Source organism: Hyphomonas oceanitis, assembly GCF_036964545.1.
GTDB lineage: Bacteria > Pseudomonadota > Alphaproteobacteria > Caulobacterales > Hyphomonadaceae > Hyphomonas > Hyphomonas oceanitis.
In genome coordinates this window covers 57,672-287,771 of sequence record NZ_JBALTL010000006.1, presented here as the reverse complement: position 1 = coordinate 287,771, position 230,100 = coordinate 57,672, and the positions used below count along the sequence as shown (strand labels likewise).

At 58.2% G+C, this 230,100-nt stretch carries 217 protein-coding genes and 4 tRNA genes (2 of these 221 running past the window's edge); 132 read left to right on the top strand and 89 right to left on the bottom strand.

Annotated elements, in window-relative coordinates:
* On the top strand, positions 1-57 hold the 3' end of the coding sequence (locus V7651_RS16910; protein ID WP_335613841.1) for a GAF domain-containing protein. Its footprint begins 411 nt before the window's first position; only the last 57 of its 468 coding nucleotides appear in the window; its start codon lies off the left edge, out of view; it ends in the stop codon at positions 55-57.
* On the opposite strand, the gene V7651_RS16905 is transcribed toward V7651_RS16910, so the two are convergent.
* The 6 genes from V7651_RS16905 to V7651_RS16880 form a co-directional block, all read right to left on the bottom strand.
* On the bottom strand, positions 22-1,806 hold the full coding sequence (locus tag V7651_RS16905; protein WP_335613840.1) for a carboxylesterase/lipase family protein: 1,785 nt from the start codon (positions 1,804-1,806) through the stop codon (positions 22-24). The two genes, V7651_RS16910 and V7651_RS16905, sit on opposite strands and share 36 nt — an antisense overlap.
* Positions 1,807-1,877: 71 nt before the next feature.
* Entirely contained in the window at positions 1,878-2,987 is a 1,110-nt protein-coding gene (locus tag V7651_RS16900) for a cystathionine gamma-lyase (RefSeq protein ID WP_335613839.1), read from the bottom strand.
* On the bottom strand, positions 2,980-3,963 hold the full coding sequence (locus V7651_RS16895; RefSeq protein ID WP_335613838.1) for a glutathione S-transferase family protein: 984 nt from the start codon (positions 3,961-3,963) through the stop codon (positions 2,980-2,982). The genes V7651_RS16900 and V7651_RS16895 overlap by 8 nt, the downstream gene beginning before the upstream one ends.
* The gene (locus V7651_RS16890) at positions 3,960-4,382 is read right to left on the bottom strand and encodes a DUF1330 domain-containing protein (protein ID WP_335613837.1); all 423 of its coding nucleotides are present in this window, start codon (positions 4,380-4,382) and stop codon (positions 3,960-3,962) included. The genes V7651_RS16895 and V7651_RS16890 overlap by 4 nt, the downstream gene beginning before the upstream one ends.
* 24 nt (positions 4,383-4,406) lie before the next feature.
* A complete protein-coding gene (locus V7651_RS16885) occupies positions 4,407-4,967 on the bottom strand; it encodes an NUDIX hydrolase (RefSeq protein ID WP_335613836.1) in 561 nt (186 codons plus the stop codon).
* 96 nt (positions 4,968-5,063) lie between these two features.
* The gene (locus V7651_RS16880; RefSeq protein ID WP_335613835.1) at positions 5,064-7,334 is read right to left on the bottom strand and encodes a S9 family peptidase; all 2,271 of its coding nucleotides are present in this window, start codon (positions 7,332-7,334) and stop codon (positions 5,064-5,066) included.
* A 148-nt stretch (positions 7,335-7,482) separates the two neighbouring features.
* Here V7651_RS16880 and V7651_RS16875 point away from each other — a divergent pair, with 148 nt between their 5' ends.
* Entirely contained in the window at positions 7,483-8,118 is a 636-nt protein-coding gene (locus V7651_RS16875; RefSeq protein WP_335613834.1) for a tetratricopeptide repeat protein, read from the top strand.
* On the opposite strand, the gene V7651_RS16870 is transcribed toward V7651_RS16875, so the two are convergent.
* Positions 8,115-8,864, bottom strand: coding sequence for a hypothetical protein (locus V7651_RS16870; RefSeq protein ID WP_335613833.1), 750 nt, complete (start codon positions 8,862-8,864; stop codon positions 8,115-8,117). The genes V7651_RS16875 and V7651_RS16870 overlap by 4 nt on opposite strands.
* A 127-nt stretch (positions 8,865-8,991) precedes the next feature.
* Between V7651_RS16870 and V7651_RS16865 the strand changes: the two genes are divergently transcribed.
* Both V7651_RS16865 and ettA read left to right on the top strand, forming a co-directional pair.
* Positions 8,992-9,924, top strand: coding sequence for an MBL fold metallo-hydrolase (locus V7651_RS16865; RefSeq protein WP_335613832.1), 933 nt, complete (start codon positions 8,992-8,994; stop codon positions 9,922-9,924).
* A gap of 83 nt (positions 9,925-10,007) precedes the next feature.
* Complete coding sequence (gene ettA / locus V7651_RS16860) at positions 10,008-11,672, top strand: energy-dependent translational throttle protein EttA (RefSeq protein ID WP_335613831.1); 1,665 nt, start codon at positions 10,008-10,010, stop codon at positions 11,670-11,672.
* A 3-nt stretch (positions 11,673-11,675) separates the two neighbouring features.
* Here the strand turns inward: ettA and V7651_RS16855 are convergent, their stop codons facing one another.
* The 4 genes from V7651_RS16855 to V7651_RS16840 all read right to left on the bottom strand — a co-directional run bounded on the left by V7651_RS16855 (position 11,676) and on the right by V7651_RS16840 (position 15,942).
* Entirely contained in the window at positions 11,676-13,049 is a 1,374-nt protein-coding gene (locus V7651_RS16855) for a mechanosensitive ion channel domain-containing protein (RefSeq protein ID WP_335613830.1), read from the bottom strand.
* A gap of 76 nt (positions 13,050-13,125) precedes the next feature.
* Positions 13,126-14,337 carry a glycosyltransferase family 4 protein gene (locus V7651_RS16850; RefSeq protein WP_335613829.1) on the bottom strand — a complete coding sequence of 404 codons (1,212 nt, stop codon included), beginning with the start codon at positions 14,335-14,337 and terminating at the stop codon, positions 13,126-13,128.
* A gap of 188 nt (positions 14,338-14,525) precedes the next feature.
* Complete coding sequence (locus V7651_RS16845; protein ID WP_335591756.1) at positions 14,526-15,152, bottom strand: MlaC/ttg2D family ABC transporter substrate-binding protein; 627 nt, start codon at positions 15,150-15,152, stop codon at positions 14,526-14,528.
* Between the two features lie 43 nt (positions 15,153-15,195).
* Positions 15,196-15,942, bottom strand: a complete 747-nt coding sequence (locus V7651_RS16840; RefSeq protein WP_035539707.1) for an MlaA family lipoprotein — start codon at positions 15,940-15,942, stop codon at positions 15,196-15,198.
* Positions 15,943-16,087: 145 nt separating this feature from the next.
* On the opposite strand from V7651_RS16840, the gene V7651_RS16835 reads away from it, so the two are divergent.
* From V7651_RS16835 to pyk, 6 genes are all read left to right on the top strand, one after another.
* Positions 16,088-17,065 (top strand): ArsR/SmtB family transcription factor, encoded by a 978-nt coding sequence (locus tag V7651_RS16835; protein WP_335613828.1) that lies wholly within the window; start codon positions 16,088-16,090, stop codon positions 17,063-17,065.
* Positions 17,062-17,961, top strand: a complete 900-nt coding sequence (gene metF / locus V7651_RS16830; RefSeq protein ID WP_335613827.1) for a methylenetetrahydrofolate reductase [NAD(P)H] — start codon at positions 17,062-17,064, stop codon at positions 17,959-17,961. The genes V7651_RS16835 and metF overlap by 4 nt, the downstream gene beginning before the upstream one ends.
* A gap of 8 nt (positions 17,962-17,969) precedes the next feature.
* Complete coding sequence (locus V7651_RS16825) at positions 17,970-19,037, top strand: homocysteine S-methyltransferase family protein (protein WP_335591752.1); 1,068 nt, start codon at positions 17,970-17,972, stop codon at positions 19,035-19,037.
* Positions 19,034-19,462, top strand: coding sequence for a gamma-glutamylcyclotransferase family protein (locus V7651_RS16820; RefSeq protein ID WP_335613826.1), 429 nt, complete (start codon positions 19,034-19,036; stop codon positions 19,460-19,462). The genes V7651_RS16825 and V7651_RS16820 overlap by 4 nt, the downstream gene beginning before the upstream one ends.
* Positions 19,459-22,107 carry a methionine synthase gene (gene metH, locus V7651_RS16815; protein ID WP_335591750.1) on the top strand — a complete coding sequence of 883 codons (2,649 nt, stop codon included), beginning with the start codon at positions 19,459-19,461 and terminating at the stop codon, positions 22,105-22,107. Before V7651_RS16820 ends, metH begins: the two co-directional genes overlap by 4 nt.
* 91 nt (positions 22,108-22,198) lie before the next feature.
* Complete coding sequence (gene pyk / locus V7651_RS16810; protein ID WP_335613825.1) at positions 22,199-23,623, top strand: pyruvate kinase; 1,425 nt, start codon at positions 22,199-22,201, stop codon at positions 23,621-23,623.
* Here pyk and V7651_RS16805 read toward each other — a convergent pair.
* Positions 23,610-24,140 (bottom strand): retropepsin-like aspartic protease family protein, encoded by a 531-nt coding sequence (locus tag V7651_RS16805; protein ID WP_051624916.1) that lies wholly within the window; start codon positions 24,138-24,140, stop codon positions 23,610-23,612. The two genes, pyk and V7651_RS16805, sit on opposite strands and share 14 nt — an antisense overlap.
* Before the next feature lie 2 nt (positions 24,141-24,142).
* Positions 24,143-24,337, bottom strand: a complete 195-nt coding sequence (locus V7651_RS16800) for a DUF1289 domain-containing protein (protein ID WP_035539758.1) — start codon at positions 24,335-24,337, stop codon at positions 24,143-24,145.
* A gap of 138 nt (positions 24,338-24,475) precedes the next feature.
* Here V7651_RS16800 and V7651_RS16795 point away from each other — a divergent pair, with 138 nt between their 5' ends.
* The 3 genes from V7651_RS16795 to V7651_RS16785 all read left to right on the top strand — a co-directional run bounded on the left by V7651_RS16795 (position 24,476) and on the right by V7651_RS16785 (position 28,002).
* The gene (locus V7651_RS16795) at positions 24,476-25,477 is read left to right on the top strand and encodes a nicotinate-nucleotide--dimethylbenzimidazole phosphoribosyltransferase (protein WP_035539722.1); all 1,002 of its coding nucleotides are present in this window, start codon (positions 24,476-24,478) and stop codon (positions 25,475-25,477) included.
* 148 nt (positions 25,478-25,625) lie between these two features.
* Positions 25,626-26,822: an acyl-CoA dehydrogenase family protein gene (locus V7651_RS16790; protein ID WP_035539724.1), complete on the top strand. Its 1,197-nt coding sequence runs from the start codon at positions 25,626-25,628 to the stop codon at positions 26,820-26,822.
* Between the two features lie 25 nt (positions 26,823-26,847).
* Positions 26,848-28,002 carry an acyl-CoA dehydrogenase family protein gene (locus V7651_RS16785; RefSeq protein ID WP_335591748.1) on the top strand — a complete coding sequence of 385 codons (1,155 nt, stop codon included), beginning with the start codon at positions 26,848-26,850 and terminating at the stop codon, positions 28,000-28,002.
* Between the two features lie 26 nt (positions 28,003-28,028).
* Here V7651_RS16785 and V7651_RS16780 read toward each other — a convergent pair whose 3' ends face one another.
* Complete coding sequence (locus V7651_RS16780; protein WP_335613878.1) at positions 28,029-28,919, bottom strand: glycosyltransferase family 2 protein; 891 nt, start codon at positions 28,917-28,919, stop codon at positions 28,029-28,031.
* Positions 28,920-28,956: 37 nt separating this feature from the next.
* Positions 28,957-30,087: an NAD(P)/FAD-dependent oxidoreductase gene (locus V7651_RS16775; protein ID WP_418887257.1), complete on the bottom strand. Its 1,131-nt coding sequence runs from the start codon at positions 30,085-30,087 to the stop codon at positions 28,957-28,959.
* Between the two features lie 751 nt (positions 30,088-30,838).
* Here V7651_RS16775 and V7651_RS16770 point away from each other — a divergent pair.
* The 5 genes from V7651_RS16770 (at position 30,839) to V7651_RS16750 (ending at position 38,638) form a co-directional block, all read left to right on the top strand.
* Positions 30,839-32,125 (top strand): outer membrane beta-barrel protein, encoded by a 1,287-nt coding sequence (locus V7651_RS16770; RefSeq protein WP_335613823.1) that lies wholly within the window; start codon positions 30,839-30,841, stop codon positions 32,123-32,125.
* A gap of 53 nt (positions 32,126-32,178) precedes the next feature.
* Positions 32,179-34,578 carry a GumC family protein gene (locus V7651_RS16765; RefSeq protein WP_156950498.1) on the top strand — a complete coding sequence of 800 codons (2,400 nt, stop codon included), beginning with the start codon at positions 32,179-32,181 and terminating at the stop codon, positions 34,576-34,578.
* 80 nt (positions 34,579-34,658) lie between these two features.
* Positions 34,659-35,807, top strand: coding sequence for a glycosyltransferase family protein (locus V7651_RS16760; protein WP_051624918.1), 1,149 nt, complete (start codon positions 34,659-34,661; stop codon positions 35,805-35,807).
* Positions 35,804-37,090 (top strand): O-antigen ligase family protein, encoded by a 1,287-nt coding sequence (locus V7651_RS16755; RefSeq protein ID WP_035539736.1) that lies wholly within the window; start codon positions 35,804-35,806, stop codon positions 37,088-37,090. The genes V7651_RS16760 and V7651_RS16755 overlap by 4 nt, the downstream gene beginning before the upstream one ends.
* A gap of 462 nt (positions 37,091-37,552) precedes the next feature.
* Positions 37,553-38,638, top strand: coding sequence for a glycosyltransferase family 2 protein (locus V7651_RS16750; RefSeq protein ID WP_335613822.1), 1,086 nt, complete (start codon positions 37,553-37,555; stop codon positions 38,636-38,638).
* A 19-nt stretch (positions 38,639-38,657) separates the two neighbouring features.
* On the opposite strand, the gene V7651_RS16745 is transcribed toward V7651_RS16750, so the two are convergent.
* The 5 genes from V7651_RS16745 to V7651_RS16725 form a co-directional block, all read right to left on the bottom strand.
* Positions 38,658-39,473, bottom strand: coding sequence for a family 16 glycosylhydrolase (locus tag V7651_RS16745; RefSeq protein WP_335613821.1), 816 nt, complete (start codon positions 39,471-39,473; stop codon positions 38,658-38,660).
* A gap of 53 nt (positions 39,474-39,526) precedes the next feature.
* The gene (locus V7651_RS16740; protein ID WP_335613820.1) at positions 39,527-40,159 is read right to left on the bottom strand and encodes a sugar transferase; all 633 of its coding nucleotides are present in this window, start codon (positions 40,157-40,159) and stop codon (positions 39,527-39,529) included.
* A 421-nt stretch (positions 40,160-40,580) separates the two neighbouring features.
* Positions 40,581-41,171 carry a polysaccharide biosynthesis/export family protein gene (locus V7651_RS16735; RefSeq protein WP_335591740.1) on the bottom strand — a complete coding sequence of 197 codons (591 nt, stop codon included), beginning with the start codon at positions 41,169-41,171 and terminating at the stop codon, positions 40,581-40,583.
* Positions 41,172-41,227: 56 nt separating this feature from the next.
* A complete protein-coding gene (locus V7651_RS16730) occupies positions 41,228-42,142 on the bottom strand; it encodes a metallophosphoesterase family protein (RefSeq protein WP_335613819.1) in 915 nt (304 codons plus the stop codon).
* A gap of 70 nt (positions 42,143-42,212) precedes the next feature.
* Positions 42,213-43,232: a glycosyltransferase family 2 protein gene (locus V7651_RS16725; RefSeq protein ID WP_335613818.1), complete on the bottom strand. Its 1,020-nt coding sequence runs from the start codon at positions 43,230-43,232 to the stop codon at positions 42,213-42,215.
* A gap of 282 nt (positions 43,233-43,514) precedes the next feature.
* Between V7651_RS16725 and V7651_RS16720 the strand changes: the two genes are divergently transcribed.
* The 4 genes from V7651_RS16720 (at position 43,515) to V7651_RS16705 (ending at position 48,010) form a co-directional block, all read left to right on the top strand.
* Positions 43,515-43,805: a putative quinol monooxygenase gene (locus tag V7651_RS16720; protein WP_035540362.1), complete on the top strand. Its 291-nt coding sequence runs from the start codon at positions 43,515-43,517 to the stop codon at positions 43,803-43,805.
* A gap of 16 nt (positions 43,806-43,821) precedes the next feature.
* Positions 43,822-45,045 carry an acyl-CoA dehydrogenase family protein gene (locus V7651_RS16715; RefSeq protein ID WP_335613817.1) on the top strand — a complete coding sequence of 408 codons (1,224 nt, stop codon included), beginning with the start codon at positions 43,822-43,824 and terminating at the stop codon, positions 45,043-45,045.
* A 27-nt stretch (positions 45,046-45,072) separates the two neighbouring features.
* On the top strand, positions 45,073-46,530 hold the full coding sequence (locus V7651_RS16710) for an MFS transporter (RefSeq protein WP_035540364.1): 1,458 nt from the start codon (positions 45,073-45,075) through the stop codon (positions 46,528-46,530).
* A 73-nt stretch (positions 46,531-46,603) separates the two neighbouring features.
* Positions 46,604-48,010 (top strand): Do family serine endopeptidase, encoded by a 1,407-nt coding sequence (locus V7651_RS16705; RefSeq protein WP_035540366.1) that lies wholly within the window; start codon positions 46,604-46,606, stop codon positions 48,008-48,010.
* On the opposite strand, the gene V7651_RS16700 is transcribed toward V7651_RS16705, so the two are convergent.
* Both V7651_RS16700 and V7651_RS16695 read right to left on the bottom strand, forming a co-directional pair.
* Positions 48,007-49,269 carry a cytochrome P450 gene (locus V7651_RS16700; RefSeq protein ID WP_335613816.1) on the bottom strand — a complete coding sequence of 421 codons (1,263 nt, stop codon included), beginning with the start codon at positions 49,267-49,269 and terminating at the stop codon, positions 48,007-48,009. The genes V7651_RS16705 and V7651_RS16700 overlap by 4 nt on opposite strands.
* Before the next feature lie 69 nt (positions 49,270-49,338).
* Complete coding sequence (locus V7651_RS16695; RefSeq protein ID WP_035540372.1) at positions 49,339-50,181, bottom strand: TauD/TfdA dioxygenase family protein; 843 nt, start codon at positions 50,179-50,181, stop codon at positions 49,339-49,341.
* 57 nt (positions 50,182-50,238) lie between these two features.
* Between V7651_RS16695 and V7651_RS16690 the strand changes: the two genes are divergently transcribed.
* Positions 50,239-51,552, top strand: a complete 1,314-nt coding sequence (locus V7651_RS16690; protein WP_335613815.1) for a replication-associated recombination protein A — start codon at positions 50,239-50,241, stop codon at positions 51,550-51,552.
* Positions 51,549-52,286 carry an RluA family pseudouridine synthase gene (locus V7651_RS16685; RefSeq protein ID WP_335613814.1) on the top strand — a complete coding sequence of 246 codons (738 nt, stop codon included), beginning with the start codon at positions 51,549-51,551 and terminating at the stop codon, positions 52,284-52,286. Before V7651_RS16690 ends, V7651_RS16685 begins: the two co-directional genes overlap by 4 nt.
* Here the strand turns inward: V7651_RS16685 and V7651_RS16680 are convergent.
* The gene (locus tag V7651_RS16680) at positions 52,271-53,275 is read right to left on the bottom strand and encodes an NAD-dependent epimerase/dehydratase family protein (protein ID WP_335613813.1); all 1,005 of its coding nucleotides are present in this window, start codon (positions 53,273-53,275) and stop codon (positions 52,271-52,273) included. The two genes, V7651_RS16685 and V7651_RS16680, sit on opposite strands and share 16 nt — an antisense overlap.
* A 161-nt stretch (positions 53,276-53,436) precedes the next feature.
* The gene (gene sppA, locus V7651_RS16675; RefSeq protein WP_335613812.1) at positions 53,437-55,209 is read right to left on the bottom strand and encodes a signal peptide peptidase SppA; all 1,773 of its coding nucleotides are present in this window, start codon (positions 55,207-55,209) and stop codon (positions 53,437-53,439) included.
* A 197-nt stretch (positions 55,210-55,406) separates the two neighbouring features.
* Here sppA and V7651_RS16670 point away from each other — a divergent pair.
* The 8 genes from V7651_RS16670 (at position 55,407) to V7651_RS16635 (ending at position 62,027) form a co-directional block, all read left to right on the top strand.
* Positions 55,407-55,481: transfer RNA gene (locus V7651_RS16670), tRNA-Gln, on the top strand.
* 381 nt (positions 55,482-55,862) lie between these two features.
* Positions 55,863-56,630 carry a DUF3450 domain-containing protein gene (locus V7651_RS16665; protein ID WP_035540382.1) on the top strand — a complete coding sequence of 256 codons (768 nt, stop codon included), beginning with the start codon at positions 55,863-55,865 and terminating at the stop codon, positions 56,628-56,630.
* A 33-nt stretch (positions 56,631-56,663) separates the two neighbouring features.
* On the top strand, positions 56,664-58,064 hold the full coding sequence (locus V7651_RS16660; RefSeq protein WP_035540385.1) for a MotA/TolQ/ExbB proton channel family protein: 1,401 nt from the start codon (positions 56,664-56,666) through the stop codon (positions 58,062-58,064).
* A 40-nt stretch (positions 58,065-58,104) separates the two neighbouring features.
* Positions 58,105-58,614, top strand: coding sequence for a MotA/TolQ/ExbB proton channel family protein (locus V7651_RS16655; protein WP_035540388.1), 510 nt, complete (start codon positions 58,105-58,107; stop codon positions 58,612-58,614).
* On the top strand, positions 58,614-59,030 hold the full coding sequence (locus V7651_RS16650) for an ExbD/TolR family protein (RefSeq protein WP_035540391.1): 417 nt from the start codon (positions 58,614-58,616) through the stop codon (positions 59,028-59,030). Before V7651_RS16655 ends, V7651_RS16650 begins: the two co-directional genes overlap by 1 nt.
* Positions 59,031-59,043: 13 nt before the next feature.
* Positions 59,044-59,463: an ExbD/TolR family protein gene (locus tag V7651_RS16645; RefSeq protein WP_335613810.1), complete on the top strand. Its 420-nt coding sequence runs from the start codon at positions 59,044-59,046 to the stop codon at positions 59,461-59,463.
* A gap of 11 nt (positions 59,464-59,474) precedes the next feature.
* A complete protein-coding gene (locus V7651_RS16640; protein WP_035540396.1) occupies positions 59,475-60,098 on the top strand; it encodes an energy transducer TonB in 624 nt (207 codons plus the stop codon).
* Positions 60,099-60,626: 528 nt separating this feature from the next.
* A complete protein-coding gene (locus V7651_RS16635; protein ID WP_035540398.1) occupies positions 60,627-62,027 on the top strand; it encodes a tetratricopeptide repeat protein in 1,401 nt (466 codons plus the stop codon).
* A 232-nt stretch (positions 62,028-62,259) separates the two neighbouring features.
* Here V7651_RS16635 and V7651_RS16630 read toward each other — a convergent pair whose 3' ends face one another.
* The 3 genes from V7651_RS16630 to V7651_RS16620 form a co-directional block, all read right to left on the bottom strand.
* Positions 62,260-62,787 carry a bactofilin family protein gene (locus V7651_RS16630; RefSeq protein ID WP_035540401.1) on the bottom strand — a complete coding sequence of 176 codons (528 nt, stop codon included), beginning with the start codon at positions 62,785-62,787 and terminating at the stop codon, positions 62,260-62,262.
* Positions 62,777-63,994, bottom strand: a complete 1,218-nt coding sequence (locus V7651_RS16625) for a M23 family metallopeptidase (protein ID WP_035540404.1) — start codon at positions 63,992-63,994, stop codon at positions 62,777-62,779. The genes V7651_RS16630 and V7651_RS16625 overlap by 11 nt, the downstream gene beginning before the upstream one ends.
* A gap of 207 nt (positions 63,995-64,201) precedes the next feature.
* Positions 64,202-64,666 carry a peroxiredoxin gene (locus tag V7651_RS16620; protein ID WP_035540407.1) on the bottom strand — a complete coding sequence of 155 codons (465 nt, stop codon included), beginning with the start codon at positions 64,664-64,666 and terminating at the stop codon, positions 64,202-64,204.
* A gap of 99 nt (positions 64,667-64,765) precedes the next feature.
* On the opposite strand from V7651_RS16620, the gene V7651_RS16615 reads away from it, so the two are divergent.
* Positions 64,766-68,152, top strand: coding sequence for a YhdP family protein (locus V7651_RS16615; RefSeq protein WP_335613809.1), 3,387 nt, complete (start codon positions 64,766-64,768; stop codon positions 68,150-68,152).
* 7 nt (positions 68,153-68,159) lie between these two features.
* Here V7651_RS16615 and tyrS read toward each other — a convergent pair whose 3' ends face one another.
* A complete protein-coding gene (gene tyrS / locus V7651_RS16610; protein ID WP_335613808.1) occupies positions 68,160-69,410 on the bottom strand; it encodes a tyrosine--tRNA ligase in 1,251 nt (416 codons plus the stop codon).
* Between the two features lie 85 nt (positions 69,411-69,495).
* Here tyrS and V7651_RS16605 point away from each other — a divergent pair, with 85 nt between their 5' ends.
* Positions 69,496-70,590: an anhydro-N-acetylmuramic acid kinase gene (locus V7651_RS16605; RefSeq protein ID WP_335613877.1), complete on the top strand. Its 1,095-nt coding sequence runs from the start codon at positions 69,496-69,498 to the stop codon at positions 70,588-70,590.
* Here V7651_RS16605 and V7651_RS16600 read toward each other — a convergent pair.
* Positions 70,587-71,264, bottom strand: a complete 678-nt coding sequence (locus V7651_RS16600; protein ID WP_034742076.1) for an alpha/beta hydrolase — start codon at positions 71,262-71,264, stop codon at positions 70,587-70,589. The two genes, V7651_RS16605 and V7651_RS16600, sit on opposite strands and share 4 nt — an antisense overlap.
* 112 nt (positions 71,265-71,376) lie before the next feature.
* On the opposite strand from V7651_RS16600, the gene V7651_RS16595 reads away from it, so the two are divergent.
* The 8 genes from V7651_RS16595 (at position 71,377) to V7651_RS16560 (ending at position 78,702) form a co-directional block, all read left to right on the top strand.
* Positions 71,377-72,522 (top strand): cysteine desulfurase family protein, encoded by a 1,146-nt coding sequence (locus V7651_RS16595; RefSeq protein ID WP_335613807.1) that lies wholly within the window; start codon positions 71,377-71,379, stop codon positions 72,520-72,522.
* On the top strand, positions 72,522-74,084 hold the full coding sequence (sufB, locus tag V7651_RS16590; RefSeq protein ID WP_335613806.1) for a Fe-S cluster assembly protein SufB: 1,563 nt from the start codon (positions 72,522-72,524) through the stop codon (positions 74,082-74,084). The genes V7651_RS16595 and sufB overlap by 1 nt, the downstream gene beginning before the upstream one ends.
* A gap of 99 nt (positions 74,085-74,183) precedes the next feature.
* On the top strand, positions 74,184-74,945 hold the full coding sequence (gene sufC, locus V7651_RS16585; protein ID WP_035540419.1) for a Fe-S cluster assembly ATPase SufC: 762 nt from the start codon (positions 74,184-74,186) through the stop codon (positions 74,943-74,945).
* Positions 74,942-76,168, top strand: a complete 1,227-nt coding sequence (locus V7651_RS16580) for a SufB/SufD family protein (RefSeq protein ID WP_335613805.1) — start codon at positions 74,942-74,944, stop codon at positions 76,166-76,168. Before sufC ends, V7651_RS16580 begins: the two co-directional genes overlap by 4 nt.
* The gene (locus V7651_RS16575; RefSeq protein WP_335613804.1) at positions 76,165-77,388 is read left to right on the top strand and encodes an aminotransferase class V-fold PLP-dependent enzyme; all 1,224 of its coding nucleotides are present in this window, start codon (positions 76,165-76,167) and stop codon (positions 77,386-77,388) included. The genes V7651_RS16580 and V7651_RS16575 overlap by 4 nt, the downstream gene beginning before the upstream one ends.
* 10 nt (positions 77,389-77,398) lie before the next feature.
* Positions 77,399-77,788, top strand: coding sequence for an SUF system Fe-S cluster assembly protein (locus V7651_RS16570; RefSeq protein ID WP_035540424.1), 390 nt, complete (start codon positions 77,399-77,401; stop codon positions 77,786-77,788).
* Between the two features lie 35 nt (positions 77,789-77,823).
* On the top strand, positions 77,824-78,183 hold the full coding sequence (locus V7651_RS16565; protein ID WP_035540426.1) for a HesB/IscA family protein: 360 nt from the start codon (positions 77,824-77,826) through the stop codon (positions 78,181-78,183).
* Between the two features lie 30 nt (positions 78,184-78,213).
* The gene (locus V7651_RS16560) at positions 78,214-78,702 is read left to right on the top strand and encodes a DNA-deoxyinosine glycosylase (RefSeq protein WP_335591721.1); all 489 of its coding nucleotides are present in this window, start codon (positions 78,214-78,216) and stop codon (positions 78,700-78,702) included.
* Between the two features lie 11 nt (positions 78,703-78,713).
* Here the strand turns inward: V7651_RS16560 and V7651_RS16555 are convergent, their stop codons facing one another.
* The 4 genes from V7651_RS16555 to purC form a co-directional block, all read right to left on the bottom strand.
* Positions 78,714-79,520 carry a lysophospholipid acyltransferase family protein gene (locus tag V7651_RS16555; RefSeq protein ID WP_335591720.1) on the bottom strand — a complete coding sequence of 269 codons (807 nt, stop codon included), beginning with the start codon at positions 79,518-79,520 and terminating at the stop codon, positions 78,714-78,716.
* Positions 79,521-79,558: 38 nt separating this feature from the next.
* Positions 79,559-80,167, bottom strand: a complete 609-nt coding sequence (locus V7651_RS16550) for a TetR/AcrR family transcriptional regulator (protein WP_051624992.1) — start codon at positions 80,165-80,167, stop codon at positions 79,559-79,561.
* Between the two features lie 124 nt (positions 80,168-80,291).
* Positions 80,292-80,537 (bottom strand): phosphoribosylformylglycinamidine synthase subunit PurS, encoded by a 246-nt coding sequence (gene purS, locus V7651_RS16545; protein ID WP_335591719.1) that lies wholly within the window; start codon positions 80,535-80,537, stop codon positions 80,292-80,294.
* Between the two features lie 81 nt (positions 80,538-80,618).
* Positions 80,619-81,392 carry a phosphoribosylaminoimidazolesuccinocarboxamide synthase gene (gene purC, locus V7651_RS16540; protein ID WP_034742042.1) on the bottom strand — a complete coding sequence of 258 codons (774 nt, stop codon included), beginning with the start codon at positions 81,390-81,392 and terminating at the stop codon, positions 80,619-80,621.
* 174 nt (positions 81,393-81,566) lie between these two features.
* On the opposite strand from purC, the gene V7651_RS16535 reads away from it, so the two are divergent.
* Positions 81,567-81,896, top strand: a complete 330-nt coding sequence (locus tag V7651_RS16535; RefSeq protein ID WP_035540434.1) for a DUF1476 domain-containing protein — start codon at positions 81,567-81,569, stop codon at positions 81,894-81,896.
* Here V7651_RS16535 and V7651_RS16530 read toward each other — a convergent pair.
* From V7651_RS16530 to V7651_RS16515, 4 genes are all read right to left on the bottom strand, one after another.
* Positions 81,886-82,392 (bottom strand): thioredoxin domain-containing protein, encoded by a 507-nt coding sequence (locus V7651_RS16530; protein WP_335591718.1) that lies wholly within the window; start codon positions 82,390-82,392, stop codon positions 81,886-81,888. The genes V7651_RS16535 and V7651_RS16530 overlap by 11 nt on opposite strands.
* A 50-nt stretch (positions 82,393-82,442) precedes the next feature.
* Positions 82,443-83,441 (bottom strand): family 16 glycosylhydrolase, encoded by a 999-nt coding sequence (locus V7651_RS16525; protein ID WP_335613803.1) that lies wholly within the window; start codon positions 83,439-83,441, stop codon positions 82,443-82,445.
* Between the two features lie 136 nt (positions 83,442-83,577).
* Positions 83,578-84,201, bottom strand: a complete 624-nt coding sequence (locus tag V7651_RS16520) for a 5-formyltetrahydrofolate cyclo-ligase (RefSeq protein ID WP_035540442.1) — start codon at positions 84,199-84,201, stop codon at positions 83,578-83,580.
* A 257-nt stretch (positions 84,202-84,458) separates the two neighbouring features.
* Positions 84,459-85,526 (bottom strand): esterase-like activity of phytase family protein, encoded by a 1,068-nt coding sequence (locus V7651_RS16515; protein WP_335613802.1) that lies wholly within the window; start codon positions 85,524-85,526, stop codon positions 84,459-84,461.
* Positions 85,527-85,666: 140 nt separating this feature from the next.
* Here V7651_RS16515 and V7651_RS16510 point away from each other — a divergent pair, with 140 nt between their 5' ends.
* The 11 genes from V7651_RS16510 (at position 85,667) to V7651_RS16460 (ending at position 101,407) form a co-directional block, all read left to right on the top strand.
* Positions 85,667-86,131 carry a winged helix-turn-helix transcriptional regulator gene (locus V7651_RS16510; protein WP_335591715.1) on the top strand — a complete coding sequence of 155 codons (465 nt, stop codon included), beginning with the start codon at positions 85,667-85,669 and terminating at the stop codon, positions 86,129-86,131.
* A gap of 171 nt (positions 86,132-86,302) precedes the next feature.
* Positions 86,303-86,377: transfer RNA gene (locus V7651_RS16505), tRNA-Gly, on the top strand.
* Positions 86,378-86,690: 313 nt separating this feature from the next.
* Positions 86,691-86,834: a tyrosine-protein phosphatase gene (locus V7651_RS16500; RefSeq protein ID WP_335613801.1), complete on the top strand. Its 144-nt coding sequence runs from the start codon at positions 86,691-86,693 to the stop codon at positions 86,832-86,834.
* Between the two features lie 199 nt (positions 86,835-87,033).
* The gene (locus V7651_RS16495; RefSeq protein WP_335613800.1) at positions 87,034-87,639 is read left to right on the top strand and encodes an RNA polymerase sigma factor; all 606 of its coding nucleotides are present in this window, start codon (positions 87,034-87,036) and stop codon (positions 87,637-87,639) included.
* 9 nt (positions 87,640-87,648) lie between these two features.
* Positions 87,649-88,653, top strand: coding sequence for a FecR family protein (locus tag V7651_RS16490; RefSeq protein ID WP_335613799.1), 1,005 nt, complete (start codon positions 87,649-87,651; stop codon positions 88,651-88,653).
* A gap of 140 nt (positions 88,654-88,793) precedes the next feature.
* Positions 88,794-91,217, top strand: coding sequence for a TonB-dependent receptor plug domain-containing protein (locus tag V7651_RS16485; RefSeq protein ID WP_335613798.1), 2,424 nt, complete (start codon positions 88,794-88,796; stop codon positions 91,215-91,217).
* Positions 91,217-92,524, top strand: a complete 1,308-nt coding sequence (locus V7651_RS16480; protein WP_335613797.1) for an aminotransferase class V-fold PLP-dependent enzyme — start codon at positions 91,217-91,219, stop codon at positions 92,522-92,524. The genes V7651_RS16485 and V7651_RS16480 overlap by 1 nt, the downstream gene beginning before the upstream one ends.
* A gap of 148 nt (positions 92,525-92,672) precedes the next feature.
* Positions 92,673-95,360 (top strand): TonB-dependent receptor, encoded by a 2,688-nt coding sequence (locus V7651_RS16475; RefSeq protein ID WP_335613796.1) that lies wholly within the window; start codon positions 92,673-92,675, stop codon positions 95,358-95,360.
* 267 nt (positions 95,361-95,627) lie between these two features.
* Positions 95,628-97,601 (top strand): SDR family oxidoreductase, encoded by a 1,974-nt coding sequence (locus V7651_RS16470; RefSeq protein ID WP_335613795.1) that lies wholly within the window; start codon positions 95,628-95,630, stop codon positions 97,599-97,601.
* 39 nt (positions 97,602-97,640) lie between these two features.
* Entirely contained in the window at positions 97,641-98,954 is a 1,314-nt protein-coding gene (locus tag V7651_RS16465) for a class-III pyridoxal-phosphate-dependent aminotransferase (protein WP_335613794.1), read from the top strand.
* Positions 98,955-99,115: 161 nt separating this feature from the next.
* Complete coding sequence (locus tag V7651_RS16460) at positions 99,116-101,407, top strand: TonB-dependent receptor (protein WP_335613793.1); 2,292 nt, start codon at positions 99,116-99,118, stop codon at positions 101,405-101,407.
* Here the strand turns inward: V7651_RS16460 and V7651_RS16455 are convergent.
* Positions 101,401-102,450, bottom strand: coding sequence for an AraC family transcriptional regulator (locus V7651_RS16455; RefSeq protein WP_335613876.1), 1,050 nt, complete (start codon positions 102,448-102,450; stop codon positions 101,401-101,403). The two genes, V7651_RS16460 and V7651_RS16455, sit on opposite strands and share 7 nt — an antisense overlap.
* Positions 102,451-102,908: 458 nt before the next feature.
* On the opposite strand from V7651_RS16455, the gene V7651_RS16450 reads away from it, so the two are divergent.
* Entirely contained in the window at positions 102,909-104,114 is a 1,206-nt protein-coding gene (locus V7651_RS16450; protein WP_335613792.1) for an acyltransferase family protein, read from the top strand.
* Here the strand turns inward: V7651_RS16450 and V7651_RS16445 are convergent.
* Positions 104,053-105,306: an acyltransferase family protein gene (locus V7651_RS16445; RefSeq protein ID WP_335613791.1), complete on the bottom strand. Its 1,254-nt coding sequence runs from the start codon at positions 105,304-105,306 to the stop codon at positions 104,053-104,055. The genes V7651_RS16450 and V7651_RS16445 overlap by 62 nt on opposite strands.
* 266 nt (positions 105,307-105,572) lie before the next feature.
* Complete coding sequence (locus tag V7651_RS16440; protein WP_335613790.1) at positions 105,573-106,649, bottom strand: acyltransferase family protein; 1,077 nt, start codon at positions 106,647-106,649, stop codon at positions 105,573-105,575.
* A gap of 185 nt (positions 106,650-106,834) precedes the next feature.
* Here V7651_RS16440 and V7651_RS16435 point away from each other — a divergent pair, with 185 nt between their 5' ends.
* The 11 genes from V7651_RS16435 to V7651_RS16385 all read left to right on the top strand — a co-directional run bounded on the left by V7651_RS16435 (position 106,835) and on the right by V7651_RS16385 (position 118,114).
* Positions 106,835-108,508: a hypothetical protein gene (locus V7651_RS16435; protein WP_335613789.1), complete on the top strand. Its 1,674-nt coding sequence runs from the start codon at positions 106,835-106,837 to the stop codon at positions 108,506-108,508.
* A 45-nt stretch (positions 108,509-108,553) separates the two neighbouring features.
* A complete protein-coding gene (locus tag V7651_RS16430; protein ID WP_335613788.1) occupies positions 108,554-108,991 on the top strand; it encodes a GtrA family protein in 438 nt (145 codons plus the stop codon).
* A gap of 29 nt (positions 108,992-109,020) precedes the next feature.
* Positions 109,021-109,839 carry a glycosyltransferase family 2 protein gene (locus V7651_RS16425; protein WP_335613787.1) on the top strand — a complete coding sequence of 273 codons (819 nt, stop codon included), beginning with the start codon at positions 109,021-109,023 and terminating at the stop codon, positions 109,837-109,839.
* A complete protein-coding gene (locus tag V7651_RS16420) occupies positions 109,808-110,632 on the top strand; it encodes a hypothetical protein (RefSeq protein WP_335613786.1) in 825 nt (274 codons plus the stop codon). Before V7651_RS16425 ends, V7651_RS16420 begins: the two co-directional genes overlap by 32 nt.
* Positions 110,622-112,103, top strand: a complete 1,482-nt coding sequence (locus tag V7651_RS16415) for a hypothetical protein (protein ID WP_335613785.1) — start codon at positions 110,622-110,624, stop codon at positions 112,101-112,103. The genes V7651_RS16420 and V7651_RS16415 overlap by 11 nt, the downstream gene beginning before the upstream one ends.
* Positions 112,100-113,257 (top strand): hypothetical protein, encoded by a 1,158-nt coding sequence (locus V7651_RS16410; protein ID WP_335613784.1) that lies wholly within the window; start codon positions 112,100-112,102, stop codon positions 113,255-113,257. The genes V7651_RS16415 and V7651_RS16410 overlap by 4 nt, the downstream gene beginning before the upstream one ends.
* Positions 113,258-113,497: 240 nt before the next feature.
* Positions 113,498-114,298, top strand: a complete 801-nt coding sequence (locus tag V7651_RS16405) for a polysaccharide deacetylase family protein (protein ID WP_335613783.1) — start codon at positions 113,498-113,500, stop codon at positions 114,296-114,298.
* Positions 114,298-115,269, top strand: coding sequence for a glycosyltransferase family 2 protein (locus tag V7651_RS16400; RefSeq protein ID WP_335613782.1), 972 nt, complete (start codon positions 114,298-114,300; stop codon positions 115,267-115,269). Before V7651_RS16405 ends, V7651_RS16400 begins: the two co-directional genes overlap by 1 nt.
* 1 nt (position 115,270) lies before the next feature.
* Positions 115,271-116,188, top strand: a complete 918-nt coding sequence (locus V7651_RS16395) for a glycosyltransferase family 8 protein (RefSeq protein ID WP_335613781.1) — start codon at positions 115,271-115,273, stop codon at positions 116,186-116,188.
* A 31-nt stretch (positions 116,189-116,219) separates the two neighbouring features.
* On the top strand, positions 116,220-117,206 hold the full coding sequence (locus V7651_RS16390) for a glycosyltransferase family 8 protein (RefSeq protein WP_335613780.1): 987 nt from the start codon (positions 116,220-116,222) through the stop codon (positions 117,204-117,206).
* The gene (locus tag V7651_RS16385; RefSeq protein ID WP_335613779.1) at positions 117,203-118,114 is read left to right on the top strand and encodes a glycosyltransferase family 2 protein; all 912 of its coding nucleotides are present in this window, start codon (positions 117,203-117,205) and stop codon (positions 118,112-118,114) included. Before V7651_RS16390 ends, V7651_RS16385 begins: the two co-directional genes overlap by 4 nt.
* A 19-nt stretch (positions 118,115-118,133) precedes the next feature.
* Here V7651_RS16385 and V7651_RS16380 read toward each other — a convergent pair whose 3' ends face one another.
* From V7651_RS16380 to V7651_RS16335, 10 genes are all read right to left on the bottom strand, one after another.
* Positions 118,134-119,192: a glycosyltransferase family 2 protein gene (locus V7651_RS16380; RefSeq protein WP_335613778.1), complete on the bottom strand. Its 1,059-nt coding sequence runs from the start codon at positions 119,190-119,192 to the stop codon at positions 118,134-118,136.
* A 4-nt stretch (positions 119,193-119,196) separates the two neighbouring features.
* Positions 119,197-120,453: an ABC transporter ATP-binding protein gene (locus tag V7651_RS16375; protein WP_335613777.1), complete on the bottom strand. Its 1,257-nt coding sequence runs from the start codon at positions 120,451-120,453 to the stop codon at positions 119,197-119,199.
* The gene (locus V7651_RS16370) at positions 120,453-121,328 is read right to left on the bottom strand and encodes an ABC transporter permease (protein ID WP_335613776.1); all 876 of its coding nucleotides are present in this window, start codon (positions 121,326-121,328) and stop codon (positions 120,453-120,455) included. Before V7651_RS16370 ends, V7651_RS16375 begins: the two co-directional genes overlap by 1 nt.
* Positions 121,325-122,461 (bottom strand): DegT/DnrJ/EryC1/StrS family aminotransferase, encoded by a 1,137-nt coding sequence (locus V7651_RS16365; RefSeq protein WP_335613775.1) that lies wholly within the window; start codon positions 122,459-122,461, stop codon positions 121,325-121,327. Before V7651_RS16365 ends, V7651_RS16370 begins: the two co-directional genes overlap by 4 nt.
* A complete protein-coding gene (locus V7651_RS16360) occupies positions 122,458-123,435 on the bottom strand; it encodes an NAD-dependent epimerase/dehydratase family protein (protein WP_335613774.1) in 978 nt (325 codons plus the stop codon). Before V7651_RS16360 ends, V7651_RS16365 begins: the two co-directional genes overlap by 4 nt.
* Positions 123,436-123,514: 79 nt before the next feature.
* Positions 123,515-124,606 (bottom strand): DegT/DnrJ/EryC1/StrS family aminotransferase, encoded by a 1,092-nt coding sequence (locus V7651_RS16355; RefSeq protein WP_335613773.1) that lies wholly within the window; start codon positions 124,604-124,606, stop codon positions 123,515-123,517.
* Positions 124,603-125,658 carry a Gfo/Idh/MocA family protein gene (locus tag V7651_RS16350; RefSeq protein ID WP_335613772.1) on the bottom strand — a complete coding sequence of 352 codons (1,056 nt, stop codon included), beginning with the start codon at positions 125,656-125,658 and terminating at the stop codon, positions 124,603-124,605. Before V7651_RS16350 ends, V7651_RS16355 begins: the two co-directional genes overlap by 4 nt.
* A 58-nt stretch (positions 125,659-125,716) precedes the next feature.
* On the bottom strand, positions 125,717-126,193 hold the full coding sequence (locus V7651_RS16345; protein WP_335613771.1) for an acyltransferase: 477 nt from the start codon (positions 126,191-126,193) through the stop codon (positions 125,717-125,719).
* A 159-nt stretch (positions 126,194-126,352) separates the two neighbouring features.
* Positions 126,353-127,411: a glycosyltransferase family 2 protein gene (locus V7651_RS16340; RefSeq protein WP_335613770.1), complete on the bottom strand. Its 1,059-nt coding sequence runs from the start codon at positions 127,409-127,411 to the stop codon at positions 126,353-126,355.
* Positions 127,412-127,423: 12 nt separating this feature from the next.
* Positions 127,424-128,695 carry a glycosyltransferase gene (locus tag V7651_RS16335; RefSeq protein WP_335613769.1) on the bottom strand — a complete coding sequence of 424 codons (1,272 nt, stop codon included), beginning with the start codon at positions 128,693-128,695 and terminating at the stop codon, positions 127,424-127,426.
* 148 nt (positions 128,696-128,843) lie between these two features.
* Here V7651_RS16335 and V7651_RS16330 point away from each other — a divergent pair, with 148 nt between their 5' ends.
* On the top strand, positions 128,844-130,070 hold the full coding sequence (locus V7651_RS16330; protein WP_335613768.1) for a glycosyltransferase: 1,227 nt from the start codon (positions 128,844-128,846) through the stop codon (positions 130,068-130,070).
* Complete coding sequence (locus V7651_RS16325) at positions 130,067-131,557, top strand: lipopolysaccharide biosynthesis protein (RefSeq protein WP_335591007.1); 1,491 nt, start codon at positions 130,067-130,069, stop codon at positions 131,555-131,557. The genes V7651_RS16330 and V7651_RS16325 overlap by 4 nt, the downstream gene beginning before the upstream one ends.
* A gap of 15 nt (positions 131,558-131,572) precedes the next feature.
* On the opposite strand, the gene V7651_RS16320 is transcribed toward V7651_RS16325, so the two are convergent.
* Both V7651_RS16320 and V7651_RS16315 read right to left on the bottom strand, forming a co-directional pair.
* Positions 131,573-132,571: a glycosyltransferase family 2 protein gene (locus V7651_RS16320; protein WP_051625010.1), complete on the bottom strand. Its 999-nt coding sequence runs from the start codon at positions 132,569-132,571 to the stop codon at positions 131,573-131,575.
* Between the two features lie 84 nt (positions 132,572-132,655).
* Positions 132,656-133,477: an SDR family NAD(P)-dependent oxidoreductase gene (locus V7651_RS16315; RefSeq protein ID WP_335591005.1), complete on the bottom strand. Its 822-nt coding sequence runs from the start codon at positions 133,475-133,477 to the stop codon at positions 132,656-132,658.
* A 183-nt stretch (positions 133,478-133,660) separates the two neighbouring features.
* On the opposite strand from V7651_RS16315, the gene rpsD reads away from it, so the two are divergent.
* Both rpsD and V7651_RS16305 read left to right on the top strand, forming a co-directional pair.
* A complete protein-coding gene (gene rpsD / locus V7651_RS16310) occupies positions 133,661-134,278 on the top strand; it encodes a 30S ribosomal protein S4 (protein ID WP_034739547.1) in 618 nt (205 codons plus the stop codon).
* A gap of 75 nt (positions 134,279-134,353) precedes the next feature.
* A complete protein-coding gene (locus tag V7651_RS16305; RefSeq protein WP_035540579.1) occupies positions 134,354-135,181 on the top strand; it encodes a polyphosphate kinase 2 family protein in 828 nt (275 codons plus the stop codon).
* Here V7651_RS16305 and V7651_RS16300 read toward each other — a convergent pair.
* The 3 genes from V7651_RS16300 to V7651_RS16290 form a co-directional block, all read right to left on the bottom strand.
* On the bottom strand, positions 135,178-135,813 hold the full coding sequence (locus V7651_RS16300) for a GIN domain-containing protein (RefSeq protein ID WP_335613767.1): 636 nt from the start codon (positions 135,811-135,813) through the stop codon (positions 135,178-135,180). The two genes, V7651_RS16305 and V7651_RS16300, sit on opposite strands and share 4 nt — an antisense overlap.
* A gap of 19 nt (positions 135,814-135,832) precedes the next feature.
* Positions 135,833-136,762, bottom strand: coding sequence for a GIN domain-containing protein (locus V7651_RS16295; RefSeq protein ID WP_335613766.1), 930 nt, complete (start codon positions 136,760-136,762; stop codon positions 135,833-135,835).
* Between the two features lie 100 nt (positions 136,763-136,862).
* Positions 136,863-137,831, bottom strand: coding sequence for a GlxA family transcriptional regulator (locus tag V7651_RS16290; RefSeq protein WP_335613765.1), 969 nt, complete (start codon positions 137,829-137,831; stop codon positions 136,863-136,865).
* Between the two features lie 66 nt (positions 137,832-137,897).
* Between V7651_RS16290 and V7651_RS16285 the strand changes: the two genes are divergently transcribed.
* Positions 137,898-138,602, top strand: a complete 705-nt coding sequence (locus V7651_RS16285) for a DJ-1/PfpI family protein (protein ID WP_335613764.1) — start codon at positions 137,898-137,900, stop codon at positions 138,600-138,602.
* On the opposite strand, the gene rimO is transcribed toward V7651_RS16285, so the two are convergent.
* On the bottom strand, positions 138,584-139,921 hold the full coding sequence (rimO, locus tag V7651_RS16280; protein ID WP_335613763.1) for a 30S ribosomal protein S12 methylthiotransferase RimO: 1,338 nt from the start codon (positions 139,919-139,921) through the stop codon (positions 138,584-138,586). The two genes, V7651_RS16285 and rimO, sit on opposite strands and share 19 nt — an antisense overlap.
* 164 nt (positions 139,922-140,085) lie before the next feature.
* Here rimO and V7651_RS16275 point away from each other — a divergent pair, with 164 nt between their 5' ends.
* Positions 140,086-140,346, top strand: coding sequence for a hypothetical protein (locus V7651_RS16275; protein WP_335613762.1), 261 nt, complete (start codon positions 140,086-140,088; stop codon positions 140,344-140,346).
* 29 nt (positions 140,347-140,375) lie between these two features.
* Here the strand turns inward: V7651_RS16275 and grxD are convergent, their stop codons facing one another.
* Both grxD and V7651_RS16265 read right to left on the bottom strand, forming a co-directional pair.
* Positions 140,376-140,717: a Grx4 family monothiol glutaredoxin gene (gene grxD / locus V7651_RS16270; protein WP_035540586.1), complete on the bottom strand. Its 342-nt coding sequence runs from the start codon at positions 140,715-140,717 to the stop codon at positions 140,376-140,378.
* Positions 140,718-140,803: 86 nt separating this feature from the next.
* Positions 140,804-142,669 (bottom strand): M2 family metallopeptidase, encoded by a 1,866-nt coding sequence (locus V7651_RS16265; protein ID WP_335613761.1) that lies wholly within the window; start codon positions 142,667-142,669, stop codon positions 140,804-140,806.
* A 141-nt stretch (positions 142,670-142,810) separates the two neighbouring features.
* Here V7651_RS16265 and V7651_RS16260 point away from each other — a divergent pair, with 141 nt between their 5' ends.
* Positions 142,811-143,317, top strand: a complete 507-nt coding sequence (locus V7651_RS16260) for a DUF1993 domain-containing protein (RefSeq protein ID WP_051625012.1) — start codon at positions 142,811-142,813, stop codon at positions 143,315-143,317.
* Positions 143,318-143,319: 2 nt separating this feature from the next.
* Here the strand turns inward: V7651_RS16260 and V7651_RS16255 are convergent, their stop codons facing one another.
* Entirely contained in the window at positions 143,320-143,550 is a 231-nt protein-coding gene (locus tag V7651_RS16255) for a BolA family transcriptional regulator (RefSeq protein WP_335590997.1), read from the bottom strand.
* A gap of 80 nt (positions 143,551-143,630) precedes the next feature.
* Between V7651_RS16255 and V7651_RS16250 the strand changes: the two genes are divergently transcribed.
* On the top strand, positions 143,631-144,626 hold the full coding sequence (locus V7651_RS16250; RefSeq protein WP_335613760.1) for a M28 family peptidase: 996 nt from the start codon (positions 143,631-143,633) through the stop codon (positions 144,624-144,626).
* Here the strand turns inward: V7651_RS16250 and purL are convergent.
* The 3 genes from purL to purQ all read right to left on the bottom strand — a co-directional run bounded on the left by purL (position 144,623) and on the right by purQ (position 148,728).
* On the bottom strand, positions 144,623-146,926 hold the full coding sequence (purL, locus tag V7651_RS16245) for a phosphoribosylformylglycinamidine synthase subunit PurL (RefSeq protein WP_335613759.1): 2,304 nt from the start codon (positions 146,924-146,926) through the stop codon (positions 144,623-144,625). The genes V7651_RS16250 and purL overlap by 4 nt on opposite strands.
* A gap of 47 nt (positions 146,927-146,973) precedes the next feature.
* Positions 146,974-147,984 (bottom strand): adenosine deaminase, encoded by a 1,011-nt coding sequence (locus V7651_RS16240; RefSeq protein ID WP_335613758.1) that lies wholly within the window; start codon positions 147,982-147,984, stop codon positions 146,974-146,976.
* 75 nt (positions 147,985-148,059) lie between these two features.
* Positions 148,060-148,728, bottom strand: a complete 669-nt coding sequence (gene purQ, locus V7651_RS16235) for a phosphoribosylformylglycinamidine synthase subunit PurQ (RefSeq protein WP_335613757.1) — start codon at positions 148,726-148,728, stop codon at positions 148,060-148,062.
* A gap of 154 nt (positions 148,729-148,882) precedes the next feature.
* On the opposite strand from purQ, the gene V7651_RS16230 reads away from it, so the two are divergent.
* Positions 148,883-149,035, top strand: coding sequence for an entericidin A/B family lipoprotein (locus tag V7651_RS16230; RefSeq protein ID WP_084146405.1), 153 nt, complete (start codon positions 148,883-148,885; stop codon positions 149,033-149,035).
* A 56-nt stretch (positions 149,036-149,091) separates the two neighbouring features.
* On the opposite strand, the gene V7651_RS16225 is transcribed toward V7651_RS16230, so the two are convergent.
* The 5 genes from V7651_RS16225 to V7651_RS16205 all read right to left on the bottom strand — a co-directional run bounded on the left by V7651_RS16225 (position 149,092) and on the right by V7651_RS16205 (position 154,371).
* Positions 149,092-150,192, bottom strand: coding sequence for an FAD-dependent oxidoreductase (locus V7651_RS16225; protein WP_335613756.1), 1,101 nt, complete (start codon positions 150,190-150,192; stop codon positions 149,092-149,094).
* Positions 150,192-150,989 (bottom strand): 23S rRNA (adenine(2030)-N(6))-methyltransferase RlmJ, encoded by a 798-nt coding sequence (gene rlmJ / locus V7651_RS16220; protein WP_051625015.1) that lies wholly within the window; start codon positions 150,987-150,989, stop codon positions 150,192-150,194. Before rlmJ ends, V7651_RS16225 begins: the two co-directional genes overlap by 1 nt.
* An 85-nt stretch (positions 150,990-151,074) precedes the next feature.
* Positions 151,075-152,820, bottom strand: coding sequence for a M28 family metallopeptidase (locus V7651_RS16215; RefSeq protein ID WP_335613755.1), 1,746 nt, complete (start codon positions 152,818-152,820; stop codon positions 151,075-151,077).
* Between the two features lie 154 nt (positions 152,821-152,974).
* The gene (locus V7651_RS16210; protein ID WP_335613754.1) at positions 152,975-153,379 is read right to left on the bottom strand and encodes a hypothetical protein; all 405 of its coding nucleotides are present in this window, start codon (positions 153,377-153,379) and stop codon (positions 152,975-152,977) included.
* A 95-nt stretch (positions 153,380-153,474) separates the two neighbouring features.
* Complete coding sequence (locus V7651_RS16205; protein WP_335613753.1) at positions 153,475-154,371, bottom strand: pirin family protein; 897 nt, start codon at positions 154,369-154,371, stop codon at positions 153,475-153,477.
* A gap of 47 nt (positions 154,372-154,418) precedes the next feature.
* Between V7651_RS16205 and V7651_RS16200 the strand changes: the two genes are divergently transcribed.
* The 4 genes from V7651_RS16200 to clpX all read left to right on the top strand — a co-directional run bounded on the left by V7651_RS16200 (position 154,419) and on the right by clpX (position 158,122).
* Complete coding sequence (locus tag V7651_RS16200; protein WP_035540597.1) at positions 154,419-155,006, top strand: uracil-DNA glycosylase family protein; 588 nt, start codon at positions 154,419-154,421, stop codon at positions 155,004-155,006.
* A gap of 71 nt (positions 155,007-155,077) precedes the next feature.
* A complete protein-coding gene (locus V7651_RS16195; RefSeq protein WP_335613752.1) occupies positions 155,078-155,989 on the top strand; it encodes an alpha/beta fold hydrolase in 912 nt (303 codons plus the stop codon).
* Positions 155,990-156,107: 118 nt separating this feature from the next.
* Positions 156,108-156,731 (top strand): ATP-dependent Clp protease proteolytic subunit, encoded by a 624-nt coding sequence (locus V7651_RS16190; protein WP_035540601.1) that lies wholly within the window; start codon positions 156,108-156,110, stop codon positions 156,729-156,731.
* A gap of 128 nt (positions 156,732-156,859) precedes the next feature.
* Complete coding sequence (gene clpX, locus V7651_RS16185) at positions 156,860-158,122, top strand: ATP-dependent Clp protease ATP-binding subunit ClpX (protein ID WP_035540602.1); 1,263 nt, start codon at positions 156,860-156,862, stop codon at positions 158,120-158,122.
* Between the two features lie 137 nt (positions 158,123-158,259).
* Here the strand turns inward: clpX and glnA are convergent, their stop codons facing one another.
* Positions 158,260-159,663 carry a type I glutamate--ammonia ligase gene (gene glnA / locus V7651_RS16180; RefSeq protein ID WP_035540604.1) on the bottom strand — a complete coding sequence of 468 codons (1,404 nt, stop codon included), beginning with the start codon at positions 159,661-159,663 and terminating at the stop codon, positions 158,260-158,262.
* A 56-nt stretch (positions 159,664-159,719) separates the two neighbouring features.
* A complete protein-coding gene (locus tag V7651_RS16175; protein WP_034743224.1) occupies positions 159,720-160,058 on the bottom strand; it encodes a P-II family nitrogen regulator in 339 nt (112 codons plus the stop codon).
* 314 nt (positions 160,059-160,372) lie between these two features.
* Here V7651_RS16175 and V7651_RS16170 point away from each other — a divergent pair, with 314 nt between their 5' ends.
* From V7651_RS16170 to V7651_RS16155, 4 genes are all read left to right on the top strand, one after another.
* Positions 160,373-161,095: a Coq4 family protein gene (locus V7651_RS16170; RefSeq protein ID WP_241767065.1), complete on the top strand. Its 723-nt coding sequence runs from the start codon at positions 160,373-160,375 to the stop codon at positions 161,093-161,095.
* Positions 161,092-161,631 carry a histidine phosphatase family protein gene (locus V7651_RS16165; RefSeq protein WP_035540608.1) on the top strand — a complete coding sequence of 180 codons (540 nt, stop codon included), beginning with the start codon at positions 161,092-161,094 and terminating at the stop codon, positions 161,629-161,631. Before V7651_RS16170 ends, V7651_RS16165 begins: the two co-directional genes overlap by 4 nt.
* Before the next feature lie 9 nt (positions 161,632-161,640).
* Positions 161,641-163,083 (top strand): bifunctional ADP-dependent NAD(P)H-hydrate dehydratase/NAD(P)H-hydrate epimerase, encoded by a 1,443-nt coding sequence (locus V7651_RS16160; RefSeq protein WP_035540610.1) that lies wholly within the window; start codon positions 161,641-161,643, stop codon positions 163,081-163,083.
* Between the two features lie 63 nt (positions 163,084-163,146).
* Positions 163,147-163,231 (top strand) — tRNA-Leu (locus V7651_RS16155).
* 74 nt (positions 163,232-163,305) lie between these two features.
* Here the strand turns inward: V7651_RS16155 and V7651_RS16150 are convergent.
* The gene (locus V7651_RS16150) at positions 163,306-164,046 is read right to left on the bottom strand and encodes a DJ-1/PfpI family protein (RefSeq protein WP_335613751.1); all 741 of its coding nucleotides are present in this window, start codon (positions 164,044-164,046) and stop codon (positions 163,306-163,308) included.
* A 333-nt stretch (positions 164,047-164,379) separates the two neighbouring features.
* On the opposite strand from V7651_RS16150, the gene tig reads away from it, so the two are divergent.
* Entirely contained in the window at positions 164,380-165,717 is a 1,338-nt protein-coding gene (gene tig / locus V7651_RS16145) for a trigger factor (protein WP_035540612.1), read from the top strand.
* Positions 165,718-165,870: 153 nt separating this feature from the next.
* Positions 165,871-167,031 (top strand): SpbR family protein, encoded by a 1,161-nt coding sequence (gene spbR / locus V7651_RS16140; RefSeq protein WP_335613750.1) that lies wholly within the window; start codon positions 165,871-165,873, stop codon positions 167,029-167,031.
* Here the strand turns inward: spbR and V7651_RS16135 are convergent.
* Positions 167,028-167,588 (bottom strand): EAL domain-containing protein, encoded by a 561-nt coding sequence (locus tag V7651_RS16135; RefSeq protein WP_335613749.1) that lies wholly within the window; start codon positions 167,586-167,588, stop codon positions 167,028-167,030. The two genes, spbR and V7651_RS16135, sit on opposite strands and share 4 nt — an antisense overlap.
* A gap of 236 nt (positions 167,589-167,824) precedes the next feature.
* Between V7651_RS16135 and V7651_RS16130 the strand changes: the two genes are divergently transcribed.
* Positions 167,825-168,628 carry an NUDIX hydrolase gene (locus V7651_RS16130; RefSeq protein WP_335613748.1) on the top strand — a complete coding sequence of 268 codons (804 nt, stop codon included), beginning with the start codon at positions 167,825-167,827 and terminating at the stop codon, positions 168,626-168,628.
* Here V7651_RS16130 and V7651_RS16125 read toward each other — a convergent pair whose 3' ends face one another.
* Positions 168,629-169,216 carry an Hpt domain-containing protein gene (locus V7651_RS16125; protein ID WP_035541332.1) on the bottom strand — a complete coding sequence of 196 codons (588 nt, stop codon included), beginning with the start codon at positions 169,214-169,216 and terminating at the stop codon, positions 168,629-168,631.
* Positions 169,217-169,293: 77 nt separating this feature from the next.
* On the bottom strand, positions 169,294-170,061 hold the full coding sequence (locus V7651_RS16120) for an NAD kinase (RefSeq protein WP_335613747.1): 768 nt from the start codon (positions 170,059-170,061) through the stop codon (positions 169,294-169,296).
* Positions 170,062-170,227: 166 nt separating this feature from the next.
* On the opposite strand from V7651_RS16120, the gene V7651_RS16115 reads away from it, so the two are divergent.
* Both V7651_RS16115 and hemA read left to right on the top strand, forming a co-directional pair.
* Positions 170,228-171,004 carry a class II aldolase/adducin family protein gene (locus V7651_RS16115; RefSeq protein ID WP_035541334.1) on the top strand — a complete coding sequence of 259 codons (777 nt, stop codon included), beginning with the start codon at positions 170,228-170,230 and terminating at the stop codon, positions 171,002-171,004.
* A 109-nt stretch (positions 171,005-171,113) separates the two neighbouring features.
* Positions 171,114-172,331, top strand: a complete 1,218-nt coding sequence (gene hemA / locus V7651_RS16110) for a 5-aminolevulinate synthase (RefSeq protein ID WP_035541335.1) — start codon at positions 171,114-171,116, stop codon at positions 172,329-172,331.
* Between the two features lie 32 nt (positions 172,332-172,363).
* Here the strand turns inward: hemA and V7651_RS16105 are convergent, their stop codons facing one another.
* Positions 172,364-172,774 (bottom strand): Ros/MucR family transcriptional regulator, encoded by a 411-nt coding sequence (locus tag V7651_RS16105; protein ID WP_335613746.1) that lies wholly within the window; start codon positions 172,772-172,774, stop codon positions 172,364-172,366.
* A gap of 251 nt (positions 172,775-173,025) precedes the next feature.
* On the opposite strand from V7651_RS16105, the gene glyA reads away from it, so the two are divergent.
* Genes glyA through nusB form a run of 7 tightly spaced genes read left to right on the top strand, consistent with a single transcriptional unit; the run spans position 173,026 to position 178,107 of the window.
* Positions 173,026-174,306 carry a serine hydroxymethyltransferase gene (gene glyA / locus V7651_RS16100; RefSeq protein ID WP_335613875.1) on the top strand — a complete coding sequence of 427 codons (1,281 nt, stop codon included), beginning with the start codon at positions 173,026-173,028 and terminating at the stop codon, positions 174,304-174,306.
* Positions 174,307-174,312: 6 nt separating this feature from the next.
* Positions 174,313-174,786, top strand: coding sequence for a transcriptional regulator NrdR (gene nrdR / locus V7651_RS16095; protein WP_035541337.1), 474 nt, complete (start codon positions 174,313-174,315; stop codon positions 174,784-174,786).
* Positions 174,783-175,445, top strand: coding sequence for a RibD family protein (locus V7651_RS16090; RefSeq protein ID WP_035541338.1), 663 nt, complete (start codon positions 174,783-174,785; stop codon positions 175,443-175,445). The genes nrdR and V7651_RS16090 overlap by 4 nt, the downstream gene beginning before the upstream one ends.
* 14 nt (positions 175,446-175,459) lie before the next feature.
* On the top strand, positions 175,460-176,092 hold the full coding sequence (locus V7651_RS16085) for a riboflavin synthase (RefSeq protein ID WP_335613745.1): 633 nt from the start codon (positions 175,460-175,462) through the stop codon (positions 176,090-176,092).
* Positions 176,085-177,212 (top strand): 3,4-dihydroxy-2-butanone-4-phosphate synthase, encoded by a 1,128-nt coding sequence (gene ribB / locus V7651_RS16080; protein ID WP_035541340.1) that lies wholly within the window; start codon positions 176,085-176,087, stop codon positions 177,210-177,212. Before V7651_RS16085 ends, ribB begins: the two co-directional genes overlap by 8 nt.
* Positions 177,212-177,640, top strand: a complete 429-nt coding sequence (gene ribH / locus V7651_RS16075) for a 6,7-dimethyl-8-ribityllumazine synthase (RefSeq protein ID WP_034743166.1) — start codon at positions 177,212-177,214, stop codon at positions 177,638-177,640. The genes ribB and ribH overlap by 1 nt, the downstream gene beginning before the upstream one ends.
* Positions 177,637-178,107: a transcription antitermination factor NusB gene (nusB, locus tag V7651_RS16070; RefSeq protein ID WP_335590976.1), complete on the top strand. Its 471-nt coding sequence runs from the start codon at positions 177,637-177,639 to the stop codon at positions 178,105-178,107. Before ribH ends, nusB begins: the two co-directional genes overlap by 4 nt.
* On the opposite strand, the gene V7651_RS16065 is transcribed toward nusB, so the two are convergent.
* Positions 178,104-179,282: an epoxide hydrolase family protein gene (locus tag V7651_RS16065; protein ID WP_335613744.1), complete on the bottom strand. Its 1,179-nt coding sequence runs from the start codon at positions 179,280-179,282 to the stop codon at positions 178,104-178,106. The two genes, nusB and V7651_RS16065, sit on opposite strands and share 4 nt — an antisense overlap.
* Before the next feature lie 69 nt (positions 179,283-179,351).
* Positions 179,352-179,693, bottom strand: a complete 342-nt coding sequence (erpA, locus tag V7651_RS16060) for an iron-sulfur cluster insertion protein ErpA (protein WP_335613743.1) — start codon at positions 179,691-179,693, stop codon at positions 179,352-179,354.
* A 27-nt stretch (positions 179,694-179,720) separates the two neighbouring features.
* On the opposite strand from erpA, the gene V7651_RS16055 reads away from it, so the two are divergent.
* From V7651_RS16055 to scpB, 5 genes are all read left to right on the top strand, one after another.
* Positions 179,721-180,893, top strand: coding sequence for a deoxyguanosinetriphosphate triphosphohydrolase (locus tag V7651_RS16055; protein WP_335590973.1), 1,173 nt, complete (start codon positions 179,721-179,723; stop codon positions 180,891-180,893).
* A gap of 109 nt (positions 180,894-181,002) precedes the next feature.
* The gene (locus V7651_RS16050; protein ID WP_035541346.1) at positions 181,003-181,854 is read left to right on the top strand and encodes an SPOR domain-containing protein; all 852 of its coding nucleotides are present in this window, start codon (positions 181,003-181,005) and stop codon (positions 181,852-181,854) included.
* Positions 181,854-182,891 carry a beta-N-acetylhexosaminidase gene (nagZ, locus tag V7651_RS16045; RefSeq protein ID WP_241767088.1) on the top strand — a complete coding sequence of 346 codons (1,038 nt, stop codon included), beginning with the start codon at positions 181,854-181,856 and terminating at the stop codon, positions 182,889-182,891. The genes V7651_RS16050 and nagZ overlap by 1 nt, the downstream gene beginning before the upstream one ends.
* On the top strand, positions 182,888-183,721 hold the full coding sequence (locus V7651_RS16040; RefSeq protein ID WP_035541349.1) for a segregation and condensation protein A: 834 nt from the start codon (positions 182,888-182,890) through the stop codon (positions 183,719-183,721). The genes nagZ and V7651_RS16040 overlap by 4 nt, the downstream gene beginning before the upstream one ends.
* The gene (scpB, locus tag V7651_RS16035; RefSeq protein ID WP_084146456.1) at positions 183,708-184,757 is read left to right on the top strand and encodes an SMC-Scp complex subunit ScpB; all 1,050 of its coding nucleotides are present in this window, start codon (positions 183,708-183,710) and stop codon (positions 184,755-184,757) included. The genes V7651_RS16040 and scpB overlap by 14 nt, the downstream gene beginning before the upstream one ends.
* Before the next feature lies 1 nt (position 184,758).
* Here the strand turns inward: scpB and V7651_RS16030 are convergent, their stop codons facing one another.
* The 4 genes from V7651_RS16030 to V7651_RS16015 form a co-directional block, all read right to left on the bottom strand.
* Positions 184,759-185,364, bottom strand: a complete 606-nt coding sequence (locus V7651_RS16030) for a DUF1287 domain-containing protein (RefSeq protein ID WP_035541351.1) — start codon at positions 185,362-185,364, stop codon at positions 184,759-184,761.
* Positions 185,365-185,478: 114 nt separating this feature from the next.
* Positions 185,479-186,150, bottom strand: a complete 672-nt coding sequence (locus V7651_RS16025; RefSeq protein ID WP_035541352.1) for a nitroreductase — start codon at positions 186,148-186,150, stop codon at positions 185,479-185,481.
* Positions 186,151-186,216: 66 nt separating this feature from the next.
* Positions 186,217-187,548 (bottom strand): cytochrome P450, encoded by a 1,332-nt coding sequence (locus V7651_RS16020; protein WP_335613742.1) that lies wholly within the window; start codon positions 187,546-187,548, stop codon positions 186,217-186,219.
* Between the two features lie 117 nt (positions 187,549-187,665).
* A complete protein-coding gene (locus V7651_RS16015; RefSeq protein ID WP_335590967.1) occupies positions 187,666-188,154 on the bottom strand; it encodes a DUF2244 domain-containing protein in 489 nt (162 codons plus the stop codon).
* A gap of 56 nt (positions 188,155-188,210) precedes the next feature.
* Between V7651_RS16015 and nth the strand changes: the two genes are divergently transcribed.
* Together nth and V7651_RS16005 are read left to right on the top strand one after the other, a co-directional pair.
* Entirely contained in the window at positions 188,211-188,936 is a 726-nt protein-coding gene (gene nth, locus V7651_RS16010; protein ID WP_335613741.1) for an endonuclease III, read from the top strand.
* Positions 188,937-189,068: 132 nt separating this feature from the next.
* The gene (locus tag V7651_RS16005) at positions 189,069-189,842 is read left to right on the top strand and encodes a DUF481 domain-containing protein (protein ID WP_035539026.1); all 774 of its coding nucleotides are present in this window, start codon (positions 189,069-189,071) and stop codon (positions 189,840-189,842) included.
* Positions 189,843-189,899: 57 nt separating this feature from the next.
* On the opposite strand, the gene V7651_RS16000 is transcribed toward V7651_RS16005, so the two are convergent.
* Positions 189,900-190,850: an ATP-grasp domain-containing protein gene (locus V7651_RS16000; protein WP_335613740.1), complete on the bottom strand. Its 951-nt coding sequence runs from the start codon at positions 190,848-190,850 to the stop codon at positions 189,900-189,902.
* 12 nt (positions 190,851-190,862) lie between these two features.
* On the opposite strand from V7651_RS16000, the gene V7651_RS15995 reads away from it, so the two are divergent.
* Positions 190,863-191,861: an adenosine kinase gene (locus V7651_RS15995; protein WP_335613739.1), complete on the top strand. Its 999-nt coding sequence runs from the start codon at positions 190,863-190,865 to the stop codon at positions 191,859-191,861.
* A 98-nt stretch (positions 191,862-191,959) separates the two neighbouring features.
* A complete protein-coding gene (locus tag V7651_RS15990; protein ID WP_035539030.1) occupies positions 191,960-192,298 on the top strand; it encodes a winged helix-turn-helix transcriptional regulator in 339 nt (112 codons plus the stop codon).
* 9 nt (positions 192,299-192,307) lie between these two features.
* Here the strand turns inward: V7651_RS15990 and hslU are convergent, their stop codons facing one another.
* Together hslU and hslV are read right to left on the bottom strand one after the other, a co-directional pair.
* Positions 192,308-193,615, bottom strand: coding sequence for an ATP-dependent protease ATPase subunit HslU (hslU, locus tag V7651_RS15985; RefSeq protein WP_335613738.1), 1,308 nt, complete (start codon positions 193,613-193,615; stop codon positions 192,308-192,310).
* Between the two features lie 58 nt (positions 193,616-193,673).
* A complete protein-coding gene (gene hslV / locus V7651_RS15980; RefSeq protein WP_035539034.1) occupies positions 193,674-194,231 on the bottom strand; it encodes an ATP-dependent protease subunit HslV in 558 nt (185 codons plus the stop codon).
* 132 nt (positions 194,232-194,363) lie between these two features.
* On the opposite strand from hslV, the gene pstC reads away from it, so the two are divergent.
* The 5 genes from pstC to phoB are packed head-to-tail and all read left to right on the top strand — an operon-like array spanning position 194,364 to position 199,597.
* Complete coding sequence (pstC, locus tag V7651_RS15975) at positions 194,364-195,782, top strand: phosphate ABC transporter permease subunit PstC (protein ID WP_335613737.1); 1,419 nt, start codon at positions 194,364-194,366, stop codon at positions 195,780-195,782.
* Positions 195,775-197,355 (top strand): phosphate ABC transporter permease PstA, encoded by a 1,581-nt coding sequence (pstA, locus tag V7651_RS15970; protein WP_335613736.1) that lies wholly within the window; start codon positions 195,775-195,777, stop codon positions 197,353-197,355. The genes pstC and pstA overlap by 8 nt, the downstream gene beginning before the upstream one ends.
* Positions 197,356-197,405: 50 nt before the next feature.
* Positions 197,406-198,185: a phosphate ABC transporter ATP-binding protein PstB gene (gene pstB, locus V7651_RS15965; protein ID WP_035539153.1), complete on the top strand. Its 780-nt coding sequence runs from the start codon at positions 197,406-197,408 to the stop codon at positions 198,183-198,185.
* 10 nt (positions 198,186-198,195) lie between these two features.
* Positions 198,196-198,888 carry a phosphate signaling complex protein PhoU gene (phoU, locus tag V7651_RS15960; RefSeq protein ID WP_034743112.1) on the top strand — a complete coding sequence of 231 codons (693 nt, stop codon included), beginning with the start codon at positions 198,196-198,198 and terminating at the stop codon, positions 198,886-198,888.
* A 22-nt stretch (positions 198,889-198,910) separates the two neighbouring features.
* Positions 198,911-199,597 carry a phosphate regulon transcriptional regulator PhoB gene (gene phoB, locus V7651_RS15955; RefSeq protein ID WP_034743109.1) on the top strand — a complete coding sequence of 229 codons (687 nt, stop codon included), beginning with the start codon at positions 198,911-198,913 and terminating at the stop codon, positions 199,595-199,597.
* On the opposite strand, the gene V7651_RS15950 is transcribed toward phoB, so the two are convergent.
* The gene (locus tag V7651_RS15950; protein WP_335613735.1) at positions 199,594-200,298 is read right to left on the bottom strand and encodes a dienelactone hydrolase family protein; all 705 of its coding nucleotides are present in this window, start codon (positions 200,296-200,298) and stop codon (positions 199,594-199,596) included. The two genes, phoB and V7651_RS15950, sit on opposite strands and share 4 nt — an antisense overlap.
* Positions 200,299-200,437: 139 nt before the next feature.
* Between V7651_RS15950 and V7651_RS15945 the strand changes: the two genes are divergently transcribed.
* Positions 200,438-201,304, top strand: coding sequence for a phasin family protein (locus V7651_RS15945; protein ID WP_051624827.1), 867 nt, complete (start codon positions 200,438-200,440; stop codon positions 201,302-201,304).
* A gap of 47 nt (positions 201,305-201,351) precedes the next feature.
* Here the strand turns inward: V7651_RS15945 and V7651_RS15940 are convergent, their stop codons facing one another.
* The gene (locus V7651_RS15940) at positions 201,352-201,984 is read right to left on the bottom strand and encodes a TetR/AcrR family transcriptional regulator (protein ID WP_051624828.1); all 633 of its coding nucleotides are present in this window, start codon (positions 201,982-201,984) and stop codon (positions 201,352-201,354) included.
* Positions 201,985-202,141: 157 nt separating this feature from the next.
* Between V7651_RS15940 and V7651_RS15935 the strand changes: the two genes are divergently transcribed.
* Together V7651_RS15935 and V7651_RS15930 are read left to right on the top strand one after the other, a co-directional pair.
* Positions 202,142-203,830, top strand: a complete 1,689-nt coding sequence (locus V7651_RS15935) for an alpha/beta fold hydrolase (protein WP_335613734.1) — start codon at positions 202,142-202,144, stop codon at positions 203,828-203,830.
* Positions 203,831-203,899: 69 nt separating this feature from the next.
* Positions 203,900-204,709 (top strand): alpha/beta fold hydrolase, encoded by an 810-nt coding sequence (locus tag V7651_RS15930; protein ID WP_335613733.1) that lies wholly within the window; start codon positions 203,900-203,902, stop codon positions 204,707-204,709.
* A 3-nt stretch (positions 204,710-204,712) separates the two neighbouring features.
* On the opposite strand, the gene V7651_RS15925 is transcribed toward V7651_RS15930, so the two are convergent.
* On the bottom strand, positions 204,713-206,290 hold the full coding sequence (locus V7651_RS15925) for an AMP-binding protein (protein ID WP_335590955.1): 1,578 nt from the start codon (positions 206,288-206,290) through the stop codon (positions 204,713-204,715).
* A gap of 149 nt (positions 206,291-206,439) precedes the next feature.
* Between V7651_RS15925 and lipA the strand changes: the two genes are divergently transcribed.
* Together lipA and V7651_RS15915 are read left to right on the top strand one after the other, a co-directional pair.
* Positions 206,440-207,411, top strand: coding sequence for a lipoyl synthase (gene lipA / locus V7651_RS15920; RefSeq protein WP_335590954.1), 972 nt, complete (start codon positions 206,440-206,442; stop codon positions 207,409-207,411).
* 1 nt (position 207,412) lies between these two features.
* Complete coding sequence (locus V7651_RS15915) at positions 207,413-207,889, top strand: type II toxin-antitoxin system RatA family toxin (protein WP_335613732.1); 477 nt, start codon at positions 207,413-207,415, stop codon at positions 207,887-207,889.
* Here V7651_RS15915 and V7651_RS15910 read toward each other — a convergent pair.
* On the bottom strand, positions 207,867-208,358 hold the full coding sequence (locus tag V7651_RS15910) for a CinA family protein (protein ID WP_335613731.1): 492 nt from the start codon (positions 208,356-208,358) through the stop codon (positions 207,867-207,869). The two genes, V7651_RS15915 and V7651_RS15910, sit on opposite strands and share 23 nt — an antisense overlap.
* Before the next feature lie 9 nt (positions 208,359-208,367).
* Positions 208,368-209,510, bottom strand: coding sequence for a bifunctional 2-C-methyl-D-erythritol 4-phosphate cytidylyltransferase/2-C-methyl-D-erythritol 2,4-cyclodiphosphate synthase (locus V7651_RS15905; RefSeq protein WP_335613730.1), 1,143 nt, complete (start codon positions 209,508-209,510; stop codon positions 208,368-208,370).
* A 159-nt stretch (positions 209,511-209,669) separates the two neighbouring features.
* Between V7651_RS15905 and V7651_RS15900 the strand changes: the two genes are divergently transcribed.
* From V7651_RS15900 to hflX, 9 genes are all read left to right on the top strand, one after another.
* Entirely contained in the window at positions 209,670-210,620 is a 951-nt protein-coding gene (locus V7651_RS15900) for a tRNA dihydrouridine synthase (RefSeq protein ID WP_335613729.1), read from the top strand.
* Position 210,621: 1 nt separating this feature from the next.
* Positions 210,622-211,692 carry a two-component system sensor histidine kinase NtrB gene (locus V7651_RS15895; RefSeq protein ID WP_335613728.1) on the top strand — a complete coding sequence of 357 codons (1,071 nt, stop codon included), beginning with the start codon at positions 210,622-210,624 and terminating at the stop codon, positions 211,690-211,692.
* Complete coding sequence (locus V7651_RS15890) at positions 211,685-213,061, top strand: sigma 54-interacting transcriptional regulator (RefSeq protein ID WP_335594284.1); 1,377 nt, start codon at positions 211,685-211,687, stop codon at positions 213,059-213,061. Before V7651_RS15895 ends, V7651_RS15890 begins: the two co-directional genes overlap by 8 nt.
* A gap of 108 nt (positions 213,062-213,169) precedes the next feature.
* Positions 213,170-215,467 carry a sensor histidine kinase gene (locus tag V7651_RS15885; protein WP_051624832.1) on the top strand — a complete coding sequence of 766 codons (2,298 nt, stop codon included), beginning with the start codon at positions 213,170-213,172 and terminating at the stop codon, positions 215,465-215,467.
* Positions 215,458-216,849: a nitrogen assimilation response regulator NtrX gene (gene ntrX / locus V7651_RS15880; RefSeq protein WP_035539058.1), complete on the top strand. Its 1,392-nt coding sequence runs from the start codon at positions 215,458-215,460 to the stop codon at positions 216,847-216,849. The genes V7651_RS15885 and ntrX overlap by 10 nt, the downstream gene beginning before the upstream one ends.
* A gap of 20 nt (positions 216,850-216,869) precedes the next feature.
* Positions 216,870-218,243: a Trk system potassium transporter TrkA gene (trkA, locus tag V7651_RS15875; RefSeq protein WP_335613727.1), complete on the top strand. Its 1,374-nt coding sequence runs from the start codon at positions 216,870-216,872 to the stop codon at positions 218,241-218,243.
* Positions 218,244-218,247: 4 nt separating this feature from the next.
* On the top strand, positions 218,248-219,654 hold the full coding sequence (locus tag V7651_RS15870) for a hypothetical protein (RefSeq protein WP_335613726.1): 1,407 nt from the start codon (positions 218,248-218,250) through the stop codon (positions 219,652-219,654).
* An 83-nt stretch (positions 219,655-219,737) separates the two neighbouring features.
* Positions 219,738-219,986, top strand: a complete 249-nt coding sequence (hfq, locus tag V7651_RS15865; protein ID WP_034743071.1) for an RNA chaperone Hfq — start codon at positions 219,738-219,740, stop codon at positions 219,984-219,986.
* A 6-nt stretch (positions 219,987-219,992) separates the two neighbouring features.
* Positions 219,993-221,312: a GTPase HflX gene (gene hflX / locus V7651_RS15860; protein WP_335613725.1), complete on the top strand. Its 1,320-nt coding sequence runs from the start codon at positions 219,993-219,995 to the stop codon at positions 221,310-221,312.
* Here the strand turns inward: hflX and mazG are convergent.
* Positions 221,309-222,139, bottom strand: coding sequence for a nucleoside triphosphate pyrophosphohydrolase (gene mazG, locus V7651_RS15855; protein WP_051624833.1), 831 nt, complete (start codon positions 222,137-222,139; stop codon positions 221,309-221,311). The genes hflX and mazG overlap by 4 nt on opposite strands.
* Positions 222,140-222,330: 191 nt before the next feature.
* Between mazG and V7651_RS15850 the strand changes: the two genes are divergently transcribed.
* The 9 genes from V7651_RS15850 to astD all read left to right on the top strand — a co-directional run.
* Positions 222,331-223,191 (top strand): 2-dehydro-3-deoxygalactonokinase, encoded by an 861-nt coding sequence (locus tag V7651_RS15850; protein ID WP_335613724.1) that lies wholly within the window; start codon positions 222,331-222,333, stop codon positions 223,189-223,191.
* 40 nt (positions 223,192-223,231) lie between these two features.
* Positions 223,232-224,113 carry an SMP-30/gluconolactonase/LRE family protein gene (locus V7651_RS15845; protein WP_335613723.1) on the top strand — a complete coding sequence of 294 codons (882 nt, stop codon included), beginning with the start codon at positions 223,232-223,234 and terminating at the stop codon, positions 224,111-224,113.
* A 154-nt stretch (positions 224,114-224,267) separates the two neighbouring features.
* The gene (gene secE, locus V7651_RS15840) at positions 224,268-224,477 is read left to right on the top strand and encodes a preprotein translocase subunit SecE (RefSeq protein WP_035539076.1); all 210 of its coding nucleotides are present in this window, start codon (positions 224,268-224,270) and stop codon (positions 224,475-224,477) included.
* A 43-nt stretch (positions 224,478-224,520) separates the two neighbouring features.
* Positions 224,521-225,063 (top strand): transcription termination/antitermination protein NusG, encoded by a 543-nt coding sequence (nusG, locus tag V7651_RS15835; RefSeq protein WP_035539166.1) that lies wholly within the window; start codon positions 224,521-224,523, stop codon positions 225,061-225,063.
* Between the two features lie 70 nt (positions 225,064-225,133).
* Positions 225,134-225,210 (top strand) — tRNA-His (locus tag V7651_RS15830).
* Between the two features lie 234 nt (positions 225,211-225,444).
* A complete protein-coding gene (locus V7651_RS15825) occupies positions 225,445-226,614 on the top strand; it encodes an OmpA family protein (RefSeq protein ID WP_035539078.1) in 1,170 nt (389 codons plus the stop codon).
* A gap of 114 nt (positions 226,615-226,728) precedes the next feature.
* Positions 226,729-227,988 carry a hydrolase gene (locus V7651_RS15820; protein ID WP_335613722.1) on the top strand — a complete coding sequence of 420 codons (1,260 nt, stop codon included), beginning with the start codon at positions 226,729-226,731 and terminating at the stop codon, positions 227,986-227,988.
* A 1-nt stretch (position 227,989) separates the two neighbouring features.
* A complete protein-coding gene (locus V7651_RS15815) occupies positions 227,990-229,030 on the top strand; it encodes an arginine N-succinyltransferase (RefSeq protein WP_335613721.1) in 1,041 nt (346 codons plus the stop codon).
* A protein-coding gene (gene astD, locus V7651_RS15810; RefSeq protein ID WP_335613720.1) for a succinylglutamate-semialdehyde dehydrogenase crosses the window boundary here: on the top strand, positions 229,030-230,100 show its 5' portion. It continues 384 nt past the right edge of the window; 1,071 of the gene's 1,455 nt are visible here — the first part of the coding sequence; its start codon is at positions 229,030-229,032; its stop codon lies off the right edge, out of view. Before V7651_RS15815 ends, astD begins: the two co-directional genes overlap by 1 nt.

Sequence of the window (230,100 nt, the reverse complement as noted above, 5' to 3'; positions counted from 1 at the left end):
GATGAGGTGGATCAGGCAGGCCTAGTTGCTATCTGCAACAGCCTCCTCGTCGCCTGACACGGCGGGCAGCGGGTCCACGTTCAGCGCCATGTCGCGCGGGGCGAGCACTTCGGTCACCATGTCGATCCGCTCGTTGAGCTTTTCTTCAAGGATATCAAGCTTGCGGGCACGCAATTCGCGGTGCGGCGCCAGCGGATAGTGCAGCTCCATCCACGTATCCGTTTCGGACGTGTAGGGCGGCCATACCGGCACGCCATTGCTGTTCGGATTGCCCGTCTTCGCGAAATTGGTCCAATAGGTCACCATCGTCTCGGACAGTTTCTCGTCGCTATGCGTGACAGGCAGAAGCGGGAAGGGCTTGCCGAAAACAAACGGCACTTCGGCGGCATGGTAGGCGCCAAGTGTCTGGTGTTTGGAGGGCGGCACGCGCGAGAAAATATACATCCAGGTCGGTTGGCCCTTATCGGCATTATGCTTGCCGAGGAAGCGCATGTGCACGCCGAACGTATCATCGCCCAGCATGTCCACCGCGCCCTTGTCCCAGGTCTCCAGGCTCTCCATGCCATAAAGCGACTGCAGCGCCTTGGCCGGATTGGCGCCGAACACATCGGCCAGCATCTCTTCGCGTTCGTCCAGTGTGCCCGTCATCGGGCCCGCCAACAGGGTCGGCGACCGGATGCCATCATAGAACAGTGTGCCTTCATCGGCATTGTAGCCTGCCAGCATCGGCAGGTGGGGGACTTCGCCATCACGGATGGCCTTGCCGATCATTTCCGGCAGCACTTTGCCGTCAACGACGGGAAGGAAATAGTCGCCGAGGTCGCCCCGCACCTTCGCGCGCGAGATGATCGCAGCCGCCGGAATTGCGCGCAGCTCAGCAGCGGTCGCGGCAGGCGGCGCAAGGGTCGACAGGAATTCGGTGCCGACATCCTCGGCGCTGCGCACACTGGCGAGCGGGGATTTCGACAGGTGGATGGCATTGCCGCTGCTTGATCCGCTTTCGAGGATCACCTTGTCGAACAGGCCGGCCGACATCGGAGAGGCCATGAGTTCACTGACAGATCCAGCGCCGGCGCTCTCGCCGAACACGGTCACGTTTTCAGGGTCGCCGCCAAAGCTTGCAATGTTCTGGCGCACCCATTTGAGCGCGGCCATCTGGTCCAGCAGGCCGTAATTGCCGGACGTGCCGTCGACTTCCGTCAGCGCCGGATGGGCGAGATAGCCGAGGGCGCCGAGACGGTAATTGATCGTGACCAGAACGACGCCTTTTTCGACAAGGCCGTTCGCCTGATAGAAGCTGGAGGAGCCCGAGCCAGCCTTGTGGGCGCCGCCATGGATCCAGACCATGACAGGAGCCGGCGCTGCGCCGCCCATGTTGCCTGTGCGGACATTCAGGAAGAGGCAGCTTTCGGATTCCTGCGGAGCGGGCTGTGCGGCGAGATATTTCTCGGCCACAAACCGTTTCCACCAGGGCAGGCCATTGCCCTTCAGGATGTCATCGACAAAGCCGGCGAGGCTGTCACGGCCCTGCAGGCATTCGGGACCAAAGGTGCGGGAATCGCGGGGAATGGCGCCCCATTGCGGCGGTATATCCGGCGCGCTCCAGCGCTGCGCGGTGGCATAGGGAAGCCCATTATAGACCTGAATATCGGGGTTATCCTCGTCCACGCCGCCGATGATCACGCCTTGCGCAATGCGCAGCGGTTCGGTGCGCTCCAACGGCGCGGCCGGCTGGTTCAATTTGAACCAGCCCCAGGCCACTCCGGCGACCAGAATAAAGAAGAGGACTATACTAAGACGTTTCATTGCGTGGTTCCCACCTGCAATTCGCAAGAACTATACCAGATTGAGAGCTATGTCACGATAACCGGTCCGTCTCAGGACAGTGTGTCGAGGGCCTGCGTCACGGCGGACACAAGATCAGCAGTCGGCTCAATGCCGGCGGCAAAGCGGATGAAGCCCTCCGGCACGTCGTCGCCCCATCGGGCCCGGCGCTCCGCACTCGAATGGACGCCGCCGAAACTGGTGGCCGGAGAGAGCAGGTGGCAGTCTGCTATGAAGCGTTCGGCATTCGACTTGTCGGCGAGTTCGAAACTCACAATCGGCCCGAAACCGTTCATTTGCTTCAATGCCACCTGATGAAACGGGTCATTCCCCAATCCGGGGTAATGTACGGCATTCACGGCTGGATGGCCCTGTACAGCCTCCGCCAGGGCCAGCGCATTGGCGTTCATCCGGGCGAGGCGCACCTCCACGGTCGCGAGCCCCCGGTGCAGCAGGAAGGCATCGAACGGGCTGACAATCGCCCCCGCCAGTCGCCGCCATGTCTTCACGCCCTCGAAGAGTTTCGCGTCGCGCGTCGCCACATGGCCGCACAGCACGTCCGAATGGCCTGCCATGGCCTTGGTGTCCGACATGACGCTGAAATCGGCGCCAAGGTCGAGCGGCTGCTGGATCAGCGGCGACGCAGTCGTGTTGTCGGCCATGACCAGCGCGCCCGCCTCTTTCGCGCGTTGGGCGACTTTTGCGATGTCGCAAACCGCAAGGCCGGGATTGGACGGCGACTCGATCAGCACCAGCTTGCAGCCCTTGAAATCCGCCGCGGCCATCTCCGCCGTCGGACAAGTGCGCATGGTCACGCCCATCGGCTCGAACTGGGTGCTCAGCAGGTTGCGCACATTGTAATAGCCATCGGACGGCACCAGAATCGTGTTGCCAGTCCGCAGCACGGAATAGAAAACCGAGGCAATCGCCGCCATGCCGGACGGGAAGCAGACCACGTCCGCCGCTTCCAGGATGCCGATTTCAGCCTCCACCGTTTCCACGGTCGGGTTGCCGTTGCGGCCATAGAAATGGCTGCCGTCCGGGTCACCGGGCAGGTGGAACGTGGATGAGGCATGGATCGGCAGCGCCACCGCCTCGCCCTTTGCAAGGTGCTCGGTGCGGTAATGCAGCAGCCGGCTGATCGGCGATGTTGTGTCAGTCAAGCAGGGAGGCTCCTTTGCCAATGGCGGCAGAAAGGGCTGCCTTGGCATCGCTGTCCAGTGCGGCCCATTCGCGCTTCAGGGCCTCAAGGCATTTTGCCTGATACTTGAACACGCCCTGCTCATAGCGCCCGCCCTCAACCGTCAGGCTGAACGTCTCCGCCCCCGCCGCCAGCGCCTCCACATTGGCCTGCAGGAAGGGCAGGTAGGTGTCGCCGCAGATGGCCAGCAGGTCCTTGACCGGGTCGCTTAGCCCGTCCGCCCAGCCGCCTTCAATGCCGCCCGCATCATCGGCATGGTCCAGCCAGCGATAGAGGTAAGGCGTCTCGGCGCGTAGCCACGCCATCGGCGTCGGGTCGTAGGACATGACTTTCAGCTGCCCGTAAAAGCCGAGGTCCGCCAGCGACACCGCATCGCCGAACAGGAAGCGCGTCGGCCCCAGCGCCATGGCCTCCAGCGCCCGGTTGACCCGCTTCCAGCTCGCCTCGATCAGCGGCGCCGTTTCCGGCGTACAGCCAACGAGGGCCATGCGCGAAATCTGACGCGCGCGGATGCCCGCCGCCGTCTCTTCAACGGCGGCGCGCCCACCATTGGGCAGCGTGTCAAAGATCAGCCAGTTGGCGCACCATTCTGCGTCGTCCTCGTAGAACCAGCGATAGTGGAACATGGCCTTCATGAACCATTCGTCCGCCATGTCCTCCAGCAGGAGGCAGGCATAGCGCTGGGCCGGGCCCGTTGGCAGGAGGGGGCGGCCCTCGCTTTCGATCGAGAGCAGGAACGGCGTTGAATCATTCGTCCACGTCCCATCGGGGCATTTGATGACCGGGATGACCGGCGCCTTGACGTTCGGCATGATCTGCCCGCGCTCCTCGCTCGTCATGCCGGTCCATGTATGCGGCAGACGCTTCGCCCGCATCGCCGCACGCACCTTCATCGAATAGGGCGAGCCGAGCGCGCCATAGACTTCATAGATGCTCATGTCTTCTCTCCACTCACCCAGCTCGGCCGCGTCACGATCAGCTCCTGGCAGAGCAGGCCTGCCTCGCGGTGGCGCGACATTGATTTGTAATCCTTGTGGTTCAGCGTGGCGATGAAGGCCTGGCGTGTGGGGAAGTGGTTCACGAGAACCGCATCCCAGTCGCCTTGCCCGATGAAGTAGCGCTCGGTCGATGCCAGCAGCAGCGTCGAGCCGCCGACTTCTTTCGCGGCTTCCGTGAAGGCTTCGGAATAGCGCATATAGGCCGCCTCGCCGCTGATCGCCTCGCCATGCTCGGGATCATCCGGCCCGTACTCCGCCTTCACGCGGAACTTGAGCAGGTTCACCTGCGCGACGGGGCCGTCATAAGGGTCATCGCGGAAGGCGCGGAACTGCTCGGCGGTGGGCTGGAAGGCTGGCATCTTGTTTCCTCGTGGTGATGGCCCTTAAGGGCGTTTGTCCGGATGCTTGCCCAAATAGCGCTCGGTGTAAAACAATGCCGCCGCGTGAAGCCCATGCTGGGCGTCGAGGTTTTCATAGGCGAGAAATTCCTCATACGGCATTTCCAGCACTTCGATCTCCTCGTTCGGGTCGAGCGATTGCGCGTGCGTCTTTGTGCAGCCAGTGGCGAGGAAATAATGCACCTGATTGTTCTGCAGCGCCGGGTTCGCAAAGCAGGTCCCGACATGCACCATCTCGCGCGCGGTATAGCCGGTCTCCTCCTGCAGCTCGCGCCGCCCCGCCGATTCCTTGTCCGTCTCGCCCGGATCCATCACACCGCCCGGAACGCCGAGCAGCACGATGCCGCCCGCATGGCGATACTCGCGGATCAACACCACATTGCCTTCATCCGTTATGGGGATCAGCGTCACCCATTCGGTGAATTCCAGCACATGATAGGTCGGCACGACATGGCCGTCATCGCGCTTGCACTTGTCAGTGCGCAGCGACAGGAACTTGTCCTTGAAGGTCTGGTGGCTTTCAAGTGTCGTCCAGGGTTTGATCATTGACTGCCTCATGTGAGCGCTCATCCTGAGCGACGTCGAAGGACGGGCGCGGGCGAGACATGCATTCGGCCAGCCCGGCTCGCCCTTCGACGTCGCTCAGGGTGAGCCTTCGGGGATGTTGGGTGACTTCAGGTGTCTGTTCAGGAACGCCATCCGCGTTTTCATCAGGTGGACCTGCAGCTTCTCCCCGCGAATGCCGTGGCGCTGGCCGGGATAGGTCATCAGCTCGAAAGGCTTGCCCCTCTCCTGCAGCGCGGCCATCAGGCGGGTCGTGTTGTCGAAGGTGACATTGTCGTCCGCCATGCCGTGCATCAGCAGCAGGGGCGTTGTCAGATTGTCGACATAGGGGAAAACGCTGGACGCTTCATAGCCATCCGGATTGTCTTCCGGCGTGTCCATGTAGCGCTCGGTATAGAACGTGTCATAGAGTCGCCAGTCGGTGACGGGCGCCCCGGCGGCGGCTGCGGCGAACGTGCCCTCAGGCGCCTGCAACACCGTCATCAGGGTCATGTAGCCACCGTAGGACCAGCCCTGAATGGCGATGCGGCTCGCGTCCACGAAGGGCTGGCTTTTCAGCCAGTCGACGCCGACCAGCTGGTCGCGCACTTCCGGCCCGCCCGTGCGGCGATAGATGACGTCCTCGAACTGCTTGCCCCGGTTGGCCGAGCCGCGATTGTCCAGCCGGAAGAGGATGTATCCCTCACGCGCATAGAACTGGTCCGACACACGGGCCCATTCATTCACCACGGTCTGCACATGCGGCCCGCCATAGACTTCGACGATCACGGGATACTTTTTGGCGGGGTCAAAGCCCGGCGGCTTCAGGATGGAGTAATGGAGGTCCTGCCCGTCCTCGGCTTTCAGCGTCCCGAATTCCGGTTCGGAATGATTGGCAAGAAACGGCGCATAGGGATGGTTTTCGTCCAGCCGGTTTTCCTCGATCCACGCAATCAGCGACCCGTCGGCCCTGTACAGCCCGACCTGCGGCGGCTGGCCCGGCGAGGAGCTGGTGCCGACGAAGGACTTGCCGTCCGGCGCCATGGTGATCGCCCATGACTTGCCGGGTTCGGTGATGCGCGTGGGCGCGAGATCGACATCACGCGACAGGCGCTGGGCAGTGGTGCCGCCAAGCGCCGGAATTCCAGCCCGGTACAGGTGGCGTTCAAGGGGAGAATCCTTGAAGCCCGTGAAGTGGATATCCATGCGCGCGGCGCTGGCCATCTTCAACTCGTCGACCGTCCAGTCACCACCGATGTGACGGGGCGGCGCGCTACCTGAAGCGGGAAGCAGGCAAATCTGACGATAACCAGTCGTTTCGTCGCTGAGCGCGTTGCCCCATCCGCCAAGGCTCTTGAAGTCTGTTGAGAGATTGATCCAGTTCGGCTGCCGGTCCAGGGTTCGATGGGAGGCCTCGTAGAGGCGCACGCCTTTTGACGGATGCTGGAAAGCCATGAATTGTACAAGATCGAGATCCGTCTGATCGCGGTTCACACGTTGTACGAAGAGCGTATCCTGCGCCCAGTTCACTCGCGCGAGATACTGGTCCGTCGCAGGCCCCCAATCATCTCTCCGCCATTTGATCTCGACAGTCTCCCCCGTCGCCATGTCGCGAACGAACAGGTCCACCACGGCATTTGGCCGTCCGGCGCGCGGATAGCGCTGTTCGATGACGCTGACCTTATCCGCCTCTATGTCGAAGCGTGGTATGATGTCGACCGTGGATTCATCCACGCGCGTATAGGCGACATGGCGGTCGTCCGGGCTCCACCAGTAACCGGTGAAACGATGCATCTCTTCCTGCGCCACAAACTCGGCGACACCATACGAAATCGCCTTGTCCGGCTCGGCGGCGGGGGAGAGGCGGGTCTCTTCACCGCTGGGCAGGTCAATCGCGTAGAGCGCCCCATCGCGTACAAAACTGGCATACCGCCCGCCCTGCGAGACCTTCGCATCCGTCTCGAAAGCGTCGTTCTCGGTCAACTGGCGCACCTGCGGCGCCCCCTCGCCAAGTGTCACCAGGAACAGGTCGCCGCCCATCGGCACGAGCAGCGTGTCCGCCGTGCCCCAATCGTAATCAACGATGCCTTTTGCGCCTGCAATCCGCTTGCGCTCGCGCGTGGCTTTCTCCATTTCGGAGAGTTCTGCTTCGACAGGTTGAAGAAGCTGCGAATCGATCAGGCGGCTCTGCAGGCCCGTTTTCACGTCAAACTGCCAGAGATCGAACCGGTCCTGTTCGTCCGGACGGCCTTTCAGGAAGGTCACGCGCTGGCCGTCGGGCGAGAATTTTACCCCCCGTGGAGCCGGTCCTGACAGGGAAGGCGAGCCATACAGGCGTTCAATCGTCAGGACTGTAGGGGATTCAGGCAATGGTGCTCTCCGCGTGTTCTGTAGCGCACACTAGCGATCATCGGGCTTGTGTCATCCCGCCGACCGGAAATCGCGCACAGATTGATAATTTGTGGCGAAACTGTGTTTCCTGTCTGGTCAGGTTGAAGACGTGAATTAAAGTACACCTATGGATGAGGGGAACGCCATCTACGAACACGCTCAGGCACTGCTCGCGGGCAGTGAGGGGGGCGAGTCGCTCGTGAAAGCGGCTGAAGCGATGCGTAAGGCGGCGAATGCCGGCCACGCAGCGGCGGCCAACAATTTCGGAACCATGCTCCATCACGGTCGGGGGGTCCACAAGGACCTCGCTGCGGCCCGTGCCTATTACCATCAGGCGGCCGAAACCGGCCTGCCCACGGCGCGCTTCAATCTCGGTTTCATGCTCGTGCGCGGCCTTGGCGGCGAGACTGATGTGGCCCGCGCCCGCACCCTGTTCCTGCTGGCGGCAGAGGATGGCGAGGTCGACGCGATCACCCATCTTGGCGCCATGATGATGACCGGGACAGGCGGCGTTCAGGAATTTGATTCCGCTCGCGAATGGTGGACCCGCGGCGCCCGGCTGGGCGACAGCCGCTGCGCCTTCAATCTCGGCATTGCCCATGCCGGTGGCCATTGGGGCGAGTCCGATTTCATCGCGGCCTGGCACTGGTTCCGGGAAGCTGAACGCCTTGGCAATGCCGGAGCAGGGGCTGAGCTGGAGCGGCTCGAAAGCGTGATGTCCGACGAGGAACACGCCGCCGCCAAGGCCTGCGCGTCTCGCTAGACCGGCCCGCGCTCATAGAGCCAGGCATAGCCTATCACGAAGGTCGATAGGGCGATGAACAGGTCGCCGCAGAGCGCAACGCAGGCAAACAGAATGCCGCGCCACGCCCTGCCAACCTTGCTAACGGCGGCCGGCAGCCCATTGAATACAGTCAGCGCATAGATCACACCCGTCAGCGCAAGGGCCGGCATGAGCGTTTGTTCGAACAGGGCGACATCCAGCAGGGGTATTGCGACCGTCGACAGGACACCCAGCAACAGGCCCGGCAGCAGGGCCGCGAAATAGAGGCGCAGCCGCAAGGGCGCGCGGGTGCCCTTGCCCCAGATCCGAACCACAAGGGCCAGCAGCCCGTGAACGAAAAAATAGCTGAACGGGAACATGATCAGCCACAGGCCGAGATAGTCCTGGGTGAACGTGTCCATGTCGCCATAGCCGAGCACATTGGAATCGGTGAGCCCTGACTTCGTCATCTGGTGGAGCGCGCTATTCTCGCCGCCCCAGAGGAAGCGCAGGAAGACCATGGCGGCGATCAGCGTGAAGACCAGCCGGATCGACGGCGTATACTTGCCAAGCCAGTCCGCATCCCGCGCCGCCGCGAACACTTTGCGGGGCGTGGCGAGGATGGCCCACATCGAGGCCAGCGCCCGGACATTCAGGCCGAACAGGTCGTCCAGCAGCGCGTCCCAGCCGGACGCGCGGCTCATGTCGTCATCGGCCGCTCTGGCCTGTGTCACCGGTTCACTCATAGCGGGACTCCTCAGTCCATTGGAGGCTATTTGCGCGTGAAATCAAGCATGGGGCAAAAGGCTCTGAACGATAAACAAATTTTACCCCGTTCAGAATGCTGCTAGGTTACCAGCGGGAGGACACAAAATGCTGAAATGGATTCTGGGTATCGCCGGAGCGCTTATCGTCGTGGCGGCAGCAGCTGGCTGGTGGCTGTTTGCTGGATTCAGTCACGCGCCAAAGGCAGCGGCGGGCCTGATGGACATCGCGCAATGGCGCAGCATGGTGCGCGAAGGCGGTGGCACGCTGCCCACGCAGGTGCGCGTGCTGGAAGTCGGCCGGGATTCCGCGCCCATGGTGGCGGCGCGTGCCGGGGCGTTCGGCGGCAAATGGCAGACGAGCTACAATTCCGTCCAGCTGGTCTATCCGGACAAGACCATCATTATCGGCGGCGCCCTCGACCGTCAGACATCCGAAGGCATGGTGGCCGCCCCCAAGGACTGGTCATTCGATGACGCAGCCTATGAGCAGCTGATAGCGGCCATGCTGCGCGCCGATCGGGTGCTGATCACGCATGAGCATCTCGATCATGTCATGGCCATCGCGCGCGCGCCCCAGCCGGACGCGCTGGCACCGCGTCTGGTGCTCAATGCGCTCCAGATCGCCGCCATGCCACAGTTTGCGATTGGCGAGCTGGCGCCAGCCGTGCGCGATGTCGCCCCGCGCCTTGATGGTTCGGTCCAGCTGGTCGCGCCGGGCGTCGTTGCGATCCCCGTGCCCGGCCATACGGCGGGCAGCCAGATGGTCTTCATCACGCTGGAGAATGGTCATGAATACCTGATGATCGGCGATATCGTCTGGACCATGACTTCGCTCGACGAACTGGTCATGCGCCCCGTCTTTACCCAGTACGCCGTGATTGATCCGAACGAAGACCGCACCGCCGTCAAGGACCAGATCCGCGCCCTGCACGACCTCTGGGAGGCCAATCCGGAGCTGACCGTTTTCCCGAGTCATGACCGCACATGGCTGGAAATGCTGGAGCAGCAAGGCCTGATCAGCTGGGGTTTTCAGGACTAGCATTGCCATTGACGGCTTGATTTTCCGCTGCGCGCGCGCGAGTAGAGCGCATTCTCCCTCCCGCTCGAACAGGAATACGCGCCATGGCCGGTCCCCAGATTGTTTTCCACATGCAAGGCCTCACAAAGGCCTATCCTGGCGGCAAGAAGGTGTTCGAGAACATTCACCTGAACTTCCTGCCTGACGCGAAGATCGGCGTCGTCGGCGTCAACGGTTCCGGTAAGTCGACCCTGCTGCGCATCATGGCGGGCGAGGACAAGGACTTCCAGGGCGAGGCCTGGGCAGCTGACGGTATCAAGGTCGGCTACCTGCCACAGGAGCCGAAGCTCGACCCGACCCTGACCGTGTTCGAGAACGTCGCCTCCAAATGCCCTGAAAAGCAGATGCTGGAACAGTTCAACGCCATCTCCGAAAAGCTCGGCGAAGACTATTCCGACGAGTTGATGGAAGAGATGACCAAGCTGCAGGAGCAGATCGACGCGGCGGACGCATGGGACATCGATTCCAAGATCGACATGGCCCTCACAGCGCTGGGCTGCCCCGAAAACGATGCCGACGTTGCGGCACTCTCAGGCGGTGAAGCGCGCCGCGTGGCGATCTGTCAGCTGCTGCTGTCCAAGCCCGACATGATCCTGATGGATGAACCGACCAACCACCTCGACGCCGAAACCGTCGCTTGGCTGCAGAATTACCTGATCAATTTCCCCGGCTGCGTCATCCTCGTGACCCACGACCGTTACTTCCTCGATGATATTACGAGCTGGATCCTCGAACTTGACCGCGGCCGCGGCGTGCCTTTCCAGGGCAACTATTCCGGCTGGGTCGAGCAGAAGGCCAAGCGCATGGAGCAGGAAGCCCGCGAGGATACCGGCCGCAAGCGCACGCTGGCCAAGGAACTCGAATGGGTCCGCTCCGGCCAGAAGGCCCGTCAGGCGAAATCCAAGGCCCGTATCAATGCCTATGAGGAAATGGCCTCGAAGGCTGAGCGCGAGCAGGTGATGACCGCGCAGATCCGCATCCCGCCCGGCCCGCGCCTTGGCGGCGTCGTGCTGGAAGCGGAGGGCCTGAACAAGGCCTTTGGCGAGAACGTGCTGATCGAAGACCTCGACTTCAAACTGCCCCCGGGCGGCATTGTCGGCGTCATCGGTCCGAACGGCGCCGGTAAATCGACGCTGTTCAAGATGATCCTCGATCAGGAAAAGCCGGATTCGGGCAGCCTGCGCGTCGGCGAGACCGTGAAGATCGGCTATGTCGACCAGAGCCGCGACAAGCTCGATCCGAACAAGAACGTCTGGGAGGAAATCTCGGGCGGCACGGACATGATTGACCTTGGCGGTGTGCAGGTCATGTCGCGCGCCTATGTCGGCGCCTTCAACTTCAAGGGCACGGACCAGCAGAAGAAGGTCGGCCTGCTCTCAGGCGGTGAGCGCAACCGCGTCCACCTCGCCAAGATGCTCAAGGGCAGCCACAACCTGCTCCTCCTCGATGAACCGACCAACGACCTCGACGTGGAAACGCTGCAGGCCCTCGAAGAAGGCCTCGACAACTTCCCCGGCTGCGCCGTTATCATCTCGCACGATCGCTGGTTCCTTGACCGCATGGCGACGCACATCCTCGCCTTCGAGGGCAACAGCCATGTCGAATGGTTCGAGGGCGATTTCTCGTCCTATCTCGAAGACAAGAAGCGCCGCCTCGGCGAAGACGCCGTCAATCCGAAGCGCCTGAAATTCAAGAAGTTCGGACGCTAAGCCTTATTCGACTGGACGGTCGGAATCGAGGAGATCAGTCTCCTTGGTTTCGGCGCGTTCTTCGTCGACCTTTTTCTCGATGTGATCATCCGGCGCGACGCTGAGGGCCTCCGAGCCAGCGGGCACGGCGGGGCGTTCCGGCTTGCGGCGCTCATTTGTCTTGCCGCCCATGTCCTGCACAATCTTGCCGGCATCGACCGGGCCGTCGAAACGCAGGCGATAGATGGGTTCGGGCAGGGTGAAGCCGCCGGTTTCGAGAGCATCCTTGGTGGCGCTGATGGCGAGGCCGCGGGCCTTGTTGAAATCGCTCTGGTTCTGATTCACCCAACCCTGGAAGCGCAGCACGATATTGGAATCGCCAACCGTCTGGATGAAGGCGCTCGCGTCAGGTTGTTTCAGCACGAAGGGCAGCGTGTCCAGCGTGTCGAGGCCAAGGTTCATCGCGGCGACCGGATCGTCTTCGGCATCGACGCCGAGGTCGAACTCGAAGCGGCGTTCGGGGTTGCGGCTATAGTTCAGGATCACGGCCTTGAAGACCACGGCATTCGGAATGCGCAAATGGTTGCCGTCGAGCGTCATCAGCACCGTGGCGCGAGACGTGAGACGGACGACCTTGCCCTCCTGATCGCCAATCACGACATGCTCGTTGGCGCGGAAAGGCTGGCGCAGGCTGAGCATGATGGACGAGATATAGTTCTCGAGGCTGTCGCGCACGGCAAAGCCCACGGCGATACCGAGCACGCCTATGCCGCCGAGCAGCGTACCCATAAGGGCAGTTGCGCCGACAAGGCTGAGCGCCAGGACCAGCGCTATGCCGATGGCAATGACACGAACGGCCTGCGAGACGAGTTCGGCGAGGAACACATTGCGCAGCAGGCGGCGCCACAGCCACATCCAGCTGGCCAGAAGGTGGCCCAGAAGGCTGATGATCAGGAAGAGCGCGAGGCCAAGACCGAGCAGGGGCAGGGCGCGGTAATAGCTCTTAAGCCGGGCATGGAACGTGTCGACGAGGGGGGAGACGTTGCCTTCAATGTCCAGCGTGCGGTCAATCTTGTCCTCGACTGTCACGACGCCCACGAGCCGTCCTGCAATGTCGATGGCACGGTTCGCGGCAGCTGAGTTCGAAACGCCGCCGGAAAGCGTGACAACGCCCTCGCTGACATCGACCTCAACGCGCTTGAGCGAGTCGATCTCCGAAAAGATCGCGACGATACGGCTTTCAATGGCATTGTCTGACGGAGCATCGCTCGCCGTCTGGACGATTTGCGGCGCGGGCTGTTCGACGGGCGCCTGTGCGTGTGTTTGAAGCGTGGGCATGATGGCGAGCAGGCAGAGGCCGGCCAGCAAGTGGGTCAATCGTTTTGTCATTATGGCCATCGCGCCGTTTCCCTCAGCCATGTGCTGTAAAGGCATGAGCGACGCATGTGTTCCGCAGGTTTTGCGTGGGTCGATGTCAGGCCAGTTGGTCTTCGATATCCGAAATTGTCGGCGATGACACATCCAGCGGGTCGTTTTTCGGGTCTGTGGACGGGTATTCGGACGCAACGCGGTCATAGAAGGGGTCGTAAAAGGCCGCGGAAACGGCGGGGGAGAACATCTTCTCGGCCGTCAAACGGGCTGCGCTGCGCAGGGGCAACAGCTTTTCGGGCGCGCCGATGTAGGGCCGTATCGCTGCCAGCGCGTGATCTGCCAGCTTTTCGATTTCGTCCGCAAAGAAGTCCTCGTAGGCCTTTTCATTATGCTTGACGCCGACGGGTTGCTTCCAGTGGCCAAGCTCATCGACATCAAGTGGCAGCATCAGGCCATTCAGTCCGTCCTTCACAAATTCCGGGATCGCCTGAACTGGCGTGGCGATGGAGGGCGTGTGCTCTGCCATGGCCTCAATGATTGAATAGCCGAACGTATCGGAGAATGTCGGGAGAAAGCCGAAGTGCGAGCGGCCCAGCATCTGACGGACGGCGCCATTTGGCAGGCCTTCAAAGCGCGTGACATTGGGCAGGTCGAGCAGGTCCATGTAAGGCTTGAAAAAGGCTTCGGAGGCCGGGTCGGTCCAGACGGATGCGCCGACGGTCATCGATGAGACGATCTGGATACGTACGGGCAGGTTCTGTTCAAGCGCCTTCTGCGCGAGCTTCACCGCGACGCAACCGCCCTTGCGTGCAAAGTGGGCGCCGACGAAGGTGATTACGAGTTCGTCCATACGGCCGTTTCTCAGCTCTGCAGCGAGCGGGTCGACATCCGGGCCCATGAGCACGTTCGGGTGGCGCACCAGCAGTTTGGCCTTCAGGGCTTCCGCCGTGCACGCCTCCTTGGTCTGGTCGATGAACTGATTACGGGCGTAGTGCGACAGGGCAATGATACGGCGACAATGCCGGCTCGAGATCTCGCGCGTCATCCAATCCGTATAGGCATTGTCCCGTGCAATGCTGAACCGGCGGGGAAGGTGGCTCTCGAACGAGATGACATATTTGCGCTCGCCGATTGGCACGCGGTTGAAGGCGTGGACCAGATCTGCGTTGTGAAAAGGCGCCATCCAGGCGATGCCGTCGAGCTTGTTGAGCAGTTTGTCGAAGGGCAGGAACAAGCGACTATTGATCTGGTGCCCGCTACGACGGGGCACCACGAAAGACGTGGGATACCTGTCTTTGTAAACTGAGACTCTCATCGCAACGTTGTACCCATCCGGAAATCACCCCCGGGGTGTGCAGGAAACGGGCCAGACGCGCCAAATCTTGAGGTAAACGCCGCACTGACCATTCAATTCCCGAGTTCTAGTCCAAGTATATGACTAAATCGCGAATTTTTCCGGGAAATGCAGGTTAATGCACTGAAACGTATAAAGTTTAACAGAATTTAGCTGCGTTTTGACGTTTTCAGCTCAGTGGTCATGCTCTCGATCTTCTTGATTAATACTTCAGCCGACCCGTTCGAGCGGTCGAGCAGGGCGATAAATTGGGCCCTTTGTTCTATGCCGAGCCAGATCAGGTTTCCGTCGAGATTGAGGGCCACATCGACGACCTGATATTTGCCGTCGCGGTTAAGTACGCGCCAGCGAACATCCATATCCTTACCGTCCTGGCGCTTGATGACCGTATTCACGATGGAATCATCGGCCGAACGGTCAACGGAATCCTTCACGATCACTTCCTTGCCGCGATAGTCATCAAGCTGGGATTCATAGACAGCCAAGGCGTAGGCGCGGAATGCCTTGCGATAGGCGGCAAGTTCCGCGTCTGTAAAGCGGCGGCTATATTTGCCAATAACGAAGTTGGAGACGGCGTCGAGGTCGGTGAACTTGTCCATGTACACGCTGAACGCCTTCGTCCGCTCCTCAGCGGTCAAAGAGGGGTCATTAAGCGTTGCCAGGACTTCGCTCGCATTGGTCTGGACGTAGGCCTCTGTCTTTGCGTCTGCTGCTGCAGGCAAAGCGGTGAGCGCCAGACCGACCATGGCCAGACCTAGTGTGATAGTGCGTTTCAAGCGACTGCTCCTGCTTTTCGTAAGCGCCTTGCTAAGTCCCAAATTAGTCAAAATCAGGGAGATCTTCGTACGCATCCGCGTCATCGACCGGCTTACCATTACGGATGTCTGCCTGACGCTGAGATGAATAGATTCTACGAAGGGCGATGTAGGGTTCGGGCTGCTCATTGAGGGTCTTGATTTGATCATCAAATTCGACCCGCGCGTTGAGGCCGCCCAGTACACGGCGGCCCATGGCGATCTGGTCATCGAGATCGGGTTGGCCTTCGAATTCGGTCCAGTTCAACGGATCGAATGCCACATCGACGCCGGTTCCGAGAAGATCGCGGGGGTTTGTCGGGCCGAGGAGGGGCATGACGAGGTACGGGCCGCTGTCGACGCCCCATACCGCGAGCGTCTGGCCAAAGTCTTCGGAGTGGCCTTCGAGGCCGAAATAATGCGCCGCATCCCACAGGCCGACGAGCCCGATCGTGGTATTGAGGGTGAATCGGAAGAACGTGTCGCTTGCGCGCCCTGGCTCGGCCTGCAGCACGTCATTCACAAAGATGACAGGCGATTTGAGGTTGCTCAGGAAGTCACCGACGCGGTCGCGCGCGAAGGATGGCGTGACCGTCTCATAGACATTGGCAGCAGGCTCTAGCGCGTAGCGATCAACACCGTTGTTGAAGGCGAACATCTGGCGATTAAAGCCTTCATAGGGGTCGGCAATCGTGCCGGGTTCGGGCGGGGGAGCCGATGCGCAGGCGCCCAAACCCAGTGTCAGGGCGGCGCCAAGGAAACGTATTTGCATGAGGAAAGCCCTCTGGGAGGTTGGGTTGGATTATTAGAATGGTAATTCGAAACCGCTCCATCAACTCATAGTTTGGTAAATTCATTCTGCATGAACACATGAAATGTTTATTGCGGAACATATAAACCCATGTTTATATAATGATATGAAGCCTGATCTCGTTCCCATCCTCGACCGGCTCCGCGCAGCGGGCGAGCCAACGCGGCTGCGCATCCTGGCGCTATTGCGGGGGCGGGACCTGTCGGTTGGTGAGCTTGTGCAGGTTCTTGCGCAGTCCCAGCCGCGATTATCTCACCATCTAAAGGCCCTGACGGGCGCGGGACTGGTGGAGCGCATGCCGGAGGGCTCGTTTGTTTTTTATCGCGCGGCCAGCCGCGGCGACGGGAGAGCCTTTCTTGATTCCCTGTTCGAGCAGATCGCTGTCGAGTCGCCGACATTCCAGCGCGATTCGGAGCAGCTTGAAGAAGTGACGGCCCTGCGGGCAGCCTCGGCTGAGTCCAATTTTTCGGAGTTGGCCGGTACATGGGACACGATCCGTTCTCTTCACTATCCGAACGAGGCCATCGAAGCGGCGCTTCTGGACATGGCTGGTCCCGGACCGTTTGAGCGGGTTGTTGATTTCGGCACAGGCACAGGCCGCATGCTGGCGCTGTTTGCGCCATTGGCACGCGAGGCCGAAGGCATCGACCTCAGCCACCAGATGTTGACCGTGGCGCGCGCCAATCTTGAGCGGGCGGGCATAACGGGCGCACGCGTGCGCCAAGGCGATGTTACGTCTGCGCCGTTTGAGGATGCGTCGGCTGATCTCGTCATTATTCACCAGGTGCTGCACTTCATGGATGCGCCGGGCCGGGTGATTGCCGAGGCGAGCCGGGTGCTGAAACCCGGCGGGCGCCTGCTCGTGGTTGATTTTGCCGCGCATGATCTCGAATTCCTGCGCTCCGAGCACGGTCACCACCGGCTCGGGATGCGGAACGATAATATGGAAGCCTGGGCCCAGGATGCGCAGCTGAAGCTGTCCCAGCCCGCTTCATTCGCGCCGCCCGAGGCCTCTGGCCCGGGACTGGTGGTCAATATCTGGGTCGCTGATAAGCCGGCCCTGCCTGAGGAGGCCAAAGCATGAGCAGTCTGTCGATTGCCAACCGTCAGAAGGATGCAGCGCCGTCCGTGTCGTTTGAATTCTTCCCGCCGAAGAGCGAGGCCATGGCGACGCGCCTGTGGGAGACCGTGCAGCGGTTGGAGCCGATGGCGCCGGAATTTGTGTCGGTGACCTATGGCGCTGGTGGGTCCACGCGTGAGCGCACGCATGACACGGTGAAGCGGATTGCCAGTGACACGGCACTGCGCCCGGCGGCGCACCTGACCTGCGTGTCGGCGACCAAGGCCGAAGTGCTGGACGTCGCGGATTCCTACGCCGCTGCCGGCGTACATCATATCGTGGCCCTGCGCGGCGATCCGCCCGAGGGCATGGGCGCTGCTTTCGCGCCTCATCCGGACGGGTTTGCCAATTCGGTCGAACTGATCGCGGCGCTGTCGGAAGCTGGCAAGTTCGAGATCTCGGTGTCGTGTTACCCGGAGCCCCACCCCAACAGCCGGGGTTGGGACGAGGACCTCGCCTTCCTGAAGGCGAAGCAGGATGCAGGCGCCAAGCGCGCGATCACGCAATTCTTCTTCGAGCCGGATACTTACCTGCGCTTTGTCGAAAAGGCGCGCGCGAAGGGCATCACCATGCCGCTGGTGCCTGGCATCATGCTGCAGCCCAATTTTGCCGGCTTGAAGCGGATGGCAAGCATGGTGCAGGCGAGTGTTCCGGTTTGGCTGGACCGACTGTATGACGGGCTCGACAGCGATGACGAGACACGAGACCTTGTAACAGCGACTGTGGCCGCCGAACTGTGCCACAAGCTGGCCGATGAAGGCGTCAGCGATTTTCACTTCTACACGCTGAACCGGGCGGGGCTGGCGCTGTCGACCTGCCGCCTGCTCGGCATGAAACCCAAGCCTGTACAGGCTGCATGAGGCCCCAAATGACACGCAAAGACCGTATCGCCGCGCTCAAAGCCGCCGCCAAAGAGCGCATCCTCATCCTCGACGGATCGTGGGGTGTGATGATCCAGCGGCGCGGGCTGGACGAAGCCGATTTCCTCGGAGACCGTTTCGTTGGTCATGAAGGGCAGATGAAGGGCAACAATGACATCCTTTGTCTGACGCGACCGGATATCGTGACCGACCTGCACAATGCTTATTACGAAGCGGGCGCGGACATCTCCGAGACGAATACGTTCTCGGCGACGACCATTGCGCAGGATGACTACAAGCTCGACGTTGAGGCCGTGCGCGACATCAATCTTGAAGGCGCCAAACTGGCACGAGCGGCGGCGGATGCGTGGACGGCGAAGACACCGGACAAGCCACGCTTTGCTGCCGGTTCGATCGGGCCGCTGAACAAGATGCTGTCCATGTCGTCGGACGTGAACGATCCGGGCCACCGCGCGGTGACATTTGATGAAGTGTATGAGGCCTACCGGATGCAGGTTCAGGCGCTGAACGAAGGTGGGGTCGATCTTTATCTGATCGAGACCATCACCGATACGCTGAATTGCAAGGCCTGTATCAAGGCGATCATGGACCTTGAAGCCGAGGGCATGGATCAGTTGCCGATCTGGATTTCAGGCACGATCACCGATCGATCCGGGCGCACGCTGTCCGGCCAGACGGTCGAGGCGTTCTGGAATTCGGTGCGACATGCGAAGCCATTCGCCATCGGGTTCAATTGCGCACTCGGCGCGGACCTGATGCGGCCGCACATCGCGTCGCTGTCGCGGATTGCCGATACGCTGGTGGCTGCCTATCCGAATGCGGGCCTGCCGAACGAGATGGGCCAGTATGACGAGACTCCCGGCCAGACATCCGGCGCCGTGGGCGGCTGGGCGAAGGACGGGATTGTCAACATCCTGGGTGGCTGCTGCGGCACGACGCCGGAGCATATCGCGGCGATCGCCAAGGCGACGGCGGGCCTGAAGCCACGTGACCCGGCGCCGACATCGCATGACATGCGTCTTTCCGGGCTTGAACCTTTCGTGCTGGCATCATGAGTGGCGGAGCGGTCAAAAAAGGCGACCTGTTCGTGTTTTACGGCCTGCTGAAACAGGGCGCGGCGGGGCAGCCGGCAGATTTGCCGCTGGAAGTGTCGGGCAAGTTTCTCGGGGTCTGCCGGTTTCGCGGGCGATTGCTGGACCTTGGCGGCTTTCCGGGTGTCGTTGAGGGCGAGCAGCTGTGCCATGGCGTGCGCTATGAGCTGAACGATGTGTCGATTATTGGCGCGATGGATGAATTCGAGGACGTTACGGACGATCCAGCAACGTCGCTTTATACGAGACAACAAATTCCGCTGCTGGATGACCATGGCGCGCCGACCGGCGAGCAGGCCTGGATTTACTGGTACAATCAGCCCACAGAGGGCTTCACTGACATTCCGGACGGCAACTGGCCGCTCGACAGGGGACGCACCCGCAAATGACTTCATCTGCCTCCACCCGCTTTATCAATATCGGCGAACGCACGAACGTGACCGGCTCTGCCGTGTTCCGGAAAATGATTACCGAAGGGCGCTATGCTGACGCTGTGGAAGTGGCGCGCAACCAGGTCGAGAATGGCGCGCAGATCATCGACGTGAACATGGACGAAGGCATGCTCGACGGGGCCGAGGCCATGCGCACCTTCCTGAACCTAATCGCTGCCGAACCTGATATCGCGCGCGTTCCGGTGATGATCGACAGCTCGAAATGGGATGTCATCGAGGCGGGCCTGAAATGCGTGCAGGGCAAGGCTGTGGTCAATTCGATCTCCATGAAGGAAGGCGAGGACATTTTCCGCAAGCATGCCAGGGCGTGCCTCGCCTATGGTGCAGCCGTGGTCGTGATGGCATTCGATGAGGCAGGGCAGGCCGATACAGCCGCGCGCAAGATCGAGATCTGCCAGCGGGCGTTCAAGATACTGACCGAAGAGGTTGGCTTCCCGGCTGAAGACATCATTTTCGACCCGAACATCTTCGCGGTAGCGACGGGGATTGAGGAGCATAACAATTACGCGGTGGACTTTATCGAGGCCGCAAAGGTGATCCGCGAGACGTGCCCGGGCTGTCATATCTCGGGCGGGCTTTCGAACGTGTCGTTCAGCTTCCGGGGCAATGAGCCGGTGCGCCGGGCGATGCACTCTGTGTTCCTGTATTATGCAATTCCCGCAGGCATGGACATGGGCATCGTCAATGCTGGCCAGCTGGACATCTATGACGATATCGAGCCCGCGCTGCGCGATGCGGTCGAGGATGTGATCCTCAACCGGAACCCTGAAGCGACAGAACGCCTTGTCGACATTGCCGAGACATTTCGCGGACAGAAGGGCAAGGTTCAGGAGAAAGATACGCGCTGGCGCGAGGCGCCGGTCGCCAAGCGGCTGGAGCACAGCCTTGTGCACGGCATTACCGAATTCATCGAGGTGGACACGGAAGAGGCGCGCCAGTCTTTCGAGCGGCCACTCCATGTGATTGAAGGGCCGCTGATGGATGGCATGAATGTCGTCGGCGACCTGTTCGGTTCCGGCAAGATGTTCCTGCCGCAGGTGGTGAAGTCGGCCCGCGTGATGAAGGCGGCTGTGGCCTATCTCGAGCCCTATCTGGAAGAAGAGAAGATTCGTCTCGGGACGGTTGATGTGTCCAATGGCAAGGTGCTGATGGCGACCGTGAAGGGCGATGTGCACGACATCGGCAAGAACATTGTCGGCGTAGTGCTCGCCTGTAACGGATACGAGATCATCGACCTTGGTGTCATGGTCGCGGCGGAGAAGATTCTCGACACGGCCATTGAGCAGAACGTTGATATCATCGGTCTGTCAGGGCTGATTACACCAAGCCTAGACGAGATGGTCTATGTGGCTTCCGAGATGCAGCGGCGCGGCATGACGCAGCCACTGATGATCGGCGGGGCGACGACGAGCCCGGCGCACACTGCGGTGAAGGTGGAGCCGGCGATCCAGTGCGCGCCCGTGATCCATGTGTCCGACGCGAGCCGGGCTGTGGGTGTGGTGAGCACATTGCTGAGCGAGACGGACAAGCCCGGTTTCCTGGCGCAGACCAAGGCGCGCTACCAGCGTATGCGGGACGCACGCAAGGATGGACCGCCCAAGCCGCGCCTGCCGCTGGCAGAGGCGCGGGCCGCCGCCATGAAGATCGACTGGGACGCCTATGAGCGGCCTGTGCCGACCTATTCCGGTGTGCGGACATTTGACGACATCGATCTGGCCACATTGGCGCGCTATATCGACTGGACGCCGTATTTTTCGGCGTGGGATTTGGCGGGCAAGTACCCGGCTATCCTGACGGACAAAGTTGTCGGTGAGGCGGCGAGCGGTCTCTGGCGCGATACTGAAGCGATGATGCAACGCCTTGTGGGCGAGGCGTGGTTCCGGCCGAAGGCGGTTGTCGGGTTCTGGAAAGCAAATGGCGACGTTGACGACATCCATCTCGAAACAGGCGACGTGTTCCATACGCTGCGCCAGCAGATGGTGAAGGACAATACGCGCGCGAACTTTGCGCTGTCGGACTTTGTCGCGCCGGAAGGTGAAGACTGGATTGGCGGCTTCTGCGTGACGGCTGGGCCGGAGGTCGAGGCGATCGCAGCGGACTTCGCGGCGAAGGGCGACGATTATTCATCCATCATGGTCAAGGCATTGGCGGACCGGTTTGCCGAGGCCATGGCCGAATACATGCATGAGCGTGTCCGTAAGGAGCTGTGGGCTTATGCGCCCGACGAGGACATGAGCCCTGCCGAGTTGATCGCTGAAAGCTATCGGGGCATCCGCCCGGCCCCCGGCTATCCGAGCCAGCCGGAACACACGGAAAAAGCGACCCTGTTCAAGCTTCTCGATGCCGAGAACCAGATCGGCGTTTCGCTGACATCGAGCTTTGCGATGACGCCAGCGGCCAGCGTGTCGGGCATGTATTTCGCGCATCCGGAAAGCGTCTACTTCGCTGTCGGCCGGATCGAACGGGACCAGGTTGAGGATTATGCGCGCCGCAAAGGCTGGGACATGCGGACGGCCGAACGCTGGCTGGCGCCAATCCTGAACTATGACCCGCTGGCCGTTCTGGCGGATGGTGTCGCCTGACATAAATGTTTGCGCTATCATGACGACTGGTGGCCGGGCCACGAGTCGCATATGACGTAACCAGCGCACCGCGCGGCAGGGGAGATGAAGAATGGGCCAGAACCGACTACGCGGTGAGAATGCCAAGATTGTTGCTACGCTTGGACCGGGCAGCCGCTCGCGCAAGGAAATCCGCGCGCTGGCGGAAGCTGGCGTCGATGTCTTCCGGCTGAATTTCAGCCATGGGGAGCATGAGGCCCATCGCGAGGCGCTTGAGTCTGTGCGTGCCGCCGAGGCGGCGACGGGCCAGCCCTTGGCTGTGCTCGCCGACATGCAGGGGCCAAAGGTGCGCGTGGGCAGTTTTCCCGGTGGGGCGATGCGGCTGGGCTTCCGGGCGGAATATGACCTGATTGCGGCCGAGAGCACGGACCGCGATGATGCGATCCCGGTGCCGCACGCAGAGATCGTCGCGATGCTGGAAGAAGGCGATACGATCCTGGTCGATGACGGCAAGCTGATCCTCACGGTGACACAGGCCGGTGACACGCCGCGTGTGCGAGCCGAAGTGCCCGGCAAGTTGGGCGACAAGAAGGGCTTTACCGTGCGCGGCAAGGCGCTGCCGGTGCAGGCGCTGACGGACAAGGATCGCCGCGATCTTGCGTTTGCGCTGGAGATTGGCGTGGATCTTGTTGCGCTCTCGTTCGTGCAGACGGTGGAGGATGTGATGGAGACGAAAGCCATCATTGCGGGCAGGGCGCCACTGGTGGCGAAAATCGAAAAGCCGGCGGCGATCACAAACCTGTTGGCCATCGTTGAGGCGGCGGATGCTGTGATGGTTGCGCGGGGCGATCTGGGCGTGGAGTTCGCGCCCGAGGAAGTGCCAGTTATCCAGAGGCGCATTGTGCGGGCCGCGCGCGCGGCGGGGCGGCCAGTGATCGTGGCGACGCAGATGCTGGAATCGATGATCGAGAATGCGGCGCCGACGCGTGCCGAGGCCAGCGACGTGGCGACGGCGATTTATCAAGGCGCCGATGCGGTGATGCTGTCTGCTGAGACGGCGGTGGGGCGCCATCCGGCGACGGCGGTTGCGATCATGTCCCGTATCATCCGCGCGACAGAGAATGCCGAGGACTATCGCCGGTCGATTGAGCAGTTCGACGGGGATTCCGTGGGTGAGAGTGCGGTCGATGTTGTGGCCCGCACAGCGCAGGCGATGGCGGAGGCTGCGGGCGCGTCGGCGCTGGCGCTGCGTACGGGAGCGTTTGACCGCCTGGCGCGATTCTCCCGCGTGAGGGGGGCGGCGCCAATTCTATATGGTTCGCTCGACGACCAGCGCCTGCGTCAGGCCTGCCTGCTCTGGGGTGTGCATCCACAGAAGCTGAATGCTGGCGAAGCTCACTGGTATCGTGACCTCATGAATGCGGCGGGTCTGGATGGGCGCGTGGCCTATGCGCGGTGGGCCGGAGAGGACGGTCGGTTTGCCTGGGAAATCGGTATTGGCGTCGGCAAGGACGGCACGCCGGTTACTGGCGTATGACCAGTTGGCTCTTGCGGAACTCGTAAGAGTAAAGTTCGCCGAGGAAGGTCATACCCAATAGGGATTGATCGAGGCCTTCACGCAGGACCATAGCCTCGACATTATCGACCTCGACCCGGCCAATGCTGATCTTTTCCAGTGTGACGGCGGCGCCGTGGACGATTCCACCGGCTGTACGGATTTCCCATTTGAAATCGAGGTCTTCCGGTTTCAGGCCAATGCGCTGAGCATCCCGGAACGTGATGGCGACTGTACTGGCGCCAGTGTCCACCATGAATTTGACGGCTGTGCCGTCGACGTCCGCACGCGTCCAGTAATGGCCATCCGCTTCGCGATCAATGATGGCGGCGTTGTCAAATGCCGCCCTTGGAGTGGAAACGACGGCGCTGGCGACGATGGGCGTTTCGGCGGCCGCGTGATTTTCCTGCAGCTTTGGCACGATGAAAATCACGACACCGGCTGTAATCATGGCAGCTGCCGCAACCATCGAGACCGTATTTGCGACCCAGCTGCCCACGGTCAACGTTTTCCCATGGCCTGGAGTTTCGAGATGCGCTCAGGAAGCGACTCCATCACCAGGTCACGCGAATCGCCTCCCATGGCCATCCATCCGCCGATCTCGGGCAGTGTGCGGCCACAACCGAGGCACCACCCTGTGGAGGCGTCGATTGCGCAGACTTTGATACACGGGGTCTTTATTGGTTGGTCGGTCATCAATATACAGCGTAATTCATGGAGCAGAATGGGCAAGTATGCCATGCTTCAAGGTAACAAATCCTTGTCGTGCAATAGCCGTTTTCTCTGATAGATTCGCACTGTCCCCATTTGCGCGGGACCGGGAGACTTACTGACGTGACTGAACCTGCCAATTCCGCAGCGCCGCTTGATGATGTTCGTGCGCTCGTTCTGAAGCGGATTCCGCTTGATACCGAGCCGGGCAAGCAGGTGCGCGAGGCGCTCCTGACCATGGGGCGTGAGGGCGATTTTGGTCGCTTGGGCGAAGCGGCCGAATGGCTGGCCAACTGGCAGCGCCGGTATCCGCCGCGCATCGAAAACCCTGTCCTGGCGATCTTTGCCGGTTCGCACGGTCTTGTGGACGAGGGCGTGTCGCTGTCGAGCGATGTCGACACCCGTGCCCATGTCGATGCGCTGCGTGAGGGCAAGGCCCCGCTGTCGGCCATCGCCACCCAGGCGGGCGCCAATATTCGGGTTTTCGAGCTTGCATTGGACAGGCCAACGCCAAGCATTGCCGAGACGGCGGCCATGTCTGAGCGCGAATGTGCCGCCACGATTGCCTTCGGATTTGAGGCTATTGAGGATAAGCCGGACCTTCTGGCCCTTGCCGTGTCCGGCGCGGGTGTTGGTACGGCAGCTGCGGCTGTTGCCTGTGCGCTCTATGGCGGTTCGCCGGATTACTGGGTGCGACCGAGCAACCATACACCGCCGGCCATCTCGAAACGGCGGAGCGAACTGGTGAGTCGCGCCCTGACCCTGCACCGGGGGCACCTGTCAGACCCGCTGGAAGCCTTGCGCTGCCTTGGTGGGCGTGAGCTTGCGGCCTGCGTGGGCGCCATCATTGCTGCGCGTCATGAGGGTGTGCCTGTTGTGCTGGACGGGTTCGCGACGACGATTGCGGCCGGTGTGGTTCATGCCATTGACCCGAAAGCCATCAGCCATTGCCTAGCCTCGCATAGTACGCAGCGCCCGGCGCATGAGGCAGCGCTTGAGCGCCTTGGCCTGCGTCCACTCATGCAGCTCGAATTCCAGACGGGTGGCGGACTCGGATCAGCTTCAGCCATCGGCCTGCTCAAGACCGCATGTGCACCGTTCATTGCGGAACCGGCTGCCTCCTGATTCTGCATGGTTAGTTTGCGAAAATGCAGTGAAAAGCTGCGGCAAAGTTTACGTTTACGTGCGCGTAACCTTGCCACGGGCCACATTTGACTGACATAGAGGGTTCAAGTCACCCCACTCAAAAATTGTCCGGAGGAGTCGTCCACCCATGAACCTTGAATTTTCCCCCGAGGAAATCGCCTTTCGGGATGAAGTACGTGCCTTCATCAGCGAAAATTATCCCAAGGAACTCGCAGGCGTCGGTACGCGCGAAGACCTGACACGCGAGCAATTCCTCGCCTGGCACAAGATCCTCGGCAAGAAGGGCTGGTCTGCAGCCGCCTGGCCGAAGAAGTATGGCGGCACGGGCTGGACCTCGACGCAGCGCTACATCTGGTCCGAAGAGAATGCGCGCGTTGACGCCATCATGCCGCTTCCGTTCGGCATGGCGATGGTTGCGCCGGTTATCTACACGTTCGGCACAGAAGAGCAGAAAGAGAAGTATCTTCCGGGCATCCTCTCGGGCGATGTGTGGTGGTGTCAGGGCTATTCCGAGCCTGGTGCCGGCTCTGACCTTGCCAGCGTTAAGACCACCGCTGTTCGCGATGGCGACGAATGGGTCATCAACGGCCAGAAGACCTGGACGACACTCGCCCAGTTCGCTGACTGGGGCTTCTTCCTTTGCCGCACCGACCCGACGGCTGCCAAGCCGCAGGAAGGTATCAGCTTCATCCTCGTCGACATGAAAACGCCGGGCGTTGAAGTGCGCCCGATCAAACTGCTCGATGGCGGCCACGAAGTGAACGAAGTCTGGCTGACAGACGTTCGCGTGCCTGTCGAGAACCTTGTCGGCAAGGAAAACGAAGGCTGGACATGCGCCAAGTTCCTTCTCGCTCATGAGCGTTCCGGTATTGCGGGCGTTGCCCGTTCGAAGCGCGGTGTCGAGAAGCTGCGCGCGATTGCAAGCACCGAGCTTGTTGATGGCGAACCGCTGATCCAGACCAATGATTTTGCTCGCAAGATCAGCCAGCTTGAGATCGATCTGACGGCGCTTGAATTCACCGAACTTCGCACACTTGCTTCAGAATCGGCCGGTAAAGGCCCCGGACCTGAAAGCTCGATCCTCAAGATCAAGGGCACCGAAATCCAGCAGCGTCTTACCGAGCTGACGCTTGAAGCGGTGGGTAATTATGCCGAGCCTTACACGGCTGGTATGGAGTCCGATGGCTCGAATGAACTGGGTGTTGGCCCGGATCACTCGCACTTCGTCGCAGAGACTTATTTCAACATGCGCAAGACGTCGATCTATGGCGGATCGAACGAGATTCAGCGCGGCATCATCAGCAAAATGATCCTGGGCCTTTAAGGCACACGGGGCAGGGAGAAACTTTATGGATTTCAATTTCACCGAAGAGCAGACCATGATCCGCGACAGCCTCTCGAGGCTGATCCGGGAGCAGTATGATTTCGACACGCGCCGCAAGGTCGTTGCGTCGAAAGACGGCTGGCGCCCGGAAATGTGGGCCCAGTTTGCCGAACTCGGGCTGCTGATGGCGCCGTTCAGCGAAGAAGACGGCGGCCTCGGTGGCGGCCCGATCGACGCCATGGTTGTCATGGAAGAATTCGGCAAAGGCCTCGTGGTCGAGCCCTATTTGCCGAGCGTTGTGTGCGGCGGCGGCTTCCTGAAGCGCGGCTCTGATGCGCAGAAGGCCGAGTATCTCGGTGGCATCATGTCAGGCGAAGCGATCTTTGCATTCGCTTATGCAGAGCCACGCGGCCGCTATAATCTGGCTGACCTCGAAACCACCGCCAAGAAAGACGGTTCGGGCTTTGTCCTGAACGGTCACAAGGCCGTGGTTATCGGCGCACCATGGGCCACGCATTTCGTCGTGACAGCCCGGACTTCGGGCGATCGCCGCGATGCCAAGGGCGTGACTGTGTTCGTTGTTGCCAAGGATGCCAAAGGTGTTTCGACGCGTGATTATCCAACGGTCGACGGCCGCCGCGCATCGGAAGTGTATTTCGAGAATGTGGCTGTCAGCGCCGATGCCGTGATCGGCGAAGTCGACAATGGCTTGCCGCTTATTGAGCTAGTCGCGGACGAGGCGATTGCCGCCCTATGTGCAGAGGCCTGTGGTGCGATGAAGGTTGCCCACGCCATGACGGTTGAATACTCGCGTAACCGCAAGCAGTTCGGCACGGCGATCGGCAAATTCCAGGTGCTGCAGCACCGCATGGTCGACATGTTCATGGAGCACGAGCAGTCGGTTTCCATGACCTACATGGCCACGCTGAAGCTTGATGAAGACGAAGTGACCCGCAAGAAGGCTACATCAGCTGCCAAAGTGCGTATCGGCCAGGGCGGGCGCTATGTCGGCCAACAGGCGATCCAGATCCACGGCGGCATGGGCATGACGGACGAGATGGCTGTTGGCCACTATTTCAAGCGTCTGACCATGATCGATGCCGAGTTCGGAAATGTCGACCACCACCTGAAGCGCTACACGGAGCTGTCGGCTGTAGACGTGCCCATGGCGGCTGAGTAGCCGTCAGACCTGATCCTGAGTGGGCGTTATCCGTAGAGTTCCTGTTCCTTGACTGACAGGATTGATGTGATGACGCCCGCATGGAACACGGCTCTCAGGAGCCAGAAATTACGCTTCGTGCTGGAAAAGACTGCCAGCACGGCGCGTAGAATACAGTAGGCAATCTTCAGGATTGTTGCGCACAGTGAAACGGCCGCCTTGGCGAGGGATAATCTTCCTCTTTCGAGGCGGCCGTATGTGATTCCAGACCGGAACTTTCGCTTTGCGATCCAGCGGAAGGCGAGACGGGCAGGGTCAACGGGCTCGTATACCTTAGCGTCCTCGGAAATGGCGAAACGGGCACCGGCGCGCCAGGCGCGGAAGAAGAATTCGGTATCCTCGCCGCCGGTGCGCCCTTTCTCGAGTAGGAAGCGCTGGCCCGAGAAGCTGGGCGCATTTGTGCGGATAAGGGCATTGCATGTGTGCCCGGTCTGGACCGTGCCGTTGCGGCGGGTCGGCACATTGGAGTGATAGTCGGCCTGCTTGATCCAGTTGGGTGCTGTCTCCGGATATTCCGCCATGGCGGGTCCAAAGACTGCGTCATAGGGGCCTTGGGCGAGCAGGGCGTAAAGGTCGGCAATCCAATCCGGCGGCGCCAACTCGTCATCATCGATGAAGGCGAGGAAGTCGCCGGTTGCTGCGTCCAGACAGGCATTGCGGGCCAGCGAGATGTTCCGGCTGGGGGCGTGCACATACTGGACGGGGAAGGGCAGGTCCTGAGCGACACGTGTCACCAGGTCTTGCGCTGAAGGCGTTTCGTCATTGTCGGCGACGATGAGGCGAAGCGTGATCCCTTCGGGCACGACTTGCTTTCCCAGCGAGTGGAGCGTTCCCGCCAAGGAGGCCCGGCGGAAGGTGCAGACACAGATTTCAATCAACAATGGCTTCTTGTCCTAAAGGTCTGCGCGGTGGGGGTCAGGCATCATGTGTCTCCAGGCTGTCGGCAACATATTCTGCGATTGCCAGAGAACTTGTCAGGCCGGGTGATTCTATTCCGAACAGGTGAACGAGGCCTTCATGGCCATGAAGGGCGGGGCCGTCGATGCGGAAGTCGGCTGCGGGTTCATGCGACCCCGTCAATTTGGGGCGGCAGCCGGCATAGTCAGGCACGATGGCGCCATCGGGCAGGCCCGGCCAGTAGCGGCGTACGGCTTCGTAGAAATCATCCGAACGGGTGGCATCCACGCGGTAGTCGATGAGGTCTGGGTTGTCGTGGCCGAGCCATTCCACATCCGGCCCAAAACGCATCTGGCCAGCGAGATCGAGCGTGACGTGGACGCCAAGACCGCCATTGACAGGGACGGGGTAGATGAGGTGCGAGAAGGCAGGACGCGTCTGGCAGCTGAAATAATTGCCTTTTGCGAGGGTGAAGCCCGGCAGGAGCGACGCGTCATAGCCTTCCATCGTGCTGGCGAGGCGGTATGCATAGAGGCCGGCGCTATTCACAAGGCGGCGGGTGGTGATTTCATGGGGGTCGCGACCGCCAATATGCAGCTTGAACTGACCATCCGGCAGGATCGTGATGCCGAGAACCGGGGCGTCGAGCACAACCGCGCCGCCGAGATCTTCCAGTTCATTCCGGAGCGCCGTCATGTAGCCGTGGCTGTCGAGAAGGCCGGTCTCGGCCGACATCAGCGCCGCAGCGCACTTGAGCTGGGGTTCCAGAGCCATCGCCGTCTCCGCATCGAGCATCGACAGACCTTCGACATCATTGCTGTGCCCTTGCTGGAGAAGGCTCTCAAGCTTTCCAATCTGGTCCGGATTGGTTGCGACAATCATCTTGCCAATGCGGCTGTGAGCGACGCCGTGGGAGGTGAGATAAGCGTAGAGTTTGCGGCGGCCCGACACGCACATGCGATGGCGCAGGCTGCCTGTTGGATAATAGAGACCCGCATGAATCACTTCGCTGTTGCGCGATGACGTGCCGGTGCCGATCTCGCGCGCAGCTTCCAGCACATAGGTTTCCTGGCCGCGTCGGGCCAATTCCACCGCACAGGCGAGGCCGACCGCACCGGCGCCGATTATGATACAGTCCACGCTTGTCACGGGCGGGTGGCCCGCAGGCGGTCAGAAACTGTGCGGATGCGGGGCAGGATAAGGGGGATCATGCGGGCTCAAAAATGGATTCGGGAGCTCTGATGCGAGCCGCATGCCATTCTGACGCAATCGCACGGCTGCGGCCAGACATAGCTTAATGACCAGTCACAGTCTCGCGGCAGGGCGGCGTTGGCCTTTAGTCTCGCTGGAATTTGCAGATACGAAAGGGTGACAGTTAACCATGAACAGTGTAGCTTTTACTTGCGGTCGGTGTGTTGCGGCTCCGACTGCAAATACTATTACAGGTGGGGTTTATTTTGATCCTGAAGACTTAGCGCCAGAAGGCGCAAAGTGTTTAGCCAGATCCGTATTGATAGACCCCGTCTCGGCGGGACGCATAGAAAATGGGTTTGGGGGATGCCAGAGACACGCAGATCAACAAGTGCCCGTTTCTTGAAATTAACAGTTTTCAAGACTTTGCCACCTGCAAGAAACTCACAAAATATAGGAAAAGAAGGCGTCCAATCGGTTTTTGGCGCCAATTTCGCCAATCCTGTTCAGCACATTTTCATCCGGTTGGTGCATAGGGTGTCCCGAGTTTCACGTCATGTGCGACGCGTGTTGGTGGTCTTTGGGGGCCGGCATGTTGTTGGACAGGTCATTCGCAGAGCGTTGTTAAACATGGTCCCGAGATTGCATCCGCCGCAGATATGATCCAGACCCATACCGACACAGAAAATTTTTCAGGGGAATACCAGTAATGTCTAACTTTAAGCGCTTCTGCCTGCTTAGCGTGGCGACCGGCGGAATTCTGGCCACAGCTGCATCCGCTCAGGGGCAGAATTATTACAGCCGCGAAAAGTACGAGGCCGTCCTTGATCGCCGCCAGCCGGCCTATGATCCAGAGCCTATCCGTCTTGGCGCGTTTCTCGTGGATTCCAGTCTCAACGGATCGGCGACTTATACTGACAACGTTCAAGCCACCGAAAATAATGAGATTTCAGATACGATCGTGCGTATCGGCGTGGATGTCGCGGCGCGCACGAACTGGAGTGTTCACGAGATTGGCGCTGAAGTGTCAGCCTATCGCAGCGAATATATCGATACCGGTGATGAGTCGGCGAACGATCTGCGCGCCCGTCTTCGCGGTCGGCTTGATGTGAACCGCAACATTTCGGTTGGTGCTGCCGTATTTGCCCAGGACATCATCGAAGCGAGAACGGACCTAGCCAATGCCGTCGGCCTTGATGCGCCTGTCGAGTATACCCGAATGGGCGGGTCGTTGGACGCCAACTACCAGAGCGACCGCTTCCGCTGGTACAATGCGATCGATTTTGCGGAAGAGAATTTCAAGGACGGTGAACAGGCTGGAACCGGCATCATTATTGACCAGGACTATCGCGACAACACGGTAACGTCTGCCCGGTCGCGACTGTCCTACGCCTTGTCGCCAAACGTCGCCATTTACACGCAGGCGACTGTACGTGAGCAGTCCTACGACCAGGACCAGTTGCTGGGTGGCGCGCTGCGCTCGCGCGACTCGTCAGGTTACACAGCGGTTGTCGGTGTTGACTTCGAACTCAACTCCCTTGTTCGCGGTGACGTGAACGTTGGCTATTTGAGTGAGAACAAGGACGATCCATTCTTTAAGGACGTCGACGGGGTATCGGTCGATGGTCGCGTTCAATGGTTCCCGACGCGTCTGACAACTGTCGGTTTCAAGGCCGGTCGGCGCGTTGTCGATATCGGCGTGTTTGAAGCGCCTAGCGCATTGCAGACGACTTATGGGGTTAACGTCGACCATGAGCTGCGTCGCAATATCGTCCTATCCGCTTCAGCGGACTTCTCAAATTATGACTACCAGGAAATCAACCGGTCAGATGATATCTCGGACTATTCTCTGAGAGCCGCCTACAAGATGAACCGCCGTGTTCATCTTGAGACGTTCGTGCGTCACCTCAACCGTGACAGCAGCGGCAACAGTGTTTTTGGTAATCCGTCCTTTGATGTCAATCTTATTGGCGTCGGTATCAAACTCTTCCCCTGATTTTTCCCGGATCCGGCTTCGAGATCACTCCAGATACGAATTGGTGTAGTAAATTGACTAAGACTTACAGTCTTGAAATTCCCTCGCAGAAAATGCCACACGGCGACGGTGGTAGTTCCGATGACATGCCGATCGATTTCAAGGCATTGATCGGCACCGTCTATCGCCGGTTCTGGATTATCGTAACTGGATTCCTCGTGACGCTCTTTGCTGTCGCGTACATAACTTTCACGCAGACGCCGATTTACAAGGCGAACTCGATTCTCCAGCTCGACACGAACAAGGAAAACGTCATCGACCTGGGAAGCGTGCTTGGCGGCCTCGCGGCCAGCACGGCGACAATCGACACTGAAGTGAGGGTGATGGGGTCGAAGTCGCTGCTGACAAAGGTCGCGACGAAACTAAAACTGGCGGAAGATCCCGAGTTCAACTGGACTCTGAGGGAACAGAAGCCGGGCCTTATCGAGATGACTAAGGGCCAGATTGGCGCCTGGACGGGGCACCCGCCCAAGAAGACCGTTCCATATGCCAACCTGAGTGCTGCCGAGCGTGAAGCCGCCATTCTGGAGTCGGTGACGCGTACACTGATGAGCAAGGTGCACATCAGTCGTATCGGGACGACCTACCTGATTGAAGTCGAAGTCACGAGCCAGTCACCGGAAACGGCTGCGCGTGTCGCCGATGCGGTCGCCGATCAGTACCGTGTCCAACAGCTCGATTCCAAGCTTGAAGCCACCCGCCGTGCTACGGCGTGGCTGTCTGAACGCGTGGCTGGCCTGCGCGATGAGGTTGAAGCCAAGGAGAAGCGCGTCGAGGAATTCCGGGCTGAAACCGGTCTCTTGTCGGCGCAAGGTGCCACGCTGACCGAGCAACAGATTGCCTACAATACAACGCAGAAGAGCCAGCTGCAGGCACAGTTGAACCGTGCTCGCTCGCGCTATGACAATATGAGACGTCAGATCAACAGTGGTGCCGGCATAGACGCGATTGCTGAGGTGCTCGATTCTCCAGTGATTTCAGGCTTGAAAGCCCAGCGGGCCCAAATCCTTCGCCGGGTTGCCGAGCTGGAAACCACGCTTGGTCCGTCGCACCCCGAACTGATCGGCGCGCGTAACGAAGCAGCTGATATCGAAAAGCAGATCGAAGCCGAAGTGAGCCGGATCGCGGCAAACCTTGAAAACGAGGTCAAGGCTGCGCAGGATCAGATCAACAGTATCAACTCCAATATCGGGCAGTCGACTGCACAGCTCCGGGGCAACAACCTCAATCTTGTCAGGCTGCGTGAACTTGAGCGTGACGCCGAAACGAGCCGTGTCCTTTATGAAGAGTTCATCAGTCGCTCCAAGGAGACGCGTGAACAGGACGACCTGGTCCAGGCTGACGCCAACATCTTGTCCACCGCCACTGTGCCGGATTCGCCAAGTTCGCCGAAAAAATTATTGAACCTTATTATTGGCGCCATGCTTGGCGGCATAATCGGCGGTGGCCTCGCCTTGCTTGCAGAGATCTTCGACATGAAGATCAGCTCGCCTGACGATATCGAGCGCAAGCTGGGCGTGAACTCCATCGGATCGGTCCCGCTGATCCGCAGCACAAGCCTGCTGCCGTTCTCGCAAACCAATCCGGCGGACTTCCTTGTCGACAATCCCTTGTCTGCCTTTGCAGAGAGTATTCGCTATTTGCGGGCTGCGATTGCGTTTTCGGACCTCGACAGCGAGACGAAAACCGTGGCCATCACCTCTTCGCTACCCGACGAAGGTAAGACCAGCCTCACCTTGAGCCTAGGTCGCATGTCGGCCATGTCGGGCTCGCGCACGCTCGTCATTGATGGTGACTTCCGTCGTCGCCAATTGACCGACGCCGCAGGCATGTCGCCAGAGATTGGCTTCATTGAGCACCTGTTTGGTGCAGGCCAGCTGTCTGATGCCATCTGCAAGGACAGTCGCAGCATGCTGGACATCCTGCCGCTGTCGAAGGCCGGCCATGTGCCGCACGATGTGTTCGGAACTCGGGCTTTTGATGACCTGCTCGCGCGGCTGCGTTCGATGTATGACCTTATCCTGATCGATACGGGCCCGCTGTTGCTAATGGCCGAAGCGCGTGTTGTTGCCGGCAAGACCGACAAGACAATTCTTGTTATACGCTGGCGTCGTTCGCTGCGTTCGGCTGTACGTCAGTCGCTCACTCTGCTGAAGACTTTCAACGCCGACCTTCTCGGCGTCACGCTCAATATGGTCGACCTAACGCAACGTCGCCATCACAAAGATCCTGGCGCTGCCTACAAGGCTTACAGCAAGTATTATTCGATGGAAACCAAGCGCTCGATCTTCGGCCGGAACAAACCGGCAAAGTCGAACGGCATGACGTCTGCGCCGAATCCGATGGCTGCTCCTTTGAAACCCGAAAAGCCACAGGTGAAGACGGGATCTTCCAGTGAAGTATCCACGCACTAACCATGAGATACGCTGGTGATCAGGGCGGCGTGCCGTCGCCCCGGATCCGCACCGGGGAAGGGCGCGCGCAAGGGCTTGTAATGACCAAGGTCGCTTTTTTTGGTCATGATGCCGGGGATGCCGCTGTTAGGCGCCGCGTCCAGGCCATGCAGGATGATGGCTTGGCGGTAACGGGCTTCATGATGCGGCGCAAAGATGATGTGGCGACCGACTGGGACAATGTGGATCTGGGCAAGACCCGGGATGGGGCGTTTCTCCAACGCGTGTTGCGCATATTCTCAGGCGCCCGCGTTGCGGCCAACTCTCTCGATGCTTTGGCTTCAGTCGATGTAATTTATGCGCGCAATCTGGACATGCTGGCCTGCGCGTTTCTGGCCAAGCACTATACCCGGCTCAAGACGCCGGTCGTCTATGAGAGCCTGGACGTTCACCGGCTGCTGACGCGTGAAGACTTTATCGGAAAGGCATTGCGGTGGGTTGAAAAGAGCCTGTTGCGGCGGACAATTGGTCTGGTCGTCAGCTCCCCTGCCTTTCTCACCAATCATTTCGAGAAATACTATCGGGGGCTCTACACGCCCTTCCTCATTGAAAACAGGTTGGCAGCCGGAAGTGACTTTGGCCCTCGTCCGGCGGCTCATAATGGCGCCGTTTCGGAGAATTGTGGACGTTTTGTGCTGGGTTGGGTAGGCAATCTCAGGTGCAAAAGGTCCTTCGAGCTGCTTTGCGATCTGGCTGATCGATTTCCGGACACGCTGGAAATTCGACTCCATGGCCAGCCCGCGCGTAAAGAGATTCCTGTCTTTGAGCCGGCCATAGACGCGCGGCCTAACATGACTTTCGCGGGCCGCTACCGGTCTCCCGAAGACCTTTCCGGTATTTATGAAGGCCTTGATCTTGTCTGGGCCGGGGACTTCATGGAGGCGGGATATAATTCTGTCTGGCTGTTGCCGAACCGGATCTATGAGGGCGGCTATTTTGCGACACCTGCCATTGCGCCCAATCTCACTGAAACGGCCGGGTGGATCGAGCAGAAAGCTTGCGGCTTCACGATTTCGGAACCCCTTTCTGAGACATTGCCGACCTTGATCGCGGCTGTGATGCAAGATCGTTCTGTTCTCGAGAGCTACCGCAACAGGTTGCTTGAGTTGCCTAACGAGGTGTTTATCCAGCCTGAGGGGTTCTTCTCGGAGGTTTTAGCGCGTGCCCTCGCCGGAGCGCGCGCGAAATGAACATGGTCAAGCCCATCAAGGTCAGCGAAGAGGAAGTGGTGGGGTTTGGCAACCTCTACAGTTCGGGCCGGTCGGCTCCTCTGTGGGAGCAGGCGATCATCACGCTCTGGTTCTTTGTGACGTACCTGCCGCTGGATGGCGTCGCGCCAATCCGCTATCTGCTCGTGGCCTATTTTGTCGGCCTCACAGTGATGTTTTACCGGGAGGTAATGCCGGTATTGTTCAAATGCTGGCCGCTTTTCCTTCTGCCAATATTCGGACTATTGTCGTTTACATGGTCTCCCTATCCTTCGGAAGCGCTCCGGTCGGGTATGTTGATGCTGCTGACACCGCTAACGATCATTGTGATCGGCGTGCGGCTGAATACGCGACAAGTGCTGCGCTGCCTGATGTTTGCGGGCATGATTACCACGATATATGTTACCCCTACGCTCAGCACTTTTGCTGATGGCGGGGCGTATGGCTCGAAGAACCTGCTCGCCATGCAGATGCTGTTTGCGATGTTGATGAGCCTCGTTACGGCGCTCAATGACAAGGAGCCGATATGGGTCCGTTTGCTGGGCCTTGCCTTCGTGCCGATCTGTTTCGTCTACCAATACCTTGCGCACTCCGCGACATCACTGGTCTTCGCCGTTGTCGGTATCGCCGGAATGATTGGTGTTCGCTACTTCTGGATCAGCTTTGGCAAGATACGCCATTTGCGTCTATCCGTGGCAATGTTTGCCGCATTTGTTGCGCTCGCCAGCACGATGGTTGTGCTGAGCATGCCGGAAAACACCCTCATGGATGATTTCCTCGGGCTGTTGGGCAAGGACTCGACTTTCTCCGGCCGTGCGCTGATCTGGCGCGAGGCGGAACTTGTCAGTCAGGAGCATCCGCTGTTCGGCCTGGGGCTTGAAGGTTTCTGGCAGTATGATGTGGGCGCGGCGCAAACGATCAACGAGAACGATTTCAAGGCCTTCGGAACGAAACTGACCTTCCACAACGCATATTGGGAAGTGCGCGTTCACCTTGGCTATGTCGGCCTCGTCCTGTTCATATTCATTCTGGGCTGGTGCATGAAGCGGACGATCGTGAGTTGGCTACGGGCGCCGGGAATGGACAGCTCTGCGCTGCTGATCACGATGGTCATCATATTCACGTCAACCTTCACGGAATCCTCTCTCTGGAGCACGTTCAATACGCTCGTGAATCTATTCTATTTCGGAGCGATGACGACAATGGGCGCGGGTGCGCGCAAGTTTGAGGGCAGGGTGCCGGTCGTCATTCGCCACACGGTCTGACGGGTACTCAGCGTTATTCTCTCTATAGTTTCATGGAACCAAGGCGTCTGCTGCGGGTTTTGAACGCATTATCGCCTGATTTTCCGGGCATGCTTTATGAATAGGGGCTGAACGCAAAGCACGCTTTTTTAAGCTGTCGTTAAAGTTGGTTGGTCAAACATACGATGATGACTCCGAACCCAGCCTTTCCGTCTCGTCGATCTGCTGTCGACTATTCTGTTGACGCGCACATGCGTTCAGAGGCGGGATATATCGACAAAGGCGCCCCTGATAAGTGGCCGGTATGGGCGCGACTGCTCATAATCGTTGGTCTAAGTGCGTTGATGTGGGCCGGCATTATCGCGGGCATAGTTTCATTATTTGGCTGATTGCGCTTGGCTGAAAAAATGGTGCGCACAGAATCATTTTGGCGTTGATCCTGCATTGTTGACAGAAGCTTCAACTGCAACGCAGATCCTGTAAATGACGTCTTCAACAACGCCTTCTGAACCGTCTGCCGGGCTGACCGCATCGCCACGGCTTTCGATCATCATCACGAACTACAATTACGCCAAGTTTGTTGCCTCTGCCATCGATAGCGTTTTATCGCAGGATGAGGCTGTTGAGCTGATTGTGGTGGATGATTGCTCGACTGACAATTCACGCGATGTCATCAGCGAATATGCTGGCCGGGTCACCATGGTTTTCCAGGAAGTGAACCGGGGACATGGCGCCGGCTTCAATGCAGGATTCAGTCGCGCGACTTCCGAGCTTATCATGTTCCTTGATGCTGACGACTGCCTCTTGCCGGGCGCAATCAAGACCATTCTGTCAAACTACCAACCCGATGTTGCGATTTATCATTACCGCATGCGCTACATGGATGAAGCAGGTACCCTAAGCGGCATTCATCCTTCACCTGCCATGCCGTTGGCTGACGGTGATATTTCCGAGCAACTCAGGTCAGCCGGGCGCTACCATGGCACGATCACTTCGGGGCTCGTCTTTTCAAGGCGGCATCTGGCGCATGTTATGCCGATGGACCCGGAGGCTTTCCGGCAGGGCGGGGATGGCTATCTGTCGGCTGTCGTTCCGCTCTACGGGGCGTCGCGAAGCTTTGAAGCGCCGATCTCAGGCTATCGGCTACATGGAAGCCAGCATTCGCGCTTCAGCAGCGCCTATGCCAAGCGGTCGCGCTGGTGCATTGCCCATGATGCCGAACGCTATCGCGCCATACGGGAGCATTCCAATCGTTTAGGCCTGCGCGTTGCAGCCGATCTCGGTGCGGATGACCCTGACAACATTCACGAACGTCTCGTTTCGATGCTGTTCGCGCCGGGTGAGCATCCAGTTGAGGGCGATTCAATCAAGCAGCTTGCTCACCGATCGGCGCGCTACGAGAAAGGTCATGCAACGGGTATGCGGTCACTGTTTGCATATATCTTCTGGGAGCTCTTTGGACTTCTCCCTGAAAGTGGAAAGCGGCGCCTCATGAGTTGGAAGATCGATGCGAAGAGTAGGCCCGGCTGGATGCGCTATCTTGCGAAACGGTTGCGTGCCGGCGGTTGAGCCGCCTCGCTCCAGAACCTCATTTAATGAATGTATCAGAGCATTGCGGGCTCGCGTCGCCTGCCTTGCGGAAGCTGACGCAATAATAGCTTGCTTGTGTGGGGTCCGCGAAGGTCGGTTCGCCATGCCAACTGTATTGCTGCGATGTGCCTGTCCAGATATTCATGATGATCCGGCCTGGCGTTTCTGGAATCGGCCGATCGCGTGATGTGACGGTTTTGACGAGCTTGTCATCGACATACCAGGCAATCTTATCCGGCTGCCAGTCGAAGGCGTAGAGGTGGACTTCTTCGGCGGCATCAAAGGGCAGGTCGATGTAGATCGAGCCGCGGGTCTTTCCCTTTGTGAAAATATTCGCGTGAAGTTGCCGCGTGTTCTTTCCGAGGAATTCGATATCGATTTCGTCGTGTGGGTCGCCAAAGGTGGCATCCGTGTGCGTGAAGAAAGAGGAGACTGCGCCTGAACCGGGGGCGGCCTGCATCACAACTTCATAGCGCCCGTGGCCGTAGAAACCGCGTTTTTGAACTTCAGCGCCGGAGAAAGGCTGCGGAGGTGCAGGTTTGCGATTAAGTTCGAGCGAAATACTTGGGGGATGGTAGTGAACATTTGCCGGGATCCAGCCGACCCGAAAGAAGGTTGATTTCAGGGTGAAGTCTGAAACGTACCAGTCCTCCCCATTGAAACTGTCCCTAAATGACAGGTTGAAGGATGCTCCATCGCCCCTGTCCGGGCTGAGCACTGTGCTTGTGGACGTTCGGGACTTCACGCTGATCAGGATTATCGCGGCGAGAACGCAGACGATGCTGACAGTGATGATGGCTCTGATACGGGACATTGCCTGTCGCCTCCCTATAGGGGCCGGGCTTCGGTAAACCGTACCTGGTGAGCTTAGCGCGCGCCTTTCGAGATCAGGACGGCAGGAACAGTCAGAAGCATGATCTTGATATCACCCCAGAAGGATCGGCTGCGCACATACTCCACATCCGTTGCTACACGCTCCGGATAGGTTGTGTCGCTACGGCCGCTGACCTGCCACAGGCCTGTTATACCTGGGCGGACCGAGCAATATGCGCGGAAGCTTTCGCCGTAACGAACGATTTCATTTTCGACGATCGGACGTGGGCCCACGAGAGACATGTCACCGCGTAGGACGTTGTAAAGTTGGGGCAATTCGTCGATTGACGTCTTGCGAATGAAGTTGCCGATCGCAGTGATGCGCGGATCGTTTGTCAGTTTTTGTGTTTCGTCCCACTCCGCACGAGCGGCAGGGTCCGTTGCCAGCAAGTATTCAAGTTGCTCGCGGGCATCCGGAACCATCGAGCGCAGCTTGAAGCAATTGAAGGTCTCGCCGTTCAGGCCATAGCGCTTCTGGGAATAGAAAGCCCGGCTGCCATCCTGCATGCGGATAAGAAGCGCGATGGCGAGAATGAGCGGGGCCAAAAACAAGAGCGCGGCGCCAGCGACAACAATGTCGACAAGTCGTTTGAATTGCGCGTGATCGCCACTCGAAGGCTGGCGCATTGTCGCTGCTGCATAAGCGGCGGCTTCTGCCTGCCTTGACGGGTTACTTAATCTCAAGCCCATTCTGGTCCCCTAATAATCTACTTGCGGTTTTGCTAATCGGCCGCGTCCACTCGACCTATTTGCAAATTTCCTGCCGCATCTGACTCTGACGCTTATTGCGTTCGAGCCCAGATTTGCAATCGTTATACCGCGAATTCCGCAAATAATTAACTGGTTGTATACATTTTCTGTCGTTTTCGCGTCTCTGGGGAAGTATTGGATAAATATTCATTCATACTCGGCTTTTCGACGAGTTTTGTGTATCGATACGAGACACACTGCTTAAAACACTGGCACAATATGTAAGCGCCCGCGTGTCCCTGAATCGGACACGCGGGCGTGCATATGTTTGGTAATGACTGACTGATTCGTTTGGAACCTAGAAGATGCGCTCGCTTACGCGAAGCGTGTCGCCAGGTTTCACAACCGTGTTGGTGTTAAGCTCGTACTTAACTTCCTGTTCAGCGCCCACACTCTTGATGTACACGACCTTCTTGTTGGCCCGATAGGTGAAACCTCCAGCAGCGGCTACAGCATTCAAAACGGTCAAACCTGAATTGAAGGGGTATTCGCCGGGCCGGCCCACTTCGCCAAGGATGTAAAACGGGCGGTAATTTGTAACCTCTACGCTGACACGTGGCTCAAGGAGGAAACCGTCCGACAGCTTCTCTGCGATGGCGGTTTCAAGTTCCTGGCTGCTGCTGCCCGTCGCGGCCACCTGACCGATCAATGGAAGGGAGATTGCGCCAGTTCCGTCGATTACAAATTGACCCGAAAGTTCGGGCTGACCAAAAACATTGATGCGAAGTTTGTCGCCCGTGCCCAAAGTATAAGCAGTATTCGTTTGGGCCTGTGTCGGTGCGGAGTTATCGACTACCTGACGGGTAGCCGTGCCGCCGGATTCACATGCTGTCATAAACATGAACATGGCGACCATCGCCGTAAAAATTGCCGAACGAAGCAGCGACATTTTGAAATCTCCATACAGAGGCGCTTAAAGGCGCCCATCGTTTCACACTGACACACTCAGGTGGTCAGAAAGCTAATGTCCTTGCCGAAGAACCTTGCCGCAGACAGTTTGCCGCTCAGGAAGGCCCCGGTATCGAGGCCAATGCGGCGATTGTCACGGAATATACCTTCGGCTGGCGTATGCCCGTGGACTATGAGATGCGAAAATTGCTTCGTGTCGTCAAGGAACTCGTCCCGGATCCAGAGCATGTCGCGAATGGTCTGGTCTTGCATGGCCTTTTCAGGCCGCAAGCCAGCATGGACAAACAAATAGTCGCCAGCCGTATAGTAGGGTTTTAGGGATCGGTAAAAGTCGAGGTGGGCTTCAGGCAGCCTTTCCCGAAAGGCCGTCCAAAGCGTGGCCCAGGCATCGCGGGCCGCCGCCATGGCCTCATGCGAGCCGAGACTTCCGCGTGTATTCGGTGGTTGAAAACCGTAGGAGTAAAGTGTCTCTCCGCCGCCAAAACGAACCCATTGGCTGCCGAAAGAGGCATCCTCAAGAAACTTGAGGAATGCCTCTTCATGGTTGCCCATCAGGAAGACCGTGTTGAACTTATCCAGGCGGTCTCCGAGGAAGAATTCAATGACATCGCGGGATTGCAAGCCACGGTCAATATAGTCGCCAAGGAAGACAAGCGTGACGGTTGTGCCTTCAGGCAAATTGGCCGAATCGGCTTCGATTTCCTCGACCAACCGTTCAAGCAAGTCACGCCTTCCGTGAATGTCTCCGATTGCGTAAAGGCACTCTCCATCAGGAGCCGATGTCACACGGGTCACCGCACTGCGGGCAGGTTGCGCCACCGCCGGGGACTCCAGATGGACGCCACGCGTGCTGCCCGCACGAATCCGGGCGCGCAGCGACGTCGCCGAGCGCGTTAGGCGCCCGAACTGTTCCAGTAAAGACCTCTGCAAGAGTTGTGGCAATCTGGACATGGTTACTTTCTGGTCAATCTCTCTCTTTATAGTGGTTTCGTGATAAACGCCAATTTCCTGCCTCACCTGATTATCGAGCCCCCATAAGGGATTGCTTGATGAATCCTGCAGCCCAGCTCATATGCATCGTACCCGACGCAAGCCCTGCAAGAAGCCCGCAGGTAGAGCGTTTGGAGACGCTGACGATGATTGACGCAGCAACAAGTATGCCGAGATAACCAAAAGGCAGGATTAAGGCGACTGGGAAAAAGGGCGAGGCCAGGAGCCCGGCCACGCTGCCGAGCAGCGCCAGAACAGGCAACATCTGGCGGATTTTTGGTCTCTGGCGATGTTTGAATATGGTCCGCGCGCGGCCTTTTCCGTAATTGAAATACTGCTTGGCCAGCGTCCCTACGGTTGAGCGTGGGATGTAGATCTTGCGGATGGTGGCATCGAGGTATATGCGGCCGCCAGCCTGAGCGACCCGTTCGTCATACTCGGCGTCTTCGTTATGCGAAAATGATCCGTCATAGCCCCCCAGGGTCCGGAAAACGGTAAGATCAAAGCCGGCATGATGGCCGTGATCGACATAGCCGGACTGGCGCCCGCCGCGGTGGGCTGATCCGCCGGATCCGAGCGGCGTGTCGACGATCCAGGCATTTGCCTTCTCAAAACAGGTTTCGCCGCGGGCATCCATTGGGATGACAACCGAAGCGGCGCTGGTGTGAATGAGGACGCTGGTGACTGACAGGATGAAGTCTTGAGGAAATACGGAATGGGCATCGCAACGAACGAGGAAACGGGTGTCCGCATCGGCACACTCGGTTACTGCACGATTGACCGCCGCCGACTGGAACCGTTCAGGATTGTAAAGAATCTTTAGGTTTGGGAATTCGTGGATAAGTCTTTCCACGATCTCTGCTGTGCCATCCGTACTGCCCCCGTCCACCACAACGAGCGGGACGCTGCGCAGCCAGACGTCACCTGTCATGAGCGAGCGGATGCAGGTCTCGATATGCCGCGCCTCATTCAGCGCCGGTATCACGGCCAGAACGTGCGAGGCATCGATCCTAATATCTGTTCTCTCAAGAGGGATGACGCTTGATTCCACTGTGAATCCTGTAAGTTGGCTCGTTTCAACGGGACATGAGCAAGTCCCGTTCCAAATTACGCGCAATACACGAATTAGCGGCCGCTGAGACTCGAAATACTACACTCGAACATCGAAAAGCTGTCAGGAACAACGGATTTTGATCCACATGCCTGACGTTTCAGCCGGACCTTCCCGCCTTGAACCATCTTTTTTGGAGTCCGCGCCCCTAGGTCAAGCTTGCCCCCGCCCGGGAAGCTCATAGTGTGCAGAAAAACAAATCGTACTTAAGGGAGAGACCACATGATCGGCGTTGTTGCGAAACTCAAGATTCAGGACGGCAAGCAGGCCGAGTTCGAGCAGATTGCCAAGGATTTGATGGCCAAGGTCAAGGCGAACGAGCCGGGCTGTCTGACCTACCAGCTTTACAAGACCAAGGGTTCTGAAACCGACTATATCTTCATGGAGCAATACGCTTCGGCCGATGCTCTCAAGTCTCATGGCCAAACCGAGTATTTCAAGGCAGCTGGCCCGAAACTGGGTGGTGTCCTCGGCGGAGCGCCGGAAATCCAGTATTACGACATCGTAGAATAAGGCGGAGTGCCGAAGAATGGATCTGTCATTCACGCCCGAAGATACCGCGTTCCAAAAAGAGGTACGCGACTGGATTGCCGAATCTTACACGCCTGACCTTCGGGCAAAGATGGCGCTGTCCAAGAATGGTTATCTCGACAAGGAAGGGCAGGTCGCCTGGCAAAAGAAGCTGTATGAGAAGGGCTGGATTGCACCCAACTGGCCTGAGCAATACGGCGGTCCGGGGCTGACCCCGTCGGAACGGTATATTCTGAACATGGAACTATCCTCAGCGGGAACGCCCATTGTCAGCCCTATGGGCGTTGCGATGGTTGCGCCGGTGATCATGGCTTTCGGATCAGAGGCGCAGAAGAAGCGACACCTACCGTCAATCCTCTCGTCCGATGTCTGGTGGTGCCAGGGATATTCTGAGCCCGGCTCTGGTTCGGACCTTGCGTCCCTCCAAATGAGCGCAGTGCGCGATGGCGACGACTATGTGCTCAACGGATCGAAGATATGGACCACGCTGGCACAATGGGCTGACTGGATCTTCTGCCTCGTGCGGACAGACAAGAGCGGCAAAAACCAGGAAGGCATCAGCTTCATTATCTTTCCGATGAACCTGCCTGGCATCACGATTTCAGCTCTGCCCACGCTCGACGGCCCGCCTGAAGGCGAGCAGGAAATCAATCAGGTCTTCTTCGAGAACGTACGCGTTCCGATAGCGGAATCCTTGATTGGCGAGGAGAACAAGGGATGGACATACGCCAAGTACCTCCTTCAGTTCGAGCGCGGCAATGCCTATGCGCCGGGGCTTCGCAACATGTTGAAGAAGGTGCGCAAGCTGGCCAAGGTCGATAGTGTCACGGGTGGTGATCTCCTGAATGACCCTGATTTTGCGCGCAAGCTCACGCAAATGGAGATCGGTATCGAAGCGCTTGATGCCACGGAACAGCGCATATTCTCTGCGCTGTCGGCAGGTGAGGCGGTAGGGCCGGAAAGCTCTATGTTGAAATGTGCCGGTTCTGAAATGCAGCAAGCGATCACTGAACTCGCGATTGAGGCGGCAGGCACCTACGGGGCGCCATTCGTGCGGAACACTATGGAATTGGCACGCGACGGTGCGAACGCCGACACGCCAACGCCGATTGAGGCCGTTACGACCGTTCCGAGCTATTTCAGCTATCGCAAGACATCGATCTATGCCGGCTCGAACGAGATCCAGCGTAACATCATGTCCAAGATGGTCCTTGGTCTTTAAGTCTTTACGCTGAACAGGGGGCTGCGCATGGCCATTGGATCCCAAGGCAAACCGAGCCACCTGACCCGCATCGCGTTTGGCGTAGGGGGCATCGCAGATGGCGTGAAGAATAACGGCTTCGATTATTTCCTGTTGTTCTATTACAGTCAGGTTCTGGGCGTATCGGCCTCGCTTGTGGCGGCTGCGCTGTTCATCGCACTCATTGTCGACGCAGTTTCAGACCCGGTGGTCGGATACTGGTCGGACAATTTCCGGACACGCCTCGGGCGACGACACCCGTTCATGTATGCTGCTATGGTACCCGTCGCCATTGCGTATTTCTTCGCGTGGAATCCACCCGCCGGGTTGGAGGGGAATGATCTTTTTGGCTGGCTGGTTGCGCTGACGATCTGTGTGAGACTGCTCTTCACAATATATGAAGTGCCACAGAACGCCCTCGCCGCCGAGCTGACCAGCGACTATGACGCCCGTACGTCGCTAATGTCGTATCGATATTTCTTTGCCTGGGTCGGCGGCCTGAGTATCCAGATTGCGCTTCTGGCCCTGCTTTTGCGGCCAACCGAGGCGGATCCGTCCGGCTTCTTCAACAAGGAGGGTTGGCATACTTACGGGCTTTGGGCGGCCATCGTCATTTTCCTCGCTGTCCTCGCGACGACGGCAGGAACGCATGGTCATATTCCACATCTGAAGTCCCCGCCGCCTCAGCGGAAACTTACGGTCGGACGCATTTTCAAGGAAATTCTGGAGACGGTTTCAAACCCGTCATTCCGCGCGCTCTTCCTGGCGACCCTATTCGGGCTCCTTGCGACAGGTATCTCTGCGTCGCTGAACCAATATATCAATGGACTCTTCTGGGGCTTCACGACGGACCAAACGGCACTTCTTACGGTGGCGGTTTATATATCGGCCGTGATTGCCCTCTTTGTGGCGCCTCTTGTCGGCAAGACGCTTGGCAAGAAGCGAGGTGCAATCATCGTGGGGCTGATGGCTTTCACGATAGCGCCGGCGCCGGTTCTGGCGCGCGTGATTGGCATCATGCCGCCTAACGGGACGGACCTTCTGTTCAATATCGTGATAACCGTCACGGTGTTCGACGTCGCCCTTATCATCGCCACCCAGATGCTGATGGGCTCCATGATTGCCGATATCGTTGAGGATAGCGAACTCCAGACCGGAAGGCGGTCGGAAGGCATATTCTTCGCGGGTATCAGCTTTATCCGCAAGCTCGCACAGGGCTCAGGCGTGATGCTTGCGGCGATTGTCCTGTCAGTCGCCTCCATTACGCCGGGCATGCGGCCGGGTAATGTGCCAGAATCGCAGCTACAATTGCTGGGCATCGGTTATGCTGTCTCGCTGCTCTCGATCTGGATGCTCATGATATTCTGCGTCTCGTTCTATCGGATCAGCCGGGAAGGGCATGAGGCCAATCTTCGGGCACTGGCAGAGCGGGCTGGTACGATTGGACCAAATCCGCATTCTGACTGAAATGTCATATATTGACGAATTGCCTCCTGAGTGATGCCGCAATAGAGCCATAGTCATGATGCACTCACTACCTATGACGAAACACATCTCGAAACTGTTGGCTGTAGCGGGTCTGGCAGTTCTGGCGCTCCTCATCGTCGCGCTTTTGCCCTTGTTTGCCGAAGCCGAGGAAATCGTCCCACAGAGCCGCACCGAGATGGAACTCTCGTTTGCGCCATTGGTGAAGCAGACCTCTCCTTCAGTTGTAAACGTCTACACACAGAAGCGTGTGACTTCACGCGTTTCTCCAATGGAGCAGTTCTTTTCCGGCGGTGTTGCGCCGCGCGAGCGCGTGCAGAACTCCTTGGGATCAGGCGTGATCGTCGGGGCGGATGGTGTGATCGTCACCAATAATCATGTCGTGGAGGGTGCTGAGTCATTTCGTGTCGTGCTCAGTGACCGCCGGGAATATCCTGCTGAACTGGTTCTGGCGGATGAGCGCACCGATTTGGCCGTGCTGAAGATCGACACGAATGGCGCCAAGCTGCCAACCTTGCCCTATGCCGATACGCGTGCATCGCAGGTTGGGGATCTCGTGCTGGCCATCGGTAACCCGTTCGGTATCGGGCAGACCGTCACCAGCGGCATCCTGTCGGCAACGGCGCGTACGGATGTCGGCATTTCCGACTATGCCTTCTTCCTGCAGACCGACGCGGCCGTGAACCCTGGCAATTCCGGTGGTGCGCTCATCAATACCAAGGGCGAGCTCGTCGGCGTCAATACGGCGATCTTCTCGCGTTCAGGAGGTTCTAACGGTATCGGCTTTGCCATTCCTGCTGAGATGGTGAAACGGGTGGTGAATGCGGCCATCAATGAGGGGTCGTTTGTGCGCCCTTGGCTGGGCCTTGCCGGGCAGGCCGTCAGTTATGACATGGCGAAGGCGCAAGGGCTGGACCGCCCGATCGGCGTGATGGTGACGGAAGTTTACGATGATGGTCCGGCGGATCGCGCGGGCCTGCGTCGGGGCGATCTCGTGACGGACATCGACGGTCGCGAAGTGTTTGACGAGAAAGGCCTGAAGTTTCTGGCTGCGATCAAAAGCCCGGGTGAAACGACAGAGCTGACCCTGTTGCGCGGTGGCAAGCAGATGACTAAGAAGGTGAAGCTGGCGCCGCCGCCGGGCGCAACCGAAGCTGATGTCGTCTTGCTCGATGGCCAGAATGTATTCTCAGGTGCGCGCGTCGTTGAGCTTTCGCCACGCCTCGCGGAAGAGAATGGTCTCGACCCATTCCAGAAGGGGTCTGGCATTTATGTGCACTCGGTTCTGCGCCGTTCGGTGGCGCGGGGTTATTTCCGGCCCGGCGATATCATCCGCTCTGTGAATGGCGTTCAGACAAAGTCCGTCAAAGACCTGAAGGCCTTGCTCAAGCCCGATACCCATACATGGAATATCGAACTTGAGCGGAACGGGCACATGATCCAAGGCACCGTGACCCTCTAGTCAGCCTGGCGCGCATGAACGATTACCGGCACATTCTCAAAGCCAAGCACGAAATTCGACAGGACGCGCTCCGGCTTGCCGACGACTTCGATATGTTCAAACCGAGCAAGGATTTCCTCCCAGAGAATGCGTAACTGCATCTCGGCGACGCGGTTGCCCATGCAACGATGGATGCCGAAGCCGAACGACAGATGCCGACGTGCGTTCGCCCGGTCGATAATGAACTGGTCGGGGTTCTCGATGACGGAACCGTCCCGGTTGCCTGAAACATACCACATGACGACCTTGTCGCCCTTGCGCATCTGCTTGCCCTGAAACTCGACATCCTCGAGCACCGTCCGGCGCATGTGGGCCAGCGGCGTTTGCCAGCGAATGATTTCAGACACCATGTTGGGAACGAGGGAAGGATCGGCCTTCAGTTTCGCGTATTGCTCCGGAAAATCATTAAGCGCGACAACGCCGCCCGAGATGGAGTTGCGGGTCGTGTCATTGCCGCCGACGATGAGCAGCATGAGGTTGCCCAGAAGTTCCATTGGATTTTTAATCATGTCCTTAGTCTTGGGATCATGGGCAAACAGGGAGATGAAATCGAACTTGCGTGGCTGGGCCGCGCGTTCCTGCCAGAGCCCCATGAAATAGGCGAGGCATTTATGGAGTTCCGCTTCGCGGTGCTTCATGTCGACTTCAATGCCCACGGTTTCAGACGTCGTCGTGACATCGGACCAGTAGGGCAGGAGGTGGCGGTCTTCGAAGGGGAAGTCGAAGAGTGTTGCCAGCATCTGGGTAGTCAGCTCTTTCGAGACCTGCTCGACCCAGTTGATCTCTTCCCCGATTGGTAGTGCATCCAGAATGGTGCACACGCGCTGGCGTATCAGGGCTTCGATGTCGCTGAGCTGCGTGGGCGCGACAGCGGGCTGTACCGCCTTGCGCTGGACGTCATGTATCGGCGGATCCTGCGCAATGAACATCGGCGTGTCGAAATCGTCCGGGGCGTCGCCAATCACGATATCCCGCTTGGATGAGAACACGCGGTGGTTTGAGTCCACGGCCATGATGTCTTCATACCGGGTTATCGACCAGAAGGGGCCGAACTGGCTTTTCTCGCAGAAGTGAACGGGGTCTTCTTCACGGAGGCGCCGGAAGTAGTCGCCATGGCGATTGTGGAGAAAGAGCTCCGCCCGCGACACATCGAGTGTCTCGAGTGGGATATCCCACGGATTAGGTATGTCAGGTCCCACCTGATGCAGGGTGTCCGCCATAGTATCCTCCCATGTGTTTTTATTCTTATGGGAAACACGCTACGCCTGATTGCGCGTACAGGGAAGACGTCAGGCCGAACCGATTGTTGTGCGATGCAACAGACGGTCGTAGCCCTTGTATCCGCCAGTTGCCATGTGGAGCAGGCTACGATTGTCCCACATCAGAAGCATTTCCGATTGCCATTTATGCCGATACTGGAATTGCGGCTGCGTTTGCCACCGGTAAATTTCGCTCAGGAGGTCCCAGGATTCTGCTGGGTCCATCCCTTCAATGCCGATGATGTAGCCGGCGCAGCCAAAGAGCGCGTCGCGCCCGGTTTCAGGATGGGGCTTGATCAGAGGGTGCCGCTGAGTGGCATCTGCGTCTGCGGAAGGACGGATATCCATTGAGCGACCGGCGGCCCTGTCAGATTCGCCGTAAGCGCCGGAGGGAGCGTAGGCGTTGCGGGCAGAGTGAATGGCGTAGCGCCCTTCGATCCTCTGGCGTAGCGAGTCGGGCATCTGCTCAAGTGCCAGGTGCTGGTTCGCGAAGAGCGTATCGCCACCTTCAGGCGGAATGGTAATGCCGTAAAGGCACGTTCCGGCCGGCGGCGTGGCCTGGAAACTCCAGTCGGTATGCCAGGTTTCGGCGAATATGGGGGCTGTTTCATCTGCGGCACGTTTGACGGCGATGATGTGTTTGCGGCCGGGAATGGGAGCGATGAAGGGATCGTCGCCGAAGGGCCCGAACAGGAGTGTGAAGCGCTCCAGGTCGTCATCGCTTATGGACTGGCGGGGGAAGGCGAGGACGTGGTGCTTGAGCCATGCGTTTCGTATTTCCTGCACCAGATCAGGCGATACGGGCTGGGACAGGTCAAGCCCGGTTACGGATGCGGCGAATGGCTGTCCTGACGGACTAATCTCTATCGACATGTTATTTTCCTCCATGGTCACCTTATCATGCAGCTAGTTCCCGCCTAGGAGTGCTTTATGTCCGATCTGTTTGCTGCTTCAGGCCTTTCCGAGTCCGCTCCGCGACCACTCGCGGACCGTTTACGGCCCGCGCGGCTGGCCGATGTGGTTGGCCAGGACCATTTGATCGGTGCGGACGCTCCGCTGAGCCGGATGCTTGAGGCCGGGCGTTTGTCCTCCATTATCCTGTGGGGCCCTCCCGGCGTGGGGAAGACCACGATTGCCCGGCTGCTGGCCGCAGAGACGGATCTCGAGTTCGAGGCGATCAGTGCGATCTTTTCGGGCGTGAAAGACCTGCGCGCCGTGTTCGACAAGGCGCAGGCGCGCCGCGATATGGGAAAGGGCACGCTGCTCTTCGTTGATGAGATCCACCGGTTCAACCGGGCCCAGCAGGATGGGTTCCTGCCGTATGTCGAAAGCGGCGCCGTGACGCTTGTTGGCGCCACGACCGAGAATCCGAGTTTCGAGATCAATGGCGCGCTTCTCTCGCGCTGCGCGGTTCTCACGCTGAAGCGGCTGGAGCCGGAGGCGATGGAGACTTTGCTGCAGCGGGCCGAAGCGCTGGAGGGGCGGCCGCTGCCTGTTGTTGATCGCGCGCGGCAGGCCGTGATCGACATGGCGGACGGTGATGGTCGCTATTTGCTGAATTTGGCCGAGCAGGCTTTCATGATGGCGAGCGCGCCGCGCCTCCTGTCGCTTGAGGAATTGAGCGCGGCTGTCCAGAAACGGGCGCCAGCCTATGACAAGGACCGGGAAGAGCATTACAATCTCATCTCGGCCTTGCATAAATCCATTCGTGGGTCTGACCCGGATGCAGCGCTGTACTGGTTTGCGCGCATGCTGGAGGGCGGTGAAGACCCGCTTTTCCTGGCGCGACGCCTGGTGCGGATGGCGAGCGAGGATATCGGATTGGCGGACCCGACAGCGCTTATGATTTGCGGGGAAGCAGCCCGCACGTATGAGCGGCTAGGGAGCCCTGAAGGTGAACTTGCGCTTGCACATGCCGTTATCCACTTGGCGACCGCTCCGAAATCCAACGCGGCCTATGTGGCTTACAAGGCGGCACGCCGAGCGGCGGCCCAGACGGGAAGTCGTATGCCGCCAAAGCACATTCTCAACGCGCCGACGTCCATGATGAAGGATCAGGGTTATGGCGACGGCTATCAGTATGATCATGATACTGAAGAGGGCGTGTCAGGGCAGAATTACTTTCCGGACGGCATGGAAAGTGAGCGCTATTATGAGCCGAAAGGGCAGGGGCGGGAGCGCCCCATTGCCGAGCGCCTGAAAGAAATCGCGGCTATCCGTGCGCGTAAGCAGGGGGGCAAATGACACGAAACAAGCCAGTGCCGGATATTTCACCCGAAGATGTCGCGTTCATGCGTGGACTGATAATTTATCAGGACTTCGACTTGATCGGCTTTGACAAGCCATCTGGCCTGCCTGTCCAGGATGGGCGAGGCATTGATCGTTCTCTGGATTCCCTTCTGGTCGCCTTTGCGCGATCCAACGGCAAAAGACCAAAGCTGGTGCACAGGCTGGACGCTGGCACATCGGGTGTCATCATCGTGGCAAAGACGCAGCCAGCTGCTGCTTTCTTTTCCGCTGAGTTCGCGGAGCGGCGGACGCGCAAGACCTATGTTGCGATGGTCAGTGGCGCGATCCCATCCGGGCGTGAAGGGGTGATCGATGCACCGCTTGTAAAGGTGCAGGAAGGTGGGCGGGCGCGCATGATTGTTGCGAAGGCCGGACGTAAGGGCGCGCAAGCTGCTCGAACAGGGTGGAAGGTGCTGGCAGCATCAGGAACGCATGCGCTGATGCAGCTAAGTCCGGAAACAGGCCGCATGCACCAGATACGCATTCACCTTGCGCATCTCGGCTGCCCGATTCTCGGCGATACAATATATGGCACAGGCCTGCAGGGCGCCCCGCGCCTGATGCTGCATGCCCTGAAGCTGGAAATCGCCCGGCCGTCAGGTGTGACTGCGACGCTGGAGGCGCCGCTGCCCGACATTTTCGGTGAACTCGCGGAAGTGCACGGGCTCGAAGATTATTCGGGCTTGTAATACTCGCGATACCATTCGACGAATGCGGTGACGCCAGTTCTGACATCCGTTGTCGGAACATATCCCGTCAGGGCTTTAAGCAAGCTGGCGTCAGCATAGGTCTGCTTCACATCACCGGGCTGCATGCCGATCATGTTCTTGACCGCCTTGCGGCCAATCGCGTCCTCGATCGCCTCAATATAATCCATGAGACGTACGGGTGTCTCATTGCCGATATTGACGAGGCGGTAGGGCGCAACCGGGCTCAGGGAGTCGGTCTGGCTCACGGGCGCGTCCATTTCAGGCGGCGTGTCCATCAAGCGGCGGATCGCCTCTACAAGGTCTTCAACATAGGTGAAGTCGCGCAGCAGATCGCCATGATTGAAGACATCAATCGGGATGCCTTTGAAGATCTTGTCGGTGAACAGGAAGAAGGCCATGTCCGGCCGGCCCCATGGTCCATACACGCTGAAGAAGCGGAGCATGGTTGTCGGTGTCCCATAGAGATGGGAGTGGCTGTGCGCGATCAGTTCGCTGGCAAGCTTGGTCGCCGCATAGATGGTAAGCGGGTGTGGCGCAGCATCTGTTTCCTCGAATGGAAACTTCTGGTTCGCGCCATAGGCCGAGCTTGTCGATGCCATGACGAGATGCTTGGCGCCTGTCTGGCGCGAAAGCTCGATTACATTGAACGAGCCGACGACGTTGGCGTCGATATATTCGCGCGGATGGTCGAGACTGTAGCGTACTCCAGCCTGCGCTGCGAGATGCACGACGATCTCCGGCATGAAGTCGTGAAACACCTTTTTCATTGCGTCGTCGTCTTCGACGCGGATCGGGTGCATTTCGAACGATGGGAAAGGCGTCAGGCGCGCGACGCGGTCATGTTTGAGCTGTACGTCATAATAGGGTGTGAAACAGTCAACGCCGCAGACTTCGTGGCCTTCAGAGAGCAGGCGGTGAGCCAGTTCGCTTCCAATAAATCCGGCAGCACCGGTCAGCAGGACTTTCATGGGTAAACTCGTATCTCTCTACTTGGCCCAGATTGGGCGCCGTGTAACAGGGGCGAGGCCGCTATTGCACACAATACCGGTCTCGCGAAGGCTTACGGCCCGAGTGTGCAAAAGGCCTGCCAGTTTCCCGGCAGGCCTTTAGGTAAATATAGATGGATGTATCAGTGCTCGCGAATGCGTGGGCCGATGGCCATCATCTGCCCTGAGTTTGCCGCGTCTGCTGCGGTCATCTCTTCGAGCAGTACCTGCATGCGGTCGTCATTGGCGACGGTTCCGAGCATATAGGCGACCTTCGCGCTTTCCTCCGAGACACCGAAAATGCTTTCGAGGGCCTCAAAGCCCGACTTGCGGCGCGGGTAGTAAGTCAGACGCGGCGTGACATCGGCCTCGATGCCGCCGAGTTCCTTGGCCTTTTCAATGGCATCCATGAAACCACCGATCTCATCGACCAGGCCTTTGCTGATGGCATCCTCGCCGCTCCACACGCGGCCACGTGCAATTTCATTGACTTCATCATAGGTCATGCCGCGCCCGTCGCCGACAATGCCGAGGAAGCGGTCATAGCCGCGCTTGAGCCACGCTTTCACTTCAGCTTCCTGGCTTTCGGTGAACTTGCCCGTCCCATAGGCATCAGCGAACTCGCCCCCGACACTGACCGTATCGAACGTTACGCCGATCTTGTTGAACGCGCCTTCAAGGGCGAACTTGCCGCCGAAGATGCCGATCGAGCCAGTGATCGTCGAGCGGTCCGCCATGATATAGTCAGCGCCTGCGGAAACGTAATAGCCGCCTGAAGCGGCAAGCGAGCCCATCGATACGACCACCGGCTTGCCGTTTTCCTGGACGCGTTTGATGGCACGCCAGATCTGGTCAGAGGCTGTGGGCGATCCGCCTGGGCTGTCGACGCGGAAGACGATGGCCTTTACCTTGTCATTGTCACCTGCATCAAGAATGGCGCGGGCTATCGCGTCTGATGCAAAGGCTGGCGGGCTGGAGAAGGGTGAGCCCCCCTCGGCGCCGCCTGTTACAATCGCACCTTCGCCGCCGACGACGGCAATAAGTGGAGCTTTCAAGCTGACCATTGGCGCAATATAGCCTGCGAGTTCGACAAGCTCGGCATCCTTGCCTGCGCGTTCCTTGGCAGCTTCTTCGGCTTCTTCCGGCCATCCAAGCTTGTCCATGATCTTGAGATCGATGACTTGCTGGGCCGTTTTCGGACCGCTTTCGAGTTCTGCCTTGAGCTTGCCGACCGGGATACCGCGATCTTCTGCAATCTCGCGGAGCGAGACATTCCAGATCGAATCAGCCAGAGCCGTCATCGCCTCGCGGTGTGGTTCCGTGTAGGCGGTCTCATTATATGTGTTGGGTGCGTTCTTGTACTCGTAGAACGGGTAGATTTCCGAGGTCACGTCGATCTTGTCGAACAGGCCTTTGAGAAATTCAGTCTCAAAAGTGACGCCTGTGGCGAACAGGTCCGTTCCAGGTTGGATCCAGATCTCGTCGGCAGCCGTGATGGAGCGAAGCGCGGACGGGCCGCTCATGCCGTAAGTGCCTTGCGTATGCGCGATGATGAACTTCCCCGAGTCGCGGAAACTGTGGAAAGCCTGGCGCAATTCTTCCGCGCGAGAGCTGCCGACACCGATCATGGCGCCCCTCACATAGAGGCCTTTGACGGAATCGTCGGTCTCAGCTGCCTTAAGTTTGGTCAGCAGATCTATAAAACCGGGCGTTTGTGAAAAAGCTGCCAATCCACCAACAGGACTTTGATCGGGGTATTCTGCATTGAGATCGAGGCTCAGAACAATTTTATCTGGTTTGGGAGGGGCGGAACTCGTTGCCCCGGCAATGAGCACCACGACAAATGAAACCATCAGCAGGATGAAAACGAGCATGGCCGCGAAGGCGCCTGCCATGGAGAGAAAGAATGTTTTCATAGGGTGCGAACTCCGTTCGGTGTGATCATTGATCGTCACTAGGACGTTGCCGATTATCGATAAAAATGTAAAGGCCTGGCAGCATGTGACAAAGAAACATGCGCCTTGTCACAAGGTTTGATGGGATATGACCGCTCAAACCGTGTGATCGGGTGTTGCCAGCGTGTGCAAGAGTGGCTATCTCGCCTGCTTCGCGTTGGGGTGTCGCCAAGCGGTAAGGCACCGGTTTTTGGTACCGGCATTCCCAGGTTCGAATCCTGGCACCCCAGCCATCCATTTTGCTGCTCTGCAACATAGTAATACTAGGTATCGCTGTATTGCGAGTGTTGCCTTCGAATGGGACGCGGATATTTTCTAAACGAATCGTAAAGCCTTGTTGATCCCGCCGTTCAGGGTTGTTAGCGTCGGGTTTCGCAAATTAGGGCGTTGCGGACTTGTTGCCAGAATGGCAAGGGTCAGAGCGAGAGAGCGACCAGCGCTCCAGAAAAATGGGTAGGTGTCGGGCGCTTAAGCCTTGCGACTTCCAACTAACTCGGCCGGTGTGTTTTTTGGCCAGGCATTGAAACCGGGACATCTTCGCTAGCAGGATGCCTGATTGTCGAATTTTCCGCGCAATAAATGCGCGACCGTTTGGAGAGTGAGAGGCAAACCTCATGAAGAAACTTCTGTCACCAGCTCGCAGCGTTATTGCTGTGGCGCTGATTGCTGGACTGGCCATCCCGGCCCAGGCTCAGTTGCGCGAAGCGCTAAACACGGGCGAGCAGGCCACACGGCAAGCTGAAAAAGTCCAAGAACAAATCAACCAGCTTGATGATGAGCGTACCGACATGGTTCGCGAATATCGTACGCTGCTGCAGCGCCGCGATGCTGCGGAACTGTACTCCAAGCAACAAGAGCTGGTCGTCAAAAGCCAGCGCGAAGAGATTGTCTCGCTGACCGAGCAACTTGGCTCGATCGACGACATCACTGCCCAGACAGTTCCAATGCTGTTGAGCATGATCGAAGATCTTCAGAATTTTGTTGCGGCTGATCTGCCATTCAAAAAGACGGAGCGCGAGGCACGCCTCGATGGTCTCGTCGGCATCATGCAGCAACCTGACGTCACTGCAGCTGAACAGTATCGCCTGATCATGGACGCCTACCAGGCCGAAATGGAATACGGTCGTACGATCAGCACCTGGCAGGAAGAAATCGACCTCGACGGCAAGCCGACCACTGTCGACATGTTCCTCTATGGACGTGTGGCACTCGTTTACCTGACGCCGAACGGCAAGGCTTCTCGCTACAACCGGGCAACCGAAGCGTGGGAACCACTGAGCGGCAAGTATGTGCCCGATATCGCCAAGGCGATCCGGGTCGCGCAGGGCAAGGCACAACAAGACGTGCTGTTTGCTCCGGTCCAGAAGTTCTCGGTCGAATAGTCGGCGCGATCCAGGCAAGAAGAGGTATAGAAGATGTTTAAGTTTAAATCCTCGCTGAAGGCTCTGGGCGCGGCAACGCTGCTCGGTCTCAGCTCAGTAACCCTCGCTGCTCCGGCAGATGCACAGGCGACTTTGAAGTCGGTTCTGGACAGCATCAAACGGGACTCGAATGAAATGTCCGCCGCTGATCAGGCTCGCCTTCGCGAGTTCCAGCAGGACAAGAATGCTCAGGAAGCCAAGATGACCGAAGCGCGTGGCGCGCTTGCGACTGTCGAAGCGAAGGGCAGGGCTCTCGGCGCCGAATTTGACGCCAATGAAGCGGAACTCTCGGCTCTTGAAGGCCAGGTTTCCGAACAGGCGGGCGACTTTCAGGAGCTGCTCGGCCAGTTCCGTACGGCTGCTGGTGAAACGATGCCTGAAATTGCGAACTCGTTCGCAAGCTTCAACTATCCAGACCGCGTAGAAAGCATTGCCCAGGTTGCGGAAGCCCGCACATTGCCAACGCGTTCGCAGCTCGAGAATCTGCCCAAGGCCATGCTGCAAGAGATGATCGCGCAGTCCGAAGTGAAAACCTTCACTGCCGTTGTCGACGGCATTGGCCCAGATGGTTCGAACGCTGAAGCCGAGCTGATGCGCGTTGGTGTCTTCACCGCTGCGACGACGCAAGGCAAGAAGTTCGTCGAAGTCAAAAAAGGCGATGACGGCGACACGTTCCTTCAGGCATTCAAGCAACAGCCTGCCGGTTCTTATAGCTCGGCAATGGGCTCGCTGATCAATGCTGGCCCGGACCAACTCGTCCGCGCACCAGTCGATCCATCCAAAGGTAACCTGTTCGGTATCCTTGGCGACCTTCCGAAATTCGCTGACCGCCTTAAGCAAGGTGGCTCGGTTGGTGCAGTTATTGCTGTGCTCGCCGTGATCGGTATCCTGATTGGTCTCTATAAGATCTTCACGCTCTTCACGATGGGCGGTGCAATGCGCAAGACGGCGAAAACCCGTCAGGCCGGTACCGGCAACCCACTGGCTCGCGTGTTTGAAGCCTACGAAACCAATAAGAATGCAGACATCGAGACGCTTGAGCTCAAACTTGACGAGCAGATCCTCCGTGAATCGCCCCGCATCGAACGCTTCAACGACATCATCAAGGTGTTCGCTGCTGTTGCTCCGCTGCTCGGTCTTCTCGGTACCGTTATCGGTATGATCATCACCTTCACCACGATCACGATCTATGGTGCAGGCGATCCAAAACTGATGGCAGGCGGTATCTCGGTTGCTCTTATGACAACGGTGTTTGGCCTTGTGGCCGCCATTCCGCTGCTGCTGATCCACGCTGTCGCTTCGTCGATGGCTCGTGGCAACCAGCAAATTCTCGACGAGCAGGCCGCTGGCCTGGTTGCTGAGAAAGCGGAATCCACGCGTGGGGTGATGGCGTAAGCCATCCCCCTCGTTTCACTCGAGGAGGAGGAACCCGATCATGGGTTTTGCAGATCTACAAGCTTTCCTCGATCGTGGCGGTCCCGTGTTGATTGTCATCATGGCAGCAACATTCTTCATGTGGGCACTTATCCTGGAACGGCTGTTCTATTTCAGGTTTGCTCACAAGCAAGTGGCCGCGGAAGCGATCGCGGAGTGGCGTTCCCGCTCCGATCGGAAGTCGACACTCGCGCACTGGGTGCGTGACAAGCTGGTCTCGGAAGTTCGTGCGAAAGCCGAGCAGAATGTCCAGCTCACGAAGGCCATGGTGGCTCTTGCGCCACTCCTTGGTCTACTCGGAACAGTGACGGGGATGGTGGCCGTGTTCGACGTTATGGCTATCACCAACGGTGCTGACGCAAAGGCAATGTCTGCGGGTGTGTCCCGCGCGACAATTCCGACAATGGCCGGCATGGTCGCGTCGCTCTCTGGCATTCTGTTTACATCCGGCATGGATCGCCGCGTGGATCGGTCTGTCCAGTGGGTCGAAGACGAGATGGAGATCGGCTGATGCGTGGACGTAAGGTAAGAAATCCGGACGAGGCCAACGTTGACCTCACGCCAATGCTGGATGTGGTTTTCATTCTGCTCATCTTCTTCATCGTGACGGCGACGTTCGCGCAGGAAGAAGCTCTGGGTCTTGAACCGCCACCGCCACCGGCTCCGGAGACAGATCAACAGGAGCAGGTGCCAGCCATTCTGATCCTGATCGATGAGACTAACCTCATCACTGTGAACGGCCGAGCGACGGATATCGGTTCAGTGCGTGCGAATATCGAGCGTGTGCGTGCCGAAACTCCAGAGAGTGCCGTTGTCATCCAGGCACACCCAAAGGCAAAGAGCGGCGTGATCGTTCTGATCCGGGATGCGGCTTACAATGCAGGCTATAGGGACCGGGTAAACCTCGTCCTTACGGCTGTAGAATAGAGGAGCGACACACATGGCACGCAGAAAACGCCAATCAGTCGCCGGTGGGGGAGGAGCGGAAGACGATGTCAACCTGACGCCCATGCTGGACGTTGTGTTCATCCTTCTAATCTTCTTCATTGTGACGGCGCAGTTCATCAAGGAACCAGGTGTCCCTATTGTCCGTCCTGAAGTGGACAACAAGGCGCAGGTCAAGCCACTCGCGATCCTGATCGCGATCGACAAGAACAGCGATATCTATATCGACAAAAAGCAAGTTTCGCCTGACGAGATTGGCTTCACGTTCAAGCAATTGCGTGAAGACAACCCAAAAGGTGAAGTTGTTGTTCAGGCTGATGTAGATGCTGAAGCCGAGGTGCTGGTCGATGTCATGGAAACGATCAACAAGATCGATTCCGCGACGGTGATCAATATTTCGGCCAAGCGAGAATAGGAGACTCAGACATGTTCAACAGTCCGTTTATGAGATTGGGAGCTGCCCTCGTTATTGCCGTTCCGATCGTCTATCTTCTGTTCATCATGATGAGCTCGCTGATCAACGTCACCGAGATCAAGGTGGACAAAGGTGAGCAACGCGTTCTGGCTGCTATCACGCCTCAAAAACAGGATAGCGAAGTTCGCACGCGTCAACGGTCCAAACCGAAGCGCCTGGATTCGGCTGCCAAGCCGCCTCCACCGCCAAAAGTGTCGGCAACAAAATCGCAGATCAACCTGCCGACTCCGAAGATCGAAGGCGCAGCTCCTACGGAGCTCAACCTTGGCCGTATGCAATCGCTCGCGATTGATCCGGTTGCGATCTCTGACCGTGATGCTCAGCCGATCCGCCCACCGACGCCATCGTTCCCGCAGCGCGCTGCAGAGCGTGGCATCGAAGGTAGCTGTGACGTCCGTTTCGACGTGGATACACGGGGTCGCCCGTATAACGTCTCGGCCTCCTGCACGAACGACATGTTCAAGTCGGAAGCAGAACGCGCCGTTGCACGAGTTGAATTTGCTCCGAAGATCATTCGTGGCAAGGCAGCTGAGCGCAAGAACGTTGTGTATCCGCTGGAATTCAAGCTGCAGTAGGCGATGAACATTGATTGCACACTGACATTCAAGGAGCGCCCCGAAATGGGCGCTCCTTTTTTTCAGAGCGTTTTGATGAAAGTCCAGATTTGCCGGATTGCGGTACCAATTGCGCAAGACGGCAAAAAATGATACTATGTAACAAATGGAGTCGCGTCGGATACGTATGATTGCTGCACATTCCGTCACTTATTGGAATGGCTGCGCGGGTACTACGGGAGCCAAAAAATGGTCAACCCAATACCTTCATGCCTCATTACCGGCACGGTTTTCTGAAGGTTGAGCAAAGCGTGATTTAGATCCTGAATTCCGAATGGGAAACGCTATGATCGAATGAAGAATTGATGTTGATTGGCATTGACGAATTGGGTCGGTGAGACCCATACATGAAGTGAATAAGTAACAGTCTTTTAATGGGCAGAAGCGCGCTACAGATTACGTAAGTTACCGCGCGGAAGTTATTGATCCCGCCCGACAATTCCGGTTGATTGGGCCAAACCCCGCGAGCTGCGCGGAGAGGAGAGGAAAATGGGAATTAGAGCAACTCTCAAGGGCGCCGTGCTCGTTGGCTTTATGGCAACGATGGGTGCTGGCGCTGCAATGGCGCAGTCTTGTACCGAAACCGAGTTCAGCTCGAAAACGGGCCAGACCTATCTCGAGGCCGAACAGGCTGCGATGGTCAAGAAGGACTTCAATACGGCGATTTCAAAACTCAACTCGCTGCGTTCAACCGAGTTGAACTGCTACGAGGAAGGCGCTGTTATCAAGCTCTCCGCGTATATCAAGATTGAGAACGGTGATCGTGCTGGCGCTGTCCAGGATCTGCTCACTGCGCTCAACAAAGGTTATATCCCTGCAGCGGACGCCGCTCAGACCTACTATAACATTGCCCAGATTTATCTTCAGGAAGAAGACCTTGGCAAAGCGCTCGAGTACATGACCAAGTGGCAACAGGCAGGTGGTAAACCTGACCGTACGCAGAAATGGCAGCTTGCTGTGCTCAACCAGCGCGCCGACAAGTTCAAAGAAGCTGTTCGGTGGGCCGAAGAAGTCCGCGCCGACGATGGCAATAATTACAAGCAGGAAGTCTATGACCTTCTGCTCTATCTTTACAATGAGACCGGTCAAAAGGCGAAGTTGGCTGAAGTGCTGGAAGTTCTTGTCGAACGCAATCCTAACGAGCGCAAATATTGGGATGCAATTGCCGGCAACTATTTCGCTGATAATGAAGAGCGCAAGGCCTTCGAAGTTCAGAAGGCCATGTATCTTGGCGGCTTGCTGAAAACCGAAGACGAGCTCATGCGCGTCGTAAACTTCTACAACCGTTTCAACGCTCCCTACCATGCCGCACGCGTTCTCGAGAAAGAGATGAATGCGGGCCGTATCTCCAAGAACCTCGATCACCTCGAACTCCTTGCAAACCTGTACCAGGTGGCACGTGAACACGAGAAAGCGATCCCGGTTATCAAGCAGGCTGCTGATGCTGGTGGCGGCGGCGCAATGTATGAACGTCTTGGCCGATCCTATGCTGACCTCCAGAAATGGAAAGACACAGAAGACGCGCTCAACAAGGCGATCAGCATGGGCGGCATCAAGGACCGCGGAAACGCTTACGTCCTGATTGGCCAGTCGCGCTATGAGCGTGGCGATCGGGCAGGGGCCCGGGAATCGTTCAAGACGGCCGGCAACAATGCAGGGCGCAGCTGGATCGACTTTATGAACTCCGAGGAAAACACCAAGCGCGCCTTGGTTTGCTTCGAAGTTCAGTCCGCATGGCTGAACGTTGAGAATGAAGCGAAGATCTGTAAGCGCCTGGCCGTTCTGGGTGAAGACAACATTCCCGAGAACTGCAAGACCATCAAGGAACGTCTCTCCGAGGCTGAAGCGAAGTACAACGCGACACCGGAGTGCAAGGGGCAGGCAACCTGATCCCGTAAGGGGCACGGCCTTTTAAGGCACCCTACAATCTATCAAACGAGAAAAGCCCCGGACAAAGCTGCCGGGGCTTTTTCTGTAGCATGAGTACACAGAAGGCATGGGGGCACTCGCGTTGTGCTTTCGATTACCCTCAAGGGGCTCGCCCGATTGACGGCAAAACAAAACCGCCGACATCATAAAATGTCGGCGGTTTGGGAAGAGGTAATTGTAAAGCGGGCGTGCGTCAGGACGCCGTTGTCGAAATCCCGAATGCGGTAGGGCTTGAGCTGCTCATCGGCGTCGACGATTCATTGGAGACCGAAGAAGCTGACGCGCCCTTCGGGCCTGTCTCTTTCAGCGGGTCATCAGCGTGCTTCACCTGACCTTCGAAGACAGCATTCGACTGGATCTGAAGCGACGAATGAACGATGTCGCCTTTAACATGGGCGCCGGATTCCAGCTCGACCTTGCGAGCGCGGATAGATCCACGGATCTTGCCTTTTACCTTCACGACTTCGGCTTTCACTTCGCCCGTGATGTGTCCGGAAGCGCCAATCGTAATGTCTGTTGCGCTGACGTCACCATCAACAACGCCGTCGATCTGAAGGGCGCCTTCAGAAATGACAGACCCGTTTATCTTCATGTCGGCGCAAATGATCGACGCCGCGCGGGCCGCAGGCTTCATCGCTGCGCCGCGGATTGCATCCTGTGCAGTAGCTGCTTTGACGGGTTCAGGAGTGGTGGTTTCTGGTGTTTTGTTTTTAGTGAACATGTCGGCCTGCTTTCAAGAATTTCGCTGGATCATAAGGTTTGCCGTTGAACCAGACTTCATAGTGAAGATGGTCGCCCGTGCTTCGTCCGGTGGTCCCCATCTTGCCGACCAAGTCTCCGATTTCCACGGTATCCCCCTTTGATACCGTAATTGCGCTCAAGTGACCATAGCGGGACTTGAAGCCATGTCCGTGGTCGATCTCGACCAGACGCCCGTAGCCGGAGCTGGCGCCCGCGAATGATACCTTGCCTGGTCCGGCCGCAACAATTGGCGCGGCATGGTACGCAGCAAGGTCAAGGCCGTTGTGCCAGCCTGGGCGCTTGCGGAATGGGTCAATGCGCATGCCATAGTCGCTTGTCTGGCGGAATGGAACGCCGACGGGTCGACCAAGCGGCAAGCTGGCAACGATCTGTTCGTAATAACGCATCTCTTCGACGCGTGCGCGTGTCTGGTTGAGGCGATTGTAAAACGATGCCTCATCGGTTGTCAGGTTTGAGGCGCTGGATGTGAGCGTCGCGATTGGTACAAGCGGGCCGCCCATTTCAGCACCAGACATGATCCTGTCGCTGCCAACCGAGGTCAACTGCAGAACACCGCGCGCGCGCTCGGCGCGATCAATGGCCAGGTCTTCCGCTTCATCCAGGATACGCTCCTGGTCATATTTCAGGTTCTTGAGGCTCACGCGTGTGCCACTCGTGTCGAAGGCGGCAGTAATGGGCTCGAAATGGCGTGACTGACGATTATCAGCTTCTTCGATTGACGCCTTGACCAGAAGGCCCGTGCCGTCACCCTTCAGGGCAGAGACTTCAAGGTTTTCGTCGCCTTTGAGTTTGTCGAAAAGATCTTCCAGGGCTTTCTGGCGGTCTTCCCACTCAGCGGTCTCTTTCTGGAAGGCGTCTGTGCGTTCCTCAAGGAGCGAGCGGGAGAGAGCATCCTTTGCGCGGAGTTCCTGAACCCAGCGCTCATACTTGGCGAGTTCACGATCATCGGGCGCGCCGGCAATTGTGCTGCTGGGCCCGCCGAGAACATAACTGCCTGTAACGAAGAGGGTCCAACCGGCCAAGGCAGCCGCACCAGCAGCAATAATAGCCTGCTGCCAAGGCGATACCGAAATATAGCGAACCGTGCCACCGCTGCGATGATAGATCTGGCGTTCAGGAAACGCCCGATCAAACGTCGCTTTTACGCTTGCACTCCACTTTGCCATGCACGCCACCTGTCGACTGGAAATCACACCCCATGCTGCAACAATTACTACAGCACGTTTCCCAAACCCGTGGACCCATAAATACCCATTTCGAACTGGGGTGAAAGCCCTACAGAGCACAATTCATGCGATTTTTCGCCTATTTGGGTAAATCCCCTGTTAACGCTAAGGAAATTGGGTGAATTGTGCGTAATGAATAGGCGGTGCTCAGGTCTTCACACTCTCGAGCACTTCCTCAGCGTGTCCCTTCACACGAACCTTGGGCCAGATTCGCTTTATCTTGCCGTCAGGACCGATCAAAAATGTCGAACGGGCGATTCCCATATACGTGCGTCCATACATGTTCTTCTCCACCCAGACGCCGAACGATTCGCAAACGCTGCCGTCCTCGTCCGCTCCGAGCGGAATTTTCAGATCATGCTTGTCCGTAAACTTGCCGTGCTTCGCCAGCGTATCGCGCGACACGCCAAGTATTTCAGCGCCGGCCGCAGCAAAGTCGGCGGCGAGGGCGGAGAAGTCTTTTGCTTCATTCGTGCATCCAGGCGTGTCGTCTTTCGGGTAGAAATAGAGAACGAGGGTCTTGCCCTTGTACGATGATAGCTGCTTTTTGCCGTCTGTCGTCTCGATGGAAAAAGACGGCGCTTTTACGCCCTCAACCAGTGGTTTGCTCATGTAATGCTCCTATGGTGCACATTAACGACTGTGCTTATATCAAAGGCTCTGCAGCCAGGCTGTTCGATATGAGTCGCATGAAGCTTAAGGAGCGTGCCCTTGGTTCGCCAGACCGCCTCGACGGTTATTCTGGAAATACTTGGCGGATTGATCCTGCTCATCATGGTCGTCGCTGGTCTGCTGGCATTTCGGCTGGCGAGCGGGCCGTTGCCCCTCGGCATCTTCAAGGATGATATCGAGCGCGCGCTCGCGCAGGCGCGCAGTGGGCACAATGTAAGTATCGGTGAAGTTTACCTGGAATGGTCTCAGGCTGATCGCCGCGTTCTGGTCAACGCTCGCGACGTCAAATTGTATGATGAAAAAAACGAACTGAGCGCCGAGGCCGCACATGCGGAGCTGGTTCTGTCCGGCTCGTCCCTTGTTCTTGGCAAGGTCGAAGTCCTTACCATGGATCTTGACCAAGGCTGGATCAATGTCGATCAGGTCACTGATACAAAATGGAAAATAGCCGGCGATCCCCTGCCTGAAATCCCAACCGGGCAATTGCCGACAACCCCAGCCGAATGGCTGGCTCGCGCGAACGAAGTGTTGCCACAGCTGCTGGTCGCGCTTCAGCAGACAGAGCCGACCATCGATCTGCAGCGAGCGTCCTTTGACAATTTTGAGGTCCGCGTCAGGGGGCGCGAAGGCGCCAGTCTGCTGACATTGAAAGCGGCCAAAGGCCAAGTGGCGCGCGCCGCAGGCGGAATCGTCCTGTCGGTTTCAGGAAGCGGCGTCGGCGACGGCTTGCCTGCGGGACTTGCCGCCACGCTGGAGACATCCAATTCGGGGCAGCATTTGAAGGCCGAGTTTGCAGTTGCGAAATGGCCACTTGCTGACCTGGCGATCCGGTTCGGAATGAGCAGCGAGCGGTTCGAGGGCCTTCCGGCGAATGTTGTCGTGTCCTTTGATGTCTCCAAGGCCGCAGGCGTGGAGCAGATCATCATCGATGTGGACGCTGGCGCTGGACGTTTGCCGATGGGCAGCAATGGCCTGGCCGTTGACGACCTGAAGCTGAAGGCTGCCTATGCGGCTTCGACTGACACGCTCTCCATCGATGCGCAAACAAGTGGCGCCGGTCCCCTGAAAGGGAACGCGGTATTATCGCTTCAGGACGCGATGAAGGGAGACGGGTTCAGAAAGTTCAATCTTGCGAGCCCTGAGCTCGAACTTGATCTCACCCCTCGGTTCGAGCATCCGATCGCGATCTCTCGGCTGACACTGGCCGGCGAAGTCGACCTTGCGAACTACGCATTTCGGGGCGCGGAATTGACGCTGCAAACCGGCGCCGACACGCTGAAAGCGTCCGGGGCGTTTCAACTGACGCCGGACAAGAAACCCGGCGAACCGCCGATCATTGGCAGTCTTGATTTTGCGTCCGAGGGAGATTTGAGCCGGGAGACTGTGCTGGCTTTCTGGCCCGTTCAGCTCGGCGACGGCGCGCGCCGCTTCGCGGTGAATCGGGTAACCGCCGGTGTCGTTACGTCGGCCGAGGGGCACATCGACCTGCTGCGGGACAGTCTTGCCGAAGGGTACCTTCGTGATGAGAACCTGCAGCTGGATTTCACTGTGCGCGATGCTGCGGTGAGGTTCCTTGACGATCTGCCGGCCGTAGAGAATGCGACCGGGAAGGGTGAACTCACGGGCAACGGGTTCAAGGTTGTCGTCGAGAGCGGCGATTATGGCGGCTGGGTGCTGGACGACGGGGTGGTGGATTTTCCGGCCTTCAATCCGAAGGGGGTGCCCTTCAGGGTATTCGCGAAGGGGCACGGACCGGCCACCAACGTGATGAAGACCCTGGCGGAATCGCGCCTTAAGTCAAAATTCGATCCTGCGCGCCTCACGGGTGATGCAGAGATGACTTTCGAAATGTTCCGCCCGGCGCTGGACGATGTGCCTTATGAGCAGGTCCGCTTCTCGATTCTCGGGACGGTGACTGATGGCGGCCTAAAGAATGCGGCCTTGGGGTTCGATCTCACAAATGGCAAGTTCAACATCAACGGCAATCAGGCCGGGATCACGGTAAGCGGATTTGGTGACCTCGGTCCGTCGCCCGTTCAGTTCACCTGGCGCGATGCGTTCAACGATGGCGAAGCGCCGTCAAACCTCTCCGCGACCGCCGTTGTCACGCCGGATGTCCTGAACCGGTTCGGGCTGCTCGGGCGGGCTTATCTCACCGGTGAAGTGCCGCTGGAGGTACAGGCGCGTCTTAATGATGAGAACCTGCTATCCGCCGATACGTCGCTCGACCTTGGTGAGGCGCGTATCGATCTGTCCGAAATCGGTTGGGTGAAGCCCAAGGGCGTGCCTGCCAAGGCATCCGTCCGTTATGAGAAAGTGGGAGACGACACAAAGTCGACCATCCTGTTCACCACGGAAGACGCGCGGGTCGATGGTGACTATTCGCTGGGCCCTGACTCCAAACTGGTGTCAGCTACGCTGCGGCGGGCCTACCTGAAGAACAAGGCTGACCTCGGCGGCAATGTTGTACGCGCCGCAGGTGGCGGATTAGCGCTGTCGCTGAAGGGCACTTATCTTGATCTTTCCGGCGCCATGTCTGGCTTGGGGGCAGCTGGTGATACGGCCAATAACAGCACAACGCCGCTCACGATTGATGCCGAACTGGATACGCTGACGCTGAGGCCAGGGCTGGATATGCGCAATGCCGTCTTGAAAGCGAAGACGGGGGCAAGCGGTCTCGCCTTCTTCGAAGCCTCCGGGAAGGCCGATGATGGCTCGCCGCTGATGGCGAGATATGATTCTACTGCCCCGGGCGGAGCGACCGTTGACGTCGAGAGTGGCAATGCCGGCTTCATGGCGCAGGCCTTGCTCGGCGCGGACTTTCTGGAAGGCGGCAATCTGGAGCTGAAAGGAAAGTTCACCAAGGATTCCTCGCCGGCCAACTTCGATATTGCGTTGACAAATGTACGTATGCGGAATGCGCCATTCCTGACGCAGATCCTGTCGCTCGCTTCTCTCAGGGGGCTGGCCGATACGCTTAGCGGCGAAGGCGTTCTTTTCTCGCGTATCGACATCCCCCTCAAGATCGCTGATGGCCGTTATATCGTGACTGGCGCAAAGGCGCAGGGGCCGGCACTTGGGCTGACCTCCAGCGGCTATGTCGAGAGCAAGACCGGCGGCATTGAGTTTGATGGCGTCTTGGTGCCGAGTTTCGGTTTGAACTCAGCGCTTGGCCAGATCCCGATCATTGGCGACCTCGTCGTGGGGCGTGACGGGGAGGGCGTTTTCTCGCTGACCTATTCCGTGAACGGCACGCTTGAAAAAGCTAACGTCTCGGTAAACCCGTTGTCTGCGCTTGCGCCGGGCGTCATCCGCCGGATTTTCGAAAACCCGGCGGACACAAGTATTCCCGAGGCCAAACCGCGCACGCCTGACGAGCCTATTCCGTCAGAATTGCCGCCGATCCCCGAAGAAAGCTTCAAATAGATCAGGCCTAACTGATCTTCAGCAGCGCATGACGCTTCTTGCCGGCTGACAATTTGATAGCCCCATCGACCAGATCTGCCGCGCTGAGCGTGCCGTTCTGGTCGCTGACCAGGACGTCGTTCACCTTTGCGGCTCCTTGCTTGATTAGGCGACGCGCTTCTCCGTTTGACCCGGCAAGTCCTGCAGCAGCGAACGCCGCAGCAACGAGCATGCCCGCCTCGAGTTCGGCCTTTGGCACTTCGACTGTTGGCAGCGCGTCCGCTGAGGCGCCGTCGCCGAAAACCGCTGAAGCAGCGGCTTCCGATTCCGCCGCGACGTCTGCGCCATGGAGCAGTGTCGTCGCGGCATTCGCGAGCGCAATCTTCGCTTTGTTGATATCGGCGCCCTCGAGCTTTTCGAGCTCTTCAATCTCAGCGACATTAAGATCTGTGAATAGTCGCAGGAACCGGCCCACATCCGCATCCTCAGTATTGCGCCAGAACTGCCAGTATTCGTAGGGGCTCTTCCGGTCGGCATTCAGCCAGACAGCGCCATCCGCCGTCTTGCCCATTTTGCCGCCTGACGCCGTGGTGATGAGGTGAGAGGTTAAGCCATAGGCTTCACCGCCCGCGACGCGCCGGGTGAGCTCGACACCGTTGATAATATTCCCCCACTGGTCCGATCCGCCAAGTTGGAGGCGGACGCCGTGACGCCTGTACAGCTCAAGGAAATCGTATGCCTGCAGCAGCATGTAGTTGAACTCGAGGAACGTATAAGGCTGCTCGTTGCGCAGTCGGCGGTCGACCGTTTCCTGCTTGATCATCGTGTTGATCGTGAAGTGCACGCCGTAGTCGCGCAGGAACTCGACATAGCCGATCTTCGACAGCCAATCGTCATTGTTGACCATGATGGCATCGGTTGGGCCGTCGCCGAACGTGAGGAAGGGCTCAAACACCCTCTTGATGCTTGCCATGTTGGAGGCGATCTGCTCGTCCGTCAGGAGGGGGCGCGATTTTTCCTTATCGGTGGGGTCGCCGACCTTGGTGGTGCCGCCGCCCATGAGAACGACGGGTTTGCCGCCGCAACGCTGGAAATGGTGCAGCATCATGATCTGGAGGAGGGAGCCGACGTGCAGGCTGTCTGCCGTTGCGTCGAAGCCGATATAGCAGACCGGAATGCCTGAAGCGCAATAGGCGTCGAGTTCAGTCGGGTGCGTCATCTGCTTGATGAAGCCGCGTGAATCGAGGGTTTTCAGGAATTCCGACTTGTATTCGGTCATTGTCTCGTGTCTCCGTAAGCGCAGGCGCGTAACACGGAAAGCGGGACTCTTGAACCATCCAATTCACGATCAGGGGCCGCAATGGGTGGCGGGGTTTATGTCGGGAACCTCACTGGATGCAACAGATGCGGCGCTGATCCTGACGGATGGAGAGCGGGTACTGGAGTTCGGGCCGGTCGCAGAACGCAAATATACGGTGCGCGAGCGGCAGGCCTTGCAGGACGCGACGGATGCTGCGCGGGCCTGGAACTGGACAGGTACGGCGCCCGACGACGCGTTTGAAGGGGCACGGAAGGTGATTACCGAGACCCATGCCGAGGCCTTCGAGATGCTGCGGGATGGGGCGGGACGGGGTATTCCTGGACCGTTGGCGGGTATTCACGGGCAAACCGTGCTCCATCGGCGGCCCAGACCTGGGCAAGTCGGGGCCACTTTGCAGCTGATTGATGCGATCGCGCTTCAGAAGGCGCTGGGCGTGACGTTAGCCTATGATTTCCGGACGGCGGATGTGGCTGCAGGCGGGCAGGGCGCGCCACTGGCGCCAGCCTATCATGGTGCACTGCTGGAGCGCGCCGGGGATGGCGCGAGCGCGGTGCTGAACCTCGGCGGGGTGGCAAACATTACGGCGCGAATGGCGGACGGCACGCTGTTTGCGTTTGATACCGGACCGGCGAATGGGCCAATCGATGAGTGGATCGAGGGGCATGGCAAGGGCACCCATGACGTGGGCGGCGCCTATGCGGCGGCAGGACGGGTTCACGAGGGGCTTTTGGCACAGTTGATGGACCATGACTGGTTTCAGGAAGTGCCGCCAAAGTCACTGGATCGCTATGACTTCAATGCCAATATGGCGCGGGGACTGACACTTGAGGACGGTGCGGCGACGCTGACGGCCTTTTCGGCCCGCGCAGTCGCAGCAGGCGTCGCGCAGCTGCCCGATATGCCGGAGCGGGTAATCGCGTGTGGGGGTGGGCGGCATAATCCGGCGCTGATGGCGGCGCTGGCGGAGGCGCTGCCGTGCCCTGTTCTGAGCGCAGAAGAGGCTGGCTGGCGCGGGGATTCGATTGAGGCGGAGGCGTTTGCCTTCCTGGCGGCGCGGACTGTGCGCGGCTTGCCGATCAGCTGGCCGACGACAACGGGCGTTCCGGCCGCCATGACGGGCGGCCGGGTGCTCGGTTAGTCTTTTTCAGCTTCGATGCGGAGTTTTTCTTCAGCATCTTCAAGGCGCTGCAGCAGGTATTGCTCGCAGAGGCCGATCAGCTCGTCGCGCTTGTCGACGTAGAAGTGGTTTGCGCCTTTGACGCGGGCGCGTTCGATGACTTCGCCCTTCTGGACGCGCACCTTGGTGAGAGCACGCTCAATGTCTTCCGGGCTCGCGATGGCGTCATTGTCACCATTCACGATCAGGCCGGAGGCCGGGCAGGGCGCCAGGAATGACAGGTCATAGTGGTTGGCCGGGGGTGAAATGGCGAGGAAGCCATCGATTTCCGGGCGGCGCATCAGGAGTTGGAGCGTGATCCAGGCGCCAAAGCTGTAGCCGGCACACCAGACGTAGCGAGGGCTTTCGCTGAGGTTCTCGATATAGTCGAGGACGTAGGCGGCGTCTTCAAGTTCGCCGATGCCTTGGTCATAGACACCCTGGCTGCGGCCGACGCCGCGGGAATTGTAGCGCAGGACGCCAAAACCGTGACGCTCGAACATTTGGTAGAGCATGATCGAGATGGGGTCCTGCATCGTTCCGCCCGCTTTGGGGTGGGGGTGAAGGACAAGCGCAATAGGTGCGCCAGGAAGCGGCGGCTCTGTGTAGCGCGCTTCGATACGGCCCTGTGGGCCCGGAATGATCAGTTCTGCCATGACACCCTCGGTTTAAATCTCTTGTAAGGGCGCGGTCATAAGCCAAATGGACTGCGAAATGCAAATTTTTCTGCAGGTGCACTGTGGGGCTGGAGCGAGTATACCTGAATCCATGATTTATGCTGACCACAATGCGACGGCCCCGATGCGCCCTGAAGCGCGGGAAGCCATGCTGGCGGCGCTCGACCTGGGCGCGACGAACCCCTCCTCGGTGCACACCAAGGGGCGGGCGGCGCGCGCGGTCGTGGAAACGGCGCGTATGCAGGTGGGCGGCGCCATCGGTAGCCGGGCTGCTGATGTGATCTTCACGGGTGGCGGCACGGAATCGGATGCGCTGGCTCTGCAGGGCGTCGTCGATGCGCTTGAAGGGCGTTGCACCTTGATTGTCTCGGCGATTGAGCATGAGGCGATTACAAAGTCTGCGGCACATTCCGGTGCGCCGGTTCAGACGGCCTATGTGACGGCAGCCGGGATAGTGGACGTGGAAGACCTGCGCGCGCGGATGGCGGACTGGGATACTGAAGCGCATGGGACGCCTGTGCTGTGCCTGATGCTGGCTAATAATGAGACGGGGATCATCCAGCCTGTCGCCGAAGCGGCTGCCATTGTGCGGGAGGCGGGTGGCCTCACGATCTGTGATGCGGTGCAGGCCTTGGGCAAGATTCCGGTCAATGTGGGCCTGTTGGGCGTCGATTACCTGTCTGTTTCAGCCCATAAGATCGGTGGGCCGCAGGGCGTTGGCGCCTTGTGGCATCGGGCTGGGGCACCGCTGAAAGCCATTCTCTATGGGGGCGGGCAAGAACGGTCCTTGCGGTCAGGCACGGAGAATGTGGCTGGAATTGCGGGTTTTGGCGCGGCCGTTGAAGCGGCCGTTCGTGATTTGCCGAAATATGCGGCGCTGGGGAAGCATCGTGATGCGATGGAAGCGCGGCTGAAAGCCGAGGGCGATGCGGTCGTGATCGGCGAAGAAAGCCCTCGCTTGGCCGGAACGTCGAACTTCGCGCGCGCTGGCTTTCGGGCTGAAACGCAGGTCATGGCGCTGGATCTGGCGGGCGTGTGTGTCTCTGCAGGTTCCGCTTGCTCTTCGGGCAAGGTCAAGCGATCCCTCGTGTTGATGGCCATGGGTGCATCTGACGCCCTTGCGGAATCAGCGATACGCACCAGCTTTGGATGGAATAGCGAACCCGCCGATTTTGACGGCGTGGCGAATGCCTGGCTTGAAGCAGCCCGGCGAACGGTTTTGAAGGAGAAGGTGTGATGGACTGCTGCGGCGGCACCACCGAGCACGAAGACGACTGCGGAGAAGTCAAGGTCAAGGATAGTATCGACGCGAAAACCGTCGAGGCTGCCAAGGCCTTGGAATCCGAGAACTATTCGGCGGGTTTCTCCACAACGATCGAGACCGATTTTGCGCCGAAGGGGCTTTCGGAGGACACGATCCGTTATATTTCGGCGGCCAAGAACGAGCCCGAATGGCTGCTCGAATGGCGCCTGAAAGCGTACCAACGCTGGCTGACCATGGAAGAGCCGAGCTGGGCGATGGTTCGCTATCCCAAAATCGACTACCAGGCCTATTACTATTACGCGGCGCCGAAAGCCGGGGCGAAATATGCCTCGATTGACGATGTGCCGAAGGAAATCCTTGAAACATACGAGAAGCTGGGCATCCCGCTTCGCGAGGCTGAAGTGCTTCTCGGCGTGGAAGGCGCGGTCGAGACCGCTGCCGAGGGGCGCGAGAAGCCGCGTGTGGCCGTTGATGCCGTGTTTGACTCGGTTTCGGTGGCGACGACGTTCCGCAAGGAGCTTCAGAAGGCCGGCGTGATCTTCATGTCTATCTCCGAGGCCGTGCACGAATATCCGGACCTGGTGAAGAAGTATCTGGGCACTGTGGTGCCCCAATCCGACAATTTCTTTGCGACGCTGAACAGTGCGGTGTTTTCGGACGGGACCTTTGTTTACATCCCCAAGGGCGTGCGCTGCCCGATGGAGCTTTCGACCTATTTCCGCATGAATGCCGAGAATACGGGCCAGTTCGAGCGGACTTTGATTGTTGCCGATGAGGCGGCCTATGTGTCGTACCTTGAAGGCTGTACGGCGCCGATGCGCGACGAGAACCAGCTGCACGCAGCGGTCGTCGAACTGGTCGCGCTGGAAGACGCCGAGATCAAGTATTCGACGGTTCAGAACTGGTGGCCGGGCGACGAGGACGGCAAGGGCGGCATCTTCAATTTCGTGACCAAGCGCGGCGATTGCCGGGGCGACCGGTCGAAGATTTCATGGACGCAGGTGGAAACTGGCTCGGCCGTGACGTGGAAATACCCGTCCTGCATCCTTCGCGGCGACGACAGCGTCGGTGAGTTCTACTCGATCGCAGTTACCAATGGACGCCAGCAGGCCGATACGGGCACGAAGATGATCCATCTCGGCAAGCGCACGAAGAGCCGGATCATTTCCAAGGGGATTTCGGCGGGTAAATCTGACAATACCTATCGCGGGCTCGTTTCGGTGAACCGGAAAGCCGTGAATGCACGCAATTTCACCCAGTGTGACTCGCTGTTGATCGGCGAGAAGTGCGGCGCGCACACGATTCCCTATGTCGAAAACCGCTGCGCAAGTGCGCAGCTTGAGCATGAGGCGACGACGACGAAACTGTCGGAAGACCAGCTGTTCTATGCCCGCCAGCGCGGGATTGCCGAAGAAGACGCCGTGGCGCTACTGGTGAACGGTTTCGTACGTGATGTGCTGCAGCACCTGCCGATGGAATTTGCTGTTGAGGCGCAAAGCCTGCTGAAAGTGAGCCTGGAAGGCAGTGTCGGGTAGGCATCTGGCCGAAAACGGCTGGATTCAGCCGGTTCGACACATGGTGTTTCTCTGTCGCGGGGGCTTTCCCTTGGGGGCCGGGCAGCTTACATGCGCCCTATGTTGAAAATTACAGACCTGAGCGCCACGGTAGGCGAAGATTCCGAAGCCAAGACCATCCTCAATGGCCTGTCGCTGGACGTGCCTGCGGGCGAGGTCCATGCGATCATGGGACCAAACGGGGCAGGTAAGTCGACCTTGTCTTACGTGCTGACGGGCCGGAGCGGTTATGAAGTGACCGGCGGCAGCGCCACGCTCAATGGCGAGGACATTCTGGGCATGGACCCGGAAGAGCGCGCGGCCAAGGGCATGTTCCTGTCCTTCCAGTATCCGGTAGAGATTCCCGGCGTTCCGGTGATGACCTTTGTGCGCACGGCCATGAATGCCCAGCGCAAGGCGCGCGGCGAGGCCGAGATTTCCGCTCCTGACTTTATCAAGAAGTCGCGCGACGTGGCCAAGATGCTGAACCTTGATGCCGAGATGCTGAAGCGGCCGGTGAATGTCGGCTTCTCGGGCGGCGAGAAAAAGCGGCTCGAGATTTACCAGATGATGATGCTGGAGCCGAAATTCCTGATCCTCGACGAGACGGACAGTGGCCTCGACATTGATGCGCTGAAGACTGTGGCCGATGGCGTGAATGCGATGCGCGACCCTTCGCGCGGCATGCTGGTGATCACGCATTATCAGCGCCTGCTCGACTATATCAAACCAGACAAGGTGCACGTGCTGGCCAAGGGCCGGATCATCAAGACGGGCGAGGCCGACCTTGCGTTGCGCCTCGAAAAAGAAGGCTATGACGGAGTTCTGGGAGAGGCGGCGTGACCACCGCCCTGCGTGACTTCATCAAGAACCCGACGCCAGCCGAGCTGGAGCTGGTTGCACGCTACGGCATGCAGCCGGAAGATGCGCGCCGCGAGCGGGCTTTTCTCGCATTTGCCGAAACGGGCCTGCCGCATCGGCGGATGGAGGCCTGGACGTGGACTGACTTCAAGGCGGCGCTGAAGGCCCTTGAGACGCCTGCGGCGGCTTCTGCGAAAGATCCGTTGCCGGATGATGGCGCGCTCGTGTTTCGCTTCACGCCCAAGGGTTTTGAGGCGCCGCCCAAGCTGCCGGATGGCATACGTATGGTGGTGCAGCCGGGCGTGCAGGCTTTTCCGGGAGCAGAAGATGTGCCCATGGGCGCATTGGCTGCAGCGCTGGCGGGCGGCGGCAAGCGGCCGGCGACGCTGGCATTTGAAATTACGTCAAGCGACGCACCGCGTCTGCACTTTGTGTTTGAAGGCGCGGGCGAAGCGAGCTTTGCGCGGATCGTCTTCCTGGTGAGGTCCGGCGCTTCGCTGACTTTGACGGAGAGTTATCTTGGTGGTGCGGGCCTGACGGCTTCTGTGCTTGAGTTTGATCTTGAGCAGGGCGCCAAGCTCAACCGCACGATCTTCCAGCGCGGCGGGGCAGACGAGGCGCTGGCCGTGACCGGCATCGCGCACCTCGGTGCAGAAGCCGAGATGACACAGACGACGCTGGCATTCGGCGCAAAAGTTGCGCGGATGGAAACGCGGGTTGTGCATCAGGCGTCAGGTTCGAAACTGAATCTCAATGCCGCCTACCTTTCCGGCAAGGGCTTCCACGCTGACATTACGACCAATGTGCGCCACGGTGCGCCATCTTGCGTGACACGGCAACTAACCAAGGGCGCCGTGCTCGATGGCGGCACGGGCGTATTCCAGGGCAAGTTCTTTGTACCGCGCAAGACGGGGCAGCACACGGATGCTGATATGCAGCACCAAGCATTGTTGCTAGAAGACGGTGCGCAGGTGTTCGCCAAGCCTGAGCTGGAAATCTATGCCGATGACGTAGAGTGCGCGCATGGCAATACGTGCGGCGCCTTGGACGATGCGCAGATGTTCTACCTGCGCCAGCGCGGCATTCCCGAGACGCAGGCGCGGGCGATGTTGACGGAAGCATTTATTGCCGAGGCGCTGGGCATGGCAGATGAGGCCGTACGCGATGTGTTGCTGGCTGAGGCGCAGAACTGGCTCTCGTCATGACGCGGCCGTTTGATGTGTCCGAGATACGCAAGGAATTTCCGATCCTGTCGCGGCAGGTGAACGGCAAGCCGCTCGTTTACCTGGATAATGCGGCGAGTGCGCAGAAGCCGAACGCTGTGATCGACGCGATCGCGAACCAGAGCCGCACGGCCTATGCGAACGTTCACCGAGGCATCCACACGCTATCGAACGAGACGACGGAGGCCTACGAAGCCGGGCGTGAAGCCGCGCGTGGTTTCTTGAACGCGCCCGACACACACGGCATCATTTTCACGAAGGGCGCGACCGAGGGGATCAACCTCGTGGCATCGGCGCTGGCGGGAACGATCCAGCCAGGCGACGAGATCGTTCTGTCGGTGATGGAGCACCATTCGAACATCGTGCCGTGGCATTTCCTGCGTGAGAGGCATGGCGCCGTTCTGCGCTGGGTGGGGCTGCACGCGGATGGCTCGCTGGATATGGACGCGCTGCGTGGCGCTGTCGGTCCTAAAACTCGCATGGTGGCGATCAGCCATATGAGCAACGTGCTGGGCACTGTGAATGATGTCGCGGAAGTCGGACGCATCGCACATGCCGCTGGGGCGCGCGTGCTTTTGGATGGGTGCCAGTCCGCTGTCCATATGGGCGTCGATGTACAGGCGCTTGATTGCGACTGGTTCGTTTTTTCAGGGCACAAGCTGTACGGGCCGACAGGGATCGGCATCCTCTATGGCAAGGCCGACGCGCTGGCCGAGGCGCGGCCCTATCAGGGCGGCGGCGAGATGATCGAGACGGTCAGCATGGACCGGATCACGTACAATGAAGCGCCGCACAAGTTCGAGGCCGGTACGCCGCCGATACTCGAGGCGATCGGGCTTGGCGCGGCGATTGGCTGGTATAGGCAGTTTGATCAGGCCGAGATCGAGGCGCATGAGCATGCTTTGTACCAGCGTGCGCTTGAGGGTCTGCGCGGCATCAACGGACTGCGAATCCATGGTGAGGCGCCCGGCAAGGGGGCGGTATTGGCTTTTAGCCTTGAGGGTGCGCATCCGCATGACCTCGCCCAGATACTCGACCGCTATGGCGTAGCGATCCGTGCAGGTCACCATTGCGCCCAGCCATTAATGACCCATCTAGGTGTTAGTGCTACGGCACGTGCGAGCTTTGGAATCTACAATACAGAGGCCGAAGTGGACGTATTCATTGAGGCGCTGGAAAAAGCGCGCGGAATGCTGGTATAGAAGGTCAAATATGGCAGACGACATGACCACTCGCGACATGGTTGACGTATCCGAAGACGCGGATGCGGCCCCTTCGGCGATTCCGCAGGATGAACTCAACCGCATCACGGACGCCCTGATTGCGTCGTTCAAGACCGTGTTTGACCCGGAAATCCCGGTGGATATCTACGAATTGGGCCTGATCTACAAAGTCGACATCGATGACGACCGCAAAGTGGACGTCGACATGACGCTGACGGCGCCCGGCTGCCCCGTGGCTGGCGATATGCCGGGCTGGGTCGAAACAGCCGCCAGAACTGTAGAAGGTGTTACGGATGTCGAGGTGCGACTGACGTTCGATCCGCCATGGGATCCATCGCGGATGTCAGACGAAGCGCGCCTCGCGCTGAACATGCTTTGATTGAATCACAACCCAACGGACCCTATCTGTAGCCCATGGCCAGAAGACCCCGCCCGAAACCCGTGACCCTGACTGACGCCGCTGCGGTGCGCGTCAAGGAGATCATGAATGAACGCGGCGCAGGCTTCCTGCGTGTTGGCGTCAAGAATGGCGGCTGCGCGGGCATGGAATATGTCATGGATTATGCCATGGCGCCTGAACCGCTCGACGAAGTGGTTGAGGAAAATGGCGTGACGATCCTGATCGACGCCAAGGCCGTGCTGTTTCTGCTGGGTAGTCAGGTCGACTACGAGACCACGCTGCTGCATGAGAAATTCGTGTTCAGGAACCCGAACCAGACGGATGCATGTGGTTGCGGCGAGAGCGTGACGATTGTGCCGGCGGTTGACGCTTAGGTCAGTGATCCGGCCTGATGTGGGGCTGAGATGATGATCCAGAGCTTTGCACCTATCGCCGCGCCTGATGCGGAAATTCTTATTCTTGGGAGTATGCCTGGTGTCGCTTCGCTGGAGGCTAACCAGTATTATGCTCATCCCCGGAATGCCTTCTGGCGCATGATGGGTGAGTTGTACGGGGCCGGCCTTGAACTGCCCTATGACGTGCGCCAGTCCGTCCTGAAATCCAGGCGCATTGCCGTGTGGGATGTCCTTCAGTTCTGCAAGCGCGATGGCAGCCTCGACTCCAATATCAAGGAAGAGGTGCCGAATGACTTTGCGCGATTCTTCGCAGCGCATCCGCACGTTCGGCGGGTGGGGCTGAATGGCGGCAAGGCTGCAAAGAGTTTCGAGAAGTATGCGCGGCCTTACTTGCCGACATCGGCGATTGCTCTGCTCCTTCCGTCCACAAGTCCCGCCTATGCGGCCAAGCGTTTCGAGCAGAAATGTGCGGAATGGCAGGCAGCCTTAAGAGGCTGAAAAAGTCTGCCTCAAGGCTTCTGGAATGCCGCCAGATTATCGGGTGTTGGTTTGGCTTCCATGCCCTTCGGGGGATCGGGGATCACGGTGGCGCGAACGGCTGGACCGCCACGCACTTCGGCCACAAGTTCTGCTGTGCGCGATTCGACCGCATTCGTGAGGCGGGCCATGAATTCGTCTTTGTCGAGACCGGGCGGAATTGGCTCCAGGAATTCGATGGTCGCCGTGCCTGGCGTCTTTTGGGTTTCCTGCTGGCGCCAGAACAGGCCGATATTCGTGGCGACCGGCACAACCGGTACACCCATCGCTTCAGCCATATGCCAGACACCCGGCTTGTAACGGAAATGGTAGTCCACGGGCGCGAGGTGGCCTTCGGGATAGATCAGGACGCGGCGGCCTTCCTTGCGGGCGGTCTCCATACCTTCACGCAAGGACTCAGCCTTGCGCTCCCCACCGCCGCAGGTGTCGATGACGATGGCGCCGAGCTTGCGCAGGATGCCGCCCACCAGTGGGAACTTCTCCAGATGGTCGCCTGTGACGAAGGCGAGATTATTCACTTCCGGATAGATCAGGTAGCCGTCGCCCCAGCTTTGGTGCTTGGCGGCGATGACGAAGGCGCCCTCGGGTAGCCGATCCCGGCCGCGCACTTGCTTTCGGATGCCGCCGAAGATGCGGAGGTTCCAGTTCATCGCGCGCGTGTAGCTGCGGATGATGATCCTGACAGGACTACGGCCTGGCAGGGCCAGGAAGGGCAAGGATACCAGGACATAGATGACTGAGAGCAGGTAATAGGTGACTGTAAACAGGAAGCCGCGCATGAAACTGAGCCTTCTTGAAGGGACGATGCCGTTTTCGTCTAGCCGGAATAGAGCACGGCGAGGATGCCCTTGGTGAAGGCATCCTTGTGCTGCGATAGAGGGCCGGGAAGGCGGTTGTAGATCTTGTTCTGGCCTGCCTGCATGATGACGCCAAGCGCCATTGCGGCCTTCACGGCCGGGTCGCCCTTGGGGAGCGTTCCGTCCTGCATCAGGCCGGCAATGACGCGTTCCGTGATCGAGACGGGGTCGTCTTCGCGGCGTTTGTCATAAGGCAGGTAGCGGTTCAGCGAGACGAGGTGGAAGGAGAAGAGCAGGAAGTCTTCGTCGGCAAGCTGGCAATAGGCGGAGACGGCGGCACCAACTTTTTCGTCGAGCGTTCCTTCCGCTGCTAATGCTTCCATCATCATCTTGCCGAGACGGTTGTGGGTTTCCATAAACAGGGCCAGCGCGAGTTCGTCCTTGCCCTTGTAGTGACGATAAAGTGCGCCTTCAGAGACGCCGGCCTGCTCGGCAATTTCGCGCGTCGTAGCGGCATCAACGCCTTCATGGATGAAGAGTTTGAGCGCCGCGCGTTCAATCTTGGGGCGCGCATTGCGGGCACGGGGTTTCTTGGGGGGCTCGCGGGAAGGTGCTGGTGAGCGCGGCATGTCGGCAGTCCTTATCGTTGCCTGACATATAGCAGTTTGCCCAAATCCACGCAAGTGAATAATCGCTCACTTGCGGCTCTGTGGTATGGATGTGCCATGGCGCTGGGTGAGGGACTGGACCTCGCTAGGAGGCGAATTCGACGCGGTAGCTTTCGATGACGGTATTTGCGAGCAGCTTCTCACACATTTCCTTCACGCGCTTCTCTGCGGCTTCGGAATCGAGCGTCTCATCGATATCAAGCTCGATAACACGTCCAATACGAGCCGCTTCGACTTCCTTGTAGCCCATACGTGTGAGCGTATCGGCCACGGCCTTGCCTTGGGGGTCAAGAACGCCGGACTTGAGGGCGACGTGGACAATGGCTTTCATCGGGCAGGGCTCCGTTAGGGTGAGTCGCGCTCCGTTTAGCGCACTCCGGTTCAGAATGGAACGCGTTGGCTTGCGTTGCGCCTACTTGCCGCCGGTGAAGCTGACCACGTTGTCCGTTTCGCCGGATTCCTTGATGATCCCGAGGCGACGCGCGACTTCGGCATAAGCCTCGGTCACACCGCCAAGGTCGCGGCGGAACCGGTCCTTGTCGAGCTTCTCGCCGGTGTCGAAATCCCAAAGGCGGCAGCTGTCAGGGCTGATCTCGTCAGCAAGCAGGATGCGGGGCATCTCGCTGTCACCTTCGAAATAGCGGCCGAACTCCAGTTTGAAGTCCACGAGGCGGATGCCGACGGCTGCGAACAGGCCGGACATGAAATCGTTCACACGCAGTGCAAGGGAGATGAGGTCATCATACTCCTGCGGGCCGGCCCAGCCGAACGCCGCGATGTGCTCTTCGGTCACGAGTGGGTCACCGAGGGCGTCGTCTTTGAAGTAGAACTCGACCATCGGGCGGGGCAGGACCTGGCCTTCCTCGATGCCGAGGCGCTTGGACAGGGTGCCGGCGGCGATATTGCGCACCACAACCTCGAGCGGGATGATCTCGACTTTCTTGATCAATTGCTCGCGCATGTTGAGGCGGCGGATGAAGTGTGTCGGGATGCCAACAGCGCCAAGGCGGGTCATCATGAACTCGCTGATGCGATTGTTCAGGACGCCTTTGCCATCAAGGACGGCCTTCTTCTGCGCGTTGAAGGCTGTGGCGTCGTCCTTGAAATACTGGATCAGGGTACCTGGCTCAGGTCCTTCGTACAGGATCTTGGCCTTACCCTCATAAACGACGCGCTTTTTCGACATTCGACAGAGCCCTTCCATGGGTGATCAAGGGCCCCTAGCGGCTTGGAATCGCCATCATACCCTCTAGCCCGCGACTGTTACGCCAAGTCGCACCGATAAACAATTATTGCGCACACCTCTTGTGGCACCCTATATGGGCCCAAATCCGGAAATTCTCGCTGAAAGGCCCCTTCCATGAGCTCATTTGACGATCGCGAACGCGCAGAAGAGGCGAAATACGCTCTCGACCAGGAAACCCATTTCAAAGTCCTGGCCCGCCGTAACAAGCTGCTGGGCCTTTGGGCGGCAGACCTGATGGGCCTGATGGGCGATGATGCTGAGGCTTATGCCAAGACCGTTGTCTTGTCAGATCTCGAAGAAGCTGGCGAAGAGGATGTGTTCCGCAAGGTGCGCGGCGACTTCGACACGGCCGGTATTGATCGGACCGACGCCCGCATTCGTGAGCAGATGGCGCAGTTGATGCCCGTTGCCCGTGAGCAGATCATGAAAGACATCAAGGCATAGGATCGGCACTTGCCCGCGCATTCATTCGCGGCGGGCAATTCGTTCCTTTTGGTCTTCTGGCGCCTGCACTTACGCGGGTCGCCAGGATGACGCTTTCCTGTAGCAGATCAGCAATCTGGTCCGTTGCCAGGGCTGATGTGATACAGGTCAATGGTTCGCCATTGTCGGCGGCAACTATGACGGCGATGCCAGCATGACCGCCATACCAATCCCAGAGATAGGCCACGTTGTGGGATGCTGTAAGCTGATGGAGGTGCTCCATGAGGGCAGCATTGCCTGTGTCATCTCTGCGCGTCAGATGGGTTTGATCCAGATTGACCAGGATTGCTCCGCGATCCTCAAAGCGCTCAACAGCATCGTGCAGACGCGGATCGAGCATTCGGCAGACCGGACACCAGGTGGCGGTGAAGTTAATCACCTTGATCGTGGGGTCAGCGGCAGCTGGTAGGGCACAGGCCAGCGTAACCAAGATGATTGTAAGTAATCTTTCGCGCATGCCCTCAGATTAGCCCGCTCTGGTGCCGGCTGAACAGCCTAAAGCTCAGGCTAGCGTGTCAATTGGGCCGTCACGAGACCGTCATGTTTTGGGCGATTCGGCAGGTAAAGATCGCTGCAGGCGCGCGTGTTGTCGCCTAGCGGGGCAAAGGAAATGCAGGAGTAATGGGCCGCCGCGCCTGATTCAAAGGTAGGCTTGCCTGTCCAGCCGGTGATGAAGGGTTTGCCAGCCCAATTGTTGAAAATGATGCTGCCCGCCGTTCTCGGCACGAACGCGTCACCTTCGACCGTTTTGTAGTAGGGCTTGCCGTCGACGTACCATGTGATGCCTTCGGGGCTCCATTCAAAGGCATAGAGGTGATCGGCTTCCGAAGCGTCGAATGGAAGGTCGAAAGTTGCTGAAGCGCCTGTCTTGCCCTTCCGGAAATAGTTGAAATGGATGCGCGAAGTATCGAGACCGAGAAATTCGATATCGATTTCGTCATGAGCCGTGCCTTCATAAGACCCCGTATAGGTGAAGAATGAAGAGACAAGGCCAGAGCCCTTCGACGGACGCATGACAACTTCATAGCGGCCATAACCATAGGTGTTGACCGTCTTAATCTCGGCGCCTGTGAAGGGGCCAGAGCGCGATTGCTCATGATGGACCTCAAGGTCTGCGCCCTCAGCGGTTTGCTTGATGTTTTTGGGTGACCAGTCGCCGCCATAGTGACCGTCCGGGTTTGCGAAATCTGACCGATAGAAAAACGCATCATTTTGCGCATCGCCGAGCAGGGAGATGAATCCTGGCGATGACGGTATGAGCGCGGCGCGCTTGGTCGGAACTGGGACGGGGCGCGTTGGTGTAGCGGCAGGCGTTTCCACTATAGGAGCCGATGGCGTCTGTTTCGGCTCGATCTGGTCGATTGGTGCGGGAACGGCCGCTTCCGGTGCGGCGGGATCGATCTGAGCCACGCTTATTTCGATGTCCGCGTGCGGCTTGACGACATTCAGGGTTAAAATGCCAAAACTGCACACTGCAACCAGCATGGACATGATGAAAATGTCCATTTGCGAGCTGCTGCTTGCACCGATTTGATTTTGTTCAGAATTATTCAACTTTTCGCCGCGCCATTCAGGTTAATCATTCCCTAAAATAGCAAGAATTGCGCCAAGTCGTATGATTAACAACCCCTCGTGCTGAGGTTCAGGCCGCGCCGGGGCCTGCGTCGTTGGAATTCAACGCCTTCATATTGCGCATCATGAATAGTGGCACGGAGCCGATCGGTGTCAGGGCCCAATCAAGAGGCTGATCGTGTGACTCCGAAGGGACTGAGTCGATTTGTTGAGCAGGGTAGGCGAGCGCGCAGGCAAATGCGCGGCCAGCAGAGCGCAGGGAGCTGATCGCCCGGTCATAGTGGCCTTTGCCATAGCCCAGACGGTTGCCCATGGCATCGAAGGCCAGCAGCGGCGTCAGGATCAGCGTCGGATTGACCTCAGGCGCATCCATTCCCGGTTCTGAAAGGCCGAAAGGGCGGCGTTCGAGCGGCTCGCCAATGGACCAGAGGCGCCATGTCATACGGCCATCATCCTCGATACGCGGCAGGCACAGTTCAGCGCCTGCACGGCTGAGGCGCTGCATCAGAGGAGCCGGGTCGATTTCTTCGTTGATGGCAACATAGCCCGCCACAACAGGTCCGTAGCGTTCCAGCAATTTCATTGGAAACAGGTCTGCCAGCTTGTCAGCGGCATCAGGGTCGCGCGCAGCGGCTTCGGCTCGCAAGGTGCGCATGCGGTGGCGGAGTTGTGTCTTGTCGGGAGCCTGGGACATGATCAGAGCCTTAACGCGGGTCTGTGCTCACGTCACCCAGCAATAATAGCGCACAAGAACCACAGTCGTCGCTGGGCATATTCACTCCCGTCAACCTAGAGACTAGGTGGGCGCCGGGTGAGCCCAGACCAGGGTCCGAACCAGAATGCCAGCTCCCTGACGATGAGTAAGGTCGCCGGAGATCAGTCCCATTGCGGGCGCCGCAGCCCTTGTGCTGCGTCAGATGTAGGCCTCAACGGCGTCGAATGTAAGAGCGTTTATTCGGAGGATATGTCGACATCGAAGGCGTAAAGCAGCGTTTGCTGTTTTCCGGAGAAGTTATTGTCGGAAATCATCCAGATGCGAAGCCTGCCCTCTGCACCAATTTCACCGGCTACGCCTTCGAAATTATCAACCAGCATGGGCCTCTTGAGCTCAATCCGCTCGTCTGATGTCGACCAGGTGATAATGTTTCGGTTGCCCCTGATGGGATCATAGCTGCGATACAGCGTAATGATGATAGGCGATTTGGATGAAACGGGGACTTCGTCACGGCCCACAAAGGAGTAACCGCGTGGGTTGGCGGCATCCTCGCCTGCAAGCTTGCTCGTACCGTTGGCAAAGACCTCGCCCATGGGCGATGGCCCGCCAAACAGGCTTTCAAGGCCATAGGTCAGGATTCCATCACGGGAGATGGAGAGCGCCTCGGCACCTTGATTCTCGTCTATTGGTTTACCGCCTGCCTCGGCCGGAAGTTTTGCGACAAGCGCAGCACGTGCGACTGCACCGCAGTTTTCCAGATCAAAAGCCTCAACCCGGTGATTACGCTCGAAGCTCACAATGGCGAGCCCATCGCGATAGGCGAGGCCTTCAGAATCGCCCTCTGCCTTGCCTGACAACTGGCCCCCATCCTGCCCCAGCATATAGGCAAGCTCGCCAGTGCCGTCCGGTTGGCCGTCAGCCATACCAAGCCACACAAAAGCGCCGACATCGGAAATGGACAGAAGTTTGCCATCCGGGAGTGTCTCGAGGCCGGAAAGGCCGCCAAAATTGGCATTATCGGATGTCAGGCTCCATCCGCCAGCAAAAGTCGCCACATCTGGTAGTGGCGGATTGGCGTCTTCATCGTTCAGCGAAACGGGCGTCGCGGTTATGTCCAGCGAAAGAGGCGCCCCAAAGCGTGTGCCGGCGGGACAGGATTCCGCGCGCAAATTGCGGGAGGCGGCTTCAAAGCTCCATAGAGCCGTAGCAGGCGAAGGCTTGGTTGCGACCGGCTCTGCGATTTCTGGCGCGGCACAGGCGCCTATCGACATGAGCAGGAGCGTGATGAGGCACGTTTTGTTCATCTGAAAGCCTTTGGCAAAAGGTGTTCCTGATGCTGCCTCTCCCATTCGAAGGCGGCAAATACAAGGCGCAAATCGCGAAATTTGCGTGACGGTCACGAGAGGTCTGGATTTAGAAAGCGAACCCATACATGAGAGTCTCAATGACGCAGATTCCTCTCGCCCGCCGTTCACCGATTCCACCGGAAAGCTGCAACCTCGCCAGTGCTATCGAGGTTGTGGGTGATCGCTGGACTTTATTGATCCTTCGGGCGGCCTTGTATGGTGTGCGCCGGTTCGATGATTTTCAGGCCGAACTCAAATGCCCGCGGACAGTGCTGTCCGGCCGCTTAAAGGGGCTCGTTGACGCCGGGCTTCTGGTAAAGCGACCCTACAAGGCTCCGGGCAAGCGCGCGCGGCCGGAATATACGCTCTCGGCCATGGGGCTTTCTTTGCGACCGATCCTGATCGGCCTGACTCAATGGGGTGACGCCTGGCTCGGGGCTGGCGAATCGGCGCCCATAAGCTTTACCAAGGCGGGCACTAAGGCAGCCATACGTGCCGCTTTTGTCGATGCTGATGGCAGGGAAGTGCGCCCGGACCAGATTCGAACGGTCATCAGGGGCTAAATTGCGGCGATCTGGGCTCGGCTGCACCTGCTTCCAGGGTCTGTTTCAAATACAGCCGAGAGAAGTGCACAAATTGTGCAGTGATGGTCCAACTAACCGCTTGCAAAGGCCCGCATCATGCGCTTTATCACGCCTCTCGGCGGGGGTTCTTGCCGAATACTAATTCAGGATGCGGGCGTAGCTCAGTGGTAGAGCACAACCTTGCCAAGGTTGGGGTCGAGAGTTCGAATCTCTTCGCCCGCTCCAGAATAAAATTTCCCAACACACTCACGTCATTGTTTTCAAAGGGTTTCGGCCCTTTGAGCTTCCAATTGAATCTTTTCAGGGCTATTTTTGGGCTATAATTTGCACCGAAAATGGGCTGGAAATGACTTCATGGCGCGCCCGGCGGATCAGGATCGTTACCTCAAGAATCGAGGCCGCTGATATTACGATTACCGGCATATTCCGACCCGGTTGCGGGCCTTCTTCAACGGAAAAACTGTTCGCATTGCGCTGAAGACTCGCTCCTGCGAAATCGTAAGGATGCGGCGCGACGAACTCGCCGCCGCCGCCGACGATGCGGTCTGACCCGGCCTATATCACAGCCGTGCTCGACAGCATCGACCGGGACTATGGTTCGGTCGAAAATTACGTTCACGATGCGTTGGGGATCAGCGAAGATCAGATGGTCATCATCCGCCGACAACTCCTTGCGCCGTGAACGAGGCGTCGTCAGACAGCTCACTCCGGTTGTCGAGCGCATCTGATAATTGTGTGAAATGGTCAAAGACAATGGCTGGTCGGATTAGGTGCCGATCCAGAGGATGACCCGGTAACGCCGTTACAATAACTTCAAATGGTCTTCACGAATTCGTCGCGCTTCTCCTTCAAGAGCGGGATCATAAATTCGAAGGCCCAACATGCAGGTGAAGCCATCCTGTCCGGACGACGCAACACTGCCCGGCACATTTACCGATACCATGAGCGGGCGCGCACCGGATGATGGGCAGGCCGACGCAGCCGACCGTACGCGGTTCCTGAACCGTTTGTTTCGCGATCATTATGGCGAACTGGTTGGCCGCCTGAGGAAGATCCATGGGCGCGGGCCACCCGACCCGGAAGATGTCGCGCAGGCGGCTTTTTCCAAGCTCGCCGCACTGGCCGATTTCAGACTCATTCGGTCACCGCGCGCCTTCCTGTTCCGGACAGCAATAAATCTCAGCCTCAATTCAAATGACAAGCTGAGACGTGGCCGAAATTTCGTCAAAAGCCAGATGGAGGGAAAATTCTCCCCGGATGTGGAAGAAATCTCGCCCGAAACTGTCTTAATGGGAAAGCAGGACCTTGAGCGGGTTGCGCGTGCCATCCGGCACCTGTCGCCAAAGCAGAAGGACATCCTGTTGCGAAGCCGGTTCAGGGGGCAAACCTATGCGGAGATCAAAAGGGATACCGGCTGGAGTGAAGCGGACATTTCCCGCCAGCTCAGCAAGGTCATGGTTCTCCTGCAAGCTGAGCTGGACAGGTAAAGTGACGCAATGAAGAAGCCAGGAGATACAAGCTGGGGCACGCCGTCTACAACGGACAGGACGCAGGATGACGGAGCGCGCAGCTGGGTCCTTTACTTCGCCTCCGGGGGGGGGGCACCGGAGCAGGAGCAGGCCTTCGCCGCCTGGCTGGCTGAATCGGAGGCAAACCGGTTGGCGTTTGACCGGGCCTGGCGCCTATGGGACGGGCTGGCCGATGTCGCGCAGATCGAAGACATCCTCGCCGATCGTGACAATTTAAAAACCTTCCAGCCACGCCCTGTCATGACGCGCCGCCTGCTGCTGGGGGGCGGTCTTGCCGCAAGCCTTGCCTGCGCGGCGGGTATCGGCCTCATAGCGCTACAGCCGGCACCGACGCAGGATATCCTGCTCACGACACCGCGTGGCGAGATCAAGACCTTCCCCTTGCCCGACGGCAGCGAGATCACCCTTGGCGGTGCCAGCCGTGTGCGCGGCGAATTTACTGCTCGGAAAAGGACCCTCCAGCTGGTTGACGGGAATGCCTTTTTTGACATTGCGCATGATGAAAGCCGGCCGCTCACCGTCGATAGCGGTAGGGTGCTGGTCCGCGTCCTGGGCACGCGTTTCGACATCAAGAAGCGGGAGGGGCAAGTCTCGGTGTCCGTTGATCGCGGCCATGTCCAGGTCATTGCCGAGACGGCCGCTGGCGCTCGGGACCTGCGGGCCGGAGAGAGTATCCTCTCGACCACAGCCTTGCCTCTTGGCCCGGTTCAGTCCTTCGATTCCGAGACGGAATTTTCCTGGCGATCAGGTCGGCTGGTCTTCGTCGATGCGCCACTCCGCGATATTGTTGCGGACATGAACCAGTATAGCGACCGGCCGGTCCGCCTTGCGCCCGGTGCGCCGGCCGACCTGCGCCTCACCTTGTCCTTCTCGATCGGGCAGATCGGTCAGGTGCTGGCCGGCCTGGATGCCGCCTATCCGATCGACGTGCGCGATAATGAGACTGAAATCGTGATTGCGAATGGCTTCTGACGAGGTTTGCGATGAACTTTTTATGAAGTTCTCAAAATGGCTGAAAGGGACTGCTGCCTGACCTGTCTTCCCCTTGACCACGCAGGAGCGTGGCGCGGGTGTGATGCTCACCCCGCACGTTTGTCCATGAGGGGAAAATCATGAAAAATTCGATCAGCCTGCGCAAGGCGCTGGCCCTGACCGCATCGGGCGCCGCCCTGTGCTTCAGTCATACAGCCTTTGCCCAATCCGAAACCGAACAGGACGATACCAGCGTCCAGCAGACGGTCATCGTCACCGGTACGCGCGGTGCCCCGCGCACGGTCTTCGATAGCCTTGCCCCGGTGGATGTGATTTCCGACAAGGCCATCGATATGACGGCGTCCGATGAAGTCATGGACACGCTGGCCCAACTGGTCCCGTCCTTCAATGTGAAGCGTCTTCCGATGGCGGACGGTCAGGTCTTCGTGCGGCCCGCTAGCCTGAGGTCCCTTTCTGCCGATCATACGCTGGTCCTTATCAATGGGAAGCGCATGCACCGGTCGGCGCTGCTCGGCTCAAACGGTGCGCAGGCGCCGGATCTCGCCCAGGTGCCATCCTATGCCATCAAGCGCATCGAAGTGTTGCGTGACGGCGCCTCTGCCCAGTACGGGTCGGACGCGATTGCGGGCGTGATCAATATCATTCTCGATGACGAAGCCGGCACCAAGGCTTTTGCCCAGGCCGGCCAGTATTATGAAGGCGACGGCGAGCAGTACCGCCTCGGCGCGCAACAGGGCTTTCAATTCGACAAAGGTTTCCTGAACTTTTCCGGCGAGTATACCGATGCCGGCCTGACCTCGCGGTCACGCCAACGCCCGGATGCCCTTCAGCTGCAGGAAGATTTCCCTGACCTCAATGTGCCCAATCCGGTGCAGCGCTGGGGCCAGCCCGAGCGTCAGGCCTATCGCTTCGCGATGAACGGCGCTTATGATTTTGGAAAGTCCGAAGCCTATGTCTTCAGCACCTATGGCTTCGGCTCGGGTGTGTCTGATTTCAACTGGCGCAACCCTGTCTCCACCAATGCCTATGGCGACAGTGCCATCGACCCGGATTATGACCTTTCCGAAATTTACCCGGCGGGATTTTCGCCGCGCTTTGGACAGGACGATAATGACTTCTCGCTCTCCGGTGGCTATCGCGGGACGGACGAGGGCCCGTTCTCCTATGATTTCAGTGCCAGCTACGGCCGAAACCAGATCGAATATTTCATGTACAACTCGATCAATGCCTCGCTCGGTTCGGCCAGCCCGACGGCCTTTGACATTGGTACACTGACCCAGACCGAACTCAACCTCAACGCTGACTTCGCTTATCGCTTTGCGCTGGACTTTCTGGCGGATGATCTCACCTTCGCGTTCGGCTCCGAACGTCGCAATGAAGAATACGAGATCGGCCACGGCGAATACGCGTCCTATGCCGTCGGGCCCCTCGCCGCCGAAGGCTTTCCATCGGGTTCCAACGGCTTTCCGGGTTTCTCCCCGGACCAGTCTGGTTCGTCTGACCAGACAAGCTATGCCGGCTATATCGACGTCGAAGCGCCGGTCACGGATCGCTGGACCGTCGGGGCGGCTGTCCGTTACGAGGACTTCTCGGAGTTCGGCAGCAGCACGACCGGCAAGCTCTCGACCCGTTTCGAACTGACCCCTGGCCTCGCCATTCGTGCGACGGCCTCCACAGGCTTCCGCGCCCCGACGCCTGGCCAGCTTTTCTCGGAGCGGACATCCCAGGGCCTCGACACGACAACGCTGAACATCTTCACCAGCGGCCGTTTCAGCCCGCAGGGCGCTGTGGCCGACGTGATCAGCCAGCGTGACGGTGTCGACATTCGCCCGCTGGAGCCGGAAGAATCCGACAACGTCACCGCCGGTCTCGCATGGAACAGCCATTTCGGCCTGACGGCGACGCTGGATGTCTACCAGATCGACGTTACCAACCGCCTCAGCACATCAAGCACCTTCGCGGTCACCGATGCTGAGCGGGCTGAATTTGCGGCCCTCGGCGTTGCGGGTGCGGAAAGCATCACGCGGGTCAATTTCTTCCAGAATGACTTTGATACGCGCAGCAAGGGCCTGGATCTCGTGCTGTCCTATGGCCTGCCTGTCGGTCCGGGCCAACTCAACCTCACCGGCGCCTATAACTACAACAAGACCGAAGTGACGGGCGGCGACTTTGCCAGCAATGCCACAAACGCGGACCGCTTCGAGAAGGGATCGCCCGAAAATACCGGTAACCTCCAGGCGACATATGAAGTGGGAAAATGGGATGTCTTCGGCCGTATGCGCTATTACGGCGCTTGGCGCGACTTCTCGGGCAATGCCACCGGCGATATCTTCCAGGATTTCGGCGCCATGGTCCTGTTCGACCTTGGGGCAACTTACAAAATGACTGACAATCTGTCAGTTCGCGTGGGCGCCGAGAACGTGTTTGACCAGTATCCGGACGAAGCCACCTACCAGGCGAGCCGGGGGCTGATCTACTCCCGGAATGCCCCGTACGATACGGATGGCGGCCAGTACTATGTTCGCCTGGACCTCAGCTTCTGATGTCGCGGCCTGATGTGAACGTCACAAGACGACTTGTCATGAAGGGCGCCGCTGCAGCGGCGTCCTTTACCGCCGGAGCGGCCCACGCGTCCGTTCCGTTATCGCCTTCAATAGAGCGCACAGCGCAAGAGCTTGCCACCGATGAGGCCTTCTGGCGGACCATCGCAGCGCAATACGATGTCACCCCTGACGTCGTGAATTTTGAGAACGGCTTTTGGGGCCTGATGGCGAAACCCGTGATGGAGGCTTTCTTCCGGAATACGGAGAAAGTGAACCGGAACAATTCCTGGTATGCCCGGCGGGACTATTACACCGACCTTCAGCCCATCCATCAGCGCCTCGCTGATTTTCTGGGGGCGGGAGGCGATGAGATCGTGTTCACGCGCGGGGCCACTGAGGCCCTGCAGGGACTGGTCGGCGGCTATAACCGGCTGAAGCCGGGGGATGGCGTGATGTATTCGGATCTCGACTACGACTCGATACAGACGGCAATGGACACGCTCGCCGAGCGGGCGGGTGCCTCTGTCGTGCGCATGACAATTCCTGAGCCGGTCACCCACGACGGGCTCGTCGACACGTATCGTCAGGCGCTGGCCGCCAACCCGACTGTGCGCCTCCTGCTGCTAACCCATATCAGCCATCGCACCGGACTGATGATTCCAGTGCGTGAAATTGTGGACATGGCGCGCGGGTATGGCGTCGACTGTATCGTTGATGCAGCCCATTCCTGGGGGCAGACCGATTTCCGGATGGAAGACCTCGGTGCAGATTTTGTCGGTTTCAACCTGCACAAATGGATTTGTGCGCCCATCGGGGCGGGCCTGATGTATATCCGCCGGGATCGGCTGCAAGATATCTCGCCGAACATGTCCGAACGGCCTGAAGGCGTGGGCTCCATTGTCAACCGCGTCCATACGGGCACGACAAATTTTGCGACATTCCTGACGGTCAGTGATGCGCTCGACTTCCACGCGCTTGTCGGTCCGAAGCGCAAGGCGGCGCGTCTTGCCTACCTGCGCAATCTCTGGGTCGACGAGATGCGGGCGGATGACCGGATCGAGATCCTCACGCCGGATGACGACCGGCTCCATGCCGGCATCACGGCCTTCCGCTTCCGCGGAAAAGGCAGAGCCGATGACAACAAGGCGATCGTGAACGCGCTGGTGGAGAAACATCGCATTTTCACCGTTATCCGGACCGGCGTGGCCAAGGGTGCCTGTGTCCGGGTGACACCGTCGCTCTACAACACGGCCGACGACTGCGTTCAGCTTGTGCGGGCATTGCGTTCACTCCTGGCGGATGCCTGAGGCGCGTGGGGAGGGTCTGACTGCGGCATTTGGGTTTCACCAGCGCAAGAATGACGGCTGACGGTGGCTTTTGTCATCGGGATGTCATCGCCATCGGTTTCTAAGGGGTGATTTCAACGCGTGATGTGAAATGCGCCCTGAGGGATGAATGCGATCAGTTTGCCTGTTCCTGCTGACCTCTGTCGCTGCTGTGTCTCCGGCATTGGCGCAGGCGTATTCCCTGCGCGTGCCGGACTTGCCGCTGGCCGAGGGGGTGAACCTCCTGTCAGAGCAGACGGACACTGTGATCATGGCCGAAGCGGCAGACCTTGCCGGCCTGCGCGGGCAGGCTGTGACAGGAGAGATGCCGGTCGAGCAGGCACTGGCGCAGCTCCTGGACGGCACAGGCCTGCGCTTCAGGTCGGATGTAAACGGTGTCTGGGTCATCCGACCCGTCACCGTCCAGGAGACACGGCCGGCAGCAGTGAAACCGGTTGCACGTGTTGCCAATCCGGTCGGCGCTAGGCTGCGGGAGATCGAACCACCCCGCACCTATGACACCGTCATCGTTACGGGGGCGCGCATCGGTATGCCCGCTCATGAGAGCCTGTCGCCGATCGAGGTGCTGGGGCAGGGCGACCTTGGCGCCACGGTCTCCGACGATTTTGCCGATGTGCTGGCCGATGTACTGCCGGGTTTCTTCGTGCAGCGCCGACCGCTCAGTGATGGCACCGTCTTCGTGCGGCCCTATAGCCTGCGAAATCTTTCAGCGGATCACACGCTTATCCTGGTCAATGGCAAGCGGTTGCACAGGTCTGCGATGCTGAACACGGGCGGGTCGCAATCGTCCGATCTTGCGAACATTCCGACGAATGCCCTGCAGCGGGTTGAAGTTCTGCGCGACAGTGCATCCGCCCAGTATGGCTCCGACGCAATTGCCGGCGTGATCAATATCATTACCCGCGACGATGCCGCGCCTGAGGCCTACGCGCAATATAGTCAGTACTATGCGGGAGACGGTATCCAGAAACGGCTTGGGTATGGGGCCGGGACGCGCGGGGCAGAGGGGGGCTTCCGGCTAAGCCTTGATTACAGCGACGCGGCTTTGACCTCCCGCGCCCGCCAGCGTCTCGATGCACGCCAGTATCTGGAAGAGCACCCGGAGGCCAACATCGCCGATCCGGTCCAGAACTGGGGCCAGCCCGAACGCGAGGATGTCCGCGTCCTCCTGACAGGTGATCACGCGACCCGCCTGGGCAAGGCCTATGGCCTCATCAATGCGAGCGAGGGGCAGGGCGTCACCGATTTCAACTGGCGCAGCCCGACCACACCCAGCGCCTATGCCCCGAGTGACGCATTTGGTGACTGGTCGCTCACCGAGATCTATCCGAATGGCTTCAAGCCGCAATTCGGACAGGAAGAGACGGATCTGACCACGACGCTTGGCCTGACAGGGGAGGCGGGTGGTGGCCTGTCCTATGACATCAGTGCAGGCTTCGGGCAGAACCAGATTGCCTATTTCCTCTTTGACACAATCAACGCGTCCATGGGGCCGGACAGCCCGACGCGGTTCGATGCCGGCGGCCTACGCCAGCAGGAATACATTCTCAATGCAGACTTCCAGGCCAGCCTGGCCGCGCCGCCTTCGTTTGCAGAGCCGATCGGTCTCGCCTTCGGGCTGGAGCACCGGGTGGAACGCTATGGCATCATAGCGGGCGATCCGGCGTCTTATGAAATCGGCCCTGGCGCGGTCGACGGCCTCACGTCCGGCTCGAACGGGTTTCCGGGCTATACGCAGGCACAGGCAAAGACGCATGACCAGGCGAGCTGGGCGGCCTATGCCGATGCAGCGCTTCATCCCGGGGATGCGAGCCAATTGGGTATCGCCTTGCGGTTCGAAGCGTTCGACCCCTCCGGCAGCCGCCTGAACGGCAAGCTTGCCTACCGCCGGGACCTGTCACGCAGCCTTGCCGTTCGCGGCAGTGTTTCGACTGGCTTCAAGGCACCGACCCCGGCGCAGACCTTTTCGGAGCGCACATCGCAAGGGGTCGCGCCCGATACGCTGGACGTTTTCACCAATGGCCGATTCAGTCCCACCGGTCCGGTTGCCGAGATCATCAATGAGCGGGCGGATGGGAACATCGCCCCGCTCAAACCGGAAACATCGGTCAGCATCTCTGCAGGCCTGGTCTTCCAGCCCCTGGACGGCCTGGTCGCCAGCGCGGATGTCTACCAGGTCGACGTCCGTGACCGCATCTTCACATCGGAGAGTTACACGCTGGATGCCGGTGAACGCGCCCGCCTTGAGGCGCTGGGTGTGCCAGGCGGGGAGAGCATTACCGAGGTTGATTTCTACCAGAACCGCTTCGACACGCGCACATCCGGCCTCGACCTCGTGCTTGACTATGACCGGTCCCTGGTCGGCGGCCACCTGACGCTTGGCCTGGCGTTCAACTATAACCAGACCGACGTATTGCAGTCCGACTTTGCTGACAGCCCGTCCCGGCTCGCCCGGTTCGAACAGATCTACCCGCGTTTCACCACAAATGTGTCGGCTGGCTTCCAAAAGGGCGGTGTAGCTTTCAACACAAGGCTCAGATGGATCGGGCCATGGGTGGATTTTGCCGACCAGGATGGCACGCTGGTACAGGAATTCGGATCAGAGCTCTTTGTCGATGCGAGCGTATCGTTTGCGCTGACGGAAAGACTGACACTCCGCATTGGCGCAGAAAACCTGTTTGATGCCTATCCGGACGAGGCTGCGCTGGAAGTCAGCAAGGGCCTGATCTACTCCCGCAATGCCCCCTATGACACCGATGGCGGACAATACTATATCCGCCTCAATGCACGCCTGTAGCCGTCAGGTGTTCATTGAGGCTGAAGACCAGTCCTGAGCACGACGTCGTCCGCACGCGCTGAACCGGTCTTCACGCCTTGCATGAGCAGCCTTCGTTTGCCTCAGAGACGAGCGGCCTTGTCCCCGGCGCGAGATCGAGGCCTGTCGCGAATGAAATAGTCATTGTCGCCATTTCACAATTGCTGCCGATGACCCTCGCTTAACGTCCCATCACATAATGGCGGCCCGCATCTGGCCGACAGAGACTTATTGATTGTGAGGGCGCCGATGCTGAACTGGATGAAAAACAAGGCCGGAGACAAAGGCAAGGAAAGCGCCAGCGATCCGAAAATCTTCTATGCCCTGCATCAGGACCAGCAGGTCGAGAGGTTGATGAAAATTGGTCGCGCGGCGCTCGATGAGTGGGGCATCAAGGATGCCGATGTCACGCTCATAAAGTACCGGGAGAACGCGGTCTTCAAAGTCGAGCCGGCAAAAGGGAGCCGCTTCGCAATGCGCGTCCACCGCGCCAATTATCATTCAGACATCGAACTCGATTCGGAACTCGCGCTGATGGACGCACTGCGCCAGGCCGGGATTGCGACGCCCGAACCCATCGCGACCCTGGAGGGGCACCAATTCGTCACCCTTGACCATCCTGAGGTTCCCGAGCCGCGTCAGATCGATATTCTGGGCTGGGTCGATGGTGTTCCTATCGGAGCGATCGAAACCCAGTCCGGCGAAGCGGACGACCAGTTGCGCGAGAACCATGTTCTGGCGGGCAAATTGGCTGCGAAGATCCATAACTTCACCGAGCGCTGGACACCCCCCGCCGGTTTCGCTCGCCGACACTGGGATGAGGAGGGCCTGTTCGGCGATGAAGGTCATTTCGGATGCTTCTGGAAGTATGACCTGCTGAGCGATGACCAGCGCGGCCTCCTGCTGGATGCCCGCGAGAAATTGCGCGGCGAGCTTGCGGCTTTTGGCAAAAGCCCTGACCGGTATGGACTGACGCAAGGGGATTTTCTGCCGGAGAATTTGCTAAGGGAGGGAGACGCCCTCCGGATCATAGATTTCGACGACTGTGGCTTCGGCTGGCATCTGATGGACCTGGCAACCTCGCTATTCTTCCTCGCCGGCGAACCGGGCTTTGAGACCGCTCTGGAGGGACTGCTTGAAGGATATCGTTCACAACGGCCCTTGCCGGATGAGCACCTTGCCTTGCTTCCCGGACTTATTCTGGCGCGCGGCTTCAGTTACATGGCATGGGCGCAGAGCCGCGCAGAAACGGAAGCGGCGAAAGAGCTTGGTCCAGCGCTCATCGAAGGCGTCTGTGGGCTGGCGTCTGAGTATCTGGCCGACGACGGCGTCTCCGCATCAGCCATACCCCCAACAACCGCAGCACGTCTGACGAGCGCAAAAAAGACGCTCCGTCCGCTCGCGGGCAAGGTTGCGCTGATCACGGGGGCACGGTCTGCCCGCGGCATGGGCTTTGCCGCCGCCCTCAAGCTGGCTGAAGCAGGTGCCGACATCATCATGACGGCGCGCACAAGCGGTCAGATTGATCAACGGCTGGCCGTCACAGGCGACGACCGGTTCAAGGCCTTCGAGGACCTCGTGCCCCAGGTGCTGGCCCACAATGTCAGATGCATGGCGCTGCCAATGGACGTCTCAAATCCTGCGCAGGTCAAGGCGCTCGTTGCCTGCGCAGTCGAAACCTTTGGCGGTGTGGATATCCTCTTCAACAATGCAGGCACCGCCTTCGCCAGCGCCTTCACCGAGACGACATCGGAAGCGTTCCAGGAGGCCTTCAATGTCAATGTCCTCGGAATGATCGAGGTCAGTCAGGCCGTCATTGCATCGATGATTGAGCGGGGCGGCGGCAATATCATAAACAATGCCTCCATATATGGCCTCGGGGCCGCGCCGTTTGTCTCGGCTTATGTGATGACCAAGCATGCGATTGTCGGACTAACCAAGACAATGGCGCTGGAACTCGGTGAAGCCGGCATTCGCGTGAACGCGGTCTGTCCGGGCATGGTGCTGACGGAAATGGGCGACAAGGAATACGAAATGATCGCGGGCCTGGAAGGTTGCTCCTTCGAGGAGGCGCGGGATGCCCTGGCCCAGCAGAATGCCCTGAAACGGGGAGCCCAGCCAGCAGAGGTCGCAAGCGTGGTGACCTTTCTCGCGACCGAATCGGCTTCTTTCATGACGGGGGTCGCGCTTCCGATTTCGGCCGGCCAGCCAGCCGGGCTGTGATTTCGGTTTCCCAATTTTCGTAATTCAAGGATGTACACGATGACGCTCCGTAACGAGACCGTTCAGCTTCACGAGACCTATCTCTCCAAGCACAAGCTTCCGCTTTTCCGCCAGTTCGGCTGGGACGTGGTGGAAGGCAAGCGGGAGGGCGTCTTCTTCTGGGACCTCGATGGCAAGCGCTATTTCGACTGCCATGTCTGCGGCGGTGTCTACAACCTTGGCCATCGCAACCCGAAAGTGGTCAAGGCCGTCCGTGACGCGCTCGACCACCTCGACCTCGGCAATCATCATCTGATGTCATCGGAGCGCTCGCACCTTGCCAAGAAGCTGGTCGAGTCGGCCGGGGAGACATCCTCGGGTGAGCGCATGGGGCGGGTCGTCTTTTCGTCCGGCGGCGGCGAAGCGATGGATTTCGCCTTCAAGATGGCCAAGGGCTATACCGGCAAGTCGGCAATCCTTTGCTTGGAAGGCGGCTACCATGGCCACACGGGCCTCTCCATGGGCGCCGGCGATGAAAAATATACGGACGCCTGGAACTACAAGCCCGAAGGCTTCGTGAAAGTCAGCCTAGAAGACCTGGACAGGATCGAGACCTTCTTCGACGCCCAGACGGCGGCCGTCTCGCTTGAGACGATCCCGGCAACACTGGGGATGAACGTCATCCCCAGAAAGACAATGCAACACATCCGCAAGGTCACGCGTGAGCATGGCATTCTGCTAATCCTTGACGAAATCCAGACCGGGTGCGGACGCTCGGGCCGGACCTGGGCCTTCCAGCATTATGACATCATGCCGGACATCTTCGCCACCGGCAAAGGGCTCTCGGGCGGCATCTATCCTATTGCAGCGACGGTCTACAGGGATGAGATGGAGCGGGTCTACGAACAGAATCCAATGATCCATTTCTCGAGCTTTGGCGGGAGCGAAATCGGATGTGCCGCCGCTGAAATCGTGATCGACCATGCGACCGATACCGACTTCCTGGCCCATGTGAATGCCCTTTCCGACTTTTTCCGGCATGCCGTGGATGACCTGGCCAAACGGTCCAACAAGGTGGCTGGACTGCGTCAGATTGGCATGTTCCAGGCCATCGAGTTTGTCGATGTCGCGACCTGTATTTCAGCCGTCGCGCGCCTGAATGAGAACGGTGTCTTTTGCGTCTTTTCCAATAATGATCGGGTCTGTGCGCAGTTCATGCCGCCCCTCATCATGACGATGGAGGAAGCTGCAGAGCTGATGGCACTTGTCGAGAAGAGCATTGGCGAGGCGGAGGCGCTCGATCTGACCGCCTCGGAGTATTTCAGCACTCAGACAGAGGCCCGTATACGGAACGCCAATCGCCGCCTGGAGTGAAGGGCCTGAGAAAAAATCGAGGTCAAACGCCGCACGTCTGACGCATTGGGACGATCCGTTGTCGCAAGAGTCCTAATCCCCAAGATGAGCCAATCGTAGCCTCTCCTCAAGGCGCCGTTCAAATGGGTTGGGCGCAGCAACCAAGACAAGGGGTCTTTGATATGTACAGGTTTGTTCTTTTGCTGAGTGCGGCGGTCCTCGCCCTGGCACCCTCCGTCCTCGCGCAGCAAGCGGCGCCCGAAACGCCCGTGGAAGAAGAGGCGACCAACCGGCTCAGCACGGTCACAATCACCGCGCAGAAGCGGGAGCAATCACTGCAAGATGTAGGGATATCAGTGACAGCGTACACCGGCGAGCAGCTCAATGATGCGAACCTGTCTGATTCAAACGACCTTGCCCGGCTCGTCCCGGGTTTGAATATCGGCCTGCCGACCGGGGCGGGGAACCAGCCAGCCATTTTCCTCCGGGGAATCGGCCTGAACGACTTCGCAACAAACAATCTTGGCCCCGTCGGCGTCTATGTCGACGACCTGTTCATCTCCTCGCCCGGCGCTCAGGTGATGCAGGTCTTTGACCTTGCGCGTGTCGAAGTGCTCAAGGGACCGCAGGGCACGCTCTATGGCCGCAATACGACGGGCGGCGCGATAAAGTTCGTGACCGCCCGGCCAACCGAAACGGTCGAAGCCGGCCTGACAGGGCAGTATGCCGAATTCGGCACGACGAAACTAACAGCCTTCCTCTCCGGTCCGATTTCAAGCGCAGTCCGCGGGCGGGTTGCGTTCGAGAAGAATGACTCCGACGGGTACATAAAAAATCGGTTTGACGGGTCGGATGCCGGCGGAACTGACAATCTGTCCTTTCGCGGCCTGCTCGACGTCGATTTCTCCACCAGTCTTTCCGGCGAGTTCGGCTTATACGGATCTGTGGTCGAGCAGCCGGGTCCTCGCTACCGCAGCCAGGGCGCGCTCAGCGCGCTCGATGCCGCGACCCCGTGTGACACACCCGCCATTATCGCCAATGATTGCGTGAATGTGCTCGGCTTCCAGAACCCTGAAGGCTTCTACACTGTCGACCAAAACACACCGGCACGCCTGGATGCCGACAGCTACGCCGCCCAGGCCAAACTGACTTGGGATTTTGACGGCTTCAGTATCACCTCGATCACAGGCTATCAGTCGCTGGAAAAGGTTTTTCTCGAAGATAGTGACGCTTCGCCGGCGAATATCCTGACGGTCCAGTATGGCGTGGAGTCTGAGGACCTGAGTGAGGAGATCCAGATCGCGGGCGGTCAGGACCGGTTGAACTGGCTGCTGGGCGGGTTCTATTCCAATTCAACACTCGACCAGGACCAGCGCTTGGATCTTTACAAGACGTTGCGGCCACTGATCGAGTCGGTGGACCCGCAAGCGTATCCAGACGGGTTCGATCCGGCTGGCGCCGCCATTGGCGTGCCAGCACTCGATTACCGCACGGTGAATAGCCTCGAAACAACGGTCTATGCCTTTTTCGGCCAGGCCGATTATGCGTTCACCGAGAAGTGGCGGGGCACATTGGGCCTGCGCTATACTAAGGAAGACAGGGATTTCACGCAGCAAGCGAGCTTCGATGAAGCCGCACTGGGGGTCATTCCCCTCTTCGACTTCAGTGACGGACAAAGCGATGAAGAAGTGTCCTGGAAGCTCGGGCTCGACTATCTGCCCTATGAGGGCGGGCTGCTCTATGCCAGCGTCGCCAATGGCTTCAAGGGTGGCGGCTATAATGGCGGCTTCCTGTTCGACGTCAGCGAGCAGAAGCCTTATGATCCGGAAACAGTGACCGCTTATGAGGTGGGCCTGAAAACAGATCTCGCCGACGGCCTGGCGCGCCTCAACGCAGCTGTCTTCTACAATGACTACAGCGACATGCAGATCTTTACCATTGTCTCGGGCGGCGGCCCGGTCGCGTACCAGGTGCTCGACAACGCAGCCAATGCCGTAACGCAAGGGGCCGAGATCGAGTTGACCGCACTACCCGCTGAAGGGCTGAACCTGTCTCTCGGACTCGCCTATCTCGATACAGAACTCAAGGACTATCAGACCGATAGCGGGGTCGATTTCTCCGGAAACGCACTGGTCCAGGCGCCCGAATGGAGCGCCAATGGCATGGCCCGGTATGAGCGACCCCTTTTTGGCGCGCTCCGTTACGCTGTGCAGGTTGATTTCAGCTTCCAGGACCAGGTCTACTTCACCTCAGACAATGCCGAGCCGCTCTCCCAGGATGCGTATTGGCTTTGGAACGCTCAGGTCGGCGTGGAAAGTAACTCCGGACGCTGGCATGCCGCCCTGTTCGCCAAGAATGTCGGCGGTGAGGCGTATTACGCGCACGGGTTCGACCTAGTCGACACGATCGGTGCAAACCAGCTGATGCTCGGCGCGCCGAGCCAGATCGGAATTGAGCTGGGTATAAATTATTGATCGCCTGCGTCGCCGGCGGAGTCTTCCCCTTGCGCATCGCGAAACCGTGACGGTGTCGTTCCTGTCTGCTTCCTGAAGGCCTTGATAAAGGCACTCGTGTCGCAATAGCCCAGCAGGTAGGCGATTTCGCTGATGGACATGGAGGTTTCGGTAAGGTGATGGGTGCCGGTTTCGTGCCGTACCTGCTCCAGGAGATCGGTAAAGCTGACCCCTTTCTGCTTCAGCCTGCGCTGCATCGTGCGCGGCTGGAGTCCCATGACGCCAGCGATATTCTCGAGGGTCGCCGCACCCCGCGGAAGCAACTGGCGGATATGGTAGACCACATCGCCCTCAAGGCTTTCGCTCTTGGGCACGGCGGCCGCCATGTCCCGCAGATGGCGCTTGATGACCGGGAAGAGCTGCAGATCGGCGAAGGCGATCCGCTTATTCTCATAAATGCGGGGATAGAAAATCGCATTTGTCGGCTGATTGAAAAGGGGGCGTACACCCAACGCGTGCTCGTACGCATCCATGCCTGCGATGGGATCATGCTCAAAAAAGACATCAGACGGCGTGACCGGACGCTCGTTCAGCCGGTCGACGATGTTCTTCACATAGGCAATTGAAAACTCGGCATCTTGCGCCCTGTGCTCAACGGCCGGATGGGTAATCGCATATTCAACACCGATATCATCTTTCGTCTGGCGGAACGCGAAATGCGTCCCGGTCTGCCAGATCGTGGCGTGAGAGACGACATTTCTGAGCGCGTCGCCAATCGTCGGGGAATTGAGCACGAGATAGCCGAAGGCGCCCCAGCGTGCCGGATCCTGGCGCCCTCCCACATTCAAACCAATTGTGGCGCATTGGGTCGCCTCTCCAGCTAACTTCAGAAGACGGGTAAACGTGGCCAGTTCAATCATCTGGTAGGGATCACTCGACACCCTGACATCGATACCCGCACCGCGGAAGACCGGTCCAGCGTCCAATCCGCATTTTCGAATGAAGGCCGCGATATCGCCCGTTGCAGCCGCGCTGACAACAGGTATGGAGGAGATTGCGCCCATGTCTTTCATCATCCCAACTCGACTTTTCTTTGCGGCTTGCGAAATGGAAAACCACACAGCGCTTCCAGTCCAGCGATAGTCCCGTCTTCGCCAAGATAATCCTCCCACAGCACACGAAAGTATCTAACAGGTCTTAGCGGTTTTTGGACCATTCACGAAGGCGTTGCGGTAAAAGTTCGGCGACCTCACCATTGCTGATGATGGGATCCAGCCTCTTTCTGAAGACTACCGCCTCAACATCAGCTTCCGAGATGAAGCTCGTGGCGGCCACCGGTTCCAGAAACCCTTACGCCAACTGGCCCATAACAAGGGGGCTGGACAACTGTGTACTCGCATTTGCCTAGCCACCATTCCATAGACGGACTCGCGATTGAAGGGAATCGCATTGCGCGATCTCGTTGTGGGATGGATAATTTCCATGACTTGGCTTTGGCCGGGCCGCTGGTGGGAATGGGGTCATGCGTCCTGAAGAGCGTGAATCGTCCTGGGATTACATTCGTGCGACTTTGATGTTGCTCGGTATTCCCTTTCACGCGGCACACCCCGTTTCATACGAAGGGTGGTCGGTGAGATCAGATTCCCATGCAATGGTCTTCGACGCACTTATTACAGTCGTTCATCAGTTCCGCATGGAAGGCTTCTATATCGTCGCGGGATATTTTGCGGCGATGCTATTGTCGCGCAAGCCGCCTGTTGTTTGGTTCAAGACGCGGCTCGTCCGATTGGGTTTGCCCCTAATTACCTGCATGATCTTGCTGAATCCGTTTCAGATGTTGGCGAGTGCCATCTTCGAGGCGAGACAACATGGCTGGGACTGGAACGTCGTGTTGGCCAACACGATACAATATCTCTCAGTATTAGATTTCCGGTGGATCCGGCATCTCTGGTTTCTGATCGTCCTGCTCGAGTTCAGTTTTCTGCTTTTCGTGTTGCACAAATCTGGTTGGATAAAACCGATTCAGGCACGGATGGACAGGCTACTGCAAGGCAGAACGATCAAGCCACGCTTTGTGTTGATCGCGCTCTACTGCGCTGCCGCCGTCACTGCGATATGCGCCGAACTCGTTCTGCGTCGTTATGTATCTTATCCGCATATTGTCCAGCAGATGCTGTCCCTGACGATCGTGACAGAGTTCATCCGGTTCCTGCCCTGGTTTTTGATCGGCTATGTCTTCTTCCGGCACCGCAATGCGCTGAATGCTTTTCGGCAAGTTGGTCAGATCAGCTTGGCGATACTCGCTATCCTGCTCAGCGCTTTTGTAGCGATTGAACTTGCCGCGATCACGGGGCACTTCGCGAAGGGGTATCTGACAAATCTCTCGGAGCTATTGCTTGGCCCGGCCGTCTCGGTCTTGTGCTGTGCCTTCATCTATAAAGGCTTCGGAAAATTGCATAGGCATGGACGCGTAGTGCAGTATTTCGTCGATGCATCTTTTACGATCTACCTGTTCCATCAGCCTGTCATCATGATGGCCTTTGTCCTGTTCATGCAGGACATGACGAACCCGTATCTGATTTTCATATTGCTCTGCGCATCCGCCATCGGCGTATCAATGCTGGCGGACCTGTTGATCCGCGAGTCACTGACTGCCTCTTACATGTTCAACGGGAAACGTCCGGTGAGAGTACTTGCACGGGAAGCACCGGCTGTACGTCCGCTGTAGGCACGGCAACCGGCTTTGGGGGCTTGCGCTTGACCTGAGGCGTGTAGAGCAATTTCCACAGCACCTTTGGCAAGTGAGGCTCGATGGCGTTCGTCGATGATTTCAGCGCTGCCTTGAGATATTTTCCGACAAATGGTTCTCCCCAGGCAGAGATGACGACGGCCACCGGCACTATGACGACCATGGCTGTCAAAATCGCGAGGTCAATTCGCATTCCATGATCGGCACATTTGGCGATGATCACCCAACCGACGAACATGTGCAGCAGGTAGAGTGGATAGGTCATCATGCCGCCAAGCTGGAGTGCTTTGTCTGCCCGCTTAGGCATCGGCACGTAAACAAAGGCGCCAATGACGATGACCATGAACAATGTGGCGCCGACGGCTTCAGGCCAGTAGAGGATGAAATCGTCGCCATTGATATGCCTCAGGCCCGCTTCGCGCATCATGCTTATTTGAGCGACGAGCAACGAAGGGATCATCACGATCAGCGCCTGCATCCGGTAACGGGGCACGGATGTAATGAAGTGAAGCATGATGCCCATCGCGAAACAGCCTGACGCGCGGCTCACAGTGAGCGTTTGCAAAGCGACGTTATCTATTACCAGCGCGAAAAGTGATGCCGCCATCCATACGGCCGTGGCGATCAATAGGGCGCGCTCGCTCTTGAAGAAAATCATGTAGAAGCCGGCAAGGAAATAGAACCGGAATTCATAGGTCAGCGACCAGTATGGCCAGTCGATGCCCCACGTATCGTTTATCAAGAGTGGCAGGACCGTGACCGAGGCCAACCAGTGCTGCCAGTCAGCTCTCACGCCCCATTTCGTATCTGCGAGAATGACCGCCACAGCAAATGTGATCGTCGCGCAAAACAGGAGCGCGGGTGTTATCCGGACGATACGGGCAATCATGTAATTTACATATGACCGATCCTTGACCGACTTTGCGATCAGGAGGCCGCTAAGTACGAAGAACATCTCAACAGCAAAGCGAATAAAATTATAGACTCTCGGGCCCGGGTCACCTTCAAAAACGCCATTATCGACGGCGCCGACCCGGTAGTGACCAAACACGATCAGAAGCGCAAAAATGATCCGCAGAAAATCAAGGCCGTGCATACGATTGTCTGCTGGAACTTTGCGGGCTTTTTTTGCCGCTCCACCAGCCATCAAGCTTTCTGTTTGATTGTCCATGGTTGTCCCCAAAACTGTACTGAACACATGCCGATACTTCTGATCAGCATATAAACGTCAAGACTCCATGAGAGTCCGCTATCTCGAATTCTGTCTTTGTCCCGAAACAATTCATACTTGGTGCGAACGGGATTACAACTATATGGTTATGGGTATTGGCCAGAATTGGCTTGATCCGCCATAGATTTAAGCAAGCGACATGCCAGCTGATGTGCTCAATTTTCGTCTTCCGCAAATACTTGTGAGCTAAGTCCAAAATTGCGCGGCTAATCAGCTATGCCGGAGCGCATTTTTAGGTGCTTTGCAAGCCGAGTGCGGAGCGGGACATCATAGGCGCCATGTGCCACGGCGGCGGCGATAGTGGCGAGCAGCGCAACGATGAGTGTCATCGCGAGACCTGATACCTGATCGTCCCCGAACAAGTGGTTTGTTGCCAGGCGCGTCGCAATCAGGATCGGGATATGCAGCATGTAAATCCCGTAGGAGAGATCGCCCAAAGTCGTGCAAAGCCGCGCCATTGCCCCGGAAACGTAAGCATTTGCGGCAAGCGCTACGATGAGGGGAATGAATACAAGCTGCATGGACAGATCCCAGGCCATTCTGAGTCCGCCCGGTGTCAGGGCCGAGCCCATTGCAACGACGAATAGGAGGGCGAATGCTGCCGTTGCAGGCAAGCGCCATCGATAGCCCTTGCGCCAGAAATCGTAGATTAGCACGCCGGCAAAAAACTCATAGGCAATACGTGCTGCGCCACCGGGAAATGTCTCGTACTTCCACCCCATGTCGAAGGTGCCGGATTGCAGGGTGAAATAAAGCAGAGCCAACGCGGCGATGGGGAGAAAAATCAGCAACGAGCGCGGTCGCCGGAGGAATGCGAAAGCGGCGAGGGAAAGGTTTGCGACGAGTTCGAAGAATAGCGACCAAGCCGGGCCGTCGAACGGAAAGGGCGCGCTGGCTGTCCAGTCGAAAATCGGTGGGCAGGGCAGGAAGGTGATCCCGAAAAAACTCACGATGGCGAATTCGCCCGGCGGAACTTGCATCCATCCTTTCAGCACCTGGACCACTACAAGCAGTGCACCCAAGATCGAACCGAGGATGTAGAGCGGATAGAGGCGGATAAGGCGGCGTGTCATGAATGCGCGTATCGACATGGACGATGACAGTCGGTCTCCATATGCGTGGGCGAGCACAAATCCGCTCAGCACAAAAAAGAAATCTACGGCTAGCGCACGTGACGGAGCGATATTCCATATGACGGAAGGAATGTGGTCGGATATCACCAGAAGGGCGGCCGCACCTCGAAGGCCATCAAGCACAATGAATCGGTGATCACTTTCAGACATCAGCCAGATTCCTCCACACCCTTACATGGCTATGTACCGATGCTGCACGCATTTGGGTAGGCTGTGGTGTCCAGTTTCATCAGACTCCTCCGGCAGTCGGCGGTATATTGAAAGCTGCAGAAGTCTGGTAGGGCCATCGATTGAAGACATGTGTCGGCGCATGAGCGGGTTAGGGTTTTAAAGTCATGAAATTCAATCAACTACGAGACTCGACTGAGCGGGAGGGGTTATTGCGGTCCCGCTACATGCGCAGGGTCGTTCTGATCGGCGGTGCGTTTGCAATCCTGGAGCTTTGCTCACTTCTCTGGATATCCGTTTTCGATTGGTGGTCGATGGCCCCCTTGGCGCGACACGGTTTGGGATTTCCACTCGCCGCACTTGGGTATGGGGTAGTGTTCTGGTCGATCTGCGCCTTTTTCTGCATATATTTCATGAAATTGGAGCAAGTCGGTCGGCGCTTGTTTGCAGGGTTGTGGATTGCGCTTCTCGCACTGCTCCTGTGTTCATGGCCCGGGTTTTTCATGAGCGATTCATTCGCTGCGGTAGAGCAGGGGCGCCACTTTCCGATAGATGCGTGGTTGGGGCCTTATACGGCGATCATCACGCAATCTGTTTTGCAGCATATTCCGTTTCTCGGCGCTCTCACATTTTTCCAGATCAGCTTTTACGCGCTGGGCTTGGCATACGCAGGTCAGGTGCTCATGCGCGGTGGGGCGGGGCGCTTGGGTGTGGCCACGCTTATTGTGCTTGCCGTGATCAACGTGCCGTCTCTCTTCACGGCGCTCCTTGTGACGCGGGACAGCTGGTTCGCGATCCTGTCCGTGTTTCTCGTGACTGAATGTATTGCTTTCATGCGGGAGCGCGCGTGGCGAAATTCGAGCGTACTTTTGCGTCTGGTTGTGCTTGGGGTGCTGGCCTATCTGCTACGATCGGATGGGCTTGTCTATCTGGCTGTTATCTTCTCTGGCATTGGCTTCCGCCTGCTCGTTGAGGCGGTGAGAGTGCACGCGACGGTTCGTGACATCGCGCTTGATGGACTTGCAGTTGGCGCACGTGTTCTGGCTCCAGTCCTCGGCATATTTCTGGCGGCCAACATACTCACGGTGGTTTTCCTGCCGAGCTATTTCTCGGCTGCAGAATACAGGGTTACGATGTGGCTTAATCCTGTTGGTTATATCATTAATCATGCGGAGCAGCCCCTGCCTGATGCGGACCTGGATCCTATAGGGACTGTCATTCCAATTGCGCTCATCAGGGACGTTGGCGACGACACGGGCGTAAATGCATTTTGGGAGGCAAAGGAAACAGGACAACTGAATCCGCCGACCACACCGGATGAGGCTACCCTCGTCAGTTCTGCCGCCCTTGATCTTGTCCTGTCGCATCCTGACGTATGGTTTGAGAACCGAGTGGCGGTGTTCAAAGCCGCGAATTTTGGGCGTACACAGGGCGATCAGGTTTATCCACGACAGGCATTCGCGAACTCGGACTATTCGCAAAATGAAATCGCGCGATGGGCAAGGCCGGTTGTCTATGAAGGCATCTGGCCGGGTGGCCGTAGGGCCGTGGAACAATTCATGCTCGCTTCAACGCAAAACCCTTTACTCCGACTGCAGTGGGCTTTCTGGCCGGAAATTCTGGTTTGCCTCCTCATCATGGTCGTGTGCTGGAGACATACAGGGCTGGTTTTCGCAGGGGTTGTGCTTTTTTCGCGCGTACCTGTTCTTTTCGTTTTTGCCCCCGAGGGCCAATACAAATATTATGCGGCCATCGACATGGCGGCACCCATTTTGCTGGTAAGCGCAATTCCAGTCTTGCTCACGATCCTGAAGAGGTCTGCGAGTCCAAGTCAGACATGATCCTTTCGGCTATGTTTTAACTCATTTGCGGCGGAAGCAGACCTGATGAATATCAAGAACATCATTACATTCGTGATGCTGTCAGGCTTGGGCTGGCTCATAGACTTTGCGGTATTCGGTATGCTGGTAGGTTTTGTCCACCTTACGCCCTTCTTCTCCAATTATATGTCGTCAGTCTGTGGGGCAGCATTCGCGTTTTTCGCGTTTTCAGTCATTTCCACAAAGGGGTTGTATCGACCACGTGGACGCGAGTTAGGCATCTATATCGCTTATCAGATCGCCTCCATCACCGTGTTCTCACTAGCCATCGAATTCCTGTCACGCTTGTTTGGAGTGTACAATTTCGTGGTTGTTGGTCTGGTTGTTGCACCATTTCTAGCAAAAGTGGTGGTTACTCCTTTCTCGTTGTTAACCAACTATGTGGTTAGCAGGTTGCTGATAGGAGTGTTTTCTGTCGCGAGCACAACTGGGCGCGCAAATTAGGTACTGAGCAGATGGCGTTGAACGCAGATATGAAAGAGCGCCGCCGCACGATGGTATTCATACCGGCGTACCGATGTGAGACACAAATTCCGCGTGTTCTGAACCAGCTCAAGAACGATCGCTTCGCCGGACTGATTGATCTCGTCATGGTCGTCGACAATATTTCGCCCGATGCGACGCGCGAACGCGCGCGCGACGCGGCTAGTGAACTCGATATTCCATGGCGCGTATGGCGTAATGAAAACAATTATGGCCTGGGTGGCTCTCACAAAACGGCCTTCGCCTACGCCAAGGCAAATGCCTTTGACTATCTCATCGTGCTGCATGGTGACGATCAGGCCGACATTCGGGATATTCTTCCCGCGCTGGAATCCGGACAGGCATATGAACCCGATTGCTATCTGGGCAGCCGCTTTTCAAAAGGCTCGCAGCTGCAGTGCTATTCCCGGTTTCGGGAGTTTGGAAACCGCGTCTACAATCTGCTCTTCTCGATTGCTTGCGGAGCAAAGGTCCAAGATCTGGGCTCTGGCCTGAATATGTATCGGCTGAGCAAGATAGACCTCAAGGCGATCTCAACATTTCCAGACAATCTGACATTCAACTATGTGATGCTGATGCACAGCCTCTATGTGGGCGACAATGTGAAATTCTTTCCGATGACGTGGCGGGAAGAAGACCAGGCATCGAATGTACGTCTGTTCCGACAGGCTGTGAAAGTGCTGTCCCTTCTTGCAAACCGCGCATTTGCGCCGAAGGCCTTCTTCAAGCGAGACCATAGGGAAAAGTCATTCGACGTCTACGCTGGAGAGGTCGTGTATGCTTCCGCTGATGTGGCAGCGGGCGTGTAACGGAAGCGGATTTATGCAGGGCGTCGTTCAGGATACCGGATTTGGAATGCACCAGCTGCTTGCGGCAGGTGCAATCTATCTTGCGGCAAATGTGCTGCGCATTCTGCGCATAGCCATTCTTTGCATGCAGGATAGGTCGACGATGCGGCGGCTCATCAGCGTGCATATGCTGCTGCTATGGCCAAACTCGGTTTTGCCGTTCAAAGCACTTGAGCTCGTCCGCCTTGCGGGATTCGTCGGCTTGGCGAAGTCACATGTGGAGGGGGGCGCCATATGGTTGATTGAGCGAGCCAGTGATGCGATTGCTTTGCTGCTGCTAACGGCTTGGCTGAGCTTTCTCGTGGTGCCGCCCGAGCAGCTCCGCCTGCTACAATTGATCCTGATCGTCTTTCTGTTTTTTGCTGTTTCGAGTGCCTTTGCCGTCAAAACCATCCTGCCGTATTTTTACGATGACCTACTCTTGCGCAGCCGCAGCAAGCATGGATTGGTCGGCTTCTGGATTGTTTGCCGCTTTCAGGAATATGCCAGGATTGTTGAGGCTCTTCTGAAAGGACGCGCGTTGGCAGTGCTCCTGCTCGCGATATTCATTTGGGGGCTGGAGCTGTTCGCCATTTCCATCGTTTTTGGAGGCTCAAATATCGAGGGTGTTGTATCGCGGCTGATTGAAAGCCTTTCGCAGCTGGATGCGCGGATACGGGAATTCCAGGAACCTATCCAGATCTTCCTCTTCGCGCTGGTGATAGCAGGCATAAGTCTCTTCTCGATAAGAAGGTTGCGTTCCAATGCAAACTGACAACTCCAAGAACACGCTGATCATCTATGATGATCGTGCACCTGTTACAGATCAGATCGCCCGATATGTCGGTCAGCGCAGCTATGGCGACATCTGGTTTCGCAATCAGTCGCTCCATGACAGTATTGTGGGGCTGCTACCGGAATGGGCTGCTCATCGTGTTGTCAGAGTTACGTCAAATACTGTCCTCGGTTTGCCCTATACCGCACTGCCGCAGCTCTCTGATGCAGAGAGCGTGATTGTTCTTGCTGCCTCTGGTGCGCCGGCGGATGCGGCGGCGCTGAAAGCGGTCATCGAGCGGGTCGTGCTTGCGAGAGACAATGTAATTGATCGGCCGCGCGAGCCGCTTTTCCGATACTTTAAATCCGTCGCCGAATTTATCGATACGTGGGAGGCTTTCAAAGTTGCGCCGCTGCATACGCTGCGGGAGCCAATAGCCGACGCGAAAGTGTTGGCATCGCCGGGGCCGCTTGAAGACATTTCGGAGTCTGCGAATTTTCTGGATTTCATGGCTGGCGCGACCACGCCCCGCGGTTTCAACCGCATGCGCGCAGCCGATATCATCTATACCAAGCAGTCCGGGGACAAGGCGAAGATACGCGCAGAGCACGACTATTATCGCTTGCTGCCAGAAGAGATGAAGCACTGGTTTGTTGGGGCATTCGGGTATGAAGAGAAAAACGGAATAGCCGAATACAAGATGCCGCGTCGGTATATGGCGGATGCAGCGATCCAGTGGATTCACAGCGCGTGGTCAGAACGCGATTTCAAACTTTTCCTGGAACGCATTCTATATTTTCTGGAGAACCGTCCCGATAAGAAGGCAAGCTCAGAGGAAGTTGAAAAGGTCGCGCGTGAATTGTTTGAACACAAAGTGCGCCGCCGCCAAGCCGAGCTAATGGATAGTCCGGTCGGTGCGTCTGTATCCCGGTTTGTATCAACGGCGACTGGCGAGAACCGCCTGCAAGGCGTGTTCGCCAAGTATTTCCGGCTGATGGAACGCAACTGGTCAGTAATCAAAGGCGACAACAAGCTTGTGATCGGCCACGGGGACCCATGTCTTTCCAATATTCTTTATGACAAATCAAACCTGCTGCTCCAGCTGATCGACCCGAAGGGTGCCCTGACCGAGGCAGAACTCTGGACGCATCCGCTGTATGATTACTGCAAGTTGTCACACTCGATTTTGGGTGACTATGATCTGATCAACAACAAAAAGTTCAGCGTTTTTCTTGACCCGTCTGCAAATGTTGAACTCAAGGTGTTTGGTCCACAAAATGCTATATTCAAACAGATATTCCGATCTGAGCTGAGGCCGTCGATATCTTATAAGGCGTTACGTTTGGGGGAGGCGTCCTTGTTCCTCTCGATGATGCCTCTGCATGTCGATCATGCGGATAAGGTTGCCGCCTTCCTGCTGCGGGCCGAGTCAATCCTCTCTGAAATCGACAGTCATGGAGGCGTCGCATGAGCCAGTCCGAGCGTTCACTCATTGTCGACATCGATGGCACGCTTTGTCCGATAAAGGGGGGGGGAGATACATACGAAAGTCTCGTCCCCTATTCAGATATCATTGAGTCGTTGCGGGAGTATCAGGCGAAAGGCTTCAAGATCGTTCTGTATACTGCGAGAAATATGCGCACGCATGATGGCAATCTGGGGCTGATCAACAAGCTTACAGCGCCCGTTTTGTTGAAGTGGCTCGATCATTGGCGGGTGCCATATGATGAAATTCTGTTCGGGAAACCCTGGCCGGGTGCAGACGGATTCTATCTGGATGACCGCTCGGTAAGGCCGGGCGAGTTCCTCACCCATGACCATCAAGGCTTGCTCGACATAATTGAGAAAGATCGCCAGCAAGCCGAGGCCTTGCGTGAACGTCCAGTTGAAGATCTGAACATTGTTATAACGATGGCTGGGCTTGGTTCGCGTTTCAAGAAAGCAGGCTTTAAGGTCGAGAAATACGAGATTGAGGTGCACGAAAAGAGCCTCTTTGAGTGGTCCCTCAAATCGCTCGAAGGCTTCATATCGCGCAAAAGCCGGGTTATCTTTGTGACGTTGCAGGCGACTGAGAGCGGTGCCTTCATAGAGAGAATGTGCAAACATCTCGGCATCACTAAATGGAAAGTTGTTGAACTGCCCTCTCTGACGGATGGGCAGGCCACGTCAGCCATGGCCGCAAAACCATACTGGAATCCGGAAGCGCCTCTCTTGGTCTACAATATCGACACCTTTGTTCAGCCCGAGGCACTGCTGCCAGCCTCAATTCCTGCCGAGGCGGATGGATGGATTCCGTGCTTCCGGGCCGAAGGGGATCATTGGAGCTTTGTCGATGTCGGTGAGGATGGACGCGCCACGGATGTGGCCGAAAAGCGCCGAATTAGTGAGAATGCAACAATCGGCCTCTACTGGTTCAAGAGCGCAACAATGTTCTCGCAATATTATGGAACCCACTTCTCGGCTCCTGGTGGAGAGGAAGCTGGAGAAAAATATATCGCGCCAATGTATCGCTCAATGATAGCAGACGGTCTTGGCATCTATATTTCTGACGTTCCAGTCTCCGCTGTTCACTGCTTAGGTACGCCGGATGAGGTAGATGAGTTTAGGCGGTCAAAGATAAGCTGAACTTACGATAGCTGATGTTCTCGTATTGGTGGATAAAAACTGGATCGTCCATAATTATGCTCGTTTGGGGTAGATTTCGCTGCTGCATAAAGGTGTAACGCGGTGGCTGATGGCCTGTAATTTAGATAATCTAGGTTGATTTTCCCGGTAGCCGCTTGGCATGTAAGTTGCTACTCACCCACCATATATAATATCAGGCCCCCATGGGGATGCGGGGCAAATAGCAGTGGGAACGCGTTCTTGAAAACGGCTCTAAAACAAGCGTTGAAGTCAGCTGGCGTGACCCGGCTGGCTGTCGCGTCTTCGCGTATGTGCTGTGAGCGGCATTTGATTGCCGCGCTCGGTCGCGCGCGCCGCCGGTATATCGGTCGAATCCTCTGCTACCATTCCATTGGGCAGTCTCAATGGGGCGTAAATGACGTCACACCGGCCCAGTTTCGTCGCCAAATCGAGCGTGCCTTGGATGCTGGATTCAAATTCGTTCCGGCGAGCCAGATCGTGGAGACGGGTGGCGGTCCAAAGGATCTTGCGATCACGTTTGATGATGGCCTGCGCAGCGTGCTCACCAACGCAGCGCCGATCATGAAAGAATACAACCTACCTTGGACGATATTCCCAGTCTCCGAGTGGTCGGACGGGCGGCATTGGACGGACGACAACGTCATTCTTACTTGGGATGAAATCGAGACACTTCTCTCGATGGGCGCCGAAATGGGAAGCCATTCCGCGACACATTCGGACTTTGGTCAGATGGGGCACGATCAGATCGTAGATGAGTTGGCGGGCTCGCGAGACATGTTTGAGCGTCGTATTGGCATCAAGCCAGATACGTTTGCCATTCCTTTCGGCCAGTCCGCAAACTGGACGCCTGAGGCCGGCGAGATTGCAAAGGCGGCGGGATATAAGGTCATATTTGCGCAAGCCGAAGATACGCGTCCAGAAAACACAATCCCGCGCACTTTTGTCACGAAATTTGACGGTGATTTCATCTTCAATGCGTTATTGAAGGGCAAGTTTGATCGTTGGGAAGAGTGGGTTTAATGAAATCGCCGCGTGTCGTCTCAGTCATCGTTGGTACACGAAATCGGCCTGATACGCTTCGGGACGCTCTGGCAAGTATTCGCGCCATAGAGGGACCAGACCTGACTTTCGAAATTCTCGTCGGAGACAATGGCACGACGCCTGAGACCGAAAGAGTGGTTGCCGAATTTGGCGGTTTGTATGGTAAGACAGATGTGTATGGCTGCCCTGCGGCACGCAACGTTGCGATGCAAAAAATGTCAGGCGAGTTCGTCGCATTTCTCGATGATGACGATGTCTGGACGCAAGACAACATCAGACCACAGATAGATTTGTTGGATGCCAATCCACACTTTGCAGCAGTCTTTGGCCAGATTCTTATCACCAATCAAAGCCTGGAGCCGATCGAGCCGGCATGGCCAACCGAGTGGCCGGAAGACAACAATATCTATCTCAAAATGCTGAGCGGATATTTCCCTCAGGTCGGTGGAACAGTGGTGCGTGGTGACATCGCGAGGGCATGTGGTTTGATGGATGAATCCCTCATTGGCGATTCTGACTGGGACTGGCAGCTGCGGTTTGTGCGGGATCATGAGGTTGGCTTTGTTCCGGTCGTCGCCGTCAAGTGCCGCGCTCGCCCTGCAGGATCATTTGACGTCCTTCAGGCCAATCGAGCTAAGTATACACGCAAGATATTCATTCGGCATGCGCGCAAGACCCTGTCGCGCTGGTCTTCCATCGGCGCAGTAGCAAAATCCTATTTTAGGTCCATCGAGGGCTACTATTACTATTTTGCGGATGCTGCGATCGATCGCTCAGAGAATGCTGACCTTTCGTCTGCGCGCAAAGCTTTCTGGTGCGCCTTTAAGCTCAATCCCTTTCGTCTGGTATCTTCAGTTATTCAGCCCTCCGCGTTGCGGAGAGCCTTTCGTCTGACATTCCTGCCTTGGGCCGGTCAAAGCGCTCTCAAGCAAGACAATTCTGGTGTATAATATGACATTCGACGCAAATGATGTCGTCGACGTGGCGATGGGGTTTGATGGGCGCTATGCGGCCCACGCCGCCACAGTTATATCTTCTATTGTTCGGGCAGCCCCCGGCGCTGAGTTCAGGTTTATACTTCTGTATGCAGATGTAAGTGAGGCGGCGAAAGGTAAATGCAAAGCTGTTGCTCCCCACTGTGAGTTTGTCTGGCGTGAGGTAAGCGATGCCGACTTGCCACCGTTTGCTGACAGGGAGCACTTTTCACGCGCCACTCTGTTCCGCCTTGGGCTTGAATCCCTGGCTCCTGCCGATTGTCATCGGGTGCTCTTCCTCGACTCCGATATTATTGTGGTTGATGACCTTCGAAAGCTGTGGGCTGTCGACATCGCGCCCAATCCAATCGGCGCTGTAACGGATTGCTATGTGGACCCCGTCGCGTTTGCAAAAAAATGGGGACTGGAAAACGACAAGCCTCCAAAATATTTTAATGCAGGCATACTTGTCATTGATTTGGACAAGGTAAGAGAAGAAAAGCTGTTTTCGAAGGCTGCCGCTTTCGTTGCGAAGCACGACAGGGATTTACCTTTCAACGATCAGGATGCGCTTAACTGGTCTATCTGGATGCGATGGACACTGCTCGACGTTTCGTGGAACGTGATGCGCCACATGGTTATCCTTTCCCTTGAGAAAGAGATCCCGCTTGAGCAAAGGCTTCGCGGTAGAGCGCCGTCCATTGTGCATTATACAGGCCCTGAAAAGCCCTGGATAAAGGGCGCTTATCACCCTTGGGCATGGCTTTATTGGAAGAACGTGACTCGGACGCCGTTCCTGAAGGAAGTTGAGCAGGCGCAGGGTGTCGGCGTGAAAGAGCGAATTCGTCTCTGGCTGAGATGGCTGGTGTTTATGCCACCTGCACCCACGCGCTAGTTCGTTTGTAAGGGCATCTTGAGAGATGCTAATGGTTAAAGTTCGAGAAATGGCGCCTGCAGTGACCAACCGGATTGATGTGACAATGGGGTTCGACGGTGCGTACGCGCCGCATGCTGCTGCTGTTATTGCAGCCGTTTCACGACATGCAGACAATGCTCCGTTCCGCTTTATCATTCTCTATGAAAATGTCTCCAGGGACGTTCAGGAGCGTATTGAAAAGAATGCACCTGGCAGCTCATTTATCTGGCGTGAAGTTGGAGATGAAGATGTTCCGGCATTTGAATCGCGTCGTCATCTAACGCGCGCGACGCTCTATCGTCTTGGACTGGAACATCTTGCGCCTGCCGATTGCGAAAGGCTTATCTATCTCGATGCTGACATAACTGTATTGGGCGACCTTCGCGACTTATGGTCGATGGATTTGAAAGGCTGTGCATTAGGCGCCGTGGCAGATGGATATCTGAATACAGATCACTTTGAGGGAAAAACGTTTCATCAAACATGGGATCTGCCTGAGGGTGAGTATTTCAACGCTGGAATCCTGCTTATTGATTTGACTAAGGTGCGGAAGGAGGCACTCTTCACCAAAGCCATGCACTTCGCGGCAGAGCATGATGAGGGCCTGCCGTATAATGATCAGGATGCTCTGAACTGGACATTCTGGCAATCGTGGCAGCCACTCCCGGTTTCCTGGAATGTCCAAGCTTCGCATCTTCAAGACTGGGCGGTGGCCGAGCAGCCCGTGCATCGCCGGCTTGGAGGCGCCTATCCGGATATCGTTCACTTCACCGGGCCTGAAAAACCGTGGATCAAGGATGGGTACCATCCATGGTCATGGGTTTATTGGGACAGTTTGAAACGTACCGACTTCCTAAGGGAGGTTTCTGGAAAGCAGGGGTTTCGCATTATTGACCGGTTGCGCTTGCGAGCCCGTTGGATGCGAAAGCATCCTGGTCGGCTGATGCAAAAAAAACGTTCTGCCTCGCATGACCATATCAGCGGGAGCAGTCAGTGATCGGTTCTCATATTTCAAATGAACCGGATCGGGAGATGGGGGCAGGGCGAGTTTTTGCACCAAGGTTGTCACTTGTCATTTGCACGCGCAACCGGTCTGCTCAATTGGTTCGCTGCCTTGAGGTGATCCGCAAGCTCCATTTGGATAGCGCGTGGGAAATTGTGCTCGTCGACAATGGTTCGACAGATCATACGGCAGAAGTCATCGAAGCACAGAAAAATTCCTTGCCTGCGCCGGTAAAGAGCATCCAGGAAATGGTGCCTGGACTTGGCCGAGCCCGCAACGCAGGCATAAGGGCTGCTAGGGGTGAGATTATCGTTTTTACCGACGATGATTGTTATCCCAATGAAGATTGGCTTTTGCAAATCGACAAAGCCTTTCAGGATCCAGGTCTGGGGTTCGTGACCGGAAAGGTCGTATTGCATGACCCGGACGATTATCCAATCTCAGTGAACTTGCTGGAAGAAGCGCGGGATGTTCCAGCCGGGACGTATGTTTCCCCGTATATACTTATGGGAGCAAACCTCGCCTTCCGACGCACCGCGTTGGCAAAAATCGGCGGCTTCGATAGCAACCTCGGTGCGGGCACCCGCTACCCGGTAGAGGATGTCGATGCGGCAGCAAGGGTGGTTATCGCAGGGTGGAGCGGTGCGTATCGGCCAGATATCGTTGTCAGGCATCACCATGGTCGCAAGGAGGTCGACGTAGCGGCCCTTTGCAGAGGCTATGACTACGCGCGCGGAGCGTATCACATGAAATTATTGCTACGCGGTAAGCCATGGTTCTTTGCGCGCGGAATCATCTCGCTGCGGTGGCGCTTCTCGTGGAGTTCGCTTGCTTGGGAGACCCGTGGCGGCATGGCCTATTTGCGGGACCGGCTATTAGGTCGGCTCTCGCAGACAAACTGAGGCCGCGCATGCGACAGGCCTAATGTCCCGGCCACCAGCCGATTTTCTGGCCGGGACTAAACCATTGTTGAGCTGTAGACTCGACGCCCTGCGCCGCATTCGTTTCGGCATCTGCATTTGCGCGGCTGCTGCCAGCTTGAATGGCTTGAAGGAGGATCTTGATGATTGGCTTCCAGTTATACGGTCTCAGAAAACATAAGCGATCAAACTTGAGCGCAAATCTCAAGGCCTGCCGAGATACTGAACTGTTAGGCTCTTTACCTCGTTGACTGGCGATTAAAAGAGCTTCGCGTACTAGCCTTACTTCAGCATCTTTGACCCACTTCCGTAGGTCCTTAATGGTTTCTCCAGCATGTGACCGTAGCTTGCGCAATGTATCAATTTGCTCTTTGCGATCGCTTAGGTCCTGGCCAATGAACGCTTGGCTCATATTGCTGGAATGCCAGCGATAATAGCCTTGGGGAGCATTCACGACGGCCACGTCGGACTTGCTGGCAAAACGCAGCCACATTTCCATATCAGACGTATGCGGAAGTGCGGGATCGTATCCGCCAAGCCTTTGCTGAAGTTCGGTGCGGACGATGGCGCAAGGGGAGGGGACGGCATTTCCCTGCTCACACACATATTTTATATAGTCAGGCCCATCCAGGATGACATGATCTGGGGAGTGATTGTCTGACACTGGAGGCGGAGGCCCGTCGCTACCCATCATGACGGCCATGCCATAGAGCATCCCAGCTTCCGGATTGCTGTCGAGAACTTCAACTGCGCGGGACAGTGCACCAGGCGTGAGGGCGTCGTCTGCTGAGATGAGTAGGGTGTATCGAGATTGCGCCCAGTCAAGGATGCCCCGATTGGCCGTTCCAATCAGTCGCAGGTTTTGCGGGTTTTTCGAATAGTGAACCCGCGCATCTTCGGCTGCAAGACGTCGACCCACTTCTTCTGTGTTATCGGGTGAGCAGTCATCAACGATCAGAATTCTGACATCAACATCGCGCTGACTGAGAATCGAAGCTACGCAGCCCTCAAGATAGTGGGCGTAATTGTAGCATGGGATGATGACATCAACATCAGCCATGGTCCTATTTGGCCTTGGCAACAGTCGTCTGGGCCAATCCGTTTTTCATTCCGTTCAGCCGCCATTCGCCACTTTGATGGAAGACGCCAAATGCGTTGGATTGATATACCGGGTGGCGGATATGAAATGTTGCGCCAAGCTGCGAGCAGATTTGGCGGTCATTCTCTCGCACGGCGATTGTTGTCGTATACTGATCGGATACGAGTTCAAGGGCGGGCGTTACCATTTCGATTTCGCCTTCCCCCTCAATCATTGGCAGATCGATTTCATCCGAGGATGTGCTGAACGAACAGCAGTGAATCTCATCGGCACGATTTATTCCGATGCGAATATCCGGTTTCTGGACGGGGCGTGATGTTTGATAGCGAATGCGCACTGTCATCTGCTCTCCGAATTCGAAAACAGTTTTTTCCGTGCCGCTTCTATCTAGTAACTGGATATCAGTGAATGTGATGGCTGGTGCTTGTCCGCCTTCCGACTGAAACCACGGGCTTTGGGCCAGACGACTGTCTGCTTCGTAAATACGCAGACCCTCATCGGTGGGGCCATCGAATACAACTTCGCCCTTCTTTAAATAGATTACGCGCGGGCACATAGTCTTGATGGAGAACATATTGTGGGAAACAAAAAGGATCGTAGAGCCTTGCTTCTCCAGAGATTTGGCGAAGTCCATGCACTTTTTCTGAAAACTGAAGTCGCCGACGGCGAGCACTTCATCCAAGAGCAAAATATCGGGATCGAGGTGCGCGGCAACGGCGAATGCCAGCCGCACATACATGCCTGAAGAATATCGTTTGACGGGTGTGTCGATGAAGTCCGCAATTTCTGAAAAGTCGACGATCCTGTCGAACTTCTGTTCCACTTCCTCGCGGCTCATGCCGAGAATGGATCCATAGAGAAAAACGTTCTCGCGGCCTGTAAGCTCCTGGTGGAAGCCGGTACCAACTTCAAGGAGGGCGCCTAGACGCCCCTGAATTGTTGCGTGGCCTTCAGTCGGGGTGACAATTTGAGAGAGGATCTTCAGGAGCGTGGATTTTCCTGCGCCGTTCAGGCCGATGATTCCGACATTCTCACCGCGATTGATTTCAAAAGATGCATTGCGCAAAGCCCAGAACTCGCCGGATTCTTTCTGCTTGTTAGGCTTAAGCAGCTTTTTGCCGACCGATTGAAGCATGTCCCTTACGGAGTCATGCTGGGCAACGGATGCGCCGATCTTGTACTTTTTGCCGAGTCCGTCGGCTTTGATCGCAAGTTCAGTCATCAAATCAGGTCCGCAAAATTTCGCTCAAGGCGCTTGAAGAAGAGCAGGCCTCCGAACAGCAAAAGAATGATGAGTGATACGCCGATGCCGAGCGCCATCATATCCGGCTCACCTTGACCTGTTACGGCCCAGCGAAAGCCCTCAATCACTCCAACCATAGGATTCAGCGCGTAAACCCATTTCCATTTTTCAGGAACCATCGTGCTCGAGTAGACAACGGGTGACGCGTACATCCAGATCTGGAGCATGAAGGTCATCGTATATTTGATGTCTCGATACCGCACGTTGATTGGCGCGAGCCAGAGGCTCACCGCGAGCGCCATAGAGCCCGCTACAAGCACGAGCGGAAATGCAGCAGCCAGTCGCCACGTTGGTGCGACCCCCATGAGGAGCATCATTGCAATCAGGACGAAGAAGGCGATCGTGAAATCCAGGAGAGGAGCCAAAACGCCCGAAAGCGGAATGATCATCCTGGGAAAATAGACCTTTCTGACGAGATTGGACTCATTGACTAACCCCGTGGATCCGCGCCTCACTGCCTCAGCAAAATATGTCCACGGCAGCACTGCTGCGAAGGCGAATATCGGGTATGGGGTATCACCAGGTACTGGAAGCTTCGCAATCCGGCTGAAAACGATCGTAAAGATCGCAACAGCGAAGATCGGTTGGATGATAGCCCAGGTCGCTCCCAAAGCAGCTTGCCGGTACATGACCATGATATCGCGATGGACAAGGGTTGCCAGCAAGCCACGGAAGCGCCAGATCTGGTCAAGTTCCAGATCAAAAAGACCGCGCTCCGGGCGGAGCATCGTAATCCGGTCGCTCGTGCGGGACGGCAGTTTTGTTTCGCTATCTGTGATCTCTTGTGAGGTCATGACGTAGCCTTTTTCAATTCGCCGACAACAGTCTGGATGTCTTCATCTGTCATCTGAGGATAAAGAGGCAGTATGATCCGATTGTCCTGAGCAAACTCTGAGTGAGGAAGGGGTGCGTTTAGGGGGACGGTATTGTAAACATCCTCTCTGTGGGAGCACATGATGCCCCTGCGCGAGGACACACCCGCATCGAGTAGTTTCTGCATGACATCGCGCTGGTCGCAGGCCGCTGGTATTTCTACCGAAAAGCTCTGCCAATTGGACCGGGCCCATGCCGGCTCTTCGGGCAATCCGATCCATTGGGCTGAGGCCAGCTGCGTTTTGTACTCTTGGGCAATCTCCCGGCGGCGCGCAGTAATTCCAGGCAGGCGCTTTAGCTGCTCTCGCCCGACAGCGGCCTGGATATCGGTCATTCGGTAATTGTAACCCATGACCGGGTGGGTTTCGAAGATAACCGTATTCGCCTTATGCCGTACAGTATCTGGCACGCTCATGCCGTGCTGCCGGAGCAGTCGAAACTTGGCCGCCCAGTCCTCGTGAGGAGTTGTGATCATGCCGCCATCGCCGGTGGACATGATCTTGCGTGGATGGAATGAGAAGACGGCTGCGTCGCCACGCACCCGGCCGACCTTCTCCCATTGCCCTTGCCACTCTATCTCTGAGCCAGCGGCGCATGCTGCGTCTTCAATGACTTTCAAACCGTGCTTGCGCGCAATCGTTACAATCGCAGCGAGATCAGCTGGCATACCCATTTGATGGACCAACAGGATCGCGCGGGTCCGGCTTGTGATTGCCGCTTCAATCAGTGTCGGATCCATGTTGAAAGTTGACGCATCAACGTCGACGAAGACTGGCTCGGCGCCGCAATAGCGAACCACATTGGCTGTGGCGATATAGGAGTGGCTGACCGTTATGACCTCATCTCCGGCGACAACGCCAGCAGCCAGAAGCGCGAGATGAAGACCGGTTGTGCAGTTCGATACGGCAACGGCGTGCTCGGCGCCCATATAGGCTGCGAATTCCTTCTCAAAAGCCGCTACTTCAGGCCCTTGCGTAATCCAGCCGGAGAGGATGACCCGCGATGCCGCGTCGGCCTCTGCCTGGTCCATGACAGGTCTGATGATCGGTATCATTCGAACATGTCCTTGTTGGCGCGCCACCAGTTGACGAGGCGCTCAAGGCCTTCTTCAAGATCAATTTCTGCCTTGAAGCCCAAAAGCTTCTCAGCCTTGGATGTATCGGCCAACCGCCGAGCAACTGGGTTCACGGAACGCTCGGGGCCATATTCAGGCACCATTGCCGGATCTGCTCCCATGACCTTCATCAATGCCGAGGCAAGCTCGTTCAGATTTGTCTCAACGCCCGAAGCTATGTTGAACACTTCGTCGGAAACGTCCGACTTCAGCGCCAGTACGTTGGCGCGTGCCAAGTCTTCGATGTTGATGAAGTCCATTGATGTCTTGCCATCGCCGAGGATGAGGGGCGGGACGCCATCCTCAATGCGCTGCATCCAGCGAACAAGCACTTCGGTGTACTTGCCGTGGATGTCCATGCGCGGACCATATACGTTGAAATAGCGCGTCGAGACATAGTTGAGGCCGTACATATCATTGAACGAGCGAAGCAGGCCCTCAAGCATGATCTTAGATGCGCCATACCATGTGCGGTTGTTGTATGGGTGGTGCTCCTCATTTGTCGGAAATGTATCCGCCATGCCATAGATGGATGCAGAGGACGCGGCGAGCACTTTCTGGGCGCCGCATTTTTGCGCGGCTTCAATCACATTGTATGTGCCGTCGCACATGACTTCCATAGCCTCGCGTGGCTCGGCGGCGCAGGCGGTGATGCGGATGGCGGCCATGTGTATGACGGCATCCATGCCGACGGTCACGTCCATGACAGCTTTAACGTCGCGAATATCACCTTTGACCAGTTCGACGCGTGGATCCTTCATGATCTCATTCACATTGCGTATGGAGCCGCGTACAAGATTGTCAAAGATAACGATCTTCTTAGGGCTGCTCGTCGCCAGAATCTGGTCGATGGTCGTGGAGCCAATGAGGCCGCATCCGCCTGTAACCAGGATGTTCGCGCCGTCGAGATTCATTTTTGTCGCCTTTATCTTAGTCTACGCTTTTGTGTGGTGGTGAGGCGACGCTGATTTTGTCCCCCCGGATTGGGAGCCTCTACAGCGCCTTCACGGCTTCAACGACTTCGGCCTGCATATCGCCCGTCAACTCCGGATACATCGGCAGGGACAACACTTCGTTGGCGGCCTTCTCTGAATGCGGGAACTGGCCCTGTTTGTAGCCAAGGTCGGCGTAAGCGGGCAGCAAATGGACAGGGTAGGGGTAGTGGATACCGGTTTGAACTCCCTTGCCATTAAGTTCTTCGATCCAGCGCGCGCGCTCCGCTGTCCTAATGACGTAGAGATGATAGACGTGCCGACGGTTGCCTAACTGAGTAGGTGTTTCGATACCGGTGCCGGCGAACATTTCATCATACCGGCCGGCAGCATCCCGGCGCATCTCGGTCCACTTCTCGATATACTTCATTTTGACCCGAAGGACGGCACCCTGGATGCCTTCCAGGCGCATATTGTAGCCCTTGAGTTCGTGATGGTATTTCTTCTCGGCTCCCCAGTCACGCAGCATACGGACCTTGCGGTTGAACTCGGCATTGCCGGTAACAACCATACCGCCTTCGCCGGCCGCGCCGAGGTTCTTGCCGGGATAAAAAGAAAAGCCGGCGAGGTCGCCGATCGAGCCGGCGCGCTTGCCGTTGTACTCAGCACCATGTGCCTGCGCAGCATCTTCAAGGACGATCAGGCCATGCTTCTTTGCGAGGGCCATGATCGGATCCATATCCGCCATTTGGCCATAGAGGTGGACGGGGATGATTGCCTTGGTGCGCGGAGTAATGGCCGCCTCCAGAGCGATTGGGTCCATTGTGTATGTGACGGGATCAATGTCGCAAAGTTTAATTGTCGCGCCTGTGTAATAGATGGCTGCAGCTGACGCCACGAAAGTGTGTGGAATGGTGATGACCTCATCGCCAGGGCCTACACCTGCGGCGAGCAGGGCGAGGTGGAGGGCGCTAGTGCCGTTGTTCACGCCCGCAGCGAATGCGTTATTGCAATAGGCCGCGTATTCTTTTTCCAGCTCTACGACGTCTGGCCCCAGCGTGAAGGCGCAGCTTTCAAGCACGCCTTGGATAGCCGCATCGATTTCAGGCTTGATCGAGTGATACTGGGCCTTCAGGTCAACGAACGGGATCATACGGACTTTCCTTGGCGTGGGAGATGGACGGTTTCACCGCGGCCCCGCATGGAGCTGGTTGCGGCTTCGATGACTTCGACAACACGAAGGCCCAGATGGCCATCGGTGATCGGTTTGGTGCCGTTGACGATACAATCAACGAAATGTTCGCCTTCAACGCGGAGCGCTTCAGCGCCATCGACTTTCGGCGCCCACATGTCGCCCGTCCGATAGCCCACACGCATTTCGTGGATCTGCTTCGGGTCATCCGTGAAGCTGACGCCCTTGTCGTAGATCTTCAGTTTTTCGGACGGCTCGAGATCATCATAGGTGATCATCTTGTTGGCGCCGCCAATCAGGATCTGGCGCACCTTTACAGGGGCCAGCCATGACACATTGGCGTGAGCAATCAGGCCGCTTTCGTAGAACAATGTGATGTACGCGAGATTTTCCGGGGTGCCCGGGAAGTGGTTGATACCTGCTGCCGACACGGCCACCGGGTGCTCATCGAAGAGGTAATCGAGGATCGAGAAATCGTGGACACCAAGGTCGGAAATCACATTCACGTCGCGTTGGAACAGGCCGAGGTTCACGCGAATTGAATCGTAGTAGAGAATTTTCCCGAGGTCGCCGGCGTCGATAAGCTCTTTCATCTTCCGGACCGTGCCGGTGTAGATGAATGTGTGGTCGACATGGAGGATCAGACCGCGCTTTTCCGCCTCTTCGACCAGTGCGCGGGCCTGCAGCGATGTTTCAGCCATCGGCTTCTCAAGCCACACATGCTTGCCGGCCTTGAGGGCGGCCATGGCAAGGGAGAAGTGGGTGTTTACGGGTGTTGCAATGGCAACCGCATCAATCTCCGGATCCCGGATCATTTCCTGGAAGTCGGTCGTCGTTTTGGTTGCAGGGAAGCGACGCGCAACGATCTCAAGAACCTTTGGATTCAGGTCTGCGACTGTGTGAACGCGTGCCTGCTGCAGCTCGGAAAAGTTACGGACGAGGTTCGGCCCCCAATAGCCGTATCCAACCACGCCAATATTGACCAATTTCGTTTCTTCAGTTCCGGCGCTCATTCTCGGCCCTTTATGTGGTTTAGTGGCAGGGCCGCGGACGGTTTTGCCGGTGGTGTTCTTAGCTGTTACGGACATCACCAACTACCTTTGCTGGCACTCCAGCTACAATAGCGTGATCCGGGACGTTTTTGGTCACGACCGCACCTGCGGCAATGAGCGCCCCTTCACCGATCGTGATGCCACACATGATCGTTGCGTTGGATCCTATAGAGGCCCGGCGTTTAACTTGTGTGAATTCAAGCGTCCAATCTTCATCAGACTGAGCTGAACCATCAGGATTTGTTGCGCGTGGGAAGCGGTCATTGGTAAACATGACGCCGTGGCCCACGAACACTTCATCTTCAATTGTCACGCCTTCGCAGATGAAAGTGTGAGATGAAATCTTGCACTTTTCGCCAATTGTCGCGCCCTTCTGGATCTCGACAAAGGCGCCAATACGGCTGCCGTCGCCGACCTGACATCCGTACAGGTTGACGAGCGCCGGATGATGAATGATTACATCACCGATTAATCTGACTGTATCCGAAATAGGCATTTGCGGTCCCCGAAAGCTTGATGGCCCAGCGGTATGCAAGTGTCAAACCAAGTTCTGTGCAATGTTTTGACGCAAGGGAAAAAGCTCGTGGATACAGGCAAAGCTTGAAAATCCGGCCTGTATGGGCGCACCACAGGCCAAATTTGCAAGGTTAGGACTTCAGCGGGAAGTGGGGACTTCTCGACTGTTCCAGTTGGCCGTTTGCGAGGCTTGCTTGTTTCCTAGGTGGGTTCCTACCGCACTGATGAGGGGCAGCATGGCTTTGGAGGCAATTGCCTGAACTTTGTAGCTGTGACCGATCATGGGTAGTTTGCGGATCATGGGTCGAACGACGCCATCATGATAACGCCATTTGGTCAGTTTTTGATACTTCTCGAAATAAGGGTCAGATTCGAGACCCCACTTCTTGCGGAAGTGGTTGAGGCTTTTGCGCTGCCAATTGGGCGACCAGCGCAAAATGAAGATGGGTCGGTCCATTACCTCGACCGGATTGTGGCGATCAGGATGGCAGAATGTCACCACTGAAAAGGGTTCCAGCATGATCCTTCCGCCATTGGCCCAGATTGTTATGCTGAAGTCGATATGGTCCTTGGAGCAAGGCATGTTCTCGTCGAAATCGCCGAACCGCTCGAATGTGTCCCGCCTGACCAGAATGCAGTGGACTTCGCAGACTTGGGTTTCCGTACGTTCCAGTTCGACCTCGTCGACACGCTTGCCTTGGTGGTTGAGGTGCTTGTCCGTAAGGCGGCGCGATTGAGTGGGGCCATTGAAGAAGGCATCCATATCTTCAGTGAAGTTTCCGCCAGCCTGGTGAATTTCCGTGTGCAGCGGCATGCCTTGGCATATCAGAGGCTGAACGACCTCCGCGCCGGTTTCCTCGCCACACTTGATTAGCGCTTCGAGCCAGCCTTCAGACGCCATGACATCATTTTCAATATACGCCACATACTTTGTGCTGGACATGTGATGCCCACGATTGCGGGACTGGCAGGGGCTAAGAAAATGGTCAAAGCGCACATATTCAAAGGCATTTTTCTCGCAAATTTGTTTTAGGTTCTTCGCAACGGTGGGCGGGCTCCCCGCATCAATATAGATGAGTTTGTAGGGATGCCGCGTAACAGCTACCAGGTTTTCAAGCGACCTGACGGCGAGACTGAATCGGTCGCGCGCTGTTACCACTACCGTCACATCGGCCTGATTGTTCTTTAAATTCGTCATGGGATTGGACTTTCAACTTGTCACGATTTGCGGGAGTGGGCGCGAGGAGGCCCAATGGAGGCTTTTCTCATAATGGCGGATCAATTGATCGGTACAGGTATCGAGAGCGTACATCGACTCGACCTTTTTACGTGCCCGATGTGTCAGTGCGGGCCAGTCCCCGCGATTCAATACGAGCCGCTCGATGGCTTCGCAGAGACTGGCGACGTCGCCTTCCTTGGCCAAGGCGCCCGTTTCGCCTTCGATGACGAGTTCAGGTATGCCGCCATGATGCGTGCCGATTACGGGTCGGCCAATGGCCATGGCCTCTTTAAGCGTATTGACGGGGGCATCCTGGCCACCAATTGCGCTGGTCATGGAAGGCGCCAGAAAGATGTCGGTCTGGCCTATCAGGCTCGCAATTTCCGAGTGATCGCAAGCGCCATGGAAATTCACGGCATTGGCGATGCCTAGGCCGGACGCTAAGCTTGTTAGGTCTTCTCGCATCGGTCCATTGCCGACGATATCCACTTTGATCCGTTGTGAAGACTGTTTCTGGAACTGAGCAATCGCTCGCATCGCGATGTGAAAGCCTTTCCGTTCAATCAGCCGTCCGACCATCAGGAATTTGAGTGGTTCACCTTTGGTCAGGCGAGGTGACGAAAAGGGAAAGTTCTCCAGCCGTATGCCCGACCCTATAACGCCAATGCGGTCCTCCGGGCAGCCGAGCGCGATCGCTTTTCGACGGAAATAGTCGCAATTTGCAATATAGCTGCCTGCTTCTGGCCATACATGATCGAAGACATGGGGGCCGACCGCTTCGACGGTTTCAGTAATGTCATATCCCCTGAAATTAACGACAATATTGCCGCTCAAGAAACCGGCCTTGCGGTGTTTGATGACACTCTCGGCGAGTGTCGCAAATTGGCAGTGAAGAATGTCATACTCGCCGCCTCCCTCAAAACCACTCGCTTGGTAAAACGCCGACAGATCGACCAGTGAGCGGCGATAGATGTCGGGGCGAAGCCGCGTCAGCGACACAATCCCGTTTTTCCGTGCGATTGTGCCCAGAGCGGCCGGCAGACCGGCAAATCTTGCCGTTCCGGAATTGGGCCACCTCATATTCACAGTGTGCTTGTCCAACCCATGGCCCACAAGCGCTTTGACCGAAAGACCAGTTGGCTCGACATTTCCGATCCCGTAAATGTCCACGCTATGTCCATGATCAATCAAAGCCGCGGCGCTGTTGGCGATGAACGCTTCCGACATCATCGGGAAAGCATTGACAAAAAAAGCGATTTTCATTCGCTGAGCCTCCATTTTCGCCGGAACCGGAACTCGTGAACTGCTGTTAGCATGACGGGTTGGCGCACAATTTGCTACAGCTGTCAGAGCAAGTTCGGTGCCATGACTTGGCGTACCAATTTGGGGTCAGAAGCGAGCATCTGTAGTAATGTCGGAACAAAATATGACGAGTAACAATGTTACGGTCCTCATTCCGACCTTCAACAGGTCGGGCTTTCTGGTAGAGAGCATAGAGTCCCTCTTGGCTCAAACTTGGCCTGTTCACAAAATCATCGTCATTAACGACGGATCCACTGACGATACGCTTGAGGTACTCAAAGCTTATGAAGGACGTGTAGACGTCATCTCGAAGCCCAACGGCGGTAAAGCCGCCGCGTTAAATATGGCCCTGGAATTGGTCTCGGACGGATTGGTCTGGATTTTTGACGACGACGACTTGGCGCTTCCTGATGGACTCGCGACCTTGATGAAGGTCCTGTTGAACGCGCCTGACGCCAATATGGCTTATGGCCGTCATGAGCGCTTCACGGTCGATACTATGGGTGCCGTGCGCATACTTGGAGACGGTTACTGGCGCGACTGTGAATCCGACGAGTTTCTGGCCGCGACACTCGAAGATATGTTTGCGCATCAACCAGGCATGATTGTTCGCAAGGAACTCTACGACATGGTCGGACCGTTCGATGAGAACCTCGTGCGCTCACAGGACTATGACATGCTGATCCGTCTTGCGCGGGTCGCGACGCCCGTGTCCACGGAAGACTACATATTCCGGCAGCGCATTCACGATGGTGTCAGGGGAACTAAGGAAAATCAGGTGGATTTTGAGGCGATGGCATCGTCTTGGGCGCAATTTGACAAGATCATTTTTCGTAGCATTCACCCCCAGCTCAAGCTCAGCGAATACCTGGGCAAAGGCAAGAAAGTCCATAACCAGGCTTCCAAACGCCATGCGCTGATCAGGCGGAGTGCGGTGATGGCCCGCAAAAAACTCTGGTCGCATACCATGGATGATCTCAGAGAAGCGGCAGCCACCAGTGACGAACCTCTTACACCCTCGGAAATCACGGCATTGAGGCGGGCTCTCGCATCTAAATATGGCTGTGACGAGGTCTTGAAGGACCCCAAACTGGTGGACGAACTGTGCAAGTTGGCCATGTCTTCCGAGATAGGCTCGCAAATTGTCGCCTCGCTTGCGCGTGGCCTGAGATGGCGCGTTCGCTCAGCACTATTTAGTGAAAACCGTTGGAATTCTGTTAGATATTTCCTGCTAATGAACAAGCTTGGCAAAGCATCGTCCATATTTTCAAAGCGCTACCAGCACGAAGCAGCTGCTTCGATGAGGCTGTTTCAGAAAGTCGATCGCTCCAAATGACACAGAGTCTGCTTCGACGCGCCGGCAAAGCGGTTGCCCTGAATGCGCTTGGCAACTGGTTTGGCATGGCAGGCAGCATGCTGTCGCTGGTATTCATCGCGCGCCTGTTGTCGCCGATGGATTTCGGTATTTTTGGCATGACATTGGTCATTTTCTCTATTCCAGAGATTTTCGCGTCGGGCAGCCTGAATGATGCATTGATACAGCGCCGTGATCTTCAGGCGGGCCACATTAGTTCGGTTTTCATGCAGTCGCTTGTACTGGCAGCGGTCTTCTGGCTTGGAATAAATTTCGCGGCACCATTGATCGCGCATGCGTTCGATCACGCTGAACTTGTCCCAATGATACGGTTATTCTCCATATCTTTGTTCATCGGGGCACTAACCTCCGTTCCGGCAGCGCTCCTGCAGCGTGATCTGAGATATAGCGAAATTACACTTGTTGACGTTATGGGTACGATTGTTGCGGCAGTCGTGGGTATTGTGCTGGCATTCACGCTTCAGAGCGCCTGGGCGCTAATCTACATGGAACTCGCCCGTCGAGTGGTCCGGCTCATCGCATTTACTGCGATGGCCAAATGGAGGCCTTCGTTTAAGTCAAGTTGGGCCGAAACACGGGAACTCTCGCGTTTCAACTCGTTCAACATGGCAACGAAAGTGGTCGTAGCGGCCGACGGGACGGTTTCGCGAGGCTTGGTAGGCGCCATCCTCGGCCCGGCCGCACTCGGCATGTTCAACATGGCGGTGCGACTGCTTGATCAGGCGAAGGCTGCATTCGTGACGCCTTTTGCGGCCGTGTCGCTGCCGGTTGCCGCACAAACACAGCATGACCTTCCCACGCTCTATCGTGCGATCGAAGGCGCAATGAAACTCGCGGCTTTGATTGCTTATCCGACCTTCATCGGGGCCTGTGTTTTGGCGCCTGTCGCGATCCCCGTTGTGTTCGGCGATCAGTGGGTGCCGGCCGTTCCGACCATACAGGTTTTCCTGCTTATGGGACTTCGCACACCAACGACCGCTTTCAATTCAGGCGTCCTGAATGGGGTGGGACGTGTCGACTGGACGTTCAAAATCTCTCTGGTGGGGCTGGTTCTTACGGTGCTGGCTGTTGGGGCAACCATTCACATCGGCCTTGAGGCTGTCGCCTTGGCCATGTTTGCCCAGACGCTTGTGACATGGGCGCTTGGTGCCTATGCGGTCAAATCCTCGATCGGTTTTCCGATGAAGCGCCAGGTCATTGCTGGTTCATCAGCTTTCTTGGCGTCGGTGATTATGGGTGTCATTGTCTGGGTCAGCATGCAGATGATCCAGGATTCCATACATGCCTTGCTGGAAATGGTCATTCTGGTCAGTGTTGGCGTTGTGTCATATGTCGGGGCCTTGTCGCTTCTCTCGCCAACGCTTGCGAAGCGCATCGTTCAGGCATTGATCATGGTCGCGCAGGGACGCCGGGAAGAGGCGATCACAATTGCCAAGGGCGCTGTTTAGTAAGTCTGCCGTAAACTACGATGCAGCCAGTATCTTTTCGATAGGCTGGACCTTGGCCTCTCGTTCAACTGACTGTGGCACAGGCTCCTTGCCAAGCGCATGACGCACGATGCGAGTGACAAGGGTTGCTCCAATCTCAGGAGGTGCCGCGAACGTCGCGAGCGCCCCCACAAGATCGCGTTCCCGGACTCGTTCGATCAGATGCATCCATGACCAATGCTTGTAGGCCTGCATCTTGTGGCGGGATATTGATTGTCTCGCTTCAGCCGTTAGGCCGGAATGCGTAAGGTACTCACGATCCCGATCAAGCACCCGCCGTAGATCTGCGGAGGCGAATTCCTTTGACAATGAGTTCGGGTAGTCGACCGAGAAATATCCGCATGGGTCGATGAGACCGAAACGGGCGCCAGCCAGAAGGCAGCGCATATAAATGTCGTAGTCCTCCGACAGGCGCATATCCTCATTATAGCTGATCGCATTCGCTGTAAGAAACTCGGTCCGGATGATCGGTTTCAAATAGCCCAGCTCGCGGCGGCTGCCCGTGCGTGCATTGAGATTCTCGAGCGCAAACATGCCTGCATCCATGCGAACCAGGCCAATAGGTTGATCTGCCCAGAGACGCGTGCCGCTGGCCGGCTGGGGAATGGCAGGCACTCGAACAAGGTCGTCTGCGACGATGTCGAGCTGTTCGTTTACACCGACATCCAACATTTTGCGTAGTCGGTCCGGGTACATGTAGTCGTCTGCATCAAGGATAGCTATCCAGCCGCTTTTGACCTCTGATATTGCGCGGTTTCGCGCTGCGGATGGGCCCCTGTTCTGTGGCTGCACGATAAGCGTCAGATTGGCATTCTGATTCACGAGTTGCTGAACCTTGGTGACGGTTTCATCCTTCGAGCCGTCATCGACCACAATAATATTGACCGGAATGGTCTGGGAGAGCGCACTCTCTACCGCAGCCTCAATGGTGGCGATGCTGTTGTAGCTAGGGATAACAACCGTGATGTCACTCAAGGGGGCGCTCCTGCATATGGCGCGAATACGAATTTAGAGCGGTATAAATGCAATATTCGCGCCGGAGTATGCTCGAATCCATCATTAGGACTTGGCTGTCATGCCACCATCAACGACATGTTCCTGTCCGGTGATATAGCTGGATGCGTCGCTCGCCAGGAAAACTACCAAGGCAGCGACTTCATCCGGACGGCCAGCGCGTCCCATGGGCGCTGATTGAGCCCCAATCGCATCAACATCAAACGCATTCGCGCCAGCTTGAGCCGCCATTGCGGCGCGCTGATCATCGCTCATGGTCTCCACCATGCGGGTGATGCCTTTTTGCCAGATTGGGGTGTCGATAATGCCGGGATGCACAGAGTTAACACGAATAGGGTAGCCGAGCTGACCGCATTCAACAGCGGCTGCCTTGGTAAACAGCCGCACGCCGCCTTTGCTCGCGCAATACGCGCTGACCCCGGATGCGCCCCGCAGGCCAGCAACGGACGAGATGTTTATGATTGAGCCGCCAGTCTCTTTCATCGCCTGCATGGCTGCCCGCGTCCCCAAGAACACGCTATCCATGTTGATCGCCATCTGTTTTTGCCAGTCAGCGAGGCTGTACTCTAGAATGGCGCCGCCAATGGCCACGCCTGCATTATTGACCATGACTGAAGGTTGACCGAGCTTTTCCTCGCAGAGCGTCATGATCTCGTACCAGCGGGCCTCATCCACTACATCATGCTTAGCAGCCAGCGCTTGGCCGCCGTCCTGAGTGATAAGTGACGCGGTTTCAGCAGCTCCGGCCTCGTCGATATCGGTAACCAGTACGGCTGCACCTTCACGCGCGAGCGCTTGGCAGGAAGCTCTGCCAATGCCGCTGCCTCCGCCGGTCACGATTGCCACTCGTCCATCCATGCGCTTCATCTTATTCCTCCCAGATGATTATTCTGCTTTTTGTGCTGTTTCAGTAGCAGGAGCGCGGCTTGACGCGCCAGCGATTTTGGTGTTCTAGCCGTTCCTTATCTACGGGCTGGTGCGGAGCCGCCGTTGAAATCGTGGGTGCGAATGAGCGCCGCCCACCGGCCCGCGTCGAAATGAGGTACTACCATGTCACGTCGCCACAGCGCGAAGTACAAGATCGACCGTCGGGTCGGCGAAAATATCTGGGGCCGCGCAAAGTCCCCCGTCAACAAGCGTAACTACAAGCCAGGACAGCACGGCCAAAACCGCCGCGGCAAGGTCTCTGACTTTGGTATGCAGCTTATGGCCAAGCAAAAGCTCAAAGGCTACTACGGCGACATCACCGAAAAGCAGTTCGCACGCGTCTATGAAGAAGCGAGCCGCATGAAGGGCAACGCCGCAGAAAACCTGATCGGCCTGCTTGAGTCACGCCTCGAAGCTTTCGTTTACCGCGCTAAGTTCGTTCCAACCATCTTTGCCGCTCGTCAGTTCGTCAACCACGGTCATGTCATGATCAATGGTCGCCGCTGCAACATCGGTTCGGCTCGTCTGAAGCCAGGTGATGTGGTGCAGATCCGTGAGAAATCACGTAATATCGCACTCGTCCTCGAAGCTCTGGGTAGCCCTGAGCGCGACATCCCGGAATATGTCGATGTCGACCCTAAAGCCATGTCGGCAACCTATGTTCGCGTGCCGGGCCTGGCTGACGTGCCATATCCGGTTCAGATGGAACCTGCTCAGGTCGTGGAATTCTACTCCTCGTAAGAGGATTGAATTTCTTGAATTTTTGCAAAGGCCGCGCCAGACTGGTGCGGCCTTTGTCGTTTTGGAGCTACATCAATGTCCACGCCAAGTATCGCTGCTACCCGTCAGGCGCTTATCGCGGCGCCCGGCAAGACATTCGACCTGTCATCGCGCGACACGGGCGACAAGTCGCTGTTTGAGGATAAGGAGAATGCTGAAACCAGCTTGAAGAAGGACGCAGCTACCATCAACGAGCTGAAAGACATGATGTATGCTGAAGGCAAGCGCTCATTGCTCGTCATACTTCAGGGCATGGATACATCAGGCAAGTCTGGCACAATCAAAGGCGTCTTCTCGGATACGACCCCGCTCGGCATGGAAGTGAAGGCCTTCAAGGCACCAAGCTCAAACGAACTGGCGCGGGATTATCTCTGGCGCATTCACAATGCTGTTCCCAAGAAGGGCAATATAGGCATTTTCGACCGGTCTCATTATGAAGATGTGCTTGTCGTAAAAGTTCGCGGTTTCGCGCCTGCGGAAGAGATCGAGCAGCGCTATGCGCAGATCAATGCATTTGAAAAACACCTCACCGAAAATGGGGTGACCATCGTTAAATGCATGCTGAATGTCGGCTATGAAGAGCAGGGTGTTCGCCTCGCGGAACGACTTGAGGAGCCTCACAAGCTCTGGAAGTTCAATCCTGGCGACCTCGAGGATCGTAAGCTCTGGCCGCAGTATATGGATGCCTATCAAACAGCCGTCACGCGCTGTTCCACGCGTCATGCGCCATGGTACGTCATTCCGTCGGATAGCCGAACCCGCCGCAATGCCATGATAGCGCGGCTCGTACGCGGCGCTCTAGAAGACATGAAGCTCGAATGGCCCGTTTCTGAATACAAGCCGGGCGACTTCGATATCGGTTAATGGAAGCTGGTTGAGCCGCCAGACATCGATTTGTTCTGTTCGCGTTTCTGCGGGTCGCCGTAAATATCGACGCTTCCGCCGCTTGAGGTGTGGCTATGAGCTTCGAGCGAAGCGGTGGCAGAGACGGAGCCGCCACTGGACGCATTCGCGGCAACTTTCTCGCACAATACATTACGGCCATTTGCACTGCCGCCTGAATTGGCAACAATCTTCAGCGAGCCACATTTCCCGTCCGCCTTGATGGACGCGCCGCTGGATGCGTCGAGAACGAGGACATCAGCGCTCAGCCCGCTGGCGCGGATGCTGGAACCTGAACTCGCTTCGATTTCCGACATGGCCGGGCTGGTTACGCGTACCTTTGCGCGCACCTTGTCATCCCCCCAGTTCGATATGACCTTCCGCGCGATATAGAGGCGCGAGCCATCCTGACGCAGTTTCATGTCGTCAGGTCCGCCTTTCTCAAAATCGATTATGACTGAGTATTCCGAGGAGGTTTCAAAAGAGACGTCCACACCCGCCGATATGTCGAGTTCGTCGAATCCGGTGAAGTCATAGGATTGCGACGTGTCGGCGTGGGCTGCTGAAAAGGTGGATAGGGTGAGGCAAATCGTTGCCAGTAACATCTTGCGCATATGTCGTGCTCCTCTGGTCTTAGCCTTTGATCTCGATATCACCGCCGCTGGATTCGCGCACGTCACGGGTTGCCGGATTGCCGCGTACGGTAACATCGCTTCCGCTGGAGGCGCGCGCCTCAAGCTTTCCGCTGATATAAGCATCCACATCCGCACCACTGCTGGCCTGGATATCGCCGTTTACGCACTGCATATCGTCAGCAGATACGTTCGCGCTGGAAGATGCAGCGGCATTGAGCATCTGGCAGGTTCCGGAGATTTCCACGTCGGCGCTGGAAGAGGCGTCTATTCCAACAAGTTCAGTACCCGTTGCCTCAATGGAAGCGTCAGCACTGGAGGAGGCTTCCAGGGTGAGCTTGCCGCCGAGCACTTTTGCTGTAGCATCTGCACTGGATGAAACATCCAGGTCGAGGTTTGTGGCCGCCAGCTGCTTTGCATTGAGATCACCGCTTGAGGATGCTCGAAGCTTAGCCTGCTCCACTGTGCCCGAAAGCGTCAGGTCAGAACTTGATGACACAGACCCTGAGAATGTGGACACGTTGAGGCCTGATGCCGAGAGGCTCGACGAGTTTGCAACGGAGACCTCTTCAAGGGCGGGGGCGGTGACGCGTATGGTGTAGGAAGGTACGCGCTTGCCGTTTACCTTGACCACTTTGTGTCCGTTCTTGGTGGACAGGGAGACATTGCGGGCCCAACCGGCTTTGTTGCGGAGGCTGTTGCGACTGACCAGAAGTGTCTGGCCATTCTGTTCGATGAAGATGTCGCTGAAGTCACCGTCATCCTGTTCGACTGAAATCGAGGCATCCGGGCCTGTTTCGAAAATCACGTCCACGGCGCCACGCGTATCAATCGCGGTGAAATCGCCGGCCGGGAAGGATTTCGATTCTGCGCTGGCAATCGGCGCCAATGCGGCAGCCAGGACGATAAGGGGCAGGGCGATGCGTGTCATGAGGCGTCTCCATATTGATTTCGTCAGACTATTGTATATCGAAATACGATAAGTCAATCGTTGTTTTTCGATAATTTTCGGCAATCACAGCTTTTTCCTCTCATCCCCTGCGGTGACGGCGCAGAACCATCGGGGGCTGCCCGTAAGCCCGCATAAAGGACACCCGCATACGCTCGGCTTCGCCAAATCCGGTCTGCTGCGCGATTTTCTGGAGCGAGATGCCAGTCATCTCCACACGTTCCCTCGCCGCTTCGAGCCTGAGCTTTTCGACAAGGCGGGCAGGGGTCGTACCCGTTTCGGTACGAAAGACGCGAGCAAAGTTCCGGGGACTCATCCCCGCATGTTCAGCCATTTGTTCGACTTTCAATTCGCTTCCCAAGTTCGCGCGGAGCCAGTCGATCAGTGTGTCGAAGCGTCCGGATGCGAGCTTCACGTCCTGCATCACCGAAAATTGGGATTGGCCACCATGCCGCCGTTGATGGACGACCAGCTCCCGGGCAGATTCCCGGGCAACATCTTCTCCAAGATCTTCCTCGACAAGGGCCAGCGCCAGATCGATCCCGGCGGAAATGCCGGCAGATGTCCAGAATTTTCCGTCGCGCACGAAGATGCGGTCTTGTTCGACCTTAACGGCCGGGAAGTTGCGGGTCATATCAGGGCACCGGCGCCAGTGCGTGGTTGCTTTGCGGCCATCCAGCAGGCCTGCCGCCGCGAGAAGGAAGGCGCCCGAACAAACGGACGTTGTGCGCCTTGTCCGCAAGGACATGTCCCGGATCGCGCTTAGCATGGAATCGTCGTGCATCGCGCTGCGCGTGCCTTCGCCTCCGGATACGATCAGTGTGTCGAGCGTCAAGCCGGTTGGTAAAGATTCGGAGTACATCGATACGCCGCTGGACGATCTCACCGGACCACCCTTCAGCGAATACACGGTCAGCCGATAGGGGGGCGGCGGGTTAAGCCCCCGAACCGGCATCTCGAACACGGCAATCGGCCCAGCCGCGTCAAGCAGCTGGAAGCCCTCAAAGATGAGGACGCCTATGTCGCGCGTGGTGAGAATGGCGGAATTCATGGGAACAACGTCCTTTCTGCCAAACGGCATCTAGGCCAAATTCAGGATGTCAGCAAGGAGATCCACATGAGCCAGCCCTTCACCACCGTCTTCGCAATCTACGACAACATGACCCATCTCGACTTTACCGGACCCCACCAAGTGCTTTGCCGCTTGCCGAATGCTTCCACAATGATCGCCAGCCGGGATGGCGGTGAGGTGACGGCAGAGGGCAATCTCGTAATCGGTCGAACGAAGAAACTCTCAGATATCGAGCATTGCGATCTACTCTGTGTTCCAGGCGGCATGACTGCGACGCAGGTGGCGCTGGATGAGGCTTTCGTTTCGGAGGTCCGGCGTCTCGGTCTCGGCGCGCGATATGTCACCTCCGTATGCACCGGGTCGCTGATCCTTGGGGCGGCCGGCTTGCTGCAGGGCAAGCGCGCGGCCTGTCACTGGGCCTGGCGGGAATTGCTGCCCGAGTTTGGCGCGATCGTGGATGAAGCTCGGGTGGTTCGCGACGGAAACACCATAACGGGTGGCGGCGTCACCGCAGGGATCGACTTCGCGCTGACCATGGTGGCGGAGATCGCCGGTGAAGCCTACGCCAAAGCGCTGACATTGGGATACGAATACGCGCCCTCGCCGCCATTCCCGGGTGGTCGGCCGGAACTCGCTGAGGCTGAAACGCTCTCGGCCTATTCAGCGCATATGGGCAAGTTGATGGATCAGCGACGCGCCGAAGCCCATGAAGCTGGCCAGCGAATGCTTGCTCACGCTGGGCGTCCGTAGAGGTCGTAATCGTCGGCGCCGTCGATCTCCACTGGCACAATATCACCCGGTTTCAGGTGCATTGCGTTTTCGAGATACACAACGGCGTCGACTTCCGGTGCATCAGCTTTCGTGCGACCAATCATGATCCCTGCCTCATCGCCGGCGCCGTCGATGATGACATCCTGCACTGAGCCAATCTGCGCTTCGGCGCGCGCGGCGGAGACCTCAGCCTGAACCTGCATGAAGCGGTGCCAACGCTCTTCCTTCACCGCTTCATCGACGTGGCCGGGAAGGGTGCGGCTGTCGGCATGAGCGACGTTTTCGTATTTGAAGCAGCCGGCACGATCAATCTTGGCTTCGCGAACGAAGTCTAGAAGGATTTCGAAATCTTCTTCCGTCTCGCCTGGAAAGCCGACAATGAAGGTCGAGCGGATGGCCAGTTCGGGCACATCGCGCCGCCATTGCTGGATGCGCTCCAGAACACGGTCCTGCTTCGCGGGACGTTTCATGGCTTTCAGGACATTCGCAGACGCGTGCTGGAAGGGGATGTCGAGATAGGGCGTGATGAGACCTTCGGCCATCAACGGAATGACTTGGTCAACATGGGGGTAGGGGTAGACATAGTGCATTCGTGTCCACACGCCGAGGCTGCCAAGCCCCTTTGCGAGATCCAGGAAGCGGGTTTGATATTCAGTGCCGCGCCACGTCTCTGGCTTGTAGCGCACATCGAGCCCGTAAGCCGAAGTGTCCTGGCTGATGACGAGGAGTTCCTTCACGCCTGCGTGGACCAGCTGTTCGGCTTCGGTCAGCACATGGTGGATCGGCCGGGACGCGAGATCGCCGCGCAATTTCGGGATGATGCAGAAGCTGCAGCGGTTGTTACAGCCCTCGGAGATCTTCAAGTAGGCGTAATGGCGTGGTGTGAGGCGCAGACCTGCCTCGGGCACCAGATCCAGATGCGGGTTGTGAGGAGGCGTCAGGTGGGTATGCACCGCCGCCATGACGTCTTCATACTGATGCGGGCCTGTGATCGCGAGCACCTTCGGGTGGGCCCTTTCGATCACGTCGGGCTCGGCGCCGAGACAGCCGGTCACGATGACTTTGCCATTGGCTTCAATAGCTTCCCCGATGGCCTCAAGGCTTTCGTCGCGCGCGCTGTCGAGGAATCCGCATGTGTTCACGAGCACGAGGTCTGCTCCGGCATAGTCCGGCGCGATCTGATATCCCTCGGCCCGCAGGCGGGTGATGATGCGTTCTGAATCCACCAGCGCCTTTGGGCAGCCAAGGGAAACGATACCCACTTTCGGGGCGCTCGGTGTGATGGTCGTTACTGTCATGGCGCGCGCTTTAGCACATCGCCGGGCGTTTGCGAGCCGAATGTATCAGCGGCGAAACAGCGTAAATCCCGCGTTAAGGATGTTTCGCGAATTTGGATGCTACATTTTCTTGGATGCAAATGTGTTGAGGCTAGTTTGGTCTTCGTAGTGAAACGGAGATTTTAATGGCAGCTTTTGCTGTAAGCACCCTTTACTGGCTCGCGTCGGGTGTCGGCTTATTCCTGATAGGATATGTGCTGATACGTTGGCGGAAGTCGGCACGCGCGTGCTATCCGATGCCGTTCCGCCGGCGTAAAGGGTATCTTTTCGGATTGCTATTTGCCTTCACCGTAACGTTGCTTCCGCTCATCCTGCGCCCGGATAATTGTGCTGGCTGCATGGTGGTTACAGCCACAGGTATGGTCGCTGACATGGTCAGCAACTAGCCACGCTGTATTATCAGACAAGCCTGAGCTTAGGCTGCAGCCTCGACTTCAACGCCCTTGTCCTGAAAGAAGTCGCGCAATTCGCCGCTTTCGAACATTTCCTTGACGATGTCGCATCCGCCGACGAATTCGCCTTTTACATAGAGCTGTGGGATGGTCGGCCATTGCGAATAGGCCTTGATGCCTTCCCGGACCGCTGCGTCTTCGAGCACGTTGGTCGAGACATATTCAACGCCGAGATAGTCGAGCACCTGAACCACAACAGATGAGAACCCGCATTGCGGGAAGGTTGGCGTGCCCTTCATGAAAAGGACAACGTCATTGGCCTTTACGGCCTTTTCGATGGCATCGAGCGTGGTCTGGTCGGTCATGGCGTGTTCCTGCAGTACATGTTCAGCCCTGATGTGTGGTGCGCGGCGGCTTACGTCAAGCGGGCCGCCGCGCACAAGTGGTTTACCTATTCTTCTGCGGGCTCGTCCCAGCCGCAGCTTTGGCCTTCATTCTGTTCCTTCAGATAGACCATCAGCGGATCGAAATACTCGACAATGGCGCTGCCGTCGATGTCGCGAGTCCCAGTGAAGGCTTCGAGCGCGTCCGGCCAGGGCTTGGAGGCCCCCATTTCCAGCATCGCGTTGAAGCGCTCACCAACTTCCTTGTTGTCATAGATCGAGCAGCGGTGAAGCGGGCCTTCCCAACCAGCCTGCTCACAGGCTGCTTTGTGGAACTGAAACTGCAGGATGTAGGACAGGAAGTAACGCAGGTAGGGCGTGTTGCCCGGGATGTGGTACTTCGCGCCTGGGTCAAATGCATCTGCCGGGCGTGGGCCGGGTGGCACAATACCCTGCATCTCAAGGCGCCGGGACCACCAAGCGTCGTTGTAGTCTGCAGGCGCTGTCTTGCCGGAGAGGACGTCCCAGCGCCAGCTGTCCACTGTGAGGGCAAAGGGCAGGAAGGCAATCTTCTTCAGGGCAATATTCAGTAGCAAGGCCGTATCAGCATCCGCTGGCGGCATTTCGCTCTCATCAATCAGGCCGATCTGTTTCAGGTATTCCGGCGTGATGGACAGACCGATGAAGTCGCCAATGGCTTCATGGAAGCCGTCATTGGCGCCGTCTTTGTAAAGAAGGTTCTGGTCCTTGTAGGCGCGCTGGTAGAAATTGTGCCCAAGCTCGTGGTGGACCGTATCGAAGTCTTCCTCGTTGACCTCTGTACACATCTTGATGCGCACATCTTCCTTGTTGTCGAGATCCCACGCCGAAGCATGGCAAATGACTTCCTTGCCTTCAGGGCGCGTGATCATGGAGCGCTCCCAAAAGGTTTCGGGCAGAGGCTCGAAACCGAGCGAGGTAAAGAACGCTTCGCCTGTCTTCACCATCTTGATCGGATCATAGCCCTTCTCCAGAAGACGCTGCGTGACGTTGTAGCTTGGTCCCGGCGTGTCGGTCTTGACCACGTCATAGATGCCCGACCAGTCCTGCGCCCACATGTTGCCGAGCAGGTCAGCGCGGATTGGGCCAGTCTTGGGCTGAACATCATCGCCATATTGGGCGTTGAGGCGCGTACGCGCGTAGCAATGAAGCTCCTTGTAGAGCGGCTCAACCTGGGTCCAGAGGCGGTCGACTTCGGCTTCCATCTCTTCCGGCGCCATGTCGTAATTGGACAGCCACATCTGGTCGAGGCTCGGGTAGCCGAGTTCCTGAGCGCCTTCATTGGCGATTTCGACCATGCGTGCATACTCGTCCTTCATGGCAGGCGAAACGGTGCGCCAGCCTTCCCAAACAGCTTTCAGCTCTTCCGGGTCGCGCGAGGTTTCAATGATTGTCGACAACTCGTCGAGCGTCATGTCCTTGCCTTTGTAATTGAAGGTGCCGGTGCCGTATTTCGCATCCAGATCTGTGGTGATCTTGGAGAGCTCTTCGGCCGCGCCTTCTGTTGACGGGGCAGGGATGGTGATGCCGCCGCGCAGCCTGGTCATCTTGCGGGCAAGATCCTGAGGCAGGTCGTCGATATTGAATTTCTTGGACTCATTGGCCAGCGACACTGACAGCTTGGTCGCGCGGGCGCCGATTTCGGCCGCGGCGGCGTTGGTCTCGTCCGTGATGTTCGTTGCCTGGGCCCAGAAAACGAGGCTGGCTTCATCCGACATGTCTGACAGTTCCGACTCTGCGCGAGCCATGAATGCGCGCGCTTCGGTAACGGTCGGTGACTCAGTCGTGGTCTCAGCCGTAACAGGCGTTGTTTCCTGAAGGGTTTCTTTTGGCGCTGTACAGCTGGCGAGGGCAACAGTTAGCGCAATAGCGCTGGTAGCGAGTGATAAACGCATGGTGAAAGACAACTCCCTGAGTGAAATTTACCCAGAGGTGACAAGATTGAGGCGCCGGGGTCAATCTCAGCGCGGATAAAATATTGATTGTTACTTTCAGGGCTCACCTTATCTAGCAGAAGCACAAATGGAGCGCCCCTCATGTCCGACACAATGTCCTACGTTCTCAAAACATCCGCCAATCAAATGCTGGCGTCGATGCGCGCGTCCCTTAGAAAGGGAGAGGCACAGGCGCGGGCGACTGACGTTGAAGATTCCGTGTTTCTGTCGGCGCGGCTCTATCCGGATATGCTGCCACTAAGCCGCCAGGTTCAGATCGCTTGCGACAATGCCGCTCGCGGTGCTGCGCGCCTCTCTGGCACCGAGATCCCGAGCTTTCCGGACGTGGAAACGACCTTTGCCGAATTGATGACGCGGTGCGATACGGCGCTCGCCTTTGTCAATTCCGTCGATGACACGAAGGTGGACGCGAGCGAGCATGAGACGCTGCAAATTCCTTTGGGGCCGCAGACCGTGCCGATGCAGGGGCGTCAGTATCTCACCACGTTCGTCCTGACGAACATGATTTTCCATGTAACGATGACCTACGCCTTGCTGCGCCATCAGGGTGTTGCGCTTGGCAAGCGCGATTTCCTGACCGGCCAATAGGCTCAGGGCGCTTTGGTCTTGAGGGCGAGGGCGTGCAGTTCTCCGCCCATCGTTCCCTTGAGAGCAGAATAGACAAGCTGGTGCTGTTTCACACGGGATAACCCGGAAAATTGCGCGCTGATGATCTCGGCCTGCCAGTGATTGTCGTCACCGGCGAGATCTGTGAGCGTGATCTCGGCATCCGGGAAGGCGTCGGTCAGGTAGCCGAGCAGTGTGTCGCGGTTCATGGCCATGGCAGCGTGTCCTCAATTGCGATAGGCACATGGACGTGGGCCCGCCACGGGTCAAGGTCAGGCACGGAGACAACGCAGCCATGAATAACCGCAAAACGTGGATTATTGCAGGCATTATGGGTGTCATCGCACTGGCAATGGGCGGCGTTCTCCTGTCGCTCAATCAGACGGAAGAAGCGCCAAGTCTTGTCCAGTACCAGCCAAAATACATCGATGCTGGCGCCATGTTGAGATTTACCGAGACGCTCTCCAGTGACGCGCTGGAGGGCCGGGCAACAGGTACGCGGGGCAATCAAGCGGCGCGTGATTTCATCCAGAAGCGTTTCGAGACTTTGGGCATGCAGATGCTCGGCGGTGCTTTCGTCCATCCGTTTACAGCGACACCTGACACGGAGGGCGATTCTTCGGTCAACGGCGCCAATGTCGTGGGCATGATCAAGGGCACGACAGACGGGCCCGTCCTGCTGATCACGGCGCATTATGATCATCTCGGTGTCATTGATGGCGAGATATACAACGGCGCCGACGACAATGCGTCAGGCACCGCTGCATTGATCGACGTCGCGCAGTATTTCACACGGCACAAGCCGGTCCACGACATTGTTTTCGCTGCGCTTGATGGCGAAGAGATCGGCCTTCTCGGAGCCCATGCGCTGATGGAAGATGCGTCCGTACCGATGCAACGTGTGGTGCTGAACATGAATTACGACATGGTCAGCCGCTCAGAGGTCGGAGAGCTTTATGTGGCGGGCACGTTCCACAATCCGGACCTGCTGCCGCTCGTGGAGCGCGTCGCATCCGAGGCGCCGGTGAAACTGATTGCTGGTCATGATGATCCGGCTTTGGGTGCGGCGGACGACTGGACCAGCCAGTCCGATCATTCGGTCTTCCACGATGCGGGAATTGCGTTCCTCTATTTCGGGGTCGAAGACCATCCCGGCTATCACACGCCATCTGATGACTATGCCAACATTACGCCTGACTTCTTCGCGCGCGCAGGGGACACACTGGTGATGGCGGCAATGGCGGCAGATGAAGAGCTGGACATAATCGGCGGCGAGAAAGCCGCCGATTAGTCGACCGTGTTCATGTAGCCGGGCAGCCAGTCTTCATTCGCGCTGCGAAGGGCATCCAGGCCAACCGAGAATGTCTGGTCATTGCGGACATCTACAGCGAAGATGAGGCCGTCGGATGCATCCGTGATCGAGCCCAGCATCAACATCGGTACGTCCGGGCGCGCTTCAGCAAACTGAGCCAGCGCGTTCTCAGCGTCGCCAGCGACGGTGAAGATGTAGCGGGCCTGGTCTTCACCGAAGAGGGCGGCGTGAAGGTGCGAGGCTGGGAATCCCTGCATCTCTGGACTGACGTTGACAACTGCGCCGCAATTGGATGCGAGCGCCACTTCCGCCACGCTGCAGGCAAGACCGCCATCGCTAATATCATGCACGGCGGTCGCGAGCCCTGCGCCAATGAGATCGCGGATAAAGCTGGCATTGCGCTTCTCGACCGCAAGATCGACAGCTGGCGGTGTGCCGAGGGCTTCGCCCTTAAGCCCAAGCACGCTGCGGGCATATTGGGTGGCGCCAAGATGGGTGCCGATACCGCCAATCATCACCAGAAGGTCGCCGGGCTTGGCGCCCTTGAGGGTGGTGGATTTGGAAATGTCCTCAAGCAAGCCAACACCACCAACTACGGGCGTCGGCGGAATGGCGGTGCCGTCCGTCTCGTTATAAAGGGACACGTTGCCCGACACGACGGGGAAGTCGAGTTCGCGGCAGGCCTCAGCCATGCCTTCAATGGCCTTGACGATATAGCCCATCGTGTTCGGTTTTTCAGGATTGCCGAAATTCAGGTTGTCGGTGATCGCGATAGGCGTGGCGCCTACGGCCGACAGGTTGCGATAGGCTTCTGCAACCGCCTGCTTGCCGCCCTCATAGGGGTCGGCCGAGACATAATGCGGGTTGCAGTCCGAGCAGATCGCCAGGGCTTTGTTGGTCTTGTGGATGCGTACGATGGCCGCATCACCGCCGGACTGAGAGGAGTCAATTGTGTCGCCCATGACATGGCGATCATACTGTTCCCAGACCCAGCGCTTGGACGCCATGTCTGGTGTGCCCATGAGTTTGAGGAGCGTGCCGGCAAGGTCAGCGGGTACATCGAAAGCGGCCGGGTCGAGCGGCGTACGCTTCGGTGGTTCGTTCCAAGGCCGGTCATAGTTCGGTGCATCCTCGGCGAGTGGTGCAACCGGGATATCGCACACGACTTCGCCAAACTGCGTCAGCACGAGGTGGCCAGTATCAGTCGTTTCGCCAATGACTTCTGCCGACAGGTCATATTTGTCGAAGATGGCCTTCGCCATATCGATCTTGTCCGGATAGAGCACAATGAGCATACGCTCCTGGCTTTCCGACAGCATGATCTCGTAAGCCGTCATGCCCTCTTCGCGCTGGGGCACCTTGTCGAGATCCATTACAACACCAATGCCTTCGCCATTGGCGCCGCCGCTGGCAGCCATCTCGACAGAAGAAGATGTCAGGCCAGCTGCGCCCATGTCCTGGATTGCCTGGATGGCGTCCGTGGCCATCAGCTCAAGGCAGGCCTCGATGAGCAGCTTTTCGGTAAACGGGTCGCCAACCTGAACGGTTGGGCGCTTTTCTTCGTCGCCTTCGGAGAATTCTGCGGATGCCATGGTCGCGCCGTGAATGCCGTCGCGGCCGGTCTTGGAGCCGACATAGAAGATCGGATTGCCCGGTGTCGCTCCGCGCGCATAGAAAATCTTGTCCTGATCCGCGAGGCCAACGGCCATCGCATTTACGAGGATATTGCCATTGTAGCCCGCGTCGAACTGGGTTTCGCCGGCCACGGTCGGCACACCGACACAATTGCCATAGCCGCCGATGCCCGCGACGACGCCCGCCACGAGGCTGCGGGTCTTGGGGTGGCTCGGGTCACCAAAGCGGAGGGCGTTGACCAGCGCGATGGGGCGCGCGCCCATCGTGAAGACGTCGCGCAGGATGCCGCCAACACCCGTTGCCGCACCTTGGTAAGGCTCGATATAGGACGGGTGATTGTGGCTCTCCATCTTGAAGATGGCGGCCTGGCCGTCGCCGATATCAATCACGCCGGCATTCTCGCCCGGGCCTTGAATGACGCGGGCATTCTTGGTCGGGAATTTCGACAGGTGGCGGCGCGAGGATTTGTAGGAGCAGTGCTCGGACCACATCACCGAATAGATGCCGAGTTCGACAAGGTTCGGCTTGCGTTCAAGACGGGTGACAAGTCGTTCCCATTCATCGGCTTTGATGCCGTGCTCGAGGCCCTGGGCCTCTTCCTGGGTGGCGGTGAGATGGGCGAGGATCGCGGATGTATCAGGCATTTGGGCGCTTTAACCGCAAAGTGCGCGAGTCGCCAGAGCGTTTGTGCCTATGTGGCCATAGCGCGTTCTATTTCGGAGAGGTGTTTGGCTTTGTCCGCCTCGCTCATGAAGGCTGCGGTAAAGCTGTTTCGTGCCAGCTGGATGAGCTGGTCATTGCTAAGATCGAGCGCATCAGCGATCGCCTGATAGTTCTGGTTTACGTAACCGCCGAAATAGGCCGGGTCGTCGGAATTCACGGTTACAAGAAGGCCGGCTTCCAGCTGCGCTTTTAGCGGGCTCTGCTTCAGATCGTCGATCACGCAGAGTGACAGGTTGGAAAGCGGGCAGTTCGTCAGCGGGGTCTGCGTGTCCCGCAGCACCTGAAGCAGGCCTTCGTCTTCCATGGATCGGTTCCCATGGTCGATCCGGTCAGCGCCGATGTCGATAAGGGCTTCCTGTACATATTGCGGCGGGCCTTCCTCGCCAGCGTGCAGGCACAGCTTGAAACCCAGCTCCCGGCATTTAGCAAAGAGGCGTGCGAACTTGGACGGCGGGTGGCCGATCTCGGAGCTGTCGAGCCCGACGCCGATAAATCGGGCGTGATAAGGCTTGGACTCTTCGAGCAGGGCGAACCCGTCTTCTTCACTCAGGTGGCGCAGGAAACTCATGATGACATGAGACGTGATGCCCAGCTTTGTCTCGCCATCTTCAAGCGCTTCAAGAATGCCGTCCGCGACCGTGGCAAACGCGACGCCGCGCTCGGTATGGGCCTGCGGATCGAAGAAGATTTCCACATGGCGGACATTGTCTGCCGCCGCGCGCTCCAGGTAGGCCCATGTCAGATCGTAAAAGTCCTGCTTCTGCAGCAGTACGGCCATGCCCTGATAATAGATATCGAGGAATTCCTGGAGGTTCGAGAAGGCGTAGGCCGCCTTGGCCTCTTCGAGCGTCTTAAAGGCCGTCTGAATACCGTTGCGCTCGGCGATCTGCATCATCAGCTCAGGCTCGAAGCTGCCTTCGATGTGGAGGTGCAGTTCGGCTTTTGGTAATTTGGCGATGAGTGCGGCGCGGTCAGTCATTCAGGGCCTCCAGCAGACACGAGCGATAGAACCCGCTTATACACGAGCCGGTGTGCGCTCCAAGGTCGTGGCAGCTTAAGCGGCGTTCAGGAGGCTCAGGAAAACGCCTAGTCCGTCTGCGCCGCCTTCATTGCCACCCATGGCGCGTTCCGGGTGGGGCATCATGCCCATAACGCGGCCGTTGTCGCTCATGATGCCGGCAATATCCCGCGATGCGCCGTTGGGGTTTTCACCCGCGGCATAGCGGAACACAACGCGGCCTTCGCCTTCGAGCCGGTCGAGCGTCGCATCGTCCGCGAAATAGTTGCCGTCATGATGTGCGATGGGGATCGTGACGGTCGGGCTGCCGGAATAGGCACTCGTAAAGGCGGTATTTGCGCTTTCCACCGACAGGCGCTGCGGACGACACACAAAGTGCAGGGACGCATTCCGCATGAGAACGCCGGGCAGCAGGCGCGTTTCGCAAAGGATCTGGAAGCCATTGCAGATGCCCAACACATAGCCGCCGCGTTCGGCATGCGCCTTAAGTTGCTCGACGACTGGCGAGTTGGCCGCCATGGCGCCGCAGCGCAAATAGTCGCCGTATGAGAAGCCGCCCGGAATCACCACGAGATCCGTATCTTCGGGGATGATGCCGTCTTTGTGCCAGACCATCGCCGGAGCTTTGCCGGTGACTTGGGCAAGCGCGTCTTGCGCGTCACGGTCGCAGTTGGAGGCGGGAAATACAATGACGGCGGTTTTCATGCGGCCCCTTTAGCAGGGAGTCGCAGGAAATGGGAATAGAATTTCAGCGGTTTATGCGGTCAATGCGGACTCTTTCCGGCGACCGAAATGACCGCTTGCCGGTTCAAAAATACAGGCCCATCATGACTTGCTCAGTCAAGAAGGAGAGCACCTAATGAAAAAGTTCCTCATTGCCCTTATGGCCGTTTCCTACATGCCATTCGTCACGGCCTGCAACACGGTTGAAGGCGTCGGCAAAGACGTTGAAGCGGGTGGAGAAGTTGTCCAGGATGCCGCTAAAGACGTCAAAGAAGAGATCACGGAATAGTCTCCAAGGCTCCCCTTCCTCACGAGGGAGGGGGGCATCTTGCGGGACTGCCCCTGCTAATTCTCCATGAATTTCAAGTCGATATGTCGCTTGAGAGACCAGAGACCTGGCAGGTTGAGGGTCAGTCCCCATTTTTCAGCCAAGGCGCGGCGATGCCCGAGACTGACAAGTTTCAAGTAATCCGATTGCGGCCGATACGTCGTGAGCGCCTCGCCTTTGACAAGCCGTATGATTTGCTCTGCGAGCACCGGGCCCTGCCTCACCGCGTAGACCCCAGCCTTGGGCTTTGGCGCAAAGCCGAGATGAGCGGTGTCGCCGCATGCGAATATAGCGGGATGACTGACCGATCTCAGGGTCTCATCTACAACAATGAATCCCACATGTGTTTCCAGCCCTGTCTCTGCCAGCCAGGGGTAGGGGCGCGCACCCGATGCGAGCACCGTGAAGCGCGAGGGTACTGTCTCTCCTGAGTTCAGAAGCAGGGTGTCATCTGTCGCATCTGTTACGGAAGCGCTCGTCTTTATAACGATTCCGGCTTTAGCAAGGGCCCGCGCAAGCTGCCGTCGGAGGCTGTCTGAAGCTCCGGGCAAGATGCAATCGGAACGCTCGAGCAGAGAGACGCAAACCGATTGTACTGCCGCGATATTATCGAGGTGATATTTCATGGAGAGGGCAAGTTCTATACCCGCTGTTCCTGCGCCGACGATCGCGACGTGTGGCGGGCGGGTTTGTGATTGGACATCAGCCACGAACTCCATCCATCGATCTGCGAAGATGCCCAGAGGCTTCACAGGTACGCCCCGGGCTTTAAGGCTTTCGGGCGCGTCGATGGCCGCGATGGCGCCGATATCGAGCGAGGCATGGTCAAACCCGAATTGACGGCCATCAGAGAAGATCGCCTCGCGTTTGCTCGGGTCCAGATGGGTTGCTTTGGCGATATGGAAGGTCGCGCCGGCGGCCTTGCACAGGGGTTCAAGGGGTATTTCGAGGGCGTTCCGTGGCCAATGCCCGGCAACATGCCCCGGCAGCAGGCCGCTATAGGATGTCGTAGAGTCCGGGCTTACCAGATGGAGGTCAAGCCCCGCTTGTGGTTTGCGAGCGAGATGCCTCAGCGCAACGACGTGCGTATGTCCTCCACCGATCAGGAGGATGCGCACTAGGTCCGCGCCGCTTCGGCCGACCACCAGGACTGGAGGGATGAGGCGATGGCGTGGCTAGGCGCGCTGGCCGATGGCGGCGCCCGGAAGGCGACAATGGCCGAGCCTTCGAGTGCGCTTTCGTCATCCACATCCACAGGCCAGCGCGCACCCGCAATGATACAGTCATCAAGGCTGGCCAAGTATTCACCGAACTCTGTTTCGCGACCATCGCGGAAGAGGGGCAGCCAGAGGATGAGGATGCCATTTGGCCAACGCTTGAGGGCGCGGGGTGTCCACAGGGCGAGGGCATCAATGTCGCGGCTCGTCTCGTAACTCGGATCCACGAAGCAGACCATTTGCTCGGCCCCGCGTGGCGCCAGCTTCAGTGCGCCTGAATAGCCGTCCGAGTGCTTCACCTGTACGCGCTCATCTTCGCCGACGGATTTGACAAGCGCGGCATGCTCAGCGGGATGTTTCTCGAAGAAGATCATGCGGGCGGACGGCGGCAGCAATGATTGCGCCAGCGCGGGCGAGCCCGGATAGTCCTTCATGCCGCGTGCCTCGACATCTGACACCCAGGGCTTCAGAGGGCGGGGAGGCTTGCCATTGTGCAGGGCGAGGATGCCAGTATCGCATTCGCCGCCCTTGCGGGCCTGCTCGCCCGTCAGGTCATATCGGCCACGTCCGGAATGGGTTTCGACATATAGAACCGGTTTCCCTACGGCCGCGATTTCCTTCAACAGGGCGTGCAGCACCGCATGCTTGAGCACGTCGGCCCGGTTTCCTGCGTGATAGCCATGTTGGTAGGAGAGCATTGCGTGGTCTTTCGAGGTTTCAGAATGAAATAGTCCCGAACGACCTTCGGGGCCATCCGGGACTATGACGTTTAGGTGCGGGCGTCTATTGGGCGCCGAGCGATTCCTTGCGGGCCGCTTCGAACTCATTGCCGGGATACCATGTCGGCCAGTCGGTGGAATCGACAATGCCTTCACCCACTTCGTACAGGGCCTGAATATCTTCGGCGAAACCGGAGAGGTCCCAATCGTCAGAGTACTCGTCCATCGGCTTGTGGTAGCGTTCGGCTGTATAGGCCGCTGCCGCTGCCTTGCCGGCCGCGATGCCGCCTTCAAGCTTGTCTTCGCCGCCGTCAGCGTAGAGCATTGGCACGCCGCGCTTGGCGAGCGAGATGTGGTCAGACCGGTAGAAGTAGCCGGCTTCCGGTTTGCCGTCTGGCTTGATGACGCGGTCATCAGCTTTCAGGATGTCCGTTAGGCGGTCTTCCAGTTCCGAAGCGCCATAGCCGATTATGACCATGTCATGCGTGCGGCCTACGGGCAGGGCACCATCCATGTTGATGCCGGCGACGATCTCGTTGAGGGGCACAGTTGGATGCTCAGCGAAGTATTCCGAGCCAAGCAGACCGGATTCTTCCAGTGTGACCGAGACGAAAAGAAGGGACCGTTCGTGGGGCTCTGCCGCGAAGGCTTCAGCGAGTTCCAGCAAGGCTGCCACGCCGGTCGCATTGTCTACGGCGCCATTATAGATCTGGTCTTCATAGAAATCCTCGCCTGGGGCACCGGTCTTCTTCCCGGTTTTCTTGCCGAGGTGATCCCAGTGCGCTGTGTAGAGCATGTATTCGTCCGGCGTGGTGGTTCCTGGCAGGACGCCGATCACGTTGCGGCTATCCAGCTTGTCGATGGTCTGGACGATTTCGCCAGTCGCCTTCAGCCCGGTCAGGGATACCGGCTTGAAGCCGCGGCTTTTCGCGGCTGTCTTCATGGCTTCGAAGTCGAGGCCGGCAGACGCAAAGAGCTTCTCGGCCATTGCGCGGGTGACCCAGCCTTCCAGTTCGGCACGGTCAGCGCCGCCATCTTCGCGAACGAGATCGGACTGCGCGCCGGACCATGAGTTCTTCACGACATCCCAGCCGTAGGAGGCTGGTTCTGTTTCGTGGACGATGATGGCTGCGGTGGCGCCTTTACGGGCCGCTTCTTCATACTTGTAGGTCCAGCGGCCGTAATAGGTCATGGACTTGCCCTTGAACAGCTCCGGGTCGCCAGTCGCAAAACCGGGATCGTTGACGAGGATCACGACCGTTTTGCCGGCGTAATCCTGATCACCATAGTCGTCCCAGCCATATTCCGGAGCGTCGACGCCGTAACCGACGAAGACAACATCGGACGGTTCGAACGAGATAGTCGTGGAGTCCTGATGCTTGGTCCAGATGACGGAGTCCTGTTTCAGGACGGTTGGCATTTCGGTGCCGTCGGGAGCGGTGAAGGTCAGGAAGGATTGGTCCGGTTCAATGGTCTGGTTAACCATTGCGACTTTCTGGAAATACGTTCCGTCATCGCCGCCAGGCTGAAGGCCGATACGGGCCATTTCAGCGCCAATCCATGCGGCAGCTTCTTCGCCGATCGGCGTGCCGGGACCGCGTCCTTCGAATGTATCGTCTGCCAGCGTCTTGACGCGCTCGGCGAGGTCACTCGCCGTGATAGCGGCTGTCGTATCTGTCGGGAGTGGCATCAGCAAAGTCGGGGCGGGCGGCGTCTCCGCAAAGGGCGCCGCGGCGGGAGTGGACTCCGGCTTCGGGCTGCCACATGCAGCGAGCGCCATCAGGGACGCAGCGAGTACATAATGTTTCATATTTGAGTGCCCCTCCAATGGGCATTTCGGCTTGCTTGGGACAAGGTCTGGCATGGGCCGCGTCAGGCTTCAAGGCACGGCTGTGCAGGGCGCATAGCAAAAAGGCGGGTTCCATTGCTGGAACCCGCCTTAAAAAGGTCAATTCGACCTTGGACTATTCCTTGGCCGCTTCGGCTGCGACTTCTGCTTCATCCGCAGCTTCTTCAGCTGCTTCTGCAGCATCCTCGGCAGCGACAGCTGTTGCGACAGCAGCAGCATCGGCCGCATCCTCGGCGGCATCTTCCGCCATGTCGGCAGCAGCGGCAGCGACTTCAGGGTCGTTTGTTGCTTCGGCGGTTTCAGCGGCGACGGCGGCTTCGACAGCGGCGCCCTGCGCGGCTTCTGAGGCGGGCGCGGCTTCTTCGGATACGTCAACGGCGTCCGCTGCGGCTTCCGCAGACACTTCGGCCGAAGCGGCGTCGAGGCTGGCTGCAGCCGACGATTCGGCCGTTGTAGGTGTGGCGCAAGCGGCAAGCATGGCCATTGATGCGGCAGCACCAGCAATTAGTTTGAAGTTCATATATTCACCCTCACTTTGACTTTATTGTTTTGTTTGCGGCGACCCCGTTTCCCGAAATTCGCCTGTTGCGGGCGTCTCAACCAAATGTGGCGATTTCAGGGCAGGGGTATCCATTCCGCTTCGTCACCCGGCACAAGGGGGAAGCGGTCCGTTCCATGCAATTTCGTGGATTCTTCCCAGTCCTGCTTGGCTTTTTCGATCTTGTCCGTGTCGGACGCGACGAAGTTCCATTCAATCTTCCTGGGACCGTCCATCGTGGCGCCACCGCACACGACGGCCTTGGTGCCGGGCAGGAATTCGACCGCAATGTCCTCGCCCGGTGCGATGACAAGCATGTGGCCTTCCTCAGCCGTTTCGTCGTCAATGCGCGCGCTTCCCGAGACGATGTAGAGGGCGCGTTCCTCGGCGAGGCTGGCTGGCAGGATCATGCTTGCGCCGTCAGGGGCTTCGATTGCGATGTAGAGAATGTCCCATGGGAACTCCACCGGCGAGCTATATCCCCAGGCCTCCCCTGCTAGCACCCGAATGCTTGCGCCATTTTTCTGGAAAGATGGCAGCGAGTCGGCCGAGTGGTGGGTGAAGGCGGGGGCACAGTCTTCCTCCGTGATCGGCAACGCCACCCATGTTTGCAGCCCGTGCATACGCTGGCCCGCTTCGCGTTCAGGCGCCGGGGTGCGCTCGGAGTGGACGATGCCGTGCCCGGCGGTCATCCAGTTGACCGCGCCCGGGCGGATCACGAGGTCTGTGCCGAGGCTGTCCTGATGGCGAATGGCGCCCTCGAAAAGGTATGTAACTGTGGAGAGGCCGATATGAGGATGTGGCCGCACGTCAAAGCTTTCGCCGGGGCCATAGTCCACGGGCCCAAAATGGTCGAAGAAGATGAAAGGGCCGACCATTTTCTGCGCATGGAAGGGCAGCACGCGGCGTACACGGAACCCCCCGCCAAGGTCCTTGGCGCGTGGCTCGATTGTTCTGACAATTGCATTCGTCATGTGCTTTTGGCCTTTCCTGCGAAATCATAGACTTCACATATGACATCATGAGTGACGATCTCCAGCCATATCTAGATCAAATTCGCACTTGCCGATTGTGCGCTGGTGAGATGAGCCGGCCGCCGCATCCGGTGCTGCAAGCCAGTGCAAGCGCCCGCATTCTTGTGGCGGGGCAGGCGCCGGGAAACCTGGCTGATGTTACCGGTATTCCGTTCAATGACCCTTCGGGCACCCGCCTGCGCGATTGGATGGGGGTGACGGATGAAGAATTCTACGACCGTTCTCGCGTTGCCATTGTGCCGATGGGTTTTTGCTTTCCCGGATATGATTCAAGAGGGGCAGACAGGCCGCCAATGGTGCGGTGCGCAGAGACTTGGCGCGCGGGCCTGTTGGATCGACTACCGGCAATAAGCGTAACGATCCTGGTCGGCGCGATTGCGCAGAAATGGCACCTTGGGCCGCGCGCAGGGAAGACATTGACGGAGACCGTCAGCAAGTGGCAAGACTATGCAAGTGATCGAACGTTCACTGTTCCTCACCCCAGTTGGAGAAACACAGCATGGCTGAAACGCAATCCATGGTTCGAGGCGGACGTGCTACCCGAACTTCGCCTCGCCGTGCGGGCGGCCTTGTAAGTGCAACAATGATTTTCGCGAGCTTGATAATTACCAGCTGTGCCCATCCGGTCACACAGGGAGCGCTATCGATGTCTGAGGCGGTCGAACCTCATTTCGAAATAGAAGATCAGGTGTTCGTGGCGGCAGACGGGGCGCATCTGGGGCTTACGGTTTGGGCAGCCGATGATGTGGGCGAGCCGAAATATGTTGTCGTGGGTGTTCACGGCATGAACGACTATGCCAACGCTTTCCACATGGCCGCGCCTTATTGGGCCGCACACGGCGTGACGACTTATGCTTATGACCAGCGGGGCTTTGGCCGGTCGCCGGGCAGGGGCATCTGGCCGGATGAGGAGCTGATGCGTGAGGACCTGCGCACGGCGGTCGCTGTGGCGCGAAGCCGGCACCCTGGGGCTACCATCACGGTCGTCGGCATCTCCATGGGCGGCTCGGTCGCTCTTAGCGCATTCGGATCGGAGAGGCCGCCCGAGGCAGACCGTCTGATCGCTTCAGGCCCGGGCCTGCGAGGCTGGGGCGCTATCAACCCGCTGTACAAGGCGAGCCTCTGGTCTTCGGCGCGTATACGGCCTGGCTGGATCGTTCGACCGCCGCGCGGCCTCGTCAAGATCGAGCCCTCAGACAATATTGAGATGCTCCGCCGGACATGGGCTGATCCGCTGATGATGCCCGAAAACCGGATTGATCAGGTCTACGGTGTCGTTAGCCTTATGGAGACGGCGTATCAGCGCGTTGCGAATTTAAGCGATAAGGTACCCATTTTGATGTCCTACGGCGCCAATGACCTCGTGATCACGCCGCCTGGCGTGAAACGCACGGCGAAAAAGCTGCCGGCCAGTATTCAGACTGTATATTATCCGAAAGGGTACCATATGCTTATGCGCGACCTGCAGGCGGAAACGGTCCATGCCGATTACCTTGCCTTCATGAAGGATCCGGGGGGAGCCCTGCCCAGTGGGTCGCCGGATTGGCCATGGCGTTGAAGCGGGCATTCCACAGCCCAAAGCCCCTTGCGGTCAGTCACGCGTGGACAAATATAAGGTGTTCTGCCAGTTCTGGCAGAATAGAGATTCCAGATAGCCAGCCCCGAGGCGATATTTCATGACGAGTTCTTACCAGACTGCCCTCAACCTTGTTCCCATGGTGGTGGAGCAGACCAGCCGCGGGGAGCGGGCATTTGATATCTTCTCTCGCCTGCTGAAAGAGCGAATCATCTTCGTAACTGGCGGCATTGATGACGGAATGGCGGCGCTGATCACCTCGCAGCTGCTGTTTCTTGAGTCGGAAAACCCGAAAAAAGACGTCGCGATGTATATTAACAGCCCAGGCGGATACGTTACGTCGGGCCTCGCGATCTATGACACGATGCAATACATCCGCTGCCCGATCTCGACTGTTTGCTTCGGCCAGGCGGCCAGCATGGGGTCGCTGCTCCTTGCAGCCGGCGAACACGGCATGCGTACATGCTTGCCGAACGCGCGTGTCATGCTGCACCAGCCATCGGGCGGATACTCAGGCGTTGCTACAGATATCGAGCGCCACGCACAGGATATTATCGACCTCAAGAAGCGTCTCAACAATATCTATGTGAAGCATACCGGCCAGGAATACGATGTGATCGAGCGCAAGCTCGATCGGGATACGTTCCTTACGGCAGAAGAGGCCGTTGAATTCGGTATTGTGGACAAGGTGTTCGAACCGCGCGACCGCGAGGACGAAAAATAGGCGTAGACGCCCCCCACCAATTACGGCCCGCCTCTTGCAGGGTGGGCCATGACCCTTATTGTCATATTAAGAAACCGGGTGAGGGCGCTTAAAGGCCCCGTTAAACCTTACCCGGCATTGAGGACGGCATGACCAAGCAAAACGGCTCAGGCGATTCAAAGAATACGCTCTACTGTTCTTTCTGTGGAAAGAGCCAGCATGAAGTTAAGAAACTTATTGCTGGCCCTACGGTGTTCATCTGCGACGAGTGCGTCGAACTGTGCATGGACATCATCCGCGAGGAAAATAAGACGGCGATGGTGCGCTCCCGCGAGGGTGTGCCGACGCCACAGGAAATCTGTGACGTGCTTGATGACTATGTCATCGGGCAGCGCCACGCCAAGCGCATCCTGTCGGTTGCCGTGCACAACCACTACAAGCGGTTGTCCCACGCTGGCAAAGCCGATGGTGTCGAACTGTCGAAATCCAACATCCTGCTCGTAGGCCCTACGGGTTGCGGCAAGACGCTGCTGGCTCAGACGCTGGCGCGTATCCTGGATGTGCCATTCACGATGGCTGATGCGACGACGCTGACAGAAGCTGGCTATGTCGGCGAGGATGTCGAGAACATTGTGCTGAAGCTGCTGCAGTCGGCTGATTACAATGTTGAACGCGCCCAGCGCGGCATCGTTTACATCGATGAAATCGACAAGATTTCGCGCAAGTCCGATAATCCGTCCATCACGCGTGATGTGTCAGGTGAGGGCGTGCAGCAAGCGCTTCTGAAGATCATGGAAGGCACGGTCGCCGCTGTGCCGCCACAGGGCGGTCGTAAGCATCCGCAGCAGGAGTTCCTGCAGGTCGACACGACGAACATCCTGTTCATTGTTGGCGGCGCATTTGCTGGCCTCGACAAGATCATCTCGTCGCGCGGCGACAATGCCTCGATCGGCTTTGGCGCATCGCTGAAGGATCCAGAAGCACGGGGCGTGGGTGAAATCCTGCGCAGCACCGAACCTGAAGACCTTCAGCGCTTCGGTCTGATCCCGGAATTCATCGGGCGCCTTCCGGTCATTGCGACCCTGGAAGATCTTGATGAGAAAGCCCTGATCGAGATACTCACTCAACCCAAGAACGCGCTTCTGAAGCAATATCAGAAACTGTTCGATATGGAGAATGTGGCGCTGACCTTCACGCCGGAAGCCCTGACGAGCGTTGCGCGCCGGGCCATCGGCCGGAAGACAGGCGCGCGTGGCCTTCGCTCGATCATGGAATCGATCCTGCTGGACACGATGTTCGAACTGCCAAACCTGCGCGGCGTCGAAGAAGTGGTCATCAATGGCGAAGTGGTCGAAGGCAATGCCGAGCCGCTTTACGTCCACGCCAAGAAGAGCCAGCCTGAAGCTGGCTGATCCTTGAGACATATACGAGATTAAGAAAAGCCCGGACCGATGGTCCGGGCTTTTTATTCACCGAAATTCCCGTCAGGACATAAAGAAAGGCCGGCATCCTGAGATGCCGGCCCGGGTCGTTAAGAGGGATCAAGCTCTTAAACTTTGTAGTACATTTCGAATTCCACCGGGTGAGGGTGAAGTTCGTAGCGCATGTTCTCTTCCATCTTCAGTTCGATATAGGCATCGATCTGATCGTCGTCGAACACGCCGCCCTTGGTCAGGAACTTGCGGTCAGCATCGAGGGCCGCAAGGGCTTCGCGAAGTGAGCCGCAAACCTGTGGGATCGCATTGGCTTCAGCTGGTGGCAGATCGTAGAGATCCTTGTCCATGGCATCGCCCGGGTGGATCTTGTTCTCGATGCCGTCGAGGCCAGCCATGAGCAGAGCTGCGAAGGCGAGATACGGGTTGGCCGCAGGATCCGGGAAGCGCGTTTCGATACGCTTCGCTTTCGGGTTGGAGCCGAAAGGAATACGGATCGAAGCCGAACGGTTACGGGCCGAATAGGCCAGCATGACGGGTGCTTCATAGCCCGGGACAAGGCGCTTGTAGCTGTTTGTCGACGGGTTGGTGATCGCGTTGAGAGCCTTGGCGTGCTTGATGATCCCGCCAATGTAGTAGAGGCACATTTCGGAAAGACCAGCATAGCCGTCGCCAGCGAAGAGTGGCTTGCCGCCACCCCAGATGGACTGGTGCACGTGCATGCCGGAGCCATTGTCCTTGAACATTGGCTTGGGCATGAAGGTCGCCGTCTTGCCATAGGACGCAGCCACATTGTGGATGACGTACTTATAGAGCTGCAGTCGGTCCGCCATCACGGTGAGGGTCGAGAATTTCAGGCCCAGTTCGTGTTGGGCAGGTGCCACTTCGTGGTGATGCTTTTCAGGGTCCAGGCCGATGTCGAACATGACGGAGAGCATCTCGCCACGCATGTCCTGCTCGGAGTCGATTGGAGGAACAGGGAAGTAACCGCCCTTGGGTCCAGGGCGGTGGCCCATGTTGCCCATCGGGTATTCCTTGCCGGTATTGATCGGCAGTTCCGTCGAATCGAAGCTGTAGCCCGTGTTATGGGGCTCGACCGACCAGCGGACATCGTCGAAGACGAAGAATTCGGCTTCAGGGCCGAAGAACACAGTGTCGCCAACGCCAGCGGCTTTGACATAGGCCTCTGCCTTCTTGGCCGTCGTGCGCGGGTCGCGGTTGTACGGCTGGCCGGACACAGGGTCGAGCACGTCGCACATCACTGCCAGCGTCGTTTGCTGGAAGAATGGGTCGATGATGGCGCTGTCCTGATCAGGCATGAGAAGCATGTCAGACTCGTTGATGGCCTTCCAGCCAGCAACCGACGAACCGTCAAACATCTGGCCCTCGGAGAAGAAATCATCCTCGACCATGTTTTTGTGAAACGTCACGTGCTGCATTTTGCCGCGCGGATCGGTGAAACGAAGGTCGACGTACTGAACGTCTTCGTCCTTCATCATCTTGATTAGTTTGTCAGCCATTGGATTTGCCCTCCAGGTTAGTGGTCTGAATGTGTCTTCGAACGGTTATTGCAGGATTAGAGCGCGGCGTCGCCCGTTTCGCCGGTCCGGATGCGAACAGCTTCCAGTACGGCGGAAACGAAGATCTTGCCATCACCAATCTTGTCAGTGTGGGCGGCCTTCTTGATTGCTTCCACCGCGCCTTCGACGGCGCTGTCTGCAAGAACGATTTCGATTTTCAACTTGGGCAGGAAGTCGACGACATATTCGGCACCGCGGTAAAGCTCAGTATGGCCGCGCTGACGACCAAAACCCTTGGCCTCGATCACGGTCATCCCCTGCAGACCGATCTCCTGTAGCGCTTCTTTCACGTCGTCCAGTTTGAACGGCTTGATAATTGCTTCGATTTTTTTCATGGCCCATGTTCTCCCAGCCGCTGAATTGGTATTCATTTTTGGGTAGGCTCACTCGCGCTTCTAGGCGAGTACAACATACGGAAAGGTGGGGGGGATCAAAGCGGGTGGTCAAAAAATGGACGTCGCTGCCTGCGAATTGGTCACCGAATGGCGTGATCTCCGCCATAAACGTGACGCGAGCGTCACTTTTAATATTCGGGCGATCATGCTATTTGCAGGCCTACGTTGAGCGAGCACTGAAATAAATGACCCAGATTTTTGTTCATCCTGATCGTCGACCCGCGAAGTTTCGGCCTTTGAAAGCATGGAAACACATGCAGCGGCTGATAGCCGACAAGGAGGATACCGAACAGGTATTCCACATCATCGAGGCGCTCAACGGGCGCTCGTTCGAAAAGAACTTCTATAAATTCGTGGAAAGTCCTGAGGGGAAGGCGCTGCTGGACAAGCGCGAATTCCTTCCGCCGCTGCTTGATGATCACGTGTGGATTCGTGAATTGCCTGAAGGCACAGTCGGGCGCGCCTATATGGACTTCATGGAGCGCGAAGGCCTCTCGGCCAAGGGGCTTGTCGAGGAGAGCGAGAAATTCCGCGGCGCCGTACGCGATTTCGATGACGATATGCTCTGGTATGGCAATCGCCTGCGCGATACCCACGACCTGTTTCACGTACTGTCCGGTTATGGCCGGGATGCGCTGGGCGAGGCCAGCCTGCTGGCTTTCACTTACAGTCAGACTCCCGGATTGGGTGTGATCTTCATTTCGTTCGTCGGAACGCGCCAGATCATGAAATCCGTGCCAAAAGAGGCGCGGGTCATGGATTGCTTCCGGGAAGGCAAGCGCAACGGCGCTGCCGCATCAAAAATTATACGCGAGGACATATTCGCTCTCATGCACGAACCGCTGAACGCTGCGCGTAAGCGCCTCAATATTGCTAAACCGACTGCCTACCTTCGCGCGCTGGACGTATGCCAGGCCGAGGGATTGGTGATTGACCAGATCGGCCTTGCGCCAAATGAATTTCAGGCTGCCGCGTGATTTACCTTGTGCGTCACGGAGAGGCCGCCGCCACTTGGGGCGATCATCCCGATCCCGGCCTGAGCGAGCTTGGGCAGAAACAGGCTGAGGCTGTCGCCGACATCCTGATTGAAGCAGGTGCCAGCACGGCGGTCTGCAGCCCCATGTTAAGGTGTCGTGAAACGGCCTTGCCGTTCGAGCGCCGGATGGGCCTTGTTGCGCAGGTCGCGCCGGAAGTCTCTGAGATCGATACGCCTGACGATGTCGGCGATCGCGTGACGTGGCTGCGAACGCTCATGTCGGGCGATTGGGATGCTGGGTCGCACGACTTCACCGCGTGGCGGAAAGCCATGCTCGCCTTCGTGTCAGGTCTTCCTGACGAGACAGTCGTCTTTTCGCATTTCGTTGCGATCAACGCCTTGGTTGGCTTGATTGATCAGGATTCGCGCGTTGTTGTTTTCCGTCCGGGGCATTGCTCGGTGACGCGACTAAAGCGTCAAAATGGCGTGCTTTCAGTTGCTGAATATGGAAGCGAATCCGCAACACGCGTGTTATGAGGTCGCCCCATGGGCAGACCGATTATTACTCCGCAGGAAATGGTTGCCGCCGAACAGGCGGTATTCAAGGCAGGCACCAGCAGCTTTGACGTAATGATGCGCGCCGGGACGGCAGTTGCGGAATTCCTTCATGCGCGCTGGCCAGAGGGAAAAGTGCAGGTCCTCTGCGGCCCCGGCGGCAACGGGGGCGACGGCTTTATTGCGGCCGCGCGTCTCGCAAAACTGTGGCGCGATGTCGAAGTCTTCTGTCTCGTCGAAAAGAACGCGCTAACGGGAGATGCCGCAAAAGCTGCGGCGCTGTGGGAGGGCGATGTCCGGCCATTGGAGCAGGCGCTTGAAGCGCCTCATGACATTGTTCTGGATGCTCTGTTTGGCGGTGGCCTGTCACGGCCGCTGGAGGGCGCAGCAGCTGCGCTTGCCGAGCGAGGCGGCCGGGTCGTGTCGGTTGACGTGCCTTCGGGCATCGACGGCCTGACAGCCAAACCGCTTGGCCCTTGCTTCCGGGCAGAAGGCACGATCACGTTTGCCGGCTTGCGTCCGGCCCATTTGCTCCAGCCAGGCGCAGCCTATTGCGGGCTCGTAGCAGCGGCTGACATCGGTATTCCCGTTCAGAGCCAGGCTTTTGAGAACAGCCCCATGCTGTGGGCGGGCGTCATGCCGCGGCCAGGGCAGGACGGATACAAGCACCAGCGTGGCCACCTCAAAGTGGTGAGCGGTCCCGCCTCAGCGACGGGTGCTGCGCGGCTCTCCGCCACGGCCGGCCTTCGCGCCGGCGCCGGACTTGTGACCGTCATGTCGCCTCCCGGTGCGATGACGGTGAATGCCAGCCACCTTACGGCCGTCATGTTGCAGGTCTTTGATGGGGCAAGTGACCTTGAGGCGGCTGCAAAGCAGGCGCAGGTCATGGTTATCGGGCCTGCGGCGGGGATCACCCCAGCCACACGCGCCAATGTCGAGGCACTCCTCAAATCGCAGTCGCGTGTCTTGCTGGATGCGGACGCGCTCACCGTGTTCGACAGCGCGCCAGCCTCGCTCTTCAAGCGCCTGCGCCCGCACGATATCATGACCCCGCATATGGGCGAGTTCAAACGGCTGTTCGGCGATCTCGCCGAAACTGGGGTCAACAAGATCGAGGTCGCCCGCAAGGCGGCGCGTGATGCCGGCTGTGTCGTCTTGCTCAAGGGAGCCGACACGGTCATTGCCGCGCCAGACGGGCGTGCCATCGTGAACACTCATGCAACGCCCTGGCTTGCGACAGCAGGCGCAGGTGATGTGCTCGCGGGCCTGATTGCGGGCTTCATGGCGCAGGGCATGCCGACGCTTGAAGCGGCCGCGATGGGCGCCTGGGTGCACGGCGAAGCGGGCAGGCGCGTCGGCGCCGGCCTGATCTCAGAAGACCTGGAGCGTCATGTGCCGGACATCCTGAGTGCGCTCCACGGCGAGATCGCCTGAAAATACACCTGAATGGTCTTTACGGTTGATAGAGCGGCCTGCCTCGCGTAGGAAGCGCGCTGCGCGGATATGGCGGAATTGGTAGACGCACTGGATTTAGGTTCCAGCGCCGCAAGGCGTGGAGGTTCGAGTCCTCTTATCCGCACCACTACCTTCAAAAATTGATGGCATCGTCCATTCCGGTCGTCAGTGAGACGCCGGTTTGAACGATGGCCTCCGGGCTTAATTCGCACTGGCCTCGTCCACAGCGAATGGATCGTTCGATGGGTCGTCATTCCAGATGTACTCTGCCGTCTTGGCGACGTAGTCGGCCTTCTCGCGACCATCAATCTTGGCAACAAGCCCTAGAGCCATGTCGGTCCCGGCCGAAATGCCGGACGATGTGATGTACTTGCCGTCCTCAACCCAGCGCGCGCGGCTCTGCCAGAGCACGTCGTCATCCTGGCTGGTGGCGAATTTCCACGCCATCTTGTTCGAGGTCGCCTTGTGGCCGTCCAGCAGTCCGGCTTTGGCCAGAACAGCAGATCCCGTGCATACCGATGTGGTGTACTCGGTGCCTTTGTCCTGATTGCGCAGGAATTCGAGCATGGCGGGGTTATTCACCTCCGTGCGCGTGCCCATGCCGCCGGGTATCATGATGATCTCGAACTGAGGTGCATCCTCGAACGAATAATTGGTTACGGTCTCGATGCCCTGCGCCGAAGTAACGGAGCCACCATGCTCGGAGACCGTAACGACTTCATAGTCGTCCAGCCGCCCCCACATTTCCACAGGCCCGAATACATCGAGCGTTTCGTAGCGGGGGAAAAGCACAATAGCGAGTTTCTTGGTCTTCTGGGCTTTTGCGGGTGCCGGTACAGCGCTGGCCGGCGTCTCAACCGACTGCGCAAGAGCCTGAGGCGCGCCGACAAATAGAAGTGTCGCAGCGACCTGAACGGCGGCGAATAGGGTAACTCGTCTCATCTGGGATCTCCACTTGCCAAAAGACCCTGGGCCTGAGGAATTCCAAACCCAAGGACAAGCAGCCAGCAATAGCGCCAAGGCGCCGGTTTGACCGCAATTGTGGCACAATCGGCAACACCTGCACGCCCCCGTCATTTTCGGAATTGGTTCACATAGATAACATGAGAGTGACATATCATTCGCCCCGTTCCCCAGCCCATGCAGGCGATCCAGCAGAGTCTGCGTGGACAGGCGCTTTCGCGTATGACATAAGCCGCGCCTTCAGACAGGTTTCTCACAGCTTCCAGCGTGCTTTTTGCCTCGCGACGCCAATAAAAACGGATGAATAAACCCATGCAAGTTACCCAGACCAAGGCAGAAGGTCTTAGCCGCACATTCGAAGTGAAGGTTCCGGCGAGCGAACTCAAGACAAAGCTTGATGAGCGGATTGAAGAAATCCGCCCAAGCATGCGCCTCAAGGGCTTCCGTCCAGGCAAGGTGCCTGCGGCCCATGTGCGCAAGATGTTCGGTCGCGACCTTATGGGCGAACTGATCAACAAACTGGTCGAAGACACCAACCAGAAGGCGCTCGAAGAGAACGAACTGCGCCCTGCCGGCCAGCCTGACGTTCATCTCGATGGCGACATGGAAGCCATTGTGAAGGGCGAGGCTGACCTTGCCTACCACATGCATATCGACGTGATGCCCGAGTTCACGCCAGCCGACATTACCAGCCTGACGATCACGCGCCCTGTTGCTGAAGTGTCCGACGAGCAGATCGATGAGGCCCTTGGCCGTATCGCCGAGCAAAACACCCAGTTCGAACCCCGTGCCAAGACGGCGAAAGCCAAGGATGGCGATGCTGTCGTCATCGACTTCGTCGGCAAGGTCGACGGCGTTGCCTTTGAAGGCGGCGCGGCAGAGCAGCAATCCGTCGTTCTGGGCGCGAACCGCTTCATCCCGGGCTTTGAAGAACAGCTTCTCGGCGTGAAGACGGGCGAAGAAAAAGAACTGAACGTCACTTTCCCGGAAGACTACCCTTCCGCTGATCTCGCCGGCAAGGAAGCCGTGTTCGAAGTGACCGTTCACGAAGTCCGCGCTCCCAAGACGCCGGAACTCGACGACGACTTCGCAAAAGGCCTCGGCCTTGAAGACCTCGCCCAGCTCAAGGGCCTCGTGAAGGACCAGATCAAGGCCGAGCATGACGGTGCCTCGCGCGCCAAGGCGAAGCGTGACCTGCTCGACAAGCTCGACGAAGCCCACGACTTCGACCTGCCGCCAAACATGGTTGAGCAGGAGTTCAACCAGATCTGGCAGCAGCTGCAAACCGAAATGGACGCCGGCCGCGTGTCCGATGAGGACAAGGCCAAGTCGGAAGACGATCTGAAAGACGAGTACCGCAAGATTTCCGAGCGCCGCGTGCGCCTTGGTCTCGTGCTGGCTGAAATCGGTCGTGTGGCCGATGTCCGCATCACGGAGCAGGAAGTCCAGCAGGCCCTGATCGCCGAAGCTCGCCAGTATCCGGGCCAGGAGCGTCAGGTGGTCGAGTTCTTCCAGAAGAACCCGAACGCGATGGCTCAGCTGCGCGCACCGATCTATGAGGACAAGGTTGTTGACCACATCCTGGCCACGGCCACGGTGAACGATGAAACCGTCTCCCGCGAAGACCTGTTCAAGGAAGACGAAGACTAGTCTTCCCAAATTCCTTCAGAATTCAAAGGCGCCGGGCTTCATTTCAGAAGTCCGGCGTTTTGCGTTCAGCGCAGCCCCTGACACGATAGTAAACGCTGTGTTAACCGCCTTCAGCGAAGTTCAACGACATCGATTCTGAAGGAATAGGGGCCCATGAGCGTTCAGAGCATCCGACCGCAACTGACCGAGCAGGATATCGAGCGCCTGATGCGGGGCGAAACGCCCGAGCAGCGCGCCTCGGTGGCGCACCGGGTTTGCCGCCGGATTGCGCTTGATGTCCTGAGCGACCGCGAAAAAGCCTTCGCAGAAGAGATCATGGCCATCCTTGCAGATGACGCTGCCGATCTCGTACGCCGCACGCTCGCCGTTACATTGCGCAATTCACCCATCCTGCCGCGCGATATCGCGCTGAAGCTGGCGCGCGATATCGAGGCCGTCGCCATTCCTGTGCTTCAGGATTCGCCCGTCTTCACGGATGAGGACCTGATTGAACTGGTTCTTGCCGTGACGGCCGCAAAGCAGGCGGCAATCGCCAATCGCGATTCCCTGTCCATCACGCTGACGGAAGTCATTTCGGAGCATGGCGCTGTCGAAGCCGTTCGGGTCATGTCGCGCAATGAAGGCGCGGAATATAGCGACAAGGCCTATGACGATACGCTTCGCCGCTTTGGGCAGGACGAAGTTGTACAGGCCGGACTCATCAAGCGGGATTTCATCCCGACCCATATCGCCGAGAAAATGGTGTCGCTGGTATCCGGCCAGATGTTCGACATGCTGGTCAACAAGCATGAGTTGCCCGCCCAGATGGCCATCGACCTTGCCGGCAGTGCGCGCGAACGCGCTACGATCGACCTGGTCGAGCAGGCGGGCCGCACGCAGGACCTCGGGCGCTTTGTCTCTCAGCTGAATCTGAATGGTCGCCTGGGGCACTCGCTGATCATGCGCGCGCTCTGCTGTGGCCAGATGCCGTTCGTCGAGCATGCACTTGCAGAGCTGTCAGGTGTCGGCCACCAACGCGTCTGGCTGATGATCCATGATGCCGGTCCGCTGGGGCTGCAGGCTGTGTTTGACCGGGCGGGTCTGCCCCGAAAGATGCTGCCAGCTTTCCGGGCTGCCGTGAACGTGTTTCATGAGACGTCCCATGATGGTGGCCCGAATGATCGGGCACGCTTCAGGGCGCGGATGATTGAGCGGGTGCTGACCCAGTTTCAGGCCATTCCGAAAGACGATCTGGAATATCTTCTCGACAAGCTCGACTATTATTCAGCCATGGCCGAGAGCGAGAAAGAAGAGAGCGAGTTCGACGCGGCCTAGGCGTCGGCCTTCGGGTGTGTCGCCGCGTGAATGCCGAGGTTCGCCAGGTATTCACCGTCACGCCAGTGGGCATTCTCGGCAACGATAAGCACGCCCGAGGCATCCGCTACCTCGATGATATCGAGCAGGTCAGGATTGGCGTCCAGCGTGCGCGCATCTACGCGGATCGTATCGACAAGAAGCCGCAGCGAATCATTGAGCGGCGTTTGCCATGACTTGCGCATGTCGATCGCGACCCGGAATCCATGACGGCGGAGCAGGCTGACGCGGCTGACATAGTCAGCGACGCCGCCGGCAAACGCTGCATCAGCAAACTCAAGGCAGATTTCCTGCGGGCAGAGGGATGTTCGCCTAATGGCGGCGTCACAGGCAACGGCTGTATTCGCGTGGGCAAGCGATGCAAGCGGCGCAGGCACCAGGATAGGGCGCAGCGCATCTGGCTGTCCGTGTGTGGCGGTAGCGATGCGAATCAGCTGTTCAGACAGCCACTTTGCCGGGTTGGCCACTTCGTTCGGCATGGTGCGCGGGCCAAACGCCACGCGTTCTTCGAATGCCATCGGCGTTTCACAAACCTGTCCCAGCGGGTCGCCGCTCAGCAGGTGCACAACGGAATGAAATCGTAATGTGGGGGGAGGGGAAAGGCGGCTTTGGCGGTCCAGCGGAGATTGAATGGCGCGCATGCCTGTTTCCTTTCCTGATCTTGTCTCTTGCCTTCCCTAAGGGCGAGAGTTGAACATCACGCGCAGATAATCGTCCGCATTTTCCGGAAATTTGACCAATCGAGGTTACCTCAATGTCCCAGACCCCAGCAGAACCCCGCCTTTCGGCTACCGTCCTGATCATTCGCGATGGTGAAGAGGTGCCACAGGTCCTGATGGTGAAGCGCCATTACCAGATAGATTTTGCGGCCGGCGCACTTGTCTTTCCGGGTGGCAAGGCGAACGAAGAGGATTCCGACCCTGCCTGGGACGCTTTCACGGATGGTGACTTCGGGCCCGTCCAGCAGGACGCGCGGATCGCAGCTGTCCGTGAGGCCTTCGAGGAATCCGGTCTCCTGCTTGCGCGTCATTCAAGCCAGCGAGGGCCGGGGGCGACTCTCGTCGGTCCGGCCGTGTCTGAGCGCCTTGCGCCGCATCGCGGACCGGTTGACCGGCGTGAAGAGAGCTTTCTCGAATTGATGCGCGACAATGATCTCGTGCTGGCGCTGGACAGCCTCATCCACTTTGGCCACTGGATCACGCCGGACATGATGCCCAAGCGCTTCGACACCCATTTCTACATCGCGCCTGCGCCAGCAGATCAGATCGCTGCGCATGATGGTCGCGAGACCACCGATGCTGTCTGGCTGGGCGCGCAGGAAGCGCTGGACATGGAGCTGGCGGAGCAGGCGACCATAATTTTCCCCACACGGATGAACCTTGTGAAGCTGGCCCGGGCAACGTCTGTCGCAGATGCGGCATCGCGCTTTGGCTCTGAAGAAGTCGTGTCCGTCTTGCCGAAGGCGGGCAAGGATGAATCAGGCCAGCCCTGCCTGTTCATTCCGGAAGAGGCTGGCTACGGGCAGATGATCGAGCTTTTGTCGCGCGTGAATGTCTGACTATTTGTGACCGGCCTTGGCGGCCACGCTCTGTTCCAGGGCATCGCATACGGCATCTGCCATGGACTGCGATGTGTCGCCTTTGCCCGCGCCGATAAAGGCTGCCCGGCAGGCTTCGATGTGCAGGTTTATCAGCGCAGCATTTTCGCCCGGATGTGTCTCACCCAACAGGTTGCAAAGCGATCCGCACAGCCGGGAGATGGCCGGGTAGCCGTATGATCCGGCAGCGCCCCGGATGTTGTGGGCGCACATGAAGACGGTGCGGTAGGCTTCAGGCGTAGCGCCGGGCTGCTTTGCCTGCCGCCAGGCATCCGTGAGTCGATCGAGGTCTGCTTCCATCCAGGCATCGAACTGGGATGCCATCGCGTCCACAGCGGCTTCAGCGCGATCTGCAAGGTCGTCAGGATCGGCCGTTTCAGGCTCGTGTTGTGGCTCCGGCGCGTGGGCAGGCGCAGGTATTTCAGCTGCAGTAACAGGCGGCGCGGGCGGCATCTTTATAACGCGCGAAATGTCCGGCGTCGCAATCTGCTTGGTTTCGTCGGCCTTGCCGCTCTTCGCGTTAAGCCATTTGCCAATCAGCTTTTTCATTGTCGCATCGTCCCGATCTTTGAAGCGATGCTAGGCGCCAACTCTTAAAAAACCGCTGACAAACAGGGGTGTCTGTCTCAGAAGGCAAATTGCTCACGCAGTATGCGCTCATCCAGCGCGTGGCCGGTATCAAACAGCATGGTGAGGCGCGTTTCCCGGCTTTCCCGCACGAGGACATGCTTGATGTCACGCACTTCCTGATTGTCGGCAGCCGCCGCAACAGGCCGTCGATCCGGAGCGATCACATCGATCGTCACCGTCGCATCATGGCGCAGAAGAGCACCCTTCCACCGGCGTGGACGGAAAGCGCTCACCGGGGTCAGCGCGAGAAGGTTCGCGCCAATGGGCAGGATCGGACCATGGGCAGACAGATTGTAGGCCGTAGAGCCCGCCGGTGTCGCCACCATCACGCCATCGCATGTCAGTTCTTCCATGCGCATGCGATCATCAACCGTGATTTTCAGCCGCGCCGACTGGGCTGTCTGCCGCAACAGCGACACTTCATTGATGGCAAGGGCGCTATGCTCTTCGCCATGAATGTCCGTCGCAATCATGCGCAGGGGCACGAGGCTCGCCCGCTCAGCCGCGTTGATACGGTCGACCAGACCGTCGAGGCTGTAGTCGTTCATCAGGAAGCCTACCGTGCCCCGATGCATGCCATAGACCGGCTTGTTGTCCTGGAAACGCCGACGCAGCGTATCGAGCATCGCGCCATCACCGCCGACGGCAACGATGACGTCTGCTTCTGCTTCGGGAACCTGACCGTAGCGCCGGACGAGTTCGGGAAGCGCGTCCTGTGCTTCGGGGCGCTTGGAGGCGAAAAATGAGAGGCGTAGCTGGTTCATGCCGGTCACATGTCGGCGGCGTTGGTGGAATCGTCAAGGATTTCGACGAAATGCATGCCTGATAGACCGGGGCTTTAGGCGCATTCAGGTGACGCCTGTGTCAGGTTTAACTGGCGTAAGCCGGGATTTTCCGGTAGTTTCGCACGAAAACATGGAGGAATGCGATATGGCCGATGGCGCCCAAAGTATCAATCTACGCGGTTCTGTGAGCGCAGAGGAGTGGAAAGCGCGGGTTGATCTCGCAGCCATGTACCGTCTCGTGGCCCTGCATGGCTGGGACGACATGATCTTCACCCACATTTCCCACCGTGTGCCCGGCCCCGATCACCACTTCCTGATCAACCCCTATGGCATGCTGTTCGAAGAAATCACCGCGTCATCGCTTGTGAAGATCGACCTCGACGGCAACGTCATTCAGGAAACCGAGTATTTCATCAATCCGGCAGGCTTCACGATCCACTCGGCAGTCCATGCCGCACGTGACGATGCCCATGTTGTCATGCACCTCCACACCGATGATGGCGTTGCCGTCTCATGCCAGAAGGACGGCCTGATGCCGCTCAGCCAGACATCCATGCTGGTGCGCCACGATCTTGCCTATCACGACTATGAAGGCGTCGCGCTGGACCTTGGCGAGCGCGAACGACTCGTCGCTGATCTTGGCACCAAGAACACGATGCTTCTGTACAATCACGGCACGATGGCCGTTGGCGGCACAGCAGCCGAAACATTCCTGCGCATGTTCTTCCTTGAGCGTGCCTGCACGATGCAGGTTCGCGCGCTTTCGGCTGGCCGTGATGGCGTCATCATGGCGTCTGAAGACGTGCAGAACGTGGTGAAGGGGCAGAGCAATCCGGAGGGCACAAAGGTGCTCGCCAACCGGCTCGCATGGCCTGCTCTGCTGCGCAAACTGGATCGCCAGTCGCCCGGATATGATTCCTAGGGGATTTCCCGTATGCGACAAATACAGCGTTTGTCGTAGTTGAGGATTATCAAACGGCGGTTGCCGGATTATCTAAACGCCAGTTCTTGTCCAAAGGCGACCTATTGCCATGAAACACCTCAAAGCATTCGAAGACGCCCTCGGCGAAATTCATGGTGAAGGCCGCTATCGCGTTTTCATCGACTTGCAGCGGCAGCGCGGCAAGTTTCCGAAGGCCATTGCGCGCTTTGAGGATGGCGAGCGTGAAGTGACCATCTGGTGCTCGAACGACTATCTGGGCATGGGCCAGGACGAAGACGTCATCAGTGCCATGCACACGGCAATCGACAGCTTCGGCGCCGGTTCAGGTGGTACGCGCAATATTTCGGGCACGACTCGCTACCACGTCGATCTGGAACGTGAGCTGGCTGACCTTCATCAGAAGGACGCGGCCCTGCTGTTCACCTCGGGCTACGTGTCCAATGAGGCGACGCTTTCGACACTGGGCAAGATCCTGCCAAAACTGATCATCTATTCGGACTCGCTCAATCATGCGTCCATGATCGAGGGTATTCGCCGGTCCGGCGCTGACCGGCGTATCTTCCGTCACAATGATGTCGACCACCTGCGTGCCTTGCTCGAACTCGATGATCCCGAGCGTCCGAAACTGATCGCATTTGAGAGCGTCTACTCGATGGACGGCGATTTCGGTCGCATGCAAGAGATTTGCGACCTGGCTGACGAATTCAACGCGCTGACCTATCTCGACGAAGTCCACGCTATGGGGCTCTACGGCGAGAACGGGGCGGGGGTAGCCGAGATGCTGAACCTTGCTGACCGGATCGACATTATCGAAGGCACGCTTGCTAAGGGCTATGGTGTCATGGGTGGCTATATTGCCGGCCATGAGACAGTGATCGATTCCATCCGCTCAATGGCGTCCGGCTTTATCTTCACGACGTCGACCTGTCCGGTCATGGCTGCGGGCGCGCTTGCCAGCGTGTCCAAGCTGCGGACGGACGAGGGACGTCGGCTGCGTAGCCTCCATCAGGAGAATGCAGCGCTTCTGAAGAAGAAATTTGCGGACGCAGGCCTTCCAGTGATGGATTCGCCATCTCACATCGTGCCCCTGATGGTCGGAGACCCTGAGCGTTGCAAGGCGCTGTCAGACACATTGCTCTTCGACTTCGGGATCTATGTGCAGCCCATCAACTATCCGACCGTCCCGCGTGGCACCGAGCGCCTCCGCTTCACGCCAAGCCCTGTGCATGATGGTGCGATGATGGATGAACTGGTTGCGGCAATTCTCGCCGTATGGAAGCAACTGGGCCTCGACAAAGCGGCGTAGCGTCGGTTTTTACTTAGAGTATATTGTATAATTTAAGTATCGGTCGACCTCTTCTTGCCGAGGCCGATGTCTTTGGCGTGCTGTGAACGAAGCTTCGCATAGTTCGGCGCGACCATCGGATAGTCTGCTGGCAGGTTCCAGCGTGCCCGGTACTCCTCAGGCGTCATGTCATAGCGTGACCGCAGATACCGCTTTAGCATTTTGAGTTTGCGGCCGTCTTCCAGGCAAACAAGGTATTCCGGGGTCACAGATTTCGCAATAGATACAGCAGGTTCCAATATATCGGCCGGTTGCGCGCCGCCGGTGGACAGATCAAGGATCGTGCCGTGAACCGTCTTGATGAGTGCCGGCAGTTCGGACGCGGCTACCGAATTATTGGCAACAAATGACGTGACGATACTTGCCGTCATATCCAGCACATCCGTATCGTCTATGTTGCTCATGCGTCTGCCTTGCCTCTTTCTAGTAAAACTTTGCTCCTAGTTGCTAAGAACATCCGCCTAGGCAAGCTGTAATACCATATAGATTAAAGTAAACGGGCACAATATTCGTCGAGCCACTAGAGCAAACGGAATGTGAAACGGGCTTGTTTGCAGCAGTTTGCCACGGTTGCAGCTAGGAGGCAGGCGGCGTAAAGACGTGCTGACCCCTGAAACAGGAGATTCTCATGGCGGATACGGCGGCTCCGGCCCAGATGGTGACGAGCGGATTCTTTAGTACATCGCTCCCGGAAGCGGATCCTGAATTGTTTGCAGCGATAGCCGACGAGCGGTCGCGCCAGCAACATCAGATCGAGTTGATTGCTTCTGAAAATATTGTTTCAAAAGCGGTGCTTGAAGCCCAAGGCTCGATTCTCACAAACAAGTATGCCGAAGGGTATCCGGGCAAGCGCTATTATGGCGGTTGCGAATTCGTCGACGTTGCCGAGAACCTTGCAATCAATCGTGCCAAGGCGCTGTTCGGATGTGAATTTGCCAACGTCCAGCCAAACTCGGGCAGCCAGGCAAACCAGGGTGTCTTCAACGCTGTGCTCAAACCGGGCGACACCATTCTCGGCATGAGCCTCGATGCCGGTGGTCACCTGACCCACGGCGCCAAGCCAAACCAGTCGGGCAAATGGTTCAACGCCGTTCAATATGGTGTGCGCCGTGAAGACGACCGCATCGATTTCGTCGAAGTCGAACGCCTCGCCAAAGCTCACCGTCCGCAAATGATCATCGCTGGCGGTTCCGCCTATCCCCGCGAGATCGATTTCAAGCGTTTCCGCGAGATTGCCGATGAAGTCGGCGCATTGTTCCTGGTCGACATGGCCCACTTCGCAGGCCTCGTGGCCGGCGGCGTCCATCCGAACCCGCTCGACCACGCCCACATTGCGACAACGACCACGCACAAGACGCTCCGCGGCCCGCGCGGCGGCATGATCCTTACCAATGACGAAGCGCTCGCCAAGAAGATCAATTCCGCGATCTTTCCGGGCATTCAGGGCGGTCCGCTGATGCATGTCATCGCGGCCAAAGCGGTTGCCTTCGGTGAGGCGCTGACGCCCGAGTTCAAGACATACGCCAAACAGGTCGTGGCAAACGCCCGTGCCATGGCAGCGGCTTGCAAGGCCAGCGGCCTCGATGTTGTCTCCGGCGGCACCGATACGCACCTTGCCCTGATCGACCTGCGTCCGAAAAACGTGACTGGGCGTGACGCCGAACAGGCACTCGAGCGCTCCTACATCACCTGCAACAAGAACGGCGTGCCATTCGACCCTGCCAAGCCAACCGTTACCAGCGGTATCCGTGTCGGCTCGCCAGCGGGCACAACGCGCGGCTTCGGCGAAGACGAGTTCACCCAGATCGGCAACTGGATCGGTGAAGTTGTTGATGCCGTTGCGGCTGGCGACAGTTCCGCAACCGAGGACAAGGTCCGCGCCGAAGTCAAAGCACTGACAGCTCAGTTCCCGATCTATAACGGTTTGGGAGCCTGATCCGCCTTGCGCTGTCCTTTCTGTGGTTCCGAGAATACAGCCGTAAAGGACAGCCGCTCGGCTGAAGACGACACCGCCGTGCGCCGTCGCCGCGTTTGCGAAAGCTGCGGCGCCCGTTTCACGACATTCGAGCGCGTCCAGCTGCGCGAGATCGTCGTCGTCAAGCGCGACGGCAAGCGCTCCCTGTTCGAACGGGACAAGCTATCGCGGTCCATATCGGTCGCCGTACGCAAACGCCCCGTCGACAGGGACCGGATCGACCAGATGGTCTCCGGCATTGTCCGCAAGCTCGAAAGCGGCGGTGAATCCGAAGTGCCATCCTCGCAGCTCGGCGAGCTGGTCATGGAATCCCTGAAGCGCGTCGACCCCGTGGGCTATGTCCGCTACGCCAGCGTGTATCGCGACTTCAAGGATCCAAGCGATTTCGCCCAGTTCATCGAGAAAACGGCGCTCGAAGAAGAAGATATCGACGAGTCATGAGCGGCGTGAGGGTCACCCTCAAGATCGCGACGTCCCTTGACGCCCGCATCGCGCTTGCCGACGGCACCAGCCAGTGGATCACGTCCAGCGACTCCCGCGCCAGGGCCCACCAGCTGCGCGCCGAACATGACGCCGTCCTCGTCGGCATCGGCACAGTCCTCGCTGACGACCCGATGCTGACAGCTCGCACCGTGCCCATGCCGAAGAAACAGCCCGTCCGCATTGTCGCCGACTCCAGCGGCCGGACGCCGAAACACTCCCGCCTCGTCCAGTCCATTTCCAGTGGTCCTGTCGTAGTTGCAACAGCGGGCCAGCCGCAGGACATCCTCGCCGCCAGCGGCGTGGACATCTGGCGCTGCGGCAACGGCACCCGCGTTGACGTCACATCGCTCGTGCGCCGCGCTGAGGGGGAGGGCATCACATCCATCCTGCTCGAAGGCGGCGGCACACTCGCCGCTTCCTTCATACGCGCGGGTCTCGTCGACGAAATTGCATGGTTTCGTGCGCCCATCCTGATCGGCGGGGATGGCCTGCCAGCATTGGGAAGTCTCGGCCTCGATGACCTCGCCTCTGCGTCACGATGGCGTCCTGTCGCGACGGAACGGATTGGAGATGACGTTCTCGATACTTATGTTCGAATTCAGCATAAGTCCCCCTAAGGATCCAAGCCGCCATGTTTACAGGTCTCGTCACTGACGTCGGAACGGTCCGCAAGGCCGAGCCGCGCAACGGTCTCATCCGGTTTGAGGTCGAAAGCGGCTACCCGCTCGAAGACATCGCCATGGGCGCATCCGTCATGCATTCCGGCGTTTGCCTCACGGTTGTGGACATGGGACAGGCCGAGCGCGGCGCCTGGTTCGCCGTCGAGGCCGTGCCTGAAACCCTCTCCAAGACCGTTCTCGGCGAGTGGAAAGCCGGCTCCCGCGTCAATCTCGAGCAGAGCCTCAAGCTCGGCGACGAGCTGGGCGGCCATTTCGTGTTCGGCCATGTCGACGGCGTCGGCGAGGTCGTCTCCATCGAACCCGAAGGCCAGAGCTGGCGCCTGACGATCCGTCCGCCTGCCGAAATTGCCCGCTATTTTGCCACCAAGGGTTCGGCCTCCATCAATGGCGTTTCCCTCACCGTCGCTGCGGCCTTGCCGAATGGCGACTTCCAGATCGCGATCATTCCGCACACATGGGAGGTGACGACCCTGTCGGACCTCACGCCCGGCGCACATGTGAACCTTGAGATCGACATGCTCGCGCGCTACGTGGCGCGCATGATTGGCGCCGATGCGCCGGAAGGACCCTCTACTCATGTCTGAAAGTTTCCACGACGCCATTTCCTCGATTGACGAGATCATTGAGGACGCTCGCAACGGGCGCATGTATATCCTGGTCGATGCCGAGGATCGCGAGAACGAGGGTGATCTGATCATCCCCGCAACCTTTGCGACACCCGAACAGGTCAACTTCATGGCCCGCCATGGCCGCGGCCTGATCTGCCTCGCCATGACGCAGGAGCGCGCCCACACGCTGCGCCTCGACATGATGACCCGCAACAACCGGGAAAGCATGCAGACCGCCTTCACGGTGTCCATCGAGGCCAGGGAAGGCGTAACCACCGGCATTTCCGCACATGACCGTGCCCGCACGATCGCCGTTGCTATCGATCCGACGACAGATGACGACGATATTGTCTCGCCCGGCCACGTTTTCCCGCTGGTCGCCAAGGACGGCGGCACACTGGTCCGCGCAGGGCATACAGAGGCCGCAGTCGACATTTCGCGCATGGCCGGTCTCTATCCTGCTGGCGTGATCTGCGAGATCATGAACGAAGACGGCTCGATGGCGCGCCTGCCAGACCTGGTTGCCTTCGCCCAGCTCCACAATCTCAAGATCGGTACGATTGCCGATCTCATCGCCTGGCGCCGCCAGAATGATCGTTTCCTTGAGCGCCGCGTCGAAGCCGTGCTGAACTCCACCTATGGAGACGGCTTCAAGACGGTCTGCTTCCGCAACACGCTCGACAATTCGGAACACATCGCCATTGTCCATGGCGACATCAAGCCGGACTCCAATACGATCGTCCGCGTTCACCGCACCGACGTGCTGGCTGACATTCTCGGCGAAACCGGTCCGCGTCAGGGCCTTGTCGGAAAAGCCATGCGCATCATTGCCGAGGCTGAAGAGCCGGGCGTCGTCGTTTTCGTCAATTCCATGCATCCCAACGTGATTGCAGAGCGTCTTGGCCTTAAGAGCAGCACGCCGCGCGATCCTTCCGCACCCTTGCGGGAATATGGCGTCGGGGCCCAAATTCTACGGGAATTGGGCGTTCGTCGCATGACTTTCCTGTCCGATACGCAGCCAACCCGCGTTGCAGGGCTTGACGGATACGGCTTGACCATAGAGGGCTGGCGCCGCTTGAACGAGGAGACAAAATAATGGCAGACCGCGTCCTTATTGCCATTTCACGCTATTACAAACACATCAGCGACGAGCTGGAGCTTGGCGCGATGGAAGTGCTTGAAGCTGCCGGTGCAAAAGTCACCGTCATGGAAGTGCCCGGTGCTTTCGAACTGCCGGGCCTTATCGCCATGGCAGCCGACAGCGGCCGCTTCGATGGCGCCGTTGCGCTCGGCTGCGTCATTCGCGGCGAGACCTCGCACTATGATTACGTTTGCGGCGAAAGCGCCCGAGGTCTCATGGACCTCATCGTCCAGCGCCGTCAGGCCATCGGCTACGGCATTCTGACCGTCGAAAATGGCGATCAGGCCTGGGTCCGCGCTGACCGCAAGCAGAAGAACAAGGGCAAGGACGCCGCTGAGGCGTGCCTCTCGATGATCAAGTTCCGCAAGGAACTCATTCGTTGAGCGATCAAAAAGTCCCTTTTGAAGTCATCCGAGCGCGCCGTGCTGGCGCCCGGCTGGCGGCTGTTCAGGCGCTCTATGAAATGGAGCAGACGGAGAAATCCGCCAAAGCGACCATCCGCGCCTTCATGGAAGACCGTCTCGGCATCGGCCCGGACGAGCGCCCCATCGAGGAAGCAGACCCCGACCTGTTCAAGTCCATCCTGAACGCGGTGGTCGCCCATCAGGTCGCCATCGATACGGCCATTCTCGCCCGCCTTGCGGACGGCTGGAAACTGACACGTCTCGACTCGACGACGCGCGCCATCCTGCGCGCAGGCGCCGCTGAGTTCATCGCGCATCAGGAATTGTCCAGCGCGGTCATCCTCGATGAATATGTCTCGCTGGCCTATGACTTCTTCGACGAGACCGAAGCGAAGTTCGTCAACGCCGTGCTTCAGAATGTCGGGCAGGATCTCCGGGCGGCTTAAGCCGCCTGGTCCGCACTCCGCGCCCAGGTCCGCACTTCCTCAACGAACAGCTCTGGCGCTTCCATGGCCGCAAAATGCCCGCCATGGCTCAACTCGTTCCAGTGCGTGATATTGTAGGCCCGCTCTGCCCAGCTGCGCGGCGGCGCCGCGTAGATTGTCTCGCCGGGGAAGTTTGCAAAACCAGTCGGCGTTTCACAGCGCTTGCTATCGGGCAGGCCAACGCCGCCTTCCTGGAAGAGGGCGTTGTAGTACCAGACGCTCGTCGCAATGGCGTCGTTCACGAGGTAGATCATCACGTTCGTCAGCAACTGGTCCTTGGAGTAGACACTGAACAGGTCGCCATCCTTCAGGTCTGACCAGCCGTGAAACTTCTCCAAAATCCACGCGGCCGTCCCCATGGGCGAATCCATCAGCGCCATGGCCAGCGTCTGCGGCTTGGTCGCCTGTTCCATCAAATAGGCTCCCTCGCGCTGCATGGCGGCCTGCGACGCGTTCAGCCAGTCGGTCTCTTCCTGCGATTGCGGCGTGGCCGGGTTTGGCCGGAAACCCATCATGTTCAGGTGGATGGCCTTGCAGCCGCCCTTCTTGTCATGCGTGCCATGATTATAGCCGAGCCATGACGTGACGAGGCCACCCCAGTCGCCGCCCTGCGCCAGATAGGTCTCGTAGCCGAGCACGTCCTGCATCAGCGTGTTCCACAGCTTCGCGGTCGCGCGCTGGCCCAGCGGTGATTTCGGCTTCTCGGAAAATCCGTAGCCGGGCAGGGACGGAATAATGATGTCGAACGCGTCTTCGGCCTTGCCGCCATGCTTGGATGGATAGGCGAGGGGACCGATCGCTTCCCAGAACTCGAAGAACGAGCCCGGCCAGCCATGCGTCAGCAGCAGCGGCCGGCTGCCGCCCGCTTCGCCGATCACATGCACGAAGTGTATCTCCAGTCCGTCGACATCGGCCTTGTAGCTTTGATAGCGATTAAGGTCGGCCTCGGCCTCGCGCCAGTCATAACCGGCCAGCCAATAGCGCTGCAGGTCCTTCATCACGGGGGTCGACATGCCATAGGCAAAGCCCTGCTCGTTCGCAGGGGCGGGGAACCAGGGGTAATTCTTGACCCGCTCCATGATTGCCTCGATCTTCTTGTCGGGCACATCAATCCGGAATGGCTTTGGTCTGGGCATGCTGTCGTCCTCCTGAGAGGAAAGCATACGCGCAATGACATGTCCGCGCGAGCCGGACGCAGGGTCAGGTCAGACCGAGAAACTCGTCCCGCAACCACAGGCCGCCGTGGCGTTCGGATTCTTGATCTTGAACGCCGCGCCAATCAGCTCGGTCGAAAAGTCGATCTCGGCGCCGTGGAGGAATTCGAGGCTCATTTCGTCGATCAGTACATGCGCGCCATCGCGCTCGACCACCAGGTCGTCGGCATTGGCCGCATCGGCAAAGTCGAACTTGTAGGAAAAGCCCGAACATCCGCCGCCTTCAACGGACACGCGCAGGAAGGCTGCGCCGTCCTGTTTGGCCAGAATCGCATTAATCCGCTTGGCAGCGGAGGCGGACAGGGTCACATCAGGGGCTGTTACGGTGCTCATGCACACAAGATAGGGACGAATTGGCCAATGGAAAAGAGAGCAGTGTTTGCGACGCGTCACGAAGACAGCCGCGGGCGCTATCATGAGGAGGCCCCGTCTGCGACCCGCACGCCGTTCCAGCGTGACCGCGACCGGATCGTCCACTCCACCGCTTTCCGCCGCCTGAAGCAGAAAACGCAGGTTTTCGTGGCCCATGAGGGCGATCATTACCGCACCCGCCTTACGCATTCCCTCGAAGTCGCCCAGATCGCCCGCAGCATTGCCCGCACCCTTGGTCTCGATGAAGACCTCGCCGAAGCCCTGGCGCTCGCCCATGATCTCGGCCATCCGCCCTTCGGCCATGCCGGCGAAGACCAGCTCGACGAATGCATGAAGGAGTATGAGGGTTTCGACCACAACGCCCAGACCCTGCGAATCGTCACCAAACTTGAAGTGCGCTACCCCAATTTCGACGGCCTGAACCTCAGCTGGGAAATGCTGGAAGGCCTCGTGAAGCACAACGGCCCCGTCACAGGCCCCGATACGCCGATCAGCAGCCTTCCCGCCGCCTTCCGCAACTTCCACCAGCTAGCCGACCTCGAGCCCGACCAGTTCGCCGGCCCGGAAGCGCAGGTCGCCGCCCTGTCCGACGACATCGCCTACAACAATCATGACATCGACGACGGCATCGCCTCAGGCCTCTTCACCATTGACGACCTGAAAGACATCCCCGTTGTCGGCGACGCCTTCCGCGGTGTCCGCGTGGAATACCCCCATCTCAGCGACCGTATGGTCACCTACGAAGCCGTCCGGCGCCTCATCGGCATCTGGATCAACGACGTCACCGACGAAACCCGCCGCCGCATCGCCCTGCATCAGCCCCAGAGCGCCGCTGAAGTGCGCGCCATGGATGTGCCGCTCGTCGCCTTCTCGGATGCGCTGGCCGAGCGCCAGCGTCCCCTCCGGGCGTTCCTCTACGAACGCATGTACAAGCACTACAAGGTCAACCGCATGCGCAGCCAGGCCAAGCGCCTGCTCGCCGACCTGTTCGACATCTTCCTCGCCGAGCCCGAAACCCTGCCGCCGCCCTGGCGCCACGACGCAGCGCAGGTCACCGAAGGCCGCCGCGCCCGCATCGTTTGCGACTATATCGCCGGCATGACCGACACGTTCGCCATGGAAGAGCACCGCCGCCTGTTTGATCCCAGCGGCATGCGCTGATGGGCGATTGAATACAGTCCGCCCGGGCAAATCCCGGCAATGTTCAAGCGTCATTAACGAAACAGCCCCTAATATTAACCTCAGCAACTTGTTCTGAAGGAAGTATTCCATGGGCAGATCACGCAACGGGGGCGATTATTCGCCTTTCGAGGATGACTACCGGGGATTCGAAATCCGCGATGATGAGACCGCCCGTGGGCCGCTCATACTGGCGCTGGCCATCGGCGTCCTGCTCGTTTTCGGTGCCGTCGTCTGGAACACGTATCGCCAGGGCGTCCGCGCCAATGGCGCCGGGATCCCCAGTGTTATCGCCGATTCCCAGCCCTACAAGCGCACCCCTGAGGATCGCGGCGGCATCGCCGTGCCCGACACCGACAAGCGCTTCTACGACCAGATGGACGCCTCCGACCGCCCCGCCGCGCAGGATGCCGAACTGGCGGATGAAGAGCGCAGCACAGAGTTCCTGCAAGGTGGCCCGCCCATAGAGCTCCGGCCGGGAATCGAATCAGCCGGCGCCGACGAGACAGACCCCGAAAACGGCATGCCGAACGCCGTTGCAGACCAGGTGAAGGCGCTGGCCGACCTTGATTCCCGCCCGGCCGAATCGGATGAAGACCTTGAAGTCGCTGCCGTAAACCCGGTTCCGATGCCGATGGCGGCCCAGCCCATGCCCCGGCAACAGGCCATGTCCGAGTTCGAATTCGCCGCCAATGGCGCTTTCATGGTTCAGGTCGCCGCTTTCCGCTCCGAAGAGGCGGCTGAAACTGCATGGCGTAAGGCATCCAGCAGCAGGCCCGACATCTATCAGGGCGCTTCGAAGCACATCCAGCGGGCTGATCTTGGCGCCAAGGGTGTGTTTTACCGCTTGCGCGTAGGCACCTTTGCCGAAAGATCGGAAGCTTCGGCCTTCTGCGATGCGCTCAAGGCTTCTGGCGAAAACTGCATTGTGGTGACTGGATAGTGAATAAGGCTTGCATCCTCAGCATCTCCGGCGCGCAGCTGACTTCGGGGGAAAAGACCCTCTTCGCCACACAAAATCCGTGGGGCGTCATCCTGATGGGCCGCTCCTGCGTATCGAAAACGCAGATCCGCGCGCTGGTCAGCGATATCTGGAATGCCACTGGCCGCGAGACACTCATCTTCATCGATCAGGAAGGCGGCCGCGTCGCCCGCCTCAAGGCGCCGGAATGGCCGCTTTTCCCGCGCGGTGAAGACTATGCGCTCCTCTACAAGGCAGACCCCGAGCGCGGCCGCGAGGCCGCATGGCTGGGGCACCGCCTCATCGCCGCCGAATTGGCCTCCATGTCCATCCATGCCGACTGCGCACCCGTCGTCGACCTGCCAGTGCCAGGCGCGCATGACGTGATCGGCGACCGGGCCTTTGGCACCGAGCCGGAGCAGGTCGCAGACCTTGCCCGCGCAGCGCTCAAGGGCCTTGCCGATGGCGGTGTTGCGGGCGTCGTAAAGCACATTCCGGGGCATGGTCGCTCCATGTCGGACAGCCATCTGGAACTGCCCCGCGTTATGGCCAGTGAGCAGGAATTGGCCAAGGATTTCGACGCCTTCGCACGGCTCGCCGACGCGCCGATGGCGATGACGGCCCATATTGCCTATGACGCGATCGATCCCGGTGTGGCCGCCACCCTGTCGCAAAAGCTTATTCAAGGCATCATTCGCGAGCGAATCGGGTTTGATGGCCTGCTGATGAGTGATGATCTGGGGATGAGGGCGCTGGGCGGCAGCCTGACGACGCGTGCGGACGGGGCAATTGCCGCCGGCTGTGACATGCTGCTGCACTGTTCCGGCTTCCTGAAAGACGACGAAGCGATCCTCGCCGAGATGACCGAAGTGGCCGAAGCCTCGCCACTTCTCGCCGGCAAGGCGCTCCAGCGCGCTGACCGTGCCGAGGCCATGGCGACGAATGAGCAACCCTTTGACGCTGAGGCCGGCTGGGCCCGTTTCCACCAACTCTTTCCCGATTTCAGGGCGATGGCATGAGCGTGGACGCCATCTCCATTGATGCGCTGTCGGCAGACGCGCAGGACGCCGAAGCGGGGGATATCTTCCGCGTCGATGTCGATGGCTATGAAGGCCCGCTCCACCTCCTGCTAGAGCTGGCCCGCCGCCAAAAGGTAGACCTGCTCCACCTGTCCATCCTCGACCTCGCCGTCCAGTATCTCGGCTTCATCGAGGACGCGAAGTCCAAACGCATGGATCTTGCGGCAGACTATCTGCTGATGGCCTCATGGCTCGCGTACATGAAGTCACGTCTCCTCCTGCCCAAGCCCGAAAAGCTGGATGAGGACGAGCCAAGCGGCGAGGAAATGGCTGAGCGGCTGGCTTTCCGCCTGAAGCGTCTCGATGCCATGCGCACCGCCGTTGAAGAGCTTGAGGCCGGCCCGATCCTCAACAATGTCATCTTCCTGCGCGGACGGCCTGAACAGCCTGTCGTCGTCAAGCATACCGAGTTCAAGGCCTCGCTCTTTGAGCTGACCCAGGCCTTTGGCGCCATTCGTGAGCGTAAGGAAAAGGAAGCGCCTCACAAGATTGAGCAGCAATTCGTCTTGCCGCTGGAACTGGCGCGCACCACACTGCGCGCACTACGTAGCCAGCTCACCCAGTGGTCAACACTCGACGAGATCCGGACAACGATGACGGATGTCGATCCGGACCTGCCGCCAAGGTCCGTCACCGCCAGCGTCTTTTCGGCGGCTCTTGAACTCGCCCGTGACGGCGAAGTCGATGTGCGCCAGGACGCCCACTTTGCGCCACTATACCTGCGTAATGCAGCAACCAACCCCGGGGAGGGCAGGGATGCAACCGCTTGAGAAGTTTGAAATGATGGATGATTCACAGGAAGAGACGCGGGATCCCATGGCCCAGCTGTCCTTCGCCTACAAGCGCTCCGAAGCGGCGCTGGAAGGCGGAATGCAAGAGGCCTTGTCGGAAGGAATCCGCCGCGCAGAGGCCATCCTGTTCGCCGCGGGTGAGCCCCTGTCGGCTGACCAGATCGCCGAAATCCTGCCGCACGGTGTCGAGTCCGCTGAAGTGCTTATGTCGCTGCGCGCAATGTATGCCAATCGCGGCGTGAACCTCGTCGAAGTCGCTGGCAAATGGCGTTTCCAGACGGCGCAGGACTTGGCCTATCTCTTTGTCGAGGAACGTCAGGTCCAGAAGAAGCTGGGTCAGGCTGCGCTCGAAACACTCGCGATCATCGCCTATGGTCAGCCCGTCACCCGCGCCGAGATCGAGGCCGTCCGCGGCGTCGCCGTCGCCAAGACAACCATCGACTCCCTCATGGAAGCCGGTTGGGTGAAGATCAAAGGTCGCCGCAAGACACCCGGCCAGCCCATGACCTATGGCACTACCGATGCCTTCCTTGAACATTTCGGTCTCGAAAGCCTCGACACCTTGCCCGGCAAGGCAGACCTCGAAGCTGAAGGCCTGCTCTCCGATGTCATCCCATCCGGCTTCCAGATGCCGGACGAGGAGGCGCTCAACGAGGAAGACGTCCTGATCGACGATCGCCACGACGCCGAAACCGTCGACGCCTTCGTCACCGACTACATGGACATTGAGGACGCGGACGCGCCTGCAGATGACACTGAAGCGAGCGCGTCTGATGAGGCCGAACCGGATGATGCCGAATTGGAACTGACTGAAGGCGCAATTGCTGGCGAGGCAGAAGACGACGAGTCTGAAGACAGTTCGGTCAGCGTTTTTACTTATCTGAAGCCGCGCCCCACGACGCCTGAGGAAGACGAGGATTTCGACCGCGCAGCGGTCAAGGCCGCCGTCATCCAGCTCGCTTCCAATCCGCGTGAGCCGCAACGCCCGATGAGCGACTGGGATGATGAGGAATAGGTCACACGACCGGCGGCTCTAATCTGAACCGTCTTTCCTCATCGAACAGTCCGAGGATGTCATCCTCCGCAGTCCCTGCGCCGATATTATGAAGCACGTAATGATGTCCCATGGCCGTCACCCGGTCGGACACGATTCCGATATGCGGCAGGCTGCCATTGAGGCGCATTGTATAGAGGTCGCCCGGCTGCCAATCCGTCAGTGAGGCGGGAGTGGGCAAGGCTTCTCCATGCCGACGGAAATAGGTCTCGAGGTTCGGCACCCGGCGATGGTCGATATTCCTGTCCGTCCGCGTCAGGCCCCAAGTCTTTGGATAGGCGCTGAACGCTGCTTTCATGTCCTCATGAACGGCTGATTGCAGGTCGAGGTCGAACGCGTCCCGATACGCCCTGATCACGACATCCGTACACACACCCCGCTCACGCGGCACATCGCCATTCGGATAGTCGAGGCTGACATAGGCCGGGTCATAGCTCACCGTGATTCCGATCTGCTGGCGCGCGGCGAGGATAAGCCGCGTCTCCCAGGGCACCAGTCGCTCACCCGTGACGCTCGGGAGGAGGGGGAGGGCCACAAGGCCGGACAAGGCGGCACGACGCGTGATCATGGCCCTAGAAAGCACCGCCTTGCGGCAGGATTAGGTTGCAAATGGGCCGGGAATGGTCACGGAAGGGTCCGGGAATGGACTCGGAAGTCCACCGGAAGGCCCGGGAACGGACTCTTAAAAGCCCTTCAGCTCCGCAATCTCGTCCAGATCAGCCCGCTCCGCACGCAGCGCATTGACCTTGTGATCTGGATCCGGAACGCCAACAGCCATCGCGCACCAGACCATTTCCGTCTCGCCCAGCCCGAAATGCTCCTTCAGCATCGGCCGCAAAATGCCCCAGCATTCCTGCATGCATGTCCCCCATCCGCGCTCCTCTGCGAGCAGGGCCAAAGTTTGCATGTACATGCCGGTATGGCCCCACTGGCCGTGGCCCATACGCTCATCAATCACAATGAACACTGCAGCAGGCGCGCCGAAGAAGCGGTAATTGTTGGCAAACCAGGCAAGCTTTGCCGGCCGGTCGCTGCGCGGGATTTCCAGCGCCTCGTACATCATCTCTCCCACACGCCGGCGGCGCGCCTCATGCGGCTCCCACAGGTCCTTTGGATAGATCGCCCGGTCCGTCGGCTGGCCAGCAGGGCTGTCCTTCAGCACATCAGCGGCCTTGGCGATCACCGCATCCTTCGCCTCCCCCGAAACCACAATCACCCGCCAAGGCTGCACATTCCCCCCCGAAGGCGCCCGCTGCGCTGCGGTCAGCCAGTCACGAACATCGGCTTCGGAAAGCGCGTCAGGTTTGAAGGCCCGCGTTGAAATGCGCTGGGCGACAGCGGTAGAAACATCCATGAAAAAACCTCCCATCAGGATCTGATGGGAGGTTTATCAGGCTTTGCGCGGCGTCAGCCAACACGCTTATTTCGGATGGCAGATAACCGGCATCCAGGTGTAGCCCTTCACGAACGCGCCGGAGGTAAGCGATGGCTCATCCAGCACTTCAATATGGCTGAAGCGCTCCATGATCTCCTGCCACAGGATCTGCAGCTGCAGCTCCGCAAGGCGGTTGCCGACGCAGCGGTGGATGCCGAAGCCGAACGAGATGTGGCGACGGGCATTCTCGCGGTCGATAATGTAGTCGTTGGGTCGATCCCAGAAGCGCTCATCGCGGTTGCCGGAGACATACCACATGGCGACCTGGTCGCCCTTGTGGATCGTCTTGCCGCCCATCTCGACGTCTTCCAGCGCTGTGCGGCGCATGAAGGCCAGCGGCGTCTGCCAGCGGATCGTTTCCGACACCATGTTCGGGATCAGCGAATGATCAGCTTTCAGTTTCTCATATTCGGACGGGAACTTGTTCAGGGCGTAGACCGAACCCGTCATCGAGTTGCGGGTCGTGTCATTGCCGCCGACGATGAGCAGGATGACGTTACCCAGCAGCTCCATTGGCGTCATGTTGCGGGTCTTCTCACCATGCGCCAGCAAGCTGATGAGATCGTTCTTTTCGTCCATCGCGCCGCGTTCCTGGAACAGGCCCATAAACGTGGTGAGGCAGGTCATCATCTCCTGCTTCCACTGTTCTTCCCCACCGGGGCAAATGTCAGGATTGTTCATGTTCGTCGCGACGTCAGACCAGCGAGTCAGGTCGCGGCGACGCTCGTAAGGATAGTCAAACAGGGTCGCCAGCATCATCGTGGTCAGTTCGACCGAGACGGTATCGACCCAGTCAAAAGGTTCTCCGACGGGCAGGCTGTCCAGCAGGCCCTGTGTCCGCGAACGAATCAGGGATTCGTATTCCTTGAGCATGTTCGGCGCGACGGCCGGCTGGACTGTCTTGCGCTGTTCGGAGTGGCGCGGCTCATCCATCGCGATGAACATCGGCATCTCGAAATCTTCAAGCGGCTCACCGAGTGTGATGCCACCGTGCTCCCAGCTCGACGAGAAGCGCTTGTGGTCCGTGTCGATGGCCATGATGTCTTCATAGCGTGTGATGGACCAGTAGGGCCCAACGAAGCTGTCCGGGGTGAAATGGATGGGGTCTTCGTTGCGAAGGCGCTCAAGCAGCTCCCAATATTTGCCCTGACGCCAGATTTCCGGATCAACAATGTCGACGGTTTTGATGTCGACGCTGGACGCAGGCGGCACCTCTTCGCCAACGCGGAGATAGCCGGGATGCAAGGGTTCGCGGTCCGAAACCTTGGGACGCTTCAGTGCGGGGTGATCAATGCTCTGTGCAGTATCTGCAGCCATTTCTTTTCCTCCGGAGCATCCTTCAACCGGATGCCAGTTTTGATGTCTGGAAGAATTTAACATAGCCCGGATAAAAAAACCATGACGCAGGCGTCATTTATTTTTGGTAACCCGAATTCAGGCCAAATACCGTTCGCTACGGGCGCTGATCAGGGCCGCCCGGATGGCCGTTAAAAGTGATTTGCGCTCGGGAAGTGTCAGGAAACGTCCAATGACATAGGCCGTCCGTCCGTGCTCGATTCGCAGCCAACTGGTCGATTCGACGGGCTCATCGAGTTCCACCCGGGCGAAGGCCGAGGGAAGTTCCACACGTCGCTCGGAGCCATCCGCCTTGCGATGGAAGAGATGCACCGACTTCCCGGTGATGGTGATGCGAGTTTCTTCCCGCTGACGACGGAAGGACCAGCGAAAGGCCAGGTAGATCGCCAGAGCATCCAGGCCGAAGAATCCCACGACAGGGAAGGCGCCCATGGAGAGAAACGCCATTCCGCTGACAAAACTCGCGACGCCGACGACACTCATGATGATGGCAAAGCCACGCGGGCTCAGCGACCTGTTCGGGGTCAGCAGCGCATCCAGATAAACGACTTCGTCAATTTCGCTCATGCAGGAATATCTAGCACGCCCTTGCATGCTGCAAAGTGCGACTTAGACAGTCCTGCATGCCAAATGACGCACCCTCCAAGCCGAAGACCCGGAAAAAGCGGGCTCCAAGAACATTCGGTCCGGAAAAAGCGCATGCGCTATATAAGGCGCTCGCTGAAGACAGGCCGGAACCCCGCACCGAACTGGACTTCACGAGCCCCTATACGCTGGTTGTCGCGGTCGCCCTGTCTGCGCAAGCGACCGATGTCGGGGTGAACAAGGCCACCGCCAAACTCTTCGCTGTCGCAGACACGCCTGAAAAGATGCTGGCGCTGGGCGAAGAGGGGGTGGCTGGATACATCCGCACCATCGGGCTTTGGCGCAACAAGGCCAAGAACGTCATCGCACTGAGCCAGATGCTCCTGGACGAATTCGGCGGCGTTGTGCCGGAAACGCGAGATGAGCTTGAGCGCCTGCCGGGCGTCGGCCGCAAGACAGCCAATGTAGTGCTGAACGAGGCTTTTGGCGTGCCGACGATTGCCGTGGATACCCATGTGTTTCGGGTGGCAAATCGGACAGGCTTGGCGCCAGGCAAGACGCCTGAGCAGGTCGAGGCGGGGCTCGAGCGCGCGACGCCGACCGAATACAAGCAGGGCGCCCATCACTGGCTGATTCTGCATGGCCGTTACGTCTGCAAGGCGCAGACGCCGGAATGCTGGCACTGCGCCATAGCAGATCTGTGCCGTCACAAGCCCAAAACGCCGGACCCTGCGACTGTCTCTCGCCTCGGTCCGCGTCATTAAACGCCACCTGTTTAGGCAGGCTTGTCGCAGATTATTCTCAAGGTATACGCGCCATCAAGTGGCCATGGTTCCGTGAGTCGATGGTCTGAATTTGCCACCAGAACTTATCCGATAAATCCAGGAGTCTTCGCAATGCGTCCACTGAACCAGTCATCATTCATCCTTGCATCTGTCGGCGCCGCTCTTGTGGCCGTTGCGCCGGCTTACGCTCAGGAAAAGGATGGCTGGAGCGGCGAAGCGGCCTTAAATGCGGGTTACACGACCGGCAATACTGAAACGACTGATCTGGGCCTCGGCGTTGATGTCGCGCGCACGGCGGGTCTTTGGAGAGTCGAACTGGTCGCGGACGGCGAATATGGCGAACAGGATGGCATCGAAAGCCGGAACCGCTACTTCTTCTCGGGTGATGTTGATCGCCTTCTGAACGAAAAACTCTTCAGCTTTGGTCGGACCTCTTATGAGGTCGATCAGTTCACAGGATTCGATAGCCGTACCTTTGTGGGTGGCGGCCTAGGCTATCATATCCTCAATGGTGAGAAGGCAAGCTGGACCGTTCGCGGCGGCCCGGGTGTCAAGATTGACGAAGTGAAACGCACTGTCGTGACGAATTCAGATGGCGTCGTGATCGTCACGCCAGCGGAAACCGTGACGTCTATCGGTGCGGTGGCGCGCTCTGAATTTGGCTATCAATTCAACGATAATGTCAAACTCGCGAACGAGACGGACGTGCTGTACGGGGAAACATCCACGCAGATTGAAAATAGCATTGCGCTGACGGCTTCCGTTTCAAAATCCTTCTCCGCGCGCATGTCCTTCAATGTCCGCTACGACACCAACCCGGCTGACGGTTTCGAGGACACTGACACCGCGCTGAAAGTTGCGCTCGTGTATGGCTTCGGGAAGTAGGGCCGCACCCGAGGAAATATAGCGTAAAGTATGCGCTCGGAATTTCAGCGAAGGGCTTTAGGCCTCGATCCTGATTTGCCGTGCGATCGCTGCCGCCATTCGCTTGCCAAGCTCGGGCCCTTCGATGGGATAGAGATAGGGCTCGATCAGTTCCAGCTCCATTAGAAGGAGTTGGCCATTTTCCGCGCGCAGCATGTCGACGCGGCCGTAGAGGGGCGTTTGGTCAAGTGTGCCAATTATAGCCTGCGCGGCGGCCAGGTCCCGTGAGGACGGGACAATCGGTTCTTCCTGCCCGCCATATTCGGATTGGATCCTGTAGTCGCCGTCTGCGGCACGCTTGATCAGGGCATGACTGAACTGGCCGTCAATAAAGATGAAGCTGATCTCGCCTTCGGTCTGGATCATGTTCAGGAAGGGCTGGACCATCATCGGGTGCGCAACTGCGGGAATCGTCTCTCCGCGCTTGAGGCGGAACTGGTCCCGGGCGCCGGCGCCAATCTGGCGCTTGAAGACGAGGTCGTCACTGCCAAGCACGTCGAATGCCCCCGAAGCAGTATCCGGCGTCACCTTGTCCAGCCAGAGGGTCGGGATCAGGTTTGCGCCTTTCGCTTCAAGGTCTTTCAGGTACGTCTTGCGGCTGTTCCAGCGCACCATGTCTGCGGAGTTGAACAGGCGCGTGCGCTTGCCAATGGCCTCCAGGGTATTGAGGAACTGATCAATACGGTCCCAATAGTCCCAGGTTGTGCCGATGATGGCGGCGCCAAACGATCCCCAATCCGCGTCTGGATCATCCCAGGCGACATCGACAACGCTCATGCCCTTTTCGGCAAAAGCCGGCACGAGTGAACGCATCATATAGTCATGTTCGAAAGCATCACTACGACGAACGGGTGAACCTGGCAGCGTGACTCGGGAGGCAATGTAAGCGATTTTCATGGCGAGCGGTTTAGCATGGCGCGCAGTTGCGTCCAGCGCCCATGTCTGGCAATCGGCGGGCTTGGTTTTCAAGGCTAAGAAAATATGACTTCCACCCGTTATGATGTTGTCGGCCTCGGCAATGCGATCGTTGATGTTCTTTCCAGCGCGGATGGTGCGTTCCTGAAATCATGGGATATCCAGAAAGATGCCATGACGCTGATCGAGGAGCCTCGCGCAGAGGAACTTACGGCAGAGGCGAAGAACCCGATCATCACGTCAGGCGGAAGCGGTGCAAACACCATAGCGGGCGTATCGAGCTTCGGCGGCAGCGCTGCTTATATAGGCAAGACAGCCAATGATGATCTCGGCCGCCAGTTTCGGGAAGAAATGACCAAAACAGGCGTGCCTTTCGCGACCCATCCGCTCGAGGATGGGCCGGCAACGGCTCGGTGTATCATCTTTGTCACCGACGACGGCGCGCGCAGCATGAACACATTTCTTGGCGCTTCAGTTCTCTTCTCCAAGGAGGATGTCGACGAAGAGGTCGTCCGCGAAGGTCGCATACTCTACCTCGAAGGCTATCTGTTCGATAAGGACGACGCCAAGGCCGCCTTCATCCACGCGTCTGAAATTGCCAAGTCCGCAGGCCGACTTGTTGCCCTGACGCTTTCGGACAGCTTTTGCGTGGATCGCCACCGGGAGAGCTTCCTGCATCTGGTTCAGGGCCATGTCGATATTCTCTTCGCCAACGAGGAGGAGCTCCTGTCCCTCTACCAGACGCGTGACTTTGATGAAGCCATTGCGCGCCTTCAGGCTGATACGGCGATCGCCGCCGTGACGCGGAGCGAAAAAGGCTCCGTTGTGATCGGTGACGGCGAGCCTCTGACGGTTGCGGCTGAGCCGGTGGCAAAAGTGGTCGACACAACAGGTGCCGGCGATCAGTACGCCGCTGGCTTCCTTTTTGGGTACGCGCGCGGCTTGCCGCTGGCGACCTGCGCACGGCTTGGCCATATCGCGGCGGCTGAAGTCATCAGCCATTTTGGCCCACGTCCGGAAGTCTCGCTTGCAGGCCTCGCTGAAGCGGCAGGTATCAAGCTTTAGAACGCGACCAGATACCGTGACGCGGTAAGCCCAACAAGAACGAATCGCCCCATAGTGCTGTTTCAGAACTTGCTGGGAATCGGCGCAGGGGATCCCGTATGAAATGGTCAGAGCTCTCGGATAACTGGTGCCCGGTCGCGCGGACGCTGTCCGTGCTGGGTGACCGCTGGACGCTTCTCATTTTGAGGGACTGCCTCCTCGGCCTCTCGCGGTTCGAGCAATTTGCGGAATCAAGCGGGATGACGCGGCACATACTCGCTGACCGGCTCAAGCGCCTTGTCGAAGCAGGCATTCTGGTCCGAAACCCGTATTCAGAAGCGCCCAAGCGTTATGACTACGTTCTCACAGAGAAGGGCCAGGAACTCGCCCCAGCGCTCATGACCCTGCGAGATTGGGGCAAGAAGCATTTGCCGGTGCGACGGGCCAGCGCGAGCTAATCGCCTCTATTAGAGAATGAACTTGGAGAGGTCCGCGTTGCCGGCAAGGCTCGCCACGCGTTCGTTCACATAGTCCGCCGTAATCGTGATGGTTTCGCCAGACTTGTCAGGTGCGTCGAAGCTGATCTCATCCAGAAGCCGTTCCAGCACGGTCTGCAGGCGCCGGGCGCCGATATTCTCCACCGAGTTGTTCACCGCTTCCGCGAGGTCTGCGAGCCGGTCGATGGCCGCATCCTCGAAGACCAGTGTTACATTTTCCGCCGCCATGAGCGCCTCATACTGGCGCACAAGGCTCGCCTCCGGTTCCACAAGGATACGCCTCAGGTCGTCACGTGACAAAGGCTCGAGTTCGACGCGGATCGGCAGACGGCCCTGTAATTCCGGCAGCAGGTCTGATGGCTTGGAGACATGGAACGCGCCAGACGCGATGAACAGGATATGGTCTGTCTTGACCGCGCCGCGTTTGGTGGACACGGTTGTGCCTTCGATCAGCGGCAGCAGGTCGCGTTGCACACCTTCCCGGCTGACATCGGCGCCGCCCCGGTCCTTGCGTGCGGCCACCTTGTCAATTTCGTCGAGGAAAACGATGCCGTCCTCTTCGACAGCCTTCACGGCCTCGCGGATGATGGCATCCTCGTCGAGCAAGCGGTCTGCTTCTTCATCCAGGAGAGGGCGGTGGGCCTCCTTCACAGTCGTGCGAACGCGCTTGGTGCGCCCGCCGCCCATGGCCTTACCGAGCATGTCCGACAGGTTGATCATGCCCATCGAGCCGCCTTGCCCCGGAATATCGAGCATCTGCATGGCATTGCCTGAGTCGGTGAAATCGATATCCACCGGCTTGTCGTCGAGTTCGCCTGCGCGCAATTTGCGCCGAAAGGCTTCGCGTGTGGACGCTTGAGACTCAGCGCCCACAAGGGCGTCCAGAAGGCGTTCTTCCGCCGCATCCTTGGCCTGCTGCGCCACGCCAGCCCGTTTCTGCTCTCGAATCATGCCGATGGCAGCTTCGACCAGGTCGCGAATGATCTGTTCGACATCTCGTCCGACATAACCGACTTCAGTGAACTTGGTCGCTTCCACCTTCAGGAATGGCGCATTGGCGAGCTTGGCCAGGCGGCGGGAAACTTCAGTCTTGCCCACGCCTGTGGGGCCGATCATCAGGATGTTTTTGGGTGTAATCTCGTTGCGAAGCGCTTCAGGCGCCTGCTTGCGGCGCCAGCGGTTGCGCAGGGCAATCGCCACGGCGCGCTTTGCGCCAGTCTGGCCAACAATGTGCCGGTCAAGCTCGGCAACGATCTCACGTGGTGTCAGGTTTTGCATTCAGATATTCCGGAACTGCTTTGCCATCAGGTCTGCATCAGACCAGAAGGGGAGGCGATTAAAGGTCGAGCGTTTCGAGCGTGAAGTTGGCGTTAGTGTAGACGCAAATATCAGCGGCAATCTGCATCGCCTTGCGACCGATGACTTCCGCATCCTCTTCATAATCATAGAGGCCCCGCGCGGCAGCCAGCGCATAATTGCCGCCTGACCCAACGGAGACCACATTGTGCTCAGGCTCAAGCACATCACCCGCGCCGGTGATCACGAGCGTGACCTCCTTGTCAGCCACGATCAGCAGGGCTTCAAGTTTTTGTAGGTATTTTTCAGTTCGCCAGTCCTTAGCCAACTCAACGGCGGCCCTCTGGAGTTGGCCCGGGTGCCGTTCCAGCTTGGCTTCAAGCCGCTCGAAAAGTGTGAAGGCGTCTGCTGTCGCGCCCGCAAAGCCAGCGAGAATCTCGCCGCCTGCAATGCGTCGCACTTTACGTGCATTTCCCTTCATAATGGTTTGACCCATTGAGACTTGTCCGTCGCTCAGCATGGCGAGCTTACCGGATTTTCGAACGGCGAGGATCGTTGTCCCGTGCCAGATCGCTTCAGATTCATTGCGCTGTTTCATGTCCCAAGATGTGGCCGATCAGGCCCTTTGGTGCAAGACATGTGCGGTCATCTGTCATGCCTGTCACAATTGTCACATAACTGTCGCGGAGCAGCATTAAGGGAAGCCACATTAACGGGGAATTCGAACTGGATGATTCAGCAGCTCGGTCACTTGCCCATGGGATGGCTTTTGCTGGCATTGCTCGCGATGCTGGCATCGGGCGGCTTTTTCGTTGGCCGGGTCCAAGCCGAACGATTCAGCGGTGCCACAGGATCTATCCGGGTCCATTCCCGACCCAATTATCACGGCTACTATGTTGCCATGTGGACCTTTGTCCCGGCGCTGGTCGTGGCGCTGGCCTACGCAATGCTGGGCGAGGGCATAGTCCGGTCGCTGCTTGCCGGGGAGTTGCCAGCCAATTTCCAGAGCATGCCGTCTGTCGAGTTGGACGTTTACCTGGACTCAATCGCGCGTGCCGCATTTGACCACGGCTATGGCGGCGCAGACCGCGTGTTCTCAGCCATCGCCAATCGATTTCTTGAACTGCAGGGCATGGTGAAGGCTTCAGCCATCGGGCTGGCCCTGATCAGCGCAGCGTGCGGCTTTTTCCTGGCGCGTCGCAAGGTGGCTCCTGGCTTCCGGGCCCGCAATCGGGTCGAGGGGGGCATAGAGCTCTTCCTGTTCCTGTGTGCCGGCATCGCAATCGCTACAACTGTCGGCATTGTCGCGTCGTTGCTTTACGAAAGCCTGCGGTTTTTCTCGGAGATCCCATTCTGGGATTTCCTGTTCGGTACGCGCTGGAACGCGCAGACAAGCGCAGAGTTTGGCGCCCTCCCTCTGTTCTATGGCACGTTCATGATCGCGCTGATCGCCATGCTCATCGCAGCGCCTGTCGGTCTGTTTGCGGCGATCTACCTTTCCGAATATGCCGGGCCAACCGTGCGGGCCTGGGTGAAGCCGGTCCTTGAGGTGCTCGCCGGTATCCCGACGGTCGTTTATGGCTTCTTCGCTTTGCTTGTGGTCGCGCCAGCGATCCGGGCGGTCGCTGTCTGGATCAACATGACCCTGATGTCTGCGGGCATCACGGCAGAGCCGCTTCTGGCGGCCCAGCCAACCAGCGCGCTGGCGGCCGGGCTCGTCATGGGCATCATGGTCATCCCCTTTGTCTCGTCCCTCTCCGACGATGTGATCAATGCTGTTCCGCAAACGCTGCGCGATGCCGCCTACGCCATGGGCGCGACGAAATCAGAGACGGTAAAGCATGTCGTCCTGCCGGCCGCTTTGCCTGGGATTATTGCGTCGCTGCTGCTGGCTGTCTCCCGCGCGATCGGTGAGACGATGATCGTGGTGATGGCGGCGGGACAGCGGGCGCGCATCTCGCCCGATCCGACGGCTGACCTGACGACGATTACCGTTCAGATCGTTGCCCTTCTGACCGGGGAAACAGAGTTCGATAGCCCGAAGACGCTGTCTGCCTTCGCACTGGGGCTTGTCCTGTTTGTCATTACCCTCTTCTTCAACCTCATCGCCCTTCGGGTCGTTCAGAAGTATCGTGAAAAATATGACTGACGCCGCACCAGCCCCCTTCCGGAACGAAAAAGCGTTGAAGCGCCTGAAGAAGCGCCGGGCAGCCGATACGCGTTTCAAATTCTATGGCATGTCCGCGATTGCCTTCGCATTGGCGGCTCTATCGCTGTTGATCATATCGATCCTGTCTCAAGCGATGTCGGCCGCTACCTATCATGTTGTTCGCTACGATGTGGTGCTTGATCCGGCCGTCATCGCCCCTCCCGGGAAAGACAAACCGGCGGATGTGGCGCGCAATATCGATGGCTTTTACGAGTTGCTGCGGGACAACCTGTTGCAAACATTTCCGAATGTGAAGGGCAACCGGCTTGAGACGCGCCAACTCGGTGATCTTCTGACACGGCTGGCCGTGCTGCCTGTGGCGAAATCCGTCGCGGCGAACCCGACACAAATCGGTCAGGAGATGACCATCAAGGTGCCGCTCAATGACGATCTGGACCTGTATCTCAAAGGGGCGGTTTCGCCCGAAGCGCGTCTCAAACTGGGCACTGTCGCGCAGGGCCTTGAGACGGCACCGGGACGTGTAACGCTTTCAGGCGAAAACGCTTTCAAAGGCCTGCAATCGCTCATTGCGGCACAGCGCGCCGAAGTGGGGGATGCGGTTGATGCGCGCTCAATTCTTGTGACCTCAGGCTCGGCGACAGGCCGTGTTGTGAACATGAGCACTGACACTTTGGAGATGGACCTGCTTACGGGAAACGCTTCGGAATTCCAGGGGTCCCGTCCCTTGGCGCGTGTCATCGCCTTGCCGGAAGCTCAACGGAATGTCTACGACGACCAGATCGCCTGGACCCTTGCCCTGAAAGACATGGGGCGCATTTCACGCGTTCCTCACTTCAGCCTTCTCACGCACACAGACAGCACTTATCCGGAACTGGCAGGTGCACTGGCCGCCATTGTGGGTTCACTACTGACAATGCTCGTTACGGCTTTCATCGCCATTCCAGTAGGCATTTTCGCGTCGGTCTATCTTGAAGAGTTTGCACCGCGTAACCGGCTCACTGAGATCATTGAGGTCAACATCAACAATCTGGCCGCCGTACCTTCGATTGTCTTCGGCTTGTTGGGGGCGGCCGTTTTTCTGGGCTTTTTCGGATTACCACGCTCGGCGCCCCTTGTTGGCGGCCTTGTGCTTGCGCTGCTGACTTTGCCAACGATTATCATCGCTTCGCGCGCTGCGCTCAAATCGGTGCCGCCATCCATTCGCGCGGCTGCTTTGGGGGTAGGGGCCTCCAAGATGCAATCGGTTTTCCATCACGTATTACCCGTAGCGGGGCCCGGTATCTTTACCGGCGCTATTCTCGGCATGGCGCGTGCGCTGGGTGAGACGGCGCCCTTGCTGCTGATCGGAATGGTGGCGTTTGTGGCAGACGTACCCACAGGCCCGACGGATGAATCGACGGCTTTGCCTGTTCTGGTATATAGTTGGGCAACGCATGCAGAGCGCGCTTGGGAGCCGATGACGGCAGCGGTGATCGTCATCCTCCTCATGTTCCTAATCACGATGAATGGTATTGTCGTATTCCTGCGACGCCGGTTCGAGCGGAGATGGTAATGGAAACCACAATCACTGAAAGCCGCGAAACACTGACGGCAGGGACCAGCATGGACGAGACACGGGGCCTCACTTATCCACGGATAGAGTGCAAGAATATCAATGTGTCCTATGGCGACAAGCAGGCCATCTTCGATATTTCGCTACCCATTCCAGACCGTTCCGTGACCGCTTTGATCGGGCCGTCGGGTTGTGGCAAGTCCACCTTCCTGCGTTGCCTGAACCGCATGAATGACACGATCGAGTCCTGCAAGGTGACCGGCGAGATCATCATGGATGGCGAAAACATCAACGACCCGGATATCGACCCGGTTCTGCTACGCTCGCGCGTCGGCATGGTGTTCCAGAAGCCCAACCCATTTCCAAAGTCGATTTTCGACAACATCGCTTATGGCCCGCGTATTCATGGCCTCGCCGAAACACGCGAAGACCTGGACGAAATGGTCGAGAAAAGCCTTCGGCGCGCCGGTCTCTGGGAAGAAGTCAAAGACCGTCTCTCTTCCCCAGGCAATAGTCTCTCCGGTGGACAGCAGCAGCGCCTGTGTATCGCCCGCGCCATCGCTGTGCGCCCTGAAGTCATCCTGATGGATGAGCCTTGCTCTGCGCTGGATCCGGTCGCCACGGCACGTATCGAGGAACTGATCGACGAGCTGCGCAAGCGCTACTGCATCGTCATCGTCACGCACTCCATGCAGCAGGCGGCGCGCGTCTCCCAGCGCACTGCGTTCTTCCATCTCGGTGAACTCGTCGAAATGGGTGAGACGGACCAGATTTTCACCAATCCTCGCGAACGCCGCACCGAGGATTATATCACCGGCAGGTTCGGTTAGGATTTGAATCATGTCTGATCACATTGTTTCCGCATTCACGGACGAACTCGACAAGCTGGCTGCAGACATCCTGCGCATGGGCGGCATCGTCGAGACAATGATCCTCGATGCCTGCTCGGCCGTGAACAAGAATGACGTCGAGCTTGCCCGTGAAGTGGTCGCGCGTGACCCGCAGGTCGACAAATTGGAGGCGGATGTTGAGCGGCAGATCGTCAGCCTTATCGCCCGTCGCCAGCCCATGGCGCACGATCTGAGAGCCGTGTTCTCGGCTCTCAAGGTTGTCGGCGAACTGGAACGCGTCGGCGATCTTTCCAAGAACATCGCCAAACGCGCCCAGCGACTGGATGAGAATGTCGGCCCTTCCATGCGTAAGGGAATCTACCGCATGGCAAGCCCCGTATCGCGCCAGCTGAACATGGTGCTGGACGCCTATGCCACCGGCAATGCCTCAGCCGCCAAGGCAGTCTGGGAAGGCGACGATGATATCGACCAGCACTACAATTCCCTGTTCCGGGAAATGCTGACCTACATGATTGAAGACCCACGCACGATCGGGGCAGGGGCACATATGCTGTTCATGGCAAAGAACCTTGAGCGCATCGGAGACCACTGCACCAATATCGCCGAGTTTGTATATTTCCAGGCGACGGGAGAATATCTTCTGTCAACGGACAGACCCAAAACACCCCAGATAGACGGCTGATGCCGCTAACGAGGACGACAACATGAAACCCTTTGTGCTCATCGCAGAAGACGAGAGCGCCGTCTCTGAACTCCTGCTCTATAACCTCAAGAAAGAGGATTATGACGTCGCCGTCGCCGCGGACGGGGAAGAGGCGCTCATGATGATCGACGAACGCGCGCCGGACCTGATCCTGCTTGACTGGATGCTGCCCAAGGTCAGCGGCATTGAAGTGTGTCGGCGAATTCGCAATGGCGGCGCCAATCCGAATATGCCCATCATCATGCTGACCGCGCGCGGCGAAGAGAGTGACCGTATCCGCGGGCTTGATACGGGCGCGGATGATTATGTCACCAAGCCCTTCTCGACGACCGAGCTGATGGCGCGCGTGCGGGCCGTCCTGCGCCGCATCCGTCCGGGCCTCAAGGAAGACAAGATCACTGTCGGCGACATCATCATTGATCGCGTCGCTCACCGTGTGATGCGTAACGAAGGCGAGATTCATCTCGGTCCGACGGAATTCCGCCTGCTGGATTATTTCATGCAGCATCCCGGTCGGGTCTTCTCCCGCGAACAGCTGCTTGATACTGTCTGGGGCTCTGACGTCTATGTTGAGGCGCGCACGGTCGACGTACATGTCGGGCGCCTGCGTAAGGCGCTCCGTCAGGGCGGCGGCGAGGATCCTATCCGCACCGTCCGCTCTGCCGGCTATGCCCTTCGCGGCGACTAGAAGAGTTCAGCCAGGAAATCTTTCAGGTGCGCAAAGCTGCGCCGGTCGGCGTCGGCATTGTAGACCGTGCCCATCTCGGCATTGTTCGCACCCTCGGTAGTGAAGGCGTGCATGGAATTGCCATGCGCGTGCAGTTGCCAGTCGGCGCCTGCCTCGGTCATCTCCTTCGCGATGGCGAGCACATCATCCGGCTTCGCCATTGGGTCCTGCCAGCCGTGCTCGATCAGTACTTTGGCGGAAATCTTCGGTGAAGAGATGTTCTCCGGCGCGCCGAGCAGGCCATGGAAGGAACATACGCCCAGTACGTCCATACCGGCCCGCGCCATGTCCAGAACGGAGAGGCCGCCAAAACAGTAACCGATTGCGGCAGCCTTGTTGGCATCGACCCCTTCCTGCTGCTTCGCAACGGCTAGCCCGGCCGCAAGCCGCTTTTGCAGCTCGGCGCGATCGCCCGCGAGCGGGTTCATCAGCGCCTGGTTTTCCTCAACCGTCGTGCCGCGCTTGCCCTTGCCGTAAACATCCATGGCAAAGGCGGCATAGCCTAGCTTGTCGACAACAAGCTGCGCCTTCTGACGCTCATTCTCCGCAAGGCCGGCCCAGGCGTGCGCGATAACAACGACCGGGACATTCGACTTGCCTGCCGGTTTCAGAAAGAAGCCCTCATATGGTTTTCCATCAATGCTGTAGTCAACCGTGCTCATATCCATGTTCCTCTCGTGGTTTCTACGGTCAGATACACGCTATTCACCGACGGGTTTCAACCCCGGCAGCGATTAGTATGCGCTTTCTAGACTTCTTCCTTATTTCTGGTCCCATCAGATAACCCGAAGGAGCCAAGCAATGGCAAAGTCGAAATCCAAAGAGAAATCCAAGTCGCGCACGAAAGCCGAAAAGATCGGCAAGAACATCGAGGCAAACTCCACCGACATGGCGCACAAGATCTGGCTTGCGGGCGTTGGCGCCTATGGCAAAGCCTATGACAGCGCACTGGCTGGTGCGAATGTCCTGAACACGCAATCGGCTGAGGTTTTCGAAGACCTCGTCAAGCGCGGTACGGAAATCGAGAGCGACGTGCGTGCCCGTCTCAGCGGTGATGAGCGTGTGCTCAAGGCTGGTCAGCAAATGGCCAAGGCTGCTGCAACTGCCCGTGAATTTCAGGTGCAGGCGCGCGATCAGTTTGAAGCCCGTATGGACCGCATGCGCGATCTCCTTGGCGTCAAAGGTCTCGGCACCAAGGGCGAAAAGATTCACAAGAAGCTGGACAAGCTGGAAGACGAAGTGTCCGACCTGACCTCCAAAGCCAAGTCGGCTGCTGGTGATGTGAACCTCAAAGCACGTCTTGCACGTCTGACGGCCGAGATCGAAGCCGTTGCCGGCGAGACGGGTGCCGAAGTCGCCAAGACAGCAAAGAAAGCCGCCAAGAAGACTTCTGCTGCTGTCAAAGAGGCTGTGGCCACGAAGCCGGCTGAGCCGAAGGCTGCTGCGCCAAAGGCCAAAGACAAAGCAATCGGTTCAGACGACTTGTCGAAAATCACGGGCGTCGGTCCGGCGCTTCTTAAGAAGCTGGCCAAGGAAGGCATCACATCCTTCGCCCAGATTGCTGCGCTTACGAAAGCTGAAGTCGCTGCACTGGATGAAAAGATCAGTGCGCGTGGCCGCATTACCCGGGACAACTGGGTGAAGCAGGCAAAAGCCCTGAAGAAGTAGGGATGACGATACTGGAGGGCGGTCTCAGAATGAGGTCGCCCTTCAAATCAGTCCATCACCGCTTCATAATGCTCGATCATATGCGTTAGGGCGCCAAAGCCGGCCTCTCCCATATAGGGCACAATGAGGCACATGACCTGGAACACGGTTTTGTGGATCAGGGCCGGGCCGTCATGGTGTGTTGTGCCTATGCTGTCATTTGCCAGCCAGAACGTCACGGTCATCATGATCTGGTCGGTAAGCGCCGTCTTGAGGCGTGGGTCCAGCCGAAGAACATCGCTTTCTGTCAGGTCTTCCAGAACACGCGTAATAGTCTGACGTTTCTCGCTAACCAACGCCCGGAAACGAACGGCTAGATCGGGGTAGCGCTCGAGTAGGACACCAAGGTCGCGATAGAAGAACCGGAAATCGTAAATCTCTTCGAGGATGATGTAGAGATAGACCCAATTGTCCTCAATCGAGTTGACCCCGCCTTTTGAGCCGCGCAGGATGACGCGCATCTCGTCCTCAAAAGCGCCGAACAGGGCGCGGATAATCGCGTCCTTACCCTTGAAATGATAGTAAAGATTCCCGGGGCTTATATCGAGTGCATTTGAAATATCGACGGCCGTTTGCGGCGCTTCTCCTTCCTCGTTGAAGAGCAGGAGGCTGACTTGAAGGATACGGTCGCGTGTTTTCATGGTCCAACTTGGAGTTTGACACGCAATTATCACTATGGAACGAATTTTCTTTCAAACTTTACAAGTCTATCTTTGCACAATCGCAAGAGAAACAAATTAAGCTGGCGCCGTAGATCCTCGTGTCTGCGGAAGACCGGCGCACACGGGGAGACAAGCCATGCCGACACCACAGGAAGAAATTGCCCGGAATGCTGCGGAGAGCACGACCGCGCTTAACCCGCTTACAGGCGGCTTCAACCGGCAGGAATTGCTTGGCGCTGTCGCCATGATGCTCCGGTCCACGATGACCAACCCCGTCACCACGGCCAAGACCGCCGGCAAGATCACCGCCGAAAACGCCAAAATCCTGATGGGCAAATCGGACCGTAAGTCAGACCGGAAGGACCGGCGCTTTCAGGACGCAGCGTGGGAGCATAACCCGTTCTACAAGCGCGGGATGCAGGCCTATCTGGCAACCCAGGAACATCTCAATAACTGGGTCGGCGAACTCAAGATGACCGAGCTTGAGCATGCGCGCGCCAAGTTCGTCATGGGCATGATCACAGATGCGCTGGCCCCTACGAACACGCTCTTGGGCAATCCGGCCGCTACGAAGCGTGTCGTCGATTCCGGTGGCCTTTCCCTGCTCAAGGGTATGCAGCATCTCTACACAGACCTGACGAAGAATGGAGGTATGCCGTCTCAGGTCGACAAGCGTCCGTTCAAGGTTGGCGAGAACCTCGCAACATCAAAGGGGTCCATCGTCTGGAAGAACGAGATGCTGGAACTGATCCAGTACGCTCCGACCACAGAGAAGGTTCACAAAACTCCCATCCTCATCATTCCGCCGCAGATCAACAAGTTCTACGCGAATGACCTGACTCCCATGACATCCATCGTGCAGTTCCTGCTGTCGATGGACCTGCAGCCATTTATCGTTTCGTGGCGGAACCCGACAAAGAAGCACGCCCATTGGGGCCTGTCGGACTATGTCGACAGTCTCATTCAGGCGAGCGAAGTCATCCGCAAGATCACGAAGTCGCCCAAGATCAATATCGGCGGTGCCTGCTCCGGCGGGATTACGACGGCGACCTTCGCAAGCCTGCTCGCCGCGGCAGACGACAAGCGTATCAATGCGCTCACCTTCATGGTCTGCGTCCTAAATCCCCAGAGGGACGACAGCGACCTTGGCCAGATCGTCTCCGATGGCAGCCTCGAGATCGCGCGCAAGTATTCCAGGCGCAAAGGCATCCTGAAGGGCGAGGATCTGGCCCGCATGTTCGCGTGGATGCGCCCGAACGACCTCATCTGGAATTATGTCGTCAACAATTACCTGATGGGCGAGGATCCACCGCCCTATGACGTGCTCTTCTGGAACAATGACACAACCAATCTGCCCGCCCAGCTCCATTCGGACTATCTGGATCTTGGCCTGACGCAGCCCTTCGATCACCCAGGTGAAATCGATGTTGCAGGTCACAAGGCTGACCTGTCCAAGGTCAAATGCGATGCGTTCGTCGTGGCCGGTCTCACTGACCACATCACGCCATGGAAAGCCTGTTACCGGACGCCTGGTCTGTTGGGATCGGAAAATGTTGAGTTCGTCCTGTCCTCAAGCGGACACCTACAGTCCCTGATCAACCCGCCCGGAAATCCAAAAGCCAAGTATTTCCGTAATACCGAGATCAAGCCCACGTCTGACGAGTGGGCTGCGACGGCTGAGGAACATGCAGGCTCATGGTGGCCGCTCTGGGGCGCATGGCTGAAGGAGCGCTCCGGCGCACTCAAGACTGCGCCAAAAGCTTGCGGCAACGAGGCCTTCCCACCACTTTATGCGGCACCGGGCAAATACGTCTTTGACGAATAAGACGCTCCTGCCGTTATACGACCAAGGAAAATACCAATGCCCGCAACGGAACCACGCCCGAGAATAACCATGCAGGACGTCGACGGCGTTATCCTGCGCACGGCGTTCTGGGCCGCCAAAAACGATGTCGGTAATCGTCCGTTGCTGTTCTTCAATGGCATCGGGGCAAATCTTGAACTCACGAATGCCCTTGGTGACATGTTCCCTGACCGCGATATCATCACGTTTGATGTGCCAGGCGTTGGCAAAAGCCCTGTCACGCAGTGGCCCTACCGCCCTTGGATGCTGGCGCGCTGGGCCCGCAAACTGCTTGACCAGTTCCACATCGACGAAGTGGACGTCATGGGCGTCTCATGGGGTGGGGCACTGGCGCAGCAGTTTGCCTTCCAGTATCGCAATCGCGTCGGCAAACTCATCCTGTGCGCCACAACAGCCGGTATGACGATGATTCCAGGCAAGCCGGCGTCCTTGTCCAAAATGGTCGATGCCCGCCGCTATACCGATCCTGACTACATGCGCGAAAACTTCGCCACGCTCTACGGAGACGTGGCCGATGGTGCTGCTGACGGCCACATCCACAACCTCATGCCGCCTGAACCGAAGGGCTATATCTACCAGCTGCTCGCATTCATCGGCTGGTCGAGCCTGCCCTTCATTCGCTTCATGCGAATGCCGACCCTGGTCATGATGGGTGATAAGGACTCGATCGTGCCACTCGCGAACGGGCATATCCTGAAGGTCGCGCTGCCGAATTCGCGTCTTCACGTCGTCGAGGGCGGCGGGCACCTGTTCCTCGTCACGCGCGCTGAAGAAACGGCTGCCGTTATCCGCAGCTTTCTTGAAGAAGCGGAAGAGATGCCAACTCGCGCCGCAGCCTGAGGTCTAACCCGCCATCAGGTCATCGGCCTGCTTTTTGACGGCGGCATAGTCGATCTTGCCCGTACCAAGGACAGCAATGTCCTTCACATGGAATACGCGCCGCGGCACGGCGAAGTCCGCCACGCCATGGTTCTTCGCCCAGGCCATGATATCGTCGCGGTTACAGGCCTCGGCGTCGCTGAGCAAAATGATCTGCTCGCCCTTGCGCGGATCAGGCATGGTAACTGCCGCATGCAGATTATCCGGCCACACGGCGCTGGCGCAGTTCTCAACCACCGCCAGCGAAACCATTTCGCCGCCGATCTTCGCGAAGCGTTTCACGCGCCCCATGATGTGGATGAAACCCTCGGCATCTATCGAGACGATATCACCTGTATCATGCCAGCCGCCTTCCGGCCGCTCCAGAACACCCGGGCGCGATGGCCGCAAATACCCGAGCATGATGTTGGGACCTCGGATATGCAGTCGCCCGCCGTCCGCAATACCGTCAACAGGCACAAGCTTTGACTCCATGTCGGCCATAAGCTGTCCGACTGTGCCGGGCTTGTTGTTTTCCCACTGGTTGGCGGCAACGACAGGCGATGCTTCTGTTGCGCCATAGCCTTCCAGTATCTCAATCTCGAATTTGCGCCGCACGAGCGCCCGTGTCTCGTCCTTCACGCGCTCGGCGCCGCAAACGGCGAGGCGCACAGAATCCATATCGCCCTCGGCGCCGATACGGGCGTACTGCGAAATGAACGTGTCTGTCGCGAGCAGGATGGTCGAGCCATTACTGCGGATTCGCTTGACGATCTCGCGCGGTTGAAGCGGGGAGGGGTGGAACATGACCTGGATACCCGCAACGATCGGCAGGATCGCCCCAACCGTAAGACCAAAGCAGTGAAAGGTCGGCAGGGGGTTGAACAGTTTGTCCGTATCGGGACTGAGGCCAATATGAGCACGCACCTGCTCGACATTCGCCATGACATTCTCATGGCTGAGGACAACACCTTTCGGTTCGCCTTCCGTGCCGGATGTAAACAGGATAACACCCGGCGACTTGTAGGCTGCCTTTGACCGGAACAGGGCGGGCACGATAGGGCCGACCGCTGCGGCAATTTTGTTTCCCAGCGAGAGGGCTTCGCGAACGTCCTCAAGATAGACAATCTCGACGACCTTGCCGAGTTCGGCGATCAGCGCTTCCAGTCCGCCCAGCTCGACGAATTTGTGCGCTGTAACGATGCGCTTTACGCCTGCTGCGGTCATGGCCGCTTTGAGGTTGGCGGACCCGGCTGTGAAATTCAGCATGGCGGGCGTGCGGCCATAGGCGGCCAGGGCATAGAATGCCACAACGGCGCCGGCCCCTGTGGGCAGCATGACGCCCACGGCCTCACCGCGTGATGTCCCTTTTTTCAGCGCCGCGCCCAGCCCAAAGGCGCCCCGCACAATCTCTTTGTATGTAAGTTCGCGGTCATCCCCATCGACAACGATCACCTTGTCGGCGCCAAATTCGCTTTTGGCGCGCAGCAATGCCGAGAAAAGGTCGATTCGTGTGCGGGATGGCCGATAGCTGATTGGCGAAGGTATCGTCACGCTATTCATACAAGGGCCCTTTGACTTCGTGAGCTGCACTCACTTTTGTAACATTTTGTCACGTAAGGGCCTCGACGCAACCGATAATGCAAGTTTGCATATGCAGCCTGCGCTGCATTTCCCTTGATGAATCGGGTCGGCGCGTCCATCTTCCGCCCATGGCAACACTCATTGATCTCACCCCGTCCGGTCGCAAGCATCGGCATCCGGAAAAGCAGGCGCGCCCCGACACGCCGATCCTCCGCAAGCCGGACTGGATTCGCGTTAAGGCGCCGACATCGGCCGGTTATGCTGAAACGCGGGAAATCGTGAAATCCAAAGGCCTTATTACGGTTTGCGAGGAAGCGGGCTGCCCGAACATTGGCGAGTGCTGGGACAAGAAGCACGCGACCATGATGATCATGGGCGATGTTTGTACCCGCGCCTGCTCCTTCTGCAACGTGTCCACAGGGAAGCCCCCTGCGGGCCTCGATGCAGATGAGCCGCGCCGCGTAGGTGAAGCCGTCGCCGAAATGGGCCTTGAGCACGTCGTTATCACGTCAGTCGATCGCGATGACCTTGAAGACGGCGGCGCGATGCACTTCGTCCACGTCATCAATGCGATTCGCGCCGCATCTCCCGGCACGACGATCGAGATCCTGACGCCGGACTTCCTGCGCAAGGATGGCTGGGAAAACCGGGTCATCGACGCGCGTCCTGACGTCTTCAATCACAATCTCGAAACCGTCCCGCGCCTTTACCTCTCGATCCGTCCCGGCGCGCGTTACTATCATTCGCTTCGCCTGCTTCAGAAAGTGAAGGACCGCGATCCGTCGCAGTTCACCAAGTCCGGCCTCATGGTTGGTCTCGGCGAAACGAAGGAAGAGGTGATGCAGGTCATGGACGACATGCGCTCTGCGGGCGTCGACTTCCTGACCATCGGCCAATACCTGCAGCCGACGCGCAAACATGCGGCCATTGACCGGTTCGTCACGCCGGACGAGTTCAAGGCGCTTGAAGAGATCGCGCGCGCCAAGGGCTTCCTGATGGTATCGGCCACACCGCTGACGCGTTCGAGCTATCATGCCGGTGAAGACTTCGCCCGCATGCGCGCTGCGCGCGAAGCAAAGCTCGCAGTCCAAACGGCATAAGATGCCCCGTTTCTCCAAATCGGTTCGCGTGCCCTATACGCCGGCACAGGCGTTCGATCTCGTATCGGATATTGGCCGCTATCCTGACTTCATCAAATGGATCACCGCAATGCGTGTCTCCGAGGTTCGGGTTGATGAAACCGGCGCGACTCATTGCCAGGGCGATGCGGTTGTTGGGTTCAAGGGATTTGTTGAGCGCTTTTCGACTGGCGTGGTTGCCGATCCTGATGCAGGCACGGTCGTCGCAAGTCTTATCAAAGGGCCCTTTCGGGCCTTGCGCGCGCAGTGGACGATTACGCCCTTGGAGCGTGGTGGCTCAGACATCTCGCTCGAAATCAAATATGAGTTCCGCAATGTGCTCATCGCCATGCTGGCGGCCGCCAATCACGACATTGCTGTTGATCGCATCATGAGTGCGTTTCTCGCAGAAGCGCAGAAGCGTTACGGCCCTGCGCCTAGCGCATCTGTACCTGTATGAGGTTCAGGGCCGTCTCCACGGCGGCCATCCTGATATCCTGCCGACTGATCTCGCCGACCTGAATCATCTCGTGAACCACAGCGCGGTTCTCGCGGACGCAGGCAATATGAACCGTGCCGACCGGCTTCATCCGCGTGCCGCCGCCCGGGCCGGCGACGCCGGTAATGGCAACGGCGATATTGGCCCGGCTGGCTTCCAGCGCACCTTCCGCCATCATCCGCGCCACCGGCTCTGATACGGCGCCATAATCGGCCAGCACATCACCCGCAATGCCCAGCATCTCTTCCTTCGCGCGGTTGGAATAGGTCACGAACCCACGCTCGAAGACGCTGGAAGAGCCGGGAATGTCGGTGAACAGGGCGGCGAGCAGGCCGCCGGTGCAGCTTTCAGCCGTGCAGATCTTGAGGCGCGCTTGCTCGGCGTCATCAAGGATCAGCATGGCGAGATTTCGGAGACGATCTGGAAACATGGCCGGAGATTAGCGCGGCTGGTTCGTTGGCACCAGCACTGCGATGGCCTCCGCCGCTATTCCCTCGCGTCGCCCGGTAAAGCCCAATCCCTCCGTCGTGGTTGCCTTCACGCTGACAGCCGAAAGGGGCAGGCCCATCAATTCGGCTGTACGGCTGCGCATTGCCTCACGGTGCGGCTTCACCTTCGGCGCTTCACAGATCACGGTGATGTCACAGCTCGAAACCACATAGCCCTCAGCGCCAACCAGCCGGATAGCCTCCTGCAGGAAGATGGCACTGTCGGCATTCTTCCACCGGGCATCCGAAGGCGGGAAATGATCACCGATATCGCCCAGCGCAACGGCGCCCAGTATGGCGTCCGTCAGCGCGTGCCAGGCGGCATCCGCATCGGAATGCCCCTTCAGCTTTGCGGTATGAGGGATGGCGACACCGCACAGCGTGACATGATCGCCCGGCTCGAACGCATGAACGTCGAAACCTTTGCCCACGCGTGGTGCAGCAGCGGCTGGGCTCATCAGTTTTGCCACCAAGTCGAAATCCTCCGGATAGGTGATCTTGTGCAGGCGTTCGTCGCCAGGGATTAGTTCAACCTTCGCACCCGTCGCTTCCATGGCTGCAAGGTCATCGACCAGATCACCATCGGACGCATCGAGCGCGGCGCGGATGGCGCCCAGCCGGAAGGCCTGAGGGGTCTGGACGCGAAACAGGCCCTCCCGGGGCACGGTTTCAAGTTTGCCATTCCGCTCCGTTTTAAGGGCATCCGGAACGGGGAGGGCGGGGGCAACTGCATCCGCATTTTCGAGCGCTGCGATAAGGGCGCTGATCATGTCCTGGCTTAGGCCGGGGCGGGCGGCATCGTGGATCAGGACAGCGGTGTCCGGGGGCAGGTCGAGTGCTGCGAGCCCGTTGCGTACCGATTGGGTCCGGGAATCCCCACCGAGTACCCATGAAGTACCCGGGAATGGTCCGAACTTACCCTGACCGGTCCCGGAAACGACCACCAAATGACCCACATCCGGATGTTGAAGGAAAGCTTCAATCGACCATTCGAGCACTGTTCGCCCGAGAAGGGATTCATATTGCTTCGGCCCAACGCGACCCGCGCGGGTACCCTTTCCACCAGCGACAATGATTGCGGCTACCTTTGGCATAAACGGGTTTCTCTGGAAGGTTGCCAAAACGAGTTATAGGCCTTTTTCAACATGAATTTTTGTACAGATGCGCGTCTTTTGTGCACTTGCGAAGAAATGAAAAGTCGGAACAATAGCCTTATGACTGTTTTTAAGGCACCCCAAGTTTGGCTCGCGCCGATGTCCGGCGCAACTGACGCGCCGATGCGCCGCCAGGCTGTACGGTTCGGCGCTCCGGCTGTCGTGTCCGAAATGGTGGCCAGCGAGACGCTGGCCTCGGCCCGACCGGATATGGTTCGGCGCACCTGCCGCCACGATGGGGCAGGCAAGTGGATCGTGCAGCTCGCAGCGCGGCGTCCTGTAGATATGCTTGCAGGTTCCGTATTGATGCGTAAGGCCGGGGTTGATGTCATTGATATCAATATGGGTTGCCCGTCCAAACAAGTGACTGGAGGCCAGTCTGGGTCTGCTCTTATGCAGGATATCCCGCTTGCGACAAGTATCATCGAAGCGGCGCTGGAGGGAGCCAACGGAACGCCCGTAACCCTCAAGATGCGCCTTGGGTGGGATGATGACAGCCTGAATGCCCCGGAACTGGCCCGTATTGCCGAGGATTTGGGCGTTCAAATGATAGCGGTACACGGGCGCACTCGCTGCCAGTTCTACACCGGTGCAGCAAACTGGGCCGCAGTGAGACCTACTGTCGACGCTGTATCCGTCCCTGTAATCGTCAATGGCGATATCAGTTCACTCGAAGATGCCCGCAATGCGCTTGCCCAATCAGGCGCCCACGGCGTCATGATCGGGCGTGCCGCAATGGGGAAGCCTTGGCTTGCTGGAGAAATAGCGGCCGGACTGGTCGCAAAACCCTACAAGCGCCCCGACCTCGCCGAGCAATTCGACAGCCTCGCGGAGCAGGTAAGGGATTCGGTCGACCTCTACGGAGGCGCTCTTGGCGTTCGCACCGTTCGAAAACATGTGTCGGCCGCAATAGACGGTCTTGAATTGCCCTTGGCGGACGATCGCCGAAGGGCCCTTCGGTCCAACCTTTGCCAGATCGCCGATCCGGCTGACCTCATTAAATCGCTGAAGACACTTTATCTGAAACCCCAACTGCTTGAGGCCGCTTAAGATGGCATCACTCGCAACCCTGAGACCGCCAATGCTGGGTGAACTCTCTCCCGTCGCTCTCGTCCTGATCGATGCGCGTCGCCGCATTCTGGAGGCGAACCCTGCGGCTGAGTCGCTCCTCAAAATGTCTCGCCGCGCCCTTGCCGGACGGCCTCTGAGTGAGGTCATCTATCATGACTCTCCACTTTTCGAGCTGATCGATCGCGCGCAGCGACAAGCCGGCGACATCATGGCGCCTGGCACGCCGATTTCCGGTCCAGGCATGCATTCCCGCATTATCTGCGACATTCGGGTCAGAAGCGCAGATCGCGGTGCGTTTGTTCTGGCCCTTGCAGAAACACCTTCCCGCGAGAGCAGTGATTCCGTGGCTGGCGCGGCCGGGTTTGGCCGTATCCTCGGGCATGAGGTCAAAAACCCTCTGGCGGGTATAATCGGCGCTGCGCAATTGCTTGAGCGCCAAGGTCAGGCTGACCAAAGCGAACTGCTGGACATCATCAAGGATGAAGCGCGCCGCATAGAGCGGCTGGTCAACCGCCTGTCTGCGTTTGAACTCTTTTCGGCGCCACGCTTGCAGCCTTTTAATATACACGCGCTGCTCGACAAGATTATCGCCGCAGAACGCGCAGCGAATGGTCCGAAGGTCACATTCCAGCGGATGTTCGATCCTTCCCTGCCGGACGTCGTCGGGGATTCGGATCACCTGCAACAGGCCTTCCACAATATCATGCGCAACGCTGTAGAGGCGTCCGTCGAGAATGGTTCGAGTGGCAATATCACAATCCGGACCGCCTACGCCGCAGGACTTGCCATGAAGCAAGCACGCCTCGGGGCCGGTCTGCGCCGGGCGATGCTGATAACAATCGAGGACGATGGAAAGGGCATCCCGCGTGAGCGGCAAGCGACGATCTTTGATGTCTTCCAGAGTTCCAAATCAGGTGCACGAGGCCTTGGGCTCTCGATAGTGAGTGAAGTCGTGACAGCACACGGCGGACAAATAAGGGTAGATAGCGAGCCGGGGTCAACCCGGTTCACAGTGCTGCTGCCGCTTGGAGATGGAACAGAGCATGGCTGACAAGACAGTACTTCTGGCTGAAGACGATGCGAGCATTCGTCTGGTTGTGAACCAGACACTGGTTGCTGCCGGATATGATGTCCGGGCAACGAGTTCGACGGACGCTCTTGAGCGCTGGGTCCGCAATGGGGAAGGCGATGTCGTCGTTACGGATGTCTACCTGGGTGAGACTTCGATCTTCGATCTTCTGCCGTCCCTGAAACTGGCTCGGCCCGAACTTCCCTTCATTGTCATGAGTGGTCAGAACACGATCCTCACGGCTGCTTCCGCTGCGGAGCATGGCGCGTTTGACTATCTCCCAAAGCCCTTTGACATCGACATGCTGTCCAGCCTTGTGCAGCGCGCGCTGAAATCTGCCCCGAAATCCTCCAACCGGGCGATCAATCCGGAAGCGCAAAAGGCGATCAGCGACGCGGGCCTGCCACTTATCGGCCGGTCTGACGCCATGCAGGAAGTCTATCGGATCATCGCCAAAGTGATGAATACCGAGCTGACCGTGCTGATTGAAGGTGAAAGCGGCACGGGCAAGGAACTCGCGGCACGTGCCATCCACCAGCTCGGTGCGGCGAAAGCCGGAAAGTTCGTCGCGCTTGATCTGGCGGCCCTGCCAGCCGGCGAGATCAACAAGGAACTCTTCGGCACAGGCGGTGAGGGCGGCGCAGTCCACTTGAAAGGGGGCACGCTCTATCTGGATGAGATCGGTGATCTGCCAGCGGAAGCGCAGACACAACTGGTCAAACTGCTGCGCGACTCCAGCGGCGCGCGTTTGATTGCTTCGACACGGCGCAATCTTGGCCGTCTGGTGGAAGAAGGCCGTTTCCGTGAAGACCTCTACTATCGTCTAAATGTCGTGCGGCTCACAATGCCGCCCTTGCGTCTTCGCAAGGAAGACATTCCGGAACTTGCCCGGGCTTTCCTCATCCGGGCGCAGCGGCAGGGTCTGTCCGCCAAGATCCTGGACAAGTCCGCAATTGATTTACTGACCGCCTATGACTGGCCCGGAAACGTGCGAGAGCTCGAGAACCTGATTCTCCGTCTTGCCGTTCTAAGCCCTGACGAAGCGATTACGTTGCGTGATGTCGAGCGTGAGCTGCGTGCAGGTGCCTCCGAGCAAAAGGGTGTCAGCGCAGGCCTTGAAAAGGACGTTGAAACCCTTCTACATCGCTACGTGATGGGCGACCTCATCGCGGGTGGGGATTCCGAGGATTCTGCAGTGTATTCAAGGGTTATCGATCAGGTCGAGAGGCCCCTCATCAAGCTCGCTCTTTCGGTAACTGCCGGTAATAAGGTGAAAGCGGCGCAACTCCTGGGCATGAACCGGAACACATTGCGGGCGAAGATCAACGCGCTTGGAATTGCAGAAGACTGATTGACGGCACATGAAACTGTGGTTTTAGTGCACCACTGTTGCGGATGTGACACTTAACCGTGTCGTAAATGCAACGGGGCCGGGGTGGCCACGGTAGAGCACGTCGATTTGTCAAACACACTGAGCCAACAGGCGACGAAGGCGAGCTGGGCCCTTTTTGAGGGCCTCTTCATCATTGCGGCGCTTGTTGCGGTTTTCGCAACCTTCATCGCCATATCGGGTGCGGACCCCGATAATCCGACGGCCGGTGCAACGCCCTGGCTGCTCGGGCTGAACTTCATCGTGATCATCGTGCTCGCGATCATCGTGGCGCGCGAATACTTTTCGATCCAGCGTAGCGGTCGCGGAGAAGGCAAGGGCCTCTTGGCCAAGCGCTTTGTGTTGCTGTTTGGCTTTTCCGCTCTGATACCCGCCATGATTGTTGCCATATTCATCGGGGCGTTCATCACGCGTGGCCTGGATAATTGGCTTGGTGAGCGTGTCGACACGATCATGGAAAAGAATGCCCGCATCTTTCAAGATTATGTCGACAATTTCGAGAATACGCTCGATGTGGACGTGCGCCTTGCAGCTCTTGATATCGAGAACTTTGCGCGGGACGTGAAAACGTCACTCGCAGCGAGTGGCGAGAATGATGAGATCAACGCTGACAGTCTCGCCAAGGATGCCTCTAAGGCCTTTATTGATGGCTTGCGATCGGAACTGGGTTTTCGCGAGTTTCTGACGATTGCGGTACTTGGTCCGGATGGGGTCGAGCTCATTGCGGAGCAGAGCGTCCAGCAACCTATCCTCGTGCCGCCACCTCAATCGGCTTTTGAAGAAGCAAATAGCGGCAATATCGCCACCACGCTCTACGAGAACCGTGGTGTCGCAACCGCGCTTATCCGCATTGAGGAGCCGCTGGACGGCTATATCTACGCGGTCAAGAACTTCGACAAGAATGCCGCCGTCCAGCTTCGCGAGGCCGAGGCAGCGCTGGCACAATACAACAACGCCAAAAGGCGCAGCGGTCGCCTTCAGTACATATTCGCTATCGGATATACACAAATCGCGGCGCTCATATTGCTGCTGGCTGGTAGGCTTGGTCTGGAAGCAGCCGGCCGGATTACCGGTCCGATCGGGCGCCTCGCCGTTGCGGCGCACACCGTCAGAGATGGTGATCTCTCCGTCCGTGTTCCGGTGTCGGGACCACAGGATGAAGTCTATGCGCTGACGAACTCGTTTAACGCCATGACTGAGCAATTGGCTGAACAGCGCAACGCATTGATCCGTGCCCGCGAGGACGAGGAGGACCGGCGTAAATTTGTCGAGACCTTGCTGGCCGAAGTCAGTGCCGGAGTCATCCGAATGGATGGTGATATGGTCGTGACGCTCGCGAACAGGTCAGCAGGCGAGGTGCTTGGCATTGGGGAAATCATGCCCGGCCAGACACTGGGAGAAGTCGCGCCGCTTTTCGAGCGCTATGCGCGCGATACGCTTGAGCGCATAGCGCCGGTAGATGCGTCGCTTGATCTGAGCATAAATGGCGAGGTTCGCCATATTCGTCTCAAGACAGCGCCAGATCCGGCGGGCGGATGCGTGCTGACCTTCGACGACACCACGCGGCTGGTGAATGCGCAGCGCCAACTCGCCTGGCGCGATGTTGCGCGGCGGATCGCGCATGAAATCCGCAATCCGCTGACCCCCATCATGCTATCCACCGAGCGTATCAAGCGGCGTTATGGAGACAAGATTGACGATAGCGACGGCGTTTTCGACCGCTGCATTGAGACCATCCTGCGTCAGGTAGGCGATATCGGCCGTATGGTAGAGGAATTTTCGTCCTTCGCACGCATGCCCAAGCCGAGTGTCGCTCCGTTCAACATGCGTTCGCTCCTGCAGGGCACCGGATTCTCGCAAAGCATGGTGTCACCGGATGTCGAAATCGAGTTTGAGACGAACACGGATGATGCGGTTTACCGCGGCGACGAGCGTCTCCTCGGGCAGGCCTTCGGGAATCTCCTTAAAAATGCGGCAGAGGCGATTGAGGGGCTTCCTGAGGATTCCGATATCAATGGGCACATCCGGGTCGTACTGTCGGCGAATGCGGGCGGCGTAGAGGTCACCATCGAGGATAATGGACCGGGTTTTCCACAGGACGTGCGTGATCGCCTGTTGGAACCCTACGTAACGACTCGGGAAAAGGGCACTGGTCTCGGCCTCGCAATCGTCAATCGCATTATTGCTGACCACGGCGGATCCATTTCCCTGCAAAACAGGCTGGATGGCATGCGCGGGGCGCGGGTGCGTGTGTGGCTACCGGCTAACGGTCCTGCTTCTGTTGGTGAAGATTCTGAGGCGGGCGGCAGTTTAACTTCCGATACCGCCATATTCGAAAATGTAGAGGAGCCAACGCCATGGCGTTAGACATTCTGGTTGTTGATGACGAACCCGATATTCGTGAGCTGGTCGCGGGTGTGTTGAGCGACGAGGGGTATTCGGTTCGCACGGCAGAGACTGCTGAACGAGCGCTTGAGGAGGTCCGTACACGGACGCCTCGTCTCGTTGTGCTGGACGTCTGGCTTCAGGGAAGCCAGATGGATGGTCTGTCACTGCTCAAGTATTTGAAATCCATCGATCCGTTTCTCCCCGTTATTGTGATCAGCGGCCATGGCAATATTGAAACAGCAGTGGCCGCCATTCGGCGGGGTGCGTACGACTTTATCGAGAAACCCTTCAAGACTGACAGGTTGCTGCATCTTATCGAGAGGGCGATTGAATCTGCTGCGCTGAAATATGAGAACGCGGCCCTTCGCAACCGCGCCGGCGAAGACGAGCACTGGATTGGCAACAGTCAGGCTGCCGCAAACCTGCGGGCTGCCATCGAGAAGGTTGCGCCGACTAATTCGCGTGTGATGATTAATGGTCCCGCCGGTGTGGGCAAAGAGCTTGCCGCACGTTTGATTCACCGGAACTCCCTGCGGGCCGGTGGACCGTTCGTAGTAGTGAACGCTGCCAGCATCGCGCCTGACCAGATGGAAAGCGCGCTGTTCGGCGAAGAGGACCAGCAAGGCCGTACTGTCCGCGTTGGCCTGTTCGAGAAAGCACACAACGGAACGCTGCTGCTGGACGAAGTGGCGGACATGCCGCTCGGAACGCAGAACAAGATCCTGCGTGTCTTGACGGAGCAGCGTTTCCAGCGAGTCGGCGGGCGCTCTGACGTCAGCGTGGACGTGCGAGTGATGTCGGCCACAACGAAGGATCTCAAAGAAGAGATCGAGCAGGGTAATTTCCGGGAAGATCTTTTCTATCGACTGAGCGTTGTTCCGCTCCGGGTTCCGTCCCTGGCGGAGCGCCGGGACGATATTGGCGACCTCGTGAGCTATTTCATCGATCGTATTTCGGATTCATCCGGCCTTACGCCGCGCGAATTTTCGGAAGAGGCCATGGCAGTTCTGCAGTCGATGGACTGGCCGGGCAATATCCGCCAGTTGCGCAATGTGGTGGAGCGGATTTTGATCCTGTCGCCGTCTGATTCCAGCCGCCCGGTAAGCGTCGACGAGTTGCCGCGAGACACAGGTTCGGGGGCCATGCAGAACTCCAAAGGAGGATCGGCAGAGCTTGTCGGCCTATCGCTTCGGGATGCCCGCGAGCAGTTCGAGCGTGAATATCTTGCGCTACAGATCACAAGGTTTAACGGAAATATTTCGAGAACTGCGGAATTCATCGGAATGGAACGATCCGCACTGCACAGAAAATTAAAGGCTTTGGGCGTAGGTTCCGGGCTGACTCGGCAAGACGGCGAATGACCGTCGGAAGGCAGTAAGAGATGCGCGTTCTTATATGCGGCGCAGGCCGCGTCGGGCACGGCATTGCCCGGCGACTTGCGCGTGAAAAGCACGATATTACCATTATTGATGAAAACCCGGACCTGGTGGATCAGGTCTCGACTGATCTGGATGTTCGGGGCGTCACTGGACATGCCGCTCATCCTGACGTCCTAAAGCGTGCCGGTGCGGTCGATTGCGAGATGATCATCGCCGTCACGCATTTTGACGAGATCAATATGGTGATCTGCCAGATCGCCCACACATTGTTCTCTGTTCCCTATAAAATCGCGCGGGTCCGCGACCAGTCCTATATCGACCCTGCCTGGAAGAATATTTTCTCACGGGAAGGCCTGCCGATAGACATGGTCATCTCGCCTGAAGTCGAAGTCGGCGAAGCCATCCTTCAACGCCTACGCACGCCAGGCGCTGTGATGAGCGCGACGTTCGGCAAGGAAAAGATCAAGCTGCTCGGGCTCGAAATTGACGCGAAGAGCCCGCTACTGGACACGCCGGTTGACCAGATCAGGGGGCTCTTCCCTGATCTGTCAGCCCGGATTGTGGGGATCGGTCGCAAGGATGCCGTTCGCGCGCCTCGCTCGACGGATGTGCTCAAGCCGGAAGACCGCGCCTATGTTGCCGTCCTCGATAGTCACGCCGACAGGCTCACCAGCATTTTCAACCGGGACAATGAGCGTCTCGACCATGTCGTCATCATAGGCGGCGGCAATGTTGGCCTTTACGTTGCCAAGACACTGGAACGCGAAAGCACAATGCGCATCCGTCTCGTTGAGAGCAGTGTCGCGCGTGCGGACGCCGCTGTCGCTGAATTGAAACGTACTATCGTTATTCAGGGCGACGGCCTCAGCCCGGATATTCTTGCCGAAGCCGGCGCACCGAAGGCAGATTTCGTCATCGCCATCACCAATGACGACAAGACAAACCTCCTTATCTGCAATCTCGCAAAGCGTGCCGGGGCAAAGCGTGCCTTGGCGCTCGTGAATGCCACTGAGTTGGCAGGGCTTGCCCGTGACATGAGGGTCGATGCAGTACTGGATCCGCGGGCGCTCACCGTGTCGCAAATTCTTCTACGGATGCGCCGTGGACGGATCCTCGGATTGCAGTCGATCGAAGACGGCCTGGCGGAAGTTGCTGAAGGTATTACGCTCGAATCTTCATCGCTGATCGGCAAGACGCTCGGCTATGACGATCTTCCCGATGGCGTAGCTGCGGCAGCAGTCATTCGCGACGGCAACGTGATTATCGCGGGGCCCGATGTGACCGTTCGCGCAGAAGACCATCTGATCGTGTTCTATGAAGAGAGCATGGTCCGGAAGGTGGAGAAATATTTCCGCGTCAGTCCGGACTTCTTCTGACGCCATGAACTACGCCTCGATCGTTCGGGTACTCGCGTTTATCATGCTCATCCTCGCGGGCAGTGCAGTGCTGCCTGTCCTGGTGGCAGTTATTGCAGGCGAGACGGATCAGGTCGTCGCGCTGTCTGTCACGGCAATCAGCATTGCAGTCCTGGCGAGTAGTGTTCTTTTGTTGACGCCAAAACCCAAGCGCAAAGCCCGCCCTTCGGACGCCTTGGCTGTCGTGATTCTCTGGTGGTTTCTGTCGCCTGTAGCTGCGGCTCTGCCATTTGTGGTGGGAGTTGCGGACGTGTCACTATTTCACGCAATCCATGAGGCTGCCGCTTGCCTCACGACAAGCGGCCAGTCGGTTATTCGCATCGAAGGAAACGCTTGGCCTGTCAGTTTGATCGTGTGGCGTGCGGTTCTCCATATCCTGGGCTGCCTTGCATCCATCACCATGGCCGCCAGTGTTCTGGCGGCGCTGAACCTTGGAGGACCCGGCATACACCGTACGGTTCTGTTCACATTGCCGGAGACGAGCTTTTTCGATGCCGTTCCGCGCGTCGCGAAGTCTGTATTTTACATGATGGCGGTATGCCTCATCGTGCTCATTGGATTACTTATACTGGCCGGCGTTCCATTCCCACGAGCGGTCGGGGATGCAGTCAGCGCTATTACAACCGGTGTTGTTGACCCCCTAGCCATGAAGCGAGCCATCCTCCCGCCTTTCCCTGGCATCATTCTGGGCATTGGCATGATTGTCGGTGCCCTGGGCTTGGCCGTATGGCTTCCACTGAAGGACAGGAAACCGCGAACAGCTCTCTTTGATCCTGAGACGATAACCTTCGTGGCCCTCATCATCGTTTTCGCGGTCATGGTATTGCCAACAGGTGTCCTCTTCGGGGATGGAATTGCATGGTCCGTCTCTGCGATGTCGACCTCAGGATTGGCCCTGACCAATCCTGCTTTACGGGAGTCCATACCCTTGCCAATTCTGGTGCTACCGGCTCTGATTGGCGGCTCGGCCTTGTCGGCGGCAGGGGGCGTGAAGATCGCAAGATTGATCGTACTTGCGCGCCGGGCAGGACAGGAATTCCGTCAGTTGGGCTATAGGCGCTCCGTTCTTGGCTTCCGTTTCAGGGACCGCGAGCTTGACGAGCGCAGCGTGATTGGCGTCTGGGTTTACCTTGTGGCGTATATCGTAGCTGTCTTCATGGTCATGATCGGATTCAGCTTCCTGAATCTGCCTTTTGACGAGACTATCAGACTTTCTATCGGCGGACTTACAAACTCCGGCGGTCTTCTCCTCGGACATACAGAAGGGCTGGATGGAGGCGCAACGAGCCTGCTTGTATTATCCATGGTTCTGGGAAGATTGGAGATTTTAGCAGTAATTCCGGCGCTTTCCCCCAGTTTTTGGAGGGGATAAGCAGCGTTCGCACTTGCACAATCGGCCCAATCCATTTAGCTCGCGACACATAACAAGAACAATTGCAGGAATGGCCATCTCCCATGTCTTCCGAGAAAAAACAAAACTTGCAGGATACTTTCCTGAACGCCGTAAGGAAATCTCGTACACCGCTTACGGTTTTTTTGGTGAATGGTGTTAAGCTTCAGGGCGTCGTGACCTGGTTTGACAACTTTTGTGTGTTGCTCCGCGGCGACGGTCGTCCGCCACAGCTTGTCTACAAGCATGCGATTTCGACCATTGCGCCCAGCGCGCCAGTTCAGCTGTTCGATGAAGAGTTGGAGGGGCAATAGTTCCCTTTGACTGACAAGCTTATCGATCGCTTGCCAGAGCCCGAAATTGCGGGCGCCGTCATCCCTTGGTTTACGCCAGCCAATCGGCCGTCCGAAGATCGCTTGCAGGAAACGGCAGGCCTAATTGAAGCGCTTGGCTGCGAGCTCGCCTTTTTGCGGGGGGATCATGTTCGGGCGGTGAACTCGTCCGTGCTTTTTTCCGGTGGTTTGCTGGATCGCTTTGCCGAGGATCTGGAGGCGCATAATTGCACCGTTGCGGTTGTCGATGGCGCGCTGACTCCTGTCCAGCAGCGGAATCTGGAAACACGCCTTGGCGTCAAGGTGATTGATAGAACCGGGCTTATCCTCGAGATCTTTGGCCTGAGAGCACGTACGAAAGAAGGCCGGTTACAGGTCGAACTTGCCCGAATACTCTACGAACGATCCCGGCTGGTTCGGACCTGGACCCACCTTGAGCGTCAGCGCGGCGGTGGCGGGTTCCTGTCGGGCCCGGGCGAAAGCCAGCTGGAAGCCGATAGGCGCATGCTGGACGACAGGATCGTGCGCCTGCGTCGCGACCTCGAAGATGTGCGCCGCACGCGGGCCGTGCAGAGAGCTGGCCGCAAGCGCGGCGGTAAGCCGGTTATTGCGCTCGTTGGCTATACGAACTCCGGCAAGTCGACGCTTTTCAATCGGTTGTCAGGCGCAAAAGTGTTCGCCAAGGACATGCCCTTTGCCACGCTTGACCCGACGATCCGCCGCATCGATTTACCGACATTGGGCGAAGCGGCCCTGATTGATACGGTGGGTTTCATCACTGACCTGCCCACCCACCTGATCGATAGCTTCAAGGCAACGCTGGAAGAGGCGATGCAGGCGGATCTGCTGGTCCATGTGCGTGATCGGTCGAGTGCTTCTGACAGGGAGCAGGCGCATGACGTGAGCGTCGTTCTTGAGCGGCTCGAGAAAGAGACCGGGCTTCCGCTGCCGCCCATGATTGAGGCCTGGAACAAGGCAGACCTGTTGCCTCCCGAGCGCGCCGAGGTACTTGCGTATTCGGCCCAAAGTGCCGGCGACATTCCGGCCGTTCTGGTATCTGCTTTGCGCGGCGAGGGCATGGATGCGCTGCTGGATCAAATGGAGCATGCGTTGTTGCGTGGCGCAGTTGACGTCGCTGTGACGCTTGATCCTCAGCAGGGGCGGGCCCGTGCCTGGCTGCACCAGAATGGCGAAGTGAATTCCGAGACAAGCTTGAAAGATGGCAGGCTGGCTATCAGCGTGCGTCTACCAGTAGAGCGCGTCGGACAATTTCAGGCCGAATTTCCGGACATTGAATTCGAGACCTAGCCGGAAGTTTTTTCAGTCCGTTTGACTCGCTGCCAATAAGCTTCCTGTGCTTCGAGATCGAGACTCGCGAAATCCGCTCCATCACCCGCAGCTGCAGATTCCATCGCTCGGAAGCGGCGCTCAAACTTTGCATTCGCGCGGCGCAGGGCCTGCTCAGGGTCTATGCCGAGGCGGCGGGCGAGGTTTGCGCCGACAAAGAGCAGGTCGCCGATCTCATCTTCGATATCGTCTTGAACACCCGCGGCAATAGCCTCGCGGACTTCCGCTGTCTCTTCGACCAGCTTGTCGAATATGGGCTCTGCTTCCGTCCAGTCAAAACCGACACGAGCGGCCCGCTTCTGCAGTTTTTCGGCCCTTAGAAGAGCGGGAAGAGACAGGGCTACGCCATCCAGCGCGCTTGGCGGCGCATCGCTTGGTGTCTTGGCAGCGCGTTCTTCCGCTTTGATCACTTCCCATGCCCGCGTCTGCTCTTCGGCAGAGCGTTCATCTGGCGACCCGAAGACATGCGGATGGCGACGAACCATCTTGTCGGCGATCCCCTGCGTGACGTCGGCGATATCGAAGGCCCCATCCTCGGAGGCCATCTGGCTATGGAACACGACCTGGAAGAGGAGGTCGCCCAACTCTTCCTTCAGATCAGCCATATTGCCCCTCTGGATCGCATCGGCGACTTCGTAGGCTTCTTCGATCGTGTAGGGCGCTATCGTGGAGAAGTCCTGTTCAAGATCCCAAGGGCAGCCGGATACGGGGGCGCGCAGCCGCGCCATGACCTCAATCAATTTGACGAAGGCGCGCGCGGAGGAATCATTTTGAGTGGTTTCAGCCATGGTTTGTCCTAACCCACAGCCACAATGCCGAAAAGGGCAGGGGCCATTGTCCGAGGTCGATCCTCAGCAGAACAGATTGACATTCACTGCAACGCAAGAGACCTGAGCGGCATGCAATCTTCATATCCGGTTACTCGCGGCCCACACACTATGCTCATTGTCTCCTGCAGGACCGAACAGGACGTGTCCTCATGAGTGCGCCTGTTTCCCTGATCGGTGCATCATGGAGAGCCGGACGCTTCGAAGCCTGGTCATTCGACGACGAAGGCGAAGTGATTGGGACCTTTGCGCGTGATGGCGCCGCAGATCAGGGCGGCGTCTTGCAGGACATGACGCGCGCATTGATCACGGAGTGGCTGGGCTCATCCGAAAAGGCGCCGGTCATCGTTTGTGGTGAGACGCCTGGAGGTGCCGGCAAGCTGTTGCAAGTGCCAGCACTTCTAAGCGACCTCTACGATGCGCTGACAGACCTTGATGGCATTCATGTCGTACCGGGGCTTCGCCAATTGTCGCCGCCTGATATCCTGCAGGGGCAGGAAGTTCAGCTTTTAGGGCTCGGCCAGTTGTCCGGCGCAATATGCCTGCCGGGCAGGCATACAAAGCACGTTGCCCTAGAGCAGGCGCGAGTGCTGGATTTCTCGACCGAGATGACGGGCGAAATACAGGAACTTCTTTTGTCGCAAGGCTCTCTTCGGGTGCCTGCTGGGATTGAGCCGCGTTTTGATGCGGGCATTTTCCGCGACTGGGTTGAGCGATCGCTTGATACTGATGATGCGGCATCGCCTTTCGCGGTGAGCGCTGCGCGGTTGATTGGCGTCTTGCGACCTGAGCATCAGATAACGGCCCTGTCAGGCCTGCTTATAGGCGCGGATGTGGCTGCACATTATGATCCCGGTGACGATGTGATCCTTGTCGCTGATGGCGAGTTGGCGAAAGCCTATGGCATGGCCCTTGATGCATTGGGCGCGAGCGTGGAAGAGTATTCAGCAGAAGGGGCGATGCAGGACGGCCTGTTCGACATCGCTGAAGAAGCAGGATTGCTGGACACATGACATTTGGATCGCCGTTCCTGAGTGCAATGCGGGTGGATGCATGATCGTAACGCCGGAATGTGTTGCGCCAACGGGGTGCGCTTTGGGGGAGGGACCGGTCTGGAGCCCGACAGAGGGCTTTCTCTGGTGGGTAGACATCAAGCGGGCAAAGTTGCACCGCTACAACCCCAAGACCGGTAATACGCGGCGCTACGATTTGCCGATTCGTGCCAGTGCACTCGCTTTGCATGACGGTTGCCTCCTGATGGCGGGCGATCAGGAAGTTGGCTTATACGATCCCGCGACCGAAGCTTATGAGCGCTGGTGTACCCTGAGCGATGAGCCGGAAACCAATCGGACGAATGATGGCGGCATCGCGCCTGACGGGTCTTTCTGGTTCGGGACGATGGATGACCGGGAGAAAGACGCGCAGGGTGGCTATTTCCGTTTGGGGCCTGACCGACAGCTCACCCAGCTGCGTCTGCCGTCCGTCATGGTCACGAACACGATGCAGTTCTCCCCCGATGGGCGCACATTCTATACGTGCGACAGCGCCGAACAGGAAATTCTGGCATTCGATCATGACCCGGAAACGGGGAGCCTGACAGGGCGACGGCTTTTCGCATCAACGTATGAATTTGGCGGCTATCCTGATGGTTCGGCAATGGATTCTGAAGGCTGTTTGTGGACATGCCTTTGGGATGCTTCGCGGGTCGTGCGGTATCGGCCTGACGGGAGCGTGGACCAGGTCATCACGCTTGCGGCGCCGAGGCCGACATCCTGCACGTTTGGCGGCGCCGACCTGAAAACTTTATTTATTACAACAGCTCGGGTGGGAATGAGTTTTCCTGCCCTCGATTCGCGCCCTCTCTCAGGAAGCCTGTTTGCGATCCATGTTGATGTACCGGGGCTTCCAGCTCGGGGTTTTGGCGTTGGCGGGTGATTCGTGCATTCTCGAGGCCGGATTCGGGGCGCAAAAGGGACTTGCGAATTGCACTTTTCGGCCTCACATGCCTTCACAAGTGAGCGTATGCACTTTAACCGTGGACGCGGCGGATCAAAACCGCTAACCCCCCGCCTTTCAAGAAAGTGTCGAAATGGCCGACAAGGACAAGAAAAAACGCGTTGGACCTGTAACCTTCTTCCGCCAAGTGCGCGCAGAGGGAAACAAGGTGACATGGACCACTCGTGCTGAAACGATTCAGGCAACGATTTTCGTGGTTATCATGTCTATTCTGATCGCGCTGTTCCTGTTCGCCGCCGACTGGGCGATCAACTTGATCGTCAAAATGATTACCGGCCTGTGAAATGCATGCCGAACAACACGTATTCAAGGAGCGCGTAGGCCCCATGGCTGAAGCCAAATGGTATATCGTCCACGCTTATTCGAACTTCGAAAAGAAGGTCGCAGCCTCTATTCTGGAGCAGGCTGAGCGTAAGGGGCTTCTGGAGCTCATCGAAGACATCCAGGTCCCGACTGAGGAAGTTGTCGAAGTTGCCCGTGGTAAGAAGAAGACCGTCGAGCGCCGCTATTTTCCCGGTTATGTGCTGATGAAGGCGCAGATGTCAGATGATGTCTATCACCTGGTGAAGGACACACCCAAGGTTTCCGGGTTTCTCGGATCGGATGGCGGCAAGAAGCCCCTGCCAGTGCGCCAGCGCGAAGTTGATCGTATTCTCGGCACGTCGACTGATTCGGCCGAGGAGCGTCCGCGTCCCAAGGTTTCCTTCGAGATTGGCGAACAGGTTCAGGTTAATGACGGACCATTCCAGGGTTTCGAGGGCGCTGTCGAAGAAATCGACGAGGCCAATGGCCGTTTGAAAGTCACCGTTTCCATTTTTGGCCGCGGTACGCCGGTCGATCTGGAATTCGACCAGGTCGCAAAGATCTGATTCGGAGACGCAGTTTCTCCCCTTCCTGCGCTTGAATCGTCAGGGATTGGGCTGTATCTCCACGAAATAGGCCGCCTTAGCTCAGTTGGTTAGAGCGCTGGTTTGTGGAACCAGAGGTCCTCCGTTCAAACCGGAGAGGCGGTACCATTTCCCAAGTGGGGTGGGTGATTTATGACAATTTGGCCATCATTTTGCCATACCGTTGCGATCTGTTGCAAATGGGTCGCGTTACCAAAAAATACCTAGAAATTAGGTATTTGAGTGTTTGAAAGCACTCGCCGCATCCGGGAAAAAAGTTTATCAGGAACCATGCGCAGACAAGCGCGTATGAACCTGCGGTCGAGGACAATCCCGTCCATCGGCACAAGAAGGGGATCAAGTATGAAGAAAACTCTTATGTGCGCGACAGCCGCGGCCGCATTTGCGTCTGCCGGTATGGTCGCTCAAGCTGAAGAGGGCTGGTACGGCCGCGCTGATGCGACGTACGCCTTTGACGGCACGCTGGACCACGATCCAGTCGTCAGTGATGTCAATGGCTCAATGGGCAGCCGTTCGGACATCGAAGAAGCTTGGGGCGGCGACCTCGGCCTCGGCTACGGTCTGGCCAATGGCGTGCGTCTTGAAGGCGTTCTCGGCTATAGCAGCGGCGACCTTGGCGTTCCAACGAACTTCAACGGTGTTGCTCCAGGCACAGTGTCGCTTCCAAGCGGCTACCTGCAGTCGACTGACCTGATGTTCAACGGAATCTATGATTTCAACCGTACAGGCGCTTTCCAGCCGTACATCGGTGTTGGTGTCGGTGCTATCCGCGCGAAAGTTAAAGGCAGCAACCTGGTTAATGCTGTCGGCACGGATCTCTCCGCTGCCAATGGCTTCTCCGGTTCGGATACGGCTTTTGCTTACCAGGGCCTTCTCGGCTTTGGCTACAAGCTGAGCGAAAAGCTCACCATGGATGTCGGCTACAAGTACTTCTCAGCTGAGAAGCTTGACCTTGACGGCAATCACGGCGGCATTGCTTATGATGGCGACCTGACCAAGCATGTTGCTACGGTTGGTCTGCGTTACGCGTTCGGTGCAACACCACCGCCACCACCGCCTCCGCCACCACCGCCACCACCACCGCCTCCGCCACCACCGCCTCCGCCGCCACCACCGCCTCCGCCAACAACGGAAACGGTTGCTCCGGAAGTCGTGTGTTCCGGTCTCAACCAGAACTTCGTTGTTTACTTCGAGTGGGACAAAGCTGACCTGACGAGCCAGGCTGCTGCAGTTATCGACCAAGCTGTCGCTAACATCACAGCTGGCGACGGTTGTGCTCCAAGCGCAGTGACGATTGCTGGCCACACCGATACGTCGGGTGCCAGCGCGTACAACGAGAAGCTCTCGCAGCGTCGTGCAGACATCGTGGCTTCGGCCCTCGTGTCCCGTGGCGTGGCTGCTTCGATCATCAGCGAAGAAGCGAAAGGCGAGAACGATCTTGCCAAAGCGACACGCGATGGTGTTCGCGAGCCTCTGAACCGTCGTTCGGAAGTCGTTATCAGCGTTCAATAAGATCGACTGATCTACAGTATAAGACGGCCCGGCTCACCAGCCGGGCCGTTTTTGTTTGCGCCGCCAGCGCGCGGCAGACTTGCCCCGTAACGTAACATATGAAACCAAGCTCACATGACCGAACTCTCCCATATGACACGCGAAGACGAGGCGGCTCGCGAGCGCCTGCAGGCCGCCACGGCTGCGATGCAGGCCCGGACCTGCGCATGGTCCGACGTAAATACAGGCAGCTGGAACACGGATGGGCTGAAGGCTTTTTCAGGCGATCTCGCCAATGCATTCTCAGAATTAAAGGGCGATGTACGCCTTCAGGAAGCTCCCGGCTTTGAAACGATTGATTCATCGGGAAAGTCCGAGACAATCTATACCGGGCCTATTGTGCGCGTATCGGCCCGACCTTCGGCGCCCATTCAGGTCGTGATGACCGGTCACTACGATACCGTATTTCCAAAGGGTACGTTTGAGGGCGTGAAGGACATTGGCAACGGGATGCTCAATGGCCCTGGGTTGGCTGATATGAAGGGCGGTCTCTGCGTGATGCTGGAGGCGCTAAAGGCGTTTGAAGCCGGCCCTCTTATTGATCGCCTAGGCTATCAGATCGTCATTACACCCGATGAGGAGATTGGAAATCACGCCAGTTCCGGAGCGCTGACTGAAGCAGCGCGGTCCGGCGCCCATATAGGTATGACCTATGAACCCGCCATGGAGACGGGTGCGATGTCAGGCGGTCGCAAAGGGTCTGCGGTTTTTGACATTGTGCTGCATGGCAAGGCCGCTCATGCCGGGCGGGCGAAAGAAGAGGGGCGCAGCGCCATCGAAGCTGCAGCGGAACTCGTGGTTGGCCTTGAAGGCCTCAACGGAAAGCATGAAGGCGTAACCGTCAATGTCGGCGCCATCGAGGGCGGCAGCGCAGTGAATATCGTGCCTGATCTCGCGGTGGTCCGTTTCGGCGCGCGTGCTCCCGATGCCGAGGCAGCAGGTTGGACGACTGAGCAAGTTGAACGCCTGTTTGCGCGCGCCACTGGACGCGCAGGTATTTCAGGACATCTGCACGGAGGGTTCTATCGCCCTCCAAAGCCACGCAATAATGCCCAGCAAGCCATATTCGACGCCGTGCGCGCAACCGGACAGGCCATCGGGCTGGATCTGGAGTTCGTGGACACAGGCGGCGTGTGTGAAGGCAACAATATCTTCGCGGCTGGCGTTCCGAATGTCGATACACTCGGCGTACGGGGCGGGCGCATCCATTCGAATGAGGAATTCGTCGTGATTGACAGCTTTGCGGAGCGGGCAACGCTTTCCGCCCTCATACTGAATCGGCTCGCTGATGGCCGTATGGATGGCCCGGGTATCAAGGCATTGATGGAGCGCTGACATGCCTGCAACCTATGTCATGCGACCTTCGAGGTTGGACGATCTTGGCGCGCTCATGGACCTTGCGCGGCAGTCAGGCCCTGGCTTTACGAGCCTTCCTGTCGATGAGGCGATCCTGTATGAGCGTCTCGAAAAATCGGAACGGGCTTTCCATAGCCGGCAGAAAAGAATTGAATACGGCAAATACCTGTTGATGATGGAAGACACACGAACCGGCGAAGTCGTCGGTTGCTCTGCTGTTAAAGCCGGCACGGGTATTGATCAGCCTTTCTTCAATTACCGTGTCATTACCCTCGCACAAGCCAGCCATGCGGCTGGCGATATGCGCTTCGACATGGATGCGCTTATCCTGACGAATGAATATGTGGGGTATACGGAAGTAGGCACGTTGTTTTTGCAGGCCGATCATCGCGGCGGTGGGGCAGGGCGGCTGGCGGCACAATCCCGGTACCTTCTGATGGCGGCCGCTCCAGATCGTTTCAGTGAACACGTTCTGGCTGAGCTGCGCGGTGTTGTCGACGAGACGGGCAAGTCACCCTTCTGGGAATGCTTGGGGCGCCATTTCTTCCGGATGGACTTTACAGAGGCCGATCGTCTGTCCGCGACCACTGACAATCAGTTCATTCTCGACCTGATGCCGAAATACCCCATCTATGTTGACCTTCTGCCGCCTGAGGCGCGTGAGGTTATCGGGCGCTGTCATTCCGATGGCGTGGGTGCCTACAAGCTTCTGCAATGGGAAGGATTCCAGTTCGACAGAACTGTGGATATTTTTGATGGTGGCCCGCTCGTAGCGGCGCAAAAGCGCCATATCCGAACAATTCAGGAAAGCCGTGTTGTCACGTTGCGTGCAGGGAACGTTTCCGGGCGTTCGGATGCACTGCAAGGACTTGTGTCGAGCGATGCGCTACCCAATTTCCGGGTTTCACTGGCAGATGTGGTTGTCGAGGAAGACGATGTGGCGATCATATCACCCGCAATTATTGAAGCCCTTCAATTAGATTCCGACGCCAAGGCGCGGATCTGGCTACGGAGCAAGTAATGGCACTGGGTGTCTATATCGACGGAAAATGGTCTGAAGGCAGCGGACCACGCTTTACGAATGCCTGCCCGGCAAGCGCAGAAATAGTTTGGGAGGGCAATGCAGCCGGCCCGGAAGATGTTGCAGCTGCGATCGCCTCAGCGCGAAAGGCCTTCGGGCACTGGTCAAGGCTGCCTCAGAGCGACCGCACGCTCGTGTTGGAGCGCTATGCAGAAGAAATCGCGAAGCGTACCGACGCGATTGCCGAAGCGATCAGCCGAGATATGGGCAAGGTTCTGTGGGAGACGCGGGCCGAAGCCGCGACCATGAAAGCAAAGGTTGCCGTTTCGATTGCTGCGCAGAATGAACGTGCGGGCTCCAAATTCGAGACGGCGCCCTTCGGCTCATCACACCTGACCCATCGGGCACATGGCGTGATGGCCGTGTTTGGCCCATTCAATTTCCCCGGGCACCTTCCTAACGGACATATTGTTCCCGCACTGCTTGCAGGTAACACTTGCGTCTTCAAGCCATCAGAACTTGCGCCCGGCGTGGCAGCATTGATGGCAGAAGCTTTCGAGGCCGCAGGATTGCCCGAGGGGTGTCTCAATATCGTTCACGGCACACGCGAGACGGGCGGCGCGCTACTCAATGCCGAAATTGACGGGCTCTTACTCACCGGCTCTGCCAAGACAGGCGTATTCTTTCACAAACATTTTGCGGGCCGACCAGAAGTCATTCTTGCGCTTGAGATGGGCGGCAACAATCCGCTCATTATCTGGGACCCTGCGGATGTCGAAGCTGCGGCGGATATCGCTGCGCAATCGGCTTTCCTGACGACGGGGCAGCGCTGTTCATGTGCACGGCGCATTATCCTCCCAGAGGGGAAGTTCGGTGATGCCGTGGTCGATGCAATCGTTGCTCGCGCCAAGGGGCTGAAAATCGGTGCATGGGATGAAGAGGGCGTCTTCATGGGGCCGCTTGTTTCTGAACACGCTGCCCATGCAGCAACTGATTTCCAGATGATGCTGTCAAAGGCTGGCGGCAAACCGCTGCGACGTTTGAAACGCATGGATCGTGGTGGCGGGTTT

Coding starts and splice junctions, on each gene's coding strand:
- V7651_RS16905 (WP_335613840.1), bottom strand. CDS start 1,806: ATGAAACGTCTTAGTATAGTCCTCTTCTTTATTCTGGTCGCCGGAGTG.
- V7651_RS16895 (WP_335613838.1), bottom strand. CDS start 3,963: ATGAGCATCTATGAAGTCTATGGCGCGCTCGGCTCGCCCTATTCGATG.
- V7651_RS16890 (WP_335613837.1), bottom strand. CDS start 4,382: ATGCCAGCCTTCCAGCCCACCGCCGAGCAGTTCCGCGCCTTCCGCGAT.
- V7651_RS16885 (WP_335613836.1), bottom strand. CDS start 4,967: ATGATCAAACCCTGGACGACACTTGAAAGCCACCAGACCTTCAAGGAC.
- V7651_RS16875 (WP_335613834.1), top strand. CDS start 7,483: ATGGATGAGGGGAACGCCATCTACGAACACGCTCAGGCACTGCTCGCG.
- V7651_RS16870 (WP_335613833.1), bottom strand. CDS start 8,864: ATGAGTGAACCGGTGACACAGGCCAGAGCGGCCGATGACGACATGAGC.
- V7651_RS16865 (WP_335613832.1), top strand. CDS start 8,992: ATGCTGAAATGGATTCTGGGTATCGCCGGAGCGCTTATCGTCGTGGCG.
- ettA (WP_335613831.1), top strand. CDS start 10,008: ATGGCCGGTCCCCAGATTGTTTTCCACATGCAAGGCCTCACAAAGGCC.
- V7651_RS16855 (WP_335613830.1), bottom strand. CDS start 13,049: ATGGCCATAATGACAAAACGATTGACCCACTTGCTGGCCGGCCTCTGC.
- V7651_RS16850 (WP_335613829.1), bottom strand. CDS start 14,337: ATGAGAGTCTCAGTTTACAAAGACAGGTATCCCACGTCTTTCGTGGTG.
- V7651_RS16840 (WP_035539707.1), bottom strand. CDS start 15,942: ATGCAAATACGTTTCCTTGGCGCCGCCCTGACACTGGGTTTGGGCGCC.
- V7651_RS16835 (WP_335613828.1), top strand. CDS start 16,088: ATGAAGCCTGATCTCGTTCCCATCCTCGACCGGCTCCGCGCAGCGGGC.
- metF (WP_335613827.1), top strand. CDS start 17,062: ATGAGCAGTCTGTCGATTGCCAACCGTCAGAAGGATGCAGCGCCGTCC.
- V7651_RS16825 (WP_335591752.1), top strand. CDS start 17,970: ATGACACGCAAAGACCGTATCGCCGCGCTCAAAGCCGCCGCCAAAGAG.
- V7651_RS16820 (WP_335613826.1), top strand. CDS start 19,034: ATGAGTGGCGGAGCGGTCAAAAAAGGCGACCTGTTCGTGTTTTACGGC.
- metH (WP_335591750.1), top strand. CDS start 19,459: ATGACTTCATCTGCCTCCACCCGCTTTATCAATATCGGCGAACGCACG.
- pyk (WP_335613825.1), top strand. CDS start 22,199: ATGGGCCAGAACCGACTACGCGGTGAGAATGCCAAGATTGTTGCTACG.
- V7651_RS16800 (WP_035539758.1), bottom strand. CDS start 24,337: ATGACCGACCAACCAATAAAGACCCCGTGTATCAAAGTCTGCGCAATC.
- V7651_RS16790 (WP_035539724.1), top strand. CDS start 25,626: ATGAACCTTGAATTTTCCCCCGAGGAAATCGCCTTTCGGGATGAAGTA.
- V7651_RS16785 (WP_335591748.1), top strand. CDS start 26,848: ATGGATTTCAATTTCACCGAAGAGCAGACCATGATCCGCGACAGCCTC.
- V7651_RS16770 (WP_335613823.1), top strand. CDS start 30,839: ATGTCTAACTTTAAGCGCTTCTGCCTGCTTAGCGTGGCGACCGGCGGA.
- V7651_RS16760 (WP_051624918.1), top strand. CDS start 34,659: ATGACCAAGGTCGCTTTTTTTGGTCATGATGCCGGGGATGCCGCTGTT.
- V7651_RS16755 (WP_035539736.1), top strand. CDS start 35,804: ATGAACATGGTCAAGCCCATCAAGGTCAGCGAAGAGGAAGTGGTGGGG.
- V7651_RS16750 (WP_335613822.1), top strand. CDS start 37,553: ATGACGTCTTCAACAACGCCTTCTGAACCGTCTGCCGGGCTGACCGCA.
- V7651_RS16745 (WP_335613821.1), bottom strand. CDS start 39,473: ATGTCCCGTATCAGAGCCATCATCACTGTCAGCATCGTCTGCGTTCTC.
- V7651_RS16740 (WP_335613820.1), bottom strand. CDS start 40,159: ATGCGCCAGCCTTCGAGTGGCGATCACGCGCAATTCAAACGACTTGTC.
- V7651_RS16735 (WP_335591740.1), bottom strand. CDS start 41,171: ATGTCGCTGCTTCGTTCGGCAATTTTTACGGCGATGGTCGCCATGTTC.
- V7651_RS16730 (WP_335613819.1), bottom strand. CDS start 42,142: ATGTCCAGATTGCCACAACTCTTGCAGAGGTCTTTACTGGAACAGTTC.
- V7651_RS16720 (WP_035540362.1), top strand. CDS start 43,515: ATGATCGGCGTTGTTGCGAAACTCAAGATTCAGGACGGCAAGCAGGCC.
- V7651_RS16715 (WP_335613817.1), top strand. CDS start 43,822: ATGGATCTGTCATTCACGCCCGAAGATACCGCGTTCCAAAAAGAGGTA.
- V7651_RS16710 (WP_035540364.1), top strand. CDS start 45,073: ATGGCCATTGGATCCCAAGGCAAACCGAGCCACCTGACCCGCATCGCG.
- V7651_RS16705 (WP_035540366.1), top strand. CDS start 46,604: ATGACGAAACACATCTCGAAACTGTTGGCTGTAGCGGGTCTGGCAGTT.
- V7651_RS16700 (WP_335613816.1), bottom strand. CDS start 49,269: ATGGCGGACACCCTGCATCAGGTGGGACCTGACATACCTAATCCGTGG.
- V7651_RS16695 (WP_035540372.1), bottom strand. CDS start 50,181: ATGTCGATAGAGATTAGTCCGTCAGGACAGCCATTCGCCGCATCCGTA.
- V7651_RS16690 (WP_335613815.1), top strand. CDS start 50,239: ATGTCCGATCTGTTTGCTGCTTCAGGCCTTTCCGAGTCCGCTCCGCGA.
- V7651_RS16685 (WP_335613814.1), top strand. CDS start 51,549: ATGACACGAAACAAGCCAGTGCCGGATATTTCACCCGAAGATGTCGCG.
- V7651_RS16680 (WP_335613813.1), bottom strand. CDS start 53,275: ATGAAAGTCCTGCTGACCGGTGCTGCCGGATTTATTGGAAGCGAACTG.
- sppA (WP_335613812.1), bottom strand. CDS start 55,209: ATGAAAACATTCTTTCTCTCCATGGCAGGCGCCTTCGCGGCCATGCTC.
- V7651_RS16665 (WP_035540382.1), top strand. CDS start 55,863: ATGAAGAAACTTCTGTCACCAGCTCGCAGCGTTATTGCTGTGGCGCTG.
- V7651_RS16660 (WP_035540385.1), top strand. CDS start 56,664: ATGTTTAAGTTTAAATCCTCGCTGAAGGCTCTGGGCGCGGCAACGCTG.
- V7651_RS16655 (WP_035540388.1), top strand. CDS start 58,105: ATGGGTTTTGCAGATCTACAAGCTTTCCTCGATCGTGGCGGTCCCGTG.
- V7651_RS16650 (WP_035540391.1), top strand. CDS start 58,614: ATGCGTGGACGTAAGGTAAGAAATCCGGACGAGGCCAACGTTGACCTC.
- V7651_RS16645 (WP_335613810.1), top strand. CDS start 59,044: ATGGCACGCAGAAAACGCCAATCAGTCGCCGGTGGGGGAGGAGCGGAA.
- V7651_RS16640 (WP_035540396.1), top strand. CDS start 59,475: ATGTTCAACAGTCCGTTTATGAGATTGGGAGCTGCCCTCGTTATTGCC.
- V7651_RS16635 (WP_035540398.1), top strand. CDS start 60,627: ATGGGAATTAGAGCAACTCTCAAGGGCGCCGTGCTCGTTGGCTTTATG.
- V7651_RS16630 (WP_035540401.1), bottom strand. CDS start 62,787: ATGTTCACTAAAAACAAAACACCAGAAACCACCACTCCTGAACCCGTC.
- V7651_RS16625 (WP_035540404.1), bottom strand. CDS start 63,994: ATGGCAAAGTGGAGTGCAAGCGTAAAAGCGACGTTTGATCGGGCGTTT.
- V7651_RS16620 (WP_035540407.1), bottom strand. CDS start 64,666: ATGAGCAAACCACTGGTTGAGGGCGTAAAAGCGCCGTCTTTTTCCATC.
- tyrS (WP_335613808.1), bottom strand. CDS start 69,410: ATGACCGAATACAAGTCGGAATTCCTGAAAACCCTCGATTCACGCGGC.
- V7651_RS16600 (WP_034742076.1), bottom strand. CDS start 71,264: ATGGCAGAACTGATCATTCCGGGCCCACAGGGCCGTATCGAAGCGCGC.
- V7651_RS16595 (WP_335613807.1), top strand. CDS start 71,377: ATGATTTATGCTGACCACAATGCGACGGCCCCGATGCGCCCTGAAGCG.
- sufB (WP_335613806.1), top strand. CDS start 72,522: ATGGACTGCTGCGGCGGCACCACCGAGCACGAAGACGACTGCGGAGAA.
- sufC (WP_035540419.1), top strand. CDS start 74,184: ATGTTGAAAATTACAGACCTGAGCGCCACGGTAGGCGAAGATTCCGAA.
- V7651_RS16575 (WP_335613804.1), top strand. CDS start 76,165: ATGACGCGGCCGTTTGATGTGTCCGAGATACGCAAGGAATTTCCGATC.
- V7651_RS16570 (WP_035540424.1), top strand. CDS start 77,399: ATGGCAGACGACATGACCACTCGCGACATGGTTGACGTATCCGAAGAC.
- V7651_RS16565 (WP_035540426.1), top strand. CDS start 77,824: ATGGCCAGAAGACCCCGCCCGAAACCCGTGACCCTGACTGACGCCGCT.
- V7651_RS16560 (WP_335591721.1), top strand. CDS start 78,214: ATGATGATCCAGAGCTTTGCACCTATCGCCGCGCCTGATGCGGAAATT.
- V7651_RS16555 (WP_335591720.1), bottom strand. CDS start 79,520: ATGCGCGGCTTCCTGTTTACAGTCACCTATTACCTGCTCTCAGTCATC.
- V7651_RS16550 (WP_051624992.1), bottom strand. CDS start 80,167: ATGCCGCGCTCACCAGCACCTTCCCGCGAGCCCCCCAAGAAACCCCGT.
- purS (WP_335591719.1), bottom strand. CDS start 80,537: ATGAAAGCCATTGTCCACGTCGCCCTCAAGTCCGGCGTTCTTGACCCC.
- purC (WP_034742042.1), bottom strand. CDS start 81,392: ATGTCGAAAAAGCGCGTCGTTTATGAGGGTAAGGCCAAGATCCTGTAC.
- V7651_RS16535 (WP_035540434.1), top strand. CDS start 81,567: ATGAGCTCATTTGACGATCGCGAACGCGCAGAAGAGGCGAAATACGCT.
- V7651_RS16530 (WP_335591718.1), bottom strand. CDS start 82,392: ATGCGCGAAAGATTACTTACAATCATCTTGGTTACGCTGGCCTGTGCC.
- V7651_RS16525 (WP_335613803.1), bottom strand. CDS start 83,441: ATGGACATTTTCATCATGTCCATGCTGGTTGCAGTGTGCAGTTTTGGC.
- V7651_RS16520 (WP_035540442.1), bottom strand. CDS start 84,201: ATGTCCCAGGCTCCCGACAAGACACAACTCCGCCACCGCATGCGCACC.
- V7651_RS16515 (WP_335613802.1), bottom strand. CDS start 85,526: ATGAACAAAACGTGCCTCATCACGCTCCTGCTCATGTCGATAGGCGCC.
- V7651_RS16510 (WP_335591715.1), top strand. CDS start 85,667: ATGACGCAGATTCCTCTCGCCCGCCGTTCACCGATTCCACCGGAAAGC.
- V7651_RS16500 (WP_335613801.1), top strand. CDS start 86,691: ATGCGGTCTGACCCGGCCTATATCACAGCCGTGCTCGACAGCATCGAC.
- V7651_RS16495 (WP_335613800.1), top strand. CDS start 87,034: ATGCAGGTGAAGCCATCCTGTCCGGACGACGCAACACTGCCCGGCACA.
- V7651_RS16490 (WP_335613799.1), top strand. CDS start 87,649: ATGAAGAAGCCAGGAGATACAAGCTGGGGCACGCCGTCTACAACGGAC.
- V7651_RS16485 (WP_335613798.1), top strand. CDS start 88,794: ATGAAAAATTCGATCAGCCTGCGCAAGGCGCTGGCCCTGACCGCATCG.
- V7651_RS16480 (WP_335613797.1), top strand. CDS start 91,217: ATGTCGCGGCCTGATGTGAACGTCACAAGACGACTTGTCATGAAGGGC.
- V7651_RS16475 (WP_335613796.1), top strand. CDS start 92,673: ATGCGATCAGTTTGCCTGTTCCTGCTGACCTCTGTCGCTGCTGTGTCT.
- V7651_RS16470 (WP_335613795.1), top strand. CDS start 95,628: ATGCTGAACTGGATGAAAAACAAGGCCGGAGACAAAGGCAAGGAAAGC.
- V7651_RS16465 (WP_335613794.1), top strand. CDS start 97,641: ATGACGCTCCGTAACGAGACCGTTCAGCTTCACGAGACCTATCTCTCC.
- V7651_RS16460 (WP_335613793.1), top strand. CDS start 99,116: ATGTACAGGTTTGTTCTTTTGCTGAGTGCGGCGGTCCTCGCCCTGGCA.
- V7651_RS16455 (WP_335613876.1), bottom strand. CDS start 102,450: ATGGGCGCAATCTCCTCCATACCTGTTGTCAGCGCGGCTGCAACGGGC.
- V7651_RS16450 (WP_335613792.1), top strand. CDS start 102,909: ATGCGTCCTGAAGAGCGTGAATCGTCCTGGGATTACATTCGTGCGACT.
- V7651_RS16445 (WP_335613791.1), bottom strand. CDS start 105,306: ATGGACAATCAAACAGAAAGCTTGATGGCTGGTGGAGCGGCAAAAAAA.
- V7651_RS16440 (WP_335613790.1), bottom strand. CDS start 106,649: ATGTCTGAAAGTGATCACCGATTCATTGTGCTTGATGGCCTTCGAGGT.
- V7651_RS16435 (WP_335613789.1), top strand. CDS start 106,835: ATGAAATTCAATCAACTACGAGACTCGACTGAGCGGGAGGGGTTATTG.
- V7651_RS16430 (WP_335613788.1), top strand. CDS start 108,554: ATGAATATCAAGAACATCATTACATTCGTGATGCTGTCAGGCTTGGGC.
- V7651_RS16425 (WP_335613787.1), top strand. CDS start 109,021: ATGAAAGAGCGCCGCCGCACGATGGTATTCATACCGGCGTACCGATGT.
- V7651_RS16420 (WP_335613786.1), top strand. CDS start 109,808: ATGCTTCCGCTGATGTGGCAGCGGGCGTGTAACGGAAGCGGATTTATG.
- V7651_RS16415 (WP_335613785.1), top strand. CDS start 110,622: ATGCAAACTGACAACTCCAAGAACACGCTGATCATCTATGATGATCGT.
- V7651_RS16410 (WP_335613784.1), top strand. CDS start 112,100: ATGAGCCAGTCCGAGCGTTCACTCATTGTCGACATCGATGGCACGCTT.
- V7651_RS16400 (WP_335613782.1), top strand. CDS start 114,298: ATGAAATCGCCGCGTGTCGTCTCAGTCATCGTTGGTACACGAAATCGG.
- V7651_RS16395 (WP_335613781.1), top strand. CDS start 115,271: ATGACATTCGACGCAAATGATGTCGTCGACGTGGCGATGGGGTTTGAT.
- V7651_RS16390 (WP_335613780.1), top strand. CDS start 116,220: ATGGTTAAAGTTCGAGAAATGGCGCCTGCAGTGACCAACCGGATTGAT.
- V7651_RS16380 (WP_335613778.1), bottom strand. CDS start 119,192: ATGGCTGATGTTGATGTCATCATCCCATGCTACAATTACGCCCACTAT.
- V7651_RS16375 (WP_335613777.1), bottom strand. CDS start 120,453: ATGACTGAACTTGCGATCAAAGCCGACGGACTCGGCAAAAAGTACAAG.
- V7651_RS16370 (WP_335613776.1), bottom strand. CDS start 121,328: ATGACCTCACAAGAGATCACAGATAGCGAAACAAAACTGCCGTCCCGC.
- V7651_RS16365 (WP_335613775.1), bottom strand. CDS start 122,461: ATGATACCGATCATCAGACCTGTCATGGACCAGGCAGAGGCCGACGCG.
- V7651_RS16360 (WP_335613774.1), bottom strand. CDS start 123,435: ATGAATCTCGACGGCGCGAACATCCTGGTTACAGGCGGATGCGGCCTC.
- V7651_RS16355 (WP_335613773.1), bottom strand. CDS start 124,606: ATGATCCCGTTCGTTGACCTGAAGGCCCAGTATCACTCGATCAAGCCT.
- V7651_RS16350 (WP_335613772.1), bottom strand. CDS start 125,658: ATGAGCGCCGGAACTGAAGAAACGAAATTGGTCAATATTGGCGTGGTT.
- V7651_RS16345 (WP_335613771.1), bottom strand. CDS start 126,193: ATGCCTATTTCGGATACAGTCAGATTAATCGGTGATGTAATCATTCAT.
- V7651_RS16340 (WP_335613770.1), bottom strand. CDS start 127,411: ATGACGAATTTAAAGAACAATCAGGCCGATGTGACGGTAGTGGTAACA.
- V7651_RS16335 (WP_335613769.1), bottom strand. CDS start 128,695: ATGAAAATCGCTTTTTTTGTCAATGCTTTCCCGATGATGTCGGAAGCG.
- V7651_RS16330 (WP_335613768.1), top strand. CDS start 128,844: ATGTCGGAACAAAATATGACGAGTAACAATGTTACGGTCCTCATTCCG.
- V7651_RS16325 (WP_335591007.1), top strand. CDS start 130,067: ATGACACAGAGTCTGCTTCGACGCGCCGGCAAAGCGGTTGCCCTGAAT.
- V7651_RS16315 (WP_335591005.1), bottom strand. CDS start 133,477: ATGAAGCGCATGGATGGACGAGTGGCAATCGTGACCGGCGGAGGCAGC.
- rpsD (WP_034739547.1), top strand. CDS start 133,661: ATGTCACGTCGCCACAGCGCGAAGTACAAGATCGACCGTCGGGTCGGC.
- V7651_RS16305 (WP_035540579.1), top strand. CDS start 134,354: ATGTCCACGCCAAGTATCGCTGCTACCCGTCAGGCGCTTATCGCGGCG.
- V7651_RS16300 (WP_335613767.1), bottom strand. CDS start 135,813: ATGCGCAAGATGTTACTGGCAACGATTTGCCTCACCCTATCCACCTTT.
- V7651_RS16295 (WP_335613766.1), bottom strand. CDS start 136,762: ATGACACGCATCGCCCTGCCCCTTATCGTCCTGGCTGCCGCATTGGCG.
- V7651_RS16290 (WP_335613765.1), bottom strand. CDS start 137,831: ATGAATTCCGCCATTCTCACCACGCGCGACATAGGCGTCCTCATCTTT.
- V7651_RS16285 (WP_335613764.1), top strand. CDS start 137,898: ATGAGCCAGCCCTTCACCACCGTCTTCGCAATCTACGACAACATGACC.
- rimO (WP_335613763.1), bottom strand. CDS start 139,921: ATGACAGTAACGACCATCACACCGAGCGCCCCGAAAGTGGGTATCGTT.
- V7651_RS16275 (WP_335613762.1), top strand. CDS start 140,086: ATGGCAGCTTTTGCTGTAAGCACCCTTTACTGGCTCGCGTCGGGTGTC.
- grxD (WP_035540586.1), bottom strand. CDS start 140,717: ATGACCGACCAGACCACGCTCGATGCCATCGAAAAGGCCGTAAAGGCC.
- V7651_RS16265 (WP_335613761.1), bottom strand. CDS start 142,669: ATGCGTTTATCACTCGCTACCAGCGCTATTGCGCTAACTGTTGCCCTC.
- V7651_RS16260 (WP_051625012.1), top strand. CDS start 142,811: ATGTCCGACACAATGTCCTACGTTCTCAAAACATCCGCCAATCAAATG.
- V7651_RS16255 (WP_335590997.1), bottom strand. CDS start 143,550: ATGGCCATGAACCGCGACACACTGCTCGGCTACCTGACCGACGCCTTC.
- V7651_RS16250 (WP_335613760.1), top strand. CDS start 143,631: ATGAATAACCGCAAAACGTGGATTATTGCAGGCATTATGGGTGTCATC.
- purL (WP_335613759.1), bottom strand. CDS start 146,926: ATGCCTGATACATCCGCGATCCTCGCCCATCTCACCGCCACCCAGGAA.
- V7651_RS16240 (WP_335613758.1), bottom strand. CDS start 147,984: ATGACTGACCGCGCCGCACTCATCGCCAAATTACCAAAAGCCGAACTG.
- purQ (WP_335613757.1), bottom strand. CDS start 148,728: ATGAAAACCGCCGTCATTGTATTTCCCGCCTCCAACTGCGACCGTGAC.
- V7651_RS16230 (WP_084146405.1), top strand. CDS start 148,883: ATGAAAAAGTTCCTCATTGCCCTTATGGCCGTTTCCTACATGCCATTC.
- rlmJ (WP_051625015.1), bottom strand. CDS start 150,989: ATGCTCTCCTACCAACATGGCTATCACGCAGGAAACCGGGCCGACGTG.
- V7651_RS16215 (WP_335613755.1), bottom strand. CDS start 152,820: ATGAAACATTATGTACTCGCTGCGTCCCTGATGGCGCTCGCTGCATGT.
- V7651_RS16210 (WP_335613754.1), bottom strand. CDS start 153,379: ATGAACTTCAAACTAATTGCTGGTGCTGCCGCATCAATGGCCATGCTT.
- V7651_RS16205 (WP_335613753.1), bottom strand. CDS start 154,371: ATGACGAATGCAATTGTCAGAACAATCGAGCCACGCGCCAAGGACCTT.
- V7651_RS16200 (WP_035540597.1), top strand. CDS start 154,419: ATGAGTGACGATCTCCAGCCATATCTAGATCAAATTCGCACTTGCCGA.
- V7651_RS16195 (WP_335613752.1), top strand. CDS start 155,078: ATGTCTGAGGCGGTCGAACCTCATTTCGAAATAGAAGATCAGGTGTTC.
- V7651_RS16190 (WP_035540601.1), top strand. CDS start 156,108: ATGACGAGTTCTTACCAGACTGCCCTCAACCTTGTTCCCATGGTGGTG.
- clpX (WP_035540602.1), top strand. CDS start 156,860: ATGACCAAGCAAAACGGCTCAGGCGATTCAAAGAATACGCTCTACTGT.
- glnA (WP_035540604.1), bottom strand. CDS start 159,663: ATGGCTGACAAACTAATCAAGATGATGAAGGACGAAGACGTTCAGTAC.
- V7651_RS16175 (WP_034743224.1), bottom strand. CDS start 160,058: ATGAAAAAAATCGAAGCAATTATCAAGCCGTTCAAACTGGACGACGTG.
- V7651_RS16170 (WP_241767065.1), top strand. CDS start 160,373: ATGCAGCGGCTGATAGCCGACAAGGAGGATACCGAACAGGTATTCCAC.
- V7651_RS16160 (WP_035540610.1), top strand. CDS start 161,641: ATGGGCAGACCGATTATTACTCCGCAGGAAATGGTTGCCGCCGAACAG.
- V7651_RS16150 (WP_335613751.1), bottom strand. CDS start 164,046: ATGAGACGAGTTACCCTATTCGCCGCCGTTCAGGTCGCTGCGACACTT.
- tig (WP_035540612.1), top strand. CDS start 164,380: ATGCAAGTTACCCAGACCAAGGCAGAAGGTCTTAGCCGCACATTCGAA.
- spbR (WP_335613750.1), top strand. CDS start 165,871: ATGAGCGTTCAGAGCATCCGACCGCAACTGACCGAGCAGGATATCGAG.
- V7651_RS16135 (WP_335613749.1), bottom strand. CDS start 167,588: ATGGCATTCGAAGAACGCGTGGCGTTTGGCCCGCGCACCATGCCGAAC.
- V7651_RS16130 (WP_335613748.1), top strand. CDS start 167,825: ATGTCCCAGACCCCAGCAGAACCCCGCCTTTCGGCTACCGTCCTGATC.
- V7651_RS16125 (WP_035541332.1), bottom strand. CDS start 169,216: ATGAAAAAGCTGATTGGCAAATGGCTTAACGCGAAGAGCGGCAAGGCC.
- V7651_RS16120 (WP_335613747.1), bottom strand. CDS start 170,061: ATGAACCAGCTACGCCTCTCATTTTTCGCCTCCAAGCGCCCCGAAGCA.
- V7651_RS16115 (WP_035541334.1), top strand. CDS start 170,228: ATGGCCGATGGCGCCCAAAGTATCAATCTACGCGGTTCTGTGAGCGCA.
- hemA (WP_035541335.1), top strand. CDS start 171,114: ATGAAACACCTCAAAGCATTCGAAGACGCCCTCGGCGAAATTCATGGT.
- V7651_RS16105 (WP_335613746.1), bottom strand. CDS start 172,774: ATGAGCAACATAGACGATACGGATGTGCTGGATATGACGGCAAGTATC.
- glyA (WP_335613875.1), top strand. CDS start 173,026: ATGGTGACGAGCGGATTCTTTAGTACATCGCTCCCGGAAGCGGATCCT.
- V7651_RS16090 (WP_035541338.1), top strand. CDS start 174,783: ATGAGCGGCGTGAGGGTCACCCTCAAGATCGCGACGTCCCTTGACGCC.
- V7651_RS16085 (WP_335613745.1), top strand. CDS start 175,460: ATGTTTACAGGTCTCGTCACTGACGTCGGAACGGTCCGCAAGGCCGAG.
- ribB (WP_035541340.1), top strand. CDS start 176,085: ATGTCTGAAAGTTTCCACGACGCCATTTCCTCGATTGACGAGATCATT.
- ribH (WP_034743166.1), top strand. CDS start 177,212: ATGGCAGACCGCGTCCTTATTGCCATTTCACGCTATTACAAACACATC.
- V7651_RS16065 (WP_335613744.1), bottom strand. CDS start 179,282: ATGCCCAGACCAAAGCCATTCCGGATTGATGTGCCCGACAAGAAGATC.
- erpA (WP_335613743.1), bottom strand. CDS start 179,693: ATGAGCACCGTAACAGCCCCTGATGTGACCCTGTCCGCCTCCGCTGCC.
- V7651_RS16055 (WP_335590973.1), top strand. CDS start 179,721: ATGGAAAAGAGAGCAGTGTTTGCGACGCGTCACGAAGACAGCCGCGGG.
- V7651_RS16050 (WP_035541346.1), top strand. CDS start 181,003: ATGGGCAGATCACGCAACGGGGGCGATTATTCGCCTTTCGAGGATGAC.
- V7651_RS16040 (WP_035541349.1), top strand. CDS start 182,888: ATGAGCGTGGACGCCATCTCCATTGATGCGCTGTCGGCAGACGCGCAG.
- scpB (WP_084146456.1), top strand. CDS start 183,708: ATGCAACCGCTTGAGAAGTTTGAAATGATGGATGATTCACAGGAAGAG.
- V7651_RS16030 (WP_035541351.1), bottom strand. CDS start 185,364: ATGATCACGCGTCGTGCCGCCTTGTCCGGCCTTGTGGCCCTCCCCCTC.
- V7651_RS16025 (WP_035541352.1), bottom strand. CDS start 186,150: ATGGATGTTTCTACCGCTGTCGCCCAGCGCATTTCAACGCGGGCCTTC.
- V7651_RS16020 (WP_335613742.1), bottom strand. CDS start 187,548: ATGGCTGCAGATACTGCACAGAGCATTGATCACCCCGCACTGAAGCGT.
- V7651_RS16015 (WP_335590967.1), bottom strand. CDS start 188,154: ATGAGCGAAATTGACGAAGTCGTTTATCTGGATGCGCTGCTGACCCCG.
- nth (WP_335613741.1), top strand. CDS start 188,211: ATGCCAAATGACGCACCCTCCAAGCCGAAGACCCGGAAAAAGCGGGCT.
- V7651_RS16005 (WP_035539026.1), top strand. CDS start 189,069: ATGCGTCCACTGAACCAGTCATCATTCATCCTTGCATCTGTCGGCGCC.
- V7651_RS15995 (WP_335613739.1), top strand. CDS start 190,863: ATGACTTCCACCCGTTATGATGTTGTCGGCCTCGGCAATGCGATCGTT.
- V7651_RS15990 (WP_035539030.1), top strand. CDS start 191,960: ATGAAATGGTCAGAGCTCTCGGATAACTGGTGCCCGGTCGCGCGGACG.
- hslU (WP_335613738.1), bottom strand. CDS start 193,615: ATGCAAAACCTGACACCACGTGAGATCGTTGCCGAGCTTGACCGGCAC.
- hslV (WP_035539034.1), bottom strand. CDS start 194,231: ATGAAACAGCGCAATGAATCTGAAGCGATCTGGCACGGGACAACGATC.
- pstC (WP_335613737.1), top strand. CDS start 194,364: ATGATTCAGCAGCTCGGTCACTTGCCCATGGGATGGCTTTTGCTGGCA.
- pstA (WP_335613736.1), top strand. CDS start 195,775: ATGACTGACGCCGCACCAGCCCCCTTCCGGAACGAAAAAGCGTTGAAG.
- pstB (WP_035539153.1), top strand. CDS start 197,406: ATGGACGAGACACGGGGCCTCACTTATCCACGGATAGAGTGCAAGAAT.
- phoU (WP_034743112.1), top strand. CDS start 198,196: ATGTCTGATCACATTGTTTCCGCATTCACGGACGAACTCGACAAGCTG.
- phoB (WP_034743109.1), top strand. CDS start 198,911: ATGAAACCCTTTGTGCTCATCGCAGAAGACGAGAGCGCCGTCTCTGAA.
- V7651_RS15950 (WP_335613735.1), bottom strand. CDS start 200,298: ATGAGCACGGTTGACTACAGCATTGATGGAAAACCATATGAGGGCTTC.
- V7651_RS15945 (WP_051624827.1), top strand. CDS start 200,438: ATGGCAAAGTCGAAATCCAAAGAGAAATCCAAGTCGCGCACGAAAGCC.
- V7651_RS15940 (WP_051624828.1), bottom strand. CDS start 201,984: ATGAAAACACGCGACCGTATCCTTCAAGTCAGCCTCCTGCTCTTCAAC.
- V7651_RS15935 (WP_335613734.1), top strand. CDS start 202,142: ATGCCGACACCACAGGAAGAAATTGCCCGGAATGCTGCGGAGAGCACG.
- V7651_RS15930 (WP_335613733.1), top strand. CDS start 203,900: ATGCAGGACGTCGACGGCGTTATCCTGCGCACGGCGTTCTGGGCCGCC.
- V7651_RS15925 (WP_335590955.1), bottom strand. CDS start 206,290: ATGAATAGCGTGACGATACCTTCGCCAATCAGCTATCGGCCATCCCGC.
- lipA (WP_335590954.1), top strand. CDS start 206,440: ATGGCAACACTCATTGATCTCACCCCGTCCGGTCGCAAGCATCGGCAT.
- V7651_RS15915 (WP_335613732.1), top strand. CDS start 207,413: ATGCCCCGTTTCTCCAAATCGGTTCGCGTGCCCTATACGCCGGCACAG.
- V7651_RS15910 (WP_335613731.1), bottom strand. CDS start 208,358: ATGTTTCCAGATCGTCTCCGAAATCTCGCCATGCTGATCCTTGATGAC.
- V7651_RS15905 (WP_335613730.1), bottom strand. CDS start 209,510: ATGCCAAAGGTAGCCGCAATCATTGTCGCTGGTGGAAAGGGTACCCGC.
- V7651_RS15900 (WP_335613729.1), top strand. CDS start 209,670: ATGTCCGGCGCAACTGACGCGCCGATGCGCCGCCAGGCTGTACGGTTC.
- V7651_RS15895 (WP_335613728.1), top strand. CDS start 210,622: ATGGCATCACTCGCAACCCTGAGACCGCCAATGCTGGGTGAACTCTCT.
- V7651_RS15890 (WP_335594284.1), top strand. CDS start 211,685: ATGGCTGACAAGACAGTACTTCTGGCTGAAGACGATGCGAGCATTCGT.
- ntrX (WP_035539058.1), top strand. CDS start 215,458: ATGGCGTTAGACATTCTGGTTGTTGATGACGAACCCGATATTCGTGAG.
- trkA (WP_335613727.1), top strand. CDS start 216,870: ATGCGCGTTCTTATATGCGGCGCAGGCCGCGTCGGGCACGGCATTGCC.
- V7651_RS15870 (WP_335613726.1), top strand. CDS start 218,248: ATGAACTACGCCTCGATCGTTCGGGTACTCGCGTTTATCATGCTCATC.
- hfq (WP_034743071.1), top strand. CDS start 219,738: ATGTCTTCCGAGAAAAAACAAAACTTGCAGGATACTTTCCTGAACGCC.
- mazG (WP_051624833.1), bottom strand. CDS start 222,139: ATGGCTGAAACCACTCAAAATGATTCCTCCGCGCGCGCCTTCGTCAAA.
- V7651_RS15850 (WP_335613724.1), top strand. CDS start 222,331: ATGAGTGCGCCTGTTTCCCTGATCGGTGCATCATGGAGAGCCGGACGC.
- V7651_RS15845 (WP_335613723.1), top strand. CDS start 223,232: ATGATCGTAACGCCGGAATGTGTTGCGCCAACGGGGTGCGCTTTGGGG.
- secE (WP_035539076.1), top strand. CDS start 224,268: ATGGCCGACAAGGACAAGAAAAAACGCGTTGGACCTGTAACCTTCTTC.
- nusG (WP_035539166.1), top strand. CDS start 224,521: ATGGCTGAAGCCAAATGGTATATCGTCCACGCTTATTCGAACTTCGAA.
- V7651_RS15825 (WP_035539078.1), top strand. CDS start 225,445: ATGAAGAAAACTCTTATGTGCGCGACAGCCGCGGCCGCATTTGCGTCT.
- V7651_RS15820 (WP_335613722.1), top strand. CDS start 226,729: ATGACCGAACTCTCCCATATGACACGCGAAGACGAGGCGGCTCGCGAG.
- V7651_RS15815 (WP_335613721.1), top strand. CDS start 227,990: ATGCCTGCAACCTATGTCATGCGACCTTCGAGGTTGGACGATCTTGGC.